The sequence below is a fragment of the Henriciella mobilis genome, assembly GCF_003576315.1.
GTDB lineage: Bacteria > Pseudomonadota > Alphaproteobacteria > Caulobacterales > Hyphomonadaceae > Henriciella > Henriciella mobilis.
In genome coordinates this window covers 336967-518753 of the sequence record NZ_QWFZ01000039.1, presented here as the reverse complement: position 1 = coordinate 518753, position 181787 = coordinate 336967, and the positions used below count along the sequence as shown (strand labels likewise).

Here is a 181787-nt window from a genome sequence, read left to right as displayed (position 1 = left end):
AACATGGGTTTGTCGGAAAAGATTGGCCACTCCTGAAGCGTATCGCTGGTGTGCCAGGCGATGAGATTTGCAGGGTAGATGGACGCATTCTCATTAACCAAACCCCTCATGGCATCGCAAGAAAAACAGATTCTATGATGCGAGATTTGCCTTCATGGGAAGGGTGTATCAGGCTCAGTAATAGCCAGATATTTTTGATGAATCCGCATCCGGCTTCTCTCGATGGACGTTACTTTGGGCCGACCAATGTAAGTGATATTCAAAGTTCAGCGCAGCTTGTGCTGGAGTGGCGCTAAATAGAGATGGCGGCGTTTTCCGGCATATGGCGGCATAAAGCGGCGAAACGAAGCGTTAGATCAGCCAGCAAACCCGAACGGGCAAGATTGAAGCTTTTGCACCAACAGGTGCATAAGGCATTGTCTGCACATCTCTTTTTTGGCGCCCTATGCCGGAATATGTGGTGCACGAATTTTCTCAGATTTGTTGAATCTATTGGGATTTTTAGGTGCATTGGCGGAGTTCGGACCACATGAGTGGTGACACTGATTTTACGCCGCGCCTTGGCAAGCTGAGAGACACTGGCGCAGGGTCTTCTAGACGTTTTCGTTCCAGACTTCTCAAAGCGGCAAAGCAAATGTCTGCGCCGCGTACAAAACCCTCCTTTACGGGGGCACGTATTGGCAAAGGAAGCGCTGCAGGGCTCCATGCACGCATAAAGGGTCAGCGATTACCTCGCATGCGCCGTCGCCGTGTCGTCGTTAAAGTGCATATTGCGCGCGCCAAATCAGGCATCGGCATAAGAGCCTATTCGCGGCACATTGATTACATTCAACGAGATGGTGTCGACAGGGATGGGTCAGGCGGTCAGCTTTATGGGCGGGATGATCGAGACATGGATGGCCGCGCATTCGCAGAGCGCAGCATGGACGACCGCCACCAGTTCCGCATAATCGTTTCACCAGAAGATGCAGATCAGCTCTACGACTTAAAAGAAACAACACGGCGACTGATGTCAGAAATGGAGCGCGATCTCGGTACAGGGCTCGACTGGGTCGCGGTCGATCATCACAATACGGGACATCCGCATACGCACATTGTCATTCGCGGCAAGGATGACTTGGGGCAAGACCTCGTCATCGCCCGAGATTATCTCATGAAAGGGCTACGTGCGCGGGCCGAAGAGACCCTAACACAAGAACTTGGTCCAAGGCGTGATATTGAGATCGTAAAGTCCCGGCACCGGGAAGTGTTGCAGGATAGATTTACAGGACTTGATCGGGAGATCGCGCACTTATCAAATCAAGGCGTCGCGGAATTATCACGCGGGTCAACTGCATTTGGGCGTTTTAAGCATAGTCTCCACGAGCAGCGTCTATCTCATCTCGAACAGCTTCACCTTGCTAAAAATCTTGGGGAAGGACGATGGCAACTCGCCTCGCACTGGGATCGTGCGTTGAAAGCGATGGGGCGCAAGGGCGATATCATCCGCACACTGGCGGCGGGCGTAGAGCCCGGTAAACATGCCGATAGGGTTCGATTCTTTGAGGAACGAACGGGCGATTTGCCATCTATTCTGGGCCAAGTGATACAGCATGGTCCGGAAGATGAATTGCGAGACCGGCGCTTCATCCTCGTAGAGGACTTTCAGGAAACGCCATGGTACGCGCCTGTATCAGATGAGCTCGGTGGGGTCTTGCCGCCTATAGGAGCGGTTGTTGAGCTATCAGCGCAGCCTCAGAAACCCAGGAGAGCAGATCGCACGATTGCTGAGATCGCGGACCGAAGTGGCGGGCTTTATTCAGACGAGCTTCATTCCGCTGCTGATCCATCCGCATCAAGTGCTTACCGACTTGCCCACAAAAGACGGCTCGCAGCGCTTCGCAGAGCAGGCATCGTAAACATAAGCCCTCAAGGGGATTGGGAAATAGCTGAGGACTTCCTCGAAAAGGCGGCAGAATTTGAAGCCGCGAGAAGCGGCAGTGTCGCTATAAAGGTGCACTCGTGGGCCTCACTAAAGGTGCAAATTGAAACGCGTGCCGAGACATGGCTGGATCGCGAAGAGGGCAAGCAAAACAGCCTGGAAAACACGGCGATAAGTGACGCACGTAAAGCTCGTGTGGCTTTCTTGCGCGAAAAGGGATGGCTCAAAGACGGAGAAACGACTTTGAACACTGAGGTGCGTCAGCGACTAAGAATGGAGGAGTTGCGCCGCTTGGGCGAGGTAGAATCCAAGCGAACTCAACGTGTGCATAAGGTGCTGGAAACAGGAGAGGGTTTCGAGGGAAAATTCGAGCGCACGACCGATCTTGCACAAGGTAGAATGGCAATTGTCGGTAACGAGAAAGCGTTTGCTATGGTGCCGTGGAGACCGGATATGGAAAGGCAACGCGGCAGATCAATGGCGATCGAAGTGCGAGAGCGCGGCGTCAGCTGGAGTATTTCTGATGCTCTGAAAAGAGGTCTCAGCCGCTAATTGGTTGGCCGCGCTAAAATTAGCCATCAAAGGCTTATCAATACCGGCAAGTGCAACTAATGTCGGCTGGCACCTGAATATTTCAGTGCGGCCAAATATATGGGGGATTATTCCAAGCATGTTTAATACCAATCCTAAGGACCTCAAAGCACTCCTGAATGAAGTCCATTCGGAGTCGCTCCAATTGCCAGATTTTCAGCGCGATTGGGTCTGGACGGATGAAGGAGTACGCCAACTTTTAGCTTCTGTCGCAGCGGGGTTCCCAATCGGTGCGATACTCACGCTCGAAACTGGCGGTGAACTGAAGTTCAAAACCCGCGCTTTAGCACATGCCCCCACAACCGGCGTTGAGCCAGAGGAGTTGCTCCTCGACGGGCAACAACGAATGACCTCTCTCTATCAGGCTCTTAGGTCAGATCAGCCTGTCCAGACGCAGAATTCAAAAGGAAAAGCCATGTCGTTGTATTATTACATCGACATGAAACGCGCATTGCACACAGCGCGCCTTGAAGATGCGATCTTCTCGGTGCTGAGTGACCGAACGCTTAGATCAAACTTCAACAAAGATATCGACCTGGACCTGCGGACAACAGAATCAGAGTGTCAGCAGTTTATGTTTCCACTGAACAAGGCTTTGGATGTCACCGATTGGCTGCTCGCCTTCACGGCGGAACATGGAAGTGCGCAAACGGAGTTTTTCAAAGCGTTCAAGGAGCAAATAATCGATCGGATCGTCTCTTACAAAGTGCCCGTCATCACACTCACTAAGGCCAACTCGCGAGAGGCAGTATGCACAGTATTTGAGAAAGTGAATGTCGGCGGCAAAAAACTGGACGCCTTTGAATTGCTGACAGCGATCTTCGCCGCAGATAATTTTGATCTCAGAGAAGATCTTCGGGGGACGGACAGGGCAGCGTTTATCGCCAAACATAGGCGAGAGCCCAAAAATGATGAACTCAAGGAAGGGCGGCTTGTCAAAATCAAAGGGCCGGCGAAATCCGGCGTTCTTGCTGGATTGGATGAGCGCGATGTTCTGCAGGTTGCATGTGCGCTTCAAACCCACGCCGAAAGACGAACAGCCATAGCCGATGGCAAGACGGACCAAAGAGATATACCGGCCGTTAGCATTAAGGCCAATGATCTGCTCAAACTGGATTGTCACATATTTCAACAGAATGCCGAGCAACTGACAGATGGTTATATCCACGCTCGCAACTTCTTTGAGAGGCTGAACATTATCAGGGAACGAGATATTCCTTACCTGCCAACCGGGAAAACCATTGCAGCAGTGCACGCATCAATGGAGCGCCCCGACCTGAATGCAGCTCAGATGGATCAGCTGGCTCAATGGTTTTGGGCTGTCACGCTCGGGGAGACGTATGGAACAAGTACCGACACGCGCGTTGCACGCGACATGTTGGAGCTTTTAGATTGGCTGGAGGGCGGAAATGACCAGCCGCGAGCCATTACCGAGATCAGTATTCGCGCCGACCGGCTCGATGAACTCCGCTCCCGAACTTCTGCTGGTTACAAAGCGCTGCATGCAGCCATACTAAATGAAGGCTGTCTCGATTTCAGGACAGGGAAAGAAGCTCGAATAATGGATGCTCATGACGATCCCGTCGATATTCACCACATTTTTCCAAAGAAATGGGCGATCGACAAAGGAATAGGTGCTGACCGCTACGACTCCATCATCAACAAGACTCCACTCTTCGCGCAGACTAACCGCCTTATCGGTGGACGCGCTCCGTCAGAGTATCTTGGGCGACTTGAAAGTGAACTTGCCAAGAGCGAAAGCACCGACAACGCGCGGGATCGACTCGACGACATTCTACGGTCGCATTTAATAGAACCGCAATTGCTGCGCACGGATGATTTCGATGCATTCTATGAGGATCGGAAGGAAAAGCTCTTGCAACTGATTGAGCGCAAGACAGGCCGGGAAATCCTACGGACGGCAGGTTCGAACGAGGAAGACGACGCACAGCCTGACGTTCGGATATTAGAAGAGGTCGCCTAGAGACAGGGCGCGATCCTCGGCAGTTATGCCGCCATTTGCCGCCATTCACACTGGCTGAATTTGAGTAGGCGCGAAACACTAGAGAGGTTTTCTGAATGGGAGCCTCTATGCGATGTCGCCGTCTAAGATTTTGATCGGTCAGTTTCTGATCGTTCTATCCATCATCGTTTTGACCATGTGGGGGGCAACGCAGTGGGTCGCGCATGCCCTCGGCTACCAACCGGCGCTCGGACACCCCTGGTTTTTATGGGATCAGTGGCCCGTCTATCGACCGTGGCGACTATTCCAATGGTGGTACGCTTATGAGGCTTATGCGCCGGAAGTGTTTGCTCGCGGCGGGGCAATAGCGGCGAGTGGCGGGTTGCTCGGCATTCTTGCTGCGGTTTTGGGGTCAGTTTGGCGATCACGCTGGGAGCGCAGCGTCACAACTTATGGCTCGGCCCGTTGGGCTGAGAAGTCCGATCTGCAGAAAGCAGGTCTGTTAAAGGACGAGGGCGTTTTTTTAGGGCGCTGGAAAGACAAATACTTACGCCATAGCGGGCCTGAACATGTGCTCGCCTTCGCGCCGACGAGATCAGGTAAGGGCGTCGGTTTGGTCATTCCGACACTTCTCTCCTGGACAGGTAGCGCAGTCATCCACGACATAAAGGGAGAAAACTGGGAGTTAACCTCAGGATGGCGCGGGTCGTTTTCGAACTGTATGCGGTTCGATCCCACAGATGCTTCCAGTTCCCGTTTCAATCCGTTGATGGAGGTCCGTAAAGGCGCGAGCGAAGTGCGCGACGTGCAGAATATTGCTGATATCCTGGTTGATCCGGAAGGCTCGCTTGAACGGCGCAGCCATTGGGAAAAGACCGCGCACGCCTTGCTTGTCGGGGTTATTTTACATGTTCTCTACGCTGAGAAAGATAAAACTCTATCGGGGTGTGCGCAGTTTTTATCAGACCCTTCAAGAAGCTTTGAAAAAACGCTCGGCGTGATGCTCAAAACAAAACACGTTGAGCATTCTAACGGCAAACATAGTGTGCATCCCGTTGTTGCAGGTGCCGCCCGTGAACTCCTCAACAAATCGGAAAATGAGCGATCTGGCGTCCTCTCCACGGCTCTCAGTTTTCTGGGGCTTTATCGTGATCCGGTTATTGCGGAGGTGACGTCTGCAAGCGATTGGCAGATCAGCGATCTCACTCGCTTAAATCGGCCCATGTCGCTTTACCTCGTTGTTCCGCCTTCTGATCTCTCGCGCACCAAACCTCTAATGAGGTTGGTCCTCAATCAAATTGGTCGAAGGCTGACTGAATCAATGCCGGAATCTGAGCGGCGAAACATACTGCTGATGCTCGACGAGTTTCCGGCGCTCGGTCGGCTCGACTTCTTCGAAAGTGCCCTTGCTTTCATGGCGGGCTATGGTGTGCGGGCCTATCTAATTGCCCAGTCTCTCAATCAGATCGAAAAGGCCTACGGGCCGAACAATGCGATCCTGGATAATTGCCATGTCCGGATCGCTTTTTCGACCAATGATGAGCGTACGGCTAAACGCATCTCGGAAGCTCTCGGAACGAAAACGGAGCTGCGATCACAGAAGAATTATACAGGACACCGGCTTGCTCCATGGCTTAGTCACATGATGGTGTCGCGCCAAGAAACACAGCGCGCGCTCATGACGCCCGGCGAAGTGATGCAAATGTCTCCTGCCGATGAAGTCGTGATGGTTTCAGGCACACCGCCAATTCTCGCAAAAAAACTTCGCTATTTCCAAGATGGCAACTTTACAGTTCGGGTGATGCCGCCACCAAAAGAGATGCCGGTTCTCATAAACGGCAATAGCAGTTGGACGGATATTTTCCGCCCAGGAATGATTGCTGCCGAGACCTCAGCAAAAAACACCTCAGAAGTCAGTAGAGAGATCGTCCCCACACTTGATCAGTCAGGCCCAGTAGCTGCGGTTCAAGTTGAACCGGATGCATCTCCAGAAATCGATGATGCAGAGGATATCGGTTCAGAGCACACGCTGGAAACGATCCGCCGGGCGGCAGCGCTTGACCTAGCCGATGACAACACTCTGCCGGAGTTTTAAAGATGAGCAAACCGCGTGTGAACCTTCGGCTTTCCCATAAGCTGTATGCTGAACTTGATCGCCGAACGAGAGAGCCTGGCGTTACCAAAACCGATATAGTGGAAGAGGCACTCAGCCGTTTTTTCGAACCTGAATCCAATCTTGTTCTCGAAGAGCGCTTACTTCGCCGCATGGACGCGTTTGATCGCAGGCAGGGAGAAATTGAACGCGACACCGCGCTCTGCCTCGAAACAACTGCGCATTTTGTATTCTATTGGCTGACCCGAACAGAGCCTATCCCTGAGGGACAACGAGATGCAGCCCATGCGTTGGGGCAACGTCGGTTTGATCATTTCATCCAGCAAGTGGCGAAAAAGCTCGGAAATGAGCGAAGCGTGCTATCAAAAGTAAGCCCTGATCTCGATGAGTTACGCTGAAACCGGCAAAAACCATCACTCGAAGCAGGCTTTATATCATGGTCAAGAAATCGATAATGTTCTTGAAAAAGTAACCTTCGTGACCCATTATATGCGTTATTGGATAACGAAGGGTACATTTATGCCGACGCCCACCACACCGCCGAGCGCTGTACGCCGGACCTTGCGAAAGCTCGGTCAGGACATCGCCGATGCGCGAAAACGCCGGGGGCTTACCATGGAAACCGTGGCGGATAGGGCATTCACATCCCGGAAGACGTTGTCTCGCATTGAAGATGGAGACCACCGTGTGAGCATCGGAATTTATGCTTCCGTGCTCAACGCTTTGGGGTTGTTGGAGGGGCTAGGCGAGCTTGCTGACCCAGCGAGTGACGAACTTGGGTTGTCTCTGTCTTCGGCAGAATTACCCAAGCGCGTTCGGCCAAAACGCAAATGACAGAAATCGAAGTCCATATCTCGATTGATGGCGATACGCTGCGCGTCGGAACACTTTTCCGGCAAGCTGCCCGCGCTCGCGAGTCTGTCACCTTCCAGTATCATGACGAATGGCTCACTAATCCGGCGAGGTTTTCACTTGAGCCTAGCCTTGCCGTTGGGGGTGGCATGTTCCATCCTGGCGAAGGTCGCGAGATGTTCGGTTCAATCGGGGATTCAGCTCCAGATACCTGGGGACGACGCCTTATGCAGCGAGCGGAGAGGCGAACCGCACGAACTGAAGGTCGTCCACCGAAGACGTTACATGAAGCCGACTTCTTGCTTGGGGTGAGTGATGTGTCGCGTCTCGGCGCGCTTCGTTTCAAACGGCCGGATGATCAAGAATTCCAAAAACCGATTGGAGAGGGGGTTCCTGGCTTTATTCAGCTTGGCCGCTTGCTCGAAAGCGCGCAACGAATTGAACGTGATGAAGAGACTGATGAAGATCTGACGCTGATTTTTGCGCCCGGATCATCGCTTGGTGGTGCTAGGCCGAAGGCCTCTATTGTGGATGCGCATGGCGCGTTGGCCATTGCGAAGTTTCCAAAAGATACTGACGATTACAGTATCGAAACCTGGGAACATATTGCGTTCACTTTGGCTGAACGTGCCGGAATAGACGTGCCGCGCCATGAACTCCATCGTGTGGGAGACAAACCCGTGTTGATTTCGTGGCGGTTTGACCGGCAAGGGCATATTCGCACGCCATTCTTGTCGGCGATGTCGATGTTGCAGGCAAAGGATGGTGAGCGCGCGAGTTACCCAGAGATTGTTGATGAACTCACCAGGCACGGGGCAAATGCGAAGCAAGATGCAGCCGAGCTATTCAGGCGCGTTGTTTTCAATATTTTGATTTCAAATGTAGACGACCATCTTCGCAACCATGGATTCCTTTGGGCCGGTAAAGCCGGGTGGTGTCTGTCGCCAGCCTATGATCTCAATCCGACGCCGACTGATCTGAAAGCGCGCTTCCTGACGACAAACATAAGTCTTGATGAAAGCACTTGCTCCATAGAACTCGCCTTATCTCAAGCAGAATTGTTCGGTCTGGGGAATGAGGATGCAAAAAAGACCATAGCTGAGGTCGGGGCCGCAGTTGCTGAATGGCGCTCCGTTGCTTCCGAAGTCGGACAGACTCAGAATCAGATCGATCGCATGGCGAGTGCTTTTGAACATGACGATCTGAGAATGGCTAACAGCTAGCTACTTGTTCCTTCGACGAAAATGTCCTCATTCGTGTGAACATTATTTATGGAGTAGGTCATTTGAACTCGATGCCGATTGAAGACCGACTGTGTTCGTTGTATTTCTCAAAAGTGGAGTTGGCGCCGGATTGCGAGCAGCAAGACCAGCATATATAATTTTATAAAGAGGCGGTTGAAGATACGAATTTAGTCTACTCATCGGTACGCTTTTGACCGGTGACCATCGCGAGCATCAGGTTTTCCTTATGCATTACACTGGAGAGTATGACGCCAAGTATGTGCAGTGTATCCCGTCAGGGCCTTTGAGACAGTTTAGGTTGTTTTGCTAAGGGAGTGTTTCTGGCTCATCGTAGTCCTTGAAGGGATTGATGATGAGAACGAGAACGGGGCCGAACGGATCGGCTGACAAGCATGTAAAAGAGATCAAGCGTAAGACTCGGAGGAAGTTTTCGGCCGAAGAGAAGATCCGGATTGTTCTGGATGGCTTGCGCGGAGAGAGCTCGATCTCCGAGCTGTGCCGCCGAGAGGGCATTGCAGAGAGCCTGTATTATAACTGGTCGAAGGAGTTCCTGGAGGCGGGCAAGAAGCGCCTGTCCGGTGACACTCAACGCCAGGCGACATCGGGCGAAGTGACCAACCTGAAGCGTGAGACCCGCGACTTGAAGGAAGCGCTGGCAGAGACGCTACTGGAGAACCGCCTGCTCAAAAAAAGCATGCTCGCGGATGGGGACGACCCAGAATGAGGTATCCCGCATCTGAAAAGCTGGAGATCATCCGGCTCGTCGAAGGCTCGCATCTGCCGGTGAAGCGCACACTGGACAAGCTCGGTGTGTCCCGGCCGACCTTCTACCGTTGGTATGATCTGTATCGCCGCTTTGGCGAGGCGGGCCTGGAGGATCGCCGGTCGCATCCGGGGCGCGTCTGGAACCGTATCCCGGACCATGTTCGCAAGGCCATGCTGGAGATGGCCCTGGCAAGGCCCGAGCTCAGCCCAAGAGAGTTGGCGGTGACGTTCACCGATGAGCGTCGCTACTTTGTCTCCGAGGCCAGTGTTTACAGGTTGCTGCGTTCGCACGACCTGATCACCAGTCCGGCCTTTATCGTGATGAAGGCTGCGAGCGAGTTTAGGGACAAGACGACCGCGCCCAACCAGCTCTGGCAGACCGACTTCACTTATCTCAAAGTCGTCGGCTGGGGCTGGTTCTATCTCTCGACCGTGCTGGATGACTTCTCGCGATACATTATCGCCTGGAAGCTCTGCACGGGCATGGCTGCGTCAGATGTCGAGGATACGCTGAACCTGGCTCTTGAGGAAACAGGCTTGGATCAAGCCAATGTCGTGCATCGTCCGCGCCTGCTGTCTGACAATGGTCCGTGCTATATCTCTGGTCAGCTCGCCGACTATCTTGAAGACAAGGGCATGCCGCACACCCGCGGCGCGCCTTACCACCCCCAGACGCAGGGCAAGATCGAGCGCTGGCATCAGACACTCAAGAACCGCATCCTGTTAGAGAACTACTTCTTGCCGGGTGATCTGGAAAATCAGGTCGCTGCGTTCGTCGGTCACTACAATCATCAGCGCTACCATGAGAGCCTGAAAAACCTCACGCCCGCTGATGTCTATACCGGACGCGGACAGACCATCTTGCTCGAACGAGCGAAAACCAAAAGGAGGACGATGAAACAACGGCGCTTGCAGCACGCCAAACACGCTGCTTAACTGAAACCAAGATGAGCCAAGCCTCCTGAATGTCAGGCCGCCATCTGTCTCAAATTATCTGACGACGGACAAGCCGAAATCTGAGTGGCGGGTCAAAAACAAAGACTGGATCATCGATGAAATGCGAAAAACGATGAAAACCCTTCCGGGCATAGAGCCAGCTTTTACACAACCCATTGAAATGCGTACCTCGGAAATGTTGACGGGCGCGCGCGGCGATCTCGCCATCAAAATTTTCGGCCCCGATCTGGAAACGCTTTCCGATCTTTCGAGTGAAGTGCAGTCAGCTGTTTCTAAGGTCGATGGCGCGAGTGAAGTTTTTACGATGTCGAATGATTCGATTGGGTTCATGCAGCTCAACATAGATCGCCTCGCTGCAGGGGCTGCTGGTTTGTCCATCACGGATGCTGAAGATGATTTGCGCGCCATGCTTGAAGGATTGAATGCGGGTGAAGTGGTCGAACCGGGCCGGCGCACTCCGATCATCATCCGCGGTGACGATGCGCTGAAAGCTTCGCAAAGTCTGTTCGCTCGCACACCGATTGCGACACCAGATGGCGGCATAATCAGAATGGAAGATTTCGCCGAAATTGAGTATAGTGAGGGCGCGGTTAAAATTGACCGTGAGAACGCCTCGCGATTTGCGCTGGTGCAGGCCTTTGTACAGGGCCGCGATCTGGTAAGTTTTGTTGAAGCGGCGCAGCAGGCAGTGGCCGCCGAAGTAGAATTGCCCCCAGGATACAGACTGGAATGGGGCGGCGAATTCGAAAACCAAAGACGTGCAGCGCAGCGGTTGGGCCTCGTCGTGCCAATCGCACTAGGACTTATATTTGTCGTTCTGTTCGCAACGTTAAAGTCCGCTAGGCAAACCATCTTGATCTTTGCGAATGTTCCTTTCGCGCTCGTCGGTGGCATCCTCGCTCTGTGGGTTTCTGGAGAATACCTATCGGTACCGGCGTCTGTTGGATTTATCGCTCTCCTTGGCATTGCGGTTCTGAACGGTCTCGTATTGGTGAGCTACTTCAATCAATTGCTCGCCGCCGGACGAACTATGGAAGAAAGCGTGTTAGAGGGATCGGTTCGCAGACTCCGACCCGTGCTCATGACCGCGAGCATCGCAGCATTGGGGTTAGTACCTTTGCTGTTTGCAGAAGGACCCGGATCAGAGATTCAAAAACCTTTGGCCATAGTGGTAATCGGCGGCCTGATTTCTTCCACGCTGCTAACCCTTTTATTGTTGCCGGTTCTATTCAGACGCCTTGGTGCTGCCCGTCATTCGGTGCGCAAACAGTTGGAGGTGGCCCGATGGACCCCAATCTCTGCAAACTAACGCTCGTATACCCCCCCCGTTCAGAGGACGCTGTAATCGCTTTTTTGCTGGATCAACAACCTCCGTTACCTGGGTTTACCTCTTGGCACGGCTCGGGTCACGGTTTGGGGTTTGACAACGCAACAACCGCCGAACGAGTCGAAGGCCGGGTCAGTCGGCGTATTTTGTCAGCTATACTTGAACCAAAGCGCGCTGAAGGTCTCATCGAGTCGATTAGGTTAAAGCTACCTCTGCCACACCTTATTTACTGGATAGAGCCGGTTCTTTCGGCAGGACGTCTAACGTGAAATACCTACTCGCAATCGCACTTTATTCTCTTGGGGTCGCTTCCGCGGCGGCGCAGTCTTATCTACCTGCAGAAGAACTTGTTCAGGACGCCCTCGACTCTCATCCATCCTTGTCAGTTGCAAAGGCGGGTGTGTTAGTAGCCCAAAGCGAGGCCCGAGGTCTCGCTGTAGGTCCATACGAATGGACAATCTCAGCAGGCTATACCCAACGTGTCATTGAAAATCAGTTCGGATTCAATGAGTTCGACGCAGAGCTGACAAAAGGGTTTCGTCGACGAGGTAAAGCGACACTTGACCGGGAAATTGGAACTCTCGGTATCGAAGCGGCCAGACTTTCAAATGCAGATCAGCGCCATGAAATCGCGCTTGAACTTGCAACCTTGTGGATTGAATGGCTAGCCAAAGAAGAGCAGCTCGCAATCGCCTTAGCTCAGGTGGGTAGTTTTGAGGCCAGTGTGAACACTGTTGAACGACGATTGCGAGCAAATGATGCCTCGCTGCTTGAACTAGAGCTGGCGCAAACGGCTCTTGCTGAAGCTAGAACGGCCGCAGCAAGTGTGACCGGCAATGTTGAAACCGCAAAGCGCAGACTAGGGGTAATGTTTCCCGATTTGCCATTACCTGGCAATCCACTCTTGCTGAAAGGTCCTGAAAATATTGAGAATCTGGAGCGGTGGCGATCCTTAATTATCGAGCGAAGCCATGAAATCGAACTGGCGGAAACGAAGGCACGCCTCGCCTCGGTCGTGGCGCGTCGGAGTCGGCAGGATCTAAAACCGGATTTCGAAGCTGGGCTTCGCACATTTAGCGAGCGCAACGGTAATGAAGCTGGACTTGGCATTGTCGTATCTATCCCACTCGGCGGAGCGAAGCGGTCTGCAGCCTTGGAAAGAGACACCGCGCGTTCCAGTTTGGCGATGGCCGATCTGGCACTCAAGCACCGCGAGATTGAGGCAATGGCTCAAACTGATGTCGCACTGGCCCAATCATCAATACAAGCTTGGCAAGCCGCGCTCTCAGCCAAGCAAACCAGCAGCGCTGCTATTACTCGTTTGCGGCGCGGATTTGAGCTCGGCGATATCAGGCTCTCTGAGCTGCTCATAGCCGAACGTCGGCATGTCGACATTGTAGGTCTTGAAGCATCAGCACGGGCTCGGTCTGCCTATGCGGTTGTCCGACTTCGGATTAATGCTCACGATCTGTGGTTACGGCGCGGCTATGATGAGGCCGGAGCTGCTGTCTTCGATTAACCAGGTTAAATTTTTGTTCAGTTCAGATTCTGCATACGATTGCGCAGAATGTTAAAACAAAACTCTGATAGTGTAAGAGACACAATGCGATATTTTAAACTCATAGAAAAAGAGTATCCGGTCACTCCTTTATTGGAAGAAATAGCCTCGGTAGAAAACGCATGGGCGTTGAACGAAGGTCGTCAATCGAAAATTAAAGTGCAGAGAGAAGCTGTATCAATACCAATTCGCGGACTCCGAAAATCCAAGATCGCAGGACGAAAGAAGTGGGACGTCCATGAGTCTCGATTCACGACAATCTCCAAACAGTTTCCTAGGATCCGGTCCTGCCTTGAGAGTTTGGCGCAATGTCTTGATGGAGAATTGTCGCGGGCCAAAGTCGTCCGGCTTGAGCCAGGTCACCGCGTCTATCCTCATGTCGATCGGGGTGAATACTACCGAATTCGAGATCGCTATCACCTCGTTCTCAAAAGTGAGCCGGGAAATTATTTAAAAGCAGGGGACGAACGAAATTGGATGAAGCCGGGCGAACTTTGGTGGTTTGACAATAAAGCCACTCATGAAGCAGAAAACGCGAGCAATGCTTCGCGAATTCATTTCATTTTTGACCTTCTGCCACGGTGATTTTTTTGGTCCTGACAGTGATCTGAAACTTGAAGACATTGCATCCTGTTTTCTTTTTGGTTTTTGGTCTAAAATTCAAACCATCTGTACCAACCGCTTGAGCTCGATTGATCTGGTTCTCGATCATCCGTCCATCATTTGAATAGTATACCTAAATCTGCGACTTTCACGCCTTTGATCTGACGTATCTCCGTCGGTGATGGCAAAAAAGCTCGCCACGGTAAGTTTAACTCACATTGTTGGTATGCCAATTGGACACTGAGACAACAGTTGTGCTGAGCAAGTTGGTAAACTTGCTTTTGCGAATATCCTCAGCATGGATTTCTGAGGATATTCGCGCATCCGGACAATGACGTGAGTCTAATAAGCGATTTGCAGACGCCCCATAAGAGCGTCGGCGCTCTCGTCAACTCCATTTCGATTTGGGCTAACGTCGGCGCTGACATAATTGCCCATCAGTCTGACATTCTCATTCACGTACCAATTGACGCCAACCGTATAGTTCGACTGTTTGCCGCCAGCGATGAGACCATCATTAAGATCTAACGTGCTGAAACGTGCCGCCAACTCAAACGCGCCATATTTGCCGCGGGGACGGATCGCACCAAACGTACCACTTGTCGAGCTATAGCGCTGTCGTTCACCGGTGATGACGTAGGCTGCCTCAACCGATGCGCCGTAAAAACTCGGATCACCAATAAGGGGCGCATCGTTTTGACGAGTAATGTATTGGCCTTTCACCACGAATGGGCCCTGCATGTAACCCGCTTCGAAATTGTAGTTCGTATAGGCGTCAACGTCTGGCTGCGTTCCAGTGCGGATAAGGGTGACGCCCGAAAGACCGAATTCAGGTTGTGCGCTGACACGGGATGGCTCAAGATCCTTAAGCTGACGATGTTCAAGGGCACCCGCAAGATGTATCGCACGTTTCCTTTTTTTTACCGGGGCGAAAACAACTCTGCCGACAATACTTTCACCTTCATCCGTTGCGCGGATAGGGTCCTGGTCGATAGGGTCTCCGAAATAGCCCCCCGTTATAGACCAGTTATCGCCGCGATATCGTACTGAGCCACCGACGGCAAAATTCGGCGCGAGCGCGGAGGGCAATCCTCGTTCCATCAATTTCAGATTGTTCGAGCTCATCATATCTTCGCCATTAAAAGGCACGATATGTTGTCCTGCCTTGATCGAAAGATCGTCCACGCCGCGATATTCAATCCAGGCATTTTTCCAGCCCGTGCTGACCCCGCCGACATCATGATCTAGCTTGACACGAAATGTATCTGCCACGGTCAGGGTTGCATTGACTCTGAACCGTCGAATATCGGACTTGCTCGGTATGGGCGTGATATCATCATTTACGCTTACCGTGTCCGCATGAAGACGACCGCCAAATACCAGTTCGAAATTCTCACCCTCAAATGTAAGCCCGTCCTCATCGGCCGTGAATTCCTGGGCGATTGCTATAGGTGATGCGAGGGCTATCCCCGTCACGCTTGCTAATAGTAGTTTTTTCATATGTCCGCTCCTTCTGTGTTCCTATTGATCCAATCAAAGATGATGTCCCCCAACTCGTGGTGCTGTATGCACTCGCCAAAATCATGATTGGCCCGGTCGATAATCTTGAACGCGAACTCAGGCTTGATGTTTACCGTTGTTGCCGTGTCGCGCATTGCCTTGATCCAGCGTTCCGCTCGCTCTACTCGGGTGAAGCCCTGCATCTTATCGATACCGGGTCCGGTTCTTAGGGACGAATCCCTATTCACATCCCTCCCGCCCACAACTACGCAGGTCGGAATGTTTAGCGCTTTGTCTAAATAAAGGTCTCTATCGCCAAGAACTTTGGATGCGGCGATTCCGAATGGATAGCGCTTTTCGCGATCAGGAAATGTGTACCAACCCGCCGCCATCAACACCATTCTATTGATGCGGCCAGGACGCATTAGTGCGTAACGATGCGCAAACTGTGCCCCCCCTGAAAATCCGAACAAATTGACTGAATCAGTATCAACTTGAAACTTAAGGGCTACATCGTGCAAAAGCCTGTCGAATTGAACAGCCGGACAGGCTTCACCCTTTCTCACTTCTAGCCTTTGGTAGTGTCTGTGCGCCGTTTTTGAAAAAAGCGGTGCTATCAGAACGGTTCCATGCTTCTCCGCAAATTTGGCGAGTCGAAATGCATGTTCGCCGGCGTTGCGGGTCCAGCCGTGCATAGAAATGAGCGGTTTTGCATCTGGGCGAGTTTTTGTCGGGATGAAAAGGAAGTAGGGTAACTGAGCTAGCTTCGGTTGGTAAATTGACAGTATTCGGCCTCGCCAGTCACTACTGACGTCGTCGCCGTGTTGAGTCTCGGCATTCAGGGCATGCTCAGGAATCTGTACGGCCTCGATCATGCCGCTGCCTCAATGACAGGAGCGTCCACCGCGGAGAGGTGCCAACGACAATCGGCGTGCTTTGCAAACGACCCGCGGTGAGTGGTTAACAATATCGTTCCATCATACTCTCTGATGAGGCTGTCGAGAATCTCCAGCCCTGCTTCGTCGAGGTGATTGTCTGGTTCATCGAGCAACAAGACGGGTGGATTACCTAATATTGCTCTGGCCAGAATGATCCGCATGCGCTGGCCGGCACTCAAATTGCTTCCGCCTTCCTCAACCATCGTCTCGAGCCAATATGGTGATTCCGGATTCAGCCCGTCCATCCCGCAACGGGCAGCGGCTTGCTGAATATCATCTTCGCTGGCGGTCTTTGACCCATAGGCAATATTGGACTGTATCGTGCCTCTTAGTAGCGGCAAGTTCGGAGAGGCAATTGAAATCGAACGTCGCAAATGCCCCGTTTTTACAGTCCGGATATCTTTTCCGTCGATTAAAATTTGCCCGCTATCAGGCTCGATCAGCCGGAGCGCCAACATCAAAACTGTAGATTTTCCTGCCCCGTTGGCCCCGGTGATCACAATCCGTTGCCCGGCAGGGGCGACAGCCGAGAACGCCTTGAGAGAACCTGTAACGGAGACAGTCTCAAAAGCGAGCTTTCCTTTTACCGCTTTGAGACTTTTCGGTGCGTCGGCGGGTACAATTACAGGGCCTTTTCGCAGCAAGTTTTCTGTCTTCTCAAACGCAATGATCGCGCTCTTGCGGTATTCGTAGACCCGTCCGAAATCAAACAGGTTCGGCGTGATCAAAGACAATACGCCGAGGGCCGCCATGATTTGACCGGTTGTTGCCTGACCGTTTTGAGCAAGTGTGGTTCCGACAACCACTGATGTGGTCAGAGCGAGCCCGACCACGACGTAAATCAGCGCGCGGAAGGTCCCAATCGCTCCGGCGCGAGCGATCATCGCGCGTTTCAGACTCTGGGTTTGCCGCTTCACCTTCCGGCGTTCATTGTTACGCTGCGCAAAGGCTTGAACGATAATCATGTGTTCAAGCTTTTCAGTCAGGTTCGCGGCGATATTTGCCCGCCGCCGCCGCGACTCGCGCATGGTCTGGTCGATCGCCCGGCCGAGTAAAAGCGCACCCAATGTTCCAGCACCAATCAATATAAAAAGCGTGCCGCCAAGAACCGGGTTCATGATTGTCAAAGCCGACATGGCTCCAATGAGAACAACGCCAGACACCGTCATTCTCGCGATGCCTAACGTGACCCATTGACGGAGTGCAGTTAAGTCATTGACGAACCGGAGTAGGATGAACCCCTTGCGGTTTTCTCCGAGCGCTCGCGCGGACAGTTGACTGACATGCTGGAAAACTTCCAGCCTGATATCGGCAACATAATCTTGGCCCATCGTTTCGGCATCAATGCGTTCACGTCGCTTCAGCCAGCCGATGGCCAGAGATGCCGAGACCAATACAATTGCGCCGCGCGCAACAGGGCGCACTTCTTCCGGCGAAACGAGACCGTCGATCATGGTCTGCATAACGGTCGCCATGCAGACCATGGCCGCGGCCTGGATAAGGCCATTTGCGATCAACGCCGCCAATCGCCATCGCCGCTTTGGTGTGAGAAGCTTAGGCAAATTTCGCAAGGAGGCGGCTTTCCACAGGGTGGGCGCTTCGCATGCAAATGCTCAAAGCACTGTCATCGTTCAAGAGCCTATCGATTGTTAAGACTTCTATATCTATGGCTGCTGCAAGTTCCTGGGCAGCCAGAGGGGACGCTGTCACGGCCCCTGAGACGCCACTTGGCTCAAGGCCGAGGTCACGGAGGTACTTAACACCCGCAACGCCGGACATTGGATCGGCCGCTGCGAAAAGAATACTGTCCAGGCGGTCCCGAAACGAGCTCGACGCCAGCAAGCCAGCGGTTTCCTTTTGGTAGACGCCGTCTGCAATCTCAATGATCACGAGATCTGCCGACATGCCTGCTGCATTTAAAAGAAGGGCAAGCATATCTTCCAGCTCAGCTACAGGCACATCTACCGTTGTCGCATAACCTCCATCGGAAAAATCGAAGACAGGATCGATGCCGTTATCGATAAATTTCCAAAGATCGCCTCCAGATCCCGTCCCCGTAAGCTTGATCGCGCATGGCCGTAATCCGCCCTGGATGGCCATTCGTCCCAGCTCCGCGACCAAGGTCGTCTTTCCGGCATTCATGCTTGATCCCACCACACACATGATGTGGGGTTGTGTGTCTTTAATCGGCTGAGCGGGCTCAATTGCGAAATCCCGCAAATTGAGCACAGAGCCTGTTCTGTCAGCGAGAAGGCCAATTGGTGATATTTGAGTAGGAATTCTGGTCTTTGCGTGTCGTGACACGAGTTCAGATGCTATCCCGCCAGCGGCAACCATCTGGCAGGGTTTTAGTCGATTGGGCACAACCGAGTGGAACTGATCCGTTGCGTAGCGTGCTCCAAACGTTAATATTACCTCATCTCCTGGATTGAGATGAGCCCGTCGCCCAGTCACAAGTTCCAGGCGACTGTGATGTCCAAGCCGATCGATGCGAGCCAAGCACAAATCTCCAGGCTTAGGAGAACACGTGACCAAGGACGATACCCTGTCATACTCAAGACGGCGTGTCGAAAATGACTGTTTTGCCTTGTGCAGTCTACGATTTAGCGCAGAATTCGTCATAGCCCTCTCCTCCCAAAGAAGTATCTTCAAGGTCGACTGAGTGCCGGTCCAAACTGAACCGAACCTGAATTCCTGTTAAGGACCTTGGCTGTCATCTTTAGCAAAATTCAATTAAGGCCGAATTACGGTTCAAGCTTATAGTGAATTGCTAACGTTAAGTAAGTTCCGCGAAGAATGATCCGAAAATCTCGAAACTGCAGGAGCTTTTATCTGCCAAAAGAATCAACGTGCTCCCATTGGAATCACTTGTGGAGCGAGGCATTTAAACTTGGGTCTGATGAATACCACGAGTATTCCGAGGTGTTCCGTCTCTTCCTCTTGAAAGTATCTCGCAGTCGCTAACCAGCTAAAGGCATTAAATCTCAATCTTTGAGTGAAATACGAACCGTTTTACCACAGAAAGGTTCGGCGCCACAAACCGTGCTCGAACTCATTTCACCCCAAAAAAAGGGATACAAATTGGATACAAAGTGGGATACATATTCATGAAAAAAGTCCACTAAATAATTGTTATTAAAGGAAATAATGTTTGATTTCGATGCCCGTCACTCGCGCCAAACTTGACCACCTAACCCTCTGATTCAGAAGCAGAAAAATTCTGCAAGAGCGCGATGCGTCGGGTTGGGCGCGACATTCGGGGCTCGAACCTTGAACACCGCGAATAGGCATCCCGCGCTTTCGTCGTTAGCCTGTTTGGCAACAAGCCTGACAATGAATATGCGATGACTTTTCTGCTCCAGCCCGTGAAGAATGATGAGCCTGCACTTGCCGGTGCGCCCATGATTGGCGCGGCTCAGAAGCTTCTGGCCTATCTGGCCGAACATGAGACGATCGGCCTGACGAAGGGCAAGGCGTTTCAGAGGAAATTCGTTCACTGGGCGGCTGCCGAGTTCGCCTGGCCGGGCTGGGAAGAGGACAAGCTGTTCCTCGTCAACAAGGTTCTGAATGAGTACGATTTCCCGCCGCTCGAAGCCCTGCATTTCGTTCTGCTGAGACTCAAGCTGATCCGGCATTACAAGCTGACCTGTCGGCTCACCAAGGCGGGCAGGGACATTGCTGACCAGCCCGGCGATCTCTTCAACCTGATAGCGCCGTTCTGGCTGTTCGAGGTCGATCATGCCGCGGCGTCCCGGATGCCCGAGCCGAGGCTTGGCAACTGGGATGTGTTTCTCGGTGTGCTGAATACGGAGGCGGCGCCAGGCGTGACATGCGGCGCGCTTGGGGAAATACTTTACGGTCCGCCGGACGTCGGACAGCCCTATGACCGCATGCCGAGAATGATCTGGTCACAGGTGCTTCAACCGCTGTGCTGGATGGGGTTACTGGCCGAGACGATGTCAGATGAGCGACAACAATTCGCAGATCGCGTCTACAGGACGACCGATCTTTGGTCGGAGGCCTTTCGGTTCCCGTTTGATGGCCAGGTCGGTTTGGTGACGCTGCATTAAGTGCGTGCTTCGACCGATGGGCGACCAAGGTCTGCTCAATGAGGGGCGGGTGGAGTGTAGCCTTCGTGAGCCACAAGGGAGCTTTAGGAGGCCACGAAGATGACATAGAGGAATCTGTTAAGCCGACGCTGAGCCGTCGACCTCAGTTTATGTCAAGGGCGGCCTTCAGATAGGTCCAGATATCGGCAACGACCGTGCCCAGCGGAACGCCTTTGAGTTCCGTGCCGTCGGCGTAAGTCAGCCACTGCCTTGCTTTTGCCGGATGCTCTGCGAACGCAACGGAGAGACCTTGGGGTGGTTCAGTCGGGATAGATGTGTTTCGGTGATCGAACGTCGCCGCAATGGCTGCGCGCAGGTCTGCCGGATCGATCTTGGTCGCTCTTGGAATTGCCCAGAGATCGTAGAAGTCTTTCATGCGGCCGTTAATGAGACCGAGCGCGACGACCGCCTGGAACTTCTCCGCGATCACCGTGGCAGGTGAATAGGCGCGTATGCGCGCGGCTTCGAAATCGAGGATCGATCCGTATTCGATCTCATAGTGTGGGTCGGGCAGGGCGTCGCCGAAGCCAAGATCTATGGTGATCGGAATTTCTGTCTTGCCGAGATGGGCCACCGTGCGGAGACGTTTGCCGCCATAGACCTGATCTTCGCGGATGTCCGTCGTGGTGATGGTGTCGATGCTGAACTCAAGACCGTCGCCCGTGTCGAGTGCCAAGATTTCGGCAAAGATGGAGGTCAGCGCTGCATCGCTGGTTTCACCGAATGCAAGGAAATCAATGTCGCGTGTGAAGCGGCCGGGATCGGTGGTCCAGAGGGTGACCAGCATTCCGCCTTTCAGGACGAATCTGTCTCGGTGCGGAGATTTGGAAAGACGGTAGATGAGACGCTCCAGGCCAAACGCCACAAGAAGGGTCTGGAAGTCGCGGCCCTCTGACCGGGCAAGGTTGAGGAGGCGCTGGCGCACCGAAGCTGCGATGTTCGTTGGTGACTTAGCCATTCGAGGTCAGCGCCTCCAGGTAGGGGCGCATGATCCTGGCAGCGCCATAGTCCGCAGCGGCCTGCATGAGGACAGCTGGCGTGGCCTTGCGTTGATCGAGGGCCGCCTTGAGCGCCTCGATCGCCACCGACCGATCAACCAGTTTCGGATTGCGGAAAGCATCTGCAATTGATTTTGGTACGGAATAGATGCGCACCTGCGTTCCGCCGATCCTGTGTGTCTCGATGCCGTCCGAAAAATAGGGCTCGCGGAACCTGACGACGCGCACGGGCGGATAGGCGATCGACGGCTCCCAGTCCTTCGCGCCAATCGCAAACCAGACCTTGCGGGGGAGTTGGTCTGTTAGACCATGAAAGGCCAGTGCGGAGAGAAGGCAGATGACCGACCGCGGTGCCCGCTTGGCGACTTCCGCCAGATTGGTGTTGAGGTCTGCTTCCGCATCGGCTGCCTGATAGAGGCCGCGACCAATCCGGACCACGTCGCCGGCTTCCACCGCCCTTGAGATCGCGGTGGCGCTGACGCCGATCTCCCGCAGCTCAAAGGCGCGGGCGATGTCGTGCTTGCGCAGATAGGCGAGGAGCCTGTCCTGCTGCGTTGCTGAGGGTGATGGAGTGTGTTTCATAATCTCGGACAAGACGCGTTTCTGTCCGAGGTTATGTAACACGTCGATTGCTATTCGTCGAGTGGGTGATCGGAGCAGCCCGACCCTGGTGCAATCGCAAGCTGGAGCCGTCACCGTAATTCGGCTACGGTCAGGCCGTGCACCGGAATCGTGTCAACTGCAACGATACGTCATGCGTGCATCATTCAATTTGCCTACGGAATGATATTGCCGGAATCGACGACGGTAGTTTTCCACAGGTTTTTTGCAAAACATTGAATCAAAACAATAATTTCAGCTCTTTCATCATCGAGTGGGAGTGACCCTGTATCGCCCGGCCGGGTGGGACAGTCCGCTGCGGCCAGCCTGTCAGAGTGACGCCATGATCCCGCGGCTGGGCGCGACCTTGTTGTCGAGGAAGTCGCGCCAGGTGTCGGAGATGGCATCCGCGCCGCTGATACGTTCGACGGTGATTTCGCTGGCAGCAGAGCGCGCGAGGCGGGCGCTGGCTTCGCCGGCCTTGTTGTAAAGTACGCCCGGGCCCCATTCCTTGTTGCGCTTTGCGATCTGGGCCGGTGCAAAGAAGAAGGTCGGCTTGGCGCCCGGCAGGTCCTTGGCGACGCCGCGCTTTTCCCAATGGGTTGCGCCGACCATGCAGCTTTCGACCATATTGTCGCCAAGGTGCCTGTGCAGCTTTCCCGTCAGCTCGCGATTGCCGGACATGTCGACATAGGCCGTCTTCACCGACGCATCGACAGCGGCCTCCTCGCCATAGAGCAGGATGTCGTCGCAGCAATTGAGGCTTTCGACGAAGGCACGGTTGCCGGGGGAGGTGAAGCCGATGACGCGCGGGCCGTCTGGGCGGTCCTCATGAAGCAGCTGGGCCAGGCCAAAGGCAGTCTTTGACGAGACCGATCCGATGACCACCTGCTTGGCGCCAAAATAGTCATTGTCGGTGAGATAGTCGTAGAGGACATAGGACGTGATGAAGAGCGGGAAGTAGAGGCAGCGCTCGTCCTCCAGCGCCTGCATATCCTCCGGTTCGCCGGCGAGACGGCGGTAATTGTTATAGACCGCGGCGAGGTCGGCCCGGTGCGGGGAGGCCTCCATGAAGGAGTCGTCGCTGACCTTTCCGACGGTCAGGACCGCCTCACTGCTCATCGGGAAGTAGCCATAGAGTTTCTCGCCGACCTTTATGCTGTCGGCCTGCGACTCCACCACCTTGCCGATCCCCCAGACAGGCACCTTGCCCCAGCCCTCCTCGGCGGGAAAGAAGCGCCAATAGCCGATGGCATCGCCGGAGACGGCATAGCTGACATTGTTCGAGGTGATGGCGAATTTCTCGACCGCGACGCGGATCTGCCGGGGGGCAAGTATCTCCTGTGGCCGCTCGATCGCGCGGGTCTTGCGATAGTCCGACCGGTTGACCAGCAGTTCTTTGATATCCGACATCTTTTATCTTCCTCCCACGATAGGCTTTTCCCTGTAAAGACCATGGGCATGCACGAGGGCGCAAGCGCAAAGCAAACTTTCCGGCCGCCGAGAAATAACTTGAACCGCGCGCCCGCTCTGCCGAGAGATAGCCGCAGGCATGACAGGGAGGCCTGCAGCGTGGCTGAACACGCCGAATCCGGCGCTGGCGATGAGGACACCGAGATCCTCGGTATCCGGATAAGTCATCCGGACCGGGTCGTGTTCGAAGGCCAGGGCGCAACGAAGCGCGCAGTTGCCGAGTATCTTGCCGGCATGGCGCCGCGCATGCTGGACCACCTCCGCGACCGGCCAACGAGCCTTGTGCGCTGTCCTTCGGGGGCGGGCGGCAAGTGCTTCTACCAGAAGCACCACACAGGCTCCGTTCCCGACGAGATCGGCGAGACGCAGATCGAGGAGAAGGATGGCGACCTCGCGAGCTATCTCGTCTTCAACTCGGCCGAAGCGCTGGTCGCGGCGGCCCAGATCGGCGCGCTCGAATTCCACATCTGGGGCGCGCGGACTGACAAGCTGGAGCGTCCAGACCGGCTGGTGATCGATCTCGATCCCGATGAAGGTCTCGGCTTTGCCCCGGTAAAGGATGCCGCCTTCGAGGTCCGCGACCTGCTGGCGAAGGCGGGCCTCGATTCCTGGCCGCTGCTGACAGGCGGGAAGGGGATCCATGTCGTTGCGCCGCTGGAGCGCCGGCAGCCCTGGGAGACGGTGAAGGCGGCGGCGAAGGGGCTTGCCCGGCAGCTCACAGAAAAGGCGCCAGACACCTATGTCGATGAAGCCTCCAAATCCCGGCGCAAGGGCCGGATCTTCATCGACTGGCTGCGCAATGAACGCGGCGCGACGGCGATCTGCCCCTTTTCCCTGCGGGCGCGTCCCGGTGCGCCGGTTGCCACACCCGTCAGCTGGATGGAGCTGCCGGGCATCGAGACGGCGAATGCCTATACGCTGTCGACGATTGGCCAGCGACTTGCCGCGCTGAACGCTGATCCCTGGGAAGGCTATTCGAGCACCCGCCAGTCGATCAGCGCTGAGACGCTCACCAAGCTCGAAAGCGGTTGAGAAAACTTCCGCTGGGGCAGTGGTTCGCAAGCCGCGCTCGTTGATCTATCAACGCCTGCAGATTGACCGTGGCACTGTCCCGAAGAGGACGGGGCAGCCCCCGAGGAGGAAAACAGGAATGGCTATCAAGACGCGTTTCACTGAAGAGTTCGGTATCGAGCACCCCATCGTTCAGGGGGGCATGCAGTGGGTCGGCTATGCTGAGATGGTCGCACCCGTCGCGAATGCAGGCGGTCTCGGTTTCCTGACGGCGCTGACCCAGCCGACGCCGGAAGACCTAGCGAAGGAGATCGCCCGCACCAAGGAAATGACCGACAAGCCCTTCGGCGTGAACCTGACCATCCTGCCGGCCATCAAGCCGCCGCCCTATGCCGAATACCGCCAGGCTATCATCGAGGGCGGGATCAAGATCGTCGAGACGGCAGGCTACAAGCCGCAGGAGCATATCGACCATTTCAAGGAACATGGCATCAAGGTGATCCACAAATGCACCGCGGTTCGCCACGCGCTGTCGGCCGAACGCATGGGCGCCGATGCGATCTCCATCGATGGGTTCGAGTGCGCCGGCCACCCTGGCGAGGACGATATTCCCGGCCTGATCCTCATCCCGGCGGCTGCCGACAAGGTGAAAGTACCGATGCTGGCCTCCGGTGGCTTTGGCGATGGGCGCGGCCTCGTCGCGGCGCTCGCGCTCGGCGCGGACGGCATCAATATGGGCACCCGTTTCTGCGTCACGAAAGAGGCGCCGATTCATGAGAACTTCAAGAAGCAGATGGTCGAGAATGACGAGCGCGACACCAAGCTCATCTTCCGGACGCTCCACAACACAGCGCGTGTGATGAAGAATGCCGTGAGTGAGGAAGTCGTTGCCATCGAGGCCAAGGGCGGGGCGAAGTTCGAGGATATCCAGCACCTCGTTGCCGGTGTGCGCGGGCGTGCAGCGATGGAGAAGGGCGATGCTGATGATGGCATCTGGTCCGCCGGCATGATCCAGGGCCTCATCCACGATATTCCGACCGTCAAGGAGCTGATCGACCGGATTATCGCGGATGCCGAAAAGATCATGGATGAGCGGCTGGCGAAGATGCGCGTTTCCTGAGGCTTCGCTGCCGCCAGTTCAGCTAGTCATTCACTGAAGCTGCCTGATACTCAGGGGCGACCGTGAAATGGGCCAGTGCGTTCCGTGCCGGAGCGTAGCCGGGCATGATGGCCTGCGCTGTTTTGAAGTCAGCATAGGCCTCATAGACCTGGTCGAGGCGCCAATGGGCGAGACCCCGGTTGAAATAGGCGACATGCTGAAGGTGGTCCGGGATCGCCTCGATGTTTTCGAGCCTCGCAAGGGCGTCTTCATTGGCGCCAGCACGAAGTTTCGCGGCCGCGATATTCAGGCTGAGGCCCGGCAGGTCATCGTGCAAGCTGGAAGCGCGATTGAACAGGGCGAGAGCGTCGCTGGTTTCGCCGCGCCGCATCAGCACGATCCCGGTATTGACCATTGAGGCGGCCCGTACCGAGCGCTGCGACGTCGTTGCGTTCATCGCGTCCTCGCAGGTGTGAAGCAAAGCGATTGTCGCAGACTTGCCGGATGCGACGCCATCAGCGCACCGGACAGCCGGTGGTGCATCGGCATAAAGCGTTCTTGACTGAGCCGCTACTGGCTGGGCCATCGCAGCGATCACAGAAGCGGCAAGCATGGTGTGGCGGAAGTGGGAGGAAAGTTGTTGTATATACATTATCTCGGATTCATCAGGGAAAAGAGTGGTCTGGAACCACAGGGCCCCAGACCATGAGTTTCATACGGGAGTAAGCTCTCGTGAAATCAAAATGTATATGCATGATCAATGCGTCAAGTCTTTGATCAACCGGAAATAAAGCTTCCCATGCGTAACAGGTTTGAAATTGTAGGAGAAAATATGCATATACACGGTATGGATAGAATTTCTCAGACGGCGAAAGAAACGGCACAAAGATGCGCGGCTGTTTCGGTGCTGCGGGCGGGCCGGTCGGTCACACGCCTTTTCGACGATGCGCTGCGCCCAGTCGGCCTGACGATCGCGCAGTTCGGCCTGCTGAACGCGATCGCGTCCTACCGCCCAGACTCGATCTCCGCGATTGGCGAGATGCTCGATATCGACCGTACGACCTTGTCGCGCAATCTTGCGCTCCTCCAGCGCGAAGGGCTGGTCATGCTCGGAACACCAGGGTCTGACCGCAAGCGCGAAGTGCTTCTCACGGTGAAGGGTGCGGAAAAGATAGAGGAGGCGCTTCCGCTCTGGGAAGCCGCCCAGCGCCGCATCGAGGCCCTGTTCGAGCCGGGTGAGTACGACATGTTGAAGAAGGCCCTTTCGCGAATCCGTCATGTCTGAGCGGGTGGGGCTTGCACGCTGCTGCCGGTACGCCCAAAACAAGCCAGATGAGCTGGACGACTGAAGCGGTATCCGTGCGTATCCTCGACAAGCATGAAGCCGTCATGCGCGATGTGCTGTCGGCGCGGTTTCCGTCTGTCCGCTTTGTGGACAACGCAGCAGAAGCGAGCGGCCTGAAAGTGCTGATGAGCTTTCGTCCGCCGACCGACGAACCGCTTGAAGCCTATGACTGGGTTCACTCGGTTGGGGCTGGTGTCGACCATCTGTGTGAGGCGTTGTCGGGGAGTGGGCCAGCGCCCGTCATCACCCGCACGACCGGTCATATGGGCCAGCAGATTGGCGAATACTGCCTGGGTTATGCGCTGGCACACTTTCAGAAAATGGCGGTCCGGCGCGCCCTTCAGGCAAAGGCCGAATGGGACAAGCAGGACGCCAGTCCGCATTACATGTTCAACGCCTCTGTCGCCGTGGTTGGCACAGGGAGCATTGGGTCGGGCATCGCACGGGCCTTCAAGGCGCTCGGCGCCGATGTGACGGGCTATTCGCGTAGAGGCACGGGCCGGGCCGACTTCGACCGTGTGCTGGCCCTGGATTCATTCGCCGCCGGGCGCTCTCCGGATGTCCTCATCCTTGCCCTCCCGGCGACGGCTGACACGGATGGGCTGATCGACGCTTCCATGTTGCAGGCGCTCGACGGCGCATTGCTGATCAATGTCGGGCGTGGTTCGACACTTGATCATGCAGCCTTGCGCGCGGCCCTGGACGCCGGACATGTTTCCCACGCGGTCCTCGATGTCTTCGAGGCCGAGCCTTTGCCGCGCGATGACTGGCGGTGGGCGCATCCTCACGTCACGGTCACGCCGCATGTGTCCGGTCTCACCTTGCCCGATGATGCCGTGAACCGTTTCTGCGAGCTGCTGGAAGCGTATCTGGCTACCGGCGAACCGCCCGCCTCTGTCGATATTCAGCGCGGCTATTAGGGCGAGACTCTAGTCTTCGCCGGCGCGGTCGAATGCGCCGACATCGAGGATCGGCTCGGAATCGGTGACCTCGGAGCGGGAATCCACGATATCCGCAACACGCTCGAGCGCGGAAACGACCATCGAGCGCTCCCATTCCGGTAGGTTCGAAAAAAGCAGTTCGAAATGGTCCTGCAGGGTGTTCGGCGCTGTCTTCAGAACGTCCCGGCCCGTTTCGGTCAGGGCCAGCACGACTTTTCGTCTGTCCGCAGGGTCCTTCCGGCGGCCGACCATGCCGCGGGCTTCCAGCTTGTCGATCAGGGATGTGATCGATGCGTTGCTGAGGGCGGTCATGCGGACGAGATCACTTGGCGTGGCGGCGTCATGGCTCGCCAGCAGCTGCATCACCTTCAGCTGCGACACGCTGAGATCGGCAGACTGGGCGAGCGAACGCGCATAAAGCTCCGTCCGCCTCTGTATGCGGCGCAGGGAAATGAGAGCGTCTGTCGTTTTCTGGTCCATCGTCTACTGACTGGAATAGGTTTCGAGGGCTGGCCCAAGCGCCTCCTTCAGTGGACCGAGGTGGTCTTCGAAGTGGCGCCACTGGTCGAGACCCGAGGCGCTGATCGGCTGGCGGACCTGTTCCGAGCTTGCCGTGCGCACGGCGCGCTTGGTCTTGTGAAAGTCGACGCAGGCCTGCTCGAAGGGAAGGCCGCAATAGTCCAGCAGGCGGCGGACCTGGCCCTCAAGATCAGCGACGACATCCTCATGCTGGACCCTCAGCACCTTGCCCGGCAGCACGCGGTCCCAATGGGCCATCAGGTCGACATAGCCGCGATAATAGTTGCCGATGTCTTCCACGCTGTAGCTGAACTCCTGGCCCTCGGCGAAAAGCTGCTTGAAGCCTGAAAAGCAGCAGGCCATCGGCTCACGGCGCGCATCGATGATCTTTGCATTGGGCAGGATCATGTGGATGAGGCCGATATGCCGGAAATTGTTGGGCATCTTGTCGGTAAAGAAGGGCGCGCCCTTCCGGTGGATCGCCGTATTCTCGATATAGTCGCGCCCGAGTTTCTCGAATTCTTCGTCCGGCAGTTCATGCAGCACGCGTGGATAGCGGTCGCGGTCGGAGACCTGCTTGCGCCCGCGCAGCCGGTGGGCGAGCGAGAGGATGTTCGGCAGCTCCAGCGTCCCGTCGACCTGGCTGTGGGAGGCGAGGATCTGCTCGATCAGCGTTGAGCCGGCGCGCGGCAGGCCGAGAATGAAGATCGGCGCGGGGTCGTCATGGCCGACACCGGCGCGGGTCTCAAACAGCTCAGCCGTGCAATGGCGTTTCTGCGCCTCGAATTCCTCGTGCATCTGCTCTGTTGTGTAGCGCGTCTGCAGCTTCTTCAGCTGGTTGCCCTCGGCATAGTGCTCGAAGGCGGCGTCATAATCGCCGCGATCTTCAAGCGCCTTGCCGAGCGCGAAGGACACATGGATGCGGCCCATATAGGAGAGGTTCGGATCCTTCTTTGCCCGCAGCATTGCGTCGATATCGGCGTCGGAGAAGGAGAACGTCTTGAGATTGGCGAGGGCATACCAGGCATCGCCATGCAGGGGCTCAACCTCGGTTGCCCGCTTGTAGGACGCGATCGCCTTGTCAGTTTCGCCCGCCGTCTTCAGCGCATGACCGCGCGAGGTCAGCGTGGCGAGATCGTCCGGCATGGTCTCCAGCACGTCGTCGAAGATGGCGAGGGCGGTGTCATAATCGCCGGCCTGCATGCTCTCAATTGCAAAAAGCGATTTGAAAACAGGGCTGTTCGGATCATGCTTCAGAAGGGCTTCAGCCTGGGCGAGGGCGGCTTCGTATTTCTGGCGCTTCCGCAGTACCTGGATGTAATCGATCTTGAGCTGCGGATTGTCCGGTGCGAGCTGGATGGCAGTTTCCAGCAGGAAGTCGGCATCTTCATGCACGCCGAGCCGTGTGCCGATATCCGCGAGCAGGCGCATGCCCTCAATGTGTTTCGGGTTCTGTTGCATGAAGGCGCGCGCAATGCGCTCGGCCTGTAGCAGCTTGCCCTCATGGATATAGTTCGTGACCGCCAGTAATTCGCGCGGCAGCGCTTTCAGCCTGTCGGCCTGGGCGCGTGCTTCGGCGGCGGCTTTCGGGTTGCCGAGACTGTCGTGCAGCTCGGCCATGGCTGTCCAGCTGGCATTGAGAGCGGGATTGTAGCGCACCGCCCGCTGATAGGCCGTCAACGCCGCAGCGGTATCGCCGCGCTTGCGGTGGAGATGGCCTTCTTCCTGGAAAGCCCTGCCGAAATCCGGCGCAACCCGTTTCAACCGGCCCAGCAGATTGAAGGCGCGGTCATCCTGTCCGAGATAGCGCGCCGTGGCGGCGGCCATATAGAGCGCGTCCTGATTGTCGGGATGGTCGGCAAGAAGCGCGTCAGCCTGTCGGGCAGCGTCATCGAACTGGCCAGCCTGCATGGCGGCTCGCATGGCCTTCAGGGCGTCGGCGATCGGAGTGGCTTGGGATGTCATCTGTTCAGAGGGGTAGAAAGTGCAGCGCCCCGTTTAAACGGGGCGCTGCGGATTTGTGCAAGTGTTTCAGGCCAGACCTAGTAGTCGTAGCTGACCCGGATACCGATCGTACGCGGACGGATCGGGGTGATGCGCTCACGGTCATAGACGAAGCTGCCGCTCAGTTCGGCATATTCGTTCGTCAGGTTCGACGCGTAGATCTCGGCGCCCCAATTGTCGCCCGTCACACCGGCCGTGGCGCCAAGCGTCACATAGCCGTCGAGTTCCATCTTGTTGATCTCGATGACGTCGGAATAGGAGCTGTCGGAGAACACGATCTGCGGCATCACGTGGGCCACGAGGTTCTGGCCGGCGATCTGCTTTTCGAGATCCCATTCATAACGAACGCGCAGATTGCCCTGATAGGCAGGCGCGAAGGCCAGCTCGGATCCTTCGACAACATCGTCGGTCGGCACGAGCACTTCAGTGATCTCGGTGTCGAGCAGCGAGAAGGCACCGGCAATTGTCAGGCCGTCGACACTGTCAGGCGCCCAGGTGAAGTCACCCTCGATGCCCTGCAGTTCTGCATTCGCGGCATTGTCCGAGAAGAACAGGTTCACGATCGACGGATCGAAGATCGTCGTCTGCAGGCCTTCGATCTCGACGAAGAACGCTGCGCCGTTGAAGCGGAGCGAATTGTCGAACAGCTCGGTCTTCCAGCCGATCTCGTAGTTCTTGATGTCGTCAGTGTCGACTTCATACGGGACAGTGTAGCCGCCAGGGCCGCTTGCGCCGCCTGGACGGTTAAGCAGGCCAGCCCGGAAGCCTTCCGAGTAGGTGGCGTAGAACAGCGTGTCGTCTGTCGGCGTCCACTCACCCGTGACCTTGTAGATCATGCCGTCGGTTGCCGCCTTGTCGGGGGCGTCCGCCGGGCCATCGGGGCCGTAGATGTAGGAGATGTTGGTACCGAAGACCTGCTGGTCGGTGTCGGCGAACAGGTTGAAGAAGGATGAGTTCGCGCTGCCCTTCAGGTCGACTTCGACATCGTACCAGCGTGCGCCCAGCGTCAGGGCGAACTGGTCGGTGAGGTCGAAGGTCGTTTCACCGAACAGGCCAAGCTGTTCGTCGGTCCGCAGGACGTCGTTGCGGAAGATCACGCCTTCCGGGAACGGTCCTGCTTCACTGAAATAGCCAGGATAGGCGTCACCGATCGGGCCGGTCACATCCGTATTGGTCAGCGGATAGTTCGGGGCAAAGCCGACCGAGCCATCGGTGTACTGGACCATGGTCGAGCCGGGATAGACGAAGTCATTCCGCTCAGCCAATTCGAGGTCGCTGTAGAACGCACCGAACGTGGCGCGCCAGCGGTTCTCGGATGGCGTGTTGAACCGGATTTCGTGGGTCTGCACTTCGGTTTCCGAGTGCGAGTTCACGAACAGGTTCGGCGCGTAACACGTGCCAGCCGGCGCAGCGCCGGTCGGATAGGTCACGTCATAGTCACAGATATAGTAGGGCAAGTACTGGCCGACGAAGAGATAGTCGGAATAGTCGACGATCTGGTCGGTGGTCCGCTCGGTATAGGCGCCGGTATAGATCGCCTCGAGCATGCCGATGCGGCCTTCCAGCGTCCACGAGGTATTGTGGAACTTGTCCTCGATCTCTTCCGGCGTGAACCGGACGATATCATAGTCGTCGAGCTCCGGATCGGCGGAGAAGACCCCATCGGCTTCAATCGACTGTTGCGAGTGCTGGATCAGCAGGTCCCAGTCATCATTGAAGCGATACATGCCGCTGAGGCGGAAGCCTTGATAGGTGACATCGTTGATGTCGTCTTCGGCGATGGTGCCGTTGTCGGCAGCAATGAAGTTCACGCCCGACAGGTCGGCGCCTGCCTGGAAGCCGGCGCGGTTGGAATTGACCGGGACGCCATTGGCGCGAACCGTGCCTTCTGGACGGAAGCGGGCCGATTCCTCAGCCGTGAGCGTGCCGCCGACATTGTCGATGTAGCCGCCCTGCGTGTCATTGTAGACAACGCCGCGAAGCGCGAAGTTGTCCGTGACCGGCAGGTTGATCATGGCTTCGGCGCTGTTGCTCATCTCGCCGCCGTCGGTGAAGGCGGTCGATGCCTTGAAGCCAGCGTCAAAGCCGGAGAAGTCCGGCTTGTTGGTGATCAGGCGGACCGTGCCGGCCTGCGAGCTGGAGCCGAACAGCGTACCCTGCGGGCCTGAGAGAACCTCCACGCGCTCCATGTCGGCAGCGTAGACGTCGAGGTTACGGCCGGGCTGGGCCAGCGGCTGTTCGTCGAGATAGAAGCTGACATTCGGGGCCAGACCAGCAACACCGGCAACCGTGAGGTTTGGTGTCGTCGATGCGAGGCCGCGAATGTAGATGGTGTTCTGGCCGGGGCCCGAACCGCCGGCGGTGACGCCCGGCAGCTGGACGAGATAGTCGGTAAAGTTCTTGACGCCGAGCTGATCGAGTTCGACTTCGCCAAGAGCGTTCACTGTGACCGGAATGTCCTGAGCGGTTTCGGTCCGCTTCGTGGCCGTCACCGTGACCGCTTTCAGACGGCGCTTCTTGGCGGCCGGCTTGGCCGGCTGAGCGGCGCTGGCTTCCGGTTGATCAGCCTGTTGGGCAACGGCGATGGCCGGAGCGGCCGTCATAAGGGCGCCTATGGCGAGCAATGATGCTCCACCGCGAAGAGTGTTCATTTGTTTACCCCATCATTGGTTTCAACGAGCGCTCGCGACCCGGACGGACTCCGAGGCGAGCGGTGGCGCGACAACGGCCGAAAGGCCAGGCGCCGAACAGTTGTCCAACTAAGGTGATAGTTCGATTCGTAAAAGGTTTTTCGCAGTGCAGCATACGTAATCTGTGAGAGCTGACATTTTGATATGTATGAAAAGTCATTAAAAACAGTATATTAAGGGCGCGTGACACTTATGTCACATGCGAAGGGAATGTTTTGTTGGTTGGAGGGATCGCCGAAATGTGGTCGATAACGCTCAAAGGAATAGTTCGATGAACAAACCATCCGATCCGAGTGATAGTGACGAAGTAATGAGCGATACCGATCTTGAAAGTGACTTAGAGTATCAGTCCGAATACGAGACCGATTACGAAGTCGGCCAGGACAATGTCGAAATGCTCGGCCTCGATATCCACAATCCGGTTTTCTTCCTGAGTGCCGGGCTCGTCATCCTGTTCGCGCTGGTTTCACTGATTTTCCCGGGCGCAACTGCAGTCGGGCTGGAGACCGCGCGCGAATGGACGCTGCAGACCTTCGACTGGCTATTTGCGATGACGCCGGTCCTGCTCACGATCTTCTGCCTGGCGCTAGCGATATCGCCGCTTGGCAAGATCCGGCTGGGCGGCGTCGATGCCCGGCCGGAATTCGCAATTCACTCCTGGATTGCCATGCTGTTTGCGGCCGGTGTTGGCATCGGCTTCATGTTCTACGGGGCCGCGGAGCCGCTGGCTTACTATTCAGACTGGTTCGGAACGCCGTTCAATGTCGAGCCGGGAACGCCGGAAGCACGCCGGCTTGCCTTCAGCGCGACGATCTTCCACTGGGGGATCTCCCCCTGGGCCATCTACGCGATCGTCGGCCTCGCGCTCGGCTTCTTTACTTACAATAAGGGCCTGCCGCTGACGATCCGGTCGGCCTTCTACCCCATCCTCGGGGAACGGGTATGGGGTTTCTGGGGCCATGTCATCGACACGCTAGCGGTCATCTCGACTGTCTTCGGGCTCGCGACAACGATCGGTATCGGTGCGACACAGGCGAGCAGCGGCGTGGCCTACCTGCTCGACCAGCCCGTTACCCTCGGCATGCAGATCCTGCTGGTGCTCAGTATCACCGGCCTCGCCGTCATCTCGGTGCTTCGCGGCATGGATGGCGGGGTGAAGCTCCTTTCCAACATCAATATGAGCATCGCGCTCATCCTGATGATCTTTGTCTTCATTCTCGGTCCGACGCTCGCCATTGTCAGCGGCTTCGGTCAAAACCTTTTCACCTACCTGATCGACGCGCCGGCCTTGTCGAACTGGTTCGGGCGGGAGGATACCGCCTGGTTCCATGACTGGACGATCTTCTACTGGGCCTGGTGGATTTCATGGTCGCCCTTTGTTGGCATGTTCATCGCGCGGATATCAAAGGGCCGGACGGTGCGCGAATACCTGACGGTCGTGATCCTGGCGCCGGTTGTGATTGGCGTGATCTGGTTCACCACATTTGGCGAGACAGCCATCCAGCAGTTCGAAGCCGGGCAGGGCGATCTCGCGGACGGTATGTCCACCGCGTCGCTGACCCTGTTCGAGATGCTGAACAGCCTGCCCATCGCCGCTATCACGTCAACGGCGGCGATCTTCCTGCTGGTCGTCTTCATCGTGACGTCTGCAGACTCCGGCGCGCTGGTCGTCGATGCGATCACGTCGGGCGGCAAGACGGATGCGCCGGTAACGCAGCGTGTCTTCTGGGCCTGCATGCTGGGCGTGACCGCGTCCATGCTACTCTATGGTGGCGGGAGAGCCACGCTCCAGTCGCTTCAGGCAGGCACGATCACTGCGGCGTTGCCGTTCACTTCCATCGTCCTGGTCAGTTGCGTCAGCCTATTGCTCGGCATGCGCGATGAGCTGCGTGTGATGAAGGCCGCAGAAGAAAGCGAGCTGTCGGCCTCTGCCTCGGCGGGCGAATAGCCGCCTTGCCTGTTCGGAGGTTAGACTGACGGGACGAGGAGCGGACCGGCGAGCCAGGAAATCCAGCCGGCAAGCGCCAGCCATGGTCCAAAGGCGACCGGCGTGCTCGCCGACAGTTCCTTTTTGAGAAGGCGGTTTGCGGTCAGGGCGGCGAGCAAGCCTGTGAGGGAGGCGAGCAGCAGGACATCCGGAAGGCGTGTCCAGCCGACCCACAGCCCGATCGCACCCAGCAGTTTCGCGTCGCCCCGCCCGAGCCCATCGCGCCCGCGCAGCCGCAGATAGACCGTCTCGACAAGAAACAGGACAAGGTAGCCGGCAACCCCGCCGATCAAATGCTCCAGCCAGTCATTGGGCCGCGTCGTTGCAACCATCAGCGCGCCGAGCAGGGCTGCGGCGAGGGTGAGCGGGTCTGGCAGGAGAAGGCTGCGAAAGTCGATTACGGCCAGTGCCAGCAGCACCCAGCCAAACAGGCATGACAGGATGACGGTGTCCACGGGCGCAAACAACCAGGCGCTGATCGGGATGATGATGGCGCATACGGCCAGGAGAAATCTGCTCAGAAGCACCAGGTTCAGCCTCATAAGGAGTGAGCGCTGCATGCCTTTACCGGCATGACCGGCCCAAGTCCAAGTCCCGTCTGTAGCAGATTGAGACACAGCGAGCCCATCAGCCCAGCGAATAGGGAAGGCGAATGCCGTAACATTCTCCGGATTGGCCGGCAGGCGCACAGCGCCGCAATCGTAGATAGAGCGGGCAAAGCCGCCATGGCGCCGTGTCGTGCAGCATGCTTGCACAGCTCTGTGCGCAGTTAGAACAATTTCATGCAAATTTGCATGAAATTACCCTGTGCAGAACTGGGTCAATCTGAGAGGAGAACGAAATTATTAACGTTCGCCTCACAGGATTGTTGCAGCGCCGAAGAAAAAATAAAGTAATAAAAACAGTGAATTAAAAAGACAAAAAAAATTATTCATTAACCATACTTCTTAATTGACGAATGTTTAATGAGCTGTAACCTTTGGCATCAAACGTGCACCGGTGTGGGGACACTGCAGTCTAGATGGTCTGGACGCGCACGTTGAAAACGGGGACACCTAATGAAGGGACGCACCGCAGCCTGTGCGCTGCTAGCCGCCGCATTCTTGCCGGCCGGGCTCGCAGCAACCGCGCAGGAACTCGTATACAAGCCAGTCAATCCATCCTTCGGTGGCGACAGCTTCAACTCATCTCACCTGCTCGGCATTGCGAATGCGCAGAACGACTACAAGGACCCGGACGCCAATAACGGCCTGGACTCCCAGTCGGAACAATTCATTCGCCAATTGCAGAGCCGGCTTCTTTCGTCCCTCGCCGGTGAAGTGAACGAGGCCATCTTCGGGGAGAACCCGCAAGACTCCGGTACGATCACCTTTGGCGACCAGGTCATTGAATTCGTTCGCGGCATCGACTCGGTGCAGCTGACAATCACCGACCTGACGACGGGCACCGTCACCGAAATCGAAATTCCGCTTCTCAACGTTTCCGAATCGGCCAGCGCGGCTGGCGTGTCCGGGTTCAGCTCGCCGATGAGCACCACTCAGAGCCAGGGCGCCATTCCGGTGACACCGAACGGTTCAGGCGATCTTACCGGATCCTCTCTCTACGAGGATTTCGGCCCGACCGGGGAGATCTACTGAGATGTTGAACGTTCTTAAGCTTCCAGCAGCCATTGCCGCTGCCACCGCATTCGCCTCGGCCTGCACCACGACGTCCGGCGCCATGCTGGACCTCGCTGACAAGCCGGCCGTTTCCGAGACCGTGACCGAGACGCAGTCTTCACTGCGCTCACTGCCGCCGCCACGCGAGCGGGCCGCAGTAGCAGTCTATGATTTCCAGGACCAGACCGGCCAGTTCAAGCCGTCATCGGCTGGCGTGCAGACGCTGTCCAAGGCCGTGACGCAAGGCTCGACTTCGGTCCTGCTGAAAGCGCTGCAGGATGCCGGAAACCGCTCCTGGTTCACGGTCATCGAGCGCGAAAACCTCGATAACCTTCTCAAGGAACGCCAGATCATCCGCGAGATGCGCCGCCAGTATCTCGGCGAGGAAGATGTCAATGAAGCTGCCCTTCCGCCGCTTCTGTTCGCTGGCATCATCCTTGAGGGTGGTATAATTGGCTATGACACCAACACGATCACGGGTGGCGCCGGCGCGCGCTTCCTCGGCATCGGTGCCAAGACCGACTATCGTGAGGACAAGGTCACCGTCTATCTGCGCGCTGTCAGCGTGAAGACGGGCGAAGTGATCACCACGGTGGTTGCTTCCAAGAAGATCGCGTCCGTGGGCGTTGCCTCCAACGTGTTCCGCTTCGTCAGCTTCAAGGAGCTTCTCGAAGTCGACACCGGCATCACCACGAACGAGCCCGACCTGCTGGCGCTTCGCCAGGCCACCGAAAAGGCCGTCGAGCTGCTGATCATGGAAGGCGCAGACCTCGGGGTCTGGAGCTTCCGCGACCAGGTGGCCGGTGCCGAGCTTCTCGAACGCTACCGCGCTGAGCGCAACGGTGTGTACAACGATGTGGGCTCTGCCTATGCCGCTGCCGAGCGTCCTGTCCAGGAAGCCCGTCTGGCACAGCCGGAGATCACCGAAAACAAGCCGGAAAGCGCGCCTGCAAAGGATGAGCGCCCGGCTGAGGTCTCAATGAATTCAGTGCCTTCGGCCGACGGCAAGATGCAGCCGGCCAAGGTTTCCTACAATGCCGAGGCGGACGCTCATGCGGTCGCCAAGGCGCCAGAACATGTCGCGCAGACCATCTCCGCGGCATCAGCGGCCGTCCAGCCCGTAGCGCAAGGGGACGGCGAACTCGGGCTGACGGCCGCTGACACTTACACATCCGCGATTGGCGGCCTTCAGGCGCTGCGCGGACATAAGAATTCGATCGCCACACTGGACATGCAACGGGTGTCGCAAGACGCCCCGCGCACGGCCGGCATGGCGACGAACATGGAGGGCGCATAACGCGTCGTTCAGACCCGCCCTGGGGACATCGAGCAATCGATATGGGCGGTTGGTGAAGGGGGCTCGTCTTGAGGACGGGCTGAGCGAAGTCAAAGGAGTAAAAACTTATGCGCAAACACCTTCTAGTCGGGGCGGCTGTAGCCCTGGTTTTTGCGGCGCCAGCATACGCCAGTGAAAACGAAATCGAACAGTCCGGCGAGAACAACCTCGCTGTGATCACCCAGGAGGACGGTGCCGACGGTTACTCGTTCCTCGACCAGTCCGGCAGCGACAATGCCACCTTTGTCTACCAGGCAGACGGTTCGGTTGCTCCGACCGGTGTGCTGAACGACAGTAACATTGACCAGGACGGCTCGAACAACGTTGCCACCGTCACCCAGCTCAGCTCGGGTGGACCTGGCGACGATGCCAACACCTCGTCGATCGTTCAGTCGAACACCACCGACGTGGCATTCGTGTTCCAGGCTGGCACGGGCAACGACTCCGAAATCGTCCAGCACGATTCCGGCCTCGGCTTTGCCTCCGTGAACCAGTTTGGTAGTGCCAACAGCTCGGCAATCCTTCAGGATGGCGCCAATGCAGTGGCCACTGTCCTGCAGGATGGTGCCGGCAACGTGTCCGGCATCGAGCAGTCCGGTCTCGGCACCTTTGCTGCTGTTGGTCAACTCGGCCACAACAACACCTCTGCGATCACGCAGCATGGCGTTGGCGACTCGGTGTTCCTCGGCCAGACGGGCGACATGAACGAAGCCCTGATCGAGCAGAACTCGGTTGGCAGCATCATCACGGTCTCCCAGCTGTCTGCACCGGGTGGCCCGGGCAACTACGTCAACCTGCTTCAGGACTCGGCCACGGCTGCTGCCCTGGAAATCCTGCAGATTGGCGAAGGCAACTCCGTCGGTTCGACTGATGCACCGTTCGTGCAGTCGTCCACGCAGTGGTTCGTCGACGTCGACCAGTTCGGCAAGAACAACAGCGTCGATGGCTTCCAGAAGGGTGAAAAGGTCAAGCTGACCTCGCTTCAGGACGGTGCCTGGAACAGCCTGGTGGTTGAGCAGGATGCCGAAGCTTCGCAAATCCGGTCCACGCAAGAAGGCACCGGCAACAATGCGATGATCTATCAGACCTCCTTCGAAGGAGCGATGAAGCTGAAGCAGATCGGTGACTACAACACCACGCTGATGATGCAGTCTGGTGACCAGCAGGTCATGAACCTGCACCAGCTGAGCGACCGCAACACTGCAAACCTCGACCAGTCGGGCGAAGGCAACCTGATGGAAGCCACGCAGAAAGGCGGCAACCTGAACTTCGCATCCCTGACGCAAACGGGCGTCGGCCACGACCTGCTCCTGCTGCAGGATGGTGGGGCGAACTTCACCTATGTTGATCAGCGCGGCAGCCACAACTCGACCGATGTCGAGCAGACCGGCGATCATGGCCGTACCTACATCTACCAGGATGGCAGCAACAACGAGATCGACGTCCTTCAGACGGCCGATAACACCGATGCGACCCTGGTTCAGATCGGTGGTCCGGGTAACGTCATCGACGTTTACCAGACGATGTCCGGTGCTGACTCCGATATCCATCAGAGCGGCTCGTACAACACCGCCCTGGTCTATCAGTAAGGCCTAACGCAGGCCCGGCGCCCCATGGCGCCGGGCCTCTTCGCCGACAGGGGCAGGTCTCCAGCCGGACGTCCGGCCCCTGTTGGTCCTTTTTTCCGGTCCGCACGCTCGCGGTCATGTTGATCCCGTCCAGCCATCTGGACGTCGGGATGCCACGCCGGATCCGGTTTTATTTGGTGGAGCTTGAAAGTCATGAAGACAGACCTGCAATCGCTTATTCGCGTCGCCTCCTATGCGGCAGCCGCCTGGGCCCTCACGGGGGCCGCAGCTTTCGCGCAAGGATCGGAATTCGACTCGCTGAACAGCGATCCGCTGGAAGCCATGTTTGGTGATGACGAGGACGTCAACGCCAACGAGCTGACCATCGGCGATCACAACACGGCGATCATCCGGCAGAAGGGCGACACCGGCAATGCCATCGAAGTCAACCAGTCGGGCGACGGCAATCTGGTGATTGCGTCCCAGACCTCGATTGGCGGCCAGAACCTGGCTGAAATCGTCCAGTCGGGAAACGACAATGGCGCCTTCATTCGCCAGTATGGTGACAATAATGAATACGAGCTAATGCAGACCGGCGACAATAATCTCTCCGCCGCCAAGCAGTTTGGCAGCAACAATGTTTTCGAGCATGTTCAGACCGGCAACAATCTCGGTTTCGCGGTGACGCAGTACGGCAACTCGACCGTCATCGTCACGCAAACCGGTAACTGAGGAGCTTGGTCGGAATGCGGGTTATCCTGTTTGCTTCCGCGCTTGCGGCGTTGCTGGCGCTCGCGGCCTATGCCGACCGTAGCGCGTCCATTGGCCAGCTCGGCAACAATTCGGACGACACCGGCAAACGCAGCAATGCGAGCTTCGACCAGATCGGCTCCTCGGCCGTCGAGGCCGGCGGCTTGGCCGACCAGATCGATCCGGACACGGTCGCCGACCGCTTCGACATCGATGAAAGCAAGGTCGGAGACGTCCTGCCGGCAAAGCTGAGCGGCGACTGCCCGCTAAGCCCGCCGCAGGAAGCCATTCTCGACTATCTGAAAGAAGAGGGGCGCGTCTTCGAGGACAATTGCGCCGTACTGGCCTGGCTGGAAGACAATCCGCTCGACAAGCCGAGCCAGCGTGACCTCTTCAATGTCCTGTTCGGGCCGGAAGCCGAGCGCAGGAAGAAGGCCGAACTCGACCGTCAGGCCGCCGAGCGCGCCAAGGCAGAAGAGCAGGCCCGCCTGATCGAGGAAGCCATACGCGAGGAGATGGGTCAGTAGGCCAGGCGATGGCCTTTGCCCCGGAGTAAAGATGGACTTCCAGCGTCCGTCTCGCCTAAATCGCGCCTGTCAGTTGGCAGCAGCGCAAAGGCGATCATGAGTCTCCCGGAAACGATGAGGGCCCTGAGGGTCGAAACGCTTGCCGAAGATTTCGAAGGCTGCGCACTGCGCGACATTCCCGTTCCCAAACCTGACAGCGGCGGCATCCTGCTGAAGATCCGGGCTGGCAGTCTCGGCTTTCCTGACCTGTTGATGACGCGCGGCGGCTACCAGCACAAGCCGGACCTTCCATTCACGCCAGGCGGCGATGTTTCCGGCGAGGTCGCTGCCATCGGGCCTGATGTAACCGGCCTGTCTGTCGGCGACCGGGTGGTGACCGGCGGACTTGGCGGCGCTTTTGCCGAGTACGGGGTCTACAAGGCGTCGGCCGTCCGGCCCATTCCCGATCATCTTGATTTTGCGAGCGCAGCTGCTGTCGGTTCGGCCTATCTGACGGCGTATGTCGCACTCGTCCGGCGCGCCAACCTCCAGCCAGGCGAGTGGCTGCTCGTTCATGGGGCCGCCGGGGGAGTCGGTCTCGCGGCAGTCGATCTCGGCAAGCATCTCGGCGCGCGCGTCATCGCAACGGCATCGAGCGAGGAGAAGCTGGAGAAGATCCGGCAGGCCTACGATCCGGAGGTGCTGATCAACGTCAATGACGGCTTCCGCGAGAAGGTGAAAGAGGTGACCGGCGGCGGCGCTGATGTCATCTATGATCCGGTAGGCGGCGACGTTTTCGACGAGAGCGTGCGCTGCATCGGCTTCGATGGCCGGCTTCTCGTCATCGGCTTTGCCTCGGGGCGGATCCCGCAGATCGGGGTGAACATGCCGCTGATCAAAGGCTTTTCTGTCGTTGGTGTTCGCGCCGGCGAATATGGCCGCCGCTTTCCGGAACGGGGCCGCGAAAACATGGAAGCGGTCTGGGATCTTGTCGCACGCAAGGCGGTCCGCCCGCATGTTCACGCGGTTTACGGCCTCGATGACTGGCGCAAGGCCTTTGCCGACATGGAAGAACGCCGCGTTGTCGGACGCGTGATCATCGATCCCTCGCAGTGACATCCTCGCCATAGATCCAGTCCTGACGTGACTGGACGAAGCCGGGGACGGCCCGGTTGGCAAGCCACATCGGCCCATATGTCGCCAGCCGCATGGCCGGCGAGCGCCGATGGAATGTCTTCATATTGGCGCGCGAGGCGGCCTGCACGCGCGAAGCGCGCGGCTTGCGCCGGGTTTCATAGAGGGCGAGGCCCCGCTCGACCGATTGTGACGCCTCCAGCGCCTGCGCCATGACCCACGCATCCTCGATCGCCATGGCCGCGCCCTGCGCCATGAAGGGGAGCATCGGATGGCACGCGTCGCCGAGCAGCGCGACAGCACCGTCATGCCAGCCCGAGAGGGGCGCGCGGTCGAACAAGGCCCAGCGAAACAGCGAGTCCGCCTTTTCAATGATTTCGGTCACCTGCGGCACCCATCCGCTGAAATCGGACAGCGCGTCGTCCCGCGTGCCGGATTCGGTCCAGCTTTCGCCTGTCCAGTCCGAGCGTTCGACGATGCCGACAAGGTTTGCCAGCGCGCCACCGCGCAGGCGGTATGTCACGGCATGGCGTCCGCGCCCGGCCCAGACGCAGGCGGTCGGCGGCGGCGGCGTTTTCAGCCGGTCCAGAGGAACCGTCATCCGCCAGGCAAGATTCCCCGTGAAGCGGGGCTGATCAGGGCCGAGCATCTGGTCTCTGAGGGCTGAGCGTATGCCGTCGGCGCCGATGACGAGATCACCGGCCAGCGGCTCGCCCGAGGCCAGGTTCAGCTGTGCGCCATCCCCGGCGAGACTGTACGAGACGGCCTTCGCGCCAAGGCGGATGGCGGCATGCCGATGCTGCCGGACCGCCTGTTCGAGGACATCGAGCAGATCGGCGCGGTGGATATGGAGATAGGGCGCACCCCAGCGCTTGCGCGCGGCTTTGCCTGCCGCAATCTGGAACACCTGCTGGCCGGACCGGCCGAGCCTGAGCTCAAGCGCTTCAGGTTCGAAGGCCCGCGCCTCGACCGCCTGCGCCAGACCGAGTGCGTCCAGCACTTTCATTGCATTCGGGCTCAGTTGCAGCCCGGCGCCAACTTCCTCGATGGCTGGCGCAGCTTCAAGCACCTGAACACCCCAGCCGCGCTGCAACAGCGCGAGGGCCGCTGTCAGCCCGCCAATGCCGCCGCCGGCAATGAGTGCGATCCGCCTATCCATGCTTGCGCTCTAGCAAGCGGCGGGCAGGCTGTCTTGCGGACGAATGCGCGCGGCTTGCAGACGGGGCCAAGTCAGGACATGCTCAGGAAAGTTTGGGAGGGCTGATCATGACATACTTACTGGCCGGGCTTGTCCTGTTCTTCGGACCGCACCTGTTCTCGGCGTTCCGCTCGCGCGCGCCGGGCAGCGATCTGCGCACGAAGATGGGCTACGGCCCCTATATGGGCCTCTACAGCCTGCTCACGATCGCGGGTTTCGTGCTGATCATCTATGGCTATGGCGCCATGCGGCCATCGGCTGTGATCTGGGTGCCGCCGGTCTGGTTGAAGCATGTGAACATGCTGTTCCAGCTGCTCGCTTTGCCCATCCTCGTCGCCGCTTACATGCCGGCGGGCCATATCAAGAAGACGCTGAAGCATCCGATGCTGGTTGCGGTGAAGCTCTGGGCGCTTGGACACCTGCTAGCCAATGGCGAACTGAACTCGATCATCTTGTTCGGCAGCTTCCTGGCCTATGGCGTCATCGACCGGATCGCCGTCAAGAAGCGCGGCGACAACGGTCCGCCGGCAGACCTCAAGCCGAACGTCATGGGCGATGTGCTGTCGGTTGTGGTCGGGCTTGGTGTCTATGCTGCCATTGCCTTCTGGCTGCATCCGATCCTGTTCGGTGTCCCGGCAATGCCGGCCTAGCGGCTGAGGCGCGCTGCAACCCACGGCGCCAGTCCCATCAGGACGAGGCCGTAGGGAAAAAGGGCGCCTTCAATGATGTTGAAGTTCGACAGAAACGCCTCGACGCTCATGCCCATGAGGCCGAGGGCGAAGACGCTTTCGATCGCCAGCAGCGCGATCACCCCGCCGAAGCCGGTCAGCAGGGCCGTCGTTTCGCCAAGGCCTCGTCTGCGCGAGAGCCAGATGCCGAACGCCATGATGCTGGCGGTGACGAGAGGGAATTCGGCCCAATGCCCGGCCCGCTCGCCCAGCCAGGGGATGAGAACAAGCTGGCGGAGCGCGCCGAACACGAAGCCGATGGCAAAGGCGACCACGCTGTAGAGCGCTGCAGCAGCCAGAACAGTTCGTGTCGAATCGGTCATCTTGCCCGACTGATTACATGCTTTCTTGAGGTTGCGAAGGGGGCGCGCTAAGGCACATCGCATGTCAAAGCAAACCCAGATTCGCCGCAAGACCGTTCGCGACATCGCCTCCGCCAAGGGCGGCGATCCGCTGGTCGTCCTGACGGCCTATGACGCGCCGACGGCCGAAATCCTCGATCCGCATTGCGACGTGCTGCTGGTCGGCGATTCCGTCGGCATGGTCGTGCACGGTCTCGATACGCCCGTGGCCGTCACGATGGATATGATGATCCTGCACGGGCAGGCCGTCATGCGCGGCTCCAGCCAGGCCTTCGTCGTCGTCGACATGCCGTTCGGGTCCTATGAGACGAATGCCGACCAGGCCTTCCTCAACGCGGCCCGGATCATGAAGGAAACCGGCTGCCAGGCGGTGAAACTGGAAAGCGGGGCCTATGCAGCCCACCAGATATCCCACCTTGTCGAGCGCGGGGTGCCCGTCATGGGGCATGTCGGCCTTAGACCGCAGGCGGTCAATGTGACGGGCGGCTTCCGTGCGCAAGGCCGCAATGAGGATGAGCGCGCCCGCGTCATGAAGGAGGCCAAGGCCGCCGAAGAGGCCGGCGCATTCGCCATCGTGGTCGAAGGGGTCGCGGAAGATCTCGCCGAAGAGATCACGAAAGCGGTGTCCTGCCCGACGATCGGCATCGGGGCCTCGGCCGCCTGCGACGGTCAGGTGCTGGTGACGCAGGACATGCTGGGCGTGTTCGACTGGGTGCCGAAATTCGTTCGTAAATATGCCGATTTCAGAACGGATATCGGAAAAGCCGTAGAGGCCTATGCCGCCGACGTGCGGGCGCGGCGCTTTCCGGGCGCGGCAGAAACCTACAAGCTGATGAAACAATAGGCCGAACCGCTTTCGCGCGTTGCCGGGGACCAGCCCCGGGGTTAGGGTGCGCGAACGAATAGACTGGCCAGTAATTGGAGTGTCCCAAGTGGCTGATATCTTTGAGGAAGTCGAGGAAGGCCTCCGCCAGGACAGGGCCGAAAGGCTGTGGAAGAAGTACGGTGTCTTCGCCTATATCGCGGCGGCCCTGCTGATCGGCGGCGTGGCCGCGAACGAGTATCTCCAGCACCGGACGACCCAGAGCGCCGAGCAGAATGCGCAGGCCTTCGAGACCGCGCGCAACGCTCTGGCTGATCAGGAGTTTCAGTCTGCGGCTGAGGGGTTCGAGGCGCTGGCGGATAGCGACGCACGCATCGCGCCACTTGCCGCGAACTTCCTGGCCGAAGCGCGCCTGCAGGGAAATGCCGACAGGGCGGCTGCCATCGCTGCACTCGAGCAGGCCGCGGCTCAGGATACGCCCATCGGCAAGCTGTCACGTCTCAAGGCGGCCTATCTGAAATCCGAAACGGCGTCGCGCCAGGACGTCGAGGCCTATCTCGGCTCGCTGGCCAATGAAGATACGCAATTCGGCGCACTCGCACTGGAACTTCTCGCGTCGATGGCGGTGGCCGAAGGCGATTTTGACTATGCCAGGGAGCAGTTCGGTTTCCTGAGACTGGACAGTCCTTATGTGCCGCAAGGTGTCCGCCAGCGTGCGATTCGCGCGCTTGCTGCCTTGCCCGCAGCTGCGCCTGCGACGCAGCCGGCAGAAGGGCAGCCCGAAACAACGGCTGACGGGGGCGAAGGCCAGGCGCCCGCAACCGATGGAGATCAACAGGAATGAACAAGACCCAGTACGCGCGCCTCGCCATTGGCGGCATCCTTGTGCTTGCCCTTGGCGGCTGTTCGGTTTTCGGCAACCGCAAGGCTGAAAAGGAACGCCTTTCCGCAGAGGAAAAGGCCGGACGGATCGAGATGGTGCTCGGCGACGAGGTCATTGAGGCCAGCTCAGACCTGAGCGGTGCCGAGATCACCCTGCCGGCCGCCCAGCCGCTCGACAGCTGGCCGCAGGCCGGAGCCGGGCCCAGCAAGACCGCCGGCCATGTTGCCGCCGCGCAGGCATTGCAGATCGCATGGAGCGTCGATGCCGGACGGGGGTCGACCCGCAAATCGGCCCTGACAACGCCGCCCGTTGCCAGCAATTCGGCCATTTTCGTGATCGATTCCCGCCAGACGGTCCGTGCATTCGACCTGGATACGGGTGACCGGCTCTGGACGCGCGAGCTCGACTCCGGCAACCGCCGCGACGATATCGGTGTTGGCTCAGGCCTCGCGCTGTCCGGCGACACACTGATCGTTGCCAGCGGCTTCGGTTTCGTCAGTGCGCTTAGTGCCTCGAACGGCTCGGAAATCTGGCGCACCGACATGGAAGCGCCGATGACCGGCTCTCCGACGATCAAGGACGGCCGCGCCTATGTTTCGTCCAACAACAATGAAGTCTTCGCGCTCGACGTGAAGTCCGGCCGCATTCTCTGGTCCGACCAGGCGATTGCCGAATCTGCGCGCGTGCTCGGGTCGCCAAGTTCAGCGGCTGTCGAAGACATCGTGATCACGCCCTATTCGTCCGGGGAGATTATCGCCTATCTCGCCGCCAATGGTCGCCGGCTGTGGACCGAGGCCCTGTCGCGGCCGGGCCGTTTCACGCCGATCTCCTCGATCAACGACATTGCCTCGCGCCCCGTCATCGGCGGTGGCCTGGTCTTCGCGGCCAACCAGTCTGGCGTGATGGCGGCAATTGACGGTCGTACGGGCAACCGGGTCTGGGTTCAGCCGGTTGGTTCGACGTCTGCGCCTGCGCTTGCCGGAAATTACATTTTCATCAGCGGAACCGATGGCCGCGTCGCGGCGATCCAGGCCAATAGCGGTGAAGTCTACTGGGTGACCCAGCTGCGCCAGTACGAGAAACAGAAGAAGAAGAAGGGCCGCATCGCCTATGCCGGGCCGATCGTCGCGTCTAACCAGGTGATCGTCGTGAATTCGCTCGGCGGACTGATCGCGCTGTCCCCGCAGACCGGCGAACGGATCGGCTCGTTGGAGCTCAAGGACCCGGTCTATCTCGAACCGATTTCAGTTGGCGACAAGATTTTTGTGCTGACAGATGATGCGCGCCTGATCGCGATCCGTTAAACGGTCGCGCTTTGCCCCGCTTGGGTCGGGGCGTGCACTGGGAAGGGTCGGCTTATGCCGCTGAAGATCGCAATTGTCGGCCGGCCGAATGTCGGGAAGTCGACGCTGTTCAACCGTCTGGCGGGCAAGCAGCTTGCGCTTGTCGACAACCAGCCGGGCGTGACGCGCGACCGCAAGGAAGCGCCCGGCCGGCTTGCAGACCTTCCACTTATCCTGATCGACACGGCCGGGTTCGAGGACGTCCACGATGACAGCCTGGAATCCCGTATGCGCCATCAGACGGAGGTCGCGATCCGGGAGGCGGAACTCGCCCTGTTCCTGATCGATGCGCGCGATGGCGTCACGCCGACGGATGAGAGCTTCGCCGAAGTCCTTCGCAAGGCCGACATTCCGGTGGTGCTGGCGGCCAACAAGGCTGAGGGCAATCGCGGCGATATTGGTATCGCGGAAGCCTGGGGCCTCGGCTTCGGCGAGCCGGTCGGCCTGTCGGGCGCGCACGGCGAGGGCATGGGAGAGCTTTATGGTGCGATCCGCGCCGCGCTGGGCGAGGAAGCTTTCGAGGCCGCTTTCGTCGAGGACGACGCCGCCGAAGGCGAGGGCTTCAATGATGAGATCCTCGACCAGCTCGCCGAAATCGACGTAGACGATCCGAACCTGTCCGAGGAAGAGCTGACCGCCCGGCTAGAAGCGGCCGGCATCGATGATGCTGCCGAGGCCGAAGCCCAGCTTGCCGCGCGCGAGGAAGCCCGCAAGAAACCGATCCGGCTGGCCATTGTCGGGCGCCCGAATGCAGGCAAATCGACGCTGATCAATCAGCTGCTTGGCGAGCAACGCGTCCTCACCGGCCCGGAAGCCGGCATCACGCGCGATTCCATCTCTGTCGACTGGATGTATGAAGGCCGCAAGGTCAAGCTGGTCGACACGGCGGGCCTGCGCCGCAAGTCGAAGGTGCAGGAAAAGCTCGAGCGCATGTCGACGGGCGAAACGGTCCGCTCTCTGAAATATGCCGACATCATCGCCCTGGTCATGGATCCGGACGATGCCTTCGAGAAGCAGGACCTGCAGATCGCCGATCTCGCTATCCGCGAAGGCCGCGGCCTCGTCTTCGTCATTTCCAAATGGGATACGGTCGAGAACCACGCCCAGAAGATGCGCGAGCTCACCGAGCTTGCCAAACGCCTGCTGCCCAACGCAAAGGGCGCGCCGCTGGTGACGCTGTCGGGCCTGACCGGCAAGCGAGTCGAGCGGTTCATGCCAGCGGTGGCAAAGGTCTATGACGACTGGTGTGCACGCGTGAAGACGGGCGATCTAAATCGCTGGCTGCGCTACACGATCGAGCGCCATCCGCCGCCAGCCGTCCACGGCAAGCGGATCAAGCCGCGTTACATGGCGCAGATGAAGTCCCGCCCGCCGACCTTCGTACTGATCGCCTCGCGCGGCGAGCACATGCCTGAGCAGTACAAGCGCTTCCTGGTCAATGGGATTCGCGAAGCCTTCGACATGCAGGGCGTGCCGATCCGCCTCTTTGTGCGCCAGGGCGCCAACCCTTATGCCGACAAGGCGCAAGGGCGGCGGCGCACGAAGAAGAAGTAGGCCTGGTCATGCGACGAGTTCCACCAGCAACAGGTGGAGCTTACTTTGCGAATACGATCCGCTCGCCCGTGCGGGTCTCGCTTTCTTCCAGAAGCGGTACCAGCTGCTGCACGACCTCTTCAGGTGCAGGCAGACTCATCGGGTCTTCGCTCGGCATGGCTTCGGCGCGCATGCCGGTGCGCGTGGCACCCGGGTCGAAGATGTTGACGCGAAGCGGCAGGTTTTCGTTTTCATCCGCCCAGGCAAAGGCGAGACCTTCCAGCCCCATCTTGGACGCCTGATAAGGCCCCCAGAAAGCGCGGGGCCGAGGCACGACGCCTGAAGAGATGAACACCGCGCGCGGGGCTTCCGAGCGCTGCAGCAGCGGGGCCATGGCGCGGATCAGGCGCCAGTTCGCCGTCAGGTTCACCTCGATCGTTTCCTCGAAGCTGCGCGGGCCAATCGCCTGTAGCGGCCCCAGCGTGCCGAGAACACCGGCATTGCCGAGCAGGCCGTCCAGCCGGCCGAACTTGGTTGCGAGCGCCTGGCCGAGCGTTTCGAAGGCGGTCTTGTCCTTGAGGTCCATCGGCACCAGCGTGGCTGTGCCGCCGAGTGCCTTGATCTCATCGTCGAGTTTCTCCAGCGCCAGCTTCGAGCGGGCGGTGGCAACGACATGATGGCCGCGCCGCGCGAGTTCGAGGGCGGCGGCCTGGCCGATGCCGCGTGAGGCGCCGGTAACGAGGGTGATGCGTTTGTCCATGCGGGCGGCGTAGCCGGGCCGGCGCGCCTAGTCCAGAAGGGAAAGCTGTCTTTCCTTCGAGCTTTCGTCGCGCATGTGATCGACCAGCCGTGTCGGGTAGCAACCGGTGAAGCAATGGTCGGAGAATTGCGGCATCTCGACATTCCGTTCGACGCCAATGGCCGCGTAAAGGCCTGGAACGGACAGGAAGCCGAGCGATTCCACGCCGAGGAAATCCCGCATCTCTTCCAGCGAGTGATTGGCTGCGATCAGTTCCGATTGGGCGGCCATGTCGATGCCATAGAAGTCCGGATGGACGATGGGCGGGCTGGCCGAGCGCAAGTGCACCTCGCGCGCGCCCGCATCGCGGACCATCTTGACGATCCGCTTGGACGTGTTGCCGCGAACGATGGAGTCGTCGACCAGCAGCACGCGCTTGCCTTCAAGCACGGCCTTGTTCGGCGAATGCTTGCGCGAGATCGATGTCTGACGGCCGGACTGGGTCGGCTGGATGAAGGTCCGCCCGACATAGTGGCTGCGGATGATGCCTAGCTGGAAGGGCACGCCGCTGGCTTCCGAAAAGCCGATGGCGGCCGGCACGCCGGAGTCGGGAACCGGGACAATCACATCAACATCGGCAGGGTTCTCGCGGGCCAGCTGGTTGCCCATGCGCCGGCGCACTTCATAGACGCTGCGGCCCTGAACGACGCTGTCGGGGCGGGCAAAGTAGACATACTCAAAAAGACAAGGCGCCTCTGGGCGCCTCGGGAAGGGGAAATAGCTTTCGACACCGTCCTTGCTGATAATGACGACTTCGCCATTCTCGATCTCGCGAACGAATTCTGCGCCGATGATGTCCAGGGCGCAGGTTTCCGAGGCGAGGACCCAGCCCTCACCGATCTTGCCAAGGACGAGCGGGCGCAGGCCGATCGGGTCGCGTGCGCCGATGAGCTTCTTGTTCGTCAGGCCAACCAGCGCATAACCGCCCTCGATATAGGTCAGCGCCTCCTGGAAGCGGTCGCGCATCAGCGGTTTGGGGCTGCGCGCGACAAGCTGCAGGACGACCTCGGTGTCCATCGTCGATTGGAAGATTGCGCCTTTCTCGATCAGGTCACGGCGCAGCGCCCGGGCATTGGTGATGTTGCCATTGTGGGCGACCGCGAAACCGGACGAGGCGAGGTCGGCAAAGATCGGCTGGATATTGCGCAGCGCCGGCTTGCCCTGGGTCGAGTAGCGATTGTGGCCGATGGCCGAGTGGCCGGGAAGGCGAGCATGCAGGTCGCCTCCGAAATTCTCGCCAACGAGGCCCATATGGCGTTCATTGTGGAACTTCTCGCCGTCGAATGTGGCGATACCACAGGCTTCCTGTCCGCGATGCTGAAGGGCGTGAAGGCCGAGGGCTGTCAGAAGCGATGCTTCGGGGTGTCCGTAGACGCCTATGACGCCACACTCTTCGCGAGGCTTGTCGTCATCATGATCCCAGAACATCGCGACTCCGCTGTCATGAAAATATGACTGCGAGTTATTGGGCGACAGGTGACTCGTCAAGTGGAAGGCGCTGTTGGACCCGCTCACCGACCTGCGGCGCGACATCTTTGACATACTCGGCGCCGCGCTCGAGGAGGGGGTAGGTCTGGGCGTCCCGGATCCATTCAGGAATGCGGTCCTGGTCGAGCGCCATGCGCATCAGGAAGACGAAAAAGACCAGCACGACCGCACCCCGCGCAAAGCCGAAAGCGGCCCCCGCGATCCGGTCGAAGGCGCTGACGCCCTCTGCCCCCTGAATCGATTTCGACAGGCTCGCGCCGAGCCAGGCGACGACCACATAGACCAGCAGGAAGAAGCCGATGAACAGGATGAGGTCTGGCAACCAGTCCGGTGAATCTTCCGGCATCACGCTGTTCAGCACGCCGCGCAGGAAGAGGCGGGCATAATAGGCGGCGGCCAGGGCAGCGATGAAAGCGCCGAGCGTCGCCAGTTCCCGCATGAAGCCGCGGGCCAGGGCCATGAGCGTCGATATGATCAGAAGGACGATCACAATCGCGTCAAAGGCTGTGAGGGCGTCCATCATGCGTCTGTTTCCGGACCGAGTAACTCTACGAGTTCAGATAGCCGTGCGAGGCCCGTCACGGTCAACCCTTCAATTGCCGAGAAGCTGCCTTCCGGGACGAATGCATGGCGAAAGCCCAGCCTCTGGGCCTCCTTAAGCCTTTGTTCCATACGGGCGACGGGCCGGATTGTGCCCGACAACGCGATTTCGCCAAAGAAGACAGATTTTTCTGGCGCAGGCCGGTCTGCAAGCGATGTGAGCAAGGCTGCAGCGGCGGCAAGGTCACCGGCCGGCTCGCTGATTCGGTAGCCGCCAGCCACTGAGAGATAGACGTCGCGCCCGCCGAGTGAGATGCCGCAGCGGGCCTCGAGCACCGCCAGCACCATCGCCAGCCGGTTCGAGTCCCAGCCCACGATGCTGCGCCTTGGCGTGCCATAGGCTGACGCCGAGACCAGCGCCTGCACTTCGGCGAGGACGGGACGCGATCCCTCCATGGCCGCATAGACCGCCGCGCCGCCGGATGTCTCACTGTCGCTGGACAGGAAGAGCGCGGAGGGCTCGCGCGCCGGGGCAAGGCCGTAAGTGTGCATTTCGAAAATGCCGATCTCGTCGGTCGGCCCGAACCGGTTCTTGACGGCCCGCAGGATGCGGAACTGGTGGCCGCGCTCACCTTCGAAGTAGAAGACTGTGTCGACCATGTGTTCGACCACGCGCGGACCGGCGATCTGGCCTTCCTTGGTGACATGGCCGACAAGGATAAGCGCAACGCCGGACTTCTTGGCCCAGCGTGTCAGCTCCTGTGCGCAGGCGCGAACCTGCGCGACCGAGCCGGGCGCCGCTTCCAGGCTGTCGGACCACATGGTCTGGATCGAGTCGATGACCACGAAATCGGGTTGCGCGGCCTTCAGCGTCGCCATGACTTTCCGGAGATCTGTTTCCGTGGCGAGGTCGACGGGGCTTTCGGCGACCTTCAGCCGGCGGGCCCGCTCCTGGATCTGCGCGGCGGCTTCCTCGCCCGAGACGTAGACTGTCTTCAGCCCATTGCGGGCGAGACGGGCGGCAACTTGCAGGAGCAGCGTCGACTTGCCGATGCCGGGGTCGCCGCCGATCAGTGTGGCAGAGGAGGGGACAAGCCCGCCGCCGAAGACGCGGTCGAGCTCCTCGACGCCGATCGTGTGTCTTTCCGGCGCTTCGCTCGTCGCGCTGAGGCTTGTCAGCTCAACCTTGCCCGCTTTCCGGGACAGCGTCTTGGGCGCCGCCAGACCGCCCGGCGCGGCCGATACCGCTTCCTCTTCGACGAGTGTGTTCCACGCACCGCATGACTCGCAGCGCCCACCCCATTTGGGGTGAACGGCGCCGCAGGACTGGCAGACGAAGGTCGTTGTAGAGCGGGCCATGGCTCTTCGGGCTAATGTGATGCGCGCCAGAGGGGAAGAGACCAGTGTATAATTACAATTGTAACATTACAAGGAATTAATTATTGAAAAACGATAAGGTCTGCTAGGAAGGTGGGGCTCGGGAAAATCAGGGTCGATAAAAATGAGAGAGAGGAATTACCCATGTCCCGTTCTGTTCTTGCTGGCCTTATCACCGCAACCCTGATGACCGTCACGGCGGCTCCAGCGCTTGCCGACCAGATCCAAACCCAACACCAGACCACTGTCGACTATTCCGGTATCGATGTCGAATCCCGCGCCGGCGCGAAGCTCGTGCTGAGCCGGATCGAGAGCGCCGCGGAAAAAGTCTGCGGTGTCCGCAATGGCATGAAGTCGCTCGAGGAAATCCGCATGGAGCGCCGTTGTGTCGATGATGCCGTCGAAAAGGCAATAGAATCAGTGGGCACGACCCAAGAGCGTCGCGCCGCACTTGATGCGGCCCGCGGTTGAACAAAGCCGCTCTGATCACCAGGCAGGCCGCCCGGCTCGAACCGAGTCCGGGCGGCGACTGCACGTCCGCATGCTAGACACGATCCCGCGCGGTGACGGCGGGCAGGGTGGGGCCGGGTTCCGACCAGGCGCGGTCTTCGTTGCGTTGAGCCGTTGTAAGTGGTTCGAACATCGCCAATAGGGCGGCAGGCTGAACCCGCCGACAGGCGGTAGTGGGCTTGGAGCCGGTGCGTGTCATGGCGCCTTCCGATCTTCAATTTGCGCGAGTTACATGCGTAATATAATGGAAATCCGGGCTTGCAGTTCAGTCGTGGAGAAATCCCGATTTCAGATGGGGCCGCACAGTCAGGAAACCGGGTGACGGCCAGACGGCAGCCGTGGAATAGCGCCCAGCAACCGTGGAAGGCGCGGACATTTGCGGTTTGCGCGCTGGACGACGCCCATTAAACGCTTGAGGCATGAGCCTGTCTCCACGCGCCCGTATCCACCTCGATCATATCACCGCCAACTGGCGGACTATCGCGGCCTGTAAGCCGGGCAGTGAACCGGGCGCTGTCGTGAAGGCGAACGCCTATGGCCATGGCGCCGGCCGGGTTGCACGGGCCCTGCGCGATGCGGGCTGCCGGACATTCTTTGTCGCCTATGTCGAAGAAGGCCTCGCCCTGCGCGAGGCAGTCGGCGCAGATCCTGACATTTTCGTTTTCAATGGCGCCGGCCGCGATGACAGGGCTGCGGTCGGCGCAGCGCGTCTGGTCCCGGTCATCAACTCGCTGCCCGCGCTGTCCGAATGGCTCGCAGGGGAGGAGCAAGCGCCCTATGCTGTCCATATCGATACGGGGATGAACCGTCTCGGCATCCGGCCGGACGACGTGCCGGCCCTTGTGGAAGCGGCAAGGCGAGCCCCGCCAGTCCACGTCATGTCGCACCTGGTCGACAGTGACCAGCCGGACCATCCGCTCAATGCCCGCCAGTGCGAGCAGTTCGCCGGGCTCAGCGCGCCATTCGAAGGCGCAAGGAAAAGTCTTGCAAATACCGGAGGCTGCTACCTTGGCGGGGCGTTCGGCATGGATGTGACGCGACCTGGCATTGGTCTCTATGGCGGCGGCCCGGTCCCGCCTGCGCATGTCACGCTCCTGCCGGGCATGACGCTCGAGGCGCCCATCCTGACGGTGCAGCACGTGCAGGCCGGTGAAGCGGCAGGCTATGGGGCGGAGTGGACATTCGACACGCCGCGCCGTCTGGCGACGGTCGCGCTGGGCTATGGCGACGGCTTTCCGCGCTCGGCATCGAACCGGGGCTATGCAAGCCTTGGCGGTCATCGCTGCCCGATTGTCGGGCGGGTCTCGATGGACCTCATTACAATTGACGTCACAACAGCTGGGCCACTTGCCAAACCGGGCGCATTCGCCCAATTCATCGGGCCTGAGGTTCCGCTTGAGGACCAGGCCAAACGCGCCGGCACCGTCGGCTATGAACTTGTAACGGGACTGGGACATCGTGTCAGACGCATCTACGAGTAAATCCGGCGGCATCCCCAATCCGCTGGCCTGGATCGGCCGCGCCGCGCTCAGCCTGTTCGCAGAGGTGGGCCGGCTTGGCATCTATGCGGGGCAGGTGATCGGCGCGGCGCTGACGCCGCCCTGGAACCTGGCGCAGCTGTGGAAGCAGATGATCGCCATCGGCTTCTATTCGCTTCCCGTCGTGGGCCTTTCGGCGGTGTTCATCGGCGCGGCGCTGGCCCTCAACATCTATACGGGCGGCAACCGGTTTGGGGCCGAGCAGTTCGTGCCGAACATTGTCGTCCTCGGGATAACGCGCGAGCTCGGCGCAACGATTACCGGCCTGATGCTGGCCGGCCGCGTCACCGCAGGCATCGCGGCCGAAATCGGCGCCATGAAGGTGACCGAGCAGATCGACGCGCTGAAGACACTCTCGGCCAATCCGTTCCGCTATCTTTATGCGCCGCGCTTCCTGGCGGCCTGCCTGACCTTGCCGATGCTGGTCCTGGTGGCTGACATTATCGGCGTGATGGGCGGCTGGCTGGTCAGCGTCTTCGCCCTCGACTTCGACTCCACAACCTATATCCGCAACACGATGGACTTCCTGACCATGGATGATGTCCTGGTCGGCCTGATCAAGGCGGTCGTCTTCGGCGCGGTGATTGCCATCATGGGATGCTATCAGGGCTCGAAGTCAAAGGCTGGCGCGACCGGTGTCGGCCGCGCGGCGACGCTTTCGATGGTTGGCGCGGCCGTCCTTGTCCTGGCGGCGAACTACATGATGTCGACGCTGTTTGTGAATATTGGACTGTAGAGCCTCATGACCCAGCCCATCCTCGAACTGAAAGACGTGAAGAAGAGCTTCGGCTCGAACCATGTCCTGCGCGGCGTGAACATCGATGTGTCGCCCGGCCAGTCGCTTGTCATCCTGGGCGGGTCGGGCTCGGGCAAGTCGGTCATGCTGAAGAACGCGCTCGGCCTGATGACCCCGGATTCTGGCAAGATCTTTTTCGATGGCGACGATGTCACCCATGAGCAGGGCAAGGAGCGCGAAGCGATGCGCGCGCGCATGGGCATGCTGTTCCAGTCCGGGGCGCTGTTCGACTCGCTGCCGGTCTGGGAGAATGTCGCCTTCCGTTTGCTCAATGCCGAGAAGATGAAGCGGGCCGAGGCGAAGGAGCGTGCCATCGACACGCTGAAGAAGGTCCGCCTTGGCGCCTCCATCGCTGATCTCTATCCGGCAGAACTGTCAGGCGGCATGCAAAAGCGCGTCGCGCTCGCCCGCGCAATTATTACCAAGCCGGAACTCATTTTCTTCGATGAGCCGACGACGGGCCTCGACCCGATCACGGCGGATGCCATCAACGATCTCATCATCGAGCAGGTCAAGGCGCTGGGGGCCGCCTCGATCTCCATCACCCATGATATGGCGTCCGCCCGCAAGATCGCCGACGAAATCGCCATGCTGTTTGAGGGTGAGATCATCTGGCGTGGACCGGCCGACATCATCGACAATTCCGGCAACGATTACGTTGACCAGTTCGTCCATGGCCGCGCCGAAGGCCCGATCCAGCCGGCGATTTAGCTATTTACTTCAGATGTGCCGCGCACGCCCGTGGTGCGTCGACCCCTACTCGTCGAAATCCCCTTCGGGCACGGCGCGTTCGAGGTTGCCAAACCGGGTCGTGTTCGCATCAAACGCCAGAACAACGCGGCCGATCGGGCCGTGGCGCTGCTTGCCGATGATGACCTCGGCCGTGCCATAGACTTCGTCCATGCGCTGACGCCACTTGGCCCATTTCTCCCCGGCATTCGGATCGTCCGGAGAGGCCTGCGGCTCTGTCCGTTCGAGATAGTAGGACTCGCGGTAGACGAACATGACGACGTCGGCATCCTGCTCAATCGAGCCGGACTCGCGAAGGTCGGAGAGCTGCGGGCGCTTGTCGTCGCGCTGCTCGACCTGGCGGGAGAGCTGCGACAGGGCGATCACCGGGACATTCAGGTCCTTGGCCAGCGCCTTGAGCGACATGGTGATCTGCGTGATTTCCTGCACCCGGTTCTCGTTGCTCTTGCCGCTAGAGCCGGTGAGAAGTTGCAGGTAGTCGATCACGATCATGTCGAGGCCGACCGTGCGTTTCAGGCGGCGGGCGCGGGCGGATAGCTGGCTGACCGAGATACCGCCCTGGTCATCGATGTAGAGCGGCAGGTTCTGCAGCTCTTCGGTCGCTTCACGGATCTTCTCGAAATCATGCTTGTCGAGGTCGCCCTGCCGGATGCGGTGCGCGTTGATGCCGGTCCGTTCGGCGATAATCCGCGTGGCCAGCTGTTCGCATGACATTTCGAGCGAGAAGAAGGCCACGACCGCACCCTCGACCGTTTTCTTTGAGCCGTCATCCTGCGTCTCGCGCCGGCAGGCATGGGCGGCGTTGAAGGCGATATTGGTCGCCAGCGTCGTCTTCCCCATGGACGGGCGCCCGGCGAGGATAATGAGGTCGGAGCTGTGGAAGCCGCCAAGCTTCTGGTCGAGATCATCGAGGTGCGAGGCGATGCCCGCAATCTTGCCGTCCCGCTGATAGGCCGCTTCGGCCATCTGCAGCGACTCTTTCAGGGCCGACGCAAAGGTATGGAAGCCTCGGCCCGAAGAGCCCCGGTCGGCAAGGTCGAAAAGCGAACGTTCGGCCAGCTCCAGCTGGCGGTCGCCATTCTCGTCCGGCGCTGGCTTCAGGGCGCGCTGCTGCACGCTGGCGCCGATATCGATCAGCTCGCGGCGCATCGCGAAATCGCGGATCATGTGGGCGTAGTCGGAAATTTCCGGCCCGAACGCGGCGGATTTCAGCAGCTCGGCCAGATAGGCCGCCCCGCCAATATCCTGCAGCTTGTCACCCTTTTCGAAATGCTCGCGCAGCGTGATGCCGTCGGCCACACGGCCGGACTGGATCATGTTCGCGCAGACCTCGAAAATCTCCTGGTGCGGAAGCGAGTAGAAGTCGCCCGGCCGCAAGACGTCCGCAACGCGCTGGAACGCATTATTGTCATAGAGGATCGCGCCGATAACGGCGGCCTCTGCCGACAAATTGTGCGGCGCCTCCATCGTGGAGGGCGGGTTTGACATGTCATTCATGAGCAATATTCCAGCCTAGCCTGATTCTGTCTTAACCAAGCCATGAACGAGATTGCAGGCTTGACTCGCAGATACCCGTGCACCTTTTCCACTCCGTCCACAGATCAATCATAGCTGTGGGATTCGCGTGACAGGCGAGTGGCTGGACAGGGCCAAAAAAAAGAAAGGCCGCATTCTTTCGAACGCGGCCTTTCCGGTAGCTTTCGAGCGCTTAAGGACTAGTCCTCTTCGTGCTCGCGGGTTTCTTCATCGCGCTCGGCGCTGGCTTCAGCCAGTTCGGCAGCCTGCTCGGCAGATGCGCCTTGCTGTTCGGCCTGCAGCGTCTCGATGATGTTCTCGCCAGCGGCCTGACGTTCGGCTTCTTCCGTCGAGCGGGCGACGTTGACCGAAATGTCGACGATCACTTCGCCGTGCAGGCGAATGCCCATCTCGTAGATGCCAATTGTCTTGATCGGCTGGTCCAGCTTGATCTGGCCGCGCGTCACCTTGAAGCCTTTTTCAGCAAGGCCTTCGGAGATGTCACGGGTTGAGACCGAACCGTAGAGATTGCCGGTGTCGGACGACTGGCGGATGAGAACCAGATCGGTGCCCTCGAGGGCGTCACCGGTCTTCTGGGCTTCGGCCCGGGCGTCGGCATTGCGCTTTTCAATCGCGTCGCGTTCGGCCTGGAAGCGGGCGCGGTTACGATCATTCGCGATCAGGGCCTTGCCGCGGGGAAGCAGGAAGTTACGGGCAAAGCCGTTCTTCACGCTGACTTCTTCACCGAGTTCGCCAAGGTTCTCGACGCGTTCAAGAAGGATGATGTCCATGTCGGTCGTCCCCTTACTTCACGGTGAATGGCAGGAGCGCGAGCATGCGGGCGCGCTTGATGGCGCGGGCGAGCTTGCGCTGGTTCTTGACGTTCACTGCAGTGATCCGCGAGGGGACAATCTTGCCCTTCTCGGAAATGTAGCGTTGCAGCAGTTTCACATCCTTGTAGTCGATCTCCGGGGCGCCTTCGCCCGAGAACGGATCGACCTTGCGGCGGCGGTTGAACGTGCGCCGGGCCGGGATGTTGGTGATGTTGATATCACCGGCGTTGTTTTCTGAAGACATGTGTTCGCTCCCTTAGTCCTTGCGGCCCTTGCGGCCCATCATGGCGGACGGCTCGTCGTCGAGCACATCGACCTTGACGGTCATGTAGCGGATGACGTCGTCGGAAATACGCTGACGGCGCTCCAGCTCTGCGATGGCCTCGGCCGGCCCGTCAATGTTCAGCAGGGAATAGTGGCCCTTGCGCTGCTTGTTGATCGGGTAGGAGAGGTTGCGAAGGCCCCAATATTCGGTCTTGCCGACCTTGGCGCCGTTCTTCTGTAGGAATTCTGTGAGTTCCTCGGTCAGGCTCTCGACCTGTGCAGGCGAGATGTCCGGCCGGGAAATCAGCACGTGTTCGTAATATGCCATTTCTGGTTCCCTGAGGTTCTGGGCAGCGGCGCCGGAAACGCGGGAAACGCTTCGACGATGGCCCCTGTCTGGTACGGCTCATTCCGCACCGCAGGACCGCAACCCGTTGTGAAGAGCGCGCTTAAACCTCAACTGGGCGAAAGAATCAACCGCTCTTGCGCGCTCGTGCGCAGCCGGATAGGCCCTGCGCCAGACCAAAACTTGATTCCGAACGTCAGAGGGCAGGACGCCATGACCAAATTCGCTTTCATCTTTCCCGGCCAGGGCAGCCAGTTCATCGGTATGGGAAAGGATCTCGCCGAGGCATTTCCGGAGGCGAGGGCCGTCTTCGTCGAAGTCGATGACGCGCTTGGACAGAAGCTGTCGGAGCTGATCTGGGCCGGTGACGAGGACGAGCTGAAGCTGACATCGAACACCCAGCCAGCGCTGATGGCCGTCAGCGTCGCGGCGATGCGCGCGCTGGAAACGAAGGGGCTTTCGGCAGCGGACGCGGCCTTTGTGGCCGGCCACTCGCTCGGGGAGTATTCCGCCCTCGCGGCCGCCGGTTCGATCGCCGTCGGCGATGCGGCGCGCGTGCTGCGGATCCGGGGCAATGCCATGCAGGCCGCCGTTCCCGCGGGCAAGGGCGCCATGGCCGCCCTGCTGGGCGCCGATCCGGAACAGGCAAAATCACTCTGCGCGATCGGATCGTCCGAAGGCGGGGTCTGCGAGATCGCGAATGACAATGCGCCCGGACAGATTGTGATTTCCGGCGACAAGGCGGCGATCGAACTTGCGGCTTCGAAAGTCAGCGACGTCGGTGTAAAAAAGGCGATGCTGCTTCCGGTCAGCGCGCCGTTTCACTGCTCGATGATGCAGCCCGCCGCCGACCAGATGCTCAAGGCGCTGGCCGAAATCGAGATCAAGGCGCCATCGGCCCCGCTCGTCGCGAATGTCACCGCCGATGTGACGACGGATCCTGATGCGATCCGCCGACAGCTGGTCGAGCAGGTCACCGGGCAGGTCCGCTGGCGCGAGAGCGTTACGTTCATGGCGTCCCAGGGCGTCGAGCTGACGGTCGAGGCGGGCGCAGGCAAGGTGCTGACCGTCATGAACCGCCGCACGGTCAAGGAACTCGAAGGGCTGACATTAGGCACGCCTGAAGAGGTCGAATCGGTTGCAGAACGTCTCCGCTGAGGCGACAACAGTCGCCAGCGAAAGAACAAATTCTCCGGGAGAAGGGTTTCAATCATGTTTGATCTGACCGGGCGCACGGCGCTCGTTACCGGCGCATCGGGCGGTATAGGCAGTGCGATTGCCAAGGCATTGTCGGAATCGGGCGCCAAGGTTGCCCTGTCGGGAACCCGTGAAGGTGTGCTCGAAGAGGTGAAGGCAACGCTGCCCGGCGAGTCTGCCATTGTGACGGCGAACCTGTCGGACGCGGAATCTGTCGATGGGCTGGTCGGCCGCGCAGAAGAGGCGATTGGCCCGCTCGACATCCTGGTGGCCAATGCCGGGATCACGCGCGACGGCCTGCTGATGCGCATGAAAGATGAGGACTGGGACGCCGTCCTGAATGTCAACCTCGGTTCCTATTTTCGGCTGGCCAAGTCCTGCATGCGGGGCATGATGAAGCGCCGCCACGGGCGAATCATCGGCATCACCTCGATCGTGGGCGTCACCGGAAATCCGGGCCAGGCCAATTATTGCGCGTCGAAGGCGGGTATGATCGGCTTTACGAAGTCACTCGCCCAGGAAGTCGCCAGCCGCGGTATTACAGCCAACTGCGTTGCGCCCGGTTTCATCCAGTCGCCGATGACGGACGTGCTGCCGGACGCACAGAAAGAGGCGCTGCTAGGCCAGATTCCAGCAGGAAAACTGGGTCAGGGTGGAGACATTGCCGGCGCAGTCGTCTACTTGTCTTCAGATGAAGCAGCATACGTCACGGGCCAGACCCTGCACGTCAATGGCGGCATGGCGATGATATAGAAGGATCGTCGCCAAACAGTCACAGCCCTTGGCGACGGATTAATCTTCGTGCTAACGGGCTTCCCAAGACCGGATAGGTCTTCCTATCAGACATTATGAGAGAGGTTTCCATGTCTGACGTTTTCGAGCGTGTTAAAAAGATCGTTGTCGAGAATCTCGATGTTGAAGCAGACAAGGTCGCTGAATCTGCGAGCTTTATCGATGACCTGGGCGCCGACTCGCTTGACCTGGTCGAGCTGGTCATGGCTTTCGAGGAAGAGTTCAACATCGAAATTCCCGACGATGTGCAGGAAAACATCCGCACCGTCGGTGACGCTGTCACCCACATCAAGGCTCACGTCTCCTAAGGAGGTCAGCTGATGCGTCGCGTCGTCATTACAGGGATCGGTCTCGTTTCTCCGCTTGCAAGCGGGACGGAGGCTACGTGGGAACGGCTTATTGCCGGCAAATCCGGAGCAGGTCCGATTGACCTGTTCGATACAAAGGACGTGCCCTGCAAAATTGCTTTCCAGGTCCCGTGGAATGATGGCCGCGGCGGCGGCAGCCCGGATGATCCCCACTCGTTTGATCCCGACAAGGCGGCCAGCGCGAAAGAGCGCCGCCGGATCGACGAGTTCATCCTCTATGCCCTGGCGGCGGCAGATGAATGTGTCGCCGACTCCGGCTGGACGCCTGAGACCGACCACGACAAGGAACGCACCGGCGTCCTGATCGGGTCGGGCATTGGCGGCCTGCAATCCATCTACGATACGGCGATCACGCTGCACACGCAGGGTGCGCGCCGTGTGAGCCCCTTCTTCATTCCATCGGCGCTGATCAACCTGGCTTCGGGCCAGGTCTCTATCCGTCATGGATTCAAGGGGCCCAACCATTCCGTCGTCACGGCTTGCGCGACCGGCGCCCATGCCATTGGCGACTCCGCCCGCCTCATCAAGTATGGCGACGCGGATGTTATGCTGGCAGGCGGGGCCGAAGCGGTGATCTGCGAGATCGGCATTGCCGGTTTCTGTGCCGCCAAGGCGATGTCGACCAATTTCAATGATACGCCTGAGAAGGCATCCCGGCCTTATGACAGGGACCGCGACGGTTTCGTCATGGGCGAGGGCGCAGCCACGGTGATGCTCGAAGAGTATGAGCACGCCAAGGCGCGCGGCGCGAAGATATATGCCGAAGTGGTGGGCTATGGCCTGACGGGCGACGCGTATCATATCACGGCGCCCGCCGAAGGCTCGGAAGGTGGCTACCGCGCGATGAAAATGGCGCTTGGACATTCCGGGCTCGACGTGTCCGAAATCGATTACGTCAACACACACGGCACCTCGACGCCGAAGGGCGATGAGGGAGAAATCGGAGCGGTTGAACGGTTGTTTGGCGATCATGCCAAGAACCTGTCGCTGTCATCGACAAAATCGGCTGTTGGCCACCTGCTCGGGGCAGCCGGCGCCATCGAGTCCGCGTTTTGCGCCCTGGCGATCCGCGACCAGATCATGCCGCCGACGCTCAACCTCGACAATCCGAGCGTGGACACACCGATCGACCTCATCCCTCACAAGGCGAAGAAGGGTCAGGTGCGCGCTGCGATGTCGAACAGTTTCGGTTTCGGCGGCACGAATGCCTGCCTGATCATGAAGCAGGTCGACTAGTTTCCATACCGTCATTGCTGGGGCACAGTGGGGCGAGCCACAACGTCGAGTCGGACCCATGCGTCTCTTCAAATTCCTGTTTGCCCTCGTCTTTGTGGCTGCCGTTCTCGGCGTCGCTGCCATCGCTGGCGGCTGGCTCTGGCTGCAAAGCGAAGTCGCCAAGCCCGGCCCGTCACTCGAGGAAGCCGTTTTCGAGGTCGAGCCGGGAGAGCACCTTGGCAGCGTCGCCCAGCGGCTCGAAGAGCAGGGGCTCATATCGGATGAAAGAACGCTGCGGCTCCACGCCCGCCTTGAGGGCCAGCAGACGGCCATCAAGGTGGGTGAGTATGCCGTCCCGCCGCGGGCGAGCGTGGCGACGATCCTCAGCCTGCTGGTGGCCGGCGACGTCATCCAGTACCGCATCACCATTCCCGAAGGCCTGACAACGGCCCAGATCCTTCGCCTGGTGGAAGGTAACAGCGATCTTGAAGGCGACATGCCCGACCGGGAAATCGGCGAAGGCACTCTTCTGCCGGACACCTATATCTTCTCGGCTGACACCACACGGGTCCAGATGATCGAGCGCATGGAAAAGGCGCAGGACGACCTTCTCGCCGAGCTTTGGCCAGACCGCCAGGAAGACATACCGATCGACACGCCTGAGGAAGCCCTGATCCTGGCATCGGTCGTGGAAAAGGAAACCGGCATCGCGAGCGAGCGCGGCCTTGTCGCCGGCCTTTTTACCGAGCGGCTCCGGCGCGGCATGCGGCTCGAGAGCGATCCGACGGTGATATATGGTGTCTCGAAAGGCGAGCCGCTCTTCAACAATGCGGGTCAGCGCCGGACGTTGTATCGCTCCGAACTCAATCGGAAGACCGACTGGAACACCTACCAGATCGACGGCCTGCCGAAGACGCCGATCTGCAATCCGGGCCGGGACGCCATCGCGGCCGTGCTGAACCCGCCCGAGACGAATTACATTTTCTTCGTCGCCGACGGCAAAGGGGGGCACCTGTTTGCCGAGACGCTGGCTGAGCACAATCGCAATGTCGCGGCGTACAGGGCCTATGAGCGCGAAGAGATCGCTCGGGAGCGGAACAATTGACGTCAAACGTATCTTCAATGACCGGCTTTGCCCGCGTGGCGGGCGAAGCAGGCTGGGGCAGCTGGGCATGGGAAGCCAAGAGCGTGAATGGCCGCTCGCTGGATGTGCGGGTCAATACGCCGTCTGGCTTTGAAGCGCTCGAACAGGCGGTCAAGCAGGCGGCCAAGGCGCGTTTTGCGCGAGGCAACCTGCAGGTTGGCCTGCGGATAGACCTCAGCAGCGGGCCCGAAACGCTGAGCGTCAATTCCGAAGCGCTCAACCTGCTGGTGCGCGCGTATGAGAATATTTCATCGAAGCCAATCGGTGATGGCGATGCGCTTGCGACACTGATGACCGTCAAGGGTGTGATCGAAACCGGCTCGTCCTCCACGCGGGATCTTGCAACCGACGAAGACGCGGTTGCGCTGCTGCAATCTGCCGGTGAGCAGGCATTGGATGAGCTGGCAAGTGCCCGCAAGGCTGAAGGTGAAGCCCTGTATGCGCTGATCCGTCAGCACCTCGATGAGATTGAGGCGGCTGTGGCGCGTGCGACAGACTATGCGGCGAGCCAGCCAGGACTGCTGAAGGCGCGGCTGGAAAAGCAGCTTGCCGAACTTGGGGCCGACAAATCCGTCGATGCGGACCGAATGGCGGCCGAGATTGCGCTTTCGGCGGCCAAGGCGGACGTCCGCGAAGAGCTGGACCGGCTGACGGCGCATATCGCGTCGGCCCGGCAGCTGCTGGAAAATGGCGGCGCTATCGGCCGAAAGCTCGATTTCCTCGCCCAGGAATTCAACCGCGAAGCCAATACGCTCTGCTCGAAATCGGCGAGCCTCGATTTGACGAATGAGGGACTCGCGCTCAAAGGGCTCGTGGACCAGGTCAAGGAGCAAGCCGCCAATGTCGAATAGCGGACACCCCAAGGATCGCGGCGAACGCCGTGGGCTGATGCTCGTCATCTCTTCGCCGTCAGGTGCAGGCAAGACGACGCTCGCCCGCAAGCTGATGGAAGAGTTCTCCGACATCCGGCTGTCTGTCTCGGCTACGACACGGCCGCCGCGTCCGGGTGAAAAGGATGGGATCGACTACCATTTCAAGACGGTCGAAGAGTTCCGCACCATGATCCGTAATCGGGAATTTCTCGAATGGGCGCTTGTCTTCGACAATCTGTACGGTACGCCGCGTGCCGATACCGAAGCGCTTCTCTCGGACGGACATGACGTCCTTTTTGACGTTGACTGGCAGGGCGCCGACGCGCTGCACGACCAGATGCCGCGCGACGTGGTTTCGGTGTTCATCCTGCCGCCGAGCATAGACGCCCTGCAGGCCCGGCTGGCGGCCCGCCCGGGATCCACCGATGAGGTTGTCGACCGGCGCATGCGCGACGCCAAGGCGGAGATGCGCCACTGGCGGCGCTACGACTATGCGATCGTGAATGATGACCTGGAAGTCGCCTATCAGCGCCTCAAGCGGATACTGCTGGTCGAACGGCTGAAGCGGCTGCGCCAGCTCAGCCTGGAAGACCATGTCCGCAAGCTGATGGGCGAGGCGTGATCAGGCCGCTGCGAAGGCCCCGGCCAGTTTTCGGAACTCCGCTTGTGTGAGCGTTTCGGCCCGCGCTGTCGGGTCAATGTCACAGCTTTCAAGCCACTGCGTCGCATCGAGACCTTTCGTCTTCGCGAGCGCTTTCAGCGAGGCCCGCAACATCTTTCGCCGCTGACCAAACGCCGCCGCGGCGACCTTTTCCAGCGCGTCCAGATCCTCGAACTGCTTTTCGGCTGGCAGCGGCCTCAGAACGGCAACCGCGCTGTCGACTTTGGGCGGCGGGCGGAACGCGCCGGGCGGCAGCGTGAAGGCTATGTGCACGTCACAGACGGCATGGGCGAGCACGGCCAGCCTGCCATAATGATTGCTGCCGGGCTCCGCCGCCAGGCGCTCCGCCACTTCCTTCTGGAACATCAGTGCCATCTCGCCGCGCCAATCGCCGGCTTTCAGCCAGTCCACAGCCAGCGGCGTGCCGACATTGTAGGGCAGGTTGGCAATGATCATGGCGGGCGCTTCGCCGCCCGCGGTCGCGATAAGTGATGGCCAGTCTACTTTGCGCGCATCCCCCAGATGAACGTGCAGGCGGCCTTGCGCCGCTTCCGGCCACGCTTCCAGCCCCTCTGCAAAGCGCGGATCGGCTTCGACGGCAATAAGCTTCCCGGCGCCTTCCTTGAGCAGTGCCCGGGTCAGACCACCTGGTCCCGGCCCAACTTCGATCACGGTGCGGCCCTCGACGGGACCGGCTGCAAGTGCGGTTCGCCGGAGAATATCCGGGTCGAACAGGAAGTGCTGGCCCAGTGCCTTGCGGGCCCGGCCTTGCGTCAGTTCAGGATCATTGGCCGTCTCAGACATGAGCAAGCCGGTTGGATGCCATCTTGCGGGCGAGCCTGATAGCGCTGATCAGGCTGTCCGGTCGAGCCTCATTGTCGCGGGCGGCGTCATAGGCGGTGCCGTGGTCCGGGCTGGTGCGGACAATCGGGAGGCCGAGCGTTGTGTTCACGCCGCCCCAGAAATCCAGCGTCTTCACCGGAATAAGGCCCTGGTCATGTGTCATGGCAATGATGCCATCGAAGCGCCCGTCCAGCATTTCGGCAAACACCGTGTCGCCGGGACGCGCATCGCTGATGTCGATGCCCTCGGCGCGCAGGCGCGCAGCGAGCGGGTTGATGATGTCGCGCTCCTCGGTGCCGATCGTTCCGCTTTCGCCTGCGTGCGGATTGAGCCCTGTGAAAGCAAGGCGCGGTGAGGCGATGCCGAAGTCACGGTGAAGGGCTTCCGCGGTAATCCGCGCCGTCTCCGAGAGGTGTTCGGGCGTCAGGTGAAGCGGGACGCTGATCAGGGGAATGTGGATCGTGGCAAGCGCAACCCGCAAGCCGCCGCCGACAAGCATCATCACCGGCTTGCAGGGCTTGGTTGTAGCCTCTTCGCAGATGGCAGCGAGGTACTCGGTGTGGCCGGGATGCGCAAAGCCGGCCGAATACAGCACCGCTTTCGAGATCGGATTCGTCACGACGCCGCCGGCAAGTCCGTTCAGCGCGTGTTGCGTGGCGGTTTCGATACTCTCCAGAATGCCTTTCGCCGACGCGCTGTTTGGTCTGCCGGTCTCTACCGGTGGCAGGTCTGCCTTGAGCGGCAGGACAGGCAGGGCTGTCGGAAAGACGGAAGCCGCGTCTGCAGGATTTGAAATGTCACGCGTTGCGCAGTCGAAAAGGTCCGCTTCCGCGATGACATAGAAGGGTGCCCCAGCATCCTCCCGCAGGGCCTGCCAGGCGCGTGCGGTGATTTGCGGGCCGCAGCCCGCTGGGTCTCCCATGGTCACAGCCAGAGGAAGGGAAGAAGAATGCGACGTCATGCGTGGTCCATGTGCGCCATGAAGACGGCGCTGGCAACACCGCGGCGATGGTCAGCCGACCTTGGCTCCTAGCTGCCGCGCTGGATGATTGTGGCTTCCCGGCGCAGGTTCCGCAGCTCGCGTTGCGAGATCATGTTGAGCTGGCGGCCATAGAGCTGATCCTCGATCTGGTCGCGGGTTGGAAGGGTATCCCCCGACTGCTCCCGATTGCACAGATACATCACGCCGAGCGAACCACCCATTGCCATGATATCGGTATGACCGCCGATCTCGACGGCGTCGATCATCGCCTGCGCTTCAGGGCCCAGGTCACTCAGCCTCACATCCGAAAGGTCGCTGGCTTCGAGGTTCGGGTCGTTACTGGCCACTTCTCTTGCGGTTTCGCAGTCAGAGGCCGCGGCGGTTGCGGCGAGCAGGTCTTCCTCGGAATTGTTGCCCACCGCGAGGCGGACCATATCAACCACGGTGAACGTCTCGGAAGGATCGCGTTTGCCGCGGTATTCAATGATGTACACGCCGTTCTCGACAGCGATAGGCGCACTGAGTCCAGCCTCGTCCATTGAGCGGACAACCTCGGCGACAGCCGGATCAACATCCTCAAGCGAAACAAAGCCCATATCGCCGCCCGTCGCCGCCGTGGGCGCTGAAGAAAAGCGCTCGGCAGCCACTTCAAACGGGGCACCGTTCTGCAATTGCTCGATAATCGTGCTGGCACCTTGCAGGGCCTGCTGCTTCTCTGTCTCATTGGCGGTGTAGAGGAAAATCTCGCCAAGTCGGTACTGGGTCTCTTGCGAGGCAGCCTCCAGGCGCTTCAGCCGCTCATCGATCTGGTTGGACGAAATCCGGATGCGCGAGCCGTAAAGGCCGCCCATGATCCGCCGCCAGGCGATCTCCGCCCTCATCTGTGCTTCAAGGCTTTGCGGGTCGACATTGGCCTGGCGCAAGACGCCAATCAGCGTCTCCCGGTCGAGGCCCGACTGGCGCGCCATGTCCTCGATCGAGCGGTTGATGTCTTCCTGCGATATTTCCACTTCGTATTCGGCCGCTTCCTGAAGCTGGAGCTTCTCGTCGATCAACTCGTCCAGGGCTTGCGCTGCAATCTGTTGCTGCTGCTCCGGCGTTGGACGCTGCGCGCCGAGTGTCAGAAGCAGCAGGCTCGCGCGCTGGCGTACGTCGCTATAGGAAATGGGCTGATCGTTCACGATCGCGACAATGCCCTCGATTGTCTGGGCTTCCTGAGCGTGACTGGGCGCCATCGCGGCCGGTGCGGTCAGGGCCAGTGCGATGGCCGTGGCAGCTAATCTAATCATACGAACCTCCGCTTGCCGGTGTCGCACGGCAAGACGCTGAAATTATGGCGAACCATACCGTCACAGTTGCGAGAGGCAATGCAGCGATTCCAGTACGGTCTCATTCGTGCACGCATCAGTCGAAATTGGACGAGCCGACATTCCCGAGCGATTTCAGGGCGAACCTGAACAGGACGGAATCCGACGGTCCGAGCTGCCGGTCGATCTGTTCGGATCGCTCAAAAACCAGTTCGAATCGCGAACAGTCATCCTCGTATCCAACACCCAGCGAGTGGCGGATGTCGCGATTGCCTTCGATGTCGCGCTGCAGCCCGTAGAGCAGGAAGTAATTGTCCGTAACGGAGACCTCTGACGTCAGGAGTACACCCTCCTGGCGCTGGCCGGACTGGGACACATCCTGCTTGATTTGGTAATAGAGGGCGTTCGCCTTGACCCGGTCGAGCGAAAGGTTGAGGCCGGTATCGATCCGGTTCATTTCGAGGGTTTCGTCGTCAAGGCGGACTTTCGCCTGGATACTCAGCGGATTGCCGAGTTCGAGTGCGAAGGCGCCGACCCAGTCGCTCGACGTACCGTCCAGGCCGCTGGGCTCGTCGAAGGCCGGGTCGTTGCGGTTGCGCCAGCGTTTGCCGGCAAGCGCCGAGAACTCGACCCCGGATTTCCACCGCGCCACGGTAGAGATCCCCGCAGAAATCTTGCTGTCGCCCTCATAAAGGTCATAGCCCACCTGGGCGTTGCCTTCGAAAAGGGAGGACGTGTCGAGCTCGAAATAGTTGCCGTCCTCGATCGGGATGGCGTCTTCATTCGCGCCGCTCGTGCCGACCGCGCCCATCACGATCGGTTCGATGGTGATATCGACGGATTTGCCTGGCCGGAAGAAAGGGTAGGACACTTCCAGACCCGCGGTCCCGAAGGCGCGCTCGACGGAGCTGCTGTCGCCAGCGGCAGGAAAATCATCGATCTGGTAATGGTCGAAGCGCGCTTCGGCGAAGGGCTCGGCGAGGATGCCGCCGGGCAGGACCTTGCGAACCGACCATTCCGATCCGACAGACGTTCGCAGGCTGTCGGCGCCTGCGTCGCGCGTGAGGTAGGCGGTCGACATGTTCACGCTGGCATAGCCGTACTTGTCCAGGTCGAAGACGCGCTCGGCATAGCCAAGCGGCAGGACGTCGGCGATGGCGTCTTCGCGGGCATCGTCGAATCGCAAACTGTCGAAGGTGAGCAACGATGCGTCGGCATACCAGTTGCTCGACTGGCCCTGCGCAAAGACCTGCGAAAGCAGCAGGCGAGGCTGGTTGGTATAGAGACCGCGTTGCTCGTTTTCGCCGTCGATGTCGTAGCGCCTTGTATAAAGGTCGTCGCTCGCCTTTTCGACACCGAAGCCCCACAGCCAGTTGTCCGTGATCTGGAACTTGCCGTTGCCGAAGATGTGGCCGCGCCACTCCTTCTCGCCGAATTTTTCGCCGTCACTGTCGAAGTTCTGCTCGTAGGTGAAGCTGCCATTGAAGTTCACCTGGCCGGACCAGAACCGCTTGCGGTAATCCAGCTCGATCAGCGGATTCACCTTCGTGTTCAGCATCGGCGAAACGGTCAGGTCCTGATAGGGCGAAATGGCCCAGAAGTAAGGTTGCTGGTAGACGATCCCGCGCTTGGACGAGCTCCCGACCGTCGGAAACAGGAAACCTGAGCGGCGTTCAGCTTCCGGGTCGGGGTGCGCGAAATAGGGAAGGTAGATAACCGGTATGCCGGCCACTTCCAGTACCGCATCGCGATAGCTGTACATGCCCGACTCTTCGTTGAAGACCGCCTTGCGGGCGCGGATCGCCCATGTCGGTGTCGAGTCGCCTTCGCAAAGTGCGCATGCGGTGAAGATGGCGCGGTCGAGCGTGTTATAGGTCTCGTTCTCACGCGTGGCCAGATTGGCGGACGCCGTTGCGCCTTCTGGTGTGCGCATCGCGAAGTTTGCGGCGTAGCCATTGGCAAGATCCGCATCCGTCTCGATCTCGTCCGCGAAGCGCTGCGTGCCGTCGGGTTCGAGGACGACGACATTGCCCTGCGCGCGCACCTTTGCGGTCAGCCGGTTGTAGGTCAGCTTGTCGGCCGTCATCACCCGGCCTTCATATTCGGCCTGGACGTTGCCTTCAGCGACAACGAGGTTCTCTTCCTCGAGCACGTAGACATTGTCTGCGGTCAGCGAGACGCGGGATGCCTCGGCCGGGGCCTCCGGAGCCACGGCTTGCGCGAAAGCCACCGGGCCCAGCGAGCCAAGCAGACAGGCTGCAGACGCAGTTTTCCAGACGCCCATGGGGCCTCCCGATTTACTCTATTCCAACCAAACCGCATAAGCGGCACCGGCAACTGCGTCCAGCCATTGAGGCTCAAGCTTGCCGGGAATTCACCAAACCTGTTGCGTTCCGGTCAGGCCCTGGAGGCCAGACCACCCGCATGGGTCAGCGCTTTGCCCTCGATTTCAAGTTCCATCAACAGGGCGGCGCACTGGCGGGCTGAACATTGGCTGGCGCGTGCAATCTCGGAAATCGGCATCGGGGTGGGTGACAGGGCCTCGAGGATACGTGCTGCGAGATCGCCGCCGGGCGGCTCGTCTTCGAATGACGGATCGAGTGGCATCGGCGGGGAAAAGGAGAACGCATGCTGCTCGCCAATCTGTCCGGACACAGCTTCGAGTACGTCAGCACCGTGACGAACCAGCGTTGCGCCGTTGCGGATCAGTCGGTTTGTCCCGGCGGCGCGCGGATCGAGCGGCGAGCCGGGCACGGCCATCACTTCGCGGCCCTGTTCGCCAGCCATGCGGGCTGAAATCAGCGATCCGGACCGCTCGGCCGCCTCGACCACGACTGTTCCAACAGCAAGGCCTGTTACAATCCGGTTCCGGCGCGGAAAATCGCGCGCGGTTGCGCGGTGGCCGAAGGCGCGTTCGGAGACCACAGCGCCCTGTTGGCAAATGGCCTCATAAAGGTCGCGGTGCTGCGGCGGGTAGACTTGGTCAGCCCCACCTGCAAGCACCGCGACGGTTCCCGTGTCGAGGCTTGCGGCGTGGACTTCGCCGTCGATACCGCGCGCCATGCCGGAGATGGTCACGAGACCGGCCTGACCGATGGCCGTGCTGAGCTGGCGCGCAATCTTCCGGCCGGCAGCTGACGCATCCCTTGCGCCCACAAGCGCTATTGCGGGCCGGTTGAGCAGGTCGAGCTTGCCAATCGCCGTGATCAGGGGCGGTGGGGGCGACAGGTGCGACAGCGCTTTCGGAAAACGCGGGTCAGCGGCTGTCAGGATCGTTGCACCGGCCTGCCGGACGTCATCGATTTCACGGCGCGCCGCATCCATGTCGGCATTTATGGAGGCCATGCCAGCGAGCGCGTCGCCCGGTGTGCCGAACCGGTCCAGAAGCTGGAAGAATGTCACTGGCCCGATGCGGGGTGCCCGGGCGAGGGCGACCCATTCAGCCAGGTCTGCCTCGCTCGCCGGCGGTGTCATCCGGCATCCTTTTTCTTCTGGCCGAATTTCGGTTCCGTACCTTTGACCAGCCGGGCGAGGTTGGCCCGGTGTGTCCAGAAGACGAGTACACTCAGGGCGGCAAGTACAGCGACAGCAAAATGCGTCTCACCCAGCAGGAAGGCGCCGACCGGAACAAGGGCGGCTGCTGTCAGGGCGGCCAGCGAAGAGATCCGGAAGACGAGGAACATGATCAGCCAGGCAGGGCCGCCAATCATCAATCCCTTCAGGGAGGCGAAGACCAGGAGGCCGGCATAGGTAGCGACACCTTTGCCACCCTTGAAGCCGAGCCACGCCGGATAGCAGTGTCCGAGGAAGGCGGCCGCGCCCGCGATCAATCCCGTATTCCTGTCCGAGAAGACGAGCGTGAAGATCAGGACCGCGAGACCGGCCTTGAAACTGTCGAGCAGCAGGGTCGCCAGGGCCAGATCCTTGCGGCCGGTTCGAAGGACATTCGTTGCCCCGATATTCCCGGAGCCGATCGTGCGGATGTCTCCGAGACCTGCGGCCCGGGTGATGAGCAAACCGAACGGAATGGAGCCGAGCAGGTAGCCGCCGAGGGCGGCGAGCACGAATGGGAGATAGGTCATGGGCAGCCCTGTTTCGGTCGCCGGTCGAGGATGCGGCGGTTCATCTGTCTTGTCTGTCTGAAGCCGGAACCCGTCAAGCCGTGCTCAAGGGGTGAAGTGGCTTGACCAGCCATCAGGGTCGCCGGGGAAATTATCGTGCAATCGTACGATTGAGGTTGATTTCAAGCATGCCTGTACGAGCTGTCAAACCCGAAAACATTACAGGATGCGGAAGGCACTCTCCTGATAGGAGAATCTCAAGGCCGATTTTCGCCTGTGCCATTACCGCTTCATTTTTCGGCCTGGCCTGCGAGCGGGATTAGATGTGAAAAGCGCGAAATTGGAATTTTCGTGTTTTTGTACGATTGTGGTTCTGGGCTCCCTCTCTGCCTATTTCCGGCCTGACAGGATGGAGATTCATGTGCGGCGGTTGGTACTCGAAATGCGTCGTTCAAAAGTACGAGGCAGTCATCCATTGGGTCTGGAAATCCCGGAAGAGATCCTTCCGGTGCGTAGAGCTTAAAGTCAGCGATCTAGCCGACCAAACACAATGGCCGTGCATCGCGTATGGGGCTTGCAAGTGGCTGGAAGTTCGTCGTAGGAATGTACGATAATGGCTCGAAAACGAAATCAGCCCGGTGCGCCAAACATCCGAGAGCGCATCCTGAGAGAGGTGATCGGCCTCATCGCAAGACACGGAGCAGACCGGGTCACCCATCGCCTTCTGGCATCGGCAATGAAGATGTCGCCGGGCACGCTGACCTATCATTTCAAGGGCCGTGAGTCGCTGATCGAGGGCGCATTCGATCTCTACATGTCCGACTATTCGCGAGGTCTGGACGAGGCCCTGGCCGCCCGCCCTTTGACGTCGTTCGAGGAGATCGCACGCTTCCTGGCAACGATGACGAGCCTTGGACCTGAACAGGCTGAGCTTGCCACCTTCGAGTGCGAGATGATCGCCAATGCGCAGCGTGATCCGAAGCTGAAGGATGCCGTCATGGCCTGGTCAGCGCAGCTGCCGCGCGCCATCGGATCGGCGCTCGAAGCGCTTGGTCACCCCGATGCCCACCGGACGGCCAACCTTCTAACCGCGATCTGCCGTGGGGCTGAACTCGATGTTCTCACCCGGGGAATTCGCATCGATGAGACGGCTTTCCGCGAACGCCTGATCAGCGTGTTGCGGGCCGGGATCTAGTCTTTCCGTTCGAATACCGTCTCGCCGGCGATGATGGTCCGCATGACACGCCCGACCATGCGCCGGCCGTCAAAGGGCGAATTGAGCGATCGTGAGCGAAGCTGTTCGCGCACGCACAGCCACGGTTTTTCCGGATCGAACAGGACCAGGTCGGCGGGAGCCCCTTCGACCAGCTGGCCCTGCGGGAGCCCGATGATGCTGGCGGGGCTGGCCGTTACCGGCATCAGAGCGTCGAGCATGGACAACCGCTCGTCCTGCACCAGCGCCAGGAGTGCCGAGAGGACCGTCTCCAGTCCGGCCGCCCCGAAGCTGGCTTCGGCGAAGGGCAGGCGCTTTTCCTCCGGCGGCTGGGGGTCGTGGGCGGACACAACCGCATCGATTTCCCCGGCGGCCAGCGCTTCGATCAGGGCCTGGCGGTCGTCCTCGGAGCGGAAAGGCGGGTTCACCTTGCAATAGGTGAGATAGTCGCCGACATCGAGGTCATTGAAGAACAGATGGTGGGCCGCAACGCTGACCCACGCCTTCAAGCCGCGCGCCCGGGCCTCCTTGACGATGTCGATGCTACGCGCGGTCGAAACCTGGTCTATGAGCAGCGCGCATTTCGTTGCCTCGGCGAGCAGCAGGTCGCGTGAAAGCCCGAGCCACTCTGCCTCACGCGGCAGGCCCGAAAGGCCCATGCGGGCTGCGAGCGCGCCGGAATTCATCACGCCGCCTTTGGCAAGCGCATGATCGTCGGCCCGGCTTGAGACGAGAGCGCCGCAGCTGGCCGCATAGGCCATGGTCCGGCGCAGAACGGACGTATCGGCAATCGGGCGGTCGCCATTGGTAAACAGGACGGCGCCAGAGTCTGCCATCAACCCGATCTCGGCCATGGCTTCGCCATTGAGGCCCTTGGTCAGGGCGCCGGCAGGATAGATACGGACCTGCGAGGTCTCCTTGCCACGGTTCGTGATGAACTGGACGAGCGCCACATCGTCGATCACCGGATTGGTGTCGGGCATGACGACCATGCTGGTAACCCCGCCAGCAACGGCTGCGCGAGAGGCTGTGGCAAGCGTTTCCTTCTGTTCGGCGCCGGGCTCACCGGTCTTGACCCGCAGGTCGATCAGGCCGGGAGCCAAGCAGAGCCCGCCGGCATCAATGGTCTCGTCAGCGGTGCCTGATACTTTGCCGATGGCGGCGATCTGGCCGTCTTCGATCAGCAGGGAGCCGGTCTCGTCCCAGCCATTGGCGGGACAGAGCAGGCGGGCATTCTTGATATGGGTAATCATGCACGCCTCCCGGAAAGGAGTTTGAGGACGGCCTCGCGCACTGCGACGCCCATCTCGACCTGTTCGGTGATCACCGAGCGCTCGCCGTCGGCAATCGCGCTTTCGATCTCAATCCCGCGATTCATCGGGCCGGGGTGCATGACGGTGGCGTCAGGGGCAGCCAGTTTCAGCCGGTCCGCCGTCAGGCCGAAATTGCGGAAGTATTCGCGCTGGCTCGGCAGGTAGGCGCCATTCATCCGCTCCAGCTGCAGGCGCAGCATCATCACCACGTCGGCATCCTTGATCGCGGCGTCGAAATCGTTGAGCGCGCGGGCCGCGCCCCAGCTGTCTGCGCCGGATGGCATCAGCGTGGCCGGGCCACAGAGCGTGACCTCGGCGCCGAGCAGGTGCAGCGCCATGGTCGTCGAGCGGGCGACCCTTGAATGCAGTATGTCGCCGCAGATCGTGACCTTAAGCCCCTCGATCCGGCCCTTGGCGCGACGGATGGTCAGCGTGTCGAGCAGGCCTTGCGTCGGATGCTGGTGGGTGCCGTCACCGGCGTTGATCACGGCACAATCGACTTTTCGGGACAGGAGCTTCACCCCGCCGGACGCCGAATGGCGGATCACGATGGCATCGGGTGCCATCGCATTCAGCGTCATGGCCGTGTCGATCAGCGTTTCGCCTTTCTTCACCGATGATTGGGCTACCGGCATTGCGATCACGTCGGCGCCGAGGCGCTTGGCGGCGATCTCGAAGCTGGACATGGTCCGCGTCGAATTCTCGAAGAACAGGTTGATCACCGTCATGTTCTTCAGGTGCGGTTCGGGCCGTTTGCCCGCACGGGTTGCCTCGGCAAACTCTTCAGCGAGATCGAGGATGTGGTCTATGTCGAGACGGGAAAGGTCTTCAATGCTCAGCAGGTGAGTGTGATTGAATTCGTAGCTGTAGCCCGGAATGGCCATGCCTTACCTTTCGATTTTCGGCGGTTTATTCGCGATTCCGGTATGGGGCAAGAGGCTAGAACAATCCTGCGCGCAGGCAGCCGAACCAGATGATGGGCATGGTGATCATCGAGAGCACCGTCTGCATGGCAATCAGATTGGCCGCGAGCGGTGCGTCACCGCCGAGCTGGCGGGCCAGGATATAGGATGAGGTCGCGGTCGGAACCGATGCACTGATCACAGCTATGGCCAGCGCCAGGCCGGAGAGACCGAACACTAGCGCAAAGCCTATTGCCAGGATGGGCAGGCCGAAGAGCCGGACAAGCGACCAGGCTAGCGTCTTGAAACCGGCCCGCCCGAGGGCGGCCATATCGACGCCAGCGCCGGCCGCCAGCAGGCCAAGCGCGATGGCGCCGCGGCCGAGCAGGTCTATCGACAGGTCAAGTTGCTCGGGTATTTCCACGCTGAATGCCGCGAGCAGCCCGCCAATGGCGCAGGCGATCAAAAGCGGATTGCGAACCAGCTCCATCACGGGGTTTCGTTTCGCAACAGACTTGCGCTCCGCATGCGCGGTCAGGGCTGCAACGCTGAGGACATTGGCGGTCGGTATCATTGCTGCCGCCGAGATGGAAACCAGCGCAAGGCCCTCATCACCGAACAGGGCACTGCCGATGGACAGGGCGACAAATGTATTCCAGCGAACATTGGACTGGATGATCGAACCGACTTCCGGCCGTTCGATACCCGGCCAGAGACGCGCGAGCAGGCCGAAGGCGCCAAGGGCGAATTGTGCGGCGATGAGCACGAGGGCGAGCTTCCACGGCGCGCTGTCAAAGGGCGCATTCGCAAGCGCCCTGATGATAAGGGCAGGTAGCAGCACGACATAGGCGAGCCGCTCAATCCCGCGCCAGCCTTCATCGGCGATGACGTTTCGCCATCCGAGGAACCGGCCAAGCGCGACCAGCAGGATCACGGGTATGAGAGCGGAAAGAAACGCACTCATGACGCGTTGGCGAGCCGGTCGATGGCCGTCTGCAGGATGATGGCCGCGGCCGACGCGTCGATGAGTTCGGCACGCCGCGCGCGCGACAGGTCTCCGGCGATCATGGCGCGTTCCGCTTCGGCGCTGGAGAGACGTTCATCCTGGAAGGCGACCGGGATGTCGCGGCGGGCAATGATGTTGCGGGCCAGCGCTCGGGCGGACTGCGTCCGGGGACCTTCGCTGCCATCCATGTTCAGCGGCAGTCCGATCACGAGCCCCACAGTCTTGCGTTCGTCCATGATGGCAAACAGCCGATCGAGAGCCGGAGCGAGCTTTCGGCCTTTCTGGATCGTCTCAACAGGCGAGGCGATCAGGCGCCCTGCGTCGCAGGCAGCTATGCCGAGCGTCTTCGACCCCGGATCAATGCCGATCAGCGGCCCGGCTGCGGGCAGGTCGAAAAGGTTGGTAACTGGCATGGTTGTGGCGCGGCGGTGGGCTACTCTCTTGAATTCGGCCTGACTAGCGCGTATCCGGGCGGCTTGTCGATTGGAGAAAGCCGATGAGCGTTACCAAGGACGATGTCCGCAAGGTCGCCCGCCTCACGCGCATTGCCGTTCCGGAGGAGCGTATCGAACCGCTCGCCAACGAACTGTCAGCCATTCTCGGCTGGATCGAACAGCTGAACGAGGTCGACGTCGACGGCATCGAACCCATGACATCCGTCGTGGATGCCACGCTTCCGATGCGCGACGACGTCGTTACCGACGGGAATATCCAGGACCAGGTCCTCGCCAACGCGCCGAAGAGCGAGGATGGTTTCTTCGTGGTCCCGAAGTCCGTCGAATAGGATCAGGAACCGTCAGACGCGGCGTCTTCCGAGTCTTCCTCGGCTTCTGCGGCGTCTTCGTTCCATTCATAGATCGCCTTGATCGGACAGCGGACGGGGCCGATATCGGTCTTGTCCGGTCCAAAGACACTGTCATAGGCGAAGATCGCATCACCCTTGCTCAGGCAGCTTGATCCGCCAAAAGTGTCGAGGCTGAGCGCTTGGGCATTCCGCAGATTGTAGCAGTTGCCGAAGGTCTGGATCAGGTATTCGTCGTTCACCCCTTTTTCGACGATGACAGTATCGCGCGACGGGGCGCGGAAATTGTCGATGCTGCTGCTGAAGCAGATGCGGTCGACCTGCTCGCCAAGGCGGGCGTCTGTCATCCAGTCTGCGTCGGCGGCCTGCTCGTCAGGCGCTGATGTGCAGGCGGCGACCATTGCAGTAACTGCGCCGCAGGCAAGGGCTGTGCGAATGAGATGTTTCATGGGGCTCCTCCTGGTGTTGGCGGTTCGGTTGCGAGCCGCTTCGCTGCTTTAGCACGTTCAACGATTTGGGAATGATGGAGTTTCAATCGGATGTCTTCAGTCATCGGGACTTGAACTTTTGCGTGCTGACTGCATACGAAGGCTCAAGTTTACTTCCGGACATCTGAACGCAACATGACCGAACTGACCAAGCTGACCCTCGCCTCCGCGCTTGACGGGCTGAAAACCAAGGCTTTTTCCGCGACCGAGATCACGCAGGCCTTCGTCGACTCCATTGAAGCCTCGAACGACACGCTGAATGCCTATGTCGTGAAGACGCCGGAGAAGGCGCTGGAGATGGCGGCCGCATCGGACAAGCGGATCGCAGCAGGCGAGGCCGGTCTGCTGGAAGGGGCGCCGATCGGCGTGAAGGATCTCTACTGCACCAAGGGCGTACGCACGACGGCCTGTTCCAACATTCTCGGTGAATTCACCCCGACCTATGAGTCGACCGTCACCCAGCAGCTCTGGGATGCGGGCGCTGTGATGCTCGGCAAGCTCAACATGGATGAGTTCGCCATGGGCTCGTCGAACGAGACCTCGCGTTTTGGTCCGCCGGCCAATCCGTGGCGCCGCAACGGTTCCAACCAGAACCTGACCCCGGGGGGCTCGTCCGGTGGTTCGGCGGCAGCGGTTTCGGCTGACCTCTGTCTGGCTGCGACAGCTTCCGACACCGGCGGTTCGATTCGTCAGCCCGCCAGCTTTACCGGCACGGTCGGCATCAAGCCGACCTATGGGCGCGCAAGCCGCTACGGCATGGTCGCCTTCGCCTCCTCGCTGGACCAGGCCGGGCCGATTGCGAAGACGGTCGAAGATAGCGCCATCCTGCTTGAAGCGATGTGCGGGCATGACGCAAAGGACTCGACCTCGCTGCCAGAGCCCGTTCCGGAATGGCGCAATGCCGTGCACCGGGGTGTGCAAGGCATGAAGATCGGCATCCCGAAAGAGTATCGCGTCGACAACATGCCCGAGGATATCGAGGCGCTCTGGAGCCAGGGCATCGACTGGCTGAAGGAGCAGGGGGCCGAGATTGTCGATGTGTCCCTGCCGCATACCAAGTACGCCCTGCCAGCCTATTATATCGTGGCGCCCGCAGAAGCGTCTTCGAACCTCGCGCGCTATGATGGCATGCGCTACGGCACGCGCGTCTCCGGCGACAATCTGATCAGCACCTATGAGGGTACGCGCTCTGAAGGTTTCGGGGCCGAGGTCCAGCGGCGCCTGATGATCGGCACCTATGTGCTCTCGTCTGGTTATTACGACGCCTACTATCTTCGCGCTCAGAAAGTCCGGAAGAAGATTCTCAACGATTTTGTCGAGGCATTCGGAAGCTGCGATGCGCTGCTGACACCGACCTGTCCGTCAGCCGCCTTTGCCTATGGTGAAAAAGCTGATCCGGTGCAGATGTACCTCAATGACATTTTCACCGTGACCGCGAACCTCGCCGGCCTTCCCGGTATCTCGGTTCCGGCCGCACTCGACAAGCAGGGTCTGCCGCTCGGCCTCCAGGTGATCGGCAAGGCGCTCGACGAGACGACCTGCTTCCGGGTCGCCGGCGCGCTGGAAGAGGCCGCCGGCTTCGTGGCAAAGCCGGAGAAGTGGTGGTAGGCTGACGGCCCATGTCCAGAAGAGCCAGAACAGCCCTTTACGCTGGCGGCGCCTTTGCCGTCATGATCCTCATGATCTTTCTCATGGCCTGGCAGCAGGGGATCAACCCGCTGCATCCGCGCACGCGCATGTATTGGCTCGCGGCTGTCCTGGCCGCGCTCTACATCTCGATCCGGGGCGCCGTCTTCATCGAGCGCATCCAGTATCGCCGTGAACGCAAGCAGGCGGACGATGCCCCGCCGAGCCGCCTGAGCAACAACATCAATGACCGCATGGCGGCCCGAAAGGCCCGCGTTGAAGCCGCCCGAAAAAAGGCAGAGCAGCGGGGCGAGCGCTGAACGCTGCACCGGCCGCCATCTGGCCTATGGCGTGCCCGGAAGAGCTATGCTTAAACCCGCAACGAATGAACTGAATGCTGGATGATTCCGAATGACTGAGCGCCCGACCTATACGCTGAAAGGCGAAACCGGAGACTGGGAACTGGTGATGGGGCTCGAAGTCCATGCCCAGGTCGCCTCCGAAGCCAAGCTGTTCTCCGGCGCCTCCACGAAGTTTGGGGCCGATCCGAACTGCAATGTCTCCCTCGTGGACGCGGCGATGCCCGGCATGCTGCCAGTCATCAACCGCAAATGCGTCGAGCAGGCGGTACGCACCGGTCTCGGCCTGAAGGCCAAGATCAACAAATGGTCACGCTTTGATCGCAAGAATTATTTCTATCCGGACCTGCCGCAGGGCTACCAGATCTCGCAGTTCGACCATCCGATTGTGGGCGAAGGCGAAATCGAGGTCGATGTCGAGCCGGCCCATGGCGATCCGGCCTACAGCTTTCCTGTGCGCATCGAGCGCCTGCACCTGGAGCAGGATGCCGGCAAGTCGATCCACGACATGGACCCGACGGCGACCTATGTGGACCTCAACCGGTCCGGCGTCGCGCTAATGGAGATCGTCTCCAAGCCGGATGTCAGAACACCTCTGGAAGCAGCTGCTTACGTCAAGAAGTTGAAGTCGATTGTCGTGGCGCTGGGCACTTGCGATGGCGATATGGAGAAGGGCAACCTGCGCGCCGATGTGAACGTGTCCGTCTGCAAGCCGGGCGCCTATGAGAAGTTCCGCGAGACGGGCGACTTCTCCCATCTGGGCACGCGCTGCGAAATCAAGAACATGAACTCCTTCCGCTTCATCCAGGCGGCGATCGAGTATGAAGCGCGCCGGCAGATCGAGATTCTCGAATCCGGCGGCAAGGTCGACCAAGAAACGCGCCTCTTCGATCCGAACAAGGGCGAGACGCGGTCGATGCGGTCCAAGGAAGACGCGCACGACTATCGCTACTTCCCGGATCCGGACCTTCTGCCGCTGGAGATCGACGATCTCTTCATCGACAATATTCGCGAGAGCCTGCCGGAACTGCCGGACGAGAAGCGCCAGCGCTTCCAGGACGAGTATGGCTTGTCGCGTTACGATGCTGGTGTGCTGACAGCCGACAGTGAGCGGGCGGAGTTCTTCGAGGCCGTTGCGCATGGCCGCGATGCCAAGCTTGCTGCCAACTGGGTCAGTCAGGAACTGTTCGGCTATCTGAACCGTGAAGACCTGGAACTCGCCGACAGCCCGGTTTCGTCCGTGCAGCTTGGCGAGCTGATCGACCTCATCTCCAATGACACGATTTCGGGCAAGATCGCCAAGGATGTCTTCGCGCGTATGATCGACGGCGAGGGCGACCCTGTGGCCATTGTGGAGAAGCACGGCCTGAAACAGGTCACCGATACCGGTGCGATCGAGGCGATTGTCGACGAGATCATCGCGGCCAATCCCGAGCAGGCTGAATCGGTCAAGGAAAAGCCGAAGGCGATGGGCTGGTTTGTCGGCCAGGTGATGAAGGCATCGGGTGGCAAGGCAAACCCGCAGGCCGTCAACCAGATCCTGCGACAGAAGCTCGGCCTGTAAGGGCGGGCCTACCCCGCCTTTTGCCGTTCGTCCGAAAATCGCTCGATCTTGATGTCGAGCCGCTCGATGTCCGCCCTGATGATCTGGCAAATGCCAGTGCACACGGTTTCGTCGTCGCACAGCGGGATAATTTGCTGCAGGACATAAACTTTTGCTCCGACGTCGGCAGGCTGGACCGACTGCAGCCGCGTGAGCTCACGGCCGAGCCGAATCACCGTTTGGGCGACATCCGACGCGCGGTCTTCAAGCAAGCGGCTGAGGATCTGATCATCCAGAGTGCTGCGGATATGGACCGCCTGTTGCTTGAGCTGCGCGTGTTCGTCTTCCAGGTCCAGCCAGCGGCGTAACGCGTCCAGCACGCGGGAATTCTCTGACTTTTCAAGCATGGCCTCAACCTCAGGTCGAGACCGCGGCGCGCCGCTTCTTGCGGCTTTGTCCCGAAGGGACCTACCATTCTGGTGTTGCATGTGCCGCTCCTCTTGGAGTGAAGCAGCGGTAGTCCAATTGTTACGACGCGTCTGTCACGCGGATGCGCTTCAAACTGCTAAAACCGCTGCAATCCAATCAGCGTCAACGCAGGAGCTACGCGGGTGTTCCACCAATCACAGGTAGGCCGATATCCTGTCTGCGAGCCCCTGAAGCGTTTCCTGGTCTGCGGGCGCGCCGCCGCCATGGCGGCCAAGCGGCTCACCCTCCCTTCGCGGGATGATGTGGAAATGGAGGTGGTAGACGGTCTGTCCGGCAGGCGCGCCATTGAACTGCGTCACCACAATCCCGTCAGGTTTGAGGGCCTTCTCGACGGCCTTCGTGACTTTCTGCACGCGTTTCATATAGGGGCCGAGCTTGTCCTTCGGCATTTCCAGCAGGTTGCGCGCCTCGACATCCTTCGGAATGACCAATGTGTGGCCTTCGGCCTGGGGAAAGATGTCCATGAAGGCGAGCGCAACGTCATCTTCGAAGACTTTCACGCAGGGCACTTCGCCGCGAAGCATCTTGGCGAAGATATTGTCGGGATCGTAGTCAGCATGCAGGGTCATGAAGGCTCCTTCGCTTACTCCTTCTTAAACGGCGTGCGGTCACGAAGAAAAGTGCTTTCCCGCTCTACAGCTGCGCGTTCACGCTCAAGATAGTCGTCGATAGCGAGCGCGAGGCCTTCATGCGCAATCCAGTGCGCCGAATAGGTGGTAACCGGCACATAGCCGCGCGCCAGCTTGTGACCGCCCTGCGCGCCTGCCTCGACCGTGCCAAGGCCGTGCGCAATCGCGAAATCGATGGCCTGGTAATAGCAGGTCTCGAAATGCAGCATCGGGCGCGGGTCGATCGTGCCCCAGTAGCGGCCAAGCAACCGGTCGCCGCCGATCACGTTGAGAGCGCCGGCAATCGGCGTGTCGTTGTCTTCTGCAAATACCAGAAGCAGCTTGTCGGCCATCCGCTCGCCGAGCAGGGAAAACGTTTCGCGATTGAGGTAGGGCGAGCCCCATTTTCGCGATCCGGTATCCATGTAAAACTCGAAGAAGGCGTCCCAGTCGGCTTCGGTGATGTCGTCGCCTGTAATATGCCGGAAAACCAGTCCCTCCTGCGCCTTGCGCCGTTCCTTTCGCAAATTCTTGCGCTTGGCTGACGACAGTTCGCCGAGGAAATCGTCGAATGTCTCATAGCCGTGATTGATCCAGTGGAATTGCTGGTCCGTGCGGATCATGAGGCCCGCATTTTCCATCGAGAAAGCTTCTGCTTCGCTGATGAAGTTCACATGCAATGAGGACAGGTCATTCGATTCTGCAATCTGCACGGCGCCCGCGAGCAGCGCATTGGCGATCCTTGTCTCGTCCGGGCCGGGCCTGACCAGCCGCCGGCGGCCTGTCACCGGCGTGAAGGGGACCGCGGAAAGCAGTTTCGGGTAATACCGCCCGCCCGCCCGTTCATACGCGTCGGCCCAGCTATGATCGAAGACGAATTCGCCCTGCGAATGGCCTTTCAGATAAAGCGGCATGGCGCCGATCAGCCCGCGGCCGGGCGCTTCCAGAAGGATGTGATGAGGTGCCCAACCGCGTTCGGGAACGGCGCAGCCGGTGGCCTCCAGGGCTTCAAGGAATTCCCAGCTGAGAAACGGGTCGTCCGGCAGGCCCGCCGGGTTGGCTACCGCATTCCAGTCTTCTGCGGATACGCTGGACAGGCCGTGGATCAGTCGGATCTGGAAGCTGGTTTCATCCATGCAGCTAAAGCTAGTGCGAGATCATGGCCGCGCAAAGGCCGGATCAAAGCCTTCGAAAATCGGAGCGACCCGCAGGTGGCTGATTGTCCGTTTCATCTCGAGGCTGGAGATCGTCCATATGGCCAGCGGCAGGTCGAGCCGGGCCGCAAGGGCGGAGGCATGTCCGGCATCAAGGATGTTGCAGGCGAGGTAATCGGGCCGGTTCGCCATGGCCTTGGCGACTGCGGCCTCGAGTGTTGTTCCCGGCGCGAGGACACTTGGCATGATCAGCGCGCCTTTCATGATTTCCACCGGCACGGCACGGACGGCTGTCCGGCTGAAGCTCATCATGGCGGCGGGCCCGTGATGTTGCTGGACAAGGCTCGCAACGGTCCTGGTAAAGGCTTCGGCGTCGGTGTCACCGTCGATTTTCAGCTCTATGAGAAGGGGGGCCTTGCCAGGCCAGGCCTCAAGGACCTCTTCGAGTGTCGGCAGCGTGCCGCCGCCATTCAGCGTGATCGCTGTAAGAGCCTCGGCCGGGTGCGCCGCGACTGACCCGGCGGCGCCTGTCATCCGGTCGAGGAGCGGGTCGTGAAAGACGACTGGCGTGCCACACGCGGCCGGGCGGACATCCAGTTCGCAGCCGAGCCCCGCTTCAGCCGCTGCCAGGATCGCTTCGAGGCTGTTTTCGGGAAGCGTTTCGGCAGACCAGAGCCCCCGATGAGCGTAAGCAAAATCGAGGATCTGGAACCGTTCTGCCATCCGTCTCTGTCAGACCTCGATCTCGAAGATACCGTCGATTTCGACGGCGACCCCAAGGGGCAGGGTCGGGCAGGCGACGGCTGAACGGGCGTGGCGGCCCTTCTCACCAAACACTTCGACCATCAGGTCGGAGCAGCCATTGATGACTTGGGGAATATCCGTGAAGAGCGGGTGGGAATTCACGAAGCCGCCCAGCTTCACCACGCGCTTGACCCGCGACAGCTCGCCAAGCGCGGCCTTGCACTGGGCGATCAGGTTGATGCCGCACTGGCGCGCGGCGTTCTGGCCAGCCGGCAGGTCCATCGTTTCGCCGAGCCGGCCGGATATCCGGCCTTCGGCCGTGGCGCTGACCTGGCCGGATACGAAAAGCTGGTTTCCGCTGATCACGAAAGGGACGTAGTTCGCGACGGCTTTCATCGGTTCGGGTAGCGTGATGCCAAGTTCCGAGAGGCGTGTTTCCGGCGTGCTCATGCGGGTCTGGGCCTTCCTGATCCGTTTGTATTCAATGAGAGTCTCTTAGACGCAGCTGGCGTCCGGCTGCAAGGCAGCGATCAGTTCCGTGAGCGCTTTTCGGCATCGGCGCGCACACCGCGGCCGGTCTGGACCGCGCCCAGCCCGAACTTCTCGCGGGCCCTGTCGGCTGCCCGCTCTGCGGCGGCGCGCTTGGCGACAGATGGGTCAACGAGATCGGACTGGTCGACGCCGGCCGGGCAAAGGTCGGAGATGCCAACGCCGATCAGCCTGTAGGGGGTGCCGCCCCGCGTTTCCTTGTGCAGCAACGGGCGCGTTGTCCGAAAGAGCGTTTGCGCCAGTTGCGTCGGCTCATGCAGGGTGACGCTCCTGGTCAGGGTCCGGAAATCCTTTCGCTTCAGCTTCAGCGTCACGACATAACCTGCCAGGCCATGTTTCTTGGCGCGATTGGCTGTCTCCTCGCAAACGGCCCAGAGCCGGTCCTCAAGTGTGGCGTGATCGGCGATGTCCTCGCTGAACGTGCGCTCGGCGGAGACGGACTTGCGCTCATGATCTGGCGAAACGGTGCGGTGATCGATGCCATGCGCCCGCTCCCACAGATGCTGGCCGCTTTCGCCATAGCGGAGCAGCAGCGACTTCCGGTCTGCCCTTCGGACATCGTTGATGATGCGGTATCCGTCCGCTGCCAAGCGCCGTGCGAAGGCCGGGCCGACGCCGTGAATCGCAGTGACCGGCATCGGACCGAGAACGGCTTCAACCTCGTCAGGCGGCAGGATGGCAAAGCCCCGTGGCTTGTCCAGTTCGCTCGCCATCTTGGCGAGGAAGCGGTTGGACGAAAGGCCAATGGAAATGGTGATCCTGATTTCGGTTTCGATCTCACGGGCGAGATTTGCGAGCAGGGCGGCTGGCAGGCGGGCGTGCAGTCGGCTCGTGCCTGAGAGATCGACATAGCCTTCATCGATGGAAACCATCTGCACACGCGGCGTCAGGGCCTCAAGTTTTGATCTGATCTGGCGTGACACCTCGGAGTATTTCCTGAAATCAGGCCGAATCACCACAGCATTCGGGCAAGCTTTCAGCGCCTTGAACATGGGCATGGCCGAGCGAACACCATCCAGGCGTGCAATGTAGCAACAGGTTGCGACGACGCCGCGGGTCCCGCCGCCCACGATGACTGGTTTGTTGCGCAGTTCGGGATTGTCGCGCTTCTCGATCGCAGCGTAGAATGCGTCACAATCGATGTGAGCGATGCCAAGGTCCGGGAGCTGAGCATGGGAGATGAGGCGATCGCCCCCGCAGTCCGGGCATCTGGAATGCTGCCCGGCGCTTGTATGCGAGCAATCTCGGCAGAGCGTATGCATGGATGTTCTTCCCATGTTCTTGTTCCGGGGGCAAGTTCACAGGCGGGGTTCAAACAAAGATTAAGACTCTTGGTGATAGTCTTCGCGAGGCTGAGGGTTTGAGGGTGCAAACGAGACATCGGTAATGGCAGCAGGCGAAAAGAAAACCGTGCTTGTCGTCGAGGACAATGAGCTGAACATGCGACTGTTCTGCGATCTCCTCGATGCTTTCGGATTCCAGACGCTGCAATGCCGTGACGGCGCCAAGGCCGTCGAGCTGGCGCGCCAGCACAAGCCCGACCTCATCATCATGGACATCCAGCTGCCGGAGGTCTCCGGCCTGGATATCACGCGGTGGATCAAGGATGACGAATCGATTCGCGCCATCCCTGTCCTGGCGGTGACGGCGTTTGCCATGCGCGCGGACGAACAGCGTGTTCGCGAGGCAGGCTGTGAGGGCTATCTTTCGAAACCGATTCAGATGAAGTCTTTCCTGTCGACCGTTCAGGAACTCGTGGACGACAGGAAGGCAGCATGAGCGCAAGACTTCTGGTCGTCGATGATATCCTTGCCAACAGGCGCCTCATGCAGGCGAAGCTGGAGGCCAAGTACTATTCGGTGCTGCTGGCGGAAAACGGTGTCGAGGCGCTCAAGATCGCTGCTGAAGACCAGCCGGACATCATCCTGCTCGACGTCATGATGCCGGGCATGGATGGTTATGAGGTCTGCCGGCGTCTGAAAGCCGATCCGCAGACAGCCCACATCCCTGTGGTGATGCTGACCGCCCTCAATGAAACAGCCGATCGCGTTCGCGGGCTCGAGGCCGGCGCAGACGATTTCCTGACGAAGCCGGTCGATGATTTCTCGCTCATGGCGCGCATCGGTGCGCTCAATCGCTATAACGCCGTTGCCATGGAGCTTCGCAAGCGCGAAGCCAATGGCATGCGGGCAGGGGCGCTTGCAGAGGAAGAAATGCAGGGCCTCGAGCGCGGCGCCAACATCCTGCTGATCGATTCCTCGTCATCCTCCATGCAGTCGATCCGAGATCCGCTTCAGGATGCCGGACACCGCGTGCTGACGCTGGATGAGGCTGACAAGGCAGCCGACGGGCGCAACAGCAATCTCGATATCGTCCTGCTCGGCCTCAGCCATCAGGCCTTTGATCCATTGAGGCTGTGCGCGCATTTCCGCACGACCGATGCCACGCGGGCGCTTTCCATTATCGTGATGGCGACCAGTGCAGACCGGGAGCTGGCGGCCCAGGCACTGGAACTCGGTGCGAGCGACATCATCCAGACGCCTGTCGTTGCCGAGGAATTGCTGGCGCGTGTTGCGACCCAGACGAAACGACGGCGATATGTCGATATCCTGCGTCGCCGTGTCGACCGCGGGCTGGAACTGTCTGTCGTCGATCAGCTGACGGGGCTCTACAATCGCCGCTACATGACTAACCAGCTTGCACTCTGGATGAAGCGCGCCTCGCTCGGCAGCCAGCCGCTGTCAGTCATTTCGGTTGATATCGACCACTTCAAGCAGGTGAACGACAAATATGGTCACGATGCGGGCGACAGGGTCCTTGTCCAGTTCGCAGACCGCATCAGGACCAATGTGCGCCCGAAGGATATTGTCTGCCGTCCCGGCGGCGAGGAGTTCCTGGTGATCATGCCCGAGACGACCGGCGACCTTGCTGGCCGCGCGGCGGAACGGATCCGCAAGTCGGTTGCCGCAGAGCCTTTCGAGCTGGACGATCTTGGTCAGCAGAAGCTGGGCGTGACCGTGAGCGCTGGCGTTGCCGCCTATGCAGGCGAGGACGACACGGTGGCCGACATGCTCAGACGGGCCGATCTGGCCCTGTACGAAGCCAAGACGGCAGGCCGCAATCGCGTAACGAATATCGCCGCCTGAACAGGCGTTGCAGACATCAGGCCCGCTAGCCGCTGACCTTTTTCTTGTGCGCGGTTGTCACCACAAAGACGGCACACGGTGCCTCCCGGATCATGTCAGCGCTTTCGGAACCCTCGAGAAGGCGTTTTAGCCAGCCTTTCTGGTGTGACCCGATGACGATCAGATCGGCGTCGTTCTTCTTGGCGTAGCTCGCTGCGTCGCGCGATGGATTGCCTTCGAGAACCGCAAGTTTGGTAGCGCCGCCATGAGCTGCAGCGAGGTCATCCAGCATTTTCGTGCGCCGTTCAGCATCGGCGCGGTGAGCCTCTGCATCGGCTTCAAGAGCGCCGCTCGCATAGGGTGACTCGAAGGTGGTGATGAAAGGGTTGGAGTCGATGGCATGCAGTTCACCATCACTCGCCGTAATTCCCTTGGCGGTTTCGAAAACCAGATCTGCGAGGTCGTCATCGACATCCACGACCGCGACGACCTTTTTGAATTCAAGTGCCATGTGCCACCTCCTGTGGCTAAGACAATAACATACACAGCGGCAGAAGGCTCCATACGTGTCTTTACGGAGATCAAAAAAAACCGGGCACTAAGCCCGGTTCTTGATATTCTCTATGAAGTGAAGCGGTCTCGCTTACTTGATCTTGGCTTCCTTGAACTCGACATGCTTTTTCGCAATCGGGTCGTATTTGCGCATCACCATTTTCTCGGTGATGTTGCGCGGGTTTTTCTTCGTCACATAGAAGAAGCCCGTCCCGGCGGTCGAGTTCAGGCGAATCTTGATGGTTGTCGGCTTGGCCATGACAGGTGCTCGTTTCGGGTGTTTCTGAAATTCGAAGGGCGCTTAATGGAGGGGCAGGCCCTCAAAGTCAAGCGGCTGTGCGCACAGGCCCGGCAATTCAGATCCTGTCGCGGGAATGGCCGCTTGGCGTCCACCGCAGGAATGGCGGACGCACCGCTTCCGGATCCCTCTGCTTCAGCCGCTCGCCGATCTCGCCGATCATGAAACGCGTCACATTGGGCAGGTCCAGCGCCATCGCATCTGCCAGTGTCACCCATTGCAGGTCATGCAGTTCAGCGCCGTCGACAGGTGGGCGTTCATCAATCAGGACGTCCTCGGCTTCAGCCATGAAGAAGCGGGCATCGAAGCGCTTGGGTCGATAGGGCGGTGTGATGGCGCGGCCGATGAAGGTGAAGCCCTTCAGACACGGTGCAGCCCCCTGAGCGGCATACTTCTCCCAGTCGGCCGCCGGCGAACCTGGAAAGTCGGAAGGCCGGCCGACGATCAGCCCGGTTTCCTCGAAAGTCTCCCGGATGGCCGTCAGCCCGAAGGCGCGCGGCTTACGGCGGGTCTTGTGCGCGAGCTTGCTTTCCACAGACCGCCGAAGTTCCGACACGCTAGGCACACGGCCGTCGGCAGTGTCCACGCGCCCGCCTGGAAAGACATACTTGTCTGGCATGAAATCGTGGCCGCCGGACCGCTTGCCCATCAGCAGGCGCGGTTGGGCCTGGTCACGGCGGACCAGTATCAGCGTGGCAGCATCACGCGGCCTTGGCGTGGGACGGTCCGTCTGGATGACGTCGCCATCGCCTTCCTTGTCATAAGCGCTGCCCAGTTTGACGGTCATCAGCGCTTTCCTCCCTTTTTACGCCCCTTGTGGCGGGGCTTCCGGGAGACTTTGCCACGCCCGCGTCCAGGCGGACCAGACCTGCCGCCACGCGAGGCGGGAATTTTCTGGCCCGGCTTTTTGGGTTTGGGCGGCGAGAGGACCTCAAGCAAGAGGCCACCCTGAAGTGGCGTAACTTCCTCAAGGCGCACTTTCACGGTCTGACCCAGTTCGAATCTTTTGCCCGATCCGCGTGCGATGAGCGCCATGCTGGGTTCGTCATAGACCCAGTAATCGTCTGAAAGGCGCGAGATCGGAGAAAAACCATCGGCGCCTGTGCCACCCATGCGGATAAACAGGCCGGCGGGCGTTACGCCTGTGATCCGGCCCTCGAACTCGGCGCCGACCTTGTCCTGCAGGTAGAGCGCCAGATAACGGTCGGTCGCCTCGCGCTCGGCAGCCATGGAGCGGCGTTCGGTGTCAACGAGGTGGCTGGCAATATCGTGCAGCGAGGCGGCCATTTCCTGCGTAAGCCCGTCATCGCCCAGTTTGAGTGAACTGATCAGGGCCCGGTGGACGATGAGGTCGCTGTAGCGTCGGATTGGTGACGTGAAGTGTGCATAGCGTGCCAGGTTCAGGCCGAAATGGCCGACATTGTCCGGATCGTATATCGCCTGGGCCTGTGAGCGCAGGACGATTTCGGACACGGCTTCGGAATTGTCGGTGTTGCGCGTATCGGCGAGCAGCCGATTGAAACGATGGGTCTGCGGCCGCTCGCCCAAGGACCAGTTGATATCCAGCGTCTGCAGGAAATCAGCCAAAGCGGCGATCTTTGCATCTGTCGGCTGGTCGTGAACCCGGTAGAGCAGGGGCGCACCCAGCTTTTCCAGCGTCTCGGCGGCCGCCACGTTCGCCTGGATCATGAACTCCTCGATCAGACGGTGCGCGTCGAAACGCTCCTTTTCGGTGATGCCGGTCACTTTGCCGTCCTCGCCGATCTCGACGCGCTTCTCCGGCATGTCGAGTTCCAGAGGGCCACGCTTGGCGCGCGCCTTGCCGAGCGCCTCAAAGGCCCCCCAGAGCGGCTTCAGCACCGGTTCGAGCCATTTTTCACCTGGCCCGCCTGTCTTTCCGTCGATCGCAGCCTGCGCTTCCTCATAAGCCAGCTTGGCCTTTGAGCGCATGGTGCCGCGGATAAACCGATGAGAGCGCTTGGTGCCGGACTGATCGAAGATCATTTCGACGGCCATGCAGGGCCGGTCTTCATTCTCGACAAGCGAACAGGCATCTGCCGACAGTTCGAACGGCAGCATCGGGACGACGCGGTCGGGGAAGTAGGTGGAGTTGCCACGCTTCTGCGCCTCGCGGTCGAGGGCAGTGCCCGGGCGGACATAGGCCGCGACATCGGCAATGGCCACGATGACCTTCCAGCCATCATCCAGTTTTTCGGCATAGACGGCGTCGTCATGGTCGCGCGCATCGGCCGGGTCGATGGTAATGAGGTCGAGACCGGTCAGGTCCTCGCGCGGGCTGTCGAGTGGCTTGATCGACTTCGCCTCGTTCAGCACATCCTTGGGAAACTCGACCGGGATATCGTGAGCGTGGATCGCCAGCAGCGAGGCGGCGCGCGGATCGTCAATGCGGCCAAGGACGTCGGTCACGACACCGAAGGCCGGCCCGTTCGGCTTGCCGGGCTTGGGGATGGCACGCACGAGATCGCCATCCTCTGCGCCCTTGCGATCGCTTTCCGCGATGAGCAGCGTGCGCTTGTCCTTGCGGCTCGCCGGAACGATCCGGCCGCCGCGCGGCGTGCGCTCGAACCGCCCGGTCATGGGCGAATCTTCATCGCGTTTTTCGAATAGTTTCAGGAGCTTGGCGTGGTATTCGCCATTCGATTCATTGACCCGCGCGAGGCCCTTGTCGCCAACCCCAGGCGCCGGCCCGCGGGACTTGCCGCTATAACCGGCATAGCGGATTGGCGGACCGAATGTGCCGTCACGCCCGACGGCGCGGGCAATCAGCTCACCGTCACTATCGATCTCCTCAAAGGAGATGACACCGGTGGGAGGCGGCTGGTCAGCCTTGGCCCAGGCGCGCTTGCCGGTGCGTTCCAGCGTTCCGTCCGCCTCAAGCTCCTTGAGGATGGCCCGCAAATGCTGGCGCTCGCGACCTTTGACTTTAAGGCCGCGCGCAATCTCCTGCTTGGTCGTCAGCGAGGGATTTTTGTTGATGAAGTCGAGAACAGTCTCGCGATCAGGAAAACTCATACTCGCGATATAAGGGATTCTGGGCTGATATGCTCGGATTCATTCAGGCCTGCTTCGATCGGGTCAGATCATTGTCCCAACCAGAATCCCCATGGCGAAGATTGCCGCGATCGAGGAAATGATCAGGATCCAGCGCACGCCAAATCCGGTTTCGCCCTGACGGGCTTCATTGGTATCAAGTTGTGGTTCTGTCATGTCGTGTCCTTGTGTCGTCATTTGAAAAAGCCTTGTTTTAATTCAACAAAGCTATTCAACGTCTCCCCAGTGAACTGGTTCACTATAGCATGAAAACAAGGACAGTGCTGGGATCAGTCTTCCAGGCCGAGCCGCATCTCGGTGAGGTAGTTCTCAAAGCCTGCTTTCTCGTAGGCGCGGATGGCGGGCTCATTGTCGGGGTATACGGTGAGGCGGACTTCCGTGAGCCCGCGCTGGCGCGACCAGTCGAGCAGGGCATCCAGCAGGATCCGGTTGATGCCCTGGCCGCGATGGCTTTCCCGGACGAACATGAAGCCCAGAAAGGCGTGCCAGTCCGGTGAGGTGTAATGGCGCGAACGCTTGACCTTGGCATAGCCGGAGGCGACGAGCTCGCCGCCCACTTCGACGACCATGACTTCGGCATCCTCGGCCTCGATCATCTCGCCAATATCGTAATAGCTGATCGGGTCTGGCTTCAGGAGATGGTCATAGGGACGCTCGGCCTTGATGATCCCCTGCTCGAAGTCGAGCAGGGTCGGCAGGTCGTCCAGTGAAGCGGGTCTGACTTTTATCGTCATCGTTCCCGTTTTCCCGGGTCAGCTCAGTCTTTCGCCTTGGCGGCCGACTTTTTCTTCGCCGGTGCCTTCTTTTTCGCGGCCGGCTTTTTCTTTGCCGGTTTCTTCTTGGCCTTGGCGTTAATGAGTTCGATAGCCTGTTCCAGCGTCACCGTTTCCGGAGTCGTCTCCTTCGGCAGGGTCGCATTGGTCTTGCCGTGTTTGACGTATGGACCGTAGCGGCCCTCATAGACATGGATCGGCTCGTCATCGCCCGGGTGCTTGCCAAGCTCCTTCAGCGGTTTCACAGCCGCACGGCCACCGCCGCGGCTCGCTTTCTTGTCGGCGATTAGCGTTGTGGCGCGGTTGAGGCCGATATCGAAAAGCTCCTCGATATTCGGAACGTTTGCAAAGGTGCGCTGGTGCTGCACATAAGGGCCATAGCGGCCAAGATTGGCGATGATCGGTTCGCCATCCTCAGGATGTTTGCCGACTTCGCGAGGAAGCGATAGCAGTTTCAGCGCGCGTTCGAGGTTGATTGATTGCGGTTCCCAGCCCTTTGGCAGGCTGGTGCGCCGCGGTTTCTCGTCTTCGCCTTGCGAGGTTTCCACAAACGGTCCGAAACGGCCGGTCTTGAGCAGTACCGGTTCACCCGTATCCGGATGGAGGCCAAGTTCCTCGCCTTCCGGATTGATCGCGCCGTCCTTTTCATTGTCGGCCGAGAAGGGGCGTGTGAACTTGCAGTCCGGGTAGCGCGAGCAGCCGACAAAAGCGCCATGGCGCCCGAGTTTAAGCGACAGTTCGCCCTCATTGCAGAGCGGGCAGAGGCGCGGGTTTTCCTTGACGTTTCCGTTCTCGTCGACCTTCGGAAAGACGTACGGGCCGAGCGCTTCATTCAGCGCATCCAGCACGTCGGAAACCCGCAGCTCCTTTGTATCGGCAATGGCCGCCTGGAACTGCACCCAGAAATCCCGCAGGAACGCTTTCCAGTCGAGCTTTCCGTCGGAGATCACATCGAGCTTCTCTTCCAGCTCCGCCGTGAAGTCATATTCGACATAGCGGGCGAAGAAGTTTTCCAGGAAGGCCGTAACCAGCCGGCCCTTGTCCTCCGGGATCAGCTTCTTCTGGTCGAGACGGACATATTCACGGTCTTCCAGCGTCGACAGCGTCGACGCATAGGTCGATGGTCGGCCGATACCGAGCTCCTCGAGGCGCTTGACCAGCGAGGCCTCGGTATAACGTGGCGGTGGCTGGGTGAAGTGCTGCTCGGACTTGGCGTCCTTGAGGTCGGCATGCTCGCCTTCCTTCATCTTGGGCAGGCGGCCTTCGGAATCCTCGTCATCGTCGCCATCATCCCGGCCTTCGGTGTAGAGCTTGATGAAACCGTCGAAGACGATGACCTGACCGGTTGCGCGCAGCTGGGCGCGCTTGTCCTTCGACAGGAAGTCGAGCGTGGTGCGCTCGAACTCGGCCGGTTCCATCTGCGAGGCAACGGCGCGGCGCCAGACGAGCGTGTAGAGCTTTTTCAGGTCGCCATCGCCGCGATAGGCTTCCGGGCGCAGGCTGAAATCGGTCGGGCGGATCGCTTCGTGCGCTTCCTGGGCGTTCTTGGCCTTTGATGAGTAGCGCCGCGGCTTTTCAGGCAGGTAGCGCGCGCCATAATCACCTTCGATCTGCTTGCGCGCGGCGTGATAGGCCTCCTCGGCCATGTTGACGCCGTCGGTCCGCATATAGGTGATGCGGCCTTCCTCATAGAGCTTCTGCGCGGCCTGCATCGTTCGCTTGGCGGTGAAGCCGAGCTTGCGGGAGGCTTCCTGCTGCAAGGTCGAGGTGATGAAGGGGGGTGGCGGATTGCGCCTGACCGGCTTGGATTCGACGGAGCTGACGGAGTAACCGCCGACTTTTACCGCTTCAAGCGCGGCGGTCGCGGCCTTTTCATCCGGCAGGTCGAATTTCTTGAGGGTCTTGCCATCGAGCGCATGGAGCCGGGCCTTGAAGTCGGTGCCATCCGTGGCGCGCAGGTCGGCCTCAATCGACCAGTATTCCTGCGCAACGAAGGTCTCGATTTCCAGCTCGCGCTGGCAGATCAGGCGCAGGGCAACAGACTGGACGCGGCCGGCAGAGCGTGAGCCCGGCAGCTTGCGCCAGAGCACCGGCGACAGGTTGAAGCCGACCAGATAGTCCAGCGCCCGGCGGGCCAGGTAGGCATCGACAAGCTCCTGGTCGATCTCGCGCGGATGGTCCATCGCATTGGTGACGGCATTCTTGGTGATCGCGTTGAACACGACACGCTCGACCGGAATGCCCTTTAGCGCCCGGCGCTTCTCCAGCGCTTCCAGCAGGTGCCAGGAAATCGCCTCGCCCTCGCGGTCGGGGTCGGTCGCAAGGATCAGCTTGTCGGCAGACTTGGTCGCCTCGGCAATCTCGCGGATACGGCTCGCCGACTTCGAATCGGCCTGCCAGACCATTTCGAAGTCATTGTCGGGATCGACCGATCCGTCCTTCGAGGGCAGATCGCGGACGTGGCCATACGAGGCCAGCACCTTGTAGTCTTTTCCGAGATACTTGTTGATCGTCTTGGCCTTGGCAGGCGATTCAACAACAACAACTTTCATATGGGGCATCCTCCGGACAGCGGCGGAACTTGGGATTCGTCGGCGTGGCTGTCAACCCGGCCTGAGCGTCAGCCATCCTCGCGATAGGCCAGAACGGTCAGGCTGGCGAACAGGGCGAACAGGGCAGGCGACCAGGCGGCGATGATCGGCGGCAGGGCGCCGGATGCGCCAAGGCTGGACGAAAACTGCATGATGAAAAAGACGCCGATGGCCGAGACGGAGCCGGTCGCGACCAGCCGGCTGGTGCCGCCCAGGCGCGACAGACGCAGGCAAACGATCGCGCCGATAAGACCCATGGCGGTGTAGAAGACCGGTATGGCCGTCAGCCCGTAAAGGCGAACGGCGAAACGGGAAGAATCGAGGCCGGCCTGACGCGTCTGTTCAACAAAATGAGGCAGCGTCCAGAAGCCGATCGTATTTGGCGATGTGAACCGGTTGAGCAGCGTGTCGGGATCGAGGTCCGTCGGGATGGCGAGGCTTGGCATGGTCCGAGGAGGCTGGCCGGGTTCGTTTTCGATGAGATTATCGATCTGCCAGAAGCCGCCAACGATACGCGCGCGCTCGGCATCGATCCGGCGGACGAACTCGAAGCGTTGCGTCGGCTGGCCGTTGACGTAGACGCGGCCTTCCTCGAGCATCTTCACGCCTTCGAAGACCTGGCCCGTTTCATCGACGCTGTCTGCATGAATGACGATCTGGGAGTTTCCGTCGCCCTGACGCAGCCAGACGTCATTCTTGCTGGAGTCGATGCGCACGCCGCCGCTTACGAGCAGTTGGTTGCGCAGCGATTCAAACTGGTCTGACAGGCGCGCGCCGAGCGGGTTCAGCACCATCATCGAAAACAGGCCGAGACTGACGCACATCACCACAAGCGGTGTCAGGAATTGCCAGGCCGACACACCGGACGCTCGGATCACGGAGAGTTCCGAGCGCACATTGAGGCGGCTGTAAGCCATCATCGCGGCAACGAGGATGCCGAAGGGCAGGGTCTGTTCGATCAGGCCGGGCAGCTTCATCAGCGAAAGCTGCACAGCGATGAGAGGAGGCAGTTCGATATCGCCGCCAACCGTCCGCAACTGTTCGACGACGTCCACCAGCAGGATCGTCACGACGAATACCGTCATGACGAGCAGGAGGCCCATGATGCACTGCATCAGGATGTAGCGCTGGATGCGGTTCAGGAACATCAGCGATACGCCCCCTGCACGCGGGTGATCTTCGGCAGGCGCCACTTGAAGAAGATCAGCGAGATGAAGGCGATGGTCCCGATCGGTACCAGCCACTGCCCAATATTGGCCAGCACAGCGTCGGCGCTGGCCGATTGCACGGTCAGTTGCACCATGATGAGGAACAGCGCGCCAGCGGTGGCCAATGCGATCCGCCGGGAATAGCCCCGCCGGCTGAAATCACCGCCCAGCACCGCCATGATGGCGATCAGGGCCATGGCGATACTGACCAGGGGCGTTGTCAGGCGTGTGTGGGCTTCAGCCAGGAATTTCTGCTCATCCTGCAATTCCTGGTAATTCGTCCGGTCGATGGAGAAGAGTTCGTGCAGGTAGCGGTCCGAGGCCTTCAGGACGACGGCATCGGAATCATTGATGAAAGGCGAGAGGTCGAAGGTCGACTGGTCGAAATCGAGGATGGAGAGTGCGCCATTCGAGTCGGTCTGGTGAATTTGCCCTTCCCACATGACGATGCTGGGCACGCCGTCGACTTCCACAAAGCGGCCTCGCTGGGCGAGGTAGTCACGCGACTCGGCGCGGTTGTCAGAGATCAGCACACCGATCAGGTCCCCGCCGCGCGACTCGCGGGCGAAGACAGTGAGGTTTTCGCCAGCCGATGTGAACTGGCCGGGGCGAACCAGCGATGAGGCAAGGTCCGCACGCGCTGCGCTGACCGTTTCACGCAGCGTCCGCTGCGCCGTGGGCTGAACCCAGAGGTTCACCGCCAGGTGCGCCAGCCCAGCCAGCACGGCAAGCCGGATAATGGGCGAGGAAATCTGCCACCGGGTCATCCCCGCAGCGCCTGCGACCACGATCTCATTGTCGCGGTGCAGCTTGTTGAGTGACCAGACCGTTGCGACGAATATGGCAAGTGGCGTCAGCAGTGCGATGACTTGCGGAGCGCCCAGTGCAACGACATAGAAGAAGATAAGCGCCGACTGGCGATTCTCGACGATCAGGTCCGTCTGCGAAAGGCCTTGTGCCAGGATGGCAAGCAGGGTCAGCCCGCCGACAATGACCACGACAGAGCGGAAAACCTGTTTGAAGAGATAGCTCTGTATGCGTTTCATCACTGCTTCGGCTGAAGTTTTTGCCTGGCGCCACTGCCTAGCGAGTTGATTGGCGCGCGTCGATGCTTAGTTTCGGCCCCAAATGGAGTTTATTCATGAAAATCACTTTTGCTGAACAGGCGGACGCAGACATCGCTGCATTCGTCGTCGATGAAAATGGCAAACTTCCGGCAGCCGCCAAGGCGCTGGACGAAGCGTCGGGCGGTTTGCTTGCCGAAGCGCTCGAACAGGACCGCTTTACCGGCAAGCATGGCCAGCAGGCCTATGTCGTGCTTCCGAAGGGTGCACCATCCCGCCGGGCCGTCCTGATTGGCGGCGGCAAGCCGAAAGAGCGCGATGCGCGTGCGCAGGAAAAGATCGGGGCGCTTCTCGTCAAAGGCCAGGCCAGTAGCGGCTTCAAGACGCTGGCCCTGCATGTCGACGACGCCGAGTTTGCGGCCCGTGCGGCGATTGGCGCCGATCTCGCCGCTTACCGCTTCGACGACTACTTCACCAAGCTCAAGGCTGACCAGAAGCCGAGCCTCAAGACCTTCACACTCGTCTGCCCGGATGAGCGCGCGGCCAAGGCGGCCTGGAAGCCGCTGGGTGCGGCCGCTGAAGGTACGCGCCTGGCCCGCGACCTGATGAACCTTCCGCCGAACGATCTCTATCCGGCGACCTTTGCCGAACGGATCAAGGAACTCGAAAAGCATGGCATCGAGGTCGAGATTCTGGGCGAGAAGGAAATGGAAAAGCTCGGCATGGGCTCACTCCTTGGCGTCGGGCAGGGCTCGGTCAAGGAATCCAAGCTCGGCATCATGAAGTGGATGGGCGGCAAGAAGGGTGACGATCCGGTCGCCCTCTGCGGCAAGGGCGTCTGCTTCGACACAGGCGGCATTTCGCTGAAACCCGGACCGGGCATGGAAGACATGCGCGGCGACATGGGCGGCGCGGCTGCCGTGACCGGTGCGATGCTGGCCCTGGCCAAGCGCAAGGCGAAGGCGAACGTCATCGGACTTGTCGGCCTCGTCGAGAACATGCCGGACGGAAACGCCATTCGCCCGGGCGATATCCTGAAGTCAGCCTCTGGCCAGACGATCGAGGTCCAGAATACCGATGCCGAAGGCCGCCTCGTGCTGGCCGACGTGCTTTGGTATGCGCAAGAGCATTTCAAGCCGAAATCCATTGTCGACCTGGCCACGCTGACGGGGGCGATCGTGATTTCGCTCGGCCACCATCATGCTGGCCTCTTTACCAATGATGACGACATGGCGGACGGCCTGACCAAGGCGGGCCTGGCCGAAGGCGAGCGGGTCTGGCGCCTGCCCATGGGCGAGGAATACGACTCGCTCCTGAAGTCGAAATTTGCCGACATGCGCAATATTGGCGGACGGGCGGCCGGATCGATCACGGCGGCGCAGTTCCTCAAGCGCTTCGTCAAGGACGGCCAGAAATGGGCGCACCTCGACATTGCCGGCGTGGCCTGGGTCGATGGCAAGAAGTCGCCACTCGATCCGAGCTGGGCCTCCGGCTTCGGACCGCGCCTGCTGGATCGCTGGATCGCGGATAATTACGAGGGCTGATCTTGAGCGAGGCCGGCAAACCTGAATGGTGGTTCTACCACTTGAAGCGCACGACGCTGGAACAGGCTGCCGGTCCTCTGCTTGAAAAATGCCTGGAACGGGGCTGGCGCGTGCTCGCAGTCAGCCCCGATGTCCGCCGCCGGGGTGCGCTCGATGCCGCGCTCTGGACCTATGACGACCAGAGCTTCCTGCCGCATGGCCAGGCCGAGGCGGCCGGGCTTGATCCCTCCCGCCAGCCCATCCTGATTGCGGAGAAGGGCGACAACCTCAATTCTGCGGCCGTTGCGCTCCTGATGGACGGAGCGGAGCTGCCCGTGGATGCACCCTACGAACGGTGCATGGTGATGTTCGACGATGGCGATGCGCCGGTCCGCAGCAAGGCGCGCAGCCTGTTCAAGGCTGCCTCAGATGCCGGCCTGACGACACGATACTTCCAGCAGACCGAGCAGGGCGGCTGGAAGGAGGCTGGCTAGCTGTTCTTCGATCCGCTGGCCGGTTTCGACAGCACCATGATGGCGAGCGACAGCACCGTCACGATGGCGACAGTGGCGAGCACTTTCAGCCCATGTTCCGGCAGGACACCGGTCCAGAGATAGATCACGCCGTAAACGGCGGCGATGATAAGGCTGAAGGCGATCATGAGCCTGAGGATTCCGAGCATCTCGTGCCTGCTTTCGCTTCCTGTTTGGGTCTCGCAATCATAACATGCCGTTCGCCCATGTCAGCAGCGGTTGCCCCGCGCTGCGTGCCCGGCTATAGGCGCGCCAGAACAATCCACACAAGACGTCTATCAAGGAGCCTTGCATGGCGACCCAACGTACCTTTTCGATCATCAAGCCGGACGCAACCGAGCGTAACCTGACCGGCGCCATTAATGCCGTCATCGAGAAGGCCGGCCTGCGGATCATCGGCCAGCGCCGCATCAAGATGACCCAGGAGCAGGCCGAGCGTTTCTACGCTGTCCACAAGGAGCGCCCGTTCTTTGGTGAACTCGTGGAATTCATGACCTCTGGTCCGGTCGTCGTTCAGGTGCTTGAAGGTGAGAACGCCGTGAAGGCCTATCGCGATGTCATGGGCGCGACCAATCCGGCAGACGCCGCAGACGGCACAATCCGGAAGCTCTACGCCAAGTCGATCGGCGAAAACTCCGTCCACGGCTCCGACAGCGAAGAGAATGCCGACCTGGAAATCCGCCAGTTCTTCTCCGAAGCCGACATTGCCGGCTAGAACGCTGCAAACCAGGCAAGCTTGAAACCCCGGCCGGTGCCTACCGCCGGGGTTTTTTCATGATCTCTTCGCAGGCGAGCGCCAGGGCACGCGGATAGAGCTTGTGCTCCTCGAAGAGGACCCGGTCGGCCAGCGTGTCCGGTGTATCGCCGGCCAGTACCGGTACCCGGGCCTGCGCGATCACGCCGCCTTCATCGACGCCTTCGCTGACCCAGTGGACCGAGCAGCCGGCTTCTGAGTCGCCTGCATCGATGGCGCGCTTGTGGGTATCCAGTCCCGGGTATTTCGGCAGCAGGGACGGATGGATGTTGATCATTCGGCCCGCCCAGCGAGAGACGAACCATGGCGTGAGCACCCGCATGAAACCCGCCAGGGCGATCACCTCGACGCGGTTGTCCCGCAGCACGTCATCCATGGCGCGCTCGAAGGCCTCGCGGTCTGCAAAGTTACTGTGCGGAATGGCCTGCCCGGGAACGCCGAACGCTGCGGCTGTCTCAAGGCCGGGGGCATTGGCCCGGTTTGACAGGACGAGAACGGCCTCGGCAGGATAGTCGGCGTCCTGCGCCGCCTTGAGAAGTTGCTCCATGTTCGAGCCGCGGCCCGAGATCAGGATGCCGAGGCGGAGCTTGCTCATTCGGGAACGATATCGCCGATCACGACCGGGTTTTCGCCCACCGCACGCAATTCGGCCATGGCGGTCTCGGCCTGGTCAGGCGCGACGGCGAAGACGAGGCCGATCCCCATATTGAAGGTCCGGTGCATTTCGTCTTCGGCAACACTGCCTTCAGCCTGCAGCCAGCGGAAGACCTCCGGCAGCGGCCAGCTGGCGCGGTCGAAACGGGGCGCAAGCCCGTCCGGCAGCATGCGCGGCACGTTCTCCGTGAGCCCGCCACCGGTGATGTGTGCAAGCCCCTTGATGCGGCCTGACCGGATGAGCGGCAGGGCGGCTTTCGAATAGAGCCGCGTCGGCGTCAGCAGGGCCTCGCCGAGCGTCGTATTGGCGAAGGGCGCAGGTGATTCCCAGTTCAGGCCTGAGCGTTCGACGACCTTCCGGATCAACGAGTAGCCATTCGAATGCGGACCGGACGAGGCGATGCCGATGAGCAGGTCGCCCGCCTTCATGTCATCCATGCGTGGGAGGATCTGCTCGCGCTCGACGGCGCCGACCACAAAACCGGCAAGGTCGTAATGGCCGGGCGGATACATGCCGGGCATTTCGGCCGTTTCGCCGCCGACCAGTGCGCAACCCGCCTGCTTGCAGCCTTCCGCGATCCCGGCAATCACGCTCTCGGCGATGCCTTCCTCAAGTTTCCCGCAGGCAAAATAGTCCAGGAAAAACAATGGCTCCGCGCCCTGGGCGAGGACATCGTTCGCGCACATGGCAACAAGATCGATCCCGACCGTATTGTGGATGCCTGTTTCGAAGGCGAGCATCAGCTTTGTGCCAACGCCATCGGTGCCCGACACGAGGACCGGGTCCTTCCAGCCTTCCTTCTTGAGGTCGAACAAGGCGCCGAAGCCGCCAAGGCCGCCCATGACGCCGGCACGCCGGGTCGCCTTGGCCATCGGCGAAATCGCATCGACCAGGCGTTCGCCTGCCTCAATATCGACACCAGCGTCCTTATAGGAAAGGGGAGTTTGATCTTTGGCACTCATGGATCAGCGCGTTAGCATGCCCAAACTGCTTCGACCAGCCGGTGAAGCGGTTCCAGATGACGCAAAGGCCTGATAGGAAGTGCGGCATGAAAGAGAGAAGGGTACGCCCATGATTCGATTCGTGATTGTCGCTGCGGCGATCTGGCTGGGATTCGCGGCACAGGCCGTCGGCCAGACCCGTGATATCTACACTATTCGCGACATTACGGTCGAAGAGGAAGCGGACTCCGTCATCGAAGCCCAGCAGCAGGCGTTCATGAGTGCGCGGATCGAAGGCGCCTACCAGATCATAGACCGGCTGACCCTGCCGGAAGACCGGGCCGGCAAGCTGGAGCCGGGTGCCATCACGCCGGAGGTCGCTTCGCAGCTGGCGGCAGCGGTTGATGTCGAGCAGGAAACGCGCGGCGGCAATCGCTATGTGGGCAAGCTCGCTGTCGTCTATAATCCGGTCAATGTGCGCGATTTCCTGAAAGCGCGTGGCATTCCCTATATTGACCAGCCCGCGCCGAAGGCGGTGGTTTTCCCGGTCTCGGACCGGTTTCCTGCATCCGTCTGGGCGGAAGCATGGCCCGATCAGTCGGTTGGTCAGCTCGCCCCTTATGCTGTTTCCCGTTCGCCGCTCGCATCAGCCTTTTCAGGCTGGCCGGAACTGGAAGCCGATGTCCAGGCGGCAGACGCCCGGCGCGCCATCAAGGCGGTGCTCGACGGATCGCGCGGCGCTTTCCGCGTCGATCTCTATTCGGTCACGGCGGCCGGTGAAACCCGCCTCGGATCGACGGGTTCCATGCCGACGCTCGAAGCGGCCGTCGACGCGGCATCCGGCGTGCTCGATTATGTCTGGAAGAGCCAGTCCATCATCCGCACGCAGGAGCGCACGCCTGCGCGCTCGACAGTGTTCTTCACCTCGCTGGTGGAGTGGAATTCCCTCCGGTCCGCCATGGCGCGCTCACCGCTGGTCGAGGATTTCGTCATCGAGGGCCTGTCGAGAACCGGCGCGGTGGTCGCTTTCGTTCATGCGGGCGACACCAACCGCCTCATCTCCAATCTGCGCGAAAGAGGCATCATGCTCGATCCCGATCCGAGTGGATGGGTGATGACGACAGCTGTTTCGCGAGGAGCTGACCTGGGTGTCGAGTGAGTGAAGACGTCGGAAAAACAGGTAGACAGCGCCAGCTCGCGCTAGATTTTCCCGCGCCCGGCCCCACGCTGGATGGACTGGCAGTGTCAGCGTCCAATCGCACCGCCATTTCGGTGCTGCGCCGGTGGCCCGACTGGCGCACACATACGCTGGCCATTGTCGGGCAGGCGAAGTCCGGTCTGACTGTAGTCGCGCGGGCCTGGGCCGCGCATGCCGAAGGCCAGGTCATCGACGTGAAGGCTTTTGACAAGCTGTCTCACAAGAAGGTGGACGCGCTGTCGTCGCAGCCTGTGGCGGTCGACGATGCCGACCTGATCCGGAACGAGGATAACCTGCTATCGCTCATCAACCTGTCGGCCCGGAACGGCGGATATGTGTTGCTCACCGCTCGAAAGGCGCCAGCTCTCTGGCGCGTGCGGCAGCCGGATCTTGCCTCGCGTCTCAAATCCATGACGCTGGTCGAACTTGGCCCGCCAGATGATGACATGGTAGTTGCGCGGCTGCGGGCCGCCATGCGCCGCCGCTTCCTGAAGCTGCCAAAGGATGTCGAGGCCTATCTGCTGCTCCGGATCGAACGGAACTATGAGGCGCTTGAGTCTTTTGTCGAAAGCCTGCACGAACAGGTTGAGGGGCGCGAGGTCACGGTTCCACTGGCGCGCGATGTATTGGACGGACAAAGCGGCACGCGCCCTTTGTTCGATGATGGGGAAGACTGATGCCGCCAGAGGAACCAGAGTCGAAATCAGCGACCAGACAGAAGCCTGTTTCGGAGACGAAGCTGGATGCGGCGCTGATCAGGAGCCCAGACCGTTTCCTGAACCGTGAACTGTCCTGGCTGCGCTTCAATGAGCGGGTTCTTGAAGAGGCACATAATCTGAAGCATCCGCTGCTCGAACGGCTACGTTTCCTGTCGATCTCGGCCAGCAATCTCGATGAATTTTTCATGGTCCGCTATGCTGGCTTGCGCGAGCAGTTCCGGGCCGGTGTCACCCGGATCAGCCAGGAGGGCATGACCCCCGGCCAACAGGTTGAGGCCATTGAGGCGCAATCGGCCAAGCTCATGGAAGCCCAGCAGGCTTGCTGGAAGGAATTGCGCGATCTCCTGTCCGAACAGAAGCTTGAAGTGCTTCGCATGCAGGATCTCGGCAAGGCGGATGTGGCCTGGCTTCGCGAACACTTCGAGTCGAACGTTTTTCCGATCCTGACCCCGCAGGCCGTCGATCCAGCGCATCCGTTCCCCTTCATTCCCAATCTCGGTTTTGCGGTTGCCTTCCAGCTCGTGCCGGAAAAGGCCGGCGGAGAAGCCATGGTTGGCCTCGTTCCCATGCCGGCCTTTTCACCGCGTTTCATCCGGCTGCCTGACCGCTCGAAAAAGGGGATTCGCTTCGTCCGTCTGGAAAGCGTCATCGCCCAATTCATGGACATGCTGTTTCCGGGCTTCAGCTCGTCCGGCCACTGCGTTTTCCGGATCGTGCGCGACAGCGATATCGAGATCGAGGAAGAGGCCGAGGACCTGATCCATGAGTTCGAGATCCTGCTGAAGCAGCGCCGCCGGGGCCGCATCGTTCGCATCCACATCGACGGCGACGCCCCGCAGCCGCTACAGGATTTCATCACCCGCGAGATCGGCGCCGAGCCGCGCGATATCATGGTGCTGCATGGCCTGCTTGGCATGAAGAGTCTGTCGGAGTTGATCGTGGAAGACCGCGCCGACCTGCAGTTCAAGCCTTATGAGCCGCGTTATCCCGAACGCATCCGGGAGATGGGTGGTGACGCTTTCACTGCAATCCGGGCGAAAGACTTCATTGTCCATCACCCTTACGAATCCTTCGATGTCGTCGTGCAGTTCATCCGGCAGGCCGCCATCGATCCGGATGTCATTGCGATCAAGCAGACGCTTTACCGGACGACGCTGAATTCACCGATCGTGTCTGCGCTGATGGAAGCAGCGGAGATGGGCAAGAACGTCACCGCGCTGGTCGAAATCAAGGCCCGCTTCGATGAGGAGACGAACCTGCGGCTGGCCCGCGACCTGGAACGCGCTGGCGTGCAGGTTGTCTATGGCTTCATTGACTACAAGACCCACGCCAAGGTCTCGCTCGTGGTGCGCCGGGAAGGTCAGAAGCTGCAGTCCTATACGCACTTCGGCACAGGCAATTACCACCCCGTGACCGCGCGAATCTACACTGACCTGTCACTCTTCACAGCGGACCCGGCACTGGGCCGCGATGCGAACAAGCTGTTCAACTACATCACCGCTTATCGCGAACCGCCCGACCTTGCGCCGGACTTCGAGAAGATTGCGATGTCGCCCCGCACGCTGGAGCCGCGCCTGATCGAGCTGATCGAGGCAGAGGCGAAGGCCGCCCGGGCGGGCAAGCCCTGCGGGATCTGGGCGAAAATGAATTCGCTTGTCGATGGTGACGTGATCGATGCGCTCTACAGGGCAAGCCAGGCGGGCGTTCCGATCATCCTGGTCGTGCGCGGCATTTGCTGTCTGCGTCCGGGCGTTGAAGGGCTTTCGGAGAATATCCAGGTCAAGAGCCTGATTGGCCGCTTTCTCGAACATTCGCGTATCGTCTGCTTTGCCAATGGCGAGACGCTCCCGTCGCCCAAGGCGAAGGTCTTCATTTCGTCCGCAGACTGGATGCAGCGCAATCTGAAACGCCGTGTCGAGGCCCTGGTGCCGATCGAGAATCCAACGGTTCACAGGCAGGTGCTCAACCAGATCATGATCGCCAACCTCAATGATGACGAACAAAGTTGGGAGATGGACGGCGATGGCGGGTTTCACAGGTTGCGTCCGCCAGACCGGGGAGAGGGCTTCAGCGCGCACCGTTACTTCATGGAAAACCCAAGTCTTTCCGGACGGGGAAATGCCCTCGTCGTGAGCCTGCCGCCACGCCTGGCGCCAAGGAAGCGGGGCAAGTCCTGATATGCAGCCTGCGCTCGAGCCGCAAAAATCCGCTGTCGTCGATATTGGTTCGAACTCGGTCCGCCTGGTGATCTACGAAGTGACGGGTGCGGCCGCGCTGCCTTACTTTAATGAAAAAGTACTCGCCGGCCTGGGACGTGGGCTGCCGGAGACGGGTAAACTCTCCCCGGAGGGTGTCACCCAGGCGCTGGCAGCGCTTCGCCGGTATCGGGCGATCCTCAAAGGGCTGGATGTCACCGAAGTCATCGCGGTTGCCACAGCGGCCGTTCGTGAGGCGGAGGACGGCCAGGACTTTGCCCGTCTCGCGGCCGCCGAACTTGGCTCGCCCTTGCGCATCCTGTCGGGCGCGGACGAGGGGCGCCTGTCATCGCTCGGGGTCCAGGTCGGATTTGACCAGGCCGATGGCATTGTCGGTGACCTCGGCGGATCGAGCCTGGAATTCCATTCCATTTCGCCTGGTGGGTCTCACAGCGAAGGCGAAACCCATCCGCTCGGCCCGTTCTCCCTGTCCTTTACGTCGGATCAGAAACCGGCAGACCGCCGCAAGGCCATCCGGAAAGTGCTGAAATCCTCGGCCCTGCTGCAGGCGGGAGCGCGACGGCTTTACGCAGTGGGAGGATCGTGGCGCGCCATCGCTAGCGTGCATATCGAGCTGACGGCATATCCGCTCGGCGTGCTGCACGGCTACCGGATGAACGGGCAGGCTGTCCGTTATGTCGTGCGCGAGATCCTGTCGACGCTGCGCGACAAGGATATGGCCCAGCGCATCTCATCGATTGTCGGCCGGCGCTATGACACGCTGGTGCACGCTGCGCTTGTGCTCGACGAGGCGTTCGACATGGGCGGCTTCAAGGAAGTCGTCATTTCGGCTAACGGCCTGCGGGACGGCGTACTGTTCGATCAGCAGGGCGAGTCGCTGTTCGGGGCCATGGAGAAGCCGACGGGTGATCCCATGCGCGACGGTCTGGTTGCCTATCTCAGGCTGGATCAGGGGCAGTTCGACTTCAGTCAGGCTTTGTATCGTTTCATAAGGCCAATCCTGCCGAAGACGGCAGCGCGTGAGCGCATTTTCAGGGCCGCCTGTCTCGCCGCCGATTGTGGCGGGCGCTATCATCCCGACCACCGTGCCGACATGGCCTACTTCCTGCTGCTGCGGGCACCCGTGCCCTGTCTCAGCCATGAGGACCGGGTCCTCCTCGCCCACGCCACAGGGCTTCGCTACACACATAAATTCCAGCGCCCGAAGCAGTTTGCGCGTCTCGGCCGGGAGTCTGACGAGCAGGTTGCCCGCGTCCTCGGCGCGGCAATGCGGCTTGGCGCGGTCTATTCCGGCCGTTCAGCAGTACTGCTCTCCAAGGCGAGCCTGAAGACGACGAAATCGAAGCTCGTCATGGAAATTGCGTCCGATTGTGCGGATATGGTCTCGGCGACGGTGCAGAAGCGGTTCTCGCAGCTGGCGACCTTCATGGATCTCGACGGGCAGATCATCATCGGCGAGGCATAGACCCCGCCGCCAAGTGAGCCATCAGGTCTTTGGCTCGAACAGGCGGACCTGGCCACTCTCGAAGGACAGGGCGAGTTTCCCGGTCAGAAGCGCGCGTGCCTTCCTGCCGAAAACATCGTGTCGCCATCCAGTCAGCGCCGGAATGTCATCCGAAGTCTCGCCACGCGCGATCCGCTCGATGTCGGCAGCATTCGCGATCAGCCGCGGGACGACATTCACCTCGTCGCTGACAGCCTTTAGCAGGACCTTCAGCATTTCCGGTGCGCCGGCCGGCGTCTGCGGGTTCTGCTGGCGCTTGGGCAGCCTGGGCGCATGCGCATCCGGATCGGCGAGGGCCGCCGCAACGGTTTCGATCAGCCCCTCTGCAGTGCGTGAGCGGATGAAGCCATTTGGGACAGCGCGCAGCCGGTCGAACTGGTCCGGTGCTGTCGGCTTCTGGTCGGCAATCTCCTGGATCGCCTCATCCTTCAGGATTCGGCGGCGCGGCCGGTCGATTGTCTGGGCCTGGCGCTCGCGCCACTCGGCGACAGCAGCAAAGACCGCCAGGTAATCCTTGTGCGTCTTGCGGAATTTAAGGCGCTGCCAGGCATTCCTGGGGTCGGTATCATAGACTGCCGGATTGGAAATTTCGGCCAGTTCGGCAGCGATCCAGCCCATCCGGTCCAGTTTTTCCAGTTCGTCCCGCATCCACAGATAGGCATCGCGCAGATGGGTCACGTCGCCGAGTGCGTAGTTGAGCTGTTTTTCGGAAAGCGGACGGCGCTTCCAGTCGGTAAACTGGCTCGACTTGTCGATATGGCGGCGCAGGACACGCTGGATCAGATTGTCATAGGAAATCGAATCACCCAGCCCCAGCGCCATGGATGCGACCTGGGTGTCGAAGACCGGGGCGGGCGGCGTTCCGATCAGCCGGTTGAAGATTTCCATGTCCTGCCGGGCGGCATGCATGACCTTGACCCGGCTAGTGTCGGCCATGAGGTCAAGGAAGGGCGCAAGGTCGATTCCCTTGGCCATCGGGTCGATGACGCCCTCAACGCCAGGCGCTGAGGCCTGGATCAGGCAGAGCTCCGGCCAGAAGGTGGTTTCCCGGTGAAATTCCGTGTCCACGCAAATAAAGTCGCCCGAAGTCAGGTTTTCGCAGAACTTTTGCAGTTCTTCCTGCTGTGTAATCGGCGTCAACGTCTTGTCAGTCATGGCGCGCACGCGTATCGCATCCGCACAACAAAGGCGAGAGGCGGCTTGCTAAAAGCTGGTCTGTCGTCAAACAATCCTCGGAGCGAGAGAATGCACGCATACCGCTCGCATACTTGCGGCGAACTTACGAAGGCACAGGTTGGCGAAACCGTCAAACTGTCGGGCTGGCTGCACAGGCGCCGCGACCATGGCGGGGTCATGTTCATCGACCTGCGCGATCACTATGGCCTGACCCAGTGCGTTTTCAATCCCGGCGCGCCCGGCTTTGAAACGGTGGAATACCTGCGGGCCGAAAGCGTCCTCACGATTGAGGGCAAGGTGGTTGCGCGCGATGATTCGCTGGTCAATCCGAACCTGTCGACCGGCGAGATCGAAGTCGTCGTGAGCGCAGTCGAAGTGCAGTCACGGGCGGCTGAGCTGCCGCTGCCGGTTTTCGGCGAGCCCGACTATCCCGAAGATATCCGCCTGAAGCACCGTTATCTCGATCTTCGCCGTGAGACGCTGCATGCGAACATGGTCCTGCGCAGTCAGGTCATCACCTCTCTGCGCCGCCGCATGGTCGAACAGGGCTTTACAGAATACCAGACGCCGATCCTGACGGCCTCATCGCCGGAAGGGGCACGCGACTTCCTCGTGCCGTCGCGTCTGCACCCCGGGGAATTCTACGCCCTGCCGCAGGCCCCGCAGCAGTTCAAGCAGCTGCTCATGGTGTCGGGCTTCGACCGCTACTTCCAGATCGCCCCGTGTTTCCGCGACGAGGATGCCCGCGCTGACCGGAGCCCCGGTGAGTTCTACCAGCTCGATATCGAGATGAGCTTCGTCACCCAGGACGATGTGTTTGGCGCGATCGAGCCGGTGATGCGCGGCGTGTTCGAAGAATTCGCCGACTGGAAGGGCAAGGGCCGCACCATGCCCGAAGGCCCGTTCCCGCAGATCCCTTATGCTGAAGCCATGGCGAAATATGGCTCGGACAAGCCCGACCTGCGCAACCCGATCGAACTGGCTGACGTCACTGAATTCTTTGCCGATGAGGGCAAGACCGGTTTCTCGATCTTTGCCAAGATCATCGGCGGCGGTGGCAAGGTGATCGCCATTCCGGCGCCAAAGGCGGCGGCCGAGAAGTCCCGCAAGTTCTTCGACGACATGGACAAGTGGGCGAAGAAGGAAATGCAGGCGCCTGGCCTAGGCTATGCCCGCCTGAAGGAAGCCGATGGCGGCGGTGTCGACAGCCAGGATCCGGTGCTGAAGAATTTCGAACCGGCCCATCTCAAGGCGCTGCTGGATAAGCTGGGTCTTGGTGCCGGCGATGGCATCTTCTTTTCGGCTGGAAAGCACGAAGCGGCCTACAAGCTTGCCGGCGCTGCCCGTACCAAGGTCGGTGAGGAGCTGGACCTGATCGAGCAGGGCGTCTTCCGCTTCTGCTGGATTGTCGACTTCCCGATGTATGAGTGGGATGAGGACAACAAGAAGATCGACTTCTCGCACAACCCCTTCTCGATGCCTCAAGGTGGGCTCGAGGCGCTGGAAGCGGCCGACACGGTCGAGAAGCAGCTGGAGCTCAAGGCTTTCCAGTATGACATCGTCTGCAACGGTATCGAACTGTCGTCCGGTGCGATCCGGAACCACCGCCCCGATATCATGCTCAAGGCCTTCGAGTTGGCCGGCTACGGCGCAGATGTCGTCGAGGCCGAATTCGGCGGCATGCTGAATGCTTTCCGCTTTGGCGCCCCGCCGCATGGCGGTATTGCGCCGGGTGTGGACCGCATCGTGATGCTGCTTGCAGAAGTCGACAATCTTCGCGACGTGACGCTGTTCCCGATGAACCAGCAGGCGCGTGACCTGATGATGCAGGCACCTTCCCCGGTTGAGGAAAAGCAGCTGCGCGAGCTTCACATCCGGCTCGCGCCTCAGGTCAAGAAAGACTAGCCGGATTGAAAAAGGGCGCCTCCAGGGCGCCCTTTCTACATTCTTGAACGGGATTGCGCCGGTTATTGTAGCTCGACGACCATCGCGCCTTCCAGAGGCGCGCAGGGCTCAATCTCAAGGCCTTCAGGCAACCGGCTGAGCGGATCGGTGCATGCGCCGCTGAAATCGATCGAATCCGTTCCGGTTGCGCCGGTGAAATCGACGTCCAGCAGGCGGACATTCGCGAAACTGGCCTGGTCCAGCGCGGTGTCCTTGAAGGATGTGCCGATCATGATCGTGTTGTTGAACTGTGCGCCAGCAAGCCGCGCACTGTCGAATATCGCGCCGGAGACGTTGGCGCCTGAAAAGTCAGCGCCCTCGGCAAAACTGTTGCTCAGGTCTGTGCGGCGCAGGTTGGCCCCGTTGAGCTTGCTCTTGCGCAGCTTCGCGCCGTTCAGCATGGCGTCGGCGAGATTCGTGTTGAGCAGGCTGGCATTGTCGAAGCGGGCCTGGAGAAGCTCGGCGTCGTTGAAGCTTGCGCCATCCAGGACAGCTTGCCGGAAGTCGGTGCGCTCGGCCACGGCGCCGGCGAAATTCACATTCATGGCGCGCGTTGCCCGTAGCAGGGCGCCGGACAGGTCAGCGCGTGGATAGTGAGCGTTCGAAATGTCCCAGCCGGACAGGTTGCGTTCGCGAAGGTCGCAGTCGGCACAGGCACCGCCATAGGAAGGCGCCCACGCCACGCGCGTGGAGTTCTCCTGCGCGGCCATTTGGCCTGCTGGAAACATCAATGCGCCGATCAAAGCCGCCAGTGTGAGTTTATGCCGTCTATCGAACATGTTCCAACATTATTACCCTGAACCGGTTGGCTTAACTGAATTCCGTGTAATCACTGTACTGCACAACAAGGTGTGGCGGTTTCGCCTCACCCGTCTTCCGCTATCGGCATGCCCGGACAGACAGCCCGGCCGGCAGGCGGGTTGATGGATCCCCGCAGGCGGTATCCAGCTGCTGCTGGGTCAGGCCCTTCGCGATCGACAGGTCTGCACCTGAAAGGTTTGCACCCGAGAGATTTGCCTTCGTGAAGGTCGAGCTGCCGAAATAGGCGCCGACCAGGGTCGCGCGTTCGAGACTGGCGCTTGTGAAATCGGCGCGGTTGAAACGGGCGCCGAAGAGGTTGGCGACAGAGATGTTGGCCCCGGACAGGTTCCAGTCATCGAAGGTCGACAGTTGCATGTCGGACTGGCGCAGGCGCGCGCCGGAGACATCGATATCGCTGAGATCCATATAGGCCAGGTCCGCCTGGAACAGGTTGCAGCGCGGGCACGAGTCGCCTGACTGAACCCGCGCGATCTCTGACGCATCCTGGGCAAAAGCAGGGCCCGCTGCGGCCGCAAGGGCGATGGTGGCGATAATCTGTTTCAGCATGGCACAATCCCGTGGCGAGAAAACTCTCCTGCGACGGGAACTCGCAATCGGCTTGCCATCCTGAGAGGCTAGTTGAGCACGCTTCCGCTGCTGGTTTCCTCGCCGCAGGTTTCACAATGCAGCGTGTCCTCGCCCGGTAACGCGATCAGCGTAAAGCTCGAACAGCCCGGGCAGGGTTGCGGCAGGTATTCGGGATCGCCATCACCGGCCGCATCGGCTTCGATATGCGCAGCTTCGTCGCGTTCGGCGCGCTTGCGATCGAGGATAACGATATTGTCGGGCAGCTGCCCGCGCGAAAAACCGCGGGAGATGAACTGCACGGCCTCTTCGGGAAGGGGCTGCGGCTCCTGGCGCGTACCGTCCTTGAGGCCGCGGCCGAGCCCATCATGGCTGACATCGTCGCCTAGCTCGGCAAGGTCCTCGCGCGCGAGATATGAGATGGCCAGTTCGCGGAAGATATAGTCGAGGATGGATGTCGCCTTCGTAATCCGGTCGTTGCCGGTCACTTCGCCCGCAGGCTCGAAGCGTGTGAACACGAAGGCGTCGACATATTCGTCGAGTGGAACGCCGTATTGCAGGCCGAGCGAAACAGCGATGGCGAAATTGTTCATCAGCGAGCGGAAGGCGGCACCTTCCTTGTGCATGTCGAGAAAGATCTCGCCCAGCGAGCCGTCGTCGAATTCGCCAGTGTGCAGGTAGACCTTGTGGCCGCCGACCGTGGCTTTCTGGATGTAGCCCTTGCGCCGGTCCGGCAGGCGCGTGCGATGGGCGCCGAAACTGGGCGCCGGGGCGTTGCCGCTGTCAGAGGAAACGGGCTGTTCGGCTTCCGCGCTCAGATCTTCAGCCAGCGAGTGGATCGACGCCATCCGCCGCGCGACAAGATCATCGATCTCGGCAGCTTCACCCGTGATCAGGACCGACAGGCCGGCGTCGAGGCCGGTCGATATGTCCATCGGGCTCCAGTCGCTTGCGTCGGCCAGCAGGCCGGTCGTCATTTTTCGGGCACCGCGCGCCACGTCGATGGCGAAAGCGGCGCCTTCCGGCAGGGCGATGCCAAGGTCTTGAAGGGCTGAGCGGGCGGCGTTTTCCGCAAGGCCCGTCAGCGCCGTGTCGAGCGAGGCAACAGCGTCGGCCGAAAAGCCAATCGCCCGCAGGAGGGACAGCCCATCGGTATCGAAAGCTTCGGGGGCAAGCTGCAGGTCCTTGATGATGACATCATCGCCGAGGACCCAGCGCGAGAAAGCCGCTGACAGTGGCAGGCCCTCGCGCAACGCATTCTTCACCCGCAGGAGCGCTTCGTCGGAAAAGCCGCGGCTGCGCAGCACATCGCTGCCGAGGCCGGGAACGGCGTCGATTTCACTGGTCTGATCAATGGCTTCTTCAACGTTGGACAGGTCGTCCGGCCGGTCGGACAGCATGGCCTGGATCTGCGGGTTGAGACGAACGGCACCATCGTCTTCGGTGACCGTCACACTCCGGAGGCCCGAAACCCCCTCGCTGGAGGGTGAGAAAGGCAGGGAGGCATCTGCGCGCAGGGGCGCGATCATGAGGTCAATCCCACTCAAGGGCTCGATTTGCGTATCCGCCGGCAGGCCAAGCCGTCCGGCATCGGCTTTGGTCAGCGCCTTTCCGCCCGCCATTGCCGAGACGGCTGAGACAATCGCTGTTCCCCGCTTTACCAGGTCCGCCTCGCCTTGTGCTGTAAGCGCCAGTGCGCCAGCGGCGATGCCATGAAGCAGCAGCGTCAGCGGTCCCTCGCCATCGAGCTGGGCCAGCGCGGCTTCGGCCGTTTCTCGCAGAAGGTCGAGCTCCAGCCCTTTTTCAGAAACGAAGGCGGCCAGGTCGATCGCCATGGCCGGGCTGCGCGCGTCCGCGGCGAAGTCGCCGATGCTGAGCGAAACGCCGAGCGCGCGGGCCGCTTTGACCTGGCTGCTGGCGCTGGCATAGGCCTCTGTCGAAAGCGCGACCGGTGCGGGTGCCGATAGCGACATCGCATTCTGGCGCAACTGGCGTTCCAGGCCGGGAAAACCGTCAGGATGGCGCAGACCCGCCTCGATAAGCGGTTCGGGCAGGCCGGAAACCAGCGCCTCGGCGAGATCGGCATTACGCGGGGCTTCTCCCAACTGCTCGACGAGATCGGCAAGGCCGAGGCTTGTGCGTTGGGCGAGGTCCAGGCTGCGTTTCATCTCGATGGCCAGGGCCAGCTTGTCTGCGCCGTCGCCCGAGCCGTCTTCTCCGGGAACCGGGGCAAGGCGTCCGAGCGGGAGCAGGGGGCTGATACGGCCGGCCTCAATGGCGGCGGAGAGAAGGTCTGAGGTTTTTGTCTGACGGCTCATTGGCCCATCCTTCGCAGCTTGGCATTCTTTTGTGCCGGACCGGGCAAGCGCCTGACTTAATTGGTGTCGCGCAGACTTGACGGGCCGGTTCAGATATTGTGAGCCGTAGCCTAACTGGATTCGCGGCGCAGCCTGCCCCATATTCCAGTCCACAGGAAGGTTCAGGATTCGGCCATGCTCAAGCTATTTACCTGGTGGAATGGTGCCACGCTCGGTGCCCTGTTCGACATCAAGCGGCGCAGCACGCTCGTTGGGACGGACGAATATGGGAACAAGTATTATGAAGACCGCAAGAAGTCGGTCGAACACCGCAATCGCCGTTATGTCGTGTATCGCGGACTCGCCGAACCGTCGAAAGTCCCGGCCGACTGGTTTGGCTGGCTGCACTACACGCTGGAAAAGCCGCCGACCGAAGCACCGCTTAATCGCCGCGCCTGGGAAACAGATCACAAGCCGAACATGACCGGTACGCTGTTTGCCTATCGCCCGGACGGCTCCCTGAAGGAGTCTGGCAAGCGCCAGAAGTCCGACGCTGACTACGAGGCCTGGACACCCGATGCGTGAATCGATTTTTGAAACCCTGATCGGCGCAGCGGTCGTCGTTGTGGCTGGCGTCTTTCTCTGGTTTGCGCTGGCGCGCGGCGGAGAGGCTGCGTCTGCCCCGTCCGGCAGCGTCGAGATTGGCGCGCGCTTCAGCAGCGTCAGCGGTGTCGACCGCGGAACGGACGTCCGCATGGCCGGCGTGAAGGTCGGTACGGTGCGGGCGATCAAGCTTGATGTCGACCGGGCCGAAGCCCTGGTCACCATGGCGTTGTCGAAAGATCTCTTCCCGCTGGAAGATGGTGCCTCGGCCCGCATTCAGGCCGAGGGCCTCTTGGGTGGCAATTATATCAGCCTCGAGCCGGGCCCTGGCTTCGGCGAAATTGAGCCGTGCGGGGAAAACCAGAAGCTTTTCGGCGACTCCGGCTGCGGTGAAATCCTTTACACGCAAGGCAGTGTCGACTTGCTCACCCTGTTTGCGTCCTTCGCCAATGGCAGCGGTTCTGGTTCGGGTGGTGCAGCCAGCGACACAGAATCGTCCGATTCATCGGGTTCAGATGAGGGTGCTTATCCCGACCCGGCTGAATAGGGAGTCGTCTTTTGAAACTTGTCCCGATTGTCTGCGCGACAGCTGCCCTGGCCCTGTCGGTCGGCCTCAGCGCGGCGCAACAAGGCCCCGATGAACCTGCTGCAGAGGAGCAGGGCGCTGAGTCAGACGGCCTGCTCGAAGAAGCGGAAGACGATCAGCGCGCTGTGCGCCAGCCCAGCTACGTCAAGCTCCAGACAGCCACGCTGCGGGCGTTGGACAAGATTACGGGCCGTTCCACAGACTTCGAGATAAAGGTCGGCGAACCGGTGATCTACGGATCGCTGAAGATTGATCTGTCGGTCTGCTATCAGACCCCGCCGGAGGAGCCGCCGGAAAGCGTGGCGTTCCTGAAGATCGAAACAACGCAGGCCATCCGAATGCGGTCCATGGCCGTGCCGCGCCTTGCCAGCGAGGTTGAAGGTGTCGACGATAGCGAAATCGACGCCGAGGCGATCGCGCAGAACGACGAGGCAGAACCGCGCGGCGATGATGAGCAGGAGGCGGCGGATGAAGAGCTGCTGTTTTCCGGCTGGATGTTCGCGTCCTCACCCGGCCTCAGTGCGCTGGAACACCCCGTCTACGATGTCTGGGTGATCAGGTGTACCGACCGCTCACCGGTCAGCCCGTCCGGCCCGGGTAATCCGGCCGAGTAGAAATCCGCATCGACAGAGAGCGCATGCTGCAGGCGGCGCATGAACTCTGCCTTCGGAACTTCTTCAAGGCCGAACTGCTCAAGATGCGGATTGTGGAATTGGGCGTCCAGCAATTCAAAACCCCCAGCAATCAGTCTCGCAACGAGGTGGACCAGCGCCACCTTCGATGCGTCGGTCTTGCGGGAAAACATGCTCTCGCCAAAGAACGCCCCGCCAAGCGCAACGCCATAGAGGCCGCCCACGAGCCAGCCATCCTCATCCCAGCACTCGACCGAATGGGCATAACCCTGCCGGTGCAGTGCGCTGTAGAGGTTGAGGATAGGGGTGTTGATCCATGTGGTGGGGCGATTGGGAACTTCCGCCGCACACGCTTCCATGACCCGGTTAAAGGCAAGGTCGACCGTCACGCGGAACGGCGCCCGGCGAACGGTCTTCTTCAGGCGCTTGGGAATGTGGAATCCCTTGAGCGGCAGGACCCCGCGAATTTCCGGAGCAATCAGGAACAGATTCATGTCATGGCGCGAATCCGCCATGGGAAACACGCCCTGCCGGTAGCAGTCGAGCAATCTTTCCGTATCGAACCGGTCTGACATGGCGGCCTCCGCCCGGCCAGTCTAGCTGTTGGCGAGGAAACGCTCCAGCCAGTGGATGTCGTAATTGCCATCGACGACATCCTTGGCTTCGACCAGACGCTGGTGCAGCGGTAGCGTCGTCTGGATGCCGCCGATCACCATTTCGTCGAGCGCGCGGCGCAGGCGCATGACGCACTCATTGCGGGTCCGGCCATGGACGATGAGCTTGCCGATCATGCTGTCATAGTGCGGCGGGATCTTGTAGCCGGCATAGGCGGCGCTGTCGACGCGGACATCGGGGCCGCCCGGCGCATGGAATTCAGTGATCGTGCCGGGTGAGGGCATGAAGGTTTCCGGATGCTCGGCATTGATCCGGCACTCGATGGCGTGGCCGACGAGGATCACGTCTTCCTGGCTGAAAGACAGCTTCTTTCCGTCGGCTATGCGGATCTGTTCACGCACAAGATCAATACCGGTGATCATCTCGGTGACCGGGTGTTCGACCTGGATGCGGGTATTCATCTCGATGAAATAGAAGTTGCCATCCTCATAGAGGAATTCCATCGTGCCGGCCCCGCGATAGCCGATCTTCGCAACCGCCTTGGCGACGATCGCGCCGATTTCTTCGCGCTGGGCCTGATTGAGGGCCGGCGAAGGGGCTTCCTCGAACACCTTCTGGTGGCGGCGCTGCAGCGAGCAGTCGCGTTCCCAGAGATGGGCGGTGTTGCCATGCGTGTCGGCGATCACCTGGACTTCGATATGCCGCGGCTTTCCGAGATATTTCTCGAGATAGACCGCATCGTCGCCGAAAGCGGCCTTGGCCTCGGTCTTGGCCGTCTTGATCGCGTTTTCCAGTTCCTTTTCGGTCTTTGCGACCTTCATGCCCCGGCCACCGCCGCCGGCAGCCGCCTTGACCAGGACCGGATAACCGATCTTCTTCGCGATCTTCTTGGCTTCACCCGTGCTCGTCACGCCGCCATCGGAACCGGGGACAACGGGCACGCCCGCGTCGATCATTGCCTGTTTCGCGGCGATCTTGTCGCCCATGACCCGAATATGCTCAGCCGTCGGGCCGATAAACTTGATGCCGTGCGCTTCGACCATTTCGGCGAACTGCGCATTCTCCGACAGGAAGCCGTAGCCAGGATGGATGGCATCGGCGTTGGTGATCTCGGCGGCAGCCAGGATGCGGGATTTCTTCAGATAGCTCTCCGAAGACGGCGCCGGTCCGATGCAGACGCTCTCATCGGCCAGCCGGACCGCCATGGCGTCCCGGTCGGCCTCGGAGTGCACGACCACGGTTGATATGCCCATTTCCTTGCAGGCGCGGTGGATGCGCAGGGCAATCTCGCCGCGATTGGCGATGAGGACTTTTTCAATCATGTGATCGGCCTCACTCGATGACGATCAGGGGTTCGCCGAACTCTACGGGCTGTCCATCCTCGACGATGATTTCCTTCACTGTACCGGCAGTGGGCGATTCGACGGGGTTGAAGGTCTTCATGGCCTCGACCAGCATCAGCGTGTCGCCTTTCTTGACCTTGTCGCCAACGCTCACGAATGGCTTTGCGCCCGGTTCGGGGGAAAGATAGACGGTGCCGACCATCGGACTGGTGATGGCGTTCTTGGCCGCAGCGGCTGGTGCCGCGTCTGCGGCCGCAGGGGCGGCGGCTGGCGCTGCAGCTGGCGCGGGCGCTGCAGCCGCAGGTGGTGCAGCATACTGGATCGGCGCCGGGGCATTCGCGCCGGCCTTGCTGACCCGTATGCGCAGGCCTTCGTGTTCGACTTCGACCTCGCCCAGATCGGCATCCCTGAGGATGGAAGCGAGTTCCCTGACGAGACCTGTATCTAGGCCGTTCTTTGCCGTGCTCATGAAATCGGTGTCCTCAAGCTGTCATTTTTATCGCGGCTTCAAGAGCGAAGTGATAACCGCGTGCCCCTAGTCCTGCAATCGTTGCTGTAGCAGTTGGGGCTACATAGTTAGTCAGGCGGAAGGCTTCCCTCGCCGCCGGATTAGACAGGTGAACCTCAATGATCGGCACGGTGCAAGCGCGCAGTGCATCGTGCAGTGCAACCGAGGTGTGCGTATATGCACCGGCATTGATAATCAGCGCGGATGCGCTGCGCGAGGCTTCCTGGACCCAGGTCACCAGTTCACCTTCGCCGTTCGTCTGACGGAACTCAATCGCGCGCCCATTCGCTGCTTCAACGAGCGAGTCGCGAATGTCGTCCAGCGTCTGCGAGCCGTAGATCTCCGGTTCGCGTGTGCCAAGGAGGTTGAGATTGGGTCCGTTCAGGACGTACACCGGCTTTGTCATGGTGAGGGTTCTTGCGCTGCTTCTTCTGGCAAGGCAAGCCATTCGCGAACAAGGGAGCGAGATGAAATGCAGGTTTTCGTCAATGGCGACCCGTTTGAAATCGATACTGGCGCCAGCGTGAGCGACCTGGTCGCGAAACTGACCGACGACCCGCGCGGCATCGCCATCGAGCTCAACCGGGAGATCATCCCCAAATCGAAACACGCCGAGACATCGCTCAAGGATGGCGACCGGCTCGAAGTCGTGCAGTTCGTCGGCGGCGGCTGAGGCAGTAGCGTCTGGCTTCCGTTACGGTCTGTCTTTTGCGCTGCCGCGCATGGTGTTAGGCCGGTGACACCTTTGGGCAACGGGAGCGGGAAGATGGCAAAAGAACCGAAGAAGCTTGATGAGGTGGGCGAAGCCTACCTGGCGGACGATGCCAAGGTGCAGTCCGTATCGCATGAGTTTTCCCTGCCGCCGCAGGTGGTCTGGAATGCGCTGCTGGATGGCGAGACTTGGACGAAATGGCTTCCGATCACAAAAGTTGAATGGACATCACCGAAACCGTTCGGTGTCGGCACCACACGCACGGTCTGGATTGGAAAGCAGGTGGTGGAAGAAGTCTTCTTCGCCTGGGACGAAGGCCGGCGCATGGCCTTCCGCTTTGATCGCACCACGCTGCCGCTGAAAGCCGGAGTCGAGGATTACCAGGTTCACCCCACCGCTGACGGGTGCAGGATGGACTGGTATTTCCGCGCGAAGGCGCCGCTCTTTCTCGGTCCTCTAATCTCGGGCCAGATGAAGTCGGGACTTCGCAAAGGCCTGCCGAAGCTTGAGGCCTACATCCGGGAGAATCCGGAAAAGTTCGGCCTGGCCTGATCTGCATGTCAGTTCTGACGTCCCGGGGCCTAGCCTTGGCAGGCATTGTTTTCTAACTAGCCCTGATGACAGACGATACGCTCAAGATTGCCGGACGCGAGTACACCTCGCGTCTCATCATCGGGACTGGAAAGTACAAGTCCTACGCGCAGAATGCCGAAGCCGCCCGCGCGGCCGGTGCTGAAATGGTGACGGTAGCGCTGCGCCGTGTGAACTGGAGCAATCCGGACGAGGAACGTCTGCAGGATCATGTGAAGCCCGACGAATTCACATACCTCCCAAACACCGCCGGTTGCTTTACCGCTGACGATGCGGTGCGCACGCTGCGCCTGGCGCGGGAAGCGGGCGGCTGGGATCTCGTCAAGCTCGAAGTCCTGTCGGACCAGAAGACGCTTTACCCGGACATGGAAGAGACGCTGTCAGCGGCCAAGGCGCTGATCGCCGACGGCTTCCAGGTCATGGTCTACTGCTCCGACGATCCGGTCTATGCCAAGAAACTGGAAGATGTGGGCTGCTGCGCCATCATGCCGCTCGGCAGCCTGATCGGCTCAGGCCTTGGTATCCAGAACCCGCTCAACATCCGGCTCATCGTGGAGAATGCGCGTGTGCCGGTCATCGTCGATGCCGGCGTTGGAACGGCCTCCGATGCAGCCATCGCCATGGAACTCGGCTGCGACGGGGTGTTGATGAACACGGCCATCGCCGAAGCGAAAGACCCTGTCCGCATGGCGCGCGCGATGAAGCATGCCGTCCTTGCCGGCCGTGAGGCCTATCTGGCTGGCCGCATGGGCCGCAAGCGCTATGCAGACCCAAGTTCGCCCCTGGCCGGGCTGATCTAGACCTCAGCTGTCCTTCGACAGCTCGTCGCGGATCAGATTGTTGACCATCTCGCGATTCGCGCCCGGGACGACGGCTTCGCCGATGAAGAAGGCCGGTGTGCCATCCACGTTCAGCTTGCGCGCCAGGCTCTTATTGTCCGCGATGATCTTCTTCAGCCGAACCGAATCCATGTCCTCGCGCATCTGAGCGACATCGACACCTGCGCGCTCTGCGGCGGCATCGATGTCTTCCGGGTCAAAGCCGGTGGAATTGTCCAGTTCCATGAGCTCGAGGTGCATCTCGGTATACTTGCCCTGCTGGCCGGCTGCGAGCGCGGCGAGGGCGGCCTTTTCACTTTCGGGGCTGAGAATCGGCAAGTCCTTGAACACCACTCGGACCTTGCCCTCATAGTCTTCAGGCAGAGCCATCGTCCAGTCGAGCGAACGCTTGCAGAAGCTGCAGCGATAATCGAAGAATTCGACGACCGTCACCGGTGCATCCTCCGGCCCGATCGCGTAGTCGTCATCGCTATTGTAGATGGCGTCGTAATTGGCGCGGATGTTTTCACGGACAGCTTCGGCCTCGCGGGCATCGGCTTGTTGCGAAAGACGGATCAGGGCTTCCTCGATTATTTCGGGATTCTCCAGAATGTATTCGTGTACGATCTCTTCGATCTCGGCCCGGTTCAATGAGGTTTCGCCGCCCCCTTGTGCGCAGGCAGATGCTGCAAATACGGCAGTGGCGAGAAGGCCGGATTTCATTCTGGTAGCCATGATTACTCCTGAGCTGGGGCGGAACAGCCCGCGTCTCCTAGACAACAAAACTTTCAATTACATCAATGCGGTCTGCAATGCAGGTTCACAATGGGGTGAAGTACCCAAAGGCCTGAGGATACGGTCTAGCCCCGGCGGCGCCAGTAGCCCTCATTCTCGGGAAGGGCCGGGTCTGTGACATTGCGGATGTCATTGGCGCGGCGGGCATCTGGCGTGTTCGGCTCGAGATCCTGCGCAGCGCGCCCGGCAAAGATATAAGCCCGCTGGTAGTCCCCGATATTGTAAGCCGACTCAGCCGTCGCGAGTTCGGCCTCGGCCCGGCGGCCCTGCTTTTCGAGCGCAATGGCGAGCTGCGACCAGGCGAAGGAGTTCTGCGGCTCCTTGATCAGCGCGTCGCGCAGCGCATTCTCGCCGGCTTTCACATCGCCTTCCTCACCGCGCGCAATGAGCGAGCGGGCATAGTTGATCAGCAGCAGCGGATGACCGGGAAGGTATTCCAGCGACTTCGCATGCGGCGCGACCGATTCGGCGGGCTTGCCCATTTCGAACAGGGCCTGGCCCTTCAGCTCCCAATAGTACGGGTTCTCGGGAAACTCCTCGAGAAGGGAATCGACTTCAGACAAGGTTCCCGCCAGATCCGACGACTGCATCGACGCAATGGCCCGGGCATAGCGGGCCGCTTCGCTTTTGTCCGAGCGCGGATACTTTTGATAAACGCGCGCCAGCGGTTCCAGGAAGCCGATCAGCTTGGCTTGCATCAGGTCGAACTCGCGTTGCGTCTTCGGGTCCGGCGGCACATCCATGAGGCCGGTTTCCTGGGCCAGCTGCCGGGTTGTACGGATCCGGTCGGAGGCCAGCGGGTGGGAGCGGAAATACGGGTAACGGCGCGCTTCGGACAGCACTTCCTGGTAACGATAATTCTCGAAGAATTCGACCATGCCGCGCGGCGACTGGCCGAGTGCGGCGAGATAGGAAACCGCAGCCGCATCGGCGGTCGCTTCCTCCGCGCGCGTGTGCACGAAGAAGTTCAGGGCGGCGAATTGCTGGGAGCTGGCAATCAGGGCCGCGCCAGCATCACCGGCGCCCGCCGCAATGGCCAGCACGCCGAGCCCGATCGAGACCAGGGCCGGGCGCGAGGCGACCTGCGCAGCCCGGGTCCGGGAAATCGAGTGCCCGCACGCAATATGGCAGGTCTCATGCGCAATGACGCCCTTTACCTGTCCCGGTGTCTCCGCCGCGATCAGCAGGCCGGTATGAAGGTGGATCTTCTGGCCGTTGGCGACGAAGGCATTCAGGCTGGGGTCATTGATGATGTAGAGGTCGACATCCGACGGGTTGAGGCCGGCGACCTCGAGGATCGGGTCTGTCCATTCGCGCAGTGTCGTCTCGATTTCCGCATCGCGGATCAGGCTCTGCGCCGATGCTGTTGCGACGAAGGCGAGCGCCCCGACAGCGGCGATGATGGGTCTCAGGAAGGAGAATTTCATGATCTGCCTGATTGGTTGCTGGCTTCGAACCTAGTGAAAGAATACGGCGAAGGCGAGACATCGCTGCATGCCTTCAACGAATTGTCAGGCCGATTCCGGCGGCAGGCAGAACACGAATTCGGGCGATAGCGTCACCTTGACCATTTCGCCGGGCGACGGCCGGCGCGCCCCGATACCAATCCCGCGAAGCGTGTCGTGGCCGTTGTATTTCAGTTTGAGTTCCATCAGGGCGGAGGTGCGCTGCGCGGAGACAACCTCCATCGGAACCCCGCTCTCATCGCCTGACAGCCGGATCGCTTCAGGACGGAGGCAATAGGAATCAGCCTCGGGAAGCTTCGTCGCCCACGCTTCCGGCAGGTCTGCCCGGGCGACAGGGAACAGGGGGCCAAGTGCCCGCGCCACAGGCAGGGATGTCGGATTGAGGTAGAGCGCTTCGGGTGTGTCTTCCTGCAAGATGACGCCCTTGCGCATGACCGCGATCCGGTCCGCATCCCGCATGGCTTCGGCGGCATCGTGACTGACGAGAAGGGCGGGAATGCCGGCCTCGGAAACCGCGGCAAGGGCAATGCGCCGGACTTCGGATTTCAGCGTCACATCGAGACCGGAGAATGGTTCATCCATCAGGATGGCGACGGGCTTGGCAGCCAGCGCCCGCGCAATCGAGACGCGCTGCTGTTCGCCGCCGGAAAGCTGGTGCGGATAGGCTTTCGCCCGGTGAGACAGGCCGAGGCGCTCCAGCCACTCGCCCGATTCCCTGCGCCGGGCCTCTTTCGTCATTCCCTTCAGGCCAAAACCGACATTGTCGAGCGCATTGAGGTGCGGAAAGAGCGCAAAGTCCTGGAAGATCAGGCCGATCGAGCGGCTCTCTGCCGGGACGTGGGTCGATGTCGAGGACAGGACCTTGTCGCCCAGCAGGATTTCGCCGGCATCGACCGGCTCCAGCCCGGCAAAGAGCCGAAGCAAAGTCGATTTGCCCGCGCCGGACTGGCCGAGCAGGGCGGTGATCTTGCCCGGCTCCAGCGTCAGTGAGGCTTCATTGACGACCGGCGTGCCTTCATAGAAACGGCTGACGCCAACCGCCTTCAATGGGAGAAGTTCATTCATCCAGCTGCCCTCGACTCACCAGCTTTGGTGAGCTGCACTGACAGCAGGATGACAGGCCCGAGTCCAGCCAGCGTAATGAGAAGGGATGGCAGGGTTGCCGCCGCGAGCCGCTCATCGCTCGCATAGGCGTGGGCCTGGACGGCCAGCGTGTCCCAGTTGAAGGGACGCAGCATCAGCGTCGCCGGCAGTTCCTTCAGCATCTCGACAAAGAGGATGATGGACGCGGCCGCTGCGCCGGACATCGCGACCGGTAGGTCAACCCGGACAAGGCGCTGGAAACGGTTGGCGCCGAGGCTGCGGGCGGCATTGCCGAGGCTGGCCGGGGCGCGGGAGAAGGCCGCACTCAGGGGTTCGGCCCCAGCTGCCGTGAAACGGCTGGCATAGATCCAGACCAGGAAGACCAGCGCAGCCGGGCCGGCCACCGAAAAGCCCGTCCAGGACAGGATGAACAGCGCGCCCAGCGCCAGAACGATACCGGGGGCGGCGTATCCCGCGCCGGCAGCGATCCGCCCGATCAGTTGGCTGAACCGGTTCTGGCGCGCGCCGACAACCACGGTGACGGCCAGCACGAAGGCAAGCGCGGAGCCCGCAGCGGCCAGGACCAACGAATTGAGGAAAGGCCGCAGGATGGCTTTCTGGCCGATACCTGTCTCGACGCTGACCCAGACGAGGCGCGTGACCGGCAGGATGAAGGCCATGAGCAGGATCGCGAAGCAGCCGGCTGCAACCATAAGACCCGCCTGGCGGCTGAGCTTGCGCCGTTTCGGTGTGCGCCAGCGTGTTGCCGTCTGCTGCACGCTGCCGCGCCCGCGTGAGCGCCGTTCGATCAGCTGCAGGCCGAAAGCGATAAGGATAAGAAGGAAGGCGAGGCGCGCGGCGACGGCTGGTTCGCTGAAGCTGTGCCAGGCCCGGAAGATGCCGACGCTCAGCGTCTGTACGCCGAGATAGCTCGCCGCGCCATAGTCTGCGGCGGTTTCCATCAGCGCGAGCGCCAGTCCTGCGAAGATGGCGGGGCGGGCAGACGGGAGGACGACATTGATGAAGATACGCGCCGGAGACGCGCCGAGGCTCCTGGCGGCTTCTATTGTACACAGAGACAGGTTGGAGAAAGCAGCCCGCGCGGTGAGATAGACATAGGGGAAAAGCGCGCACGCCATGACGAAGGACAGGCCGGGGGCGCTGTAGAGATTTGGAAACCAGTAATCGCGGGCCGAAAGGCCCGTCACATCGCGCAGGACAGACTGCAGCGGGCCGCCCACCTCCATGATATCGGCCCAGGCATAGGCGAGGACATAACCGGGCGCCGCCAGCGGGAGGATGAGCGCCCACTCGAAGATGCCGCGGCCCGGAAAGTCAAACAGGCTGACGAACCATGCCGCCGGCACGGCCAGCAGTAGGATGAACACGGTTGTCAGCAGCAGCACGCCAAGCGTCGTGAAAGTGTAGCCGAAGAGCTGGGTCGAGACGATATGCGACCAGGCCTCACCGCCGCCGCCGAAAAGACCGGTCAGCAGCGCAGCGATGACCGGTGCGCCGATCAGCAGCGCCGCCACCAGCGTCGTCAGCGCCGAGGCGCTGAGCCGGATGGCTGGGAGGTGGCGGGCTGTCGGTTGCATCAATGGTGGTGCTCTAGTTCCACCCTGCTTCGTCGAAAATGCGCTGGGCTTCGGCCTGGTGCTCGCCAAACGCGCTGAGGCGCATGTCACTCTCGCCGACCTGCGGAATGCGCTCGAGCCCGGCCGGGCGCTCGGCCTCATCGATTACCGGGATTTCCTTGGTCTCGGTGGTCAGGCGAGCCTGGCCGTCGGGGGTAAGCAGGAACTCGATGAACTGCACGGCGAGCGCCTGCTGCTTACTCGTCGCCGACAGCGCCGCGCCGGTGATGTTGATGTGGTGGCTGGTGCCTTCCCCGAATGTCGGGAAGGTCAGCTGGGTCGACAGGGCGGCGTCGCGTGTCGAATCAGACCGGCTTTCGGTCATGCGGACCCAGTAATAGTGGTTGGTGATCGCAACGCCGCAAAGCCCGGCAGCGACCGCCTCGATCTGGTCGGTGTCGCCACCCTGCGGGGCGCGCGCCATGTTCGCCACGACACCTTCCGCCCAGGCCTGCGCCTCATCGGCGCCCCATCGTTCGATCATCTCGCCCATCAGGGACAGGTTGTAGATGTTCGTGGACGAGCGCACGCAGATCTCGCCCTCAAGCGACGGGTCGGCAAGATCCTGCCACTCATCGACCTGATCCGGGGAAATGCGCTCAGGGTCGTAGGCGACGCCCCGGACGCGGCGGGCAAGGCCAACCCATTGGCGCTTGTCGTCCAGCAGGCGCGCCGGAATGCGGCTTTCAAACTCGCCTTCGGGCAGGGCCTGGGTCAGGCCGGCATCCTCGAACCGCCAGAGCGCACCGGCGTCCGAAGCAATGATGAGATCGGCGGGGCTGTTGGCGCCCTCGGCCTTCATCGTCTCCAGCAACTGGTTGGCGCCCGCCTCGCGATACAGGACCCGAATGCCGGTCTGGTTCTCGAACGCTTCATACATCAGCCGGTCGGAATCATAGTGCCGCGCCGAATAGATGCGCAGCGTCCCGTTCGAGCCGGGCTCCACGGCCGCGGTTTCGGCGGACTCTCCGCTTTCGGGGGATGCTGGTGCATCTGGGCTGGACGGGGAACAGGCCGCGATCAGGCTGGCGGCTGCGAAACAGGTCAGAGACTGGATGAAATTCGACATAGGCAGGCTAAATCACAAATGAGAAGCAATCGCAACTAGGGCGAGGCAGAGTGTCTCAGCCTGCTCCACCGCGCCAGTTTTGCCGTCGTGAAAACTGTTCAAGGCTGGAGGCTTCCCCTAACTAGCCTTCATGAGTGGAACAGAGGCATCAGCAAAGACCAGCCGTGCCCGTATCGCCGTTGTCGGTGGCGGCATCATTGGTCTGTCGGTCGCCAGGGAATTGTCTCGCCGTGGGCACATGGTCACCGTGTTCGACCCGGCCAGCCCGGACCGTTCCACCAGTTGGGCGGCGGCGGGCATGATCGCGCCGGCCTATGAAGTCATGATCCATGGCGGCGGCGCCGGTACGCCGCTTGCGCGCCTTTGTTACGAGTCCGCCGCCCTTTGGACTGGGTTCGCACGCGACCTGGCTTGCGAAAGCGGGATGCCGGTCGGTTATCGTGCGGCGCCGACCTTCGCGCTGGCGCGAACGATAGACGAAAATGATCGTCTGGCAGGCCTGGCCGCCACGCTTGCAGATGCCGGGCACCGTTTCGCCTGGCACGGCACAGCCGAGGTGAGAGACCGGCTAGGTGTTTCGGCCAAAGTGCAGTCGGTGCTCGAGTTGCCGGATGACCACCAGGTCGACAATCGGCGGGTGCTCCAGGCGTTTCGGCGGTATGGCGAACAGGGCGGGTTCCGGATGGAGCGGCGTGCTGTTTCGTCGAGAGACGATCTCGGGGACCGTTTCGATGCGATCGTCTGGTCGCGCGGCACCCGGGAGACAGGCGTCGAGGCACTGGTGAAAGGGCAGGCGCTGGCGCTGCAGCCCGTGCCGGGTTTGCCAGCTGAGGTCTTGCGATTCGGATCAGGCTACATCGTGCCGAAGGCGGACCGGGTCGTGATTGGTGCGACCAGCGAGGAAACATTTGCCCATTCCGGTGTCAGGGCGGACACCACACAGGCGCTGCGGGATGCTGCCATAGCCGTGCTGCCCGAGCTCAGGCATGCACCGGTCCTGGAGACATGGGCAGGCCTGCGACCGAAACGGGCCGGCGGGCTGCCGGTCATCGGTGAATTGGCGCCCGGTGAATTTGTCGCCGCCGCGCATCATCGCAATGGCATCCTGCTTGCGCCGGCAACGGCTTCGCGCATCGCCGACATGGTCGAAGGCGATGCAGAAGCTGAGGGCGCTTTTTCGCCGCACCGCCTGCAGGCGAGCTATAACTGACTGGATTTGACAGGCAGCTGCACATAGTTGTCTGCGCAACGGAGGATTTTTGACATGCATTCAATCGGTCAGATGACAGAAGACCAACTTGCCATTCAGAGCGCCGTCGAGCGGACATGCTCCCAGTTTGGCGAAGACTACTGGGCGAAGACTGATGAAACGGGCGATTGGCCGGAAGCCTTTTGCGACGCCATGGCGGAAGGCGGCTGGCTGGGCGTTGCTTTCCCGGAAGAGTATGGCGGTGCCGGGCTCGGGCTGACGGAAGCCGCGCTTGTCATGCAGACCGTCACGCGTTCGGGGGCTGGCTATTCCGGTGCATCGGCAATCCACCTCAACATCTTCGGGCCCAAGCCGCTCGAGAAATTCGGTAATGCCGAACAGAAACAGGAAAACCTGCCGAAGATCATCTCGGGCGAGGAAAAGATGTGCTTTGCCGTGACCGAGCCGAATTCCGGCCTCGACACGTCCAGCCTTGAGACGCGCGCCGAGCGCACCAATGCAGGCTACACGATCAATGGCCGGAAAATCTGGACGACCGGCGCCCAGCGGGCCGACAAGATCCTCATCATCGCGCGCACGACGCCGAAAGAGGATTGTTCCAAGCCCTATCTCGGCCTGTCGCTCTTCTACACCGATTTCAATCGGGACAAGATCGACGCCAAGCCGATCCCGAAAATGGGCCGCAAGGCGGTCGAATGTAACATGCTCTATATCGACGGCCTCGAAGTGCCGAAGGAGCACCTGATCGGTGAAGAGGGCGCTGGCTTCAAATACCTGCTGCAGGGGCTGAACCCGGAACGCGTCCTGTTCGCTGTGGAATCGGTGGGTCTCGGCTTTGCCGCGCTAGAGCGTGCAGCCCAGTATGCGCGCGAGCGCGTCGTCTTTGGCCGGCCCATCGGCCAGAACCAGGGCATCCAGCACCCGCTTGCGAAAAGCTGGGCAGAGCTCAAGGCGGCCGAACTTCTCGCCTACAAGGCAGCTGGTCTTTACGATGCCGGCCAGGAATGCGGAGCCGAGGCCAACGCTGCTAAATATCTCGGGACCGAGGCCGGCTTCAAGGCGTGCGAGAATGCCGTGCTGACCCATGGCGGCATGGGCTACGCCAAGGAGTACCATGTCGAGCGCTACATGCGCGAAGCCATGCTCGCCCGGATCGCGCCCGTCAGCCGTGAGATGATCCTGAACTTCATCGCCGAGCGCGTGCTGGACTTGCCGAAGAGCTACTAGAGCGAACGCTCCGGCTTACATGTCGTCGGCGCCCTTCATCAGCTCGAAGAACTCTTCGCGGTTGTTCGTGCGGGGGTAGGGCGTTTCCGGCACCGGGACGCCGAGGTGTTCGCACAGCGGTGCCCAGCCGTCCTTTGCCGAGTGGACCAGCAGGCGCTCTTTCGGGAAGGCCGCCTTCACCGCCGCTTCATGGGCATTGAACACCGCGATCAGGCTCTCGCGGTCCCATGCCTCGCCAAGGCTGCGCTTCAGGATTTTCATCACCATGGTCATCCATGGCACGGCGGGCGGCGGCCATTTCTCGGGCGCCTGCGCCACGGCAAGGATGGTCTGGGAGATGCTGTCATACCAGCTCTCTGCGGAGCGTGATGACAGGATCATCTTTGCGTCGGGATAATAGTCGGCGAGTTCCTTCCAATAGGCCGCGGTCGGCCAGTCCACGGCCGAATGGTAGCCTGCATAGACTGTCTCCCAGTCCGGCTTGCCGTCTACCACATCATTCCAGAGCGGCACGAAGGCCTGTCCGTTCTTCAGGACTTCATCCATATGGTAGCACGGCCCGAAGCCGAGCTGATCGAGCGCCAGCTTGAGCGACATCGTCCCTGTCCGGCCAAAGCCTGCGCTGATGACTTTCAGTGCCATGTGTCCATTCCCCCTTCAGATAAACTCCCAGCTTGAAACTGGCCTAGCATGGGCGCGGGGCCTTCAACAGCATTTTCGAAACAGGGGGCTGGCGGAGCGGTGGTCCGTCCGTTGTCCTATCGCCTGGAATGGAAGCGGCCTGCTTCTATGCTGGCTGCTAGCGTTTGGGACGCCGCATGATCGTGCCGGAGAAATTCAGCGACGGCTTGCCGTCGCCTGTAATGATGCCCCGAACGAAGGTCAGGTTCTTGCCTGAACGCAGCACTTCGCCGCGCGCCTCGATATAGGCGCCCTCTGCGGGGCCCGACAGGAATTCGGAGGTGAAGGCGACCGTCACGCCATACTCGCCTTCGATCTGCTCATGCGCGATCGCGAAGAGCGAGAAGTCGGCAAACGCCATCAGGCAGCCGCCATGCACGCTGCCGCCGGCATTCATGTGTTTGCGTTCGGCGCGGAAAGCGGCAACCGGGCCCTGCTCATCCACGCGGAAGTAGAACGGCCCGGCCGATTCGTACTCGAACGGCTCTTCCGGCCAAGTGTACCAGCCTTCGAACTCTCCACTCTCCACGCGATTTGCCGGTACCATGATGCCTCCCTTTTGCAGTCTTCGGCCCCGTCTAACGCGGCGAGAAGGATGGCGCTACCTCCTCGCAGCCTTGCGCTTGGCGTTCGATGCGATCAAAGCATATTGTGAAAAGAGAATTCGACAGGAGGATTGCATGGCTTTCGATGCTGAAATTCGTCAGGCGCTGATAGAGCAGGTGCGCCGGTTCGTGACGGAGCGGTGCATCCCGATAGAGGCCAAGGTCGGCGAAGAGGATGAAGTGCCTCAGGATGTCGTCGACGAGATGAAGTCGCTCGGCCTGTTCGGCCTGGCCGTCCCGGAAGAGTATGGCGGGCTTGGTCTGGACATGGAGACCGAATGCCTTGTCGCTCTGGAGCTGGGACGCACATCGCCAGCCTTCCGCTCGGTTGCCGGCACGAATATCGGCATTGGCAGCCAGGCGCTGGTCCTGTTCGGCACCGAAGCGCAAAAAGAGAAATGGCTGCCGGGTATCGCCTCCGGTGACCTGATCGCCTCCTTTGCGCTGACCGAACCGGGCGCCGGGTCCGATGCTGGCGGCCTCAAAACAAAGGCCGTGCGCGACGGTGACCACTACGTCCTGAACGGTACGAAGCGTTACATCACCAATGCCAACAAGGCGAACCTCTTCACGGTCATGGCGCGGACCGATCAGGACGAACCGGGCGCCAAGGGCGTCTCTTCCTTCGTCGTCGAGCGCGACACGCCGGGCGTCAGTGTCGGCGTTCCGGAAAAGAAGATGGGCCAGCAGGGCGCCCATGTCTGTGATGTGATCTTCGACGATGCCCGCGTGCCAGCGAAGAACATGATCGGCAAGGAAGGCGAGGGCTTCAAGGTCGCAATGAGCGTGCTCGACAAGGGCCGCCTGCATATCTCCGCGGTCGCGACGGGCGCGTCGGAACGGCTGATCAAGGAAATGGTCGGCTACGCCATGGAGCGCGAGCAGTTCGGCAAGCCGATCGCCCAGCATCAGATGATCCAGGCGATGATGGCCGACAGCCAGGCCGAGGCCTATGCCGCCCGCTGCATGATCCTCGACGCCGCCCGTAGGCGCGATGCTGGCGAGAACATCACCATGCTCGCCTCATCGACGAAGCTCTTCGCGACCGAAGCGTGTGGCCGCATCGCCGACCGGGCCGTGCAGGTCTTCGGCGGGGCCGGCTATATTACCGATTACGGCATCGAGCGTTTCTACCGCGATGTCCGCCTCTTCCGCCTGTACGAAGGCACGTCGCAAATTCAGCAAATCGTGATCGCGCGGGAATTGATGAAAGCGGCAAATGCTGGTGAGCTGTAGCTAGAAATCGATCCGGGGCAGGGACATGACAATTCAGGATGAGATTAGCGCTGGCGATGTCGGCATGAACGAGGAGCGGCTGGCCGCGATTCCAACCTATTTCGGCAAGGCCTATCTCGACAGCGGCAAGCTGCCCTGCATGGCGACCATGGTGTCGCGCAACGGTCAGGTCATCCATGAAGCCTATCGCGGCCGGACCCGTCTGGATGGCGGGCAGCCGATCAATCCGGAAACGATTTTCCGCATCTATTCGATGACCAAGCCGATCACCTCGGTCGCGGCGATGATGCTGTTCGAGGAAGCGAAGATCCGCCTCGATCATGAGGTCGCCCGCTACATCCCGGAATTCGAGCACACGCAGGTCTGGGTGAAGGGCACGATCGACGATTATGAAACGCGCAAGCCGAACCGGCCGATGCAGGTGCGCGACCTCTTCACGCATACGTCGGGGCTAACCTATGGCTTCCTGATGCAGCATGAGGTCGACGCGATCTATCGCCGCGAAAAGATCGCCCGGCCAGACGAAACGCTTGAGGAAATGTGCGCACGGCTCGCGGGCATTCCGCTGCTCTTTTCACCCGGCACGCGCTGGAACTACAGCCATTCGACGGATGTGCTCGGCCGCGTGGTCGAGGTTGCGTCCGGACAGACGCTCGACGCGTTCTTCAAGGAGCGCATTTTCGAGCCGCTGGGCATGGAAGACACCGATTTCTACGTGCCGGAAGACAAGCTGCACCGCCTCATGGCCTGCTATTCGCGCGACCCTGTCAGCGGCAAGGTCACGCTTAGCGACGGCGATGGAGAAGAGTCAAAGCTCTACCGCTCCAAGCCGCCGCTGCTGAATGCTGGCGGCGGGCTGGTCTCGACCCTGCGCGACTATCACAAGTTCTGCCTGATGCTGCTGCATGGCGGGCGGCTTGGCGGGACGCAGCTGCTCAGCCCCAAGACGGTCGAGTTCATGCGCAAGAACCACCTGCCCGAGGGCAAGACGATCAAGCAAATGGGCGACAAGACCTTTTCCGAAGCCCGGATGGAGGGCAATGGGTTTGGCCTTGGCGGTTCGGTCGTCGTCGATGTTGCCGAGACCATGCAGCCCGGTTCGCTCGGCACGTTCAGCTGGGGCGGCCTCGCCAACACCTTCTTCTGGATCGACTATGAGGAAGAACTCATCGCCATCCAGGCGACCCAGATGATCCCGTCGGGCTGCTACCCGATCCGCCCGCAACTCCAGCAGCTGGTCTATGCGGCGATTGACTGGTGAGTGAAACGGGCCGTCATCCCGGACCTTGATGTGTCGGGGACGACGGCCAGCAGCATTGATCAGGCTTTCTTGAAGTTCGCCGGCCGCTTCTCGAGGAAGGCCTTCACACCTTCGGCAAAGTCCGGCGAGCGGCCGGCGGTGCGCTGGGCGAAGCGTTCGGCCTGCAGCTGGCTGTCGAGGTCATTGTCCTCGGCCTGCCAGACAAGGTCGCGGATAATGGACAGGGCCGTTGTCGGGCCGCTGGCAAGCTGCTGGGCATAGCTCTTGGCTTCGTCCATGAGCTTGTCGTCGGCGACCACGCGATTGACCAGCCCCCAGTCGAGCGCCTGAGCCGCCGGGATCTTTTCGCCGAAGAGGGTCATCTCCATGGCACGGGCCCGGCCGATCGTCCGGGTCAGCAGGAAGGTGGAGCCGCCATCCGGCACCAGGCCGATGCGACGGAACGCCTGGAGGAAGTAGGCGCTTTCAGCCGCCACGATGAAGTCGCCCATCAGCGCGATGGAGCAGCCAACGCCCGCCGCCGCGCCATTCACAGCCGTGATGACGGGGTGAGGATGGGTACGGATCGCCTTGATGAAGGGGTTGTAGAGCCGGTCCAGCTCGCGCCCCGCATCCGGCTTGCGGTTGGATTCGCCGCCGCCCATGTTTCCGGAAAGATTCGCGCCTGAGCAGAAGCCACGCCCATTGCCGGTAATGATGGTGCAGCGCGCCTCATCGCCGGCCCGCTCCAGGGCAAGGCTCATCTCGTCGACTGTGTCGACACCGGCAGCATTCATCGTTTTCGGATCGTTGAATGCGATGATGGCGATGTCGTCTTCTACCTTGTATTCGATTTTTTCGAAGCTCATGGGGCGTTTCCTCGTTGCAATTTCTCGGTGAATGTACCCGCTTCTCGTGGGCAGAAAACCGTGACGTGGCGACAATCTTTGGATTGGAGGGTATATCCGGTAGATTGGAACCCGTTACAAATTTTTGGGAGGACCCGCATGGCCCTGGATACTTCAAGCCCCGATCAGATGAGTTCTGTTCTCGCCCGGCAGAAAGCGGCGCATATCCGTGACGGAATTCCCTCTGCCGAACGGCGCGAGGAATGGCTGGACAAGGCGATCGACCTCCTGGTGACGCACCGCAAGGCGCTCAGCGAGGCGATGAGTGCCGATTTCGGCCACCGCTCCATGGACCAGTCCGACTTCACCGACATTGCCGGATCCATCGGCGCGCTGAAGCATGCGAAGAAGCATCTGCGCAAATGGATGAAGCCGGAAAAGCGTTCGACAGACTTTCCGCTCGGCCTGATGGGCGCCAAGGCGCGGATTCAGTACCAGCCCAAGGGCGTCGTGGGCGTTATCAGCCCATGGAACTTTCCGGTGAACCTCACCTTCACGCCGCTGGCCGGTGTTTTCGCGGCTGGCAACCGGACGATGATCAAGCCGTCGGAATTTACCGAGCAGACATCCGAGCTGATGAAGAAGCTGTTCGCCGAATACTATACCGAGGAAGAGGTTGCCGTGGTCACCGGCGGGCCGGACGTAGGCGCGGCCTTCTCCAAGCTGCCCTTCGACCACATGATCTTCACTGGCGCGACGTCGATCGCCCATCACGTGATGCGGGCCGCAGCGGATAATCTTGTCCCGCTGACACTCGAACTCGGTGGCAAGTCACCGGTGATCCTCGGCGAATCCGCCGACCTCGAAAAGGCCGCCAAGCGTATCATGGCAGGCAAGACGCTGAATGCGGGTCAGATCTGCCTCGCACCGGATTACGCGTTCGTGCCGAAAGAGAAGACGAAAGATTTCGTTCAGGCGGCGACCAGCGCCGTTGAAACCATGTATCCGTCCGGCCTCAAGGATAATGTCGACTACACGTCAGTGGTAAACCAGCGCCACTATGACCGGCTGCAGTCCTATCTTGAGGATGCAAAGTCGAAGGGCGCGGAGATCGTCGAGATCAATCCGGCTGGCGAGAACTTCTCGCAACAGCCCTTCCACAAGATGCCACCGCATATCATCATCGATCCGACGGACGACATGAAGGTCATGCAGGACGAGATTTTCGGCCCGATCCTGCCGATAAAGTCCTATTCCGGCGCGCAGGAAGCGGTGGCCTATGTCAACGCCCACCCGCGCCCGCTCGGCCTCTACTACTTCGGTGAGGATGCCGACGAGCGTGACTATGTCCTCAACAATACGACCTCTGGCGGGGTGACGGTGAACGATGTCATCTTCCATGTCGCCCAGGAGGACCTGCCTTTTGGCGGCATTGGTCCGTCCGGCATGGGCTCGTATCATGGGGTCGACGGTTTCCGGGAATTCAGCCACCGCAAGTCGGTCTACACGCAGATCGGTTCGGAGCTGCTTGCCATGGTTCGTCCGCCCTATGGCGACAAATACCGCAAGCAGGTCGAAAGCCGCATCAAGAAGTAGGCGCGCCTATGGCGTCGGCGCGGCGGCCGGGTTCGAACCGGCCGCCGGCGCCAGGTGTTCCGATACGAAGGCATCCAGCGCCTGCAGCGTGGCCAGGCGTGTTTCGCTATCGCTGAGCCAGTGGTCGCCGCCTTTCAGCTTGACGAGGTCCACATCCTTTCCGGCGCGATCGAGCGCCCGCTTCATTATGCGGCTCTGGTCATATTCGACGACGGTGTCGTCGATGCCATGGATGAGCAGGACAGGCGCCTTGAAACTGTCGGCAAATTCGCTGGGCGAGATTGAGCGGAGCTTTTCGCGGCGCGCATCGCCATCTGCCATGATCCGTTCCCAATATGTAACGCTCCAGCTGTCGCGGCCGTGATCGCGGCTTTCAGTGCGGAGCATCTTTTCGAGATCGGCCACCGGTGCAATCGCGGCCACGCATCTGTAAAGGTCGGGCGTAAACGCTCCACCAGCGAGAGCGGCATAGCCGCCATAGCTCGCACCGATAATGCAGACCCTGTCAGGATCCGCATATCCGCTGCTGGTCATGGCATTGACGCCATCCGTGATATCGTCCTGCATCTTGCCCGCCCATTCGCCCTGTCCAGCATCCTCGAACGCCTGCCCGAAACCGGTCGAGCCCCGAAAATTCGGCTGCAGGACGAAATAGCCGCGATTGGCGAAGAACTGGGCGAGCCAATCGAAATCATAGGTGTCGTGAGCCGCAGGGCCGCCATGCGGCATGACAATCATCGGCAGCTTCATTCCGGCCTCCAGGTTTGTGCCGGGCGGAATTGTGAGGATGGCGGGGATGTCGAGCCCATCCCGGGCAGGATACTTCGCAGCAAAGACCTGGCCCACGGCTTCTGGCGGAATGTCTGTCCGCGAATAGGCAAGGATGGTCAGTTTGTCCGGATTTCGCTGGTGCAGCAGCCAGAAATCGACCTTGAACCCGTCAAAGACGCGATAGAGCATGCTGGACCGGTCGTCGGCCCATGAGTCGAGCTCGATCATGGTGTTAGGGAAGGTTGAGGAGACAAACGTATAGCTCTCCTGCAGGACTTCATCGGCAAAATCGTAGGCTGGCAGCGTGCCGGTGTATTTCACGCCTACAAAGCGCCTGTTGATATCGGTCAGGACAGCGCCGATGTCGGCACCCTCCCGCGCATAGGTCGACTCTTGCGTGCTGCCATCAAAATTGATCCGCGACAGCGCGCTGAAGCCCTCTTCATCGTCACGAACACTGACGAAGAAGGCACCCTTTTCGTCATTGGTGAGGGCAACGATACTGACCGGAAGTTCTGCGCTGTCTATGTCCAGAAGCGCGTTCCAGTTTTTGCCATCATGATATTCGGCAACGTATTTGTCTTTGTCGTCGTCGTAGGACTCGCGCACCAACGCCTCGCCTTCGGTTGAGACGAACCAGTCGATCGTGTCATGAAAACCGCGCGTGTGCTTGCGGCCATGGCCGTTGTCGGGATCAGCCTTCAGAATGTCGTAGTGTGGCTGAGACCTGGAAGACCCTACCCACGCCGGCATCAGCAGGTCACCTGATGCCAGCCGACCGATGACCCTCCCGATGCCACTTTGGGCTGGATACAGGCTTCCTTCGCGAGAGAGCATCTGTTTCGACTTGCCGTTCTCCAGGTTGATCGAAATGGCGGCGGAATACTCGTACTTTCCTCGAAATCCCCAGGTCTGGGTGGTCTCCGAGGCCTGCAGGATCACATGCTTGTCGTCACTGAAGAAAAGGCCCCGGACCTTCATCGGTTCGACGCCGAACTGATGCGTGATCGCTCTCTCCTTCGCGTCATAGATACGCAGGACGAAACTGGCGTTCTTCTGCACAAGAAGCGCAATCCTGTGGCCACTGGGAGAGACTTCAGCTTCGACGAGGGAGGGCAACTCGCCATACGCTTCGATTGGCGGCTGTGGTGCCTGGGCTGAAGCGGCAAGAGACATACAAATGGCCGCCATCGCATTGATGACGATACTGAAAAGCTTCAAGAATGACCTCTCACGCCCTGATGCAAAGCATCACGCTAAGGTGTCATGAGGTCGTGTCAATTAAAGCTGCGTGACAATTGCATGGCAGTCCACGGCCAGGCGGTCCGCTAGCGCTTCAGGAAATCCGGGACGTTGTTGCCGAAACCACGAACGGCGTCGCTGGCGGGTTCGAGTTCGTCCTTACCGCGCTTGCGTTCCTTGCCGCCATCCTTCTTGCCGCCGCCGCGTGAGCGTTTTGGCTTTTCGGCTTTGGCCGCCGGTTTGTCGTCAGCGGATTTCTCGGGCTTTGAAGCCGGCTTGCTTTCGGACTTGGCCTTGGCTTCTTTCGCTTCCGCGGGCGCCTGGCTGTCGGCCTTTGCCTCGTCCTTCGGCTTGCTGCGGCTACGGCCGCCGCGGGAACGTCCGCCCGAGCTTCTGTCGTCCCGCCCGCCGCGGCTCCGGCCCTTGCCGCGCCGGCCGCCAGTGTCTTCAGGCAGGTTCTCGATCTCCTCAAGAAGGCCTTCCGGCATCAGCTCCTCGACATCGGTCTGGATCATCTTCATGACCCCGGCCCAGGACTTCTCGTCGAACGGCCCGACGATTGTCACGCTCTCGCCCTTGCGGCCTGCGCGGCCAGTCCGGCCGATGCGGTGGACATAGTCCTCGTCCTTGGGTGGCGGCGCGTAGTTGAAGACGTGGCTGACATCCGGAACATCGAGACCGCGCGCGGCCACGTCTGAGGCAACCAGAAGCTTGAGGTCCCCATCACGGAAGCGGTCCAGCGTCTGCGTACGGTAGGCCTGTGGGAGATCGCCATGGATCGCGGCGGCATCAAAACCGTGCTTGTTCAGCGACTTGGTCACGACATCGACTTCGCGCTTGCGGTTGCAGAAGACGATGCCGTTCTTGACTTGCCGGTTCTCGATCACGCGGCGCAGCGCCGTGCGCTTGGCCTTGTCGTCATCGCGCGGGATTTTCACCACGAACTGCTTGATCGTCTCGGCCGTCTGCGCCTGGCGGGCGACCTCGATCTTTTTTGGATCCTTCTGGAAGCGCTGGGCGAGTTTGTTGATCTCCGGCGGCATGGTCGCGGAGAAGAGCAGCGTCTGGCGGCGCGGCGGCAGCAGGGCGCAGATCTTCTCGATGTCCGGGATGAAGCCCATGTCGAGCATGCGGTCGGCTTCATCGATGACGAGGATTTCGACACCCGTCAGCAGGATCTTGCCGCGCTCGAACTGGTCGATCAGGCGGCCGGGCGTCGCGATGAGGACGTCGACGCCGCGCATCAGCTTGTCTTCCTGCTCCTTGAAGGAGACCCCGCCAATCAGCAGCGCCATGTTGAGCTTCAGGTGCTTTCCATATTTCTCGAAGTTCTCGGCCACCTGGGCAGCAAGCTCACGGGTCGGCGCGAGGATCAGCGTGCGCGGCATGCGGGCGCGGGCGCGGCCCTGTTCGAGGCGATGGATCATCGGCAGCACGAAGGCCGCCGTCTTGCCGGTGCCCGTCTGGGCGATGCCTGTCACGTCACCGCCGAGCAGAATATGCGGAACGGCCTGCGCCTGGATCGGTGTCGGCGAATCGTAGCCGGCCTCTTCGATGGCTTGCAGGATTTTCGGTCCGAGCCCCAGCGCAGCAAACGTGGTTTTCGGTTGTTCGTCTTGTTTTTCGGTCAAAAAAGTCTCTTTCGGGTTATGGATTCTGTATCGCTCGGAGAACTGCCCGGATGGCAGCAGGCCCGGGCGCTTCCATGCCCGGAAAGAACATACTGGCGTCGCCATACCTGAATTGTTGCGGTTGCGAAAGGGGGCGCGGCAGTCTGCCAGCGCGCTGTGGCGGCACAACAACACTGAAAAAGGCCCGCTTCCATAACCGGAAACGGGCCTCGTTCATTCAGTCGCCTGGCAAGGCGTTAGGTGACCTAGCTCGCGTCAGACAGATTCTGGTTCGCGAAGTCCCAGTTCACCAGGTCTTCGAGGAAGGCCTGCATGTAGTTCGGGCGCGAATTCTGGTAGTCGAGATAATAGGCATGCTCCCAGACATCCATGGTCAGGAGGGGTGTTGCGCCGTCCTCCGTCAGCGGGGTCTCGGCATTCGGCGTCTTGCGGATGGCAAGCTTGCCGTCCTTCAGCACGAGCCAGGCCCAGCCCGACCCGAACTGGCCGCCGCCGGCTGCCTTGAACTCTTCAGCGAACTTTTCGTAGGACCCGAAATCCGCGTCGATCTTGGCCGCAATCGCGCCCGTCGGCTTGCCGCCGCCGCCCGGCTTCATCGAATGCCAGTAGAAGGTGTGGTTCCAGACCTGGGCGGCATTGTTGAACAGGCCAGCCTTTGAGCTGTCCTTTGCCGCGTCGGCAATGATCGTCTCGAGAGCGGCACCTTCATGCGCCGTGCCCTCGATCAGCTTGTTGAGATTGTTCACATAGGCCTGATGGTGCTTTCCATAGTGGAAATTCAGCGTCTCTTCTGAGATGGCTGGTGCCAGCGCATCGCGGGAGTAGGGCAGAGGGGGAAGTTCGAAAGCCATTAAAGGTCGCTCCTTGCGTTGAAGTGATTTAAATTTTTTGGCGCGTCGCACGTCATATGGGGTCCATGCCACACTCTTCTACCCTCACAAGCCCTGAAATTTGGGCAAGCCTCGATGAAAAGGTCCGCGCCGGCGACGAGGATCGCTGGCTGTCATCGCGTTATGCGTCGAAACCTGAGCGCCGCGCGCTGACTGCACTTTATGCATTTGCCTATGAACTTGCGCGTGTCCGGCTCGTCGTGACCGAGCCGGGGCTGGGCGCCATCCGCTTCCAGTGGTGGCGTGAGGCGCTGGAGGAAATCGAACAGGGAAAGACGCCCCGCGCCCACGATGTTGTCGGCGCGCTGGCCGGCATGCTGGCCGAGAACCGCTATGACATCGGCGCGCTGAAGCGGCTGGTCGACCAGTTCGAGGACGCCTTTGAGGATTCAGACCGAGCGCTTCAGCCAGAAGCCTTGCTGACGGCAACGGCGGCTCGTGTCCTGGCGAACGCGCATGGTTGGGGAACGCACATCACCTCGCTTGCGCCGCATGTCGCCGCCCTGCGCCGGGGTGAGCGCGTTGGATACGGCCCTGTCGTTGCGCGGGTGCCCAAGTCGATCCGTCCGGCAATCGCCCATCTGCGGTTGCGCCGGCTTTATGGCCGCCAGACGCCGCCCGGCAAACTGTCGCGGCGGATGTGCGTGCTGCGCGGAATCATGACCGGCCAGGTCTAGCCACGACAAGGGCCGGGACGCGCGCCCTGGCCGTCTACGGCACTGGCTGGCGCGCGCTGTCCCACCAGCTCGCCCAGCGCCTTGCCATGTCGTCTGGCGGTTCGGCGAGCAGTTTCTTGCCGCGCTTGATACAGGTTTTCTCAAGCTCGTGCTGGCGCCCGATGGCCAGGCCTTCGACCAGCTCTGTCGTGTCGGAGGATGCGCCGAGCAGCGTCTTTGCTGTCGCCCGCAAGACGGCAAGGTCGTGATGCTCGCCAAGATCGCTACAGAGCTGTTCGGCCTGTTCGCCATAGCCGCTCATTACGGGCGGCCAGACCTTCTTCATCAGGCGGATCTGGTACCAGTGATACTTCATCGGCTTGCGCCACTCATGGAAGTCTTCCGCGATCCGGCTTTTGCGGGCCTTCTGCATCGCCTTGCGGGCGCGCTTGTAGGTTTTCCGTGCGCCGGGCGTGAAGGCGTCGGCGCCATTGGCATTGAGTGACCAGTCCGGCACGCGGTCGAGGGCTTCACGGAAGACCAGCCTGAGATCGGACAGCCGCTCTTCAATCTCCGCCTCATCGAGGCCTTCGCGCTGCGCTTCCAGGGCCTGCCTCAATGGCGCCAGGGCAGCTTTCTTCAGCTGCGCTGAAAAATGGTGTTCGAGGGCGTCGACGGACTCCAGCACGGCAGACGCATCGCGCAAGGGTGACAGGGTCCGTGCTGCGTCACGGAAGGCCGCATTCTCGGTCTCGAAACCGGGAAAGACGGGGCGGACCAGGCGGACGAGGCCGCGCATCTTCTTGCAGCGCTTGCGGGCCTGACGCACACGCTGGTGCTGGCTCAGCGTTTCATCGCGCAGCTCCGACAGTCCCGTTTCGAGCTGGCTGATGGCGATGCGGCGTATGCCGGCATCCACACTCTCGTCGCTCATGCGCAGCGAATAGGCCAAAATCAGTCCCTCAACTCGTCCCCGATACCTCCGCCGGTGTAGATGCGGGCGGCGGCGATTGTCCCTCAAGCCTTGGTTTGGGCATCAGGCCGAGGGCAAAGAATACAAATACAAACCAGAGCGCAGCAACAAGAAAGCAGTCCCTGAAGGCCAGGACGCTGGCTTCGGCTGAAATCTGGCGCCCAAACTCGCTGAAGGCCGTCTGGAAAGCCTGCAATTGCGGCATGCCGGCGGCCTGGTTTTCGAGCGCTTGCATGGCATGGCTGTAGGTCATCTGCGGATTTGCCTCGGTTAGCCCGGCTGACAGATGGTCGCCATGGAAGAGAAGGCGGCGCTGCAGCAGGATCGCCAAGAGGTTGACCCCGAAGGCGCCGCCGATCTGCATCAGGAAGGACGCCCCGCCCGTTGCCGACGCAAGCAGGTCCGGCGGCACAGCGCGAACGGCTGTCGTATTGGCGGGAGGCATGCAGAAACTAATCCCGACCCGGCTCAGCACGACCCAGAACACAAGGGTCCAGTAAGGTGTCAGCGCGCTGACATGGGAGAGCAGGTAGGCCGAAATGGCGAAGACGACGATCCCGAAGGCGAGCAGGAAGCGGACATCCACCTGGTCGGTCAGCCGCCCGGCCAGCGGAAAGCAGACCACCATGGCAAGACCAGCCGGGATCATCATGATGCCGGCGGCCGTGGGCGAGTAGTGCTGCACGAGCTGTACAAAGAGCGGGATGAGATAGGTTGATCCGTAAATCGCCACGCCCGTGGCCGCGATGATCAGGCCGGCGGACCAGAACTGGCGGTAGGCGAAGATTGCAGGATTGAGGGCCGGGAAAGGGTGTCGCTTTTCCCAGAAATAGAAGGCCGCCGCCGCCGAAAGGCCGATCGTGATTTTCAGGAGTGTGATGTCGGAATCCCAGCCATCCCGGTTGCCGCCCGCGAAGGCCGACAGGAGTGAAATGATGGCGATAGTCAGCAGGCCGAGCCCGCACCAGTCCAGAGGCCGGCGGCCGGCTCCCCTGTCCGGGTCGACATCCGGCATCAGGAAGGAGGCAGCCGCCAGCGCAGCAATCGCCAGCGGAACGGTCGCCACGAAGACCAGCCGCCAGCTGGCGAGATCGACGGCGATACCGCCCAGTGCCGGCCCGAAAGCTGGCGCCAGCACTACGCCAATCGAGAAGATGCCGATGGCCGTTCCGCGTTGCTTGTCTGGAAAGGTCTGGAAGATCAGGAACATGGACATGGGCTGGATCAGCCCGGCGGCGACACCCTGCATCGCCCGCGCCACGATGAGCAGGCCAAGGGAACTGCTGACGGCGCCCAGAAGCGATCCTGCCACGAACATCGCCATGGCAATGAAATAGGTCGCGCGCGGCCCGTAATTCGTCATCGCCCAGGCATTGGCGAGCATGGCGATCGTCGAGGAGGCGAGGAAGGCGGTGGACATCCATTGTGCCTGGTCCTGTCCAAGGCCAAAGGCCCCGATGATGGCTGGCAGGGCAACGTTGATGGTGGTCGCGGCGAGCAGCGTCCCCATCGATCCTGTCAGCATCGCAAAGAGAAGCAGCCACCTGTAGGCCGGTCCAAACTGGGCGAACCGGTCGCGCACCGCCTTGTTGGCCATAGGTGGAATGTCATCCGGCAGCGGCTTCGGCTGTCTCGCCCGTGACGTCTGGCTGTTTGCGCGGCTGGCCGTCATCGCATCGCCGTCAGCCCTGCGCGCTGTTGTCCGATGCCTTGCGGATACGCACCCGCACCATCGTCCCCGGACGCAGCTGGACGTTAGCCGGCTCGACATCGATCCGGACGGCTATGCGCTGCGTGATCTTGGTGAAAACGCCGCTTGCATTCGGGTTGGGCATCAGTGCGGCCTCGCCAATCGTCGCATCGTGAATGCTCGACACATGGCCTTTCAGTTCGACACCGGGATAGGCATCGGCCTTGATGATGACGTCGGCGCCCGGGCGCACGTGCCGGATATTGGTTTCCTTGATGTTGGCCGAAACCCATACGGTGTCAGGGTCATGCAGCAGGGCCATGCGGAATCCGTGCAGTGAATGTTCGCCTGCATCGAAGAAGACTTCATCGACAACTCCATCGATGGGGCTGCGGATCGTATGCTGGTCGACGACGACCTTCTGGGCGTCGAGGCGCGCCTCCGCCTTCTGGAGGGCCGCTTTCAGGACGGCCAGTTCGTAGTCGATAAGGCGGACTTCCTCACCGGATATACTCGCTGTGCGTTGTTCGGCGGCGGCTCTTTCCCGTTCAGCCTCGGCCCGGTGAACCGCTTGTTCCGCTGTGTCCAGGACATTGCGGGCCTGGTCGAGCGCGGCCTGTGAGACGCGGCCCTTGTCGAACAGGTCCTGCGTGCGGTCGAAGTCGCGTTGGGCGGTTTCATAGTCGGAGCGGGCCGCGACCAGGGCTGCAGCGGCCGACTGCGTACCAGCGGTTCGCGCGGCAACTTCGCTGCCGGCCTTGGACGAAGCCAGCAAGACACGCATTTCCTCTCTGGCGATCTCTGCGCGAAGCCGTTCGGCTTCTGCCTCAAGTTCGGCCAGCGCATAGACCGCTTCGCGATCATCGATCGTAAACAGGACATCGCCAGCCGACACGCGATCGCCTTCGCCGACGGCGACATTGGTGATGCGTCCGGAAACATCAGCCGAAACGGCAATCATGTCAGAGGCGATCCGTGCATCGGCGGTCGAGACGTAGGCCGCGCGGTCGATCAGGAACTGAACCGCCAAACCGATCAGGACGAGAGCAGCAAGCAGGCCGCCCGCCAGCCGGGCATGCTTGACCCGGAGCAGGGCGCCGGCCCTGCCGAAACGGCTTGGAGCTGTCGTTTCGGCCTCCATCGAGGCCTGTGGAATGTTCCCGTCCATTTTGTCAGGCCAGCGCATGGCGCGCGTAAGCCGTCCTCCCTTGGGATCTTTTCTTTGGGGTCACTCTGACAAAGTTAGAATGATTGTTCGAGCCCTGACGTAAAGGCAGGGGCCAGAGCGGCGGTTATCGGGTACGGGCGGACGGGCTGCCGGTGGCGGATTCAGGCCCTGAGCGCTTCCTTGTCGCCTTGCCGTCCATAACGGGCCCAAACTTCCTGGGCAGGCAGGGCGTGGCCGAAATAGTAGCCCTGCAAATTGCTGCAGCCCAAAGCCTTCAGCACGGTGAACTGCGCCTCGTTCTCCACGCCTTCAGCCACAAGCCCGATATTCACCGCGCGCGCCCATTGGGTAACGGCGCTGACAAGCATTGTGACGCGGTCATTCGATTCCAGTTCGGCAATCAGCGAACGGTCGAGTTTGATCTTGCTGAAGGGCAGGGCGATCATCGAGCGCAGGTTCGAATAGCCCGTACCGAAATCGTCGAGCGCGATGCGCACGCCTCTTGCCTTGATCGCTTCGAGCTTTTCACGGGCCGCTTCAAGATCCTCGATGAAGACAGCCTCGGTAATTTCCATGACGATGCGGTCATTGGGAAGCGGCGATTCCTCGAGCAGGGCGTCGAGATCACTGAGAAAGCTTGGCAGGAAGAGGTCGGACGGTGGAACGTTGAAGCTCAGATCCTTCAGCCAGCCTTCTTCGATCCAGGGCGCGGCCAGCTCACTCGCTTTCAGGAAGAGGTCGGCGTCCAGCCGGCGGCGGAAGCCGAGTTTCGTGGCCAGGGGGATGAATGTTCCGGGGGAGATCATGCCGTCCGGGCGGCTCCAGCGGGCAAGCACTTCAAAGGACACCTGACTTGGTGTTGATGCATCGACGATAGGCTGGAACCATGGCTCAATCTGCTTGTCACGAATGGCCTGGCGCAACCGGACTTCCAGGTCGAGTTTCTCGACGACTTCGTCCTGCATCGAAGCATCGAACAGGCACACGCGGCGACCGTTTGACGTGCGGCATTTCAGCAGGGCGAAGTCGGCGGCGCCGCGCAGGGACTCAACGGTTGCCTCTGCTATATTGGTGCCCGCGGCGCCGATGTTCACATCCATGATGACCCGGCGGCCAAGAATGTTCATGGACGCTTCGAGGATCGAACGCAGGAAGTCTGAGAAATTGGCGGCATCGCGGGTACTGAGCACGGTCGATATGGCAAATTCATTGCCGCCCAGCCGCGCTGCGAGACTATTGCTCGCAAAGGCCGCTTCCTGAAGGCGCCGGCCGACCTCCTTCAGCACAAGATCGCCGCCATGCTGGCCAACCAGGCTGTTGATCTTCTTGAACCCGCGCAGGTCGATCAGGAATAGCCAGTGATAATAGCCGTCATGCGGATTGGTTTTGAGGACCTCTTCCAGGTGACTGACAAAGGTCGCGCGATTGATCAGGCGGGTGAGCAGGTCGAGCCGCGAGAGTGTAAGGACCCGGTCGCGCTCGGAGCGGAGGGTCTCCATCTGCTGGTCCAGCTCGTACTTTGTTTCTTCGAGCTGGCGGCTGGCCTCGAGAAGTTCGCGCGATTTATCCTCCAGCGCTCGCTCGGCACTGAGACGGGCATTTCGTTCTTGCTCGATCTTTTTCAGGAGCAGGCGAGCGTCATCTGAATTGTCTTTGGAGATGTCAGCTTTCATGCACACTCCATTGCAGACAGGACGGGTCGGGGTGCGCCATAGGGTGGGGACGTCATGCCGGGGCAGGAACAGGTTTCAAAGCTTGAGCAGGCTCGTGCCGACCGAAGCGCGTGCGAAACCGGCATGCCTTCGATTTCAAGCCATCGGAGCCCGATTATCTCGTGGTTGAGAAACTTATTGAAACCATTCCCATTCATCTTGCCCCCCTCGGACAGTCTGCTTTCCCGTCAATATTCGGCCATCCGCTTTCAGACTGCTGAATCCGATCGATGAAAATTTGCTGCTTTTTGCATCAATGCGCCCTACGGTTGAGGGGGCGCCTTGCAAAACTGTAATAAAATATACGAAAGAGCGTATTTCTGGCCTGCGCCGTCCGTCCTCAGCAGGATGGCCGGTTTTTGCAGTAAGCCGGCCTGCTGCGTCGCCGTAGCACATTGGATGGACTGCCCAGCCGGGCAACAAGCGTGCCGATGGAGACGACAACCCTGTCCGAGCCGACCTTGTTCCAGGCGCTTTTGCGTGGGCTGTCGCTACGCTGTCCGCGCTGCGGCGAGGGCCACCTCCTGTCAGGCTATCTGCGCCAGTATGATGCCTGTTCGCATTGCGGACTGGAAACCGGCGCCATCCGCGCTGACGACGGCCCGCCCTGGCTGACGCTTCTGGTTGTCGGGCACCTGCTCGCGCCATTCATGGTGATAACGCTGATGAATGATGCGCTGCCGAGCTGGCTGTCGACGCTGATCATGGCCGTTGTCGCGGCGGCGCTGTGCCTTGGCCTGCTGCCGCGGGCCAAGGGGCTGTTCATTGCTGCCATCTGGAAGCTCGGTGCGCAGTCTCCGACCGACCCTTCCGATCAGGCCTAGTCGTCGAACCCGACAAAGGTCGCAGCCTCGTCGACCGATTTGCGCTTCGAGACCACGGCATTTGCCGGGAAACTGTCATCCGGCCAGCCCATGGCGACGCAGGTCTGGATGACCTGGTCATCCGGTATCTTCGCATGTTCGCGCACGACGGGGCTCTGCATGATGCCCTGCGAGTTGATCACGCAGCCGAGGCCCCGGTTCCATGCGGTATTGACCAGGCAGTTGACCACCCCGCCACAGTCGAACGGTGCGATGTCGCTGCCCTGGATCGACTTGTCATAGGTGATGACGATGGAGACGGGCGCATCGAACTGACGAAAGCCGCGCAACACCCAGTCCATGCGCGCCTCCTTGTCATGGCGCTCGATACCCATGACGGCGAAGAGCTGCTTGGCGATCTCGATCTGGCGTTCGCGATGGACGCCCTCATAGCCCGGTCCCATGCGGAATTCGCGCGAGTCCGGCACGCCGGCGAGGTTGCGCTCGACATTGCCTTCCCGGATGCGGTCGAGGACCTCGCCGGTCACGACGTAGAAGTTCCAGGGCTGCGTATTGAGCGACGTCGGCGCACGCATGGCGATTTCGAGGATTTCGCGGATCAGCGCCTTGGGCACCGGCTTGTCCAGATAGCCGCGGATGCTGCGGCGGCCCTTGATGACCTCGTCGAATTCCATGCGCTCTTCCTCCCGAGTCTGTGTCTGGGGATGAAACTAGGGCGATGCCGCAAGGGCAGCCAAGAGGCTTGCGCCAGTCAATCGAACCCGCCGCCTTCGGAATGGATCAGGACGAGGATGGCGCCCCAGCCGAATCCCGTCAGCGCCGTTATGCCGCCGGCCCAGAGCAGGAAATTCACCTCCAGTTCCAGGCCAAGCCAGACAAGCCCGGCGCCGGCTGCGACGAGGATGAACGGCGCGAAGGTCCAGAAAAGCCAGCGAAAGAACTTTGCCATGGGATGCCTCCAGAGAGCGACACCGAGCATGGCCCTTACTCTTTTGACGGCTTGCTAATGAAAAGCGCGAAAATTGACGGCCGCGTCGCCAGCGATGCTCTGGTATCCGGGTGATATTCCGGCCCCATGCGCCCACCCGCCGCACTTCAATGCGCAAAGGTACGTCCCCATCTGCCCGGCATGTTTGAAGATCCGATTCGCCGGGGGCTGAAGCTCCGCTGCGCCCGCTGTGGCGAGGGCAAGCTGTTTCGCAGCTATCTCAAATTCAAGGATGAATGCGCGGTTTGCGGGCAGGATTTCAGCGTTGCCGACACCGCCGACGGGCCAGCCTTCTTTGTCGGCTTCCTGGTGATGATCCTGTTTGCACCCTTCTACTTCATCCTGCCGATGCTGCCCTTGCCTTTGCCTTTGATGATTGGGGCTTGGGTAGTGCTTCTGTCGATGATGATCGGCCTGGCGCTTCTCCTGCTGCCGCCTTTCAAGGCGGTCCTGTTCAATCTTCAGGTCCGCAACCGGGCCGAGGAAGCAAAATGGGAAAGCACCGGCAAGCATGGCACCCCGCCGAAGAACTGGAAGCCATAGTCCGCCCACCGGTTGAGACTGAAGGGGATATCTACCAGCGCCGCTTGGGGCCCATCATGTCCTTGAAGGCTTCAAAAGTCCCGCGCGCGATCTGCGTGATTGTGGGCGAGCGGCCATGGGCGTGGCGAACGAAGTGGACGCAGTTGGAACCGGTCAGGTGATAGTCATGACCGACGCGGCGATGGGCCCGCGATGCCGCGAGATAGTCGCCGCTGCTTTCGCCGGGACCGTGATTGGTGATCTCGCGCCCGCGTGCGAACGCTGACAGTGACTGGGTGACGACGCCGCCGTAACGCCCATTGTTGGACACGATACGGCCGTCCCAGGTGACCACGCCATAATGGCGCAGTACGCCGCCAAACCGCACTGAGACCACGTCGCCGGGCCGGTAATCGTATTTATCGTTCATCGATAAACGATAGGCCGGATTCCGGCGCGGGTCAAGCTTGTTCGCGGGATGTCGCGCTCGCCTCGGTTTTGTCTTCTGCGTCTTCACGTTCGCCAAAGCCCTGGTCGAACGTGACCTGCGCCAGCTTCTGCAGCCGGGTGATCAGCTCCGACGAGCGTTCGCGCCGGTAGATCACCGCTTCAAGCGACAGGTCCCGGTCCCGGATTTCCTGGGCAAGGTCCGCCTCGAGCGCCGCGCGCGCCGCGCCGGTCAGCGTCTCGTCGGCGAGCTGGCGTTCTGCGGCTTCGATCGCGTCGGTCTGCTCGAGTACGGCCGTGATCGGTACTGTCTCTCGCAGGAAGTGGGCATGGACGTCGAAGCGCAGCTGCATGTCCCGGATTTCGAACAAACGCTCGCGGTTGCGCTCATAGATCGCTGCTTCGCGCAGGGCCGTCTGAAAAAAGCGCTGCGTGACGCGTCCCCAGGGCTTGCCGATTTTCTGGGAGGAGAGCGCAAGGTCGACCAGCGCGTCGATTGAAGTCAGCACCTCTCCGAAAAAGCGTGCCGCATCGCGTTCCTTGCGCTTGCGCCAGAGCCGTTCCTGGATGATTTCGGCGAGCAGGGCGCCGCCTGTCGCCAGCACCGCACCCAGGATGACGGCCAGCAGCGTGTCCAGATTGCCCATGAAGTCGAAGGATGATGCGCGCATTCATGAGCCCTCCCCGCCAGCCCCGCGGCGAGGATTGCATAAAGTCGGTCGGGCGCAAATCAGGCGGGATAGAATCGGAAGCGGCGCTCCTGGTCGAAGCGGCCGATCAGACGCTCCTCCCGCGTGCCGAGCCCGATATTGTGGAGCACCAGCGGTTCGCCCCAGGCGGTCTTCTTGTCCGAAATGATGGCGATGTGCGGCAGGCTCGCATCGACGCGGCAGGTCAGGAGGTCGCCCGGCTGCCAGTTTTCCGCCGGCAGTTCTTCTGCATGGCGCGTCAGCCAGGTTTCAAGATTGGGCACGCGGCGATGGTCGATATTGCGGTCCGGTCGCGAGAGGCCCCATGTCCGCGGATAGGCCGAGAAGTTCGCACGCATGTCCTCGTGGATGGCTTTCTGGAAGTCGAACTCGAATGCATCGCGATAGGCGCGCACGACGACGTCTATGCACACGCCGGTCTCACGCGCGACGTCGCCGCCCGGATAGGCAAGGCGGACATAGGCCGGATCATAGTCAATGGTGACGCCGACCTGCCGGCGGGCCGCCGAGATGAGCTGGGTCGCCTCCGGGAAGACCTGCCAGCCGGTATTGGTCGCTGCGAGCGGAAGCGCGGTCAGGCCTGCCATCATCTCTCTCCGGTTCATGGAGATGAGACTGAGTGGCACCTGGGGCGTGATTGTGGCGGCTCCGCGGCCTTTAGAAGCCTTTCAGCTCGGCGATCTCATCGACACTGGCGCGTTCGGCGCGAAGCTGGTTGACCGGATGGTCGGGGTCCGGCCAGCCGACGGCCATGCCGCAATAGAGCATTTCGGTCTCGCCGAGTTGGAAGTGGTCGTGCAGCGTGTCGCGCAGGATCCCCCAGCACTCCTGGAAGCAACTGCCCCAGCCGCGCTCCTCAGCAAGCAGGGCGAGCGTCTGCATGTACATGCCCGTATGGGCCCACTGGCCATGGCCCATGCGCTTGTCGATGACGAAGAATACAGCGATGGGGGCGTCGAAGAAGCGGAAGTTGCGTGAGAACCACTGGATGCGCCCGGCCTTGTCCTCACGCGGGATGCCGAGTTGCTCATACATCATCTCGCCAACCCTGCGACGGCGTGATTCGTGCGGCTCCCAAAGGTCCGGCGGATAGATCGGGCGGTCTGTGGGCTCGCCGCGCGGATTTCCGGCGAGTTTCTTCTGCGCAAGATCGATAACGGCCTGCTTTTCATCGCCCGTCACGACAATCGTCCGCCAGGGCTGAAGATTGCCGCCTGAGGGGGCGCGCTGCGCCGTCTCGAGCCAGTCGCGGACCTCGGCTTCGCTGATCGGCTTGTCCAGAAAGGCGCGCGTTGAGATGCGTTGATTGACGGCCTGTTTGACGTCCATTTTGCTCACTCCCTGACTGTTGGAGCGAATTAGGACAGCGACGCAAGGGAAGGGCAAGCCCTCTGCGGCGCCTGGCCAGGGCCGTCATGAGTGGTCAAGTCGCAGTGCGCGAAGCATGGCATGGTGATAAAGACCGGTCGCCATGCGCAAGCCCAAAATCCTGACGACGATCCGGGACTATTCGGCCCGGCTGTTCCTGTCCGACCTGATGGCCGGGATCACCGTCGCCATGGTGGCCATGCCGCTCAGCCTTGCCATCGCGATCGCCTCTGGCGCGGACCCGGCGGCGGGCCTTGTGACCGCCATCGTGGCGGGCTTCATGATCTCCCTTCTGGGTGGCTCGCGTGTGCAGATTGGCGGGCCCACCGGCGCCTTTATCGTGGTCGTCTTCGGGGTGATTGCCGATCATGGCTATGACGGCCTGGTGCTGGCGACCTTCATGGCAGGTTTCATCCTGCTGGTCGCGGGCTATTTCCGGGCCGGGCGGTTGATTGCCTTCATCCCCGAGGCGGTCGTCAACGGCTTCACAATCGGTATCGCCATCATCATCGCAACGAGCCAGATCAGCGACTTCTTCGGTCTGACGGCGGGTTCCGTTCCGGCCGATTTCGTCGAGAAACTGCCAGCACTCTGGGACGCGCGTGAGACGGCCAACCTGCAGGCGCTGGCGATTGCGCTGGTGACGCTGGTGCTGATTATCGGCCTGCGCAAGGCGGCGCCGAAATATCCGGGCCTGATCGTTGCGGTTGGGATCGGGTCGGCGGCTGTCGCTCTTTTGAACCTGCCGGTGGATACGCTCTATTCGCGCTTCGGCGCGCTTCCGAACCATTTGCCCATGCCGCACCTGCCGGAGATCAGCTGGGCGCGGTTTGTCGAGCTTATTCCGTCGGCCATCACGATTGCCTTCCTGGCGGGGGTCGAGTCGTTGCTCTCGGCCATGGTCGCCGACCGGATGATCGGCGGCCAACACCGCCCGAATGCCGAACTGACGGCGCAGGGGGCGGCGAACATCGCATCTTCTCTCTTTGGAGGCCTGCCAGCCACAGGGGCGATTGCCCGCACGGCGACCAATGTCCGCGCTGGCGGCAAGACGCCCGTGGCGGGGCTGGTCCATGCGCTGGTGATCCTGCTGATCATGCTGGTTGCGGCGCCGCTGGCTGGCTATCTCGCCATGCCGGCGCTGGCCGCCCTGCTGGTGATGACCGCCTGGAATATGAGCGAGCCGCATAAATGGGGCGAGTATGCGCGCGCCCGCCCGAGTGACCGGGCCTTGCTGGTTCTGACGATGGTGCTGACGGTTCTTGTCGACCTGACCGTTGCCATCGGCGTCGGCGTTGCCATCGGCCTCGCTCTGCGCCTCGGCCGTCGCGATACCGAAACCGACTGGAAGACGCCGAAGCGCTGACTGCCCGATCTAGAGCGAGAAACTCGTGCCGCAGCCGCAGGCGGCCGTGGCGTTCGGATTGTTGATCTTGAAGGCGGCGCCGATCAGTTCGGTGGAGAAATCGATCTCCGAACCGCGCATGAATTCCAGGCTCATCTCGTCGATCAGGACCCGGGCGCCGTCGCGCTCGACCACGATATCGTCATCATTCTTCGTATCGTCGAGATCGAACTTGTAGGAAAAGCCCGAGCAGCCGCCGCCTTCGACGGACACTCTAAGGAAGTCCTTGCCGGACTGCTTTGCCAGAATCGCATTAATGCGCTTGGCAGCCGAAGGAGAAAGGGTGACATCGCTCATGTCCACCAAGATAGGAAAGCCTGCGCTTCCAGAAAAGCCCGCCGTGTACACGACGCGCTGGCAGGAGAGCCGCGGGCGGTTTCACGAAGAGCATGAATCGGCGACACGCACGCCGTTCCAGCGCGACCGCGACCGGATCATTCACTCGTCCGGATTTCGCCGCCTGAAGCAGAAGACGCAAGTTTTCGTCGCCCATGAAGGCGATCATTACCGCACACGCCTGACCCATTCGCTGGAAGTCTCGCAGATCGCCCGCTCGGTCGCGCGGCGCCTGGGCGTGGACGAGGATCTCGCCGAAGCGATGGCGCTGGCGCACGATCTCGGCCATCCGCCTTTCGGGCATGCCGGGGAAGACCAGCTCGACGCCTGCATGGAAGCCTATGAGGGCTTCGATCACAACGCGCAGACGCTTCGGGTCGTGACCCGGCTGGAACAGCGCTATCCGACCTTTGACGGCCTGAACCTCACCTGGGAAATGCTCGAAGGCCTGGTCAAGCATAACGGCCCGCTCGTTACCGCCGATACGCCCATGCCCGCGCTTCCGGCGGCATTCCGCGACTTCCCGCACCTCGAAAAGCTGGAGCTCGACCAGTTCGCCGGCCCGGAAGCCCAGATTGCCGCGCTCGCCGACGATATCGCCTACAACAATCATGACATTGATGACGGAATCGCGGCCGGGCTGTTCTCCATCGATGACATGCTGCACCTGCCGGTCGTTGGCGATGTCTTCCGCTCGGTGCGGCTGGAATACCCTATGCTCGACCAGCAGCGCACGGTCTATGAGGCGGTGCGCCGGCTGATCGGCCTGTGGATCGACGATCTCGTGCAGGAAACCGAGCGCCGCGTGCAGCAATACCAGCCCGGCTCAGCCGCGGATGTGCGCGCCATGCCCGAGCCGCTGGTGGCGTTTTCCGAGGATTTCGACCTGCAGCAGCGCGCGCTGAGGGCGTTTCTCTATGAGCGCATGTACAAGCACTACAAGGTTAACCGCATGCGCAGCCAGGCCAAGCGCGTCCTGAAGGAGCTGTTCGACTTGTTCCTCGAGGAGCCGGACATCCTGCCGCCGCCGCTTCGCCAGGACGCCGAACAGGCGCCGCTGGACCGCCGGGCGCGGCTGGTCTGCGACTACATTGCCGGGATGACCGACAATTACGCGATCGACCTTCACCGCAAGGTGTTCAATCTCGAAAGCATGATCTGACGGCAGCGCGGTACTGAATCCCGCCGGATTCAACGATCGTTAACGAACCAGCCCCTAATTTTAACCAGTAAACACCTCCATCACGGGCAGATGACTTAATGACCTATCGTAACCATGACGCTGACTTCGGACCGTATGAGGAAGAATACCGCGGTTTCGAAATCCGGGATGACGAGACGGCGCGGGGTCCGCTCATCCTGACACTCGCCATTGGCGTTCTGATCGTGTTCGCCGCCGTGGTCTGGAATACTTACCGGCAGGGCGTTCGCCCGCAGGACGGGGCGCTGCCCATGGTTGTTGCAGAAGCGCAGCCATACAAGCGCGTGCCCGACGACCGGGGCGGGGTGCAGATCGATGATCTCGACCGGATGCTGTACGATGTGATCGACGGCTCCAGCCGTGAAACCGCGACAACCGCGCAGCAGGTCGCAAGCCGTACCGATGGCTATCTGAAGGGCGGCCCACCGCTCGACCTGCGGCCTTCCTCAGACGAAACCGAAAAAAACGTCAGCAACGCGTCCAGCCAGCTCCCCGAGCAGGAGCCGGCTGCTGATACCAGGCCTGCGGATGTAAAGAGCGAGTCGCTGGCTCCGATCTCGACGCCGGAACCCGAGCGTCCGGCGCGTGCGGAACCGCTGCCTCAGCCGCAGGTCCAGCCGTCGACGCCTGCATCGCGTTTTGCATTTGCCGCAGGCGGGGAGTATCTTGTCCAGATATCGGCGCTGCGCAGCGAAGCGGCTGCCACAGATGCCTGGCAGCGTGCCCGCCGGTCCCACCCCGACATCTTTTCAGGAGCAAGCATGTCCATCGAGCGGGCCGATCTGGGAGCAAGGGGCGTCTTCTACCGCCTGCGCGCCGGTGCGTTCGGCTCACGTGAGGGCGCATCGGACTTCTGCGACGCCTACAAGTCCGCCGGGGGTGACTGTATCGTGGTGCGCGAGACGGCATGACGAACAAGGCCTGCATCCTCAGCGTGGCAGGGCCGAACCTGCTACGCGACGAGGCGGCCCTGTTCGCCGAGCGCAAGCCTTGGGGCGTGATTCTCATGGGCCGCTCCTGCATCTCGAAAATGCAGGTCAGCCAGCTGGTCGAAGACATCTGGAATGCGGTTGGGCGTGAAATCCTGATCTTTATCGACCAGGAAGGCGGGCGTGTCGCCCGGCTGAAAGCGCCCGAATGGCCGCTGTTTCCAAAGGGGATCGTCTATGGCGATCTCTACGATGCCGATCCTGACAAAGGCCTTGAAGCCGTCTGGCTCGGCCACCGGTTGATCGCGCATGAGCTGGCCGCGATGGGCATCCATGCCGACTGTGCGCCCGTCTGCGACCTGCCTCAGCCCGGCGCCCATGACGTGATCGGCGACCGTGCCTTTGGCACCGATCCGGACAAGGTCGGGGCGCTGGCAAAGGCCGCGCTGAAAGGGCTGGAAGACGGCGGCGTTGCCGGTGTCATCAAGCATATACCGGGGCACGGCCGGTCCATGGCTGACAGCCACCTGGAGCTGCCCCGCGTCACGGCGGGCAGCAATGAACTGGCCTCCGACTTTGCGGCGTTCATCCATGTGAAGGACGCGCCAATGGCGATGACGGCCCACATTGCCTATGACCATTTCGATGCCGGCAAGGCCGCAACAGTTTCCCACAAGATGATTCAGGAAGTCATCCGGGGCCGAATCGGGTTTGATGGCCTTCTGATGACGGATGATCTCGGCATGAAGGCCCTGGGGGGCTCCCTGACAGATCGCGCCAATGCTTCCATCGAAGCGGGCTGCGATGTGCTGCTGCATTGCTCGGGTTTCCTGAAGGAAGCCGATGCGATCCTCGCTGAGATGACGGAAGTCGCCGAAGCGGCGCCGGTTCTCGAAGGCAAGGCCCTTGAGCGTGCAAAGAATGCCGAGGCCGCCTCAATGCGCGCATCCGCCTTCGACGCCGAGGCCGGATGGGAGCAGTTCAAGGCGCTCATCCCCGATATCGGAGTGACGCACGCATGAGCCTCGAACTCGTCTCCAACGACCTCATCGAGCGCGAGGATATCGAAGCCGAAGACATGTTCGCCGTCGATATCGATGGCTATGAGGGCCCGCTGCACCTGTTGCTGGACCTTGCCCGCAAGCAGAAGGTGGACCTGCTCAAGGTCTCCATGCTGGAACTGGCGACGCAGTACCTCACCTTCATCGAGGATGCCCGCAAGAAACGGATCGATCTTGCCGCCGATTATCTGCTGATGGCGGCCTGGCTGACCTTCCTGAAGTCGCGCCTCCTGCTGCCAAAGCCCGAAAAGGCCGCCAATGACGAGATCGACGGCGAGGAGATGGCCGCCCGGCTCGCCTTCCGCCTCAAGCGCCTCGATGCCATGCGCGAGGCCGGTGACCAGCTGATGGAGCTGGCGCAGCTTGGCCAGGACGTGTTTGTCCGCGGGGCGCCGGAAAAGCCGCGCGTCATCAAGCAGACCGAATACGACACGACGCTCTGGCACCTGATGCAGGCCTTCGGGTCGATCCGCCAGCGCCGCGAGGAAGCCGCGCCGCACCGCGTCGAGCACCAGTTCGTCCTGCCGCTCGAACATGCGCGCGACTCGCTGAAGAGCCTGTCGAAACTCATCGATGACTGGGCGAGCCTCGACGACCTGCGCGCCCGGATGAAGGATATTGCCGGCGATGTGCCGCCGCGCTCCGTAACTGCCAGCGTATTTTCCGCCGCGCTCGAACTCGCCCGCGATGGCGATGTCGAACTGCGCCAGGACCAGCATTTTTCGCCGCTCTATCTGCGCGGCAACAGGGAAGACAGGGGAGGGCTGACCGCATGAACGCGATACCCCAGATGAAAGACCAGACTGTGGACGACGAACCGGATGATATCCGCAAGGCCGTACGCCAGCTCTCCTTTGCCTATCGCCGCTCCGCAGAAGCCCTGTCGGAATCGGGCGGTGCGGATGTTGACGAAAGCGCCGAGGCATTGCGCCGGGCCGAGGCGGTGCTGTTTGCCGCGGGCGAGCCGCTTTCGGCCGAGCAGGTCGCAGAAACGCTGCCGCAAGGCGCCGATGCGGCTCAGGTTTTGATGTCGCTGAAGGCGGCTTATGCCCATCGCGGCGTGAACCTCGTCGAGGTGGCTGGTAAGTGGCGGTTCCAGACGGCCGAGGACCTGTCCTACCTCTTCGTGGAGGAGCGCCATGAGCAGAAGAAGCTGTCGCAGGCTGCGCTGGAGACGCTCGCCATCATCGCCTATGGCCAGCCGGTCACGCGCGCCGAGATCGAGGCTGTGCGCGGTGTAGCGGTCTCCAAGGGCACGATCGACCAGCTGATGGAAGCGGGCTGGGTGCGCATCAAGGGCCGCCGCAAGACGCCGGGCCGGCCGGTCACCTATGGCACGACCGATGACTTCCTGGAGCATTTCGGGCTGGAAAGCCTCGAGCTGCTGCCCGGGCGGTCTGAGCTGGAAGCCGGCGGGCTGCTCTCGGATGTCGTCCCCGATGACTTTGATGCCAGCCAGGTCGAGCTTCCATTCCGTGATCTGGACGACTCTCCGGCAGGCGGAGACAGCGGTGAAGACGCCGCATTCGTGACAGATTTCATGGACTCCGAGGCCGAGGAAGACTAGGGCAAACTCAGACGCGCCCATTGAGCCGGGACCGGCTCAGCGCTATCTGTGCTAGTATAAACGCGGAGTACGGCCATGGCCCCCAGCTGGATGCAGCTTCTCATTGTCCTGATCGTCGCCCTGTTGCTGTTCGGCGGGCGCGGACGGATTTCCTCGATCATGGGTGACATGGCCAAGGGCATGCGGTCCTTCCGCAAGGGCCTGAATGACGATGATGACGAGGAGGAAAAGACCTCGTCTGCGTCTGGCAAGTCGCTCAAAGACGACAAGATGGTCAACGTCACCCCTGAAAAGGACAAGACGAAGTCGTCCAGCTGACGCCCGGGGAAGGCTGATCCATGCTTCCTCAATTTGGAATGACAGAATTCCTGCTGATTGCGGTCATCGCCCTGATCGTTGTCGGCCCCAAGGACTTGCCCATGATGATGCGCAAGCTCGGCCAGTTTGTGTCCAAGGGCCGCTCCATGGCGCGCGAGTTCCAGTCGGCCTTCGATGATATTGCCCGTCAGGCCGAGCTTGATGAGCTGCGCAAGGAAATCGAGGATCTGCGCCGCGACAACCAGCTCACCCAGGCCGTCGATGACCTGAAGAAGACCGAGGCGGACATCAACCGCAAGGTCATGATGGAAAACCCGCTGCCGGATTCCGACGCCGACAGCCGGGGACCAGGCGCCATGCCGGAGACGGAAGAGACCGAACAGGCCGCATCGCCGGACGAGGCCGAGGCGCCCGCCAGCCCCGCTGAAACCGAAAAAGCCGGGGATGCCGCGCCTGACGATACCGGCAAGAAAGCCTCCTCTACATGAGCCAGGACATGCGCGAGGACGAACGCCCCGACATCACTGATGATGACGAGATGGAAGCTTCGCGCGCGCCTCTGCTCGATCACCTGATCGAGCTTCGCTCGCGGCTAATCTGGTCAATCGTTGCGCTGGCGCTGGGGACGATTGGCTGCTTTTTCATCGCACGCCCGCTCTACAACATCCTGCTCGGGCCCCTGGTCGCCGTCGCGGAACTCACCCGCCAGGATGCCAATTTCGAGCTGATCTATACCGCGCCGCTGGAAGTCTTCTTCGTGCAGCTCAAGCTCGCGCTCTTTGCCGGCGTCTTCGTCGCCTTTCCGATCATTGGCTGGCAGATGTACAGCTTCGTCGCGCCGGGGCTTTACCGCAAGGAAAAGGGGGCGGTGCTGCCCTTCCTGATTGCTGCGCCGGTCCTGTTCGTGATCGGGGCGGTGTTCGTCTATTTCGTGATGCTGCCGCTGATCTCCCGCTTTGCGCTGTCCTTCGAGCAGCTGGGCGGGGATGGCATCGCTGCCATCACGCCGCAGATCAAGGTGTCGGAATACCTCTCGCTGGTCATGGCGCTGATGCTTGCTTTCGGCCTGTCCTTCCAGCTGCCGGTTGTGCTCAGCCTCATGGGGCGCGCCGGCATTATCGGGTCGGACACGCTGCGGTCCGGGCGCAAGTATGCGGTCGTGGCCATTCTGGTCGCCGCCGCCTTCTTCACCCCGCCCGACCTCATCTCGCAGGTCATGCTCGCCGTGCCGGTCTACGGCCTCTACGAAATCTCGATCTGGTGCGTGCGCATGATGGAGAAGAAGGCCGAAGAGGAAGAGGCCGCGCGGGAGGCTGAAGAGTAGCCCGCCCCACCCTGACCCTCCCCAGAGGGGAGGGAACGCGAGGGAGACATCGCACGGGGCCCTCTCCCTCCCCGCTTACGGGGAGGGTCGGGGTGGGGCAAATCTCCCTCATCTCCCCGGTTCCGCTTTGCGCCCAATTCCTCTACAGGGGGCCGGTCTTCAAGTTTAGCAGTGAGTCTCGCACCATGTTCGACATCCGCGCGATCCGCGAAAATCCCGAGGCCTTCCGCGCCGCCTGGAACCGCCGCAAGCCGGGACTCGGCGATGCTGTGGACGATATCCTCGCCCATGATGGCGCCCTGCGGAAGGCTGTTACCGACAAGCAGGAAGCCGAGAGTGCGCGCAATGCCAACTCCAAGCTGATCGGCCAGGCCAAGGCCAAGGGCGACGAGGCCGAGTTCGAGCGCCTGCGCGCGGTCGTGGCCGAAGCGAAAGACACGATCGAGGCAGCCGGCGAGCAGGAAGCCGCCGCCCGTGAGGCGCTGGACGAGATCCTGCTCGGCCTGCCGAACCTGCCGCTGGACGATGTGCCGGTCGGCGAGGACGAGGACGGCAATGTCGAGCAGAAAAAGGTCGGCACGCCGACCGCGTTCAGCTTCGCGCCAAAGGATCATGCCGACCTTGGCGAGGCGCTCGGCATGATGGATTTCGAGACGGCGGCCAGGATGTCCGGCTCCCGCTTCGTGCTGCTGCGCGGGCAGCTGTCGCGGCTTGAGCGCGCGCTGGCGAACTTCATGCTGGATGTCCAGACCGGCGAGCATGGGTACACTGAGACCACGCCGCCCGTCCTGGTTCGAGATGAGGCGCTGGTCGGCACCGGACAGCTGCCGAAATTCGGCGAGGACTCCTTCCAGACAACGGATGGTCTTTGGCTGATCGCGACGTCTGAAATATCGCTGACCAACAGCGTCCGCGAATCCATCCTCGACGCTGACGTCCTGCCCAAACGCATGACCGCGCACACGCCATGCTTCCGCTCCGAAGCAGGCAGTGCGGGGCGCGACACAAAGGGCATGATCCGGCTGCACCAGTTCAACAAGGTCGAGCTCGTCTCCATCGTCCGCGACGAGGAAGAGGGCCTCGAGGAGCTGGAGCGGATGACGCGCTGCGCCGAGACCATCCTCGAGCGCCTTGAGCTGCCTTACCGCCGCATGCTGCTTTGCACCGGCGACATGGGCGCGGGCGCGCGGAAAACCTATGACCTCGAAGTCTGGCTGCCGAGCCAGGACACCTATCGCGAGATCAGCTCCTGCTCCTATTGCGGGGACTTCCAGGCCCGGCGCATGGATGCGCGCTGGCGCCCGAAGCCGACCGAGGACAACCCGAAACCGAAGCCCGAATTCGTTCACACGCTGAACGGCTCCGGCCTCGCGGTCGGGCGCACGCTGGTCGCCGTTCTGGAGAACTATCAGCGCGAGGACGGCACCATCGCCGTGCCGGACGCCCTGAAGCCGTATATGGGCAGGCTGGAAGTGATCGGGGCGTAAGCTCTTCCGCCCTTCGGGCACCTCCCCCGCAAGCGGGGGAGGATCAAGCAAAAGCGAGCATTTGGAATGAAAATCCTCCTCACCAATGATGACGGTATCCACGCGCCGGGGCTTTCCATTCTCGAAAGCATTGCGCGCGAGCTGTCCGACGATATCTGGATCGCCGCCCCCGAGGTCGAGCAGTCCGGCCAGTCGCGCTCCATCACGCTGACCCAGCCGGTGCGCACACGGAAGGTGCGCGAACAGTGCTGGGCGGTGATGGGCACGCCGTCCGACTGCGTGCTGATCGCCTTGCAGGACCTGATGGACGACAAGCCGGACCTGATCCTGTCAGGCGTCAATCGTGGCCAGAACATCGCCGAGGATACAAGTTTCTCCGGCACGGTGGCGGCTGCCATGTTCGGCATGCAGCAGGGCATTCCTTCCGTCGCGCTGAGCCAGGCGCAGAGCTTCCGTGAACGCGGCTCGCTGCCCTGGGAAACGTCGAAGAAATGGGGCGCCACAGTCCTGCGCCCGCTCATCGAAAAAGGCTGGCCGGATGATGTCGTGATGAACGTCAATTTTCCCGACCGCGAGCCCGATGAGGTCGACGGGATCGAGATCACCCGTCAGGGCTTTCGCGACGAATCGATTATCCACACCGAAAAGCGCGAGGATCTGCGCGGCAACGATTATTACTGGATCGGCTTCAAGGGGCGTCTGTCGAAGCCCGACGAAGGCACCGACCTGCGGGCCATTTATGAAGGCCGCATCTCTGTCACGCCGCTGCATGTCGACCTGACGCACAATCGCTATCTCGAGGAGCTGAAAGCCTCATGGCGGACCTGATCGCCGATCCGTTTCGCGCAGCCCGCCTCGTGCTGCTGCTGCGCCGCCAGGGCATTCGCGACGACGCTGTCCTGTCGGCGATGGAAACGATCGACCGGTCCGTCTTTGTCGAGCCGGCGCTGGCCGAGCTTGCCTATGAGGACACGGCCCTGCCGATCCCGTGCGGCCAGATGATCCCGAAGCCGGTGGTCGTGGCGCAGCTGCTCGGAGCGCTGCAGGCAACGCCGGGCAAGGAAGATCGCATCCTCCTCATTGGGGCGGGCAGCGGTTACATGCTCTCCCTGCTGGCACAGATCGGACGGCATGTCTGGGCGCTCGACCGCTACCAGAAGCTTGTCACCGACGCGCGCGCCCGGATGCTTGAGCTGAAAGTCGACAATGTCACGCTGAAGCATGCCGACGGTCTCAATGGCTGGCCGGAGCACAAGCCTTATGACCGCATCCTGCTGACCGGCGCGGTCAGCGGCATTCCCGATGCGCTCCTGTCACAGCTTTCGCGCAGCGGCGCGCTGGTCACGCCGTTCAATCAGACAGGCAAGGACCAGGTGATCCGGCGGGTGACCGCGACCGGCGAGGAAACCGATTTCCCGATTCTCGAACCGCTCCCGCTCCTGAGAGCCGGGAAATCAGCCGCGCTTTAGGCGTTCGGCTCGTCTGGGCTATTCGATGTCCGCGCCGGCGCATTCGCCTTCGGCCGCAACGCTTGCGCCAGCAGCAGCCGCTTCGCAGGCATTGCCATAGGTCTGGCCGTCACAGCCGCAGACCGGCATGTATTCCTGCGTGCAGACCTCCGGAATGGGCTGGCACGTGCCGCTTCCATCCATGATTTCAAGGCACTGGCCGTCGGGCTGCTGGCAGTAAAGGCCGGCCGGGCAGGAAATGCCGGCAACGCCGCCACACATGGCGCCTTCAGCATCGGGGGCCGGGGCAGGGGCCGCAGGCGTTGCGTCGGCTGGCGTGGTGTCCTCGACGGGCGCCGGATCGGCAGCATCGACCGGCTCGGCCGGCGTCTCGCCCGGCTGGCAGGCAGCGGCCAGAAGAGCCGCGAATGATACGATCAGCAAGCGCATGGTCAGACCCCCGTCTGTGATTCCAGACCGCAATACGCGCATGGCCGGGCCGGAAAGGCAATACGCTGCCTCGCCCGCCCGGCCATGTTGTTACAGGATTGACCGGTCTTTAGCCCTTCTTGCCCGCCGCCAGCAGGGCGAAGATGTTCTGGCCGTGCTCACCGCCCGCATTGAAATGGGTCTGAACGGAGGTGTCGGTGATCTTGTCCCAGGCCGCTTCGACGGCCTCGGCCGTCAGCGCGTCGCCCTGGCCGACATAGGCGCCCCTGGTTTCGACGATTTCGGCCATGGAGAAGGCACCGGCGCCGGCCGACAGGATCATGCCCGTCGGGGCATCCTGCTTGACGAGGTTCATCACGCCCGGCGTGACATATTCCGGCTTCAGCTGGGCCAGCACCTCTTCCGGCATCAGGCCTTCGGTCATGCGGGTCGCGGCGACCGGGCAGACAGCGTTGATCTTGATGTTGTTCTTGGCGCCTTCGATCTTCAGCGTGTTCATCATGCCAACGAGGCCGAGCTTGGCCGCGCCATAGTTTGCCTGGCCAAAGTTGCCATAAAGACCGGTCGACGAGGTCGTCACGACGATGCGGCCGAAATTCTGCTCCTTCATGATGTCCCAGGCGGCCTTGATCGGCTTGAACGAGCCCATCAGGTGAACGTCAACGACGAGCTGGATGTCTTCCATCGTCATCTTGGAGAAGGACTTGTCGCGCAGGATGCCGGCATTGGCGATGAGGATGTCGATGCGCCCCCACTTGTCCATGGCGTCGGCGATCATCTTCTTGACGCCGGCATCATCGGTCACCGACGAGCCATTCGCGATGGCCTCGCCGCCGAGCGCCTCGATTTCCTTGACGACATTGTTGGCTGCTTCCGAGCTGCCGCCCGAGCCGTCCATGGAGGCGCCGAGATCGTTGACCACGACCTTGGCCCCGCGGCGGGCCAGTTCCAGCGCGTGACAGCGGCCAAGGCCGCCACCGGCGCCCGTGACAATCGCGACCTGGCCATCAAAACGGATGTTCGACATGAAAAGACTCCTCAGAACAGTATGAAATTCGAATGGCGAGCCTTGCAGCACCCGCTCACGTAAACGTCAAGCATTGGCGCAGGGTTAGCGCTTGCGGGCGCGGTTGCTGCGTGATGAAACTCGCCCACCAGAAAACAGGAGGAACGACATGCTGGCTTATGTGACGCTCGGATCGAACAATATCGAGAAGGCACTGGCCTTCTATGATGCGCTGATGCCGGAGCTTGGCGCCCAGCGCTTCTTCGACAACGACCGGCTCTATTTCTACGGCACGGGCCCTGGCCAGCCGATGCTGGCGATTGGCGGCACCTATGACGGCGAGCCGGCCACGGTCGGCAATGGCGTGATGCCGGCCTTGGCGTGCAAGGACAACGAAACCGTCGACCGCGCCTACAAGAAGGCCATCGAACTCGGCGCCAAGGATGAAGGCGAGCCGGGCAATCGCATGCCGACCTTCTACGGCGCCTATTTCCGCGATCCGGACGGCAACAAGATCTGCGTCTGCAAGCTCGGCTAGGCCTGCGCTTCAGACCAGGAAACAAAAAAAGACCGCTGGCTTTCTGCCGGCGGTCTTTTCTTATCATCAGACGGGCAGCGCTTACGCGGCTTCGACCTCGCTGAGGTCGCCTTGGCGCAGCAGGCGCAGCATGCCGTCGTCGATATAGCGCATCAGTGGACGGCCGTCGGTTTCTGGCTGGCGATTGACCCAGTCGGCATGTTTCTGGCGCAGGTCGCGTAGCTTCTCCATGCGCTCATCAAGGGCGCCGGAAGCGTTCAGGACCGCGTCGACCTGGTCTGTCGTGACCGGGCGCGGCTCCATATTGACCGTCTGTTCGCGCAGGGGGACGAAAGTCTTGCGTTTCATATCTCACTCCTTTCAGTCATTGCTCACAGTGTGATCAACGCGCGGGCCCCGGACGTGTTCCAGCATCAATCCTGAAGAAGAGGGGTAGAGCGCGACCCGCTCGCAGGCTAAGGCTGAATCATCCGGGTCAGGAGGAGATCGGTATGGAATGGGGCTGGGACAATGCGCGCGCGCTGATTGGCATCGCGCTGATTTTCGGAATCGGCTGGATCCTGTCAGAACGGCGCAAGGCATTTCCCTGGCGGATCGTGCTAGGCGCCGTGGCCATCCAGTTCGCCTTCGCGCTCGTCCTGTTCGGCCTGCCGCCCGTGCGCAACATCCTGTTCAAGGCCAATGTGATCGTCGATGGCCTGCAGGAAGCGACCCGCAACGGCACAAGCTTCGTGTTCGGCTATGTCGGTGACAATGTCGCGGCCAGCAACATCATGGCGGGCGATGCACCGCCGCTCTTCTTCTTCCAGATCCTCCCCGTCGTGATCGTTGTCGCGGCCCTGTCAGCAATCCTCTGGCACTGGCATATCCTGCGCTGGATCACCAAGGGGTTTGCCTTCGTCTTCCGCAAGGCCATGGGCCTTGGCGGGGCCACATCGCTCGCTGTGTCAGCCAACGTCTTCATGGGCATGACCGAGGCGCCGGTCCTCGTCAAACCGTACATCAAGGGCATGACGCGTTCGGAAATCTTCATCCTGATGACGGCCGGTTTCGCGACCATCGCCGGCTCCGTGCTCGTCATCTATACGACCTTCCTCGACGGGGTGATGTCAAACCCGCTGGCCCAGCTTCTCACGGCCTCGATCATTGCGGCGCCGGCTGCCGTGGCCATGGCCCTGACCATGGTGCCGGAAACGGCTGAGGAAACCGAACGCGCCCACGAGCCGGATTTCGAATACAACTCGACCATGGACGCCTTCGCGACCGGCGCGGCCGATGGCCTGCAGATCGTGCTCAACATCGCAACCATGCTGATCGCGGCGCTGGCACTGCTCTGGCTGGTCAATGCCGGGCTTGGCGTTTTCCCGGATGTGGCGGGAGAGCCGCTCTCGATCCAGCGCATCCTCGGCTGGATCTTCGCGCCGCTGATGTACATGATCGGCGTGCCCTGGCAGGAAGCTTCGCTGTCCGGCTCCCTGATGGGCATCAAGACGGTGCTGACCGAATTCGTCGCCTTCATCGAACTTGGCAATATCCCGGAAGACGGCATGGACCCGCGCACGCGGATCATCACGGCCCACGCCATTTGCGGCTTTGCCAATTTCGGCTCCATCGGCATCCTGATCGGCGGGCTCAACATCATTTCGCCTGAGAGGCGAGCAACCTTCCTCGAACTCGCCTGGAAGACGCTGATCGCCGGTACTCTGGCGACCTGCCTGTCGGGCGCAGTTGTCGGCGCGCTGCCGGTGCAACTGTTTACCGGTGGGGCAGGCTAACGCAGCGGTGGGGCTCGTCAGGGCGGGGTGAGCGACCTAGTACTCTTGGTGACAGTGTTCCCAATGAATGAGTTCTCCCCATGCCGCTCCGCCACCTGCTCGCGACATCTGCCAGCTTTGCCGTTGTATCCGCCTTTGCGGCGCATTCGCAGCAGGTTCAGACCGGTGAGCGCTTGCAGCCGGTAACGGTCTATGGCGACCGTTCACCTGAGCAGCCCGGCAGCGTGGCAACCCTCGATACCGAAACCATCGCCACCATCGATGCAGACCACCCGGCTGAAATCCTGAACCAGCTGCCCGGCGTGAACATCCAGATGAACTCCGGCCAGGAGCACCTCATCGCGCTGCGCTCGCCCGTGCTGACCGGCGGGGCGGGGCAGGGGAGTTTCCTCATCCTGCAAAATGGTGTGCCGACCCGCTCGCCTGCCTTCGGTAATGTGAACTCGCTGTTCGAGATCCACCACGAAACGGCAGAGGCCATCGAGATCGTGCGCGGGCCGGGCTCGGCCAAGTATGGCTCGAATGCGGTGCACGGGCTGATCAATATCTTCCAGGGTGAGCCGACCTTCGGCGATTCCCTCGATACGCGAATTTCGGGCTCAACGCTGGGCCGCTACAAGGCAGACCTCACGGGCAATCTGTCCTCCGGGCTGCGCGCCTCATTGTCCCTGCAGGACGATACCGGCTGGCGGGACAATACTGGTGTCGAGCAGCAGAAGCTGTCGGTAGCCTATGCCTTCGACGCCGCGGGCTGGGACGGGCTCGTCTGGGTCAGCGCGTCGAACCTCAATCAGGAGACCGCCGGTTTCATCGAGGGCTACAAGGCCTATCGCGATGATGACATTGCCAGCTCCAATCCGAACCCCGAAGCCTATCGCGATGCGCAGTGGGCAATGGGCGCTGTTCGCCTCTCACGCGAAATCGGTCCGGGCGAGCTGACGCTGACGCCCTTCTATCGCTGGCAGGAGATGGCGTTCGCCCAGCACTTCCTGCCGAATGGCGGTGTGGAGGAGAACGGTCACGACGCGTTTGGCCTGCAATCGAAATACGAGGTCGAGGCCTCTGACGCGCTCACCCTCCGCATTGGCGCCGATGCCGACATCGCTTCGGGCTGGCTCAAGGAAACCCAGCTTGAGCCGTTCGGCTTCTTTCCCGGCGATACGCGTTTTCCGGTGGGTGTCCACTATGACTATGAGGTCGACACCACCGTGCTGGCGCTCTGGAGCGAGCTGGAATGGGCGGTCTCGGACACGGTGACCGTGCTTGCAGGCCTGCGCGGTGAAACGCATGATTATGACTACTCGACCGCCGCCCCGCCGGGGCCGAACGGTCGCTTCCTCGTGCCCGATGACCGTGAGGACAGTTTCGACCTGCTGACACCGAAGCTTGGCGCAATCTGGACGCCCGAGGGCAGCGCGGTCAGCTACTACGCGAACTATGCCCGCGGCGAACGCGCCCCGCAGGCCTCAGACCTTTACCGCCTGCAGTCGCAGCAAGGCATTGCCGAGGCCGACGTAGAGACCATGGACAGTTTCGAGATCGGCGCGCGCGGGACGGCCTTGGGTGACCGGCTTGCATTTGATGTCGCCGCCTATCATGCCGAGAAGGAGAATTTCTTCTTCCGCGACTCCGATGGCCTGAACGTCACCGACGGCTCGACCCGCCATCAGGGCATCGAGGCGCAGGCGAGCTGGGACGTGCTGGGCGACGGGGTCTTCACCGTGTCGGGCACAGCGACCTATGGCGACCATACCTACACGTTTGACCGCATCGTCGCCTCGGGTTCGGAAGTCATCCGTTCCGGCAATGAAGTTGATACCGCGCCGGACTGGCTGGGCGACCTGCGCCTGACCTGGCGGCCCACGGAAGCCTTCGAGGCGAGCCTGTCGGCGGAGTATATCGGTGAGTATTTTACCGATCCCGGCAACACGCGGACCTATCCCGGCCACACGGTCACATCGGCGCGGGCCTCATATGCGTTCACCGACGATCTCGAAGCCTTCGTCATCGTGCGCAACCTGTTCGACCTCAACTATGCCGACCGGGCCGACTTTGCCTTCGGCGGCAACCGCTATTTCCCGGGCGAGCCGCTGAATGCGACCTTCGGTGTGCGCAAGCGGTTCGATTGAGCGGGGCCTCCCCAACGTCAGTCTTCGCTCATATTGCCGAATGGGTTAAACCTCCCGCCAAACAGGAGGATCCCATGAAGCTCTATCACAGCCCGCAGGCGCCGAACCCCGAGCGCGTCACGAAATTCCTGAAGGCGAAGGGCAAGCTTGATGCGGTCGAGATCGAGGAGATCTCGATCATGAAGCAGGAGCACAAGTCCGAGGCCTACCGCGAAGTCTCGCCCTTCTCGCAGGTCCCGGCGCTTGTCCTCGACGACGGCACGAAGATCACAGAGAGCCGCGCGATCTGTACCTATTTCGAGGGCGTCTTTCCCGAGCCGAACCTGATGGGGATCGACCCGAAGGAGAAGGCGCTCATCGAGATGTGGGACCGGCGCATCGAGCTGATGCTGTTCATCCAGTTCGCGACCTGGTTCCGCAATGCCCATCCGATGATGGCGCCGCTGGAAAACCCGCAGGTTCCCGAGGCTGCCGCCAAGGCCGAGAAAAGTGCCCGCGCCATGGCCAAGCGCGTTGATGCGCATCTCGCCGAAAACGATTTCCTCGCCTGCGGCCGCTTCTCGATTGCCGACATTACGCTCTACTGCTTCACCGGCTTTGCTGGCGTCATGAAATGGAAGCCGCATGAAGAGTTCGAGAATATCGGCAAATGGATGCCGCGCGTGATGGAGAAGATCGGTTAGAGGCGCGAACGGGCAGAGAAGGTCACGAGCAAGATTGTCAGACCAAGGCCGGTGAGCGTCAGGCCGAACAGCGCGTTGCTGAGAACCGACGTCCAGAAGATGCCCGGTTCCTCTGCCCTCTTAATGAGGCCAACCCGTTCTTCCGTCATGCCGCTCGCGAGCGAGAGACCGACTTTCTCGTAGAGCAGGTATCCGCCGAAGACGGCCAGAAACAGCCCGCCCATTGCGCCGGCGAGTCTTGTCCATGTTTTCCGAGGTCTCATCGCCGCGCTCCGGTGCAGGGTGTTCTGAGTTTACAGGCGCGGCGGATGGGCAAACCGGGTCAGATCGTTCGCACTAACCTGTATCCACAATCGAGCGTTTCGCGCTCCATCAGGTGCCCATACTTCCGCTCCCAGGTGCCATCCTTCAGGTCGCGTTCCAGCCGGGCAAGCGGCTCCGATATGTCACCGATCTTCCAGAAAGATGAGCTGCCCCTACGGATACGTGCGTCGAGATAAGCGGCGGGCCGCTTCCAGTAGGCGGCGAGGAAGCCGTCGGTGCAGTCCTGCGGAATGGGAATGGGCGAAATCTCGACGGGGCCGAGCCATTCGGCATATTTTTCAATCGGCGGCATGATCGCTTCATCCAGCCGGATCAGGCCGGGCAGATAGTCGGTCAGCCAGAAGGCAGGGGCGGCTGCGTCAAAGGTCATGAAGACAATCGGCCCGCGTGTGACGCGCCGCATCTCCGCGCAGCCCTTGGCCGGGTCGGACCAGTGATGGATGGTGAGGCTCGCCATGGCGGCATCGAAAGACCTGTCCGGGAAGGGCAGGGCCTCGGCGACCGCCTGAACGACCTTGGCCATGCCCGGCTTGCGCTGCGCGCTCATTTCCGCAGACGGCTCGACCGCTATGACCTCGCGGTCATCAGGCTCATACGACCCGGTGCCTGCCCCCACATTCAGGACGCTTCTCGCATCGCCCAGTGCGGCATGGATCTGACGCGCAATCCGCGCATCCGGCTTGCGAAGCTCAGCGTATTTCAGACCGATTGTGTCATAGAGCGCGTTCATCAGCTGGCTGATAGCACCGTATCGCCAGTCAGTCGCGTCGATTGTCCGGCCAGATCAGACCGGCGCCCGCTACGCTGGGCGAGGGATAGCCGGCGTCATGCGCAAAGGGCAGGTCACCACCGGACCGGAGCGCGTCCAGGATCACGGAAAAATCCGTCTGAAAGCTGAAGCCGAGATCACGCTGAAAGGCAGACGCATCGTACACACGCCCGATACTTGCCGGAAGGGCCCAGCCGCGCTTCGCATACAGCTCTGGCGCGTCCGGGAAATAGCGGGCAATGACGCTGGCAGCGTCTGTCATGAGGGTGGCGCAATCTTCTTGCTGGAAGGGAGTCGGCGCAGAGACGAGATAGACGCCAAAGCCGAGCGCTGGCGCCTTGTCCAGCGCTGCAATATGGGCGCGGGCCGCATCTTCAACCGTCATTCGCCGGTTCAGGAATTCGTTGGCCTTGAGGTGTTCGGGCGGCGGGTCGGTTAGCGTGTCATCGTCTTCGGGAAAGAAGCGCGAAGTCCGCAGGACGAGACAGGAAAGGCCTGTCTGCTGGTGCACCTCGCGGCAGAGATTTTCAGCAGCGAGCTTGGAGACGCCATAGATGTTGCGCGGCGCGAGTGGTGCATGCCCCTCGTCCAGCCAGGTGGCTTCGTCGCTGTCTTCAGCCCGGATTGCTTGCGAGATCATCAGCGATGTCGTCGAGGTGAAGACAAACCGGTTGTGACCGGCGGCAACCGCCGCTTCGAGAAGGTTCAGCGTGCCGGTCACATTGACGTCGATGAAGGCTTGCCTTGGGAACCGGGCTATGTCCGGCTTGTGCAGCGCACCCGCGTGGATAATTGCCTCGATCCCATGGTGCGCAACCACACGGTCGACAAAGGACCGGTCGGCAATTGTGCCGATCTCCTGTGTGAAAGGCCCGGGAGCCACATCGACGCCGGTGACCGAATGGCCCAGAGATTCAAGCATGGGAGCGAGATGGCGCCCGAGCCAACCAGTCGAGCCTGTCAGAAGAACATGCATCAGACCTGTCTATTCCGCCGCAACGGCCTCGCGCTGTGCCGCCAGCCAGGCATCAATGTCCACCAGCGCCCGTTTCGCCTGAACGCCTTTCTTCGCGCGCCCCTTGGCCTTGCCGCGCAGGCGCCGGCCCTCTTCATCCTTGTTGGGGATGGTGCCGGGCTCGGGATCCGGGAATAGGCCGAAATTGATGTTCATCGGCTGGAAGCTCTGCTTGCCTTCCAGGTGACCGCCCGTGATGTGGCCGATCAGGGCACCGAGCGCTGTGGTCGGCGGTGGCGGTGTGAGGTCCCGGCCCAGCCGCTCAGCCGCTGCAAAGCGCCCGGCGAGCAGGCCCATGGCTGCGCTTTCGACATAGCCTTCCACACCTGTCACCTGGCCTGCAAAACGCAGCCGCGGCATGGATTTCATGCGCAGCTGATTGTCGAGCAGCTTCGGCGAGTTCAGGAAGGTGTTGCGGTGAATGCCGCCGAGCCGGGCGAACTGCGCATTCTCCAGCCCCGGGATCATCCGGAAGATGTCCGCCTGCGCGCCATATTTCAGCTTGGTCTGGAAGCCGACCATGTTCCACAGCGTGCCGAGTGCATTGTCCTGCCTCAGCTGTACGACCGCATGCGGCTTCACATCCGGCTGATGAGGATTGGTCAGGCCCACCGGCTTCATCGGCCCGAAACGCAGCGTCTCGCGCCCGCGCTCGGCCATGACCTCGATGGGCAGGCAGCCCTCGAAATAAGGCGTGTCCTTTTCCCAGTCCTTGAACTCGGTCTTCTCGCCGGCAATCAGCGCATCGATGAAGGCGTTGTACTGGGCCTCGCTCATGCCGCAATTGATGTAGGCCGCTGTGTCGCCGCCGGGGCCTGGCTTGTCATAGCGGCTCTGTTTCCACGCCTTGTCCATGTCAATGCTGTCGAAATAGACGATCGGCGCGATGGCATCGAAGAAGGCGAGGTCCTCTTCGCCGGTATGGGCGCGGATGGCGTCTGCCAGCTTCATCGAGGTGAGCGGCCCGGTCGCGATGATGACGCTGTCCCAGTCTTCCGGCGGGATACCCTCGATTTCCTCGCGCACAATGGTGACGTTCGGATGGGCTTCCAGCGTCGCGGTGATGTCCTCGGAAAAGCCTTCCCGGTCGACCGCCAGCGCGCTGCCGGCGGGCACCTGGTGCTTGCCGCCCTTCGTGATGATCAACCCGTTGGCGCGCCGCATCTCCTCATGCAGGACGCCCACGGCATTCGATGTGTGGTCGTCGGAGCGGAAGGAGTTCGAGCAGACCAGCTCGGCCAGCTTGTCGGTCTGGTGGGCCTCGGTGCCGCGCACGCCGCGCATTTCATGTATAATGACGGGCACGCCCATTTCAGCGGCCTGCCAAGCCGCTTCGGACCCGGCCATGCCGCCGCCAATGATGTGGATCGGTTTGATGCTCATGACCCGCGATGTGCGCTCTCAGGCGCTCGCGGTCAAGGAAGCCCGGCACCCGGCGCTGGACGCGCGCAGTGCTCGACCTAGCTCCGCTTCCGGTCAGCATGGTCGGCCAGGGAGTGTCTCAGCGTGCAACTGACAGAAGGTCCAGTCCGTCAAAGTTTCTCGAAAGTCTGGATTCCGATGATCAGTGGCGTGCTCGCTGTAAAGGCGATCGGCGTTTCGGATGCGTATTTTGTAGGGCAGCTTGGTGAGGCCAAGCTTGCGGCGATTTCCTACACGTTTCCGGTCGTCATGACGCTGATCAGCCTTGCGATCGGGCTAAGTGCAGGGGCCTCATCGGTTCTTTCACGCGCGATTGGCGCAGACGCTTCGGCAGAAAAACAAGCAGAAATCGTGACGGGTGCGGCCGGCATGGCGGTTCTTGTCTCCATCGCGATGTCTGTTCTCGGCTTCCTTTTCATCGGACCGGTCCTCTCGCTGATGGGCGCTGAAGGCGATATCCTCAAGGATGCGACCTGGTTCATGCAGATCTGGTTTGGCGGCGTGATCTTTCTCGTCCTGCCAGTGGCAACGAACGGAATGCTCCGGGCGACCGGAGATGGTGTCAGCCCGGCAATCCTGATGAGCGGGACCGCCATATTGAACATCGCGATCAATCCGGTGTTTATCTTCGGTCTGGGCCCCATCCCGGAACTCGGCATGCAGGGGGCTGCCGTCGCAACCATTACGGCGCGCGCCGTAGCCACTGTCGGGGCCTTCTACCTGCTGTGGCGAAAGAACCTGCTTGCACTGAGCACCGCATCGCTCGTCCACGGGCTTCGCAGGTGGCAGGAAGTCGCGCGAATTGGCCTGCCTGCATCGCTGTCCACGTCCGTCAATCCTATTGCGCTGAGCATCGCCACGGCGGCGGTTTCGACGCTCGGTTCAGCGGAGGTTGCCGCTTTTGGCCTTGTGACCAAAATCCAGTCCTTTGCCGTCGTTCCCCTGCTTGCCCTGTCAGCGGCGTCAGCGCCGTTCGTCGGGCAGAATAGCGGGGCCGGGAATACGGGCCGCTCGCGTGACAGTTTGTGGTTCTGCGCGCGGGTCTCCCTTGTCTGGGCTCTTGTTCTGGCTGTGGCTTTCTATTTCGGGGGCCGGTGGCTCGTATCCTTCTTCACCGAGTCCGCCCGGACGCAGGAAATCGCTGCCCTGTACCTCGCCATCGTCCCTGCGTCTTACGCTGGATATGGCCTGATCGTATCGCTGACCGCAGCCATGAACGGTCTCGGCCGGTCCGTTTCGGGGCTGATGATCGGTGCCGGCCGGGCGATCGGCCTGCTCGCGCCCGGTGCGTGGATCGGCGTGCTGACTGGCGGCTTCCTCGGTCTGGCCATTGCGACGTTTCTCGCAAACACGGTTTCGGGTGTGATCGCTGCCCTGATCGTCATGCGGCACAGCCTGAAGGACATTGATCAGAAAAGTGCCTATCAGCCCGACTGTTACGACAGTGAATAGCTGCCCGCTTTGATTTCGTGACAACAGTCTGTACGACGCGCGCATGACGATTTCCGACGACTCATTTCTCGATCCCGATGACTGGGATGCCTTCCGCAAGCGCGCGCACGACATGCTCGATCACGCGATCGACAAGATGGCGAGCGCGCGGGACGGGCGGGTCTGGACGCCGGTCCCCGAAGCGTTGAAGGCGCAGTTCAAAGCGCCGCTGCCGGACGATGGCACACCAGCCGAACATGTGGATGAGGCCATCCTCGCGTTGTTGCCGTACGGTCCCGGCAATACGCATCCGCGCTTTTTCGGCTGGGTGCATGGGTCGGGCACGCCCTCGGGAATCCTGGCCGACATGGCCGCTGCCGCCATGAATGTGAACGCCGGTGGGCGGGACCATATTGCCCTGCATGTCGAGCGCCAGCTGGCCGACTGGATACGTGGCCTGTTTGGCTTCCCGCCGGAAGCCAGCGGCCTGACCGTCTCCGGGACATCCATGGCCACCATTATCGCGATGAAGACGGCGCGCGATGCCGCGCTCGACTTCAGGTCACGGGAGGCAGGGATCGATGGCGCGCAACTTGTCGCCTATACCTCGTCGCAGGCCCATTCCTGTGTCGCGCGCGCCTTCGACATGCTGGGCCTCGGAAGCGACGCGCTCCGCATCATTCCATCCGATGAGACCTTCCACTTCGCGACCGCTGCGCTGGATGATGCCATCGAAGAAGACCGCGCAGCGGGCCGGCAGCCCTTTGCCCTCATCGGCACGGCCGGCACCGTGAATACGGGAGCCATCGACCCGCTGAACGAGCTCGCCGACATCGCCGCCCGGCATGGTCTATGGTTCCATGTCGATGCCGCCTTCGGCGCGAGCGGCATGCTGTCTTATGCCCTGCGGGACAAGCTCAGGGGGATCGAGCGCGCCCAGTCTTTGGCGTTCGATTTCCACAAATGGATGCATGTCAATTACGATGCCGGCTACGTGCTGGTGCGCGATGAAGCGCTGCAGCGCCGGGCCTTCTCCAATCGTCCGGATTATCTACAGCACAATGAAAAGGGCCTCGCCGCTGGTTTCCCGTGGCCGGTGGATTATGGCCCCGAACTGTCGCGCAGTTTCCGGGCGCTGAAGGTCTGGGCCCACCTGATGGAGCACGGGCCCGCAAGGATCGGGGCGGCTGTGGCCCGCAATTGCGAACAGGTTCGCTATCTGGCCGGCCGGATCGATGATGCAGCCGAGCTTGAGAGGCTGGCGCCGGTCGAGACAAGCATATGCTGCTTCCGCTACCGGCCGCATGACGTGGTGGCCGAAGAGGTGCTGGACCGGCTCAATCAGGCCATCGTCGTCGATCTTCAGGAATCGGGCGTTGCCGCGCCGTCGACGACCCGTCTGAACGGCAAGCTGGCCATTCGCGTGAACATCACGAATCATCGCACCCGCTTTGAGGACATCGACTGTCTTGTCTCGTCGATTCTGGAAGCGGGAGCGCGTATCCGGAATATTGCCGAATAGAATCAGAGACTAGCGTGTTCACCCTCGCTTCATCATCAATTTGGATGATTGCGACGTGTTAGGGTTAACCTAAAACGACCCTCGGGCGCGCTGACAGACTGGTGGGTGGAAATGGCGACCGGGACTGACAATTCTCGCTATGAGCAACTCTTGATGCTTGCCCGGTCACTGTCCGGGCAGGTCCAGGATGCGCGCAAGGTATACTTGCTGGAGGTGCGCCTGAAGCCGGTCATGGACATGCTTGGCGTTTCCAGCCTCGAGCATTTGCTGCGGGAAGTTGGCCGCCAGGTGCCGTCCAATCTCGCCAGCTATTTCGCGGACGCGCTTGTCGATGACGAGACCTGGTTCTTCCGTGAGCGCCACCGCCTCCAGATTGTCGCAGAGGACATTGCCCGGCGGGCCAGCCAGTCGAGCGAGGCCGCGCCCGTCCGCGTCTGGTGCGCGGGCGGTTCGACAGGGCAGGAGGCCTATTCGCTGGCCATCCTGCTTGACGAGCTGATACCCGGCGGGCGCGCGCAGCAACGCGTCAGCATCGTCACGAGCGATATCGGTTACCGCGCGACAAACCGGGCGCGGGCCGGCACCTTCTCCCACTTCGAGATCCAGCACGGCCTGTCGACGCCTCGCATGCTCAGGCACTTCTCGCGGACAGGCGAACGCGACTGGCTGGCACGCGCGGCCCTGCGCGAGCAGGTACAGGCCTGTCATCACAACCTTCTGGATGGTCCGCTTGGCCCGGCGAGTTTCGATGCGGTCATCTGCCGGAATGTCCTTAGCGGTATGGAAGCGCCGGAACTGGGGGCCGCGATTGGCAATCTCGTGGCCTCGATCAAGCCGGGCGGCTGCCTGTCGATTGGACGCGAAGACACCATTGAATCGCCTCAGGACGTCCGCCTCATGGCCGATACCGAGGTTGGCAGCGGCATGTACCGGCTCCTCAGCTGAAACTGTTTTCACCATTCGCTGCTGAAGCTGATACCAGGGCCGTTGCCGGTTCGACCGGCAGGGGTTACCTCCTGCTGCATGACAAGAACATTCAAGACACCTCCAGCCGAGATTCTGGAGACACTCATCGACCGCTGCCTGAAGGAAGGCGCGACGGCCGCAGATTGCAGTCTGGGCATCTCTGAAGGCGTCAGCGTCGATGTGCGGGACGGCAAGCTCGAGAATGTCGAGCGCTCTGAATCGCAGGGCATTGCCCTTCGCGTCCTGTTCGGCCAGCGCCAGGCGCATGTGTCGGGCTCCGACCTTTCCGACGACGCGATCACGGCGATGGCGGAACGCTGCGTGGCCATGGCGAAGGCCGTCCCCGAGGACAAGTTTGCCGGGCTGGCGCCGGAAGAGCTGCTCGCCAAGGATCCGCCTGTGCTGGACCTTGAAGGCGACGGCGAAATCCCGATCGACCGGCTGGAATCCGATGCCATCGCAGCCGAAGCGGCCGCGCTCGCGGTTGATGGCGTGAAGACGGTGTCCGGCTGCGGCAATGGCTGGAGCCGGACCGAGCGCTGGGTGGCCGCATCGAACGGCTTCTCGTCTTACCTGTCCGGTGGCTCGACCGGGCTTGGCCTGGCCGCCGTCGCCGAACGCGATGGCGCGATGGAGCGTGACTATGACAGCTGGAGCGTGCGCAAGATGGCGCACCGGCCGTCACCCGAAGAGATCGGCCGCACTGCCGGTGAGCGGGCCGTCGCCCGGCTCGGCCCGAAGAAGGTGAAGACGCAGAAGGGCGTGGTCATTTACGACAAGCGCGTCGCGCCGAGCCTGATCGGTGCCTTCCTCGGCGCGATCTCCGGCCCGTCCGTGGCGCGCGGTGTCAGCTTCCTGAAGGACCGGCTGGGCGAGAAAGTGTTCGCCGGCGGCGTGAACGTCGTAGACGACCCCTTCCTCGAAAAGGCGCTTGGCTGCCGCAACCATGATGGCGAAGGCCTGCCGGTCGAGCGCAAGCTGCTGATCGAGGACGGCGTGCTGACCCGCTGGCTGCTGAACATGTCGTCGGCCCGTCAGCTTGGCCTGGAGCCGAACGGCTTCGCCAGCGGCGGCTTTGGCAGCATTCCGGGCGTCGGCACCTCCAATGTCCACATCGAGGCCGGGGAGAAGTCGCCGGAGATGCTCATGAAGGAGGCAGGCAAGGGCCTTCTTGTCACCGACATGTTCGGCCCGTCCATCAATCCCAATACGGGCGACTATTCGGTTGGCGTGGCTGGTTTCTGGTTCGAGGATGGGGCTGTGCGGTACCCGGTGTCGGAAGTCACCATCGCCGGCGACCTGCCATCCATGTTTGCCCGGCTCGTCCCGGCGTCGGACCTCGAATTCCGCGGTCGCCGCAACGCACCGAGCGTGATGATCGAGGACATGTCGATTGCAGGCAACTGAACGCCGCTTTTCCGACCGGACACAGCTGCTGCGAGAGGTGGCGTTAGAGGCTGGCAGCCTGGCGCTGGCCTATTTCGAAAAGGGCACGGTGCCGTCCTGGGAGAAATATCCCGGCCATCCGGTGACCGAGGCCGACATTGCCGTCAACAAGCTTGTTCACGACCGGCTGATGGGGGCCTATGGCGACTATGGCTGGCTGTCGGAGGAAACGGCCCTGTCGCGCCATACGCAGCGGCTGGAGACCGTCTGGTGCGTCGACCCGATCGACGGCACGCGCGCCTTCATGAGCGGGCAGGCCTATTGGTGCATCGGCCTCAGCGTGATCGAGCACGGCCAGCCGGTTGCCGGTGTGGTGCATGCCCCGGTTCTCGGCGAGACCTATTGCGCCGAGCGGGGCAAGGGCGCGACCCTGAATGGCGACCCCATCCAGACCAGCACGCGCGAGCAGGAAGACGGCTGCCGCATGATCGCGGCCGAATCCATGCTTAACCATCCGGCCTGGAAAGTTCCCTGGCCGGACATGCATCTCGCCAATCCCAAGCCGAATGCCACCCTGCTGCGGATGTGCTGGGTCGCCAGCGGCACCTGGGACGCGACCCTGGTGCTGTGGCGCAAGTCCGACTGGGACCTTGCTGCCGGCACGGTGATCGTCAATGAGGCAGGCGGCATAGCCTCGACGCATCTGGGTGAACCCTTTATCTTCAATCGCAGCGAACCTGCACAGAGAAGCCTGATTGCAGCTGGAAAGGCTCTGCATCCTCTGTTAGTGGAGCGCGTCAAAGGGGTGCGGCTTCCCGATCCGAACTGGACGGTGCGGCCCTATGACAAGACTGAGACTACGGAGCAAAAGCCCATGGCCGACATGCCGGAAGCCAAACAATTGCTGCATATCGTCATCGGCGGCGAATTGAAGGACGTCAAAGGCGTCGAGTTCGAGGATCTCTCGAAGATCGATTTCGTCGGCGCCTTCCCGAGCTACAAGGCGGCTTATGACGCCTGGAAGTCGGCAGCCCAGCGGACGGTCGACAATGCCGAGATGAGATATTTCATCCTGCATGCGCACCGGCTGCTCGATCCGGAAACGGGGTCGCACCATCACGTCTGATAAAGCTGGCGGGCGCGGGGGCGCACGCAGCCTCTGGCGGCTGATCCGGGAGCGGTACCTGCCGCACTGGAAGTGGTTCGCGCTGGGTACGGCCTGCGCCGCCATCACTTCGGTGGCCGCCGCGTCCTACGGCTATCTCCTGAAACTCGTCGTCGAGGGGCTGGAAGACCTTGCGGGCCCCGAGACAACGGGCGTGCCCGCCTATCTCTGGTGGCTGGTCGGTATCATCGGTGCGGCGGCGGCTATCCGCTCCCTCTCGCTTTATGGCATGACCCTGGCCAACAATACCGGCGTCCAGCGCGCCATTGTCGATATCCAGGCCGACCAGTTCGATTCGCTGACCGATGGCGACTTCGCGCGCCTCTCAGCAGACCGCACAGGTGGTTTCGTCTCGCGTTTCATCAATGATGTGAACGCCCTTCGCGAAGCGGGACTGAGGCTCGCCAACAATCTGACCAAGGGCGTCCTGACGGTGATTGGCGTGCTCATCACCATGCTGATCATGGACTGGAAGCTGACGCTCGTTCTGCTGGTGATCTATCCGATTGCCTTTGCGCCGGTGATCGCGCTCGGCAACAGCGTGCGCAAGCGGTCCAAGAAAGCGCAGAACCAGATCGGGGAGGTGACCTCGCTCCTGTCAGAGAGCTTTCAGTCGGCCCGCGTGGTCAAGGCCTACGGGCTGGAGGACTATCAGAAGGCGCGCGCCCGCAAGGGCTTCGTCGAACGCTCGCGTCTGTTCCTGAAAGTCCTGACGGACAAGGCGGCGGTCGATCCGATCCTCGAGATTACGGGCGGCCTGGCGCTGGTGGGTATTCTCGGCCTCACCGCCTGGCGGATTGCCGAGGGCGACACATCGCTCGGCAATTTTGTCGGCGTGATTGGGGCCGTTGCTGTCGCGGCGCCGGAGCTGCGCGCGCTCGGTACGCTGAATGCGGTCGCCCAGGAGGGCGGGGCGGCGGCAGACCGGGTTTTCGAAATCCTCGACGCCGATCCGGCCATCAAGGACCGGGATGATGCCATCGCCCTCACAGCGCCCAAGGGCGGGATCGAGTTTCGCGATGTGCACTTCGTCTATCCGGATGGGTCCATCGCCCTGAAGGGGCTGAATTTCTCGGCCAATCCGGGTGAGACTGTCGCGCTGGTCGGGCCGTCGGGCTCGGGAAAATCCACGATATTCAACCTGTTGCTGCGCTTATATGATCCGCTTTCAGGGTCGGTCTGTGTCGATGGCAACGATATTCGCGGCTTTACAGGTGCGAGTCTTCGCCGGGCGACCGCACTGGTGGCCCAGGAAGCGCTGCTCTTCGACGATACGATAGCCGCCAATATTGCGCTCGGCCGGATGGGCGCGAGCCGGGACGAGATCAAGCAGGCCGCCAAGGCGGCCAATGCGCATGACTTCATCCTCTCCCTGCCGGGCGGCTATGACGCCATGGCTGGTGAAATGGGCCGCAACCTCTCAGGCGGCCAGCGCCAGCGTATCGCGCTTGCCCGGGCCATCCTGCGCAATGCGCCGATCTTGATGCTGGACGAGGCGACCTCCGCGCTCGATGCCGAGAGTGAGGCCAAGGTGCAGGCGGCGCTGAACGCGTTCTCGAAGGACCGCACGACGCTGGTCATCGCCCACCGCCTTTCCACAGTCCGTTCGGCCGACCGGATTGTCGTGATCGAGGATGGCAAGGCGGTTGAAGAGGGCACCCACCTTGAGCTCATGTCCGTGGCGGGCGCCTATAAGCGGCTTGTGGAGCTGCAGCTGAGCTGAAGGCGCGATCCTTTCCAAGCCAGTCCCCCTCATCCCCGTGCTCCGGCGCATCGACATGCGATGCTTCTCCCTGCGCCCTCTCCCGAGGGAGCAGGGGGAGAGACCAATCCATCCCACCCCTCTGAAACCCATGCTCCAATTCGGGCCATGCTGACCCGCGCCTGGATTCTTGAAACGCTGGCCCTGCTGCCGCTCTATTATTGGCCGGTCTTCTTCCTCGAAGTCTGGCGGTTCGAGCGGTATTACCGCGCCTACCGGGCC

General features: G+C 61.1%; 178 protein-coding genes and 1 pseudogene. 91 read left to right on the top strand and 88 right to left on the bottom strand.

Annotation, left to right across the window (positions count from 1 at the left end; all coding sequences use genetic code 11):
* The 12 genes and pseudogenes from D1227_RS19735 to D1227_RS19680 form a co-directional block, all read left to right on the top strand.
* On the top strand, nucleotides 1-296 hold a 296-nt coding region (locus D1227_RS19735), incomplete at its 5' end, for a S26 family signal peptidase (protein WP_199288329.1).
* Between the two features lie 233 nt (nucleotides 297-529).
* Nucleotides 530-2473, top strand: coding sequence for a DUF3363 domain-containing protein (locus tag D1227_RS19730; RefSeq protein ID WP_119405894.1), 1944 nt, complete (start codon nucleotides 530-532; stop codon nucleotides 2471-2473).
* Between the two features lie 118 nt (nucleotides 2474-2591).
* Nucleotides 2592-4496, top strand: coding sequence for a GmrSD restriction endonuclease domain-containing protein (locus D1227_RS19725; protein ID WP_119405893.1), 1905 nt, complete (start codon nucleotides 2592-2594; stop codon nucleotides 4494-4496).
* Nucleotides 4497-4608: 112 nt separating this feature from the next.
* Entirely contained in the window at nucleotides 4609-6570 is a 1962-nt protein-coding gene (locus D1227_RS19720; protein WP_119405892.1) for a conjugal transfer protein TraG, read from the top strand.
* Nucleotides 6571-6572: 2 nt separating this feature from the next.
* Entirely contained in the window at nucleotides 6573-6986 is a 414-nt protein-coding gene (locus D1227_RS19715) for a hypothetical protein (protein WP_119405891.1), read from the top strand.
* Nucleotides 6987-7107: 121 nt separating this feature from the next.
* A complete protein-coding gene (locus D1227_RS19710; RefSeq protein WP_119405917.1) occupies nucleotides 7108-7422 on the top strand; it encodes a helix-turn-helix transcriptional regulator in 315 nt (104 codons plus the stop codon).
* A complete protein-coding gene (locus D1227_RS19705) occupies nucleotides 7419-8663 on the top strand; it encodes a type II toxin-antitoxin system HipA family toxin (RefSeq protein WP_119405890.1) in 1245 nt (414 codons plus the stop codon). The genes D1227_RS19710 and D1227_RS19705 overlap by 4 nt, the downstream gene beginning before the upstream one ends.
* Nucleotides 8664-9036: 373 nt before the next feature.
* A protein-coding gene (locus D1227_RS19700) for an IS3 family transposase (protein ID WP_119405916.1) occupies nucleotides 9037-10385 on the top strand; the annotation gives its coding sequence in 2 pieces (ribosomal slippage) (nucleotides 9037-9370 and nucleotides 9370-10385; 1350 coding nt in all).
* Nucleotides 10386-10425: 40 nt separating this feature from the next.
* A pseudogene (locus D1227_RS19695) lies at nucleotides 10426-11715 on the top strand (efflux RND transporter permease subunit); the annotation flags it as partial.
* A complete protein-coding gene (locus D1227_RS20545; protein ID WP_119405888.1) occupies nucleotides 11691-12002 on the top strand; it encodes a DUF3240 family protein in 312 nt (103 codons plus the stop codon). The pseudogene D1227_RS19695 and the gene D1227_RS20545, both read left to right, overlap by 25 nt.
* Nucleotides 11999-13252, top strand: coding sequence for a TolC family protein (locus D1227_RS19685; RefSeq protein ID WP_119405887.1), 1254 nt, complete (start codon nucleotides 11999-12001; stop codon nucleotides 13250-13252). Before D1227_RS20545 ends, D1227_RS19685 begins: the two co-directional genes overlap by 4 nt.
* An 84-nt stretch (nucleotides 13253-13336) precedes the next feature.
* Complete coding sequence (locus D1227_RS19680; protein ID WP_158586734.1) at nucleotides 13337-13876, top strand: aspartyl/asparaginyl beta-hydroxylase domain-containing protein; 540 nt, start codon at nucleotides 13337-13339, stop codon at nucleotides 13874-13876.
* Between the two features lie 360 nt (nucleotides 13877-14236).
* Here the strand turns inward: D1227_RS19680 and D1227_RS19675 are convergent, their stop codons facing one another.
* From D1227_RS19675 to D1227_RS19660, 4 genes are read right to left on the bottom strand one after another with little or no spacing between them, the layout of a single operon-like run.
* Nucleotides 14237-15394 (bottom strand): OprO/OprP family phosphate-selective porin, encoded by a 1158-nt coding sequence (locus D1227_RS19675; RefSeq protein WP_119405885.1) that lies wholly within the window; start codon nucleotides 15392-15394, stop codon nucleotides 14237-14239.
* On the bottom strand, nucleotides 15391-16269 hold the full coding sequence (locus D1227_RS19670) for an alpha/beta hydrolase (RefSeq protein ID WP_119405884.1): 879 nt from the start codon (nucleotides 16267-16269) through the stop codon (nucleotides 15391-15393). The genes D1227_RS19675 and D1227_RS19670 overlap by 4 nt, the downstream gene beginning before the upstream one ends.
* Nucleotides 16266-17858, bottom strand: a complete 1593-nt coding sequence (locus D1227_RS19665) for an ABC transporter ATP-binding protein (RefSeq protein WP_119405883.1) — start codon at nucleotides 17856-17858, stop codon at nucleotides 16266-16268. The genes D1227_RS19670 and D1227_RS19665 overlap by 4 nt, the downstream gene beginning before the upstream one ends.
* A gap of 28 nt (nucleotides 17859-17886) precedes the next feature.
* A complete protein-coding gene (locus D1227_RS19660; protein WP_147373359.1) occupies nucleotides 17887-18432 on the bottom strand; it encodes a hypothetical protein in 546 nt (181 codons plus the stop codon).
* 1244 nt (nucleotides 18433-19676) lie between these two features.
* On the opposite strand from D1227_RS19660, the gene D1227_RS19655 reads away from it, so the two are divergent.
* Nucleotides 19677-20402, top strand: a complete 726-nt coding sequence (locus tag D1227_RS19655; RefSeq protein WP_119376296.1) for a hypothetical protein — start codon at nucleotides 19677-19679, stop codon at nucleotides 20400-20402.
* A 142-nt stretch (nucleotides 20403-20544) separates the two neighbouring features.
* Here D1227_RS19655 and D1227_RS19650 read toward each other — a convergent pair whose 3' ends face one another.
* The 3 genes from D1227_RS19650 to D1227_RS19640 form a co-directional block, all read right to left on the bottom strand.
* Nucleotides 20545-21399, bottom strand: a complete 855-nt coding sequence (locus D1227_RS19650) for a nucleotidyl transferase AbiEii/AbiGii toxin family protein (RefSeq protein ID WP_119405881.1) — start codon at nucleotides 21397-21399, stop codon at nucleotides 20545-20547.
* A complete protein-coding gene (locus D1227_RS19645) occupies nucleotides 21392-22033 on the bottom strand; it encodes a type IV toxin-antitoxin system AbiEi family antitoxin domain-containing protein (RefSeq protein ID WP_233349938.1) in 642 nt (213 codons plus the stop codon). The genes D1227_RS19650 and D1227_RS19645 overlap by 8 nt, the downstream gene beginning before the upstream one ends.
* 336 nt (nucleotides 22034-22369) lie before the next feature.
* The gene (locus D1227_RS19640) at nucleotides 22370-23452 is read right to left on the bottom strand and encodes a DUF2855 family protein (RefSeq protein ID WP_119405879.1); all 1083 of its coding nucleotides are present in this window, start codon (nucleotides 23450-23452) and stop codon (nucleotides 22370-22372) included.
* 159 nt (nucleotides 23453-23611) lie between these two features.
* Between D1227_RS19640 and ligD the strand changes: the two genes are divergently transcribed.
* Both ligD and D1227_RS19630 read left to right on the top strand, forming a co-directional pair.
* Nucleotides 23612-24544, top strand: coding sequence for a non-homologous end-joining DNA ligase (gene ligD / locus D1227_RS19635; protein ID WP_233349936.1), 933 nt, complete (start codon nucleotides 23612-23614; stop codon nucleotides 24542-24544).
* 118 nt (nucleotides 24545-24662) lie between these two features.
* Nucleotides 24663-25643: an NAD(P)H-dependent flavin oxidoreductase gene (locus D1227_RS19630; protein ID WP_119405877.1), complete on the top strand. Its 981-nt coding sequence runs from the start codon at nucleotides 24663-24665 to the stop codon at nucleotides 25641-25643.
* Between the two features lie 22 nt (nucleotides 25644-25665).
* Here D1227_RS19630 and D1227_RS19625 read toward each other — a convergent pair whose 3' ends face one another.
* Nucleotides 25666-26274, bottom strand: coding sequence for a hypothetical protein (locus tag D1227_RS19625; RefSeq protein WP_158586733.1), 609 nt, complete (start codon nucleotides 26272-26274; stop codon nucleotides 25666-25668).
* A 195-nt stretch (nucleotides 26275-26469) separates the two neighbouring features.
* On the opposite strand from D1227_RS19625, the gene D1227_RS19620 reads away from it, so the two are divergent.
* Nucleotides 26470-26907: a MarR family winged helix-turn-helix transcriptional regulator gene (locus D1227_RS19620; protein WP_158586732.1), complete on the top strand. Its 438-nt coding sequence runs from the start codon at nucleotides 26470-26472 to the stop codon at nucleotides 26905-26907.
* A 47-nt stretch (nucleotides 26908-26954) separates the two neighbouring features.
* The gene (locus D1227_RS19615; protein WP_119405874.1) at nucleotides 26955-27887 is read left to right on the top strand and encodes an NAD(P)-dependent oxidoreductase; all 933 of its coding nucleotides are present in this window, start codon (nucleotides 26955-26957) and stop codon (nucleotides 27885-27887) included.
* 9 nt (nucleotides 27888-27896) lie between these two features.
* Here D1227_RS19615 and D1227_RS19610 read toward each other — a convergent pair whose 3' ends face one another.
* The 3 genes from D1227_RS19610 to D1227_RS19600 all read right to left on the bottom strand — a co-directional run bounded on the left by D1227_RS19610 (nucleotide 27897) and on the right by D1227_RS19600 (nucleotide 33082).
* Nucleotides 27897-28388 (bottom strand): MarR family winged helix-turn-helix transcriptional regulator, encoded by a 492-nt coding sequence (locus tag D1227_RS19610; RefSeq protein WP_119405873.1) that lies wholly within the window; start codon nucleotides 28386-28388, stop codon nucleotides 27897-27899.
* A 3-nt stretch (nucleotides 28389-28391) separates the two neighbouring features.
* On the bottom strand, nucleotides 28392-30392 hold the full coding sequence (locus tag D1227_RS19605) for a tetratricopeptide repeat-containing sulfotransferase family protein (protein ID WP_119405872.1): 2001 nt from the start codon (nucleotides 30390-30392) through the stop codon (nucleotides 28392-28394).
* 77 nt (nucleotides 30393-30469) lie between these two features.
* Nucleotides 30470-33082: a TonB-dependent receptor gene (locus D1227_RS19600; RefSeq protein WP_119405871.1), complete on the bottom strand. Its 2613-nt coding sequence runs from the start codon at nucleotides 33080-33082 to the stop codon at nucleotides 30470-30472.
* 349 nt (nucleotides 33083-33431) lie between these two features.
* Between D1227_RS19600 and D1227_RS19595 the strand changes: the two genes are divergently transcribed.
* Nucleotides 33432-35069, top strand: a complete 1638-nt coding sequence (locus D1227_RS19595) for a BCCT family transporter (protein WP_119405870.1) — start codon at nucleotides 33432-33434, stop codon at nucleotides 35067-35069.
* A 20-nt stretch (nucleotides 35070-35089) separates the two neighbouring features.
* Here D1227_RS19595 and D1227_RS19590 read toward each other — a convergent pair whose 3' ends face one another.
* Nucleotides 35090-35635 (bottom strand): prepilin peptidase, encoded by a 546-nt coding sequence (locus D1227_RS19590; RefSeq protein ID WP_158586731.1) that lies wholly within the window; start codon nucleotides 35633-35635, stop codon nucleotides 35090-35092.
* Nucleotides 35636-36166: 531 nt separating this feature from the next.
* On the opposite strand from D1227_RS19590, the gene D1227_RS19585 reads away from it, so the two are divergent.
* From D1227_RS19585 to D1227_RS19560, 6 genes are all read left to right on the top strand, one after another.
* On the top strand, nucleotides 36167-36745 hold the full coding sequence (locus D1227_RS19585; protein WP_119376388.1) for a curli assembly protein CsgF: 579 nt from the start codon (nucleotides 36167-36169) through the stop codon (nucleotides 36743-36745).
* A gap of 1 nt (nucleotide 36746) precedes the next feature.
* Complete coding sequence (locus D1227_RS19580; protein ID WP_119405868.1) at nucleotides 36747-38063, top strand: CsgG/HfaB family protein; 1317 nt, start codon at nucleotides 36747-36749, stop codon at nucleotides 38061-38063.
* Between the two features lie 107 nt (nucleotides 38064-38170).
* The gene (locus D1227_RS19575) at nucleotides 38171-39691 is read left to right on the top strand and encodes a hypothetical protein (RefSeq protein WP_119405867.1); all 1521 of its coding nucleotides are present in this window, start codon (nucleotides 38171-38173) and stop codon (nucleotides 39689-39691) included.
* A gap of 192 nt (nucleotides 39692-39883) precedes the next feature.
* Nucleotides 39884-40402, top strand: a complete 519-nt coding sequence (locus D1227_RS19570; protein ID WP_119405866.1) for a hypothetical protein — start codon at nucleotides 39884-39886, stop codon at nucleotides 40400-40402.
* Nucleotides 40403-40416: 14 nt separating this feature from the next.
* On the top strand, nucleotides 40417-40947 hold the full coding sequence (locus tag D1227_RS19565) for a hypothetical protein (RefSeq protein ID WP_119376392.1): 531 nt from the start codon (nucleotides 40417-40419) through the stop codon (nucleotides 40945-40947).
* Between the two features lie 96 nt (nucleotides 40948-41043).
* On the top strand, nucleotides 41044-42042 hold the full coding sequence (locus D1227_RS19560) for an NADPH:quinone oxidoreductase family protein (RefSeq protein WP_119405865.1): 999 nt from the start codon (nucleotides 41044-41046) through the stop codon (nucleotides 42040-42042).
* Here the strand turns inward: D1227_RS19560 and D1227_RS19555 are convergent.
* On the bottom strand, nucleotides 42023-43219 hold the full coding sequence (locus D1227_RS19555; protein ID WP_119405864.1) for an FAD-dependent monooxygenase: 1197 nt from the start codon (nucleotides 43217-43219) through the stop codon (nucleotides 42023-42025). The two genes, D1227_RS19560 and D1227_RS19555, sit on opposite strands and share 20 nt — an antisense overlap.
* Nucleotides 43220-43326: 107 nt before the next feature.
* Here D1227_RS19555 and D1227_RS19550 point away from each other — a divergent pair, with 107 nt between their 5' ends.
* A complete protein-coding gene (locus D1227_RS19550) occupies nucleotides 43327-43908 on the top strand; it encodes an NnrU family protein (RefSeq protein ID WP_119376395.1) in 582 nt (193 codons plus the stop codon).
* Here the strand turns inward: D1227_RS19550 and D1227_RS19545 are convergent.
* A complete protein-coding gene (locus D1227_RS19545) occupies nucleotides 43905-44309 on the bottom strand; it encodes a hypothetical protein (RefSeq protein ID WP_119405863.1) in 405 nt (134 codons plus the stop codon). The two genes, D1227_RS19550 and D1227_RS19545, sit on opposite strands and share 4 nt — an antisense overlap.
* 61 nt (nucleotides 44310-44370) lie before the next feature.
* Here D1227_RS19545 and panB point away from each other — a divergent pair, with 61 nt between their 5' ends.
* The 4 genes from panB to der all read left to right on the top strand — a co-directional run bounded on the left by panB (nucleotide 44371) and on the right by der (nucleotide 48951).
* Nucleotides 44371-45192 (top strand): 3-methyl-2-oxobutanoate hydroxymethyltransferase, encoded by an 822-nt coding sequence (panB, locus tag D1227_RS19540; RefSeq protein ID WP_119405862.1) that lies wholly within the window; start codon nucleotides 44371-44373, stop codon nucleotides 45190-45192.
* Between the two features lie 88 nt (nucleotides 45193-45280).
* Nucleotides 45281-46015, top strand: a complete 735-nt coding sequence (locus tag D1227_RS19535; RefSeq protein WP_158586730.1) for a tetratricopeptide repeat protein — start codon at nucleotides 45281-45283, stop codon at nucleotides 46013-46015.
* Nucleotides 46012-47358, top strand: a complete 1347-nt coding sequence (locus tag D1227_RS19530) for an outer membrane protein assembly factor BamB family protein (RefSeq protein ID WP_119405861.1) — start codon at nucleotides 46012-46014, stop codon at nucleotides 47356-47358. Before D1227_RS19535 ends, D1227_RS19530 begins: the two co-directional genes overlap by 4 nt.
* A 54-nt stretch (nucleotides 47359-47412) precedes the next feature.
* On the top strand, nucleotides 47413-48951 hold the full coding sequence (gene der, locus D1227_RS19525; RefSeq protein WP_119376400.1) for a ribosome biogenesis GTPase Der: 1539 nt from the start codon (nucleotides 47413-47415) through the stop codon (nucleotides 48949-48951).
* A 40-nt stretch (nucleotides 48952-48991) separates the two neighbouring features.
* Here the strand turns inward: der and D1227_RS19520 are convergent, their stop codons facing one another.
* From D1227_RS19520 to radA, 4 genes are read right to left on the bottom strand one after another with little or no spacing between them, the layout of a single operon-like run.
* Nucleotides 48992-49690 carry an SDR family NAD(P)-dependent oxidoreductase gene (locus tag D1227_RS19520; protein ID WP_119405860.1) on the bottom strand — a complete coding sequence of 233 codons (699 nt, stop codon included), beginning with the start codon at nucleotides 49688-49690 and terminating at the stop codon, nucleotides 48992-48994.
* 27 nt (nucleotides 49691-49717) lie between these two features.
* Entirely contained in the window at nucleotides 49718-51157 is a 1440-nt protein-coding gene (gene purF / locus D1227_RS19515; RefSeq protein ID WP_119376402.1) for an amidophosphoribosyltransferase, read from the bottom strand.
* Nucleotides 51158-51191: 34 nt separating this feature from the next.
* Nucleotides 51192-51740, bottom strand: coding sequence for a CvpA family protein (locus D1227_RS19510; RefSeq protein ID WP_233349932.1), 549 nt, complete (start codon nucleotides 51738-51740; stop codon nucleotides 51192-51194).
* Nucleotides 51737-53116 carry a DNA repair protein RadA gene (gene radA / locus D1227_RS19505; RefSeq protein WP_119405858.1) on the bottom strand — a complete coding sequence of 460 codons (1380 nt, stop codon included), beginning with the start codon at nucleotides 53114-53116 and terminating at the stop codon, nucleotides 51737-51739. The genes D1227_RS19510 and radA overlap by 4 nt, the downstream gene beginning before the upstream one ends.
* 162 nt (nucleotides 53117-53278) lie before the next feature.
* Here radA and D1227_RS19500 point away from each other — a divergent pair, with 162 nt between their 5' ends.
* The 4 genes from D1227_RS19500 to D1227_RS19485 all read left to right on the top strand — a co-directional run bounded on the left by D1227_RS19500 (nucleotide 53279) and on the right by D1227_RS19485 (nucleotide 56689).
* Complete coding sequence (locus tag D1227_RS19500) at nucleotides 53279-53605, top strand: UrcA family protein (protein WP_119376404.1); 327 nt, start codon at nucleotides 53279-53281, stop codon at nucleotides 53603-53605.
* A 458-nt stretch (nucleotides 53606-54063) separates the two neighbouring features.
* On the top strand, nucleotides 54064-55125 hold the full coding sequence (alr, locus tag D1227_RS19495) for an alanine racemase (protein WP_119405857.1): 1062 nt from the start codon (nucleotides 54064-54066) through the stop codon (nucleotides 55123-55125).
* Nucleotides 55103-55918: an MlaE family ABC transporter permease gene (locus D1227_RS19490; protein WP_119405856.1), complete on the top strand. Its 816-nt coding sequence runs from the start codon at nucleotides 55103-55105 to the stop codon at nucleotides 55916-55918. The genes alr and D1227_RS19490 overlap by 23 nt, the downstream gene beginning before the upstream one ends.
* A 6-nt stretch (nucleotides 55919-55924) precedes the next feature.
* On the top strand, nucleotides 55925-56689 hold the full coding sequence (locus tag D1227_RS19485) for an ABC transporter ATP-binding protein (protein ID WP_119376407.1): 765 nt from the start codon (nucleotides 55925-55927) through the stop codon (nucleotides 56687-56689).
* Between the two features lie 45 nt (nucleotides 56690-56734).
* Here D1227_RS19485 and D1227_RS19480 read toward each other — a convergent pair whose 3' ends face one another.
* The 4 genes from D1227_RS19480 to rpsF all read right to left on the bottom strand — a co-directional run bounded on the left by D1227_RS19480 (nucleotide 56735) and on the right by rpsF (nucleotide 59668).
* Entirely contained in the window at nucleotides 56735-58225 is a 1491-nt protein-coding gene (locus D1227_RS19480; RefSeq protein WP_119376408.1) for a replicative DNA helicase, read from the bottom strand.
* Nucleotides 58226-58443: 218 nt separating this feature from the next.
* On the bottom strand, nucleotides 58444-59034 hold the full coding sequence (rplI, locus tag D1227_RS19475) for a 50S ribosomal protein L9 (RefSeq protein WP_119405855.1): 591 nt from the start codon (nucleotides 59032-59034) through the stop codon (nucleotides 58444-58446).
* A 13-nt stretch (nucleotides 59035-59047) separates the two neighbouring features.
* The gene (rpsR, locus tag D1227_RS19470) at nucleotides 59048-59320 is read right to left on the bottom strand and encodes a 30S ribosomal protein S18 (RefSeq protein ID WP_084393527.1); all 273 of its coding nucleotides are present in this window, start codon (nucleotides 59318-59320) and stop codon (nucleotides 59048-59050) included.
* A 12-nt stretch (nucleotides 59321-59332) separates the two neighbouring features.
* Nucleotides 59333-59668, bottom strand: coding sequence for a 30S ribosomal protein S6 (gene rpsF, locus D1227_RS19465; protein ID WP_119376410.1), 336 nt, complete (start codon nucleotides 59666-59668; stop codon nucleotides 59333-59335).
* Nucleotides 59669-59899: 231 nt separating this feature from the next.
* Here rpsF and fabD point away from each other — a divergent pair, with 231 nt between their 5' ends.
* The 7 genes from fabD to gmk all read left to right on the top strand — a co-directional run bounded on the left by fabD (nucleotide 59900) and on the right by gmk (nucleotide 65896).
* On the top strand, nucleotides 59900-60844 hold the full coding sequence (gene fabD, locus D1227_RS19460) for an ACP S-malonyltransferase (protein ID WP_119405854.1): 945 nt from the start codon (nucleotides 59900-59902) through the stop codon (nucleotides 60842-60844).
* A gap of 54 nt (nucleotides 60845-60898) precedes the next feature.
* The gene (gene fabG / locus D1227_RS19455) at nucleotides 60899-61636 is read left to right on the top strand and encodes a 3-oxoacyl-[acyl-carrier-protein] reductase (RefSeq protein WP_119405853.1); all 738 of its coding nucleotides are present in this window, start codon (nucleotides 60899-60901) and stop codon (nucleotides 61634-61636) included.
* 110 nt (nucleotides 61637-61746) lie between these two features.
* On the top strand, nucleotides 61747-61983 hold the full coding sequence (locus D1227_RS19450; RefSeq protein ID WP_018146954.1) for an acyl carrier protein: 237 nt from the start codon (nucleotides 61747-61749) through the stop codon (nucleotides 61981-61983).
* 12 nt (nucleotides 61984-61995) lie between these two features.
* A complete protein-coding gene (gene fabF / locus D1227_RS19445; RefSeq protein ID WP_119376413.1) occupies nucleotides 61996-63279 on the top strand; it encodes a beta-ketoacyl-ACP synthase II in 1284 nt (427 codons plus the stop codon).
* A gap of 58 nt (nucleotides 63280-63337) precedes the next feature.
* Entirely contained in the window at nucleotides 63338-64363 is a 1026-nt protein-coding gene (gene mltG, locus D1227_RS19440; protein WP_119405852.1) for an endolytic transglycosylase MltG, read from the top strand.
* Nucleotides 64360-65253, top strand: coding sequence for a YicC/YloC family endoribonuclease (locus D1227_RS19435; protein WP_119405851.1), 894 nt, complete (start codon nucleotides 64360-64362; stop codon nucleotides 65251-65253). The genes mltG and D1227_RS19435 overlap by 4 nt, the downstream gene beginning before the upstream one ends.
* On the top strand, nucleotides 65243-65896 hold the full coding sequence (gmk, locus tag D1227_RS19430) for a guanylate kinase (RefSeq protein WP_119376416.1): 654 nt from the start codon (nucleotides 65243-65245) through the stop codon (nucleotides 65894-65896). The genes D1227_RS19435 and gmk overlap by 11 nt, the downstream gene beginning before the upstream one ends.
* On the opposite strand, the gene rsmA is transcribed toward gmk, so the two are convergent.
* The 6 genes from rsmA to plsY form a co-directional block, all read right to left on the bottom strand.
* A complete protein-coding gene (rsmA, locus tag D1227_RS19425; protein ID WP_119405850.1) occupies nucleotides 65897-66739 on the bottom strand; it encodes a 16S rRNA (adenine(1518)-N(6)/adenine(1519)-N(6))-dimethyltransferase RsmA in 843 nt (280 codons plus the stop codon).
* Complete coding sequence (gene pdxA, locus D1227_RS19420; RefSeq protein WP_119405849.1) at nucleotides 66732-67739, bottom strand: 4-hydroxythreonine-4-phosphate dehydrogenase PdxA; 1008 nt, start codon at nucleotides 67737-67739, stop codon at nucleotides 66732-66734. Before pdxA ends, rsmA begins: the two co-directional genes overlap by 8 nt.
* A 68-nt stretch (nucleotides 67740-67807) precedes the next feature.
* On the bottom strand, nucleotides 67808-69049 hold the full coding sequence (locus D1227_RS19415) for a peptidylprolyl isomerase (RefSeq protein ID WP_119405848.1): 1242 nt from the start codon (nucleotides 69047-69049) through the stop codon (nucleotides 67808-67810).
* A 115-nt stretch (nucleotides 69050-69164) separates the two neighbouring features.
* On the bottom strand, nucleotides 69165-71351 hold the full coding sequence (locus tag D1227_RS19410; protein WP_119405847.1) for an LPS-assembly protein LptD: 2187 nt from the start codon (nucleotides 71349-71351) through the stop codon (nucleotides 69165-69167).
* Nucleotides 71352-71464: 113 nt separating this feature from the next.
* Nucleotides 71465-72541 carry a DNA-processing protein DprA gene (gene dprA, locus D1227_RS19405; RefSeq protein ID WP_119405846.1) on the bottom strand — a complete coding sequence of 359 codons (1077 nt, stop codon included), beginning with the start codon at nucleotides 72539-72541 and terminating at the stop codon, nucleotides 71465-71467.
* Nucleotides 72538-73149 carry a glycerol-3-phosphate 1-O-acyltransferase PlsY gene (plsY, locus tag D1227_RS19400; RefSeq protein WP_119405845.1) on the bottom strand — a complete coding sequence of 204 codons (612 nt, stop codon included), beginning with the start codon at nucleotides 73147-73149 and terminating at the stop codon, nucleotides 72538-72540. Before plsY ends, dprA begins: the two co-directional genes overlap by 4 nt.
* Before the next feature lie 592 nt (nucleotides 73150-73741).
* On the opposite strand from plsY, the gene D1227_RS19395 reads away from it, so the two are divergent.
* Nucleotides 73742-74323, top strand: coding sequence for a TetR/AcrR family transcriptional regulator (locus D1227_RS19395; protein WP_119405844.1), 582 nt, complete (start codon nucleotides 73742-73744; stop codon nucleotides 74321-74323).
* Here D1227_RS19395 and D1227_RS19390 read toward each other — a convergent pair.
* Genes D1227_RS19390 through ruvX form a run of 4 tightly spaced genes read right to left on the bottom strand, consistent with a single transcriptional unit; the run spans nucleotide 74320 to nucleotide 77975 of the window.
* Nucleotides 74320-75594: a dihydroorotase gene (locus D1227_RS19390; RefSeq protein WP_119405843.1), complete on the bottom strand. Its 1275-nt coding sequence runs from the start codon at nucleotides 75592-75594 to the stop codon at nucleotides 74320-74322. The genes D1227_RS19395 and D1227_RS19390 overlap by 4 nt on opposite strands.
* On the bottom strand, nucleotides 75591-76538 hold the full coding sequence (locus D1227_RS19385; RefSeq protein ID WP_119405842.1) for an aspartate carbamoyltransferase catalytic subunit: 948 nt from the start codon (nucleotides 76536-76538) through the stop codon (nucleotides 75591-75593). Before D1227_RS19385 ends, D1227_RS19390 begins: the two co-directional genes overlap by 4 nt.
* 55 nt (nucleotides 76539-76593) lie before the next feature.
* Nucleotides 76594-77520: an AEC family transporter gene (locus tag D1227_RS19380; RefSeq protein WP_119405841.1), complete on the bottom strand. Its 927-nt coding sequence runs from the start codon at nucleotides 77518-77520 to the stop codon at nucleotides 76594-76596.
* A complete protein-coding gene (gene ruvX, locus D1227_RS19375; RefSeq protein WP_119405840.1) occupies nucleotides 77517-77975 on the bottom strand; it encodes a Holliday junction resolvase RuvX in 459 nt (152 codons plus the stop codon). Before ruvX ends, D1227_RS19380 begins: the two co-directional genes overlap by 4 nt.
* Before the next feature lie 83 nt (nucleotides 77976-78058).
* Between ruvX and gatC the strand changes: the two genes are divergently transcribed.
* The gene (gene gatC, locus D1227_RS19370; protein WP_119376428.1) at nucleotides 78059-78346 is read left to right on the top strand and encodes an Asp-tRNA(Asn)/Glu-tRNA(Gln) amidotransferase subunit GatC; all 288 of its coding nucleotides are present in this window, start codon (nucleotides 78059-78061) and stop codon (nucleotides 78344-78346) included.
* 2 nt (nucleotides 78347-78348) lie between these two features.
* Here gatC and D1227_RS19365 read toward each other — a convergent pair whose 3' ends face one another.
* Complete coding sequence (locus D1227_RS19365) at nucleotides 78349-78813, bottom strand: DUF6491 family protein (RefSeq protein WP_119405839.1); 465 nt, start codon at nucleotides 78811-78813, stop codon at nucleotides 78349-78351.
* Nucleotides 78814-78987: 174 nt separating this feature from the next.
* Here D1227_RS19365 and gatA point away from each other — a divergent pair, with 174 nt between their 5' ends.
* The 3 genes from gatA to gatB all read left to right on the top strand — a co-directional run bounded on the left by gatA (nucleotide 78988) and on the right by gatB (nucleotide 82401).
* Complete coding sequence (gene gatA, locus D1227_RS19360; RefSeq protein WP_119405838.1) at nucleotides 78988-80460, top strand: Asp-tRNA(Asn)/Glu-tRNA(Gln) amidotransferase subunit GatA; 1473 nt, start codon at nucleotides 78988-78990, stop codon at nucleotides 80458-80460.
* An 11-nt stretch (nucleotides 80461-80471) separates the two neighbouring features.
* Nucleotides 80472-80798, top strand: a complete 327-nt coding sequence (locus D1227_RS19355) for a hypothetical protein (protein ID WP_119376431.1) — start codon at nucleotides 80472-80474, stop codon at nucleotides 80796-80798.
* Nucleotides 80799-80889: 91 nt separating this feature from the next.
* Nucleotides 80890-82401 carry an Asp-tRNA(Asn)/Glu-tRNA(Gln) amidotransferase subunit GatB gene (gene gatB, locus D1227_RS19350; RefSeq protein WP_119405837.1) on the top strand — a complete coding sequence of 504 codons (1512 nt, stop codon included), beginning with the start codon at nucleotides 80890-80892 and terminating at the stop codon, nucleotides 82399-82401.
* A gap of 8 nt (nucleotides 82402-82409) precedes the next feature.
* Here the strand turns inward: gatB and D1227_RS19345 are convergent, their stop codons facing one another.
* The 6 genes from D1227_RS19345 to D1227_RS19320 all read right to left on the bottom strand — a co-directional run bounded on the left by D1227_RS19345 (nucleotide 82410) and on the right by D1227_RS19320 (nucleotide 87186).
* Nucleotides 82410-82787 carry a hypothetical protein gene (locus tag D1227_RS19345; RefSeq protein ID WP_119405836.1) on the bottom strand — a complete coding sequence of 126 codons (378 nt, stop codon included), beginning with the start codon at nucleotides 82785-82787 and terminating at the stop codon, nucleotides 82410-82412.
* Between the two features lie 216 nt (nucleotides 82788-83003).
* Nucleotides 83004-83438 carry an HIT family protein gene (locus tag D1227_RS19340; RefSeq protein WP_119376434.1) on the bottom strand — a complete coding sequence of 145 codons (435 nt, stop codon included), beginning with the start codon at nucleotides 83436-83438 and terminating at the stop codon, nucleotides 83004-83006.
* Between the two features lie 14 nt (nucleotides 83439-83452).
* Nucleotides 83453-84613 (bottom strand): GNAT family N-acetyltransferase, encoded by a 1161-nt coding sequence (locus D1227_RS19335; protein WP_119405835.1) that lies wholly within the window; start codon nucleotides 84611-84613, stop codon nucleotides 83453-83455.
* Between the two features lie 21 nt (nucleotides 84614-84634).
* Complete coding sequence (locus D1227_RS19330; RefSeq protein WP_119405834.1) at nucleotides 84635-85354, bottom strand: glycerophosphodiester phosphodiesterase family protein; 720 nt, start codon at nucleotides 85352-85354, stop codon at nucleotides 84635-84637.
* A 9-nt stretch (nucleotides 85355-85363) separates the two neighbouring features.
* Nucleotides 85364-85825: a RidA family protein gene (locus D1227_RS19325; protein ID WP_119376437.1), complete on the bottom strand. Its 462-nt coding sequence runs from the start codon at nucleotides 85823-85825 to the stop codon at nucleotides 85364-85366.
* An 80-nt stretch (nucleotides 85826-85905) separates the two neighbouring features.
* Entirely contained in the window at nucleotides 85906-87186 is a 1281-nt protein-coding gene (locus tag D1227_RS19320) for a DNA polymerase IV (RefSeq protein ID WP_119405833.1), read from the bottom strand.
* Nucleotides 87187-87310: 124 nt separating this feature from the next.
* Here D1227_RS19320 and D1227_RS19315 point away from each other — a divergent pair, with 124 nt between their 5' ends.
* The gene (locus tag D1227_RS19315; protein ID WP_119376439.1) at nucleotides 87311-87703 is read left to right on the top strand and encodes a response regulator; all 393 of its coding nucleotides are present in this window, start codon (nucleotides 87311-87313) and stop codon (nucleotides 87701-87703) included.
* A complete protein-coding gene (locus D1227_RS19310) occupies nucleotides 87700-89070 on the top strand; it encodes a PleD family two-component system response regulator (RefSeq protein WP_119376440.1) in 1371 nt (456 codons plus the stop codon). The genes D1227_RS19315 and D1227_RS19310 overlap by 4 nt, the downstream gene beginning before the upstream one ends.
* Before the next feature lie 25 nt (nucleotides 89071-89095).
* Here the strand turns inward: D1227_RS19310 and D1227_RS19305 are convergent, their stop codons facing one another.
* The 9 genes from D1227_RS19305 to D1227_RS19270 form a co-directional block, all read right to left on the bottom strand.
* Nucleotides 89096-89560, bottom strand: coding sequence for a universal stress protein (locus tag D1227_RS19305; RefSeq protein ID WP_119376441.1), 465 nt, complete (start codon nucleotides 89558-89560; stop codon nucleotides 89096-89098).
* A 132-nt stretch (nucleotides 89561-89692) separates the two neighbouring features.
* The gene (gene rpmG / locus D1227_RS19300) at nucleotides 89693-89860 is read right to left on the bottom strand and encodes a 50S ribosomal protein L33 (RefSeq protein ID WP_119376442.1); all 168 of its coding nucleotides are present in this window, start codon (nucleotides 89858-89860) and stop codon (nucleotides 89693-89695) included.
* A gap of 97 nt (nucleotides 89861-89957) precedes the next feature.
* Nucleotides 89958-90686, bottom strand: coding sequence for an NUDIX hydrolase (locus D1227_RS19295; protein WP_119376443.1), 729 nt, complete (start codon nucleotides 90684-90686; stop codon nucleotides 89958-89960).
* Nucleotides 90686-92932, bottom strand: coding sequence for a ribonuclease R (gene rnr, locus D1227_RS19290; RefSeq protein ID WP_119405832.1), 2247 nt, complete (start codon nucleotides 92930-92932; stop codon nucleotides 90686-90688). Before rnr ends, D1227_RS19295 begins: the two co-directional genes overlap by 1 nt.
* Before the next feature lie 63 nt (nucleotides 92933-92995).
* Nucleotides 92996-93127: a hypothetical protein gene (locus D1227_RS20385; protein WP_267896312.1), complete on the bottom strand. Its 132-nt coding sequence runs from the start codon at nucleotides 93125-93127 to the stop codon at nucleotides 92996-92998.
* A 113-nt stretch (nucleotides 93128-93240) separates the two neighbouring features.
* Nucleotides 93241-93705: a GNAT family N-acetyltransferase gene (locus D1227_RS19285; protein ID WP_119405831.1), complete on the bottom strand. Its 465-nt coding sequence runs from the start codon at nucleotides 93703-93705 to the stop codon at nucleotides 93241-93243.
* A 23-nt stretch (nucleotides 93706-93728) separates the two neighbouring features.
* Nucleotides 93729-96296 carry a type I DNA topoisomerase gene (topA, locus tag D1227_RS19280; protein WP_119405830.1) on the bottom strand — a complete coding sequence of 856 codons (2568 nt, stop codon included), beginning with the start codon at nucleotides 96294-96296 and terminating at the stop codon, nucleotides 93729-93731.
* Between the two features lie 68 nt (nucleotides 96297-96364).
* The gene (locus D1227_RS19275; protein ID WP_119376447.1) at nucleotides 96365-97483 is read right to left on the bottom strand and encodes an LptF/LptG family permease; all 1119 of its coding nucleotides are present in this window, start codon (nucleotides 97481-97483) and stop codon (nucleotides 96365-96367) included.
* The gene (locus D1227_RS19270) at nucleotides 97483-98589 is read right to left on the bottom strand and encodes an LptF/LptG family permease (RefSeq protein ID WP_119376448.1); all 1107 of its coding nucleotides are present in this window, start codon (nucleotides 98587-98589) and stop codon (nucleotides 97483-97485) included. The genes D1227_RS19275 and D1227_RS19270 overlap by 1 nt, the downstream gene beginning before the upstream one ends.
* Before the next feature lie 95 nt (nucleotides 98590-98684).
* On the opposite strand from D1227_RS19270, the gene D1227_RS19265 reads away from it, so the two are divergent.
* Entirely contained in the window at nucleotides 98685-100151 is a 1467-nt protein-coding gene (locus D1227_RS19265; protein WP_119405829.1) for a leucyl aminopeptidase, read from the top strand.
* A gap of 2 nt (nucleotides 100152-100153) precedes the next feature.
* Nucleotides 100154-100624, top strand: coding sequence for a DNA polymerase III subunit chi (locus D1227_RS19260; protein ID WP_119376450.1), 471 nt, complete (start codon nucleotides 100154-100156; stop codon nucleotides 100622-100624).
* On the opposite strand, the gene D1227_RS19255 is transcribed toward D1227_RS19260, so the two are convergent.
* Nucleotides 100621-100812 (bottom strand): hypothetical protein, encoded by a 192-nt coding sequence (locus D1227_RS19255; protein ID WP_119376451.1) that lies wholly within the window; start codon nucleotides 100810-100812, stop codon nucleotides 100621-100623. The two genes, D1227_RS19260 and D1227_RS19255, sit on opposite strands and share 4 nt — an antisense overlap.
* Before the next feature lie 143 nt (nucleotides 100813-100955).
* Between D1227_RS19255 and ndk the strand changes: the two genes are divergently transcribed.
* Nucleotides 100956-101378, top strand: coding sequence for a nucleoside-diphosphate kinase (gene ndk / locus D1227_RS19250; protein ID WP_119376452.1), 423 nt, complete (start codon nucleotides 100956-100958; stop codon nucleotides 101376-101378).
* 40 nt (nucleotides 101379-101418) lie between these two features.
* On the opposite strand, the gene purN is transcribed toward ndk, so the two are convergent.
* Complete coding sequence (purN, locus tag D1227_RS19245) at nucleotides 101419-102012, bottom strand: phosphoribosylglycinamide formyltransferase (RefSeq protein WP_119405828.1); 594 nt, start codon at nucleotides 102010-102012, stop codon at nucleotides 101419-101421.
* Complete coding sequence (purM, locus tag D1227_RS19240; RefSeq protein WP_119405827.1) at nucleotides 102009-103034, bottom strand: phosphoribosylformylglycinamidine cyclo-ligase; 1026 nt, start codon at nucleotides 103032-103034, stop codon at nucleotides 102009-102011. Before purM ends, purN begins: the two co-directional genes overlap by 4 nt.
* Nucleotides 103035-103143: 109 nt before the next feature.
* Here purM and D1227_RS19235 point away from each other — a divergent pair, with 109 nt between their 5' ends.
* The 4 genes from D1227_RS19235 to D1227_RS19220 are packed head-to-tail and all read left to right on the top strand — an operon-like array spanning nucleotide 103144 to nucleotide 108611.
* The gene (locus D1227_RS19235) at nucleotides 103144-104172 is read left to right on the top strand and encodes a hypothetical protein (RefSeq protein WP_119405826.1); all 1029 of its coding nucleotides are present in this window, start codon (nucleotides 103144-103146) and stop codon (nucleotides 104170-104172) included.
* Entirely contained in the window at nucleotides 104169-104888 is a 720-nt protein-coding gene (locus D1227_RS19230) for an HdaA/DnaA family protein (protein ID WP_119405825.1), read from the top strand. The genes D1227_RS19235 and D1227_RS19230 overlap by 4 nt, the downstream gene beginning before the upstream one ends.
* Complete coding sequence (locus D1227_RS19225; RefSeq protein WP_119405824.1) at nucleotides 104888-107107, top strand: RNA degradosome polyphosphate kinase; 2220 nt, start codon at nucleotides 104888-104890, stop codon at nucleotides 107105-107107. Before D1227_RS19230 ends, D1227_RS19225 begins: the two co-directional genes overlap by 1 nt.
* 1 nt (nucleotide 107108) lies before the next feature.
* A complete protein-coding gene (locus D1227_RS19220; protein WP_119405823.1) occupies nucleotides 107109-108611 on the top strand; it encodes a Ppx/GppA family phosphatase in 1503 nt (500 codons plus the stop codon).
* Between the two features lie 21 nt (nucleotides 108612-108632).
* Here D1227_RS19220 and rnd read toward each other — a convergent pair whose 3' ends face one another.
* A complete protein-coding gene (gene rnd, locus D1227_RS19215) occupies nucleotides 108633-109805 on the bottom strand; it encodes a ribonuclease D (RefSeq protein WP_119405822.1) in 1173 nt (390 codons plus the stop codon).
* 90 nt (nucleotides 109806-109895) lie between these two features.
* Here rnd and aspS point away from each other — a divergent pair, with 90 nt between their 5' ends.
* Complete coding sequence (aspS, locus tag D1227_RS19210; RefSeq protein ID WP_119405821.1) at nucleotides 109896-111731, top strand: aspartate--tRNA ligase; 1836 nt, start codon at nucleotides 109896-109898, stop codon at nucleotides 111729-111731.
* Between the two features lie 62 nt (nucleotides 111732-111793).
* On the opposite strand, the gene D1227_RS19205 is transcribed toward aspS, so the two are convergent.
* The 3 genes from D1227_RS19205 to D1227_RS20300 all read right to left on the bottom strand — a co-directional run bounded on the left by D1227_RS19205 (nucleotide 111794) and on the right by D1227_RS20300 (nucleotide 115474).
* On the bottom strand, nucleotides 111794-112480 hold the full coding sequence (locus D1227_RS19205) for a pentapeptide repeat-containing protein (RefSeq protein ID WP_158586728.1): 687 nt from the start codon (nucleotides 112478-112480) through the stop codon (nucleotides 111794-111796).
* Between the two features lie 169 nt (nucleotides 112481-112649).
* Entirely contained in the window at nucleotides 112650-113138 is a 489-nt protein-coding gene (locus D1227_RS19200; protein ID WP_119376463.1) for a pentapeptide repeat-containing protein, read from the bottom strand.
* Between the two features lie 68 nt (nucleotides 113139-113206).
* Nucleotides 113207-115474, bottom strand: a complete 2268-nt coding sequence (locus D1227_RS20300) for a TSCPD domain-containing protein (RefSeq protein WP_233349928.1) — start codon at nucleotides 115472-115474, stop codon at nucleotides 113207-113209.
* 174 nt (nucleotides 115475-115648) lie between these two features.
* Between D1227_RS20300 and D1227_RS19190 the strand changes: the two genes are divergently transcribed.
* From D1227_RS19190 to D1227_RS19995, 3 genes are read left to right on the top strand one after another with little or no spacing between them, the layout of a single operon-like run.
* Entirely contained in the window at nucleotides 115649-116038 is a 390-nt protein-coding gene (locus D1227_RS19190) for an NADH:ubiquinone oxidoreductase subunit NDUFA12 (RefSeq protein ID WP_119376464.1), read from the top strand.
* A complete protein-coding gene (locus tag D1227_RS19185) occupies nucleotides 116031-116603 on the top strand; it encodes an MlaD family protein (protein ID WP_119376465.1) in 573 nt (190 codons plus the stop codon). Before D1227_RS19190 ends, D1227_RS19185 begins: the two co-directional genes overlap by 8 nt.
* A gap of 11 nt (nucleotides 116604-116614) precedes the next feature.
* Nucleotides 116615-117256, top strand: coding sequence for a DUF2155 domain-containing protein (locus D1227_RS19995; protein WP_119376466.1), 642 nt, complete (start codon nucleotides 116615-116617; stop codon nucleotides 117254-117256).
* On the opposite strand, the gene aat is transcribed toward D1227_RS19995, so the two are convergent.
* Genes aat through D1227_RS19160 form a run of 4 tightly spaced genes read right to left on the bottom strand, consistent with a single transcriptional unit; the run spans nucleotide 117181 to nucleotide 120146 of the window.
* Nucleotides 117181-117849, bottom strand: a complete 669-nt coding sequence (gene aat, locus D1227_RS19175) for a leucyl/phenylalanyl-tRNA--protein transferase (RefSeq protein WP_119405819.1) — start codon at nucleotides 117847-117849, stop codon at nucleotides 117181-117183. The two genes, D1227_RS19995 and aat, sit on opposite strands and share 76 nt — an antisense overlap.
* Nucleotides 117850-117870: 21 nt before the next feature.
* Nucleotides 117871-119211 carry an acetyl-CoA carboxylase biotin carboxylase subunit gene (gene accC, locus D1227_RS19170; RefSeq protein ID WP_119405818.1) on the bottom strand — a complete coding sequence of 447 codons (1341 nt, stop codon included), beginning with the start codon at nucleotides 119209-119211 and terminating at the stop codon, nucleotides 117871-117873.
* Between the two features lie 10 nt (nucleotides 119212-119221).
* Nucleotides 119222-119701: an acetyl-CoA carboxylase biotin carboxyl carrier protein gene (accB, locus tag D1227_RS19165; RefSeq protein ID WP_119376469.1), complete on the bottom strand. Its 480-nt coding sequence runs from the start codon at nucleotides 119699-119701 to the stop codon at nucleotides 119222-119224.
* Nucleotides 119702-119714: 13 nt separating this feature from the next.
* Nucleotides 119715-120146 (bottom strand): type II 3-dehydroquinate dehydratase, encoded by a 432-nt coding sequence (locus tag D1227_RS19160; RefSeq protein ID WP_119376470.1) that lies wholly within the window; start codon nucleotides 120144-120146, stop codon nucleotides 119715-119717.
* Nucleotides 120147-120212: 66 nt separating this feature from the next.
* Here D1227_RS19160 and thiS point away from each other — a divergent pair, with 66 nt between their 5' ends.
* The 3 genes from thiS (at nucleotide 120213) to D1227_RS19145 (ending at nucleotide 121843) form a co-directional block, all read left to right on the top strand.
* Nucleotides 120213-120413 (top strand): sulfur carrier protein ThiS, encoded by a 201-nt coding sequence (gene thiS / locus D1227_RS19155; RefSeq protein WP_119405817.1) that lies wholly within the window; start codon nucleotides 120213-120215, stop codon nucleotides 120411-120413.
* 93 nt (nucleotides 120414-120506) lie between these two features.
* Nucleotides 120507-121004 carry an SRPBCC family protein gene (locus tag D1227_RS19150; protein ID WP_119376472.1) on the top strand — a complete coding sequence of 166 codons (498 nt, stop codon included), beginning with the start codon at nucleotides 120507-120509 and terminating at the stop codon, nucleotides 121002-121004.
* A gap of 65 nt (nucleotides 121005-121069) precedes the next feature.
* Nucleotides 121070-121843 carry a thiazole synthase gene (locus D1227_RS19145; protein ID WP_119405816.1) on the top strand — a complete coding sequence of 258 codons (774 nt, stop codon included), beginning with the start codon at nucleotides 121070-121072 and terminating at the stop codon, nucleotides 121841-121843.
* 3 nt (nucleotides 121844-121846) lie between these two features.
* Here D1227_RS19145 and D1227_RS19140 read toward each other — a convergent pair whose 3' ends face one another.
* The 5 genes from D1227_RS19140 to D1227_RS19120 all read right to left on the bottom strand — a co-directional run bounded on the left by D1227_RS19140 (nucleotide 121847) and on the right by D1227_RS19120 (nucleotide 127911).
* The gene (locus D1227_RS19140) at nucleotides 121847-122596 is read right to left on the bottom strand and encodes a DsbA family protein (protein ID WP_119376474.1); all 750 of its coding nucleotides are present in this window, start codon (nucleotides 122594-122596) and stop codon (nucleotides 121847-121849) included.
* A 125-nt stretch (nucleotides 122597-122721) separates the two neighbouring features.
* The gene (locus tag D1227_RS19135; protein ID WP_119376475.1) at nucleotides 122722-124083 is read right to left on the bottom strand and encodes a M48 family metalloprotease; all 1362 of its coding nucleotides are present in this window, start codon (nucleotides 124081-124083) and stop codon (nucleotides 122722-122724) included.
* A gap of 84 nt (nucleotides 124084-124167) precedes the next feature.
* Nucleotides 124168-125187 (bottom strand): ABC transporter ATP-binding protein, encoded by a 1020-nt coding sequence (locus D1227_RS19130; protein WP_119405815.1) that lies wholly within the window; start codon nucleotides 125185-125187, stop codon nucleotides 124168-124170.
* Complete coding sequence (locus D1227_RS19125) at nucleotides 125184-126803, bottom strand: ABC transporter permease (RefSeq protein ID WP_119405814.1); 1620 nt, start codon at nucleotides 126801-126803, stop codon at nucleotides 125184-125186. The genes D1227_RS19130 and D1227_RS19125 overlap by 4 nt, the downstream gene beginning before the upstream one ends.
* A 13-nt stretch (nucleotides 126804-126816) precedes the next feature.
* Entirely contained in the window at nucleotides 126817-127911 is a 1095-nt protein-coding gene (locus D1227_RS19120) for an extracellular solute-binding protein (RefSeq protein WP_119405813.1), read from the bottom strand.
* Nucleotides 127912-128041: 130 nt separating this feature from the next.
* On the opposite strand from D1227_RS19120, the gene D1227_RS19115 reads away from it, so the two are divergent.
* A complete protein-coding gene (locus D1227_RS19115; RefSeq protein WP_119405812.1) occupies nucleotides 128042-129121 on the top strand; it encodes an NAD(P)/FAD-dependent oxidoreductase in 1080 nt (359 codons plus the stop codon).
* A 54-nt stretch (nucleotides 129122-129175) separates the two neighbouring features.
* Nucleotides 129176-130348 carry an acyl-CoA dehydrogenase family protein gene (locus D1227_RS19110; protein ID WP_233349926.1) on the top strand — a complete coding sequence of 391 codons (1173 nt, stop codon included), beginning with the start codon at nucleotides 129176-129178 and terminating at the stop codon, nucleotides 130346-130348.
* Between the two features lie 15 nt (nucleotides 130349-130363).
* Here D1227_RS19110 and D1227_RS19105 read toward each other — a convergent pair whose 3' ends face one another.
* Both D1227_RS19105 and D1227_RS19100 read right to left on the bottom strand, forming a co-directional pair.
* Complete coding sequence (locus D1227_RS19105; protein ID WP_119405811.1) at nucleotides 130364-130990, bottom strand: sulfotransferase family protein; 627 nt, start codon at nucleotides 130988-130990, stop codon at nucleotides 130364-130366.
* 157 nt (nucleotides 130991-131147) lie between these two features.
* Nucleotides 131148-131576 (bottom strand): PaaI family thioesterase, encoded by a 429-nt coding sequence (locus tag D1227_RS19100; RefSeq protein ID WP_119376481.1) that lies wholly within the window; start codon nucleotides 131574-131576, stop codon nucleotides 131148-131150.
* Nucleotides 131577-131709: 133 nt separating this feature from the next.
* Between D1227_RS19100 and D1227_RS19095 the strand changes: the two genes are divergently transcribed.
* Complete coding sequence (locus D1227_RS19095; protein ID WP_119405810.1) at nucleotides 131710-132870, top strand: acyl-CoA dehydrogenase family protein; 1161 nt, start codon at nucleotides 131710-131712, stop codon at nucleotides 132868-132870.
* Nucleotides 132871-132895: 25 nt separating this feature from the next.
* Entirely contained in the window at nucleotides 132896-134131 is a 1236-nt protein-coding gene (locus D1227_RS19090) for a serine hydrolase domain-containing protein (protein ID WP_119405809.1), read from the top strand.
* Between the two features lie 59 nt (nucleotides 134132-134190).
* Here D1227_RS19090 and D1227_RS19085 read toward each other — a convergent pair whose 3' ends face one another.
* On the bottom strand, nucleotides 134191-134979 hold the full coding sequence (locus D1227_RS19085) for an enoyl-CoA hydratase/isomerase (protein ID WP_119405808.1): 789 nt from the start codon (nucleotides 134977-134979) through the stop codon (nucleotides 134191-134193).
* Nucleotides 134980-135117: 138 nt separating this feature from the next.
* On the opposite strand from D1227_RS19085, the gene D1227_RS19080 reads away from it, so the two are divergent.
* Nucleotides 135118-136554, top strand: coding sequence for a coniferyl aldehyde dehydrogenase (locus tag D1227_RS19080; protein ID WP_119405807.1), 1437 nt, complete (start codon nucleotides 135118-135120; stop codon nucleotides 136552-136554).
* Nucleotides 136555-136560: 6 nt separating this feature from the next.
* Here the strand turns inward: D1227_RS19080 and D1227_RS19075 are convergent, their stop codons facing one another.
* From D1227_RS19075 to D1227_RS19065, 3 genes are all read right to left on the bottom strand, one after another.
* Nucleotides 136561-138546: an alpha/beta hydrolase family protein gene (locus tag D1227_RS19075; RefSeq protein WP_119405806.1), complete on the bottom strand. Its 1986-nt coding sequence runs from the start codon at nucleotides 138544-138546 to the stop codon at nucleotides 136561-136563.
* Between the two features lie 107 nt (nucleotides 138547-138653).
* A complete protein-coding gene (locus D1227_RS19070; RefSeq protein WP_119405805.1) occupies nucleotides 138654-140303 on the bottom strand; it encodes a DEAD/DEAH box helicase in 1650 nt (549 codons plus the stop codon).
* Nucleotides 140304-140443: 140 nt separating this feature from the next.
* Nucleotides 140444-141049, bottom strand: a complete 606-nt coding sequence (locus D1227_RS19065) for a superoxide dismutase (RefSeq protein ID WP_119376488.1) — start codon at nucleotides 141047-141049, stop codon at nucleotides 140444-140446.
* 65 nt (nucleotides 141050-141114) lie between these two features.
* Between D1227_RS19065 and D1227_RS19060 the strand changes: the two genes are divergently transcribed.
* On the top strand, nucleotides 141115-141765 hold the full coding sequence (locus D1227_RS19060) for a squalene/phytoene synthase family protein (protein WP_158586727.1): 651 nt from the start codon (nucleotides 141115-141117) through the stop codon (nucleotides 141763-141765).
* 34 nt (nucleotides 141766-141799) lie between these two features.
* Here the strand turns inward: D1227_RS19060 and D1227_RS19055 are convergent, their stop codons facing one another.
* The 4 genes from D1227_RS19055 to D1227_RS19040 form a co-directional block, all read right to left on the bottom strand.
* On the bottom strand, nucleotides 141800-142696 hold the full coding sequence (locus D1227_RS19055; RefSeq protein ID WP_119405803.1) for a CHAD domain-containing protein: 897 nt from the start codon (nucleotides 142694-142696) through the stop codon (nucleotides 141800-141802).
* Nucleotides 142697-142706: 10 nt separating this feature from the next.
* The gene (locus D1227_RS19050) at nucleotides 142707-144389 is read right to left on the bottom strand and encodes a DHA2 family efflux MFS transporter permease subunit (protein WP_233349922.1); all 1683 of its coding nucleotides are present in this window, start codon (nucleotides 144387-144389) and stop codon (nucleotides 142707-142709) included.
* Nucleotides 144390-144399: 10 nt separating this feature from the next.
* Nucleotides 144400-145593 carry an HlyD family secretion protein gene (locus D1227_RS19045; protein WP_233349921.1) on the bottom strand — a complete coding sequence of 398 codons (1194 nt, stop codon included), beginning with the start codon at nucleotides 145591-145593 and terminating at the stop codon, nucleotides 144400-144402.
* 143 nt (nucleotides 145594-145736) lie between these two features.
* Complete coding sequence (locus D1227_RS19040) at nucleotides 145737-147248, bottom strand: putative bifunctional diguanylate cyclase/phosphodiesterase (protein WP_119405802.1); 1512 nt, start codon at nucleotides 147246-147248, stop codon at nucleotides 145737-145739.
* Nucleotides 147249-147718: 470 nt separating this feature from the next.
* On the opposite strand from D1227_RS19040, the gene D1227_RS19035 reads away from it, so the two are divergent.
* The gene (locus D1227_RS19035) at nucleotides 147719-148111 is read left to right on the top strand and encodes a DUF983 domain-containing protein (RefSeq protein WP_119376493.1); all 393 of its coding nucleotides are present in this window, start codon (nucleotides 147719-147721) and stop codon (nucleotides 148109-148111) included.
* On the opposite strand, the gene D1227_RS19030 is transcribed toward D1227_RS19035, so the two are convergent.
* Complete coding sequence (locus D1227_RS19030) at nucleotides 148108-148785, bottom strand: nitroreductase (protein ID WP_119376494.1); 678 nt, start codon at nucleotides 148783-148785, stop codon at nucleotides 148108-148110. The two genes, D1227_RS19035 and D1227_RS19030, sit on opposite strands and share 4 nt — an antisense overlap.
* 77 nt (nucleotides 148786-148862) lie before the next feature.
* On the bottom strand, nucleotides 148863-149060 hold the full coding sequence (locus D1227_RS19025) for a hypothetical protein (protein WP_119405801.1): 198 nt from the start codon (nucleotides 149058-149060) through the stop codon (nucleotides 148863-148865).
* Between the two features lie 180 nt (nucleotides 149061-149240).
* Here D1227_RS19025 and D1227_RS19020 point away from each other — a divergent pair, with 180 nt between their 5' ends.
* On the top strand, nucleotides 149241-149642 hold the full coding sequence (locus D1227_RS19020; RefSeq protein ID WP_119405800.1) for a DUF983 domain-containing protein: 402 nt from the start codon (nucleotides 149241-149243) through the stop codon (nucleotides 149640-149642).
* A 31-nt stretch (nucleotides 149643-149673) separates the two neighbouring features.
* On the opposite strand, the gene D1227_RS19015 is transcribed toward D1227_RS19020, so the two are convergent.
* The 4 genes from D1227_RS19015 to D1227_RS19000 form a co-directional block, all read right to left on the bottom strand.
* Nucleotides 149674-150051: a hypothetical protein gene (locus D1227_RS19015; RefSeq protein ID WP_119376497.1), complete on the bottom strand. Its 378-nt coding sequence runs from the start codon at nucleotides 150049-150051 to the stop codon at nucleotides 149674-149676.
* Nucleotides 150052-150082: 31 nt separating this feature from the next.
* Complete coding sequence (locus tag D1227_RS19010; RefSeq protein ID WP_119405799.1) at nucleotides 150083-150739, bottom strand: hypothetical protein; 657 nt, start codon at nucleotides 150737-150739, stop codon at nucleotides 150083-150085.
* A 59-nt stretch (nucleotides 150740-150798) separates the two neighbouring features.
* Entirely contained in the window at nucleotides 150799-151365 is a 567-nt protein-coding gene (locus D1227_RS19005) for a DUF1287 domain-containing protein (protein WP_233349919.1), read from the bottom strand.
* Nucleotides 151366-151435: 70 nt separating this feature from the next.
* Entirely contained in the window at nucleotides 151436-152107 is a 672-nt protein-coding gene (locus D1227_RS19000) for a nitroreductase (protein ID WP_119405797.1), read from the bottom strand.
* 142 nt (nucleotides 152108-152249) lie between these two features.
* Here D1227_RS19000 and D1227_RS18995 point away from each other — a divergent pair, with 142 nt between their 5' ends.
* Nucleotides 152250-153512, top strand: a complete 1263-nt coding sequence (locus tag D1227_RS18995) for a SulP family inorganic anion transporter (protein WP_119376501.1) — start codon at nucleotides 152250-152252, stop codon at nucleotides 153510-153512.
* A gap of 9 nt (nucleotides 153513-153521) precedes the next feature.
* Here the strand turns inward: D1227_RS18995 and erpA are convergent, their stop codons facing one another.
* The gene (gene erpA, locus D1227_RS18990; RefSeq protein ID WP_119376502.1) at nucleotides 153522-153848 is read right to left on the bottom strand and encodes an iron-sulfur cluster insertion protein ErpA; all 327 of its coding nucleotides are present in this window, start codon (nucleotides 153846-153848) and stop codon (nucleotides 153522-153524) included.
* Here erpA and D1227_RS18985 point away from each other — a divergent pair.
* The 11 genes from D1227_RS18985 to D1227_RS18935 all read left to right on the top strand — a co-directional run bounded on the left by D1227_RS18985 (nucleotide 153847) and on the right by D1227_RS18935 (nucleotide 163243).
* Entirely contained in the window at nucleotides 153847-155049 is a 1203-nt protein-coding gene (locus D1227_RS18985) for a deoxyguanosinetriphosphate triphosphohydrolase (RefSeq protein ID WP_119405796.1), read from the top strand. The genes erpA and D1227_RS18985 overlap by 2 nt on opposite strands.
* Before the next feature lie 98 nt (nucleotides 155050-155147).
* The gene (locus D1227_RS18980; RefSeq protein ID WP_119405795.1) at nucleotides 155148-155999 is read left to right on the top strand and encodes an SPOR domain-containing protein; all 852 of its coding nucleotides are present in this window, start codon (nucleotides 155148-155150) and stop codon (nucleotides 155997-155999) included.
* Nucleotides 155996-157039 (top strand): beta-N-acetylhexosaminidase, encoded by a 1044-nt coding sequence (nagZ, locus tag D1227_RS18975; RefSeq protein WP_119405794.1) that lies wholly within the window; start codon nucleotides 155996-155998, stop codon nucleotides 157037-157039. The genes D1227_RS18980 and nagZ overlap by 4 nt, the downstream gene beginning before the upstream one ends.
* Nucleotides 157036-157854 (top strand): segregation and condensation protein A, encoded by an 819-nt coding sequence (locus D1227_RS18970; protein ID WP_119376506.1) that lies wholly within the window; start codon nucleotides 157036-157038, stop codon nucleotides 157852-157854. The genes nagZ and D1227_RS18970 overlap by 4 nt, the downstream gene beginning before the upstream one ends.
* Nucleotides 157851-158645, top strand: coding sequence for an SMC-Scp complex subunit ScpB (gene scpB, locus D1227_RS18965; protein WP_119376507.1), 795 nt, complete (start codon nucleotides 157851-157853; stop codon nucleotides 158643-158645). The genes D1227_RS18970 and scpB overlap by 4 nt, the downstream gene beginning before the upstream one ends.
* 75 nt (nucleotides 158646-158720) lie before the next feature.
* Complete coding sequence (gene tatA, locus D1227_RS18960; protein WP_199288211.1) at nucleotides 158721-158963, top strand: twin-arginine translocase TatA/TatE family subunit; 243 nt, start codon at nucleotides 158721-158723, stop codon at nucleotides 158961-158963.
* A 20-nt stretch (nucleotides 158964-158983) separates the two neighbouring features.
* Entirely contained in the window at nucleotides 158984-159451 is a 468-nt protein-coding gene (gene tatB / locus D1227_RS18955; RefSeq protein ID WP_119376508.1) for a Sec-independent protein translocase protein TatB, read from the top strand.
* Nucleotides 159448-160287, top strand: coding sequence for a twin-arginine translocase subunit TatC (tatC, locus tag D1227_RS18950; protein WP_119405793.1), 840 nt, complete (start codon nucleotides 159448-159450; stop codon nucleotides 160285-160287). The genes tatB and tatC overlap by 4 nt, the downstream gene beginning before the upstream one ends.
* A 185-nt stretch (nucleotides 160288-160472) precedes the next feature.
* Nucleotides 160473-161774, top strand: a complete 1302-nt coding sequence (serS, locus tag D1227_RS18945; RefSeq protein ID WP_119405792.1) for a serine--tRNA ligase — start codon at nucleotides 160473-160475, stop codon at nucleotides 161772-161774.
* A gap of 66 nt (nucleotides 161775-161840) precedes the next feature.
* Nucleotides 161841-162602 carry a 5'/3'-nucleotidase SurE gene (surE, locus tag D1227_RS18940; RefSeq protein ID WP_119405791.1) on the top strand — a complete coding sequence of 254 codons (762 nt, stop codon included), beginning with the start codon at nucleotides 161841-161843 and terminating at the stop codon, nucleotides 162600-162602.
* Nucleotides 162590-163243 carry a protein-L-isoaspartate(D-aspartate) O-methyltransferase gene (locus D1227_RS18935; RefSeq protein ID WP_119376512.1) on the top strand — a complete coding sequence of 218 codons (654 nt, stop codon included), beginning with the start codon at nucleotides 162590-162592 and terminating at the stop codon, nucleotides 163241-163243. The genes surE and D1227_RS18935 overlap by 13 nt, the downstream gene beginning before the upstream one ends.
* An 18-nt stretch (nucleotides 163244-163261) precedes the next feature.
* On the opposite strand, the gene D1227_RS18930 is transcribed toward D1227_RS18935, so the two are convergent.
* Entirely contained in the window at nucleotides 163262-163672 is a 411-nt protein-coding gene (locus tag D1227_RS18930) for a Kazal-type serine protease inhibitor domain-containing protein (protein ID WP_119405790.1), read from the bottom strand.
* A gap of 109 nt (nucleotides 163673-163781) precedes the next feature.
* Entirely contained in the window at nucleotides 163782-164699 is a 918-nt protein-coding gene (locus tag D1227_RS18925) for an SDR family NAD(P)-dependent oxidoreductase (RefSeq protein ID WP_119376514.1), read from the bottom strand.
* Nucleotides 164700-164847: 148 nt separating this feature from the next.
* On the opposite strand from D1227_RS18925, the gene D1227_RS18920 reads away from it, so the two are divergent.
* Nucleotides 164848-165216 carry a VOC family protein gene (locus D1227_RS18920; RefSeq protein ID WP_119376515.1) on the top strand — a complete coding sequence of 123 codons (369 nt, stop codon included), beginning with the start codon at nucleotides 164848-164850 and terminating at the stop codon, nucleotides 165214-165216.
* A gap of 81 nt (nucleotides 165217-165297) precedes the next feature.
* On the opposite strand, the gene D1227_RS18915 is transcribed toward D1227_RS18920, so the two are convergent.
* A complete protein-coding gene (locus D1227_RS18915; RefSeq protein ID WP_119376516.1) occupies nucleotides 165298-165564 on the bottom strand; it encodes a hypothetical protein in 267 nt (88 codons plus the stop codon).
* Between the two features lie 143 nt (nucleotides 165565-165707).
* Here D1227_RS18915 and D1227_RS18910 point away from each other — a divergent pair, with 143 nt between their 5' ends.
* From D1227_RS18910 to D1227_RS18900, 3 genes are all read left to right on the top strand, one after another.
* Complete coding sequence (locus D1227_RS18910; protein ID WP_119376517.1) at nucleotides 165708-166991, top strand: NupC/NupG family nucleoside CNT transporter; 1284 nt, start codon at nucleotides 165708-165710, stop codon at nucleotides 166989-166991.
* Nucleotides 166992-167071: 80 nt separating this feature from the next.
* Entirely contained in the window at nucleotides 167072-169120 is a 2049-nt protein-coding gene (locus tag D1227_RS18905; protein WP_119405789.1) for a TonB-dependent receptor, read from the top strand.
* 74 nt (nucleotides 169121-169194) lie between these two features.
* Nucleotides 169195-169803: a glutathione S-transferase family protein gene (locus D1227_RS18900; RefSeq protein ID WP_119405788.1), complete on the top strand. Its 609-nt coding sequence runs from the start codon at nucleotides 169195-169197 to the stop codon at nucleotides 169801-169803.
* Here the strand turns inward: D1227_RS18900 and D1227_RS18895 are convergent.
* Genes D1227_RS18895 through trmFO form a run of 4 tightly spaced genes read right to left on the bottom strand, consistent with a single transcriptional unit; the run spans nucleotide 169800 to nucleotide 173294 of the window.
* Complete coding sequence (locus D1227_RS18895) at nucleotides 169800-170066, bottom strand: hypothetical protein (RefSeq protein ID WP_147373356.1); 267 nt, start codon at nucleotides 170064-170066, stop codon at nucleotides 169800-169802. The genes D1227_RS18900 and D1227_RS18895 overlap by 4 nt on opposite strands.
* Before the next feature lie 59 nt (nucleotides 170067-170125).
* On the bottom strand, nucleotides 170126-170857 hold the full coding sequence (locus tag D1227_RS18890) for a class I SAM-dependent methyltransferase (RefSeq protein WP_119405786.1): 732 nt from the start codon (nucleotides 170855-170857) through the stop codon (nucleotides 170126-170128).
* Nucleotides 170858-170885: 28 nt separating this feature from the next.
* Entirely contained in the window at nucleotides 170886-171872 is a 987-nt protein-coding gene (locus D1227_RS18885; RefSeq protein ID WP_119405785.1) for an NAD-dependent epimerase/dehydratase family protein, read from the bottom strand.
* Between the two features lie 9 nt (nucleotides 171873-171881).
* On the bottom strand, nucleotides 171882-173294 hold the full coding sequence (gene trmFO / locus D1227_RS18880; protein WP_119405784.1) for a methylenetetrahydrofolate--tRNA-(uracil(54)-C(5))-methyltransferase (FADH(2)-oxidizing) TrmFO: 1413 nt from the start codon (nucleotides 173292-173294) through the stop codon (nucleotides 171882-171884).
* Between the two features lie 123 nt (nucleotides 173295-173417).
* Here trmFO and D1227_RS18875 point away from each other — a divergent pair, with 123 nt between their 5' ends.
* The 6 genes from D1227_RS18875 to D1227_RS18850 all read left to right on the top strand — a co-directional run bounded on the left by D1227_RS18875 (nucleotide 173418) and on the right by D1227_RS18850 (nucleotide 181526).
* Nucleotides 173418-174785, top strand: a complete 1368-nt coding sequence (locus tag D1227_RS18875; protein WP_147373355.1) for an MATE family efflux transporter — start codon at nucleotides 173418-173420, stop codon at nucleotides 174783-174785.
* 43 nt (nucleotides 174786-174828) lie between these two features.
* The gene (locus D1227_RS18870; protein ID WP_119405782.1) at nucleotides 174829-176286 is read left to right on the top strand and encodes a pyridoxal phosphate-dependent decarboxylase family protein; all 1458 of its coding nucleotides are present in this window, start codon (nucleotides 174829-174831) and stop codon (nucleotides 176284-176286) included.
* Between the two features lie 153 nt (nucleotides 176287-176439).
* On the top strand, nucleotides 176440-177231 hold the full coding sequence (locus tag D1227_RS18865) for a CheR family methyltransferase (protein WP_158586726.1): 792 nt from the start codon (nucleotides 176440-176442) through the stop codon (nucleotides 177229-177231).
* A gap of 78 nt (nucleotides 177232-177309) precedes the next feature.
* Nucleotides 177310-178659, top strand: coding sequence for a TldD/PmbA family protein (locus tag D1227_RS18860; RefSeq protein ID WP_119405780.1), 1350 nt, complete (start codon nucleotides 177310-177312; stop codon nucleotides 178657-178659).
* Entirely contained in the window at nucleotides 178646-179764 is a 1119-nt protein-coding gene (locus D1227_RS18855) for an inositol monophosphatase family protein (protein WP_119405779.1), read from the top strand. Before D1227_RS18860 ends, D1227_RS18855 begins: the two co-directional genes overlap by 14 nt.
* Nucleotides 179715-181526 carry an ABC transporter ATP-binding protein gene (locus tag D1227_RS18850; protein ID WP_119405778.1) on the top strand — a complete coding sequence of 604 codons (1812 nt, stop codon included), beginning with the start codon at nucleotides 179715-179717 and terminating at the stop codon, nucleotides 181524-181526. Before D1227_RS18855 ends, D1227_RS18850 begins: the two co-directional genes overlap by 50 nt.
* Nucleotides 181527-181787: the final 261 nt, after the last annotated feature.

What these genes read in the sequence shown, in the direction of transcription:
- D1227_RS19385 (WP_119405842.1), bottom strand. Translation starts at nt 76,538, where the DNA reads ATGGCCATTCCGGGCTACAGCTACGAATTCAATCACACTCACCTGCTG.
- tatA (WP_199288211.1), top strand. Translation starts at nt 158,721, where the DNA reads ATGGCCCCCAGCTGGATGCAGCTTCTCATTGTCCTGATCGTCGCCCTG.
- D1227_RS19500 (WP_119376404.1), top strand. Translation starts at nt 53,279, where the DNA reads ATGTCCCGTTCTGTTCTTGCTGGCCTTATCACCGCAACCCTGATGACC.
- gatB (WP_119405837.1), top strand. Translation starts at nt 80,890, where the DNA reads ATGACTGAGCGCCCGACCTATACGCTGAAAGGCGAAACCGGAGACTGG.
- D1227_RS19120 (WP_119405813.1), bottom strand. Translation starts at nt 127,911, where the DNA reads ATGTCGAATTTCATCCAGTCTCTGACCTGTTTCGCAGCCGCCAGCCTG.
- D1227_RS18870 (WP_119405782.1), top strand. Translation starts at nt 174,829, where the DNA reads ATGACGATTTCCGACGACTCATTTCTCGATCCCGATGACTGGGATGCC.
- D1227_RS19610 (WP_119405873.1), bottom strand. Translation starts at nt 28,388, where the DNA reads ATGGACCAGAAAACGACAGACGCTCTCATTTCCCTGCGCCGCATACAG.
- D1227_RS19510 (WP_233349932.1), bottom strand. Translation starts at nt 51,740, where the DNA reads ATGATGGACGCCCTCACAGCCTTTGACGCGATTGTGATCGTCCTTCTG.
- D1227_RS19190 (WP_119376464.1), top strand. Translation starts at nt 115,649, where the DNA reads ATGCTCAAGCTATTTACCTGGTGGAATGGTGCCACGCTCGGTGCCCTG.
- D1227_RS19130 (WP_119405815.1), bottom strand. Translation starts at nt 125,187, where the DNA reads ATGAATGAACTTCTCCCATTGAAGGCGGTTGGCGTCAGCCGTTTCTAT.
- rpsF (WP_119376410.1), bottom strand. Translation starts at nt 59,668, where the DNA reads ATGGCATATTACGAACACGTGCTGATTTCCCGGCCGGACATCTCGCCT.
- D1227_RS19225 (WP_119405824.1), top strand. Translation starts at nt 104,888, where the DNA reads ATGCCGCCAGAGGAACCAGAGTCGAAATCAGCGACCAGACAGAAGCCT.
- thiS (WP_119405817.1), top strand. Translation starts at nt 120,213, where the DNA reads ATGCAGGTTTTCGTCAATGGCGACCCGTTTGAAATCGATACTGGCGCC.
- purN (WP_119405828.1), bottom strand. Translation starts at nt 102,012, where the DNA reads ATGAGCAAGCTCCGCCTCGGCATCCTGATCTCGGGCCGCGGCTCGAAC.
- D1227_RS19565 (WP_119376392.1), top strand. Translation starts at nt 40,417, where the DNA reads ATGCGGGTTATCCTGTTTGCTTCCGCGCTTGCGGCGTTGCTGGCGCTC.
- D1227_RS19615 (WP_119405874.1), top strand. Translation starts at nt 26,955, where the DNA reads ATGAGCTGGACGACTGAAGCGGTATCCGTGCGTATCCTCGACAAGCAT.
- der (WP_119376400.1), top strand. Translation starts at nt 47,413, where the DNA reads ATGCCGCTGAAGATCGCAATTGTCGGCCGGCCGAATGTCGGGAAGTCG.
- D1227_RS19545 (WP_119405863.1), bottom strand. Translation starts at nt 44,309, where the DNA reads ATGACCGATTCGACACGAACTGTTCTGGCTGCTGCAGCGCTCTACAGC.
- D1227_RS20545 (WP_119405888.1), top strand. Translation starts at nt 11,691, where the DNA reads ATGGACCCCAATCTCTGCAAACTAACGCTCGTATACCCCCCCCGTTCA.
- trmFO (WP_119405784.1), bottom strand. Translation starts at nt 173,294, where the DNA reads ATGAGCATCAAACCGATCCACATCATTGGCGGCGGCATGGCCGGGTCC.
- radA (WP_119405858.1), bottom strand. Translation starts at nt 53,116, where the DNA reads ATGGCCCGCTCTACAACGACCTTCGTCTGCCAGTCCTGCGGCGCCGTT.
- D1227_RS19605 (WP_119405872.1), bottom strand. Translation starts at nt 30,392, where the DNA reads ATGACATCCCAAGCCACTCCGATCGCCGACGCCCTGAAGGCCATGCGA.
- scpB (WP_119376507.1), top strand. Translation starts at nt 157,851, where the DNA reads ATGAACGCGATACCCCAGATGAAAGACCAGACTGTGGACGACGAACCG.
- D1227_RS19415 (WP_119405848.1), bottom strand. Translation starts at nt 69,049, where the DNA reads ATGATTAGATTAGCTGCCACGGCCATCGCACTGGCCCTGACCGCACCG.
- D1227_RS18935 (WP_119376512.1), top strand. Translation starts at nt 162,590, where the DNA reads ATGGCGGACCTGATCGCCGATCCGTTTCGCGCAGCCCGCCTCGTGCTG.
- D1227_RS19085 (WP_119405808.1), bottom strand. Translation starts at nt 134,979, where the DNA reads ATGAGCTTCGAAAAAATCGAATACAAGGTAGAAGACGACATCGCCATC.
- pdxA (WP_119405849.1), bottom strand. Translation starts at nt 67,739, where the DNA reads ATGACGTCGCATTCTTCTTCCCTTCCTCTGGCTGTGACCATGGGAGAC.
- erpA (WP_119376502.1), bottom strand. Translation starts at nt 153,848, where the DNA reads ATGAGCGATGTCACCCTTTCTCCTTCGGCTGCCAAGCGCATTAATGCG.
- D1227_RS19380 (WP_119405841.1), bottom strand. Translation starts at nt 77,520, where the DNA reads ATGAGTGCGTTTCTTTCCGCTCTCATACCCGTGATCCTGCTGGTCGCG.
- ruvX (WP_119405840.1), bottom strand. Translation starts at nt 77,975, where the DNA reads ATGCCAGTTACCAACCTTTTCGACCTGCCCGCAGCCGGGCCGCTGATC.
- rpsR (WP_084393527.1), bottom strand. Translation starts at nt 59,320, where the DNA reads ATGTCTTCAGAAAACAACGCCGGTGATATCAACATCACCAACATCCCG.
- D1227_RS19485 (WP_119376407.1), top strand. Translation starts at nt 55,925, where the DNA reads ATGACCCAGCCCATCCTCGAACTGAAAGACGTGAAGAAGAGCTTCGGC.
- D1227_RS19050 (WP_233349922.1), bottom strand. Translation starts at nt 144,389, where the DNA reads ATGACGGCCAGCCGCGCAAACAGCCAGACGTCACGGGCGAGACAGCCG.
- D1227_RS18970 (WP_119376506.1), top strand. Translation starts at nt 157,036, where the DNA reads ATGAGCCTCGAACTCGTCTCCAACGACCTCATCGAGCGCGAGGATATC.
- D1227_RS19555 (WP_119405864.1), bottom strand. Translation starts at nt 43,219, where the DNA reads ATGGATAGGCGGATCGCACTCATTGCCGGCGGCGGCATTGGCGGGCTG.
- D1227_RS19185 (WP_119376465.1), top strand. Translation starts at nt 116,031, where the DNA reads ATGCGTGAATCGATTTTTGAAACCCTGATCGGCGCAGCGGTCGTCGTT.
- accC (WP_119405818.1), bottom strand. Translation starts at nt 119,211, where the DNA reads ATGATTGAAAAAGTCCTCATCGCCAATCGCGGCGAGATTGCCCTGCGC.
- D1227_RS19310 (WP_119376440.1), top strand. Translation starts at nt 87,700, where the DNA reads ATGAGCGCAAGACTTCTGGTCGTCGATGATATCCTTGCCAACAGGCGC.
- D1227_RS19340 (WP_119376434.1), bottom strand. Translation starts at nt 83,438, where the DNA reads ATGACCCTGCATGCTGACTACGATCCCGACAATATCTTCGCCAAGATG.
- surE (WP_119405791.1), top strand. Translation starts at nt 161,841, where the DNA reads ATGAAAATCCTCCTCACCAATGATGACGGTATCCACGCGCCGGGGCTT.
- D1227_RS19655 (WP_119376296.1), top strand. Translation starts at nt 19,677, where the DNA reads ATGACTTTTCTGCTCCAGCCCGTGAAGAATGATGAGCCTGCACTTGCC.
- D1227_RS19030 (WP_119376494.1), bottom strand. Translation starts at nt 148,785, where the DNA reads ATGGAATTCGACGAGGTCATCAAGGGCCGCCGCAGCATCCGCGGCTAT.
- D1227_RS18865 (WP_158586726.1), top strand. Translation starts at nt 176,440, where the DNA reads ATGCTTGCCCGGTCACTGTCCGGGCAGGTCCAGGATGCGCGCAAGGTA.
- D1227_RS19205 (WP_158586728.1), bottom strand. Translation starts at nt 112,480, where the DNA reads ATGGCCGCGCAGGAGAACTCCACGCGCGTGGCGTGGGCGCCTTCCTAT.
- D1227_RS19150 (WP_119376472.1), top strand. Translation starts at nt 120,507, where the DNA reads ATGGCAAAAGAACCGAAGAAGCTTGATGAGGTGGGCGAAGCCTACCTG.
- D1227_RS19265 (WP_119405829.1), top strand. Translation starts at nt 98,685, where the DNA reads ATGAAAATCACTTTTGCTGAACAGGCGGACGCAGACATCGCTGCATTC.
- D1227_RS19065 (WP_119376488.1), bottom strand. Translation starts at nt 141,049, where the DNA reads ATGGCTTTCGAACTTCCCCCTCTGCCCTACTCCCGCGATGCGCTGGCA.
- D1227_RS19600 (WP_119405871.1), bottom strand. Translation starts at nt 33,082, where the DNA reads ATGAACACTCTTCGCGGTGGAGCATCATTGCTCGCCATAGGCGCCCTT.
- panB (WP_119405862.1), top strand. Translation starts at nt 44,371, where the DNA reads ATGTCAAAGCAAACCCAGATTCGCCGCAAGACCGTTCGCGACATCGCC.
- D1227_RS19390 (WP_119405843.1), bottom strand. Translation starts at nt 75,594, where the DNA reads ATGATTACCCATATCAAGAATGCCCGCCTGCTCTGTCCCGCCAATGGC.
- D1227_RS19550 (WP_119376395.1), top strand. Translation starts at nt 43,327, where the DNA reads ATGACATACTTACTGGCCGGGCTTGTCCTGTTCTTCGGACCGCACCTG.
- D1227_RS19110 (WP_233349926.1), top strand. Translation starts at nt 129,176, where the DNA reads ATGCATTCAATCGGTCAGATGACAGAAGACCAACTTGCCATTCAGAGC.
- tatC (WP_119405793.1), top strand. Translation starts at nt 159,448, where the DNA reads ATGAGCCAGGACATGCGCGAGGACGAACGCCCCGACATCACTGATGAT.
- D1227_RS19640 (WP_119405879.1), bottom strand. Translation starts at nt 23,452, where the DNA reads ATGTCGGATATCAAAGAACTGCTGGTCAACCGGTCGGACTATCGCAAG.
- D1227_RS19715 (WP_119405891.1), top strand. Translation starts at nt 6,573, where the DNA reads ATGAGCAAACCGCGTGTGAACCTTCGGCTTTCCCATAAGCTGTATGCT.
- fabF (WP_119376413.1), top strand. Translation starts at nt 61,996, where the DNA reads ATGCGTCGCGTCGTCATTACAGGGATCGGTCTCGTTTCTCCGCTTGCA.
- ndk (WP_119376452.1), top strand. Translation starts at nt 100,956, where the DNA reads ATGGCGACCCAACGTACCTTTTCGATCATCAAGCCGGACGCAACCGAG.
- D1227_RS19220 (WP_119405823.1), top strand. Translation starts at nt 107,109, where the DNA reads ATGCAGCCTGCGCTCGAGCCGCAAAAATCCGCTGTCGTCGATATTGGT.
- gatA (WP_119405838.1), top strand. Translation starts at nt 78,988, where the DNA reads ATGACCGAACTGACCAAGCTGACCCTCGCCTCCGCGCTTGACGGGCTG.
- D1227_RS18980 (WP_119405795.1), top strand. Translation starts at nt 155,148, where the DNA reads ATGACCTATCGTAACCATGACGCTGACTTCGGACCGTATGAGGAAGAA.
- D1227_RS19625 (WP_158586733.1), bottom strand. Translation starts at nt 26,274, where the DNA reads ATGTATATACAACAACTTTCCTCCCACTTCCGCCACACCATGCTTGCC.
- topA (WP_119405830.1), bottom strand. Translation starts at nt 96,296, where the DNA reads ATGAAAGTTGTTGTTGTTGAATCGCCTGCCAAGGCCAAGACGATCAAC.
- D1227_RS19650 (WP_119405881.1), bottom strand. Translation starts at nt 21,399, where the DNA reads ATGGCTAAGTCACCAACGAACATCGCAGCTTCGGTGCGCCAGCGCCTC.
- D1227_RS19345 (WP_119405836.1), bottom strand. Translation starts at nt 82,787, where the DNA reads ATGCTTGAAAAGTCAGAGAATTCCCGCGTGCTGGACGCGTTACGCCGC.
- gatC (WP_119376428.1), top strand. Translation starts at nt 78,059, where the DNA reads ATGAGCGTTACCAAGGACGATGTCCGCAAGGTCGCCCGCCTCACGCGC.
- D1227_RS19100 (WP_119376481.1), bottom strand. Translation starts at nt 131,576, where the DNA reads ATGGTACCGGCAAATCGCGTGGAGAGTGGAGAGTTCGAAGGCTGGTAC.
- rplI (WP_119405855.1), bottom strand. Translation starts at nt 59,034, where the DNA reads ATGGACATCATCCTTCTTGAACGCGTCGAGAACCTTGGCGAACTCGGT.
- purM (WP_119405827.1), bottom strand. Translation starts at nt 103,034, where the DNA reads ATGAGTGCCAAAGATCAAACTCCCCTTTCCTATAAGGACGCTGGTGTC.
- rnr (WP_119405832.1), bottom strand. Translation starts at nt 92,932, where the DNA reads ATGAGTTTTCCTGATCGCGAGACTGTTCTCGACTTCATCAACAAAAAT.
- aat (WP_119405819.1), bottom strand. Translation starts at nt 117,849, where the DNA reads ATGTCAGACCGGTTCGATACGGAAAGATTGCTCGACTGCTACCGGCAG.
- tatB (WP_119376508.1), top strand. Translation starts at nt 158,984, where the DNA reads ATGCTTCCTCAATTTGGAATGACAGAATTCCTGCTGATTGCGGTCATC.
- D1227_RS19670 (WP_119405884.1), bottom strand. Translation starts at nt 16,269, where the DNA reads ATGATCGAGGCCGTACAGATTCCTGAGCATGCCCTGAATGCCGAGACT.
- D1227_RS18925 (WP_119376514.1), bottom strand. Translation starts at nt 164,699, where the DNA reads ATGTCGAACATCCGTTTTGATGGCCAGGTCGCGATTGTCACGGGCGCC.
- D1227_RS19620 (WP_158586732.1), top strand. Translation starts at nt 26,470, where the DNA reads ATGGATAGAATTTCTCAGACGGCGAAAGAAACGGCACAAAGATGCGCG.
- D1227_RS19710 (WP_119405917.1), top strand. Translation starts at nt 7,108, where the DNA reads ATGCCGACGCCCACCACACCGCCGAGCGCTGTACGCCGGACCTTGCGA.
- D1227_RS19060 (WP_158586727.1), top strand. Translation starts at nt 141,115, where the DNA reads ATGCCACACTCTTCTACCCTCACAAGCCCTGAAATTTGGGCAAGCCTC.
- D1227_RS18885 (WP_119405785.1), bottom strand. Translation starts at nt 171,872, where the DNA reads ATGCATGTTCTTCTGACAGGCTCGACTGGTTGGCTCGGGCGCCATCTC.
- D1227_RS19135 (WP_119376475.1), bottom strand. Translation starts at nt 124,083, where the DNA reads ATGAAATTCTCCTTCCTGAGACCCATCATCGCCGCTGTCGGGGCGCTC.
- D1227_RS20300 (WP_233349928.1), bottom strand. Translation starts at nt 115,474, where the DNA reads ATGAGCCGTCAGACAAAAACCTCAGACCTTCTCTCCGCCGCCATTGAG.
- D1227_RS19005 (WP_233349919.1), bottom strand. Translation starts at nt 151,365, where the DNA reads ATGGCAGGCCTGACCGCGCTTCCGCTCGCAGCGACCAATACCGGCTGG.
- D1227_RS19480 (WP_119376408.1), bottom strand. Translation starts at nt 58,225, where the DNA reads ATGAATGACATGTCAAACCCGCCCTCCACGATGGAGGCGCCGCACAAT.
- D1227_RS19235 (WP_119405826.1), top strand. Translation starts at nt 103,144, where the DNA reads ATGATTCGATTCGTGATTGTCGCTGCGGCGATCTGGCTGGGATTCGCG.
- D1227_RS19575 (WP_119405867.1), top strand. Translation starts at nt 38,171, where the DNA reads ATGCGCAAACACCTTCTAGTCGGGGCGGCTGTAGCCCTGGTTTTTGCG.
- D1227_RS19320 (WP_119405833.1), bottom strand. Translation starts at nt 87,186, where the DNA reads ATGCATACGCTCTGCCGAGATTGCTCGCATACAAGCGCCGGGCAGCAT.
- D1227_RS19145 (WP_119405816.1), top strand. Translation starts at nt 121,070, where the DNA reads ATGACAGACGATACGCTCAAGATTGCCGGACGCGAGTACACCTCGCGT.
- D1227_RS18895 (WP_147373356.1), bottom strand. Translation starts at nt 170,066, where the DNA reads ATGAGACCTCGGAAAACATGGACAAGACTCGCCGGCGCAATGGGCGGG.
- D1227_RS19025 (WP_119405801.1), bottom strand. Translation starts at nt 149,060, where the DNA reads ATGGCAAAGTTCTTTCGCTGGCTTTTCTGGACCTTCGCGCCGTTCATC.
- D1227_RS19115 (WP_119405812.1), top strand. Translation starts at nt 128,042, where the DNA reads ATGAGTGGAACAGAGGCATCAGCAAAGACCAGCCGTGCCCGTATCGCC.
- D1227_RS19410 (WP_119405847.1), bottom strand. Translation starts at nt 71,351, where the DNA reads ATGGGCGTCTGGAAAACTGCGTCTGCAGCCTGTCTGCTTGGCTCGCTG.
- D1227_RS19040 (WP_119405802.1), bottom strand. Translation starts at nt 147,248, where the DNA reads ATGAAAGCTGACATCTCCAAAGACAATTCAGATGACGCTCGCCTGCTC.
- D1227_RS20385 (WP_267896312.1), bottom strand. Translation starts at nt 93,127, where the DNA reads ATGACAGAACCACAACTTGATACCAATGAAGCCCGTCAGGGCGAAACC.
- D1227_RS19630 (WP_119405877.1), top strand. Translation starts at nt 24,663, where the DNA reads ATGGCTATCAAGACGCGTTTCACTGAAGAGTTCGGTATCGAGCACCCC.
- D1227_RS18995 (WP_119376501.1), top strand. Translation starts at nt 152,250, where the DNA reads ATGCGCAAGCCCAAAATCCTGACGACGATCCGGGACTATTCGGCCCGG.
- D1227_RS19270 (WP_119376448.1), bottom strand. Translation starts at nt 98,589, where the DNA reads ATGAAACGCATACAGAGCTATCTCTTCAAACAGGTTTTCCGCTCTGTC.
- dprA (WP_119405846.1), bottom strand. Translation starts at nt 72,541, where the DNA reads ATGACACCGCCGGCGAGCGAGGCAGACCTGGCTGAATGGGTCGCCCTC.
- D1227_RS18890 (WP_119405786.1), bottom strand. Translation starts at nt 170,857, where the DNA reads ATGAACGCGCTCTATGACACAATCGGTCTGAAATACGCTGAGCTTCGC.
- D1227_RS18920 (WP_119376515.1), top strand. Translation starts at nt 164,848, where the DNA reads ATGCTGGCTTATGTGACGCTCGGATCGAACAATATCGAGAAGGCACTG.
- aspS (WP_119405821.1), top strand. Translation starts at nt 109,896, where the DNA reads ATGCACGCATACCGCTCGCATACTTGCGGCGAACTTACGAAGGCACAG.
- fabG (WP_119405853.1), top strand. Translation starts at nt 60,899, where the DNA reads ATGTTTGATCTGACCGGGCGCACGGCGCTCGTTACCGGCGCATCGGGC.
- D1227_RS19015 (WP_119376497.1), bottom strand. Translation starts at nt 150,051, where the DNA reads ATGAACGATAAATACGATTACCGGCCCGGCGACGTGGTCTCAGTGCGG.
- D1227_RS19140 (WP_119376474.1), bottom strand. Translation starts at nt 122,596, where the DNA reads ATGGCTACCAGAATGAAATCCGGCCTTCTCGCCACTGCCGTATTTGCA.
- D1227_RS19090 (WP_119405809.1), top strand. Translation starts at nt 132,896, where the DNA reads ATGACAATTCAGGATGAGATTAGCGCTGGCGATGTCGGCATGAACGAG.
- D1227_RS18915 (WP_119376516.1), bottom strand. Translation starts at nt 165,564, where the DNA reads ATGAAACGCAAGACTTTCGTCCCCCTGCGCGAACAGACGGTCAATATG.
- D1227_RS18930 (WP_119405790.1), bottom strand. Translation starts at nt 163,672, where the DNA reads ATGCGCTTGCTGATCGTATCATTCGCGGCTCTTCTGGCCGCTGCCTGC.
- D1227_RS19330 (WP_119405834.1), bottom strand. Translation starts at nt 85,354, where the DNA reads ATGGCAGAACGGTTCCAGATCCTCGATTTTGCTTACGCTCATCGGGGG.
- nagZ (WP_119405794.1), top strand. Translation starts at nt 155,996, where the DNA reads ATGACGAACAAGGCCTGCATCCTCAGCGTGGCAGGGCCGAACCTGCTA.
- D1227_RS19275 (WP_119376447.1), bottom strand. Translation starts at nt 97,483, where the DNA reads ATGTTCCTGAACCGCATCCAGCGCTACATCCTGATGCAGTGCATCATG.
- D1227_RS19285 (WP_119405831.1), bottom strand. Translation starts at nt 93,705, where the DNA reads ATGACGATAAAAGTCAGACCCGCTTCACTGGACGACCTGCCGACCCTG.
- D1227_RS19070 (WP_119405805.1), bottom strand. Translation starts at nt 140,303, where the DNA reads ATGGCGACGCCAGTATGTTCTTTCCGGGCATGGAAGCGCCCGGGCCTG.
- D1227_RS19530 (WP_119405861.1), top strand. Translation starts at nt 46,012, where the DNA reads ATGAACAAGACCCAGTACGCGCGCCTCGCCATTGGCGGCATCCTTGTG.
- D1227_RS19200 (WP_119376463.1), bottom strand. Translation starts at nt 113,138, where the DNA reads ATGCTGAAACAGATTATCGCCACCATCGCCCTTGCGGCCGCAGCGGGC.
- D1227_RS19105 (WP_119405811.1), bottom strand. Translation starts at nt 130,990, where the DNA reads ATGGCACTGAAAGTCATCAGCGCAGGCTTTGGCCGGACAGGGACGATG.
- purF (WP_119376402.1), bottom strand. Translation starts at nt 51,157, where the DNA reads ATGTTCTGGGATCATGATGACGACAAGCCTCGCGAAGAGTGTGGCGTC.
- accB (WP_119376469.1), bottom strand. Translation starts at nt 119,701, where the DNA reads ATGAGCACGGCAAAGAACGGCCTAGATACAGGTCTCGTCAGGGAACTC.
- D1227_RS19725 (WP_119405893.1), top strand. Translation starts at nt 2,592, where the DNA reads ATGTTTAATACCAATCCTAAGGACCTCAAAGCACTCCTGAATGAAGTC.
- D1227_RS19520 (WP_119405860.1), bottom strand. Translation starts at nt 49,690, where the DNA reads ATGGACAAACGCATCACCCTCGTTACCGGCGCCTCACGCGGCATCGGC.
- D1227_RS19365 (WP_119405839.1), bottom strand. Translation starts at nt 78,813, where the DNA reads ATGAAACATCTCATTCGCACAGCCCTTGCCTGCGGCGCAGTTACTGCA.
- D1227_RS19570 (WP_119405866.1), top strand. Translation starts at nt 39,884, where the DNA reads ATGAAGACAGACCTGCAATCGCTTATTCGCGTCGCCTCCTATGCGGCA.
- D1227_RS19560 (WP_119405865.1), top strand. Translation starts at nt 41,044, where the DNA reads ATGAGTCTCCCGGAAACGATGAGGGCCCTGAGGGTCGAAACGCTTGCC.
- D1227_RS19305 (WP_119376441.1), bottom strand. Translation starts at nt 89,560, where the DNA reads ATGGCACTTGAATTCAAAAAGGTCGTCGCGGTCGTGGATGTCGATGAC.
- D1227_RS19680 (WP_158586734.1), top strand. Translation starts at nt 13,337, where the DNA reads ATGCGATATTTTAAACTCATAGAAAAAGAGTATCCGGTCACTCCTTTA.
- D1227_RS18905 (WP_119405789.1), top strand. Translation starts at nt 167,072, where the DNA reads ATGCCGCTCCGCCACCTGCTCGCGACATCTGCCAGCTTTGCCGTTGTA.
- gmk (WP_119376416.1), top strand. Translation starts at nt 65,243, where the DNA reads ATGTCGAATAGCGGACACCCCAAGGATCGCGGCGAACGCCGTGGGCTG.
- D1227_RS19080 (WP_119405807.1), top strand. Translation starts at nt 135,118, where the DNA reads ATGGCCCTGGATACTTCAAGCCCCGATCAGATGAGTTCTGTTCTCGCC.
- D1227_RS19580 (WP_119405868.1), top strand. Translation starts at nt 36,747, where the DNA reads ATGTTGAACGTTCTTAAGCTTCCAGCAGCCATTGCCGCTGCCACCGCA.
- D1227_RS19730 (WP_119405894.1), top strand. Translation starts at nt 530, where the DNA reads ATGAGTGGTGACACTGATTTTACGCCGCGCCTTGGCAAGCTGAGAGAC.
- D1227_RS19335 (WP_119405835.1), bottom strand. Translation starts at nt 84,613, where the DNA reads ATGGATGAAACCAGCTTCCAGATCCGACTGATCCACGGCCTGTCCAGC.
- D1227_RS19160 (WP_119376470.1), bottom strand. Translation starts at nt 120,146, where the DNA reads ATGACAAAGCCGGTGTACGTCCTGAACGGACCCAATCTCAACCTCCTT.
- D1227_RS19295 (WP_119376443.1), bottom strand. Translation starts at nt 90,686, where the DNA reads ATGACCGTCAAACTGGGCAGCGCTTATGACAAGGAAGGCGATGGCGAC.
- D1227_RS19325 (WP_119376437.1), bottom strand. Translation starts at nt 85,825, where the DNA reads ATGAGCACGCCGGAAACACGCCTCTCGGAACTTGGCATCACGCTACCC.
- D1227_RS19675 (WP_119405885.1), bottom strand. Translation starts at nt 15,394, where the DNA reads ATGAAAAAACTACTATTAGCAAGCGTGACGGGGATAGCCCTCGCATCA.
- serS (WP_119405792.1), top strand. Translation starts at nt 160,473, where the DNA reads ATGTTCGACATCCGCGCGATCCGCGAAAATCCCGAGGCCTTCCGCGCC.
- D1227_RS18860 (WP_119405780.1), top strand. Translation starts at nt 177,310, where the DNA reads ATGACAAGAACATTCAAGACACCTCCAGCCGAGATTCTGGAGACACTC.
- D1227_RS19315 (WP_119376439.1), top strand. Translation starts at nt 87,311, where the DNA reads ATGGCAGCAGGCGAAAAGAAAACCGTGCTTGTCGTCGAGGACAATGAG.
- plsY (WP_119405845.1), bottom strand. Translation starts at nt 73,149, where the DNA reads ATGACCTATCTCCCATTCGTGCTCGCCGCCCTCGGCGGCTACCTGCTC.
- D1227_RS19450 (WP_018146954.1), top strand. Translation starts at nt 61,747, where the DNA reads ATGTCTGACGTTTTCGAGCGTGTTAAAAAGATCGTTGTCGAGAATCTC.
- D1227_RS19000 (WP_119405797.1), bottom strand. Translation starts at nt 152,107, where the DNA reads ATGGACGTCAAACAGGCCGTCAATCAACGCATCTCAACGCGCGCCTTT.
- D1227_RS18985 (WP_119405796.1), top strand. Translation starts at nt 153,847, where the DNA reads ATGTCCACCAAGATAGGAAAGCCTGCGCTTCCAGAAAAGCCCGCCGTG.
- D1227_RS19035 (WP_119376493.1), top strand. Translation starts at nt 147,719, where the DNA reads ATGGAGACGACAACCCTGTCCGAGCCGACCTTGTTCCAGGCGCTTTTG.
- D1227_RS19045 (WP_233349921.1), bottom strand. Translation starts at nt 145,593, where the DNA reads ATGCGCTGGCCTGACAAAATGGACGGGAACATTCCACAGGCCTCGATG.
- rsmA (WP_119405850.1), bottom strand. Translation starts at nt 66,739, where the DNA reads ATGTCTGAGACGGCCAATGATCCTGAACTGACGCAAGGCCGGGCCCGC.
- fabD (WP_119405854.1), top strand. Translation starts at nt 59,900, where the DNA reads ATGACCAAATTCGCTTTCATCTTTCCCGGCCAGGGCAGCCAGTTCATC.
- D1227_RS18910 (WP_119376517.1), top strand. Translation starts at nt 165,708, where the DNA reads ATGGAATGGGGCTGGGACAATGCGCGCGCGCTGATTGGCATCGCGCTG.
- D1227_RS19255 (WP_119376451.1), bottom strand. Translation starts at nt 100,812, where the DNA reads ATGCTCGGAATCCTCAGGCTCATGATCGCCTTCAGCCTTATCATCGCC.
- rpmG (WP_119376442.1), bottom strand. Translation starts at nt 89,860, where the DNA reads ATGGCCAAGCCGACAACCATCAAGATTCGCCTGAACTCGACCGCCGGG.
- D1227_RS19355 (WP_119376431.1), top strand. Translation starts at nt 80,472, where the DNA reads ATGTCCAGAAGAGCCAGAACAGCCCTTTACGCTGGCGGCGCCTTTGCC.
- rnd (WP_119405822.1), bottom strand. Translation starts at nt 109,805, where the DNA reads ATGACTGACAAGACGTTGACGCCGATTACACAGCAGGAAGAACTGCAA.
- D1227_RS19010 (WP_119405799.1), bottom strand. Translation starts at nt 150,739, where the DNA reads ATGCGCGCATCATCCTTCGACTTCATGGGCAATCTGGACACGCTGCTG.
- D1227_RS19720 (WP_119405892.1), top strand. Translation starts at nt 4,609, where the DNA reads ATGTCGCCGTCTAAGATTTTGATCGGTCAGTTTCTGATCGTTCTATCC.
- D1227_RS19595 (WP_119405870.1), top strand. Translation starts at nt 33,432, where the DNA reads ATGAGCGATACCGATCTTGAAAGTGACTTAGAGTATCAGTCCGAATAC.
- D1227_RS18850 (WP_119405778.1), top strand. Translation starts at nt 179,715, where the DNA reads ATGCGCACCGGCTGCTCGATCCGGAAACGGGGTCGCACCATCACGTCT.
- D1227_RS19705 (WP_119405890.1), top strand. Translation starts at nt 7,419, where the DNA reads ATGACAGAAATCGAAGTCCATATCTCGATTGATGGCGATACGCTGCGC.
- D1227_RS19020 (WP_119405800.1), top strand. Translation starts at nt 149,241, where the DNA reads ATGTTTGAAGATCCGATTCGCCGGGGGCTGAAGCTCCGCTGCGCCCGC.
- D1227_RS19095 (WP_119405810.1), top strand. Translation starts at nt 131,710, where the DNA reads ATGGCTTTCGATGCTGAAATTCGTCAGGCGCTGATAGAGCAGGTGCGC.
- D1227_RS19125 (WP_119405814.1), bottom strand. Translation starts at nt 126,803, where the DNA reads ATGCAACCGACAGCCCGCCACCTCCCAGCCATCCGGCTCAGCGCCTCG.
- D1227_RS19395 (WP_119405844.1), top strand. Translation starts at nt 73,742, where the DNA reads ATGGCTCGAAAACGAAATCAGCCCGGTGCGCCAAACATCCGAGAGCGC.
- D1227_RS19585 (WP_119376388.1), top strand. Translation starts at nt 36,167, where the DNA reads ATGAAGGGACGCACCGCAGCCTGTGCGCTGCTAGCCGCCGCATTCTTG.
- D1227_RS19660 (WP_147373359.1), bottom strand. Translation starts at nt 18,432, where the DNA reads ATGGCCATCCAGGGCGGATTACGGCCATGCGCGATCAAGCTTACGGGG.
- mltG (WP_119405852.1), top strand. Translation starts at nt 63,338, where the DNA reads ATGCGTCTCTTCAAATTCCTGTTTGCCCTCGTCTTTGTGGCTGCCGTT.
- D1227_RS18900 (WP_119405788.1), top strand. Translation starts at nt 169,195, where the DNA reads ATGAAGCTCTATCACAGCCCGCAGGCGCCGAACCCCGAGCGCGTCACG.
- alr (WP_119405857.1), top strand. Translation starts at nt 54,064, where the DNA reads ATGAGCCTGTCTCCACGCGCCCGTATCCACCTCGATCATATCACCGCC.